The organism is Ruegeria sp. C9, from assembly GCF_056537585.1.
The window spans coordinates 399,050-583,945 of the sequence record NZ_JBQFRU010000003.1 but is presented as its reverse complement, the minus strand read 5'-3'; the positions used below and the strand labels follow the sequence as shown (position 1 = coordinate 583,945).

General features: G+C 58.1%; 177 protein-coding genes, 5 tRNA genes and 1 riboswitch (1 of these 183 running past the window's edge). Of the genes, 90 read left to right on the top strand and 92 right to left on the bottom strand.

What is annotated here, in order from left to right; all coding sequences use genetic code 11:
* Positions 1 to 195 precede the first annotated feature (195 nt).
* The 4 genes from ACR0NE_RS11145 to ACR0NE_RS11130 are packed head-to-tail and all read right to left on the bottom strand — an operon-like array spanning position 196 to position 3,970.
* Positions 196 to 1,230 carry a TRAP transporter substrate-binding protein gene (locus ACR0NE_RS11145; protein ID WP_170391784.1) on the bottom strand — a complete coding sequence of 345 codons (1,035 nt, stop codon included), beginning with the start codon at positions 1,228 to 1,230 and terminating at the stop codon, positions 196 to 198.
* A 51-nt stretch (positions 1,231 to 1,281) separates the two neighbouring features.
* Complete coding sequence (locus ACR0NE_RS11140) at positions 1,282 to 2,601, bottom strand: TRAP transporter large permease (protein WP_170391787.1); 1,320 nt, start codon at positions 2,599 to 2,601, stop codon at positions 1,282 to 1,284.
* Entirely contained in the window at positions 2,598 to 3,182 is a 585-nt protein-coding gene (locus ACR0NE_RS11135) for a TRAP transporter small permease subunit (RefSeq protein ID WP_170594906.1), read from the bottom strand. The genes ACR0NE_RS11140 and ACR0NE_RS11135 overlap by 4 nt, the downstream gene beginning before the upstream one ends.
* Positions 3,179 to 3,970, bottom strand: coding sequence for an N-formylglutamate amidohydrolase (locus tag ACR0NE_RS11130; protein ID WP_170594904.1), 792 nt, complete (start codon positions 3,968 to 3,970; stop codon positions 3,179 to 3,181). Before ACR0NE_RS11130 ends, ACR0NE_RS11135 begins: the two co-directional genes overlap by 4 nt.
* 128 nt (positions 3,971 to 4,098) lie before the next feature.
* Between ACR0NE_RS11130 and ACR0NE_RS11125 the strand changes: the two genes are divergently transcribed.
* Positions 4,099 to 4,962, top strand: a complete 864-nt coding sequence (locus ACR0NE_RS11125) for a MurR/RpiR family transcriptional regulator (RefSeq protein WP_255611699.1) — start codon at positions 4,099 to 4,101, stop codon at positions 4,960 to 4,962.
* 844 nt (positions 4,963 to 5,806) lie between these two features.
* Here the strand turns inward: ACR0NE_RS11125 and ACR0NE_RS11120 are convergent.
* On the bottom strand, positions 5,807 to 6,481 hold the full coding sequence (locus ACR0NE_RS11120; RefSeq protein WP_170594902.1) for a TIGR04283 family arsenosugar biosynthesis glycosyltransferase: 675 nt from the start codon (positions 6,479 to 6,481) through the stop codon (positions 5,807 to 5,809).
* Positions 6,482 to 6,554: 73 nt separating this feature from the next.
* Between ACR0NE_RS11120 and ygfZ the strand changes: the two genes are divergently transcribed.
* Positions 6,555 to 7,292 carry a CAF17-like 4Fe-4S cluster assembly/insertion protein YgfZ gene (gene ygfZ, locus ACR0NE_RS11115; protein WP_170594900.1) on the top strand — a complete coding sequence of 246 codons (738 nt, stop codon included), beginning with the start codon at positions 6,555 to 6,557 and terminating at the stop codon, positions 7,290 to 7,292.
* A gap of 106 nt (positions 7,293 to 7,398) precedes the next feature.
* Positions 7,399 to 8,334, top strand: coding sequence for an ABC transporter transmembrane domain-containing protein (locus tag ACR0NE_RS11110; protein ID WP_170594898.1), 936 nt, complete (start codon positions 7,399 to 7,401; stop codon positions 8,332 to 8,334).
* Between the two features lie 44 nt (positions 8,335 to 8,378).
* Here the strand turns inward: ACR0NE_RS11110 and efp are convergent, their stop codons facing one another.
* Positions 8,379 to 8,942 carry an elongation factor P gene (gene efp / locus ACR0NE_RS11105; RefSeq protein WP_170391801.1) on the bottom strand — a complete coding sequence of 188 codons (564 nt, stop codon included), beginning with the start codon at positions 8,940 to 8,942 and terminating at the stop codon, positions 8,379 to 8,381.
* 219 nt (positions 8,943 to 9,161) lie between these two features.
* Between efp and ACR0NE_RS11100 the strand changes: the two genes are divergently transcribed.
* Complete coding sequence (locus ACR0NE_RS11100; RefSeq protein ID WP_008757056.1) at positions 9,162 to 9,482, top strand: DUF6280 family protein; 321 nt, start codon at positions 9,162 to 9,164, stop codon at positions 9,480 to 9,482.
* Between the two features lie 73 nt (positions 9,483 to 9,555).
* On the opposite strand, the gene ACR0NE_RS11095 is transcribed toward ACR0NE_RS11100, so the two are convergent.
* Positions 9,556 to 10,125, bottom strand: coding sequence for a cobalamin biosynthesis protein CobQ (locus ACR0NE_RS11095; RefSeq protein WP_170594896.1), 570 nt, complete (start codon positions 10,123 to 10,125; stop codon positions 9,556 to 9,558).
* Between the two features lie 60 nt (positions 10,126 to 10,185).
* Between ACR0NE_RS11095 and ACR0NE_RS11090 the strand changes: the two genes are divergently transcribed.
* The gene (locus ACR0NE_RS11090) at positions 10,186 to 11,643 is read left to right on the top strand and encodes a cobyric acid synthase (protein WP_170594894.1); all 1,458 of its coding nucleotides are present in this window, start codon (positions 10,186 to 10,188) and stop codon (positions 11,641 to 11,643) included.
* A gap of 3 nt (positions 11,644 to 11,646) precedes the next feature.
* Here the strand turns inward: ACR0NE_RS11090 and ACR0NE_RS11085 are convergent, their stop codons facing one another.
* From ACR0NE_RS11085 to ACR0NE_RS11075, 3 genes are all read right to left on the bottom strand, one after another.
* Positions 11,647 to 12,384 carry a hypothetical protein gene (locus ACR0NE_RS11085; protein WP_170594892.1) on the bottom strand — a complete coding sequence of 246 codons (738 nt, stop codon included), beginning with the start codon at positions 12,382 to 12,384 and terminating at the stop codon, positions 11,647 to 11,649.
* A 73-nt stretch (positions 12,385 to 12,457) separates the two neighbouring features.
* Complete coding sequence (locus ACR0NE_RS11080; RefSeq protein WP_170391809.1) at positions 12,458 to 13,876, bottom strand: TolC family outer membrane protein; 1,419 nt, start codon at positions 13,874 to 13,876, stop codon at positions 12,458 to 12,460.
* A gap of 95 nt (positions 13,877 to 13,971) precedes the next feature.
* The gene (locus tag ACR0NE_RS11075; protein ID WP_170594890.1) at positions 13,972 to 14,625 is read right to left on the bottom strand and encodes a protein-L-isoaspartate O-methyltransferase family protein; all 654 of its coding nucleotides are present in this window, start codon (positions 14,623 to 14,625) and stop codon (positions 13,972 to 13,974) included.
* A gap of 225 nt (positions 14,626 to 14,850) precedes the next feature.
* Between ACR0NE_RS11075 and ACR0NE_RS11070 the strand changes: the two genes are divergently transcribed.
* A tRNA-Cys gene (locus tag ACR0NE_RS11070) sits at positions 14,851 to 14,924 on the top strand.
* Positions 14,925 to 15,187: 263 nt separating this feature from the next.
* Here ACR0NE_RS11070 and ACR0NE_RS11065 read toward each other — a convergent pair.
* The 5 genes from ACR0NE_RS11065 to ACR0NE_RS11045 form a co-directional block, all read right to left on the bottom strand.
* Positions 15,188 to 15,955 carry a citryl-CoA lyase gene (locus tag ACR0NE_RS11065; protein WP_170420960.1) on the bottom strand — a complete coding sequence of 256 codons (768 nt, stop codon included), beginning with the start codon at positions 15,953 to 15,955 and terminating at the stop codon, positions 15,188 to 15,190.
* A complete protein-coding gene (locus ACR0NE_RS11060) occupies positions 15,952 to 17,139 on the bottom strand; it encodes a CoA transferase (protein WP_170594888.1) in 1,188 nt (395 codons plus the stop codon). The genes ACR0NE_RS11065 and ACR0NE_RS11060 overlap by 4 nt, the downstream gene beginning before the upstream one ends.
* Positions 17,129 to 18,640, bottom strand: a complete 1,512-nt coding sequence (locus tag ACR0NE_RS11055; protein WP_170391820.1) for a tripartite tricarboxylate transporter permease — start codon at positions 18,638 to 18,640, stop codon at positions 17,129 to 17,131. Before ACR0NE_RS11055 ends, ACR0NE_RS11060 begins: the two co-directional genes overlap by 11 nt.
* A gap of 1 nt (position 18,641) precedes the next feature.
* The gene (locus ACR0NE_RS11050; RefSeq protein WP_170401217.1) at positions 18,642 to 19,124 is read right to left on the bottom strand and encodes a tripartite tricarboxylate transporter TctB family protein; all 483 of its coding nucleotides are present in this window, start codon (positions 19,122 to 19,124) and stop codon (positions 18,642 to 18,644) included.
* 66 nt (positions 19,125 to 19,190) lie between these two features.
* Positions 19,191 to 20,168, bottom strand: a complete 978-nt coding sequence (locus ACR0NE_RS11045) for a tripartite tricarboxylate transporter substrate-binding protein (RefSeq protein ID WP_170391824.1) — start codon at positions 20,166 to 20,168, stop codon at positions 19,191 to 19,193.
* Positions 20,169 to 20,276: 108 nt separating this feature from the next.
* Between ACR0NE_RS11045 and ACR0NE_RS11040 the strand changes: the two genes are divergently transcribed.
* From ACR0NE_RS11040 to ACR0NE_RS11030, 3 genes are read left to right on the top strand one after another with little or no spacing between them, the layout of a single operon-like run.
* Positions 20,277 to 20,945, top strand: coding sequence for a response regulator transcription factor (locus tag ACR0NE_RS11040; RefSeq protein WP_170420955.1), 669 nt, complete (start codon positions 20,277 to 20,279; stop codon positions 20,943 to 20,945).
* The gene (locus ACR0NE_RS11035) at positions 20,935 to 22,302 is read left to right on the top strand and encodes a sensor histidine kinase (protein WP_170391829.1); all 1,368 of its coding nucleotides are present in this window, start codon (positions 20,935 to 20,937) and stop codon (positions 22,300 to 22,302) included. The genes ACR0NE_RS11040 and ACR0NE_RS11035 overlap by 11 nt, the downstream gene beginning before the upstream one ends.
* Complete coding sequence (locus ACR0NE_RS11030; RefSeq protein WP_170512179.1) at positions 22,281 to 23,279, top strand: ABC transporter substrate-binding protein; 999 nt, start codon at positions 22,281 to 22,283, stop codon at positions 23,277 to 23,279. Before ACR0NE_RS11035 ends, ACR0NE_RS11030 begins: the two co-directional genes overlap by 22 nt.
* Before the next feature lie 124 nt (positions 23,280 to 23,403).
* Here ACR0NE_RS11030 and ACR0NE_RS11025 read toward each other — a convergent pair whose 3' ends face one another.
* The 3 genes from ACR0NE_RS11025 to ACR0NE_RS11015 form a co-directional block, all read right to left on the bottom strand.
* On the bottom strand, positions 23,404 to 24,015 hold the full coding sequence (locus ACR0NE_RS11025) for a class I SAM-dependent methyltransferase (RefSeq protein WP_170563592.1): 612 nt from the start codon (positions 24,013 to 24,015) through the stop codon (positions 23,404 to 23,406).
* Positions 24,008 to 25,015: a glycosyltransferase family 2 protein gene (locus ACR0NE_RS11020; protein WP_480459643.1), complete on the bottom strand. Its 1,008-nt coding sequence runs from the start codon at positions 25,013 to 25,015 to the stop codon at positions 24,008 to 24,010. The genes ACR0NE_RS11025 and ACR0NE_RS11020 overlap by 8 nt, the downstream gene beginning before the upstream one ends.
* Before the next feature lie 114 nt (positions 25,016 to 25,129).
* Entirely contained in the window at positions 25,130 to 26,116 is a 987-nt protein-coding gene (locus tag ACR0NE_RS11015) for an NAD(P)-dependent oxidoreductase (protein ID WP_480439222.1), read from the bottom strand.
* 105 nt (positions 26,117 to 26,221) lie between these two features.
* Positions 26,222 to 26,428: riboswitch (cobalamin riboswitch) on the top strand.
* 85 nt (positions 26,429 to 26,513) lie between these two features.
* Between ACR0NE_RS11015 and ACR0NE_RS11010 the strand changes: the two genes are divergently transcribed.
* From ACR0NE_RS11010 to cobJ, 7 genes are read left to right on the top strand one after another with little or no spacing between them, the layout of a single operon-like run.
* On the top strand, positions 26,514 to 26,894 hold the full coding sequence (locus ACR0NE_RS11010; RefSeq protein WP_170391837.1) for a DUF1636 family protein: 381 nt from the start codon (positions 26,514 to 26,516) through the stop codon (positions 26,892 to 26,894).
* Positions 26,891 to 27,946: a cobalamin biosynthesis protein CobW gene (cobW, locus tag ACR0NE_RS11005; RefSeq protein ID WP_170420949.1), complete on the top strand. Its 1,056-nt coding sequence runs from the start codon at positions 26,891 to 26,893 to the stop codon at positions 27,944 to 27,946. Before ACR0NE_RS11010 ends, cobW begins: the two co-directional genes overlap by 4 nt.
* Before the next feature lie 5 nt (positions 27,947 to 27,951).
* Positions 27,952 to 31,245 (top strand): cobaltochelatase subunit CobN, encoded by a 3,294-nt coding sequence (gene cobN / locus ACR0NE_RS11000; RefSeq protein ID WP_170594886.1) that lies wholly within the window; start codon positions 27,952 to 27,954, stop codon positions 31,243 to 31,245.
* Positions 31,242 to 32,369, top strand: a complete 1,128-nt coding sequence (gene cobG, locus ACR0NE_RS10995; RefSeq protein ID WP_170594884.1) for a precorrin-3B synthase — start codon at positions 31,242 to 31,244, stop codon at positions 32,367 to 32,369. Before cobN ends, cobG begins: the two co-directional genes overlap by 4 nt.
* Positions 32,369 to 32,998 (top strand): precorrin-8X methylmutase, encoded by a 630-nt coding sequence (locus ACR0NE_RS10990; protein ID WP_170594882.1) that lies wholly within the window; start codon positions 32,369 to 32,371, stop codon positions 32,996 to 32,998. The genes cobG and ACR0NE_RS10990 overlap by 1 nt, the downstream gene beginning before the upstream one ends.
* Positions 32,995 to 33,723, top strand: coding sequence for a precorrin-2 C(20)-methyltransferase (locus ACR0NE_RS10985; RefSeq protein ID WP_170391847.1), 729 nt, complete (start codon positions 32,995 to 32,997; stop codon positions 33,721 to 33,723). The genes ACR0NE_RS10990 and ACR0NE_RS10985 overlap by 4 nt, the downstream gene beginning before the upstream one ends.
* Entirely contained in the window at positions 33,720 to 34,478 is a 759-nt protein-coding gene (gene cobJ, locus ACR0NE_RS10980; RefSeq protein WP_170594880.1) for a precorrin-3B C(17)-methyltransferase, read from the top strand. Before ACR0NE_RS10985 ends, cobJ begins: the two co-directional genes overlap by 4 nt.
* On the opposite strand, the gene ACR0NE_RS10975 is transcribed toward cobJ, so the two are convergent.
* A complete protein-coding gene (locus tag ACR0NE_RS10975) occupies positions 34,475 to 35,206 on the bottom strand; it encodes a cobalt-precorrin-6A reductase (RefSeq protein ID WP_170391851.1) in 732 nt (243 codons plus the stop codon). The two genes, cobJ and ACR0NE_RS10975, sit on opposite strands and share 4 nt — an antisense overlap.
* Here ACR0NE_RS10975 and cbiE point away from each other — a divergent pair.
* From cbiE to mdoH, 13 genes are all read left to right on the top strand, one after another.
* A complete protein-coding gene (cbiE, locus tag ACR0NE_RS10970) occupies positions 35,205 to 36,404 on the top strand; it encodes a precorrin-6y C5,15-methyltransferase (decarboxylating) subunit CbiE (RefSeq protein WP_170594878.1) in 1,200 nt (399 codons plus the stop codon). The genes ACR0NE_RS10975 and cbiE overlap by 2 nt on opposite strands.
* Positions 36,401 to 36,769: a cobalamin biosynthesis protein gene (locus ACR0NE_RS10965; RefSeq protein ID WP_170401248.1), complete on the top strand. Its 369-nt coding sequence runs from the start codon at positions 36,401 to 36,403 to the stop codon at positions 36,767 to 36,769. Before cbiE ends, ACR0NE_RS10965 begins: the two co-directional genes overlap by 4 nt.
* Positions 36,766 to 37,560, top strand: a complete 795-nt coding sequence (gene cobM / locus ACR0NE_RS10960; protein WP_170594876.1) for a precorrin-4 C(11)-methyltransferase — start codon at positions 36,766 to 36,768, stop codon at positions 37,558 to 37,560. Before ACR0NE_RS10965 ends, cobM begins: the two co-directional genes overlap by 4 nt.
* Positions 37,547 to 38,869, top strand: a complete 1,323-nt coding sequence (locus ACR0NE_RS10955; protein ID WP_480459655.1) for a cobyrinic acid a,c-diamide synthase CobB — start codon at positions 37,547 to 37,549, stop codon at positions 38,867 to 38,869. The genes cobM and ACR0NE_RS10955 overlap by 14 nt, the downstream gene beginning before the upstream one ends.
* On the top strand, positions 38,866 to 39,594 hold the full coding sequence (gene cobA, locus ACR0NE_RS10950; protein ID WP_170563620.1) for a uroporphyrinogen-III C-methyltransferase: 729 nt from the start codon (positions 38,866 to 38,868) through the stop codon (positions 39,592 to 39,594). Before ACR0NE_RS10955 ends, cobA begins: the two co-directional genes overlap by 4 nt.
* Positions 39,587 to 40,330: a precorrin-6A synthase (deacetylating) gene (gene cobF / locus ACR0NE_RS10945; RefSeq protein ID WP_170401255.1), complete on the top strand. Its 744-nt coding sequence runs from the start codon at positions 39,587 to 39,589 to the stop codon at positions 40,328 to 40,330. The genes cobA and cobF overlap by 8 nt, the downstream gene beginning before the upstream one ends.
* A 76-nt stretch (positions 40,331 to 40,406) precedes the next feature.
* Positions 40,407 to 40,871, top strand: coding sequence for a DUF302 domain-containing protein (locus tag ACR0NE_RS10940; protein ID WP_170594872.1), 465 nt, complete (start codon positions 40,407 to 40,409; stop codon positions 40,869 to 40,871).
* Between the two features lie 79 nt (positions 40,872 to 40,950).
* Positions 40,951 to 42,570, top strand: coding sequence for a thiamine pyrophosphate-binding protein (locus ACR0NE_RS10935; protein ID WP_170594870.1), 1,620 nt, complete (start codon positions 40,951 to 40,953; stop codon positions 42,568 to 42,570).
* A complete protein-coding gene (locus ACR0NE_RS10930; RefSeq protein WP_170594868.1) occupies positions 42,557 to 43,741 on the top strand; it encodes a CoA transferase in 1,185 nt (394 codons plus the stop codon). The genes ACR0NE_RS10935 and ACR0NE_RS10930 overlap by 14 nt, the downstream gene beginning before the upstream one ends.
* 180 nt (positions 43,742 to 43,921) lie before the next feature.
* Positions 43,922 to 45,292 carry a tetratricopeptide repeat protein gene (locus ACR0NE_RS10925; RefSeq protein ID WP_170512182.1) on the top strand — a complete coding sequence of 457 codons (1,371 nt, stop codon included), beginning with the start codon at positions 43,922 to 43,924 and terminating at the stop codon, positions 45,290 to 45,292.
* Positions 45,293 to 45,325: 33 nt separating this feature from the next.
* Positions 45,326 to 46,543, top strand: coding sequence for an OpgC family protein (locus ACR0NE_RS10920; protein WP_170594865.1), 1,218 nt, complete (start codon positions 45,326 to 45,328; stop codon positions 46,541 to 46,543).
* Complete coding sequence (locus ACR0NE_RS10915) at positions 46,540 to 48,039, top strand: glucan biosynthesis protein G (RefSeq protein WP_170594862.1); 1,500 nt, start codon at positions 46,540 to 46,542, stop codon at positions 48,037 to 48,039. Before ACR0NE_RS10920 ends, ACR0NE_RS10915 begins: the two co-directional genes overlap by 4 nt.
* Positions 48,036 to 49,907 carry a glucans biosynthesis glucosyltransferase MdoH gene (gene mdoH / locus ACR0NE_RS10910; RefSeq protein ID WP_170563640.1) on the top strand — a complete coding sequence of 624 codons (1,872 nt, stop codon included), beginning with the start codon at positions 48,036 to 48,038 and terminating at the stop codon, positions 49,905 to 49,907. The genes ACR0NE_RS10915 and mdoH overlap by 4 nt, the downstream gene beginning before the upstream one ends.
* Here the strand turns inward: mdoH and ACR0NE_RS10905 are convergent, their stop codons facing one another.
* Positions 49,908 to 50,723 (bottom strand): prolyl oligopeptidase family serine peptidase, encoded by an 816-nt coding sequence (locus tag ACR0NE_RS10905; protein WP_170594858.1) that lies wholly within the window; start codon positions 50,721 to 50,723, stop codon positions 49,908 to 49,910.
* The gene (locus ACR0NE_RS10900) at positions 50,720 to 51,193 is read right to left on the bottom strand and encodes a rhodanese-like domain-containing protein (protein WP_170401273.1); all 474 of its coding nucleotides are present in this window, start codon (positions 51,191 to 51,193) and stop codon (positions 50,720 to 50,722) included. The genes ACR0NE_RS10905 and ACR0NE_RS10900 overlap by 4 nt, the downstream gene beginning before the upstream one ends.
* 220 nt (positions 51,194 to 51,413) lie before the next feature.
* On the opposite strand from ACR0NE_RS10900, the gene ACR0NE_RS10895 reads away from it, so the two are divergent.
* From ACR0NE_RS10895 to selD, 7 genes are read left to right on the top strand one after another with little or no spacing between them, the layout of a single operon-like run.
* The gene (locus ACR0NE_RS10895; RefSeq protein ID WP_170594855.1) at positions 51,414 to 54,284 is read left to right on the top strand and encodes a monovalent cation/H+ antiporter subunit A; all 2,871 of its coding nucleotides are present in this window, start codon (positions 51,414 to 51,416) and stop codon (positions 54,282 to 54,284) included.
* Positions 54,284 to 54,643 carry a Na+/H+ antiporter subunit C gene (locus ACR0NE_RS10890; protein ID WP_170391885.1) on the top strand — a complete coding sequence of 120 codons (360 nt, stop codon included), beginning with the start codon at positions 54,284 to 54,286 and terminating at the stop codon, positions 54,641 to 54,643. The genes ACR0NE_RS10895 and ACR0NE_RS10890 overlap by 1 nt, the downstream gene beginning before the upstream one ends.
* On the top strand, positions 54,640 to 56,178 hold the full coding sequence (locus ACR0NE_RS10885) for a monovalent cation/H+ antiporter subunit D (RefSeq protein ID WP_170594852.1): 1,539 nt from the start codon (positions 54,640 to 54,642) through the stop codon (positions 56,176 to 56,178). The genes ACR0NE_RS10890 and ACR0NE_RS10885 overlap by 4 nt, the downstream gene beginning before the upstream one ends.
* Positions 56,178 to 56,675, top strand: coding sequence for a Na+/H+ antiporter subunit E (locus tag ACR0NE_RS10880; protein ID WP_170392908.1), 498 nt, complete (start codon positions 56,178 to 56,180; stop codon positions 56,673 to 56,675). The genes ACR0NE_RS10885 and ACR0NE_RS10880 overlap by 1 nt, the downstream gene beginning before the upstream one ends.
* Complete coding sequence (locus ACR0NE_RS10875; RefSeq protein ID WP_170563653.1) at positions 56,672 to 56,941, top strand: K+/H+ antiporter subunit F; 270 nt, start codon at positions 56,672 to 56,674, stop codon at positions 56,939 to 56,941. Before ACR0NE_RS10880 ends, ACR0NE_RS10875 begins: the two co-directional genes overlap by 4 nt.
* Positions 56,942 to 56,948: 7 nt before the next feature.
* A complete protein-coding gene (locus ACR0NE_RS10870; RefSeq protein ID WP_170401276.1) occupies positions 56,949 to 57,335 on the top strand; it encodes a Na+/H+ antiporter subunit G in 387 nt (128 codons plus the stop codon).
* Positions 57,336 to 57,340: 5 nt separating this feature from the next.
* Positions 57,341 to 59,500, top strand: a complete 2,160-nt coding sequence (gene selD, locus ACR0NE_RS10865; protein ID WP_170594849.1) for a selenide, water dikinase SelD — start codon at positions 57,341 to 57,343, stop codon at positions 59,498 to 59,500.
* Here the strand turns inward: selD and mnmH are convergent.
* Positions 59,491 to 60,543 carry a tRNA 2-selenouridine(34) synthase MnmH gene (gene mnmH, locus ACR0NE_RS10860; protein WP_170594846.1) on the bottom strand — a complete coding sequence of 351 codons (1,053 nt, stop codon included), beginning with the start codon at positions 60,541 to 60,543 and terminating at the stop codon, positions 59,491 to 59,493. The two genes, selD and mnmH, sit on opposite strands and share 10 nt — an antisense overlap.
* Positions 60,544 to 60,694: 151 nt before the next feature.
* Here mnmH and ACR0NE_RS10855 point away from each other — a divergent pair, with 151 nt between their 5' ends.
* The gene (locus ACR0NE_RS10855; protein WP_170594843.1) at positions 60,695 to 62,347 is read left to right on the top strand and encodes a tetratricopeptide repeat-containing sulfotransferase family protein; all 1,653 of its coding nucleotides are present in this window, start codon (positions 60,695 to 60,697) and stop codon (positions 62,345 to 62,347) included.
* Positions 62,348 to 62,399: 52 nt separating this feature from the next.
* On the opposite strand, the gene ACR0NE_RS10850 is transcribed toward ACR0NE_RS10855, so the two are convergent.
* On the bottom strand, positions 62,400 to 63,977 hold the full coding sequence (locus tag ACR0NE_RS10850; RefSeq protein WP_170594839.1) for a bifunctional metallophosphatase/5'-nucleotidase: 1,578 nt from the start codon (positions 63,975 to 63,977) through the stop codon (positions 62,400 to 62,402).
* A gap of 108 nt (positions 63,978 to 64,085) precedes the next feature.
* Here ACR0NE_RS10850 and ACR0NE_RS10845 point away from each other — a divergent pair, with 108 nt between their 5' ends.
* Genes ACR0NE_RS10845 through arsC form a run of 4 tightly spaced genes read left to right on the top strand, consistent with a single transcriptional unit; the run spans position 64,086 to position 66,245 of the window.
* Positions 64,086 to 64,424, top strand: coding sequence for a DUF952 domain-containing protein (locus ACR0NE_RS10845; protein ID WP_170563662.1), 339 nt, complete (start codon positions 64,086 to 64,088; stop codon positions 64,422 to 64,424).
* Positions 64,421 to 64,852 carry a DUF1330 domain-containing protein gene (locus ACR0NE_RS10840; RefSeq protein ID WP_170594836.1) on the top strand — a complete coding sequence of 144 codons (432 nt, stop codon included), beginning with the start codon at positions 64,421 to 64,423 and terminating at the stop codon, positions 64,850 to 64,852. Before ACR0NE_RS10845 ends, ACR0NE_RS10840 begins: the two co-directional genes overlap by 4 nt.
* Positions 64,849 to 65,907 (top strand): quinone-dependent dihydroorotate dehydrogenase, encoded by a 1,059-nt coding sequence (locus ACR0NE_RS10835; protein WP_170594833.1) that lies wholly within the window; start codon positions 64,849 to 64,851, stop codon positions 65,905 to 65,907. Before ACR0NE_RS10840 ends, ACR0NE_RS10835 begins: the two co-directional genes overlap by 4 nt.
* Positions 65,904 to 66,245 (top strand): arsenate reductase (glutaredoxin), encoded by a 342-nt coding sequence (gene arsC / locus ACR0NE_RS10830; RefSeq protein WP_170594830.1) that lies wholly within the window; start codon positions 65,904 to 65,906, stop codon positions 66,243 to 66,245. Before ACR0NE_RS10835 ends, arsC begins: the two co-directional genes overlap by 4 nt.
* On the opposite strand, the gene ACR0NE_RS10825 is transcribed toward arsC, so the two are convergent.
* Genes ACR0NE_RS10825 through ACR0NE_RS10815 form a run of 3 tightly spaced genes read right to left on the bottom strand, consistent with a single transcriptional unit; the run spans position 66,242 to position 68,500 of the window.
* A complete protein-coding gene (locus ACR0NE_RS10825) occupies positions 66,242 to 67,558 on the bottom strand; it encodes an MATE family efflux transporter (RefSeq protein WP_170594827.1) in 1,317 nt (438 codons plus the stop codon). The genes arsC and ACR0NE_RS10825 overlap by 4 nt on opposite strands.
* 2 nt (positions 67,559 to 67,560) lie before the next feature.
* Positions 67,561 to 68,079: a PaaI family thioesterase gene (locus tag ACR0NE_RS10820; protein ID WP_170594824.1), complete on the bottom strand. Its 519-nt coding sequence runs from the start codon at positions 68,077 to 68,079 to the stop codon at positions 67,561 to 67,563.
* Position 68,080: 1 nt separating this feature from the next.
* Positions 68,081 to 68,500 carry a PaaI family thioesterase gene (locus ACR0NE_RS10815; protein WP_010438901.1) on the bottom strand — a complete coding sequence of 140 codons (420 nt, stop codon included), beginning with the start codon at positions 68,498 to 68,500 and terminating at the stop codon, positions 68,081 to 68,083.
* Positions 68,501 to 68,617: 117 nt separating this feature from the next.
* Between ACR0NE_RS10815 and ACR0NE_RS10810 the strand changes: the two genes are divergently transcribed.
* The 8 genes from ACR0NE_RS10810 (at position 68,618) to ACR0NE_RS10775 (ending at position 76,222) form a co-directional block, all read left to right on the top strand.
* A complete protein-coding gene (locus tag ACR0NE_RS10810; RefSeq protein ID WP_170391912.1) occupies positions 68,618 to 68,986 on the top strand; it encodes a MerR family transcriptional regulator in 369 nt (122 codons plus the stop codon).
* 172 nt (positions 68,987 to 69,158) lie between these two features.
* Positions 69,159 to 69,560 (top strand): MerR family transcriptional regulator, encoded by a 402-nt coding sequence (locus ACR0NE_RS10805; protein WP_039536426.1) that lies wholly within the window; start codon positions 69,159 to 69,161, stop codon positions 69,558 to 69,560.
* A gap of 38 nt (positions 69,561 to 69,598) precedes the next feature.
* Positions 69,599 to 71,380: an acyl-CoA dehydrogenase C-terminal domain-containing protein gene (locus ACR0NE_RS10800; RefSeq protein ID WP_170594821.1), complete on the top strand. Its 1,782-nt coding sequence runs from the start codon at positions 69,599 to 69,601 to the stop codon at positions 71,378 to 71,380.
* 53 nt (positions 71,381 to 71,433) lie between these two features.
* Positions 71,434 to 71,646, top strand: coding sequence for a hypothetical protein (locus ACR0NE_RS10795; RefSeq protein ID WP_170391916.1), 213 nt, complete (start codon positions 71,434 to 71,436; stop codon positions 71,644 to 71,646).
* 31 nt (positions 71,647 to 71,677) lie between these two features.
* On the top strand, positions 71,678 to 72,316 hold the full coding sequence (locus ACR0NE_RS10790) for a glutathione S-transferase (RefSeq protein WP_170420898.1): 639 nt from the start codon (positions 71,678 to 71,680) through the stop codon (positions 72,314 to 72,316).
* Positions 72,317 to 72,328: 12 nt separating this feature from the next.
* A complete protein-coding gene (locus tag ACR0NE_RS10785; RefSeq protein ID WP_170420896.1) occupies positions 72,329 to 73,540 on the top strand; it encodes an acetyl-CoA C-acetyltransferase in 1,212 nt (403 codons plus the stop codon).
* Positions 73,540 to 74,028 (top strand): cupin domain-containing protein, encoded by a 489-nt coding sequence (locus tag ACR0NE_RS10780; protein WP_170594818.1) that lies wholly within the window; start codon positions 73,540 to 73,542, stop codon positions 74,026 to 74,028. Before ACR0NE_RS10785 ends, ACR0NE_RS10780 begins: the two co-directional genes overlap by 1 nt.
* Positions 74,021 to 76,222 (top strand): 3-hydroxyacyl-CoA dehydrogenase NAD-binding domain-containing protein, encoded by a 2,202-nt coding sequence (locus tag ACR0NE_RS10775; RefSeq protein ID WP_170594816.1) that lies wholly within the window; start codon positions 74,021 to 74,023, stop codon positions 76,220 to 76,222. Before ACR0NE_RS10780 ends, ACR0NE_RS10775 begins: the two co-directional genes overlap by 8 nt.
* Before the next feature lie 53 nt (positions 76,223 to 76,275).
* Here ACR0NE_RS10775 and ACR0NE_RS10770 read toward each other — a convergent pair whose 3' ends face one another.
* Both ACR0NE_RS10770 and ACR0NE_RS10765 read right to left on the bottom strand, forming a co-directional pair.
* A complete protein-coding gene (locus ACR0NE_RS10770; RefSeq protein ID WP_480439192.1) occupies positions 76,276 to 77,052 on the bottom strand; it encodes a Hint domain-containing protein in 777 nt (258 codons plus the stop codon).
* Between the two features lie 209 nt (positions 77,053 to 77,261).
* A complete protein-coding gene (locus ACR0NE_RS10765; RefSeq protein ID WP_170594814.1) occupies positions 77,262 to 78,200 on the bottom strand; it encodes a DMT family transporter in 939 nt (312 codons plus the stop codon).
* Between the two features lie 147 nt (positions 78,201 to 78,347).
* Here ACR0NE_RS10765 and ACR0NE_RS10760 point away from each other — a divergent pair, with 147 nt between their 5' ends.
* Positions 78,348 to 79,361, top strand: coding sequence for a hypothetical protein (locus ACR0NE_RS10760; RefSeq protein WP_170594812.1), 1,014 nt, complete (start codon positions 78,348 to 78,350; stop codon positions 79,359 to 79,361).
* 3 nt (positions 79,362 to 79,364) lie between these two features.
* Here the strand turns inward: ACR0NE_RS10760 and upp are convergent, their stop codons facing one another.
* The 7 genes from upp to ACR0NE_RS10725 all read right to left on the bottom strand — a co-directional run bounded on the left by upp (position 79,365) and on the right by ACR0NE_RS10725 (position 85,491).
* On the bottom strand, positions 79,365 to 79,997 hold the full coding sequence (gene upp, locus ACR0NE_RS10755) for a uracil phosphoribosyltransferase (protein WP_170391930.1): 633 nt from the start codon (positions 79,995 to 79,997) through the stop codon (positions 79,365 to 79,367).
* Entirely contained in the window at positions 79,994 to 80,980 is a 987-nt protein-coding gene (locus tag ACR0NE_RS10750) for an adenosine deaminase (protein ID WP_170594810.1), read from the bottom strand. Before ACR0NE_RS10750 ends, upp begins: the two co-directional genes overlap by 4 nt.
* The gene (locus ACR0NE_RS10745) at positions 80,977 to 82,188 is read right to left on the bottom strand and encodes a phosphopentomutase (protein ID WP_170594808.1); all 1,212 of its coding nucleotides are present in this window, start codon (positions 82,186 to 82,188) and stop codon (positions 80,977 to 80,979) included. Before ACR0NE_RS10745 ends, ACR0NE_RS10750 begins: the two co-directional genes overlap by 4 nt.
* Positions 82,185 to 83,492, bottom strand: coding sequence for a thymidine phosphorylase (locus ACR0NE_RS10740; RefSeq protein WP_170595304.1), 1,308 nt, complete (start codon positions 83,490 to 83,492; stop codon positions 82,185 to 82,187). The genes ACR0NE_RS10745 and ACR0NE_RS10740 overlap by 4 nt, the downstream gene beginning before the upstream one ends.
* A gap of 4 nt (positions 83,493 to 83,496) precedes the next feature.
* On the bottom strand, positions 83,497 to 83,889 hold the full coding sequence (locus ACR0NE_RS10735) for a cytidine deaminase (RefSeq protein WP_170391936.1): 393 nt from the start codon (positions 83,887 to 83,889) through the stop codon (positions 83,497 to 83,499).
* A 104-nt stretch (positions 83,890 to 83,993) separates the two neighbouring features.
* Positions 83,994 to 85,097, bottom strand: coding sequence for a cupin domain-containing protein (locus tag ACR0NE_RS10730; RefSeq protein ID WP_170594806.1), 1,104 nt, complete (start codon positions 85,095 to 85,097; stop codon positions 83,994 to 83,996).
* On the bottom strand, positions 85,060 to 85,491 hold the full coding sequence (locus ACR0NE_RS10725; protein ID WP_170594804.1) for a hypothetical protein: 432 nt from the start codon (positions 85,489 to 85,491) through the stop codon (positions 85,060 to 85,062). The genes ACR0NE_RS10730 and ACR0NE_RS10725 overlap by 38 nt, the downstream gene beginning before the upstream one ends.
* 469 nt (positions 85,492 to 85,960) lie before the next feature.
* Between ACR0NE_RS10725 and ACR0NE_RS10720 the strand changes: the two genes are divergently transcribed.
* The 3 genes from ACR0NE_RS10720 to ACR0NE_RS10710 all read left to right on the top strand — a co-directional run bounded on the left by ACR0NE_RS10720 (position 85,961) and on the right by ACR0NE_RS10710 (position 92,031).
* Positions 85,961 to 88,234 (top strand): NADP-dependent malic enzyme, encoded by a 2,274-nt coding sequence (locus ACR0NE_RS10720; RefSeq protein ID WP_170391942.1) that lies wholly within the window; start codon positions 85,961 to 85,963, stop codon positions 88,232 to 88,234.
* A gap of 287 nt (positions 88,235 to 88,521) precedes the next feature.
* Complete coding sequence (gene prpE / locus ACR0NE_RS10715; protein WP_170594802.1) at positions 88,522 to 90,411, top strand: propionate-CoA ligase PrpE; 1,890 nt, start codon at positions 88,522 to 88,524, stop codon at positions 90,409 to 90,411.
* 180 nt (positions 90,412 to 90,591) lie between these two features.
* Positions 90,592 to 92,031 carry an amidase family protein gene (locus ACR0NE_RS10710; RefSeq protein ID WP_170594800.1) on the top strand — a complete coding sequence of 480 codons (1,440 nt, stop codon included), beginning with the start codon at positions 90,592 to 90,594 and terminating at the stop codon, positions 92,029 to 92,031.
* Between the two features lie 271 nt (positions 92,032 to 92,302).
* Here ACR0NE_RS10710 and ACR0NE_RS10705 read toward each other — a convergent pair whose 3' ends face one another.
* A complete protein-coding gene (locus ACR0NE_RS10705; RefSeq protein WP_170391948.1) occupies positions 92,303 to 93,064 on the bottom strand; it encodes an NAD kinase in 762 nt (253 codons plus the stop codon).
* Positions 93,065 to 93,232: 168 nt separating this feature from the next.
* On the opposite strand from ACR0NE_RS10705, the gene glyA reads away from it, so the two are divergent.
* Positions 93,233 to 94,528, top strand: a complete 1,296-nt coding sequence (gene glyA / locus ACR0NE_RS10700; RefSeq protein ID WP_170594798.1) for a serine hydroxymethyltransferase — start codon at positions 93,233 to 93,235, stop codon at positions 94,526 to 94,528.
* Between the two features lie 69 nt (positions 94,529 to 94,597).
* On the opposite strand, the gene ACR0NE_RS10695 is transcribed toward glyA, so the two are convergent.
* A complete protein-coding gene (locus ACR0NE_RS10695) occupies positions 94,598 to 94,972 on the bottom strand; it encodes a hypothetical protein (RefSeq protein ID WP_170594797.1) in 375 nt (124 codons plus the stop codon).
* 89 nt (positions 94,973 to 95,061) lie between these two features.
* On the opposite strand from ACR0NE_RS10695, the gene ACR0NE_RS10690 reads away from it, so the two are divergent.
* Entirely contained in the window at positions 95,062 to 95,820 is a 759-nt protein-coding gene (locus ACR0NE_RS10690; RefSeq protein ID WP_170594794.1) for an alpha/beta fold hydrolase, read from the top strand.
* On the opposite strand, the gene ACR0NE_RS10685 is transcribed toward ACR0NE_RS10690, so the two are convergent.
* From ACR0NE_RS10685 to ACR0NE_RS10660, 6 genes are all read right to left on the bottom strand, one after another.
* Positions 95,821 to 96,006 (bottom strand): hypothetical protein, encoded by a 186-nt coding sequence (locus ACR0NE_RS10685; protein WP_170391965.1) that lies wholly within the window; start codon positions 96,004 to 96,006, stop codon positions 95,821 to 95,823.
* An 83-nt stretch (positions 96,007 to 96,089) separates the two neighbouring features.
* Positions 96,090 to 96,482 carry a rhodanese-like domain-containing protein gene (locus ACR0NE_RS10680; protein ID WP_170594793.1) on the bottom strand — a complete coding sequence of 131 codons (393 nt, stop codon included), beginning with the start codon at positions 96,480 to 96,482 and terminating at the stop codon, positions 96,090 to 96,092.
* A 72-nt stretch (positions 96,483 to 96,554) separates the two neighbouring features.
* Positions 96,555 to 97,895 carry an HlyD family type I secretion periplasmic adaptor subunit gene (locus ACR0NE_RS10675; protein ID WP_170391969.1) on the bottom strand — a complete coding sequence of 447 codons (1,341 nt, stop codon included), beginning with the start codon at positions 97,893 to 97,895 and terminating at the stop codon, positions 96,555 to 96,557.
* A 3-nt stretch (positions 97,896 to 97,898) separates the two neighbouring features.
* Positions 97,899 to 100,205, bottom strand: coding sequence for a type I secretion system permease/ATPase (locus ACR0NE_RS10670; RefSeq protein WP_170594791.1), 2,307 nt, complete (start codon positions 100,203 to 100,205; stop codon positions 97,899 to 97,901).
* Between the two features lie 36 nt (positions 100,206 to 100,241).
* Positions 100,242 to 102,188, bottom strand: coding sequence for a type I secretion protein (locus ACR0NE_RS10665; protein WP_170594789.1), 1,947 nt, complete (start codon positions 102,186 to 102,188; stop codon positions 100,242 to 100,244).
* Positions 102,189 to 102,316: 128 nt separating this feature from the next.
* Entirely contained in the window at positions 102,317 to 104,764 is a 2,448-nt protein-coding gene (locus ACR0NE_RS10660) for a beta strand repeat-containing protein (RefSeq protein ID WP_170818737.1), read from the bottom strand.
* 613 nt (positions 104,765 to 105,377) lie between these two features.
* Between ACR0NE_RS10660 and ACR0NE_RS10655 the strand changes: the two genes are divergently transcribed.
* Together ACR0NE_RS10655 and ACR0NE_RS10650 are read left to right on the top strand one after the other, a co-directional pair.
* On the top strand, positions 105,378 to 106,139 hold the full coding sequence (locus ACR0NE_RS10655; RefSeq protein WP_170420864.1) for a response regulator transcription factor: 762 nt from the start codon (positions 105,378 to 105,380) through the stop codon (positions 106,137 to 106,139).
* Positions 106,132 to 106,629: a hypothetical protein gene (locus tag ACR0NE_RS10650; RefSeq protein WP_170391988.1), complete on the top strand. Its 498-nt coding sequence runs from the start codon at positions 106,132 to 106,134 to the stop codon at positions 106,627 to 106,629. Before ACR0NE_RS10655 ends, ACR0NE_RS10650 begins: the two co-directional genes overlap by 8 nt.
* Before the next feature lie 8 nt (positions 106,630 to 106,637).
* Here the strand turns inward: ACR0NE_RS10650 and ACR0NE_RS10645 are convergent.
* Positions 106,638 to 106,723 (bottom strand) — tRNA-Leu (locus ACR0NE_RS10645).
* A 203-nt stretch (positions 106,724 to 106,926) separates the two neighbouring features.
* Here ACR0NE_RS10645 and ACR0NE_RS10640 point away from each other — a divergent pair.
* From ACR0NE_RS10640 to ACR0NE_RS10605, 8 genes are all read left to right on the top strand, one after another.
* Positions 106,927 to 107,970 (top strand): pyridoxal-phosphate dependent enzyme, encoded by a 1,044-nt coding sequence (locus tag ACR0NE_RS10640; protein WP_170594786.1) that lies wholly within the window; start codon positions 106,927 to 106,929, stop codon positions 107,968 to 107,970.
* Entirely contained in the window at positions 107,967 to 109,112 is a 1,146-nt protein-coding gene (locus tag ACR0NE_RS10635; RefSeq protein ID WP_170594784.1) for a M24 family metallopeptidase, read from the top strand. Before ACR0NE_RS10640 ends, ACR0NE_RS10635 begins: the two co-directional genes overlap by 4 nt.
* Complete coding sequence (locus ACR0NE_RS10630) at positions 109,109 to 109,822, top strand: maleate cis-trans isomerase family protein (protein ID WP_170594782.1); 714 nt, start codon at positions 109,109 to 109,111, stop codon at positions 109,820 to 109,822. The genes ACR0NE_RS10635 and ACR0NE_RS10630 overlap by 4 nt, the downstream gene beginning before the upstream one ends.
* A gap of 132 nt (positions 109,823 to 109,954) precedes the next feature.
* On the top strand, positions 109,955 to 111,055 hold the full coding sequence (locus ACR0NE_RS10625) for an ABC transporter ATP-binding protein (RefSeq protein WP_170401347.1): 1,101 nt from the start codon (positions 109,955 to 109,957) through the stop codon (positions 111,053 to 111,055).
* A 101-nt stretch (positions 111,056 to 111,156) separates the two neighbouring features.
* Complete coding sequence (locus tag ACR0NE_RS10620; RefSeq protein ID WP_170594780.1) at positions 111,157 to 112,248, top strand: extracellular solute-binding protein; 1,092 nt, start codon at positions 111,157 to 111,159, stop codon at positions 112,246 to 112,248.
* A 69-nt stretch (positions 112,249 to 112,317) separates the two neighbouring features.
* Positions 112,318 to 113,592, top strand: a complete 1,275-nt coding sequence (locus ACR0NE_RS10615) for an ABC transporter permease (protein WP_170392001.1) — start codon at positions 112,318 to 112,320, stop codon at positions 113,590 to 113,592.
* 5 nt (positions 113,593 to 113,597) lie between these two features.
* Positions 113,598 to 114,809 carry an ABC transporter permease gene (locus ACR0NE_RS10610; RefSeq protein ID WP_170392003.1) on the top strand — a complete coding sequence of 404 codons (1,212 nt, stop codon included), beginning with the start codon at positions 113,598 to 113,600 and terminating at the stop codon, positions 114,807 to 114,809.
* Positions 114,810 to 114,969: 160 nt separating this feature from the next.
* Complete coding sequence (locus tag ACR0NE_RS10605; protein WP_170594778.1) at positions 114,970 to 116,190, top strand: aminopeptidase P family protein; 1,221 nt, start codon at positions 114,970 to 114,972, stop codon at positions 116,188 to 116,190.
* Positions 116,191 to 116,220: 30 nt separating this feature from the next.
* Here the strand turns inward: ACR0NE_RS10605 and speB are convergent, their stop codons facing one another.
* Positions 116,221 to 117,192: an agmatinase gene (gene speB, locus ACR0NE_RS10600; protein WP_170594776.1), complete on the bottom strand. Its 972-nt coding sequence runs from the start codon at positions 117,190 to 117,192 to the stop codon at positions 116,221 to 116,223.
* Between the two features lie 190 nt (positions 117,193 to 117,382).
* Here speB and ACR0NE_RS10595 point away from each other — a divergent pair, with 190 nt between their 5' ends.
* Positions 117,383 to 118,753 carry a DUF3179 domain-containing protein gene (locus ACR0NE_RS10595; RefSeq protein ID WP_170594774.1) on the top strand — a complete coding sequence of 457 codons (1,371 nt, stop codon included), beginning with the start codon at positions 117,383 to 117,385 and terminating at the stop codon, positions 118,751 to 118,753.
* On the opposite strand, the gene ACR0NE_RS10590 is transcribed toward ACR0NE_RS10595, so the two are convergent.
* The 17 genes from ACR0NE_RS10590 to ACR0NE_RS10510 all read right to left on the bottom strand — a co-directional run bounded on the left by ACR0NE_RS10590 (position 118,754) and on the right by ACR0NE_RS10510 (position 136,070).
* Positions 118,754 to 120,439, bottom strand: a complete 1,686-nt coding sequence (locus tag ACR0NE_RS10590; RefSeq protein ID WP_170392011.1) for a chloride channel protein — start codon at positions 120,437 to 120,439, stop codon at positions 118,754 to 118,756.
* A gap of 92 nt (positions 120,440 to 120,531) precedes the next feature.
* Positions 120,532 to 122,181, bottom strand: a complete 1,650-nt coding sequence (gene recN, locus ACR0NE_RS10585; protein WP_170594772.1) for a DNA repair protein RecN — start codon at positions 122,179 to 122,181, stop codon at positions 120,532 to 120,534.
* A gap of 36 nt (positions 122,182 to 122,217) precedes the next feature.
* On the bottom strand, positions 122,218 to 123,081 hold the full coding sequence (locus ACR0NE_RS10580; RefSeq protein WP_170392015.1) for an outer membrane protein assembly factor BamD: 864 nt from the start codon (positions 123,079 to 123,081) through the stop codon (positions 122,218 to 122,220).
* A gap of 126 nt (positions 123,082 to 123,207) precedes the next feature.
* Positions 123,208 to 124,128 carry a UDP-3-O-acyl-N-acetylglucosamine deacetylase gene (gene lpxC / locus ACR0NE_RS10575; RefSeq protein WP_170401357.1) on the bottom strand — a complete coding sequence of 307 codons (921 nt, stop codon included), beginning with the start codon at positions 124,126 to 124,128 and terminating at the stop codon, positions 123,208 to 123,210.
* Between the two features lie 214 nt (positions 124,129 to 124,342).
* The gene (ftsZ, locus tag ACR0NE_RS10570) at positions 124,343 to 125,944 is read right to left on the bottom strand and encodes a cell division protein FtsZ (RefSeq protein WP_170594770.1); all 1,602 of its coding nucleotides are present in this window, start codon (positions 125,942 to 125,944) and stop codon (positions 124,343 to 124,345) included.
* Between the two features lie 351 nt (positions 125,945 to 126,295).
* Positions 126,296 to 126,715 (bottom strand): hypothetical protein, encoded by a 420-nt coding sequence (locus tag ACR0NE_RS10565; RefSeq protein WP_170401361.1) that lies wholly within the window; start codon positions 126,713 to 126,715, stop codon positions 126,296 to 126,298.
* Positions 126,702 to 128,036 carry a cell division protein FtsA gene (ftsA, locus tag ACR0NE_RS10560; RefSeq protein WP_170392023.1) on the bottom strand — a complete coding sequence of 445 codons (1,335 nt, stop codon included), beginning with the start codon at positions 128,034 to 128,036 and terminating at the stop codon, positions 126,702 to 126,704. Before ftsA ends, ACR0NE_RS10565 begins: the two co-directional genes overlap by 14 nt.
* An 8-nt stretch (positions 128,037 to 128,044) precedes the next feature.
* Positions 128,045 to 129,049 carry a cell division protein FtsQ/DivIB gene (locus ACR0NE_RS10555; RefSeq protein WP_170594768.1) on the bottom strand — a complete coding sequence of 335 codons (1,005 nt, stop codon included), beginning with the start codon at positions 129,047 to 129,049 and terminating at the stop codon, positions 128,045 to 128,047.
* Entirely contained in the window at positions 129,037 to 129,954 is a 918-nt protein-coding gene (locus tag ACR0NE_RS10550) for a D-alanine--D-alanine ligase (protein ID WP_170594766.1), read from the bottom strand. The genes ACR0NE_RS10555 and ACR0NE_RS10550 overlap by 13 nt, the downstream gene beginning before the upstream one ends.
* Before the next feature lie 108 nt (positions 129,955 to 130,062).
* Entirely contained in the window at positions 130,063 to 130,989 is a 927-nt protein-coding gene (gene murB / locus ACR0NE_RS10545; protein ID WP_170594764.1) for a UDP-N-acetylmuramate dehydrogenase, read from the bottom strand.
* Positions 130,986 to 131,279, bottom strand: coding sequence for a hypothetical protein (locus tag ACR0NE_RS10540; RefSeq protein ID WP_170401372.1), 294 nt, complete (start codon positions 131,277 to 131,279; stop codon positions 130,986 to 130,988). Before ACR0NE_RS10540 ends, murB begins: the two co-directional genes overlap by 4 nt.
* A gap of 23 nt (positions 131,280 to 131,302) precedes the next feature.
* On the bottom strand, positions 131,303 to 131,569 hold the full coding sequence (locus tag ACR0NE_RS10535) for a DUF2484 family protein (RefSeq protein WP_170392032.1): 267 nt from the start codon (positions 131,567 to 131,569) through the stop codon (positions 131,303 to 131,305).
* On the bottom strand, positions 131,566 to 131,814 hold the full coding sequence (locus ACR0NE_RS10530; protein WP_170401374.1) for a DUF2484 family protein: 249 nt from the start codon (positions 131,812 to 131,814) through the stop codon (positions 131,566 to 131,568). The genes ACR0NE_RS10535 and ACR0NE_RS10530 overlap by 4 nt, the downstream gene beginning before the upstream one ends.
* A gap of 4 nt (positions 131,815 to 131,818) precedes the next feature.
* On the bottom strand, positions 131,819 to 133,225 hold the full coding sequence (gene murC, locus ACR0NE_RS10525; RefSeq protein WP_170594761.1) for a UDP-N-acetylmuramate--L-alanine ligase: 1,407 nt from the start codon (positions 133,223 to 133,225) through the stop codon (positions 131,819 to 131,821).
* Complete coding sequence (locus tag ACR0NE_RS10520; RefSeq protein WP_170392038.1) at positions 133,222 to 134,319, bottom strand: UDP-N-acetylglucosamine--N-acetylmuramyl-(pentapeptide) pyrophosphoryl-undecaprenol N-acetylglucosamine transferase; 1,098 nt, start codon at positions 134,317 to 134,319, stop codon at positions 133,222 to 133,224. Before ACR0NE_RS10520 ends, murC begins: the two co-directional genes overlap by 4 nt.
* Positions 134,319 to 135,482: a putative lipid II flippase FtsW gene (ftsW, locus tag ACR0NE_RS10515; RefSeq protein WP_170392040.1), complete on the bottom strand. Its 1,164-nt coding sequence runs from the start codon at positions 135,480 to 135,482 to the stop codon at positions 134,319 to 134,321. The genes ACR0NE_RS10520 and ftsW overlap by 1 nt, the downstream gene beginning before the upstream one ends.
* A gap of 252 nt (positions 135,483 to 135,734) precedes the next feature.
* Positions 135,735 to 136,070 carry a cupin domain-containing protein gene (locus ACR0NE_RS10510; RefSeq protein ID WP_170392042.1) on the bottom strand — a complete coding sequence of 112 codons (336 nt, stop codon included), beginning with the start codon at positions 136,068 to 136,070 and terminating at the stop codon, positions 135,735 to 135,737.
* Positions 136,071 to 136,263: 193 nt separating this feature from the next.
* Here ACR0NE_RS10510 and ACR0NE_RS10505 point away from each other — a divergent pair, with 193 nt between their 5' ends.
* A complete protein-coding gene (locus tag ACR0NE_RS10505; protein WP_170594759.1) occupies positions 136,264 to 137,442 on the top strand; it encodes a BaiN/RdsA family NAD(P)/FAD-dependent oxidoreductase in 1,179 nt (392 codons plus the stop codon).
* Here ACR0NE_RS10505 and ACR0NE_RS10500 read toward each other — a convergent pair.
* The 10 genes from ACR0NE_RS10500 to mraZ all read right to left on the bottom strand — a co-directional run bounded on the left by ACR0NE_RS10500 (position 137,439) and on the right by mraZ (position 147,475).
* A complete protein-coding gene (locus ACR0NE_RS10500) occupies positions 137,439 to 137,819 on the bottom strand; it encodes a glycine zipper family protein (protein ID WP_170392045.1) in 381 nt (126 codons plus the stop codon). The two genes, ACR0NE_RS10505 and ACR0NE_RS10500, sit on opposite strands and share 4 nt — an antisense overlap.
* Positions 137,820 to 137,925: 106 nt before the next feature.
* Positions 137,926 to 139,320: a UDP-N-acetylmuramoyl-L-alanine--D-glutamate ligase gene (murD, locus tag ACR0NE_RS10495; protein WP_170564422.1), complete on the bottom strand. Its 1,395-nt coding sequence runs from the start codon at positions 139,318 to 139,320 to the stop codon at positions 137,926 to 137,928.
* Positions 139,321 to 139,333: 13 nt separating this feature from the next.
* Positions 139,334 to 139,864, bottom strand: a complete 531-nt coding sequence (locus ACR0NE_RS10490; protein ID WP_170594757.1) for an AAA family ATPase — start codon at positions 139,862 to 139,864, stop codon at positions 139,334 to 139,336.
* Positions 139,861 to 140,943, bottom strand: coding sequence for a phospho-N-acetylmuramoyl-pentapeptide-transferase (gene mraY / locus ACR0NE_RS10485; RefSeq protein ID WP_170392049.1), 1,083 nt, complete (start codon positions 140,941 to 140,943; stop codon positions 139,861 to 139,863). Before mraY ends, ACR0NE_RS10490 begins: the two co-directional genes overlap by 4 nt.
* Entirely contained in the window at positions 140,943 to 142,361 is a 1,419-nt protein-coding gene (locus tag ACR0NE_RS10480) for a UDP-N-acetylmuramoyl-tripeptide--D-alanyl-D-alanine ligase (RefSeq protein ID WP_170594755.1), read from the bottom strand. The genes mraY and ACR0NE_RS10480 overlap by 1 nt, the downstream gene beginning before the upstream one ends.
* A complete protein-coding gene (locus ACR0NE_RS10475; protein WP_170594753.1) occupies positions 142,358 to 143,839 on the bottom strand; it encodes a UDP-N-acetylmuramoyl-L-alanyl-D-glutamate--2,6-diaminopimelate ligase in 1,482 nt (493 codons plus the stop codon). The genes ACR0NE_RS10480 and ACR0NE_RS10475 overlap by 4 nt, the downstream gene beginning before the upstream one ends.
* A gap of 22 nt (positions 143,840 to 143,861) precedes the next feature.
* Entirely contained in the window at positions 143,862 to 145,649 is a 1,788-nt protein-coding gene (locus ACR0NE_RS10470; protein ID WP_170392055.1) for a peptidoglycan D,D-transpeptidase FtsI family protein, read from the bottom strand.
* Complete coding sequence (gene ftsL / locus ACR0NE_RS10465) at positions 145,646 to 146,014, bottom strand: cell division protein FtsL (protein ID WP_170594751.1); 369 nt, start codon at positions 146,012 to 146,014, stop codon at positions 145,646 to 145,648. Before ftsL ends, ACR0NE_RS10470 begins: the two co-directional genes overlap by 4 nt.
* A complete protein-coding gene (rsmH, locus tag ACR0NE_RS10460) occupies positions 146,011 to 147,003 on the bottom strand; it encodes a 16S rRNA (cytosine(1402)-N(4))-methyltransferase RsmH (protein WP_170595301.1) in 993 nt (330 codons plus the stop codon). Before rsmH ends, ftsL begins: the two co-directional genes overlap by 4 nt.
* A 4-nt stretch (positions 147,004 to 147,007) precedes the next feature.
* Positions 147,008 to 147,475 (bottom strand): division/cell wall cluster transcriptional repressor MraZ, encoded by a 468-nt coding sequence (gene mraZ / locus ACR0NE_RS10455; RefSeq protein ID WP_480439182.1) that lies wholly within the window; start codon positions 147,473 to 147,475, stop codon positions 147,008 to 147,010.
* Between the two features lie 934 nt (positions 147,476 to 148,409).
* On the opposite strand from mraZ, the gene ACR0NE_RS10450 reads away from it, so the two are divergent.
* Together ACR0NE_RS10450 and ACR0NE_RS10445 are read left to right on the top strand one after the other, a co-directional pair.
* The gene (locus tag ACR0NE_RS10450; protein ID WP_170392061.1) at positions 148,410 to 148,634 is read left to right on the top strand and encodes a DUF1127 domain-containing protein; all 225 of its coding nucleotides are present in this window, start codon (positions 148,410 to 148,412) and stop codon (positions 148,632 to 148,634) included.
* A 374-nt stretch (positions 148,635 to 149,008) separates the two neighbouring features.
* Complete coding sequence (locus ACR0NE_RS10445; protein WP_170420812.1) at positions 149,009 to 149,299, top strand: DUF1330 domain-containing protein; 291 nt, start codon at positions 149,009 to 149,011, stop codon at positions 149,297 to 149,299.
* Positions 149,300 to 149,302: 3 nt separating this feature from the next.
* Here the strand turns inward: ACR0NE_RS10445 and ACR0NE_RS10440 are convergent, their stop codons facing one another.
* A complete protein-coding gene (locus tag ACR0NE_RS10440) occupies positions 149,303 to 151,699 on the bottom strand; it encodes a UvrD-helicase domain-containing protein (RefSeq protein WP_170594749.1) in 2,397 nt (798 codons plus the stop codon).
* A gap of 293 nt (positions 151,700 to 151,992) precedes the next feature.
* Here ACR0NE_RS10440 and ACR0NE_RS10435 point away from each other — a divergent pair, with 293 nt between their 5' ends.
* On the top strand, positions 151,993 to 155,430 hold the full coding sequence (locus tag ACR0NE_RS10435; RefSeq protein ID WP_170594747.1) for a pyruvate carboxylase: 3,438 nt from the start codon (positions 151,993 to 151,995) through the stop codon (positions 155,428 to 155,430).
* 71 nt (positions 155,431 to 155,501) lie between these two features.
* On the top strand, positions 155,502 to 155,885 hold the full coding sequence (locus tag ACR0NE_RS10430; RefSeq protein WP_170594746.1) for an MAPEG family protein: 384 nt from the start codon (positions 155,502 to 155,504) through the stop codon (positions 155,883 to 155,885).
* A gap of 9 nt (positions 155,886 to 155,894) precedes the next feature.
* On the opposite strand, the gene ACR0NE_RS10425 is transcribed toward ACR0NE_RS10430, so the two are convergent.
* Positions 155,895 to 156,047 (bottom strand): hypothetical protein, encoded by a 153-nt coding sequence (locus ACR0NE_RS10425; RefSeq protein ID WP_170609401.1) that lies wholly within the window; start codon positions 156,045 to 156,047, stop codon positions 155,895 to 155,897.
* Between the two features lie 149 nt (positions 156,048 to 156,196).
* On the opposite strand from ACR0NE_RS10425, the gene ACR0NE_RS10420 reads away from it, so the two are divergent.
* From ACR0NE_RS10420 to ACR0NE_RS10410, 3 genes are all read left to right on the top strand, one after another.
* Positions 156,197 to 156,271, top strand: a tRNA-Gly gene (locus ACR0NE_RS10420).
* Positions 156,272 to 156,304: 33 nt separating this feature from the next.
* Positions 156,305 to 156,379: transfer RNA gene (locus tag ACR0NE_RS10415), tRNA-Gly, on the top strand.
* 85 nt (positions 156,380 to 156,464) lie between these two features.
* Positions 156,465 to 157,331 carry a GNAT family N-acetyltransferase gene (locus tag ACR0NE_RS10410; protein WP_170594744.1) on the top strand — a complete coding sequence of 289 codons (867 nt, stop codon included), beginning with the start codon at positions 156,465 to 156,467 and terminating at the stop codon, positions 157,329 to 157,331.
* Here ACR0NE_RS10410 and ACR0NE_RS10405 read toward each other — a convergent pair.
* A complete protein-coding gene (locus tag ACR0NE_RS10405) occupies positions 157,328 to 157,567 on the bottom strand; it encodes an Lrp/AsnC family transcriptional regulator (protein ID WP_170325761.1) in 240 nt (79 codons plus the stop codon). The two genes, ACR0NE_RS10410 and ACR0NE_RS10405, sit on opposite strands and share 4 nt — an antisense overlap.
* 154 nt (positions 157,568 to 157,721) lie before the next feature.
* Between ACR0NE_RS10405 and hisB the strand changes: the two genes are divergently transcribed.
* Positions 157,722 to 158,309 (top strand): imidazoleglycerol-phosphate dehydratase HisB, encoded by a 588-nt coding sequence (gene hisB, locus ACR0NE_RS10400; protein ID WP_170594742.1) that lies wholly within the window; start codon positions 157,722 to 157,724, stop codon positions 158,307 to 158,309.
* The gene (gene hisH / locus ACR0NE_RS10395; RefSeq protein WP_170594740.1) at positions 158,310 to 158,948 is read left to right on the top strand and encodes an imidazole glycerol phosphate synthase subunit HisH; all 639 of its coding nucleotides are present in this window, start codon (positions 158,310 to 158,312) and stop codon (positions 158,946 to 158,948) included.
* A gap of 3 nt (positions 158,949 to 158,951) precedes the next feature.
* On the opposite strand, the gene ACR0NE_RS10390 is transcribed toward hisH, so the two are convergent.
* Complete coding sequence (locus ACR0NE_RS10390) at positions 158,952 to 159,353, bottom strand: DUF2147 domain-containing protein (RefSeq protein ID WP_170392077.1); 402 nt, start codon at positions 159,351 to 159,353, stop codon at positions 158,952 to 158,954.
* 134 nt (positions 159,354 to 159,487) lie between these two features.
* Between ACR0NE_RS10390 and hisA the strand changes: the two genes are divergently transcribed.
* A complete protein-coding gene (gene hisA, locus ACR0NE_RS10385; RefSeq protein ID WP_170401433.1) occupies positions 159,488 to 160,207 on the top strand; it encodes a 1-(5-phosphoribosyl)-5-[(5-phosphoribosylamino)methylideneamino]imidazole-4-carboxamide isomerase in 720 nt (239 codons plus the stop codon).
* Between the two features lies 1 nt (position 160,208).
* On the opposite strand, the gene ACR0NE_RS10380 is transcribed toward hisA, so the two are convergent.
* Positions 160,209 to 160,655, bottom strand: coding sequence for a DUF302 domain-containing protein (locus ACR0NE_RS10380; protein ID WP_480439179.1), 447 nt, complete (start codon positions 160,653 to 160,655; stop codon positions 160,209 to 160,211).
* 120 nt (positions 160,656 to 160,775) lie between these two features.
* On the opposite strand from ACR0NE_RS10380, the gene hisF reads away from it, so the two are divergent.
* From hisF to ACR0NE_RS10365, 3 genes are all read left to right on the top strand, one after another.
* Positions 160,776 to 161,537, top strand: a complete 762-nt coding sequence (gene hisF / locus ACR0NE_RS10375; protein ID WP_170594738.1) for an imidazole glycerol phosphate synthase subunit HisF — start codon at positions 160,776 to 160,778, stop codon at positions 161,535 to 161,537.
* A complete protein-coding gene (locus ACR0NE_RS10370; RefSeq protein WP_170392083.1) occupies positions 161,534 to 161,851 on the top strand; it encodes a phosphoribosyl-ATP diphosphatase in 318 nt (105 codons plus the stop codon). The genes hisF and ACR0NE_RS10370 overlap by 4 nt, the downstream gene beginning before the upstream one ends.
* A gap of 69 nt (positions 161,852 to 161,920) precedes the next feature.
* Complete coding sequence (locus ACR0NE_RS10365; RefSeq protein WP_170594736.1) at positions 161,921 to 162,469, top strand: hypothetical protein; 549 nt, start codon at positions 161,921 to 161,923, stop codon at positions 162,467 to 162,469.
* A 53-nt stretch (positions 162,470 to 162,522) separates the two neighbouring features.
* On the opposite strand, the gene ACR0NE_RS10360 is transcribed toward ACR0NE_RS10365, so the two are convergent.
* The 5 genes from ACR0NE_RS10360 to rlmB form a co-directional block, all read right to left on the bottom strand.
* Positions 162,523 to 162,939, bottom strand: a complete 417-nt coding sequence (locus tag ACR0NE_RS10360; RefSeq protein WP_170594734.1) for a VOC family protein — start codon at positions 162,937 to 162,939, stop codon at positions 162,523 to 162,525.
* A 120-nt stretch (positions 162,940 to 163,059) separates the two neighbouring features.
* Positions 163,060 to 163,530 (bottom strand): CoA-binding protein, encoded by a 471-nt coding sequence (locus tag ACR0NE_RS10355; RefSeq protein WP_170392089.1) that lies wholly within the window; start codon positions 163,528 to 163,530, stop codon positions 163,060 to 163,062.
* A gap of 291 nt (positions 163,531 to 163,821) precedes the next feature.
* On the bottom strand, positions 163,822 to 164,193 hold the full coding sequence (locus ACR0NE_RS10350; protein ID WP_170735482.1) for a YHS domain-containing (seleno)protein: 372 nt from the start codon (positions 164,191 to 164,193) through the stop codon (positions 163,822 to 163,824).
* A gap of 175 nt (positions 164,194 to 164,368) precedes the next feature.
* Positions 164,369 to 164,644, bottom strand: coding sequence for a hypothetical protein (locus tag ACR0NE_RS10345; protein WP_170595298.1), 276 nt, complete (start codon positions 164,642 to 164,644; stop codon positions 164,369 to 164,371).
* 12 nt (positions 164,645 to 164,656) lie between these two features.
* On the bottom strand, positions 164,657 to 165,430 hold the full coding sequence (rlmB, locus tag ACR0NE_RS10340) for a 23S rRNA (guanosine(2251)-2'-O)-methyltransferase RlmB (RefSeq protein ID WP_170594732.1): 774 nt from the start codon (positions 165,428 to 165,430) through the stop codon (positions 164,657 to 164,659).
* Between the two features lie 116 nt (positions 165,431 to 165,546).
* Here rlmB and ACR0NE_RS10335 point away from each other — a divergent pair.
* Positions 165,547 to 165,630, top strand: a tRNA-Tyr gene (locus tag ACR0NE_RS10335).
* Between the two features lie 86 nt (positions 165,631 to 165,716).
* Here the strand turns inward: ACR0NE_RS10335 and ACR0NE_RS10330 are convergent.
* The 6 genes from ACR0NE_RS10330 to ACR0NE_RS10305 form a co-directional block, all read right to left on the bottom strand.
* Positions 165,717 to 167,189 (bottom strand): glycosyltransferase family 39 protein, encoded by a 1,473-nt coding sequence (locus ACR0NE_RS10330; RefSeq protein ID WP_170594730.1) that lies wholly within the window; start codon positions 167,187 to 167,189, stop codon positions 165,717 to 165,719.
* Between the two features lie 158 nt (positions 167,190 to 167,347).
* On the bottom strand, positions 167,348 to 167,884 hold the full coding sequence (locus ACR0NE_RS10325; RefSeq protein ID WP_170594728.1) for a DUF2478 domain-containing protein: 537 nt from the start codon (positions 167,882 to 167,884) through the stop codon (positions 167,348 to 167,350).
* A 72-nt stretch (positions 167,885 to 167,956) separates the two neighbouring features.
* On the bottom strand, positions 167,957 to 168,622 hold the full coding sequence (locus ACR0NE_RS10320) for an NnrU family protein (protein WP_170563835.1): 666 nt from the start codon (positions 168,620 to 168,622) through the stop codon (positions 167,957 to 167,959).
* A gap of 105 nt (positions 168,623 to 168,727) precedes the next feature.
* Positions 168,728 to 170,791 (bottom strand): ABC transporter permease subunit, encoded by a 2,064-nt coding sequence (locus tag ACR0NE_RS10315; RefSeq protein WP_170594726.1) that lies wholly within the window; start codon positions 170,789 to 170,791, stop codon positions 168,728 to 168,730.
* A complete protein-coding gene (locus ACR0NE_RS10310; RefSeq protein WP_170401466.1) occupies positions 170,788 to 171,837 on the bottom strand; it encodes a betaine/proline/choline family ABC transporter ATP-binding protein in 1,050 nt (349 codons plus the stop codon). Before ACR0NE_RS10310 ends, ACR0NE_RS10315 begins: the two co-directional genes overlap by 4 nt.
* A gap of 10 nt (positions 171,838 to 171,847) precedes the next feature.
* Entirely contained in the window at positions 171,848 to 172,798 is a 951-nt protein-coding gene (locus tag ACR0NE_RS10305) for an ABC transporter substrate-binding protein (protein WP_170392106.1), read from the bottom strand.
* A gap of 334 nt (positions 172,799 to 173,132) precedes the next feature.
* Here ACR0NE_RS10305 and ACR0NE_RS10300 point away from each other — a divergent pair, with 334 nt between their 5' ends.
* Together ACR0NE_RS10300 and ACR0NE_RS10295 are read left to right on the top strand one after the other, a co-directional pair.
* The gene (locus tag ACR0NE_RS10300; RefSeq protein WP_170594723.1) at positions 173,133 to 173,795 is read left to right on the top strand and encodes a DNA-3-methyladenine glycosylase I; all 663 of its coding nucleotides are present in this window, start codon (positions 173,133 to 173,135) and stop codon (positions 173,793 to 173,795) included.
* Between the two features lie 42 nt (positions 173,796 to 173,837).
* Positions 173,838 to 174,524 (top strand): hypothetical protein, encoded by a 687-nt coding sequence (locus tag ACR0NE_RS10295; protein ID WP_170594721.1) that lies wholly within the window; start codon positions 173,838 to 173,840, stop codon positions 174,522 to 174,524.
* A 5-nt stretch (positions 174,525 to 174,529) separates the two neighbouring features.
* Here ACR0NE_RS10295 and ACR0NE_RS10290 read toward each other — a convergent pair whose 3' ends face one another.
* A complete protein-coding gene (locus ACR0NE_RS10290) occupies positions 174,530 to 174,937 on the bottom strand; it encodes a c-type cytochrome (RefSeq protein WP_170392112.1) in 408 nt (135 codons plus the stop codon).
* A 97-nt stretch (positions 174,938 to 175,034) separates the two neighbouring features.
* Here ACR0NE_RS10290 and ACR0NE_RS10285 point away from each other — a divergent pair, with 97 nt between their 5' ends.
* Positions 175,035 to 175,472, top strand: coding sequence for a DMT family transporter (locus ACR0NE_RS10285; protein WP_170401478.1), 438 nt, complete (start codon positions 175,035 to 175,037; stop codon positions 175,470 to 175,472).
* Here the strand turns inward: ACR0NE_RS10285 and ACR0NE_RS10280 are convergent.
* Both ACR0NE_RS10280 and ACR0NE_RS10275 read right to left on the bottom strand, forming a co-directional pair.
* Entirely contained in the window at positions 175,456 to 176,142 is a 687-nt protein-coding gene (locus ACR0NE_RS10280; RefSeq protein WP_170594719.1) for an ABC transporter ATP-binding protein, read from the bottom strand. The two genes, ACR0NE_RS10285 and ACR0NE_RS10280, sit on opposite strands and share 17 nt — an antisense overlap.
* The gene (locus ACR0NE_RS10275) at positions 176,135 to 177,421 is read right to left on the bottom strand and encodes a lipoprotein-releasing ABC transporter permease subunit (RefSeq protein WP_170594717.1); all 1,287 of its coding nucleotides are present in this window, start codon (positions 177,419 to 177,421) and stop codon (positions 176,135 to 176,137) included. The genes ACR0NE_RS10280 and ACR0NE_RS10275 overlap by 8 nt, the downstream gene beginning before the upstream one ends.
* Positions 177,422 to 177,813: 392 nt before the next feature.
* Here ACR0NE_RS10275 and ACR0NE_RS10270 point away from each other — a divergent pair, with 392 nt between their 5' ends.
* Positions 177,814 to 178,170 (top strand): hypothetical protein, encoded by a 357-nt coding sequence (locus ACR0NE_RS10270; RefSeq protein WP_170512346.1) that lies wholly within the window; start codon positions 177,814 to 177,816, stop codon positions 178,168 to 178,170.
* A 30-nt stretch (positions 178,171 to 178,200) separates the two neighbouring features.
* Here the strand turns inward: ACR0NE_RS10270 and proS are convergent, their stop codons facing one another.
* On the bottom strand, positions 178,201 to 179,541 hold the full coding sequence (proS, locus tag ACR0NE_RS10265; protein WP_170465087.1) for a proline--tRNA ligase: 1,341 nt from the start codon (positions 179,539 to 179,541) through the stop codon (positions 178,201 to 178,203).
* Between the two features lie 132 nt (positions 179,542 to 179,673).
* Here proS and ACR0NE_RS10260 point away from each other — a divergent pair, with 132 nt between their 5' ends.
* The 5 genes from ACR0NE_RS10260 to ACR0NE_RS10240 all read left to right on the top strand — a co-directional run.
* Entirely contained in the window at positions 179,674 to 181,071 is a 1,398-nt protein-coding gene (locus ACR0NE_RS10260) for an FAD-dependent oxidoreductase (RefSeq protein ID WP_170594715.1), read from the top strand.
* Entirely contained in the window at positions 181,071 to 182,045 is a 975-nt protein-coding gene (locus tag ACR0NE_RS10255) for a 2OG-Fe(II) oxygenase family protein (protein WP_170594713.1), read from the top strand. The genes ACR0NE_RS10260 and ACR0NE_RS10255 overlap by 1 nt, the downstream gene beginning before the upstream one ends.
* Positions 182,046 to 182,135: 90 nt before the next feature.
* Positions 182,136 to 183,209 (top strand): AI-2E family transporter, encoded by a 1,074-nt coding sequence (locus tag ACR0NE_RS10250; protein ID WP_170392915.1) that lies wholly within the window; start codon positions 182,136 to 182,138, stop codon positions 183,207 to 183,209.
* Positions 183,210 to 183,899, top strand: a complete 690-nt coding sequence (locus ACR0NE_RS10245; protein ID WP_170594711.1) for an HdaA/DnaA family protein — start codon at positions 183,210 to 183,212, stop codon at positions 183,897 to 183,899.
* A 50-nt stretch (positions 183,900 to 183,949) separates the two neighbouring features.
* Positions 183,950 to 184,896: the 5' portion of a Ppx/GppA family phosphatase gene (locus tag ACR0NE_RS10240; RefSeq protein WP_170594708.1), read on the top strand. 598 nt of this gene lie beyond the right edge of the window; 947 of the gene's 1,545 nt are visible here — the first part of the coding sequence; it begins with the start codon at positions 183,950 to 183,952; the stop codon falls past the right edge of the window.

The window sequence follows — 184,896 nt, the reverse complement described above, 5'->3', positions numbered from 1 at the left end:
AAACCGCTTCCCCATCAAACGGCCCTGCATGTCAACCAGACAAACCAATACCGTATCAATCTCGCCAGACGAAACCTCAGCCTTCAAATGCTCAAATGTCAGCATGCAATACCTCTGTGATATGCGAGAATTTTCGACGAAAATTCTTTGTCCCTGTAACGACCGGCCCGCGAAAGAACGGGCCGGTCCAGTGTTTTATCCGTAACGATAGGGCCGCCCGGCCTTGAGCATTTCGGCGTTGTAGCGCTTGAAGATATCCACGACCTTTGCCTTGGTCTCGGATTCCGCAGCAATTTCGTCCCAGAACTTAACAGCAGCTTCTTCAACCGTCGCCCACTCTTCATCCGGGATGGTCGTCAATTGCATCTTGGTACCGTTAACCCGCAGGTTGGCCTCGCCGCCCCAATACCACCACTGGCGGTAGTAGTGCGACTGGTCACAGCAGACCTTGAACAGAGTTTGCAGATCTTCCGGTAGCTCGTTCCAGCGATCCATATTGGCAAAGAAGTGGCCGGCCCAGGCCCCCGAAATATTGTTGGTTAGGAAGTAGTTAGTCACATCCGCCCAACCCACGGTGTAGTCTTCGGTGATGCCCGACCAGGCAATACCGTCCAACTCGCCGGTTTGGACGGCGACCTCGATATCCTCCCAAGGCAGGGTCACAGGAACCACGCCGAACTGCGACAGGAACCGGCCCGCTGTCGGGAAGGTAAAGATGCGCTTGCCCTTCATGTCCTCCAGTGAGTTGATCGGGTCCTTGGTGGCAAAATGGCACGGATCCCATGCGCCGGCGCTGATGTGTTTGACGCCGACCTTGGAATATTCCTCATCCCAGATCTCGTTCAGGCCCCACTGGTTGAACAGCACCGGCACGTCCAGCGAATAGCGCGAAGCGAACGGGAAGTAGCCGCCGAAAACAGTGACTTCGGTGGGCGAGGCCATCGAGTCATCATCCGATTGAACCGCGTCGATGGTTCCCTTCTGCATAGCGCGGAACAGCTCTCCGGTCGGGACCAGTTGATCGGCGTAGAATAGCTCGATCTGCATACGGTCACCGGCGATCTGGTTGAACATCTTAATAGCCGGGTCGATCACATGCTCGGCCAGTGCAGGACCGGCATATGTCTGCATCCGCCATGTGATCGTGCTTTGCGCCAGTGCAGGCGTTGCCAAAGGTGCCGCCGCAACCCCTACCCCCGCAGTTTTCAGAAACTTACGTCTTGTCGTCATGTCAATTTCCTCTCCGTTTAAGTTTGGGTGCCCGTGTGTCGGGCCTTCTGGTTAATTTCCGTAAACATACCCGGGCAGCCACAAGGCGATCTCGGGGAATATCATGATTATTGCGAGCGCCAGGATCATCACCCCGACAAAGGGCACGATTGAGCGGTAGATGTCGCGCAGGCTGATTTCTGGCGGAGCCATTGCGCGCATCAGGAACAGGTTGTAGCCGAAAGGCGGCGTCATATACGCGATCTGGGTGGTGATGGTGTAAAGTACACCGTACCAGATCAGATCGAAGCCAAGCGCCCCCACGAGCGGCACATAGAGCGGCGCCACGATGACGAGCATTGCGGTGTCGTCCAGGAACGTGCCCATGATGATAAAGCTGAGCTGCATCAGGATCAGGATCAGCCACGGTGACAGCCCCAACTGCTCGGTGAACAGGTTCTCGATGGCCTTGACCGCGCCCAGCCCGTCAAACACCGCGCCGAAGCCCAGCGCCGCAAGGATGATCCACATGAACATGCACGAGATGGCCAAGGTTTGCTTGGTACAGTCCTCGAAAATCTTCCACGTCATCCGACGTTTGAGGACAGACGCCACAAGCGCCGCCAACGCTCCGATGGCCGAACTTTCTACCAATGAGGTCCAACCATTCACGAACGGCAGCATCATCGCAGCGAAAATCATCAATGGCAGTGCCCCGGCCCAGAGCAGACGGAGTTTCTCGGACCTTGGGACCTCGTGCGCGTCTTCCATCGCTGGTCCCAGATGCGGTTGAAGCCGGCAACGAATCCAGATGTAGAGGATGAACAAAGACGCCATCAGCAGCCCCGGCACAATGCCTGCCAGCCAAAGTTGACCGACGGGTTGCCGCGCGATCATGGCATAAAGCACCAGAACTACCGAGGGCGGCACAAGGATGCCCAAGCTCGACCCGGCCTGAATGACCCCCGTCACCATGGTCTTGTCGTATCCGCGCCGCAGCAGTTCAGGCAGTGCAATCGTCGCCCCGATGGCCATACCTGCCACGCTAAGCCCGTTCATGGCCGAGACCAGCACCATCAGACCGATGGTGCCGATGGCAAGCCCACCGTTCACCGGCCCCATCCAGACGTGGAACATGCGATAGAGGTCATCGGCCAGACGACTTTCGCTCAGGACATAGCCCATGAAGATGAACATCGGCAGGGTCAGCAGCGGGTACCATTTCATCAGCTTCATCGCCGCCGAAAACGGAATGTCCTGCCCGCCTGTCCCCCAGAGCGCCAGTGCCGCAATGGCTGCGACGGCACCAATGGCACCAAAGACGCGCTGCCCGGTGAACAGCATCAGCATCATCGAAGCGAACATGAAGATTGCGATAAATTCCTGGCTCATGCCCGCGCTGCCCCGATCTCTTGCCCGTTGATCCGCGCAATGTCTTTGAAAAATTCTGATATCGCCTGCAGCAGCATCAGGAAGAAGCCGAAGACCATGATCGCCTTGACCGGCCAGATGTATGGCCGCCACGCGGTGGAGGATCGTTCAAGCCGTCCGACCTCTTCGCTGCCGGTCAGAAGGCCTGTGAAATAGGCGCCAGGCTCATCACCCCAATAGCCCAGGCTGTACGCCGTGGATCCAAGCCCACCGTAGAACAGTACACCCAGATAAAGGATCAGCAGCAGCACCGTGAAGGCATCGAACCAGGCTTTCCGGCGATGGCTCCAATTATGGTAAAACAGATCCATTCGCACGTTCGAACCCAGTTGGATCGAATACGGCCCCCCCATGATGTAATAAGTCACCATCGCAAACTGCGCCATTTCTAGCGTCCAGAGCGAAGGCAGAAAGAAGGTCTTCGAGATCGAGGACCACAGCAGGATACCCATCATCACGAACAGGCCCCACATCATGACCCGCCCGATCCGGTAGTTCACCGCATCGACCACACGCACATATGCTGACATAGCCTTGATCATTCGCCCACCCCGCTACAGAACGGAGCAATGGTACGATTGATCCACGGGGCCAGACAATCGGCCATGACCCGCTGCTGCTCGGCTGTCTGAATCAGATCATTCCGGATCTCGATCATGACGTTCAACAATCCGTTGGGCGCTGCGTGAAGATCCAAAGTGTGCGCCACCCCGTCTGCCGCCGAATAGGGTTCGTTCAATCGAGTAACCAGGGGCAGCTCGTGCGCGGCGCTGGCCAACATCGCCTTGGCAAAGCGGGCGTCCTGGCCATGCAGCAAACCAAGCTCAACATCGCGCGGCTTTCCGCGGTATATCGGCGTGAAACTATGAACCGTCACCATGAGTTTTAGCGTGCGGTGATGACGGATCAGAACATCCTCTAGCCCTTGGCAAAACGGTACATAAACGCCTTCGATCCGCTGCTGACGCGCATTGGCGCTCAGTTCAAGGTTCGCCGGGATCGGTGTGTCTTCACTGCATTCCGGCATAGCATCGGGGGCTTCGGGAGGGCGGTTGCAGTCATAAACCAGCCTCGACACCCCGCCATGCACCAGCACGCCGTTCAACTGCTGAGCCAGTGCCTGAGCAACCGGCAGCGCGCCCGGGTCCCACGCGATATGGCTGCGCAGTGCCTCGGCACTTAGCCCCATGTCCCCCAGTCCGTCCGGGATACGATGCGAGGCGTGTTCGCACACCACCACAACCGAAGGCTCTTCCGGCGCGTCGTCGATGTGAACGACAGGACCGAAATCAAGCTGAGCAGAGGTGAGAGTGGCGCTACGTGATTCCATTTGGAAAAAATTCCACAGAGGCTCTTAACCTGTCAATAAATTTCCTGTATAAAATTCCCCAAGCCAGATTGCATTGTCAAATTTTCCACATAAACATGGGTAGAAAGGGAAAGGAGTATTCCGTGCGAGTGACAGAAAGGCTCCTTGCGCATCGCGAAATGATGACACCGACCGAGCGGCAGTTGGTCAACGTGCTGCTGGATGATTACCCCATGGCAGGGCTTGGCAGCATTACCGAGCTGGCCAGTATCGCCTCGGTTTCCACCGCCACGGTTGCGCGGATGCTTCAGAAAACCGGCTTTGATGGCTATCCGCAGTTTCAGTCCGCGATACGCAGCGAAGTGAAAGAGATGATCTCGGGGCCCGTCGCCAAACGGGATGTCTGGCAGAATGACTTACCTGAAGAACACATTCTCAACCGCTACTCCCGCCAAGCGCTTGAGAACCAGCGGCGTTCGATTGATGAGGTCGACCCGGATGAGTTTGACAGTTTCTGCCGTATGCTTTGCGATCCCAAACGGCGTGTTTTCATCACCGGCGGACGCATAACCGGGACCCTGGCGCAATATCTCTACCTCCACCTGCAGATGATCCGTCCTGATGTGAAGCTGCTGTCAGATGCAGCGTCGTGGACTCACGATCTGCTCGAAGTGCGCGAAGGCGACGTGCTGGTGGCCTTGGATGTGCGGCGTTATGAGAACACTACTTTGTTGATCGGGCAGCTTTGCCATGAACGCGGGGCCGAGGTTGTCCTGCTGACGGATCAATGGCGATCCCCCATCCACCGGCTGGCGAAACACACCTTTGCGGTAAGGATCGCAGTGCCTTCGGCCTGGGATTCCATGACTTCGCTAATGGTGCTATTGGAATGCGCCATTGCCGAAATGCAGGAACGTCTCTGGGACAGTGTCAAGCAGCGCACGGACGAGTTAGAGCAGGCCTTTGACCGGACGAAGCTATTTCGCAAGTTCGGCCAAAGCTCGGGGTCCTGACGTCAGGTAGCGACGTTTCATAAGGTACAACTGCGCGTGAGCCCTGTTGTCAGACGCTGCGCAGACCGTACACTCCGGCGTATGACATTCATCGCTGAAAACCAATTACCTCTGCTGATACTGGCCTTTATGATCGGCCTGTTTGGCACAGGATTTCTGTTCCGCAAACCTGCAGCGCATCGGGCGTGGAAACTGGCGGATCTCGTCTGGGTCGTATTGGGTGGGATCGGTGCACTGGTCGCCGTGTTGGCCGGGCTTTACACCTCGGACAGTTCGCGGCTGGACCGTCAGATCGACGTTGCTTATGCCGCCACGCTTGCATTCGACCGTGATGCCGCGCGGTTTCGGCTGAGGTTCTGTGACCCCGCTTACGACCCGGATACAGCTGTTTTGTGCGAAAAGGTAGAGTTTCTGTCCGCCTCAACCGCAAGCAATGCCGATTTACCGTTGTTCATCGCGGTCACGAACGAAGTAGCCCCGCTTCAAGGCCTGCATTTTCTATTCGGCCGAACGTCGAGTGATGACATGGATGAGGCCCGCGAGATGGCCGCGAAAGCGGATGCCTTCAGCATCGATCAATTTCTCGTCTTCACATCTCTGGACGATGATACACAAACCGCAATTGACAACATGCGGCGCAAGGTGCCTGCGATTGCCGGTGATTATCTGATCCTGGCCCAAAGCTATGACGATCTGATCGAACAGGTCGGCAAGCTCAAGGATGAATGGGAATATCTGCAGGCGAATGCGCATATTTTGGTACTGCAGATCATTGCCCTATGTCTGGTAAGCTTTGCTGCACCGTTCCGTCTGGGCAAATCCATCGTTGAGCTACGCACAGCTTTCAACGCCGATACGACTGCGCCAGCAGATGCGGATCAGCCCCCAGAAAGTACCGCGCCAGAGTCCAAAGGTTCCGCGCGCCCCGCCGAAACCAACCCTGACGGATATAGCGTTCCGCACTCGTAACCGCGTCTGCTTTCAACAGCACCGGGCGCGGCAAAGCGCGGATCAAGGCGACATCCTCCATCAGTGGCTGATCTGGGAATCCTCCGACAGAGTCATAATCCCTGCGGCGTACCAACAGCCCCTGATCGCCGTAGGGCAAACCAAACACTCTGCTACGCAGGTTGGCCCAACCAGCAACCCAGCGGGCACCAATCGCGCTGACGCGAAACCGCAATCGGAAGGCTGCCGGCCTGTGCGAACGCAGATGCTCTGCCACGATGGCGCTCCAGCCTGACTGCAACTCGGTGTCGGCATGCAGGATCAGCAGCCAGTCGCCAGATGCTTTGGCACACCCCCTTTGCAACTGCCCTCCCCTTGACGCCGGACCTGTTACGATCATGGCTCCGGCTTCATCCGCCATCTCAAGTGTTGGGTCCTCTGAGCCGCCATCGGTCACGATTAACTCTCGGATCAGGCCTGAATGAAGCCCTTCCATCAAAGCCTGCAGCGTTCCCGGCAGGGAATGCCCCGAATTCAGGGTCGGAATCACGATGCTGATCGGGGCGGACACGTCTGAAACCCTCTGGTCATGGCGGCGCGATTTCCTATATCACGAAGCCAGACGAATTGACGAGGATCAACCCATGTCCAATCGCCGCATTCTGCGCCTGACCGGCAACGATACTGATAGCTTTCTGCAGGGGCTGATCACAAATGACGTGCAGCGGCTGGACGACGGGCTGGTCTACGCCGCCCTTCTGACTCCGCAGGGCAAGTACCTGGCTGACTTCTTTCTCAAACGAGACGGTGAGTCGGTGCTGCTGGATGTGGCCGAAGTGCTGGCCGACGGGCTTGCCAAACGACTGACGATGTACAAGCTGCGTGCAGATGTGACCATCGACCAGACCGACCTGAACGTACAACGCGGCACCGGCCCCGCGCCCGAAGGCGCCCTACCCGACCCGCGGCATCCTGATCTGGGATGGCGCGCTTATTCTACCGCTCCGGAAGGTGATGATGGTACGGACTGGGATGCTATCCGCGTCCGTCACTGTATCCCTGAAACCAGCATCGAACTGACGCCAGACAGCTATATTCTTGAGTCCGGGTTCGAGGCGCTGAATGGCTTGGACTTCAAGAAGGGCTGCTATGTCGGACAAGAGGTCACCGCGCGCATGAAGCACAAGACTGAGTTGCGCAAAGGTCTGCGCGTTGTCGAGATCGCGGGCACCGCTCCGGTCGGGACCGAGATTCACTCCAGTGGTAAACCCGCCGGGGTGTTGTTTACACAGTCTGGCGGAAAGGCGATCGCATACCTTCGGCTGGATCGCGCGGGGGACGAGATGCAGGCAGGTGGCGCGACGCTAAAACTGCCAGGTTGATTTTGTTGCTGAACCGGCACGCCCAATCTTTTGAAACTGTTTGCGTATTTGACGCGGCCGGGCCGCGCGGTATCACTGACTGCAATTGGCCTAACGGGATACGTGCATGTTTCGCCTCTATACCGCGATATGGCGTGTCAGCGCCGGACGGCAAATCATCCTTATTCTGCTGTCATTGGCGGTGGCTGCGCTGGCGGCTGCTCCGCTTGAGTTCCAGCGCGACATCGTCAATCACCTGACATCTGATAGCATCGAAGTGGATCGCCTGCTGTTGCTGGGCGCTGGGATGATGGGCGTCATCCTGTTGAGCCTTACGTTGAAATGGGTGCTCGGGTATCGCTCTGGAACGTTGGGCGAGGACATCATCCGACTGATCCGGGGACGGTTGCTTGCCCGATCAATCGATCTCAGCGAAGAGGGGCAAGACCTTCGTTCGGGCACGATGACAACGGCCGTATCTGCTGAGGCGGAAGAGCTGGGCAAGTTCGCAGGCGGTGCGTTTTCCGATCCTGTGGTGCAAATCGGCACATTGATCAGCGTGATCGGCTACATCTCTTCAACCCAACCGGGGCTGGGCTTGATCGCACTTTCCATGATCGTTCCGCAGATCATTATCGTTCTGGCCTCTCAGCGAAAAGTGAACATCTTCGTGGCCGAGCGTGTTCGAATCCTGCGCAGCGCGACCGACCGCTTGACGCACGAGGATATTGAGGCGGCATCGCGAGCGATTGAGAAACAGTTCGACGAGATATTCGAGACCCGCCGCAAGATGTTCATCTGGAAACTCTCGGCCAAGTTCCTGCTGAGTATCATCAATGGCGCAGGGACTGTTGGGATTCTGATGCTGGGCGGCTGGCTGGTGTTGCAGGGTAAAACCGATGTCGGCACCGTCGTGGCCGCGATAAGCGGTCTCGGACGCATTCAAGGCCCGACCGCTTTCTTGATCGCATTCTACCGACAGGTCAGCGCCAATCGCATCAAGTACGAACTGATGCTGGAGCTGTTTGGAGATCATCCCGAGCGCTATCGCATTCGGACCTAAAAAAGGGCCGCAGAGCGACCCTTTTGCACCGAACTATCGTCCGCTTACGCGCGTTCGGAATACTCCATGGTCTCGGTATTCACTACGATCATCTCATCCTGCCCGATAAAAGGCGGCACCATGACCTTGACGCCATTGTCCAGAACCGCTGGCTTAAACGAGTTCGCCGCAGTCTGACCCTTCACAACCGGCTCGGTCTCGACGATCTTGCAGGTCACTTTTTGGGGCAGCGTGGCGTTCAGCGCCTCGCTTTCGTAAAACTCCACAACGATAGTCATGCCGTCCTGCAGAAACGGGCGGCGCTCACCCAGCAGTTCCGAAGGCAGTTCGATCTGCTCGTAGGTCTCGGAGTCCATGAACACCAGCATGCCATCGGATTCGTACAGGAACTGCTGATCCTTCTGCTCAAGGCGCACGCGTTCGACTTTGTCGGCCGAACGGAAGCGTTCGTTCAGCTTTGAGCCATTGCGCAGGTTGCGCAGCTCAACCTGTGCAAAAGCGCCACCTTTGCCGGGCTTTACGTGATCAACTTTGACCGCCGCCCACAGTCCATCATTATGCTCAAGCACATTGCCGGGGCGAATTTCGTTCCCATTTATCTTGGGCATGACTTAAATCCTTCACAAACGGTTGATGCGTCAGTTCTCGTCCCTATATCTGGCGTGACCACACCTGACAAGACAACGAAACCTAGTGCTGCACCTGCAGCGAGCCATGCAAATGACGCAACGCAACTATGCATTTTAGGTGTATCCGAATCGCATGTAATAGGTCATAAGGACCGTCACGCCGAAAATTGCAAGAGCAAGAAAAACAGGAAAGACGAGATGAGAGATTTCGTTGACGGCACTGCCTTTAACAACGAACAAGGCAATCGTGCACGCAAACTTTTCGCAGCCGTTGTACTGGCTGCTCTGGATGATGCCATCGCCGACGACAAGAAGTATGGCAACGGACCGGAACAAATTGCCCGTTGGGCACGTTCGCGCGATGGGCGCGAAGTACTATCGTGCGCCGGCATCGACCCCAATGAGCGGGTTGTAGGCGGGCTGATGGAATTTGTTGGTCGCGGCGTACGGACGTCTGTCGCCCTGTCCCGCGAAGAAAGCGAACGCCGGAATGCGGCTCAGCAGGCCGAAGCTGCCTGATTGTTCCCCGCATCCGATTGAATAAACGCGCCCTGACATCGGGGCGCGTTTTTCTTTGGGCTGATTGGTCAGATCAAAAATACATGATCCATTGCCACGCCACCCAAAGCTCGGCCGCCAGTAACAGCGCAAAGAACAGTTTTGCCGAAACCGACAGGCCGCGCTGCCAAAGCACCACATAAGCGGCAATGCAAATCGTCACTGAGATCGGCGCGATCCAAGCCGCATGATGTGTGCTGTCCCAATAGCTGATCGGACTGTGAAAGACCCATGAACTGATCGGCCAGAACTGTGGTCGGCCATCGCCTGCGTGCAATAAGAAATCCATCACCAAATGAAGTATCCCTGCGGATGCGCCAATGGTCAGCAGGTACCAGCCGCGCCACAGCCCGAGTGCAAGTGCCACTCCCCACAAAATGAACGAGTTATCGATGGCGAATACGGTTTGCCACGCGGGTGAAAAGTAAAGCTGATCAAACACCACCTGTGCCGGGATGTTCAGGATGTGCAGCGAAACGCCGGCCATCAGGTATAGCGACAAATCCGGCAACAAGGATCCAAACAGAGCTGCCCATAGCGTCGCGCCCCGGGCCGGGCGCGCAAAAACAGCAGCACCGATCAAAAGATGCGCAGGCGTATTCATATGGGGCTTTTCCTTTGGCCTTAAATCAGGTCATCTGCGCCCGAGCATAGGAGACAGGCCATGGCGCGGTCCATCATGATTCAAGGCACCGGCAGCAATGTCGGCAAATCGGTTTTGGTGGCCGGGTTGGCCCGTGCCTATACGCGACGCGGGTTGCGCGTGGCTCCGTTCAAGCCGCAGAATATGTCGAACAACGCCGCTGTTACGGAAAACGGCGGCGAAATCGGGCGCGCGCAAGCCCTGCAGGCGCGGGCGGCCAAACGACCGACGCACACGGATATGAACCCAATCCTGCTCAAACCCGAAACTGATACCGGCGCGCAGATCATTCTTCAGGGCCAGCGCGCAGGTACAATGAAGGCGGGCGATTATCGCAAGGACAAGTCTAAACTGCTAGGGGCGGCTCTGGAAAGCTTTGAAAGGCTTTGCTGCGACGCTGATCTGGTGTTGATCGAAGGCGCGGGCAGTCCGGCAGAAACTAATCTGCGCAAGGGTGACATCGCCAATATGGGATTTGCCTGTGCCGCACAGGTTCCGGTGGTTCTGGTGGGCGACATTCATCGGGGTGGCGTGATCGCTCAGATCGTGGGGACGCAAGCCGTCTTGGAGGCCGGGGACCTTGCGATGATCCGGGGTTTTGCCATCAACCGCTTCAAAGGCGATGTCTCCCTGTTCGATGAAGGGCGCGACGATATCGCATCCCGGACCGGCTGGCCCTGTATGGGCGTGGTGCCCTGGTTCCATGATGCATGGAAGCTGCCGGCAGAAGACATGATGGACATCCGCTCTCATACCGGAGGGGCATGCAAGATCGCTGTGCCTCAGCTTGAGCGGATGGCCAATTTCGACGATCTCGACCCGCTTTCCGCCGAACCGGGCGTTACGGTCGAGATCATTCCAGCAGGCCGTCCCCTGCCCGGAGATGCCGATCTGGCGCTGTTGCCGGGCAGCAAGTCTACAATCGGCGATCTGGCCTATTTCCGGGCGCAGGGCTGGGATATCGACCTTTATGCCCATGTCCGCCGCGGGGGTCATGTTCTGGGCCTGTGCGGGGGTTATCAGATGCTGGGCAAAACCATCTCGGACCCCGATGGCGTCGATGGACGCCCCGGTCAGGTCGAAGGGTTGGGATTGCTGGATGTCAGCACGACAATGGTCGGAGAAAAGCAGGTTATCCTGCGCTCAGCAACCGCCCTGCCCGGTCATGAACCCGTCAGCGGATATGAGATCCACATGGGCCGTACTGATGGCTCGGATTGCGCTCGGGCCTGGCTGCAGATCGAAGGTCGCCCGGAAGGTGCCGCCAGCGCCAATGGGCGCATACGCGGCAGCTATCTGCATGGGATTTTCAGTTCGGACGCGTTTCGCGCCAGCTATCTGGCAGAACTTGGCGTGAAATCGGAAACAGCTTACGAAGACGGCGTCGAACAAGTGCTGGATGACCTTGCCGACCATCTGGAACAGCATATGGATCTGGATCTGCTTCTCGCGATGGCGCAGACGCCACGCACCAGTTAAGCCTCAGTCAGTATCCGCTGAGGCGATCGCCCGCGTGATCTCACGCCGAACCATCTTGCGCAGGTTTTTCGTGATCCGTTCGCCCAGCGCGCCCTGCAGCTCTTCCCGGACGATCTGGGCGACGAGTTCGCGCAATTCCTCTTCTCCGATTGTCACATCGGTCGGCTTCTGTGCCATATCTTCCACCACCTCCGGGTCGCGAATAAATGTGGCTTCGGATTTTGGTTCAGCCGCCTGAGACTGCGCAAAAGCTCTGTCTGCCGGCCATTCAACAGCCTGCGTCTTGGTGCCAGAGTAGTCGTCATCGCTCTCGCCATCGGGCTCCCACTGATCCTCGGTGCGCGCGATAGCAGCTTCCAAAGCTTCAATCTTGGCGCTGAGGCTTCCCGCTAGGTCGCGCTTTGGTGCGTCTGCCTTGGCGTCGACATCACCAGCGCGCACAATATCGCTGGGTTGCAGCCGCATCGGTTCGGCAGGGTTGCTTGGCGCATTTGCGGCCTGCTTTGGGGTACTGTCACCCGCGCTATGCTGGGGCATCAGTTTCAAGGGCCGGGCCTTCTTGGCGATCAGCGGTTCATTGCTGACGCGCAGCGCATCCGTTAAAACCAATCGGCCCGGCTTAGCAGCCGGGGCCGTCGGAACAAAGATGAATTCTGATTCGTCATGCGCGTCCTCCTCGACCATTCGCTTAACCGACGAAAGAACGTCCTGAATATTGGCGCTTACAACACGATCTGACATTATTTTCTACCGCTCTAACCTAGGCCCGATTGTAGCCAATCCGAGCCAGCGCCACAACAGGTAGCGATGCCCTTTAATCGCGGCGCAATGCCTTGAGCACTCGATCCAGATCGCGGCTTTGCTTACTGACCTGCGACGGCGCCTTTTTCACGAGGTTGTAATACAGGGTCGGATCATAGATCTGCACTGCAAGACCCAAACGTTCTGCCGTCAACAGCCCCTGGGCTTGCAGCAGTTCATATGCCGCCCGAGACCGCTCGGTCCGGGATGCTACCTCGGCCAATTGCGCGTCCAGCAAATCCTGCTGGGCATTCAGGACGTCCAACGTCGTCCGTGCACCCAACGTTGCTTCTTCACGAATACCGTCAAACGCCACCTGCGAAGCACGAACCCGTTCTGTTGACGCCCGCAGGCTTGCAGTTGCCGCCTGAAACGCAGCATAGCGATCGGCAACACCTTGTGTGATGTCTTTCTGAACGTTCAGAAGGTTGGCACGCGACGCATCACGAGTTGCCATCGCACGACGCACCGCTGCCGCCAGACCGCCACCGGAATAGATCGGCTGATTGAAGTTCAGTGAGATCGTCGCATCGTTGATGTAATCGTCATTGTCGTAGCTCTCGGTAATGCCCGCATCCGCATTCAGGCTGACATTCGGACCCAGATTTGCACGCTGCTGCTGCACGATCAGGTCCAGCGCACGCACCTGATGCTGTGCGGAAAGAATCGCAGGGTGGTTACGCTGAGCCAAATTCACCGCATCCGCCTCTGAACGCGGCAGGTTGGGCAGCCTTGGCTGGCCAGCCGTCCGCCCAGGTGTCTTGCCAACGGCGTTTACGTATTCAGCCTGAGCAATGCTCAGGTTACCACGTGCGACCGCCAAATCAGCCTGAGAGCTGGCCAATTGTGCCTCGGACAGGGCAACGTCTGTACGTGTAACCTCACCTACTTCAAAGCGATCCTGCGATGCGCGCAGTTCTTCCGCCGACACTTCCACGTTGTTCTGGCGGATCGCAACCGTCTCTTCCTGCAGCAGAACACCCAGATAGGCGTTCGCGGCTCTGATCAGGATTTGTTGTTCAATATCAATAAGAGACTGACGGGTGGATAGCACAGTTTCCTGCGCCGATTGCTTGCCAAGGATGGAAGCGCCACCATCATAGATCAACTGGCTCAGCGTGAGACCGGAAAAAAAGCTCGAAGGCTCGCGCGTCGTGATCAAGCTGCTCGTGTTGGTGCGCGTGTAATCCCGGCTCACCCGCACGGTCCAGTTGATGATCGGACGCAGCGCTGAGAGCGCAATGGCGACATCTTCATCCGCTGCGCGTAACAAGGCACGGTTCTGCTCAAGCAGGCCGCTGGTGTTATACGCGCCGATGAATGCATCGGTCAGATTATCTGCCCAAACCGACCTTCCGGGCATCACACTTAATGCAACACCAGCAGCCAAAGTCAGGCCTTTGACCAGCTTTCCTGTCGTCGTCCCGCGCATAACTAAGTCCTCTCAAATCGAAATTACGCAACCACCAGCGCAGTTTGCGCCGGTGTTTTCAAGTAATCAAGGCATCAAAATACTTCTATTGCCAACTATAGCGAAAATGCACACTCAGCGCAAAATGCGGGCAAAATCGGTGCGCTAGCATTGAACGCAAATCGCCACGAGACACGGCCTGAGGACTTGAGACCCATACGAACCGTGCCAAGATCACCCTCCATGAACAGGCAAATGATCCGGCCCCCATCCTTGAGTTGATCCAGCAAAGTGTCTGAAAGCTGCTCGACCCCACCCTGAATCATGATCACATCGTAGGGTCCATGCTCAACCGCGCCTTGTTCAAGCGGTCCTTCATGAACAATGGCGTTGTCTACATCAGCTTCCATCAGAAGCGTCTGAGCTTCAGCCGCCAATGCCGGGTCGGATTCCACTGCCACAACCAACTCTGCCATTCGCGCGGCAATTGCGGTTGAGTAACCCAGCCCAGGCGCGATATCCAGCACCACTTCATCATTGGAAATGTTGACTGCGTCCAACATCTTAGCCAGCGTCCTGGGCTCAAGCAGACAACTTCCATCACCCAACTCGACCAGATCACCAACATAGGCTGCCTCACGTTGCGCATCCGGCACGAAATTTTCGCGCGCAACGCTCAGCATCGCATCAATGATAGGGAACTTGGTCACATCCGAGGGCCTGACCTGAGTATCAACCATCGTAAGGCGCCGGGCTGCGAAATCTGTCATGTGATCGCTCATTCCTTATCAGACTGTTATCTGGCTTTTGCCACATCCGCCTGCCTGCAGCAACGGGCCAGATTGCATTTCCGGGCGCGGCAAAAACGTACCATTGGGGTATTGTCAAATTTCCAAACAAGACAGAAATAATCGCCCTCAAGGCTATGGACGTTCATCCTGAAAGCTGATAGAACGCCCCTCACACCACGGCAAGTTATTGATATTGCTTAAAAAGGCGAGTTGGCGGAGTGGTGACGCAGCGGATTGCAAATCCGTGTACACCGGTTCGATTCCGGTACTCGCCTCCAATTCACTCTAGATCCTTGACTTAGGGCGATTACGTTTTCCGCCTTGTGCGCATTTTCCTGGAAAACGACAACACACTATGCCAGTCCTAACTGTGTCAGCTGCGACGTCACTTCACCCAAATTATCCAGCTCCTGTACTACGCAGTTCTAGACGGTGTTGGCTGCAAAGCGAAGGCGCAGGCGACAAACTATGTCGCTGTGTTTCAGAATCCGGATAAAAGGAATCCGAAGCCATGAGGAACGACAGGCGGCATACCTCAACTTCAATCGCCTAGATAAGTCCAGCGGTAGTGGGGTGGCGTAGGGCCTTTGTTGCGTCCGCCTTGCTGGGTCTGCTCCCAGGCATGGGCCAGAATGCCGACCGACCGCGAAAGGCAAAATAAGCCTCGTGCCAATGGCGGGGCAAAGCCTAGCTCTGCATAGATCACTGCCGTGACACCATCGATATTCATCGGCACCGGCTTGCCTTTCCGGCGCATCAGGTCGGTTTCCACGGCTTGCCCGACTTTCATGAACCGACCTTCGCAGGCGTCCTGTTCGACTGCATCAGCAACCAGGGCCATCAGCCGGGGTGCGCGCGGGTCCGTCGGTGTATGGAACCGATGCCCGAAACCCGGCAGTATCTTCCCGCGTTCGGCGATCCAGTCGTCCAATGCCTGTTCTGGGCCTTCGGCATGGGCGTCTACAAAGTGATAAAGCTCCATCGCCTGCTCGCCGGCACCACCATGGATGTCACCCAGCATGTTAACAGCACTCGCCATCGCGTTGTTAAGAGACAGCCCGCAGGTCACCGCCATTCGTGCAGCCGCGATCGAGGGGGCTTGCGGGCCGTGATCCACGGCGGCGACCAAAGCGGCCTCGAACAATCGAGCCTGCGCAGGTGTCGGTCTGTCACCCCGCACCATCAACCAAATCATTTCAGCGAAACCCAGATTGCCGATCAGGTCTTGAATCGGCTGGCCACGCAGTTCAATGCGCCCGGGCTCCATATCGATGATGGCGGTGCGCCACCAATCGGCAACATCGCTCATATCACCCTCTCATGTCGCAACGTTTCGATCTCTGCGTCCGACAGTCCAAGCTCGGCCCAAATCGAGAGGTTGTCGGCCCCAAGATCCGGTGGTGCGGATCGTGGCATGCAGCGTGCGCCATCAATGACCACTGGGCTGCCCGCAAGGCGTAACCTCTCTCCGTGCGCCGACAGAGTTCCAATCAGCCCGCGACCTGAGAGTTGATCGTCGGACAAAGCCTGCGGCACCGTCATAACCGGCCCGGCCGGTACACCCAACGCATTCAACTCTTGGACCCAATCACTGGATGGACGGGTAGAAAGCGTGCGTTCCAGCTCTTGACGCAATTCATGCCGGTTGGTCTTGCGATCCTCGCGGGTTAGGTAGTCCGGATGCGTCAAAAGGTCGGCGCGGCCCAGATGTTGGGCGAGCGCATGCCATTGTTCGTCGCGATTGGCGGCGATATTTATAGGGTTGTCGGATGTGGCGAAAGTTCCGGACGGGGCCGAGGTTGTGTTTTCGTTCCCATGCGGCGCAGGAGTCACGCCACCGACCAGATAGTTGGACACCACCCACCCCATGGTCGAAACCACCGCCTCGTTCATTGCGACATCAAGGAATGCCCCGCGCGGGTTGGCATTCAAGGCCGCGCTTATGGCAAAGGCCGCCGTCATCCCGCCGACGGTATCTGCCAGAGGATAGCCGACTCGGTAAGGCGCGGTATCTGACGCACCTGTGATTGACATGACACCGCTGATCCCCTGCACGATCTGGTCATAGGCCGGGTCATCCCGGCGTGGTCCATCCTGACCAAACCCGCTGATGGCACAATAAATCAGTCTGGGGTTCTCGGCGCGCAGAACCTGATACCCCAGCCCAAGCCGGTCCATCACGCCGGGCCGGAAGTTCTCGACCAGCACATCGGCAGTCTTGACCAGCCGCTTGAGCAGAGCCTTTCCCCGATCAGCCTTCATATCCAAAGTCACGGATTTCTTGTCTGCATTCTGCGCCAGAAAGCTGATGCCCATGCCGGCCTTGTTCCGATCAGGATCCGCCCCCAGCACACGGGCCAGATCTCCGCTGCCGGGGCGTTCGACCTTGATCACTTCGGCCCCCATCAGGGCCAGTTGGTAGCAACAATACGGCCCGGCCAGGACATTAGTCAGGTCAAGAACCCGGATGCCTGAAAGTGGCTCAGTCGCCATCGGCCACGCCTGCCGCTCGCGCCTTGGCGCGACGTGCGCGGTAACTGGGCAACAGCACCAGAAGGAGGGCAATCACCAACAGGCCCAGCGTCATCGGACGTTCCCAGATAAAGGCGATGCCGTCATACAGCTGCATGGAACGGGCGAAGTTATCCTCCATCATGCCGCCAAGGATGAAACCGATCAGCAGCGGTGCCAGAGGGTAATCGGCAAATTTCAGTGCTGTGGCGCAGACGCCGAAGCCGACCAATATCAGCAGTTCCGTGGCATTGTTCTGCCCGATATAGGCCCCCATGAGGGTGAAGAACAAAATGAACGGGATCAGATAGTTGCGCGGTACTGCAAGCACCTTGGCGATATAGGGGATCAACGGCAGGTTCAGGATCAGCAGCACCAGATTGCCAATGAACATCGACATGATGACAGCCCAGAATACCTGTGGCTCGTCGATCATCAGGCGCGGACCCGGTGTCACATTCAGCGCGATCAGGGCGCCCAACAAAATGGCCGTAGTTCCGGAACCTGGAATGCCGAGCGTCAGCAACGGAACAAAGGAACCGGTACAGGCAGCATTGTTAGCTGTCTCGGGTGCTGCCAGACCTTTGATCGAGCCTTTGCCGAACTCCTCCTGCTCTTCTTTCGGGGCAATATTGCGTTCAACCGCATAGCCAAGGAAACTGGCAATCGTTGCCCCTGCCCCCGGAAGCACACCGATAAAGAAACCCTGCACAGATTGGCGACCAACCACCGGAGCGATGGCCTTTGCCTCGGATCCTGTGATGCGCAGGTCCTTGATTTCGCCTTCGTCGCCTTGCAGGTCCTTGGGTTTGAGAACCAAAAACAGCGCTTCGGGCAGGGCAAACATCGCCATTGCAAGCGTGATGAAACCAAAGCCGGACTGCAGATCCATGATCCCCATCGTGAAACGCGGCAAGTTGAACAGCGCGCCCTCGCCGACAGTGGCCATGATCAGCCCGAGAATGGTCATGACAATTGCCTTGGCCACCTGCCCGGTTCCCGCAAAGGCGGCGATGGCGGATAGACCCACTACCATCAAGGCAAAGTACTCAGCCGAGTGGAACAGCAGTGCGACCGAGGATAATGCAGGCGCAAAGACCATCAGCAGTAGCGCGCCTATCGTACCCCCGGCGAAACTGGCGATAGCGGCAACTGTGAGCGCCTTCCCGGCTTTGCCCTGACGAGCCATCGGATAGCCGTCGAAGCTTGAGGCCACGGTTCCCGCGACCCCCGGCGCGTTCAGAAGAATGGAAGATGTCGAGCCACCAAAGATCGCGCCGTAATAGACACCGGCAAGCAGGATCAATGCGGCGGACGGATCGCCCATCGAAATGGCGACCGGAATCATAATGGCGATGATCGACATCGGCCCAAGACCGGGCAGCATGCCGATGAATGTACCAATCAGACAGCCCGCTATGACCATCAACAAGTTTTGGATGGAGAATGCCGTTTGTAGGCCGATCAACAATCCTTCAAGCATGTCAGCCTCCGAAAACGCCCGGCAAGGGTCGCATGTAGATGCCAAGAACCTCTTGCACGAGGTACCAGACTGAACCTGTAGCGATTACGGCAACCGGCAGCATGACGTGCCATTTGCGTTCGCCCAGAATGAAAGAACCGAGGATCAGGAACCCGGATGTCGAGATCAGAAATCCAACCGGACGCAGGCACAGCGCATAGGCAACCATCAAAGCCAGTAACAGCAGCGCCTGGCCCAGGTGATATTCGCCCAGCCTCCGATAATCGATATCAGCCTCTTTGGGCTCAGCCTTTTCAAAGCCCAACAGAATAATCGTTGTGGCAATTATCCCCAAAATCGACAGCACCTTGGGAAAGGTGCTCGGCCAAATAGGGTTGCGCTGCATGAAGGGGGGCAGACTGCCATCCATCGTGAACCAGGCGGTGTAGCCATATGTCAGGCATATGCCCAGCAAAACGAGCGCGATCCAGCGATCCAGCGCCATGTTTCCCCCTCCTTTGATTTATTGTTGGTTGAGGCAGAGCGGTTGCCCGCTCTGCCCGAGGTATCCTTACAGGAAACCCAACTTTTTCATCAGATCGCCGATCTGCTTTTCCTGCTGTTCCAGGAACGATTGGAAATCAGCACCCGAGTTGTGGATGTTCACCCAACCGTTACGGGCGCGGACCTCTTCCCATTCAGGTGTGTCATACATCTTGGCGATGGCTTCTTGATAAGCGACCAGCTTGTCCTCGGGCAGGCCAGGAGCAGCAAAGAAGCCACGCCAGTTCACGAAAGTTGTGTCGATGCCCTGCTCTTTCATGGTCTGCGCATCAGGGGCTGCATCCACGCGCTCTTCCGCGGTGACGCCAATGATCTTCACCTCACCCGCATTCGCCAGATCGACAGCCTCCGAGAAACCGGTCGACAGCGCGGCAATCTCACCGGACAGAAGTGCGGCCATCGCTTTGCCACCTGCATCATAGGGGATGTACTTCACGCCCAAAGCGTCCTTGCCTGCCGCTTCCATAACCATCGCCGCGACCAGATGGTCCATCCCACCCGGCACAGAACCGCCGCCGATGGCCGTTGTACTTGGATCGGCGTCATACGCGGCTAGCAGGTCCGCCATTGAATTGATGGGGCTGTCTTTGCCCACAACAATCGCCGCGTAATCACCGATCGTGCCCGAGACCAGTGTCAGGTCGCGGAAATTGTGCGGGAACACTCCGGTCAGAGAGCGGATCACGATCGGGGTCGAGTTGACCATGAGCGTGCCGTGGTTGCTGTCGGCGTTTTCGATCAGATATCCGATGGCTTTACCACCGCCGCCGCCCGACATGTTTTCGTAGGATGCAGTTCCCACGAGACCCGCATTCGTCAGCGCCTCACCAGTGCCACGGGCCGTGCCGTCCCAGCCGCCTCCTGCGCCACCGGGGATCAGAAAGTGGATGCTATCTACGACCTCTTCAGCGAAAGTCGGTCCAGCCAGACCAATAGCGGTCACAGCCGCGATCAGGGCGCGACGGCCCAGTTTGATTGTCGTCATGAATTCCTCCCGTTTGACAACCGGCCGCAGTGCGGCTCAGATTATTCGAAACCTAAACACATCAACCTGACATCAACCTGTCATGGGTGAAATTACTATTGGATCCCGATGAAATTCCTCTTGGTCGAAGACAATCTGGACCTCGCCAATGCCATAAGTTCGCGCATGCGACTGGACGGGCATGTGGTTGATCACGCAGAGAAAATAGAAGATGCTGTGGCCTTTGTTGAAATCGATGAGTATGACCTGATCCTGCTGGACATCATGCTTCCCGACGGGGACGGGCGCGATTTCCTCAAACGGCATCGCGCCAGCCATCTGGACACACCTGTCATCGTTCTGACCGCCCGCAGTCAAGTGTCGGATCGAATCGGCTCACTCGATCTTGGGGCGGACGATTATGTCACCAAGCCCTTCGACCATGCCGAACTTGAGGCGCGCTGCCGCGCAGTGCTGAGACGCAAATCCGGCAAGACCAAAACGACGATTGAAATTGGCGGCGTCGTCTTTGATCCGGTTGCAGGTCATTTGACGGTGGGCGACGATATCGTCTCGCTTCGCAACCGCGAACTGCGCTTGTTGGAACTGCTGATCAACGCCCCCGGTCAGGTGTTTTCTAAGCAGAAGCTGGCGGACCGGTTGTTCTCCTACGACGACAATGTTTCGGACAATGCCATCGAGGTCTATGTCGGCCGACTGCGCAAGCATCTGGAAAAATCTGACCTCAGGATCACAACGCTGCGCGGTTTGGGTTACAGGCTGGATCATGGCAACTAATCCAAACGTTTCCGGATCACTGCGAAACCGTCTTGCGCTAACGCTAATCGGCGGTGCCGCGATTCTGGCCCTTGTGCTGTTCTTTGCTGTCCGCGACTATGCAGTTCAGGTTGCCCAGCAAGGTCAGGACAACATTCTGGGTGCCTCAGTCACCTCGATCCTCGACGCCGCGGCGCTGCGCGGAGGCGAGCTTGAAGTCGATATCCCCTATGCTGCCTTTTCAATGCTGAGCACGCCGTCGGACGACCGGGTGTTTTATGCGATCTTTCAGGATGGCGAGTTCCTGTCCGGCTACGAAGACCTGACCCCAACTCAAGGACCCGCTGATGGAAAATGGACCTTTCGCTTCGGTGAAGTGCGCGGTGAAAACGTTCGTCAGGTCAGTGCCAGCCGCACACTGGTTGGGCTGGGAAATCAGACAGAAATCGAAGTGGCCTTGGGACAGACCCAAGATGCGCTGTCGGAGACGCTGGATCAAATCTCACGCAATGCCGGCCTTTTGGGATTGGGGTTCTTTGTGCTTGCGGCCGTATTGTCCTTCTGGGTGAGTTCGGCCACCATCGGCCAGCTCGACAGATTAACGACATCCGTCACCCGTCGGGGACCGCAAGATCTCAGCCCATTCAAAAAACCAGTACCGCGTGAAATGGCGCCTTTGGTGTCATCGCTGAATTCGCTGATGGGACGCCTGGACCAGTCTCTCAGCCAATCCGAGGACTTTATCGCCGAGGCCGCCCATAGGGTCCGCACCCCGCTGGCAACGGTCAGGTCTTATGCCGAGGCGACGCTGCAACGGGTCGAGAGAGAAGACAACCGCGAGGCGTTGCGATCAATGATGCGCGCCATCGACGAAAGCTCTCGGGCCGCGGGGCAACTACTGGATCACGCCATGATCACATTCCGCGCCGACCATCTGGAGCGCGAGGATATCGATCTGGTGACTCTGATCCGTGAGCTTGTCCAGCGCTTGACGCCCATAGCCGAAATGAAGGACCTTTCGCTTGCTTTGACCGGCGATCCGCAGGTCATGTATTCGGGCGACCCCATCCTCATCCAAAATGCGGTGCGGAACATGGTAGACAATGCGCTTAAATATGCGCCAGCGGACAGTACCGTAGTCATCGATGTCGCAGGATCACCCACAGCCCGGATCACGGTCAGCGACCAGGGGCCAGGCTTTCCGCCCGATGAAATCGAAACGCTCACAAGACGTTTCGAACGTGGTCAGAACGCGGCAGGAACCATCGGATCGGGCCTCGGGCTAACCATTGCCCAGGACGTCGCGGTCGCCCATGGTGGCACGCTGGTACTGTCAAACAAAGCGGAGGGCGGCGCATGCGTTATCTTGTCACTCTGATCCTATGCCTGTTCGCCAGCGGCGCAGGGGCTCAGGATTGGGAAGACCGACAAATATTCAACGAAAGTGCCGACGGCCCCCGACTGCGGGTCATTTCCAGCACCGATACCGCCCTGTTTGCGCCGCTGATCGAGGATTTCGTCGCCCAGAATCCAGCGATATCGGTCGAATATCTGGTGACCGGCACGGCCGATATCGACCGACGCGTCCGAGCCACGCCAGAAGCGTTCGACGTTGTCGTTTCCAGCGCGATGGACCTGCAACTGAAGCTCGCGAATGACGGATATGCGCTGGCGCTTAACGATCTTCCGCACCCCCCTTGGGCGCAATGGCATCAAAGCCTGTTCGCCTTCACTTCGGAACCCGCAACCATCGTTGTCAACCGCACCGCGTTCGAAGGGCAACCAATGCCGCAAACGCGGCAGGAACTGATCGAAGCGCTGCGCGCCCGCCCGGATGATTTTCGGGGCAAAGTCGGTACTTATGACGTGCGCCAGTCGGGATTGGGCTATTTGTTCGCCACGCAGGACGCCCGCGCCTCGGAAACCTATTGGCGCTTGATGGAGGTTTTGGGCGGCCTGGATGTGCGGCTGTATTGTTGTTCGGGCGACATGATTAACGACCTGGCGGATGGTACAATCGCGGTGGCCTACAACGTGCTTGGCAGTTATGCGGCGGTACGAACAGAAGGAAAGGATGCCCTTCAGATCATTCTGCCTTCGGATTTTCAGACGACGATGATGCGAACCGCCATGGTAACTGGCAAAAGCCGCTTGCCGGAGGAAGCGGAAACCTTTGTCCGGCACCTGACCACGCTGAATCCGGAATCAATGGCAGCACTGCCACTTCTGGACACGCAGGACTCCACGACCGAAAGCGCAGCGATTGCGCTGGACCCTGCGCTGTTGACGTTCCTCGATACGCTGAAGCGCAGAAAGTTCCTGTCTGCCTGGGAAAGTGCCGCTATTCAAAGATGATCGGACTTAGACATCAACCCTATCCCTCATCGCTGAACTTGTTGCTTAACACTGTTGACGCTGGAAGACATCAGCCAGCCCAGGTTACTTCGCTCGAATCTATAATCAGAAAAATGATCTCGGCTCAAAGTTTCTCGACGGCCACTTGCGCCCCCATGATGGCCTTGAGCCGCAGCCCCGCAGAATGTGCCCCGAGGAATTCGTGGAACGCACGCATCACGTCATCTTTCCACCACCCTCGCCTGTGATAATCGTCAAGCATGATTACGCCGCCTTCGATCATCTTGGGCAGCAAAGCATCCAGATCCGTTTTTACGCCCTCGTAGGAATGGTCGCCGTCCAAATAGGCAAACCCGATGCTCTGATCTTCAAACAGGCTTAGCGCCGGTCGCGAATAGTCGCGAATGATCGAAATTTGCCCCTTGGCGATCTCGGTGCTGTATTTACCCGTTACTGCCTCGTATATTCGATCCATATCCTTCTGCGTGCGCGCTCCGGCAAGCGAAGCACCGCCATCTGGGTCTTGCTGTACTTGCCAGGGATCGATGAGGCACAATTTCGAGGGCTGCAGCTCTTCCAGCAGAATCCGCGAAAATTCGCCCTTCCAAACGCCAATTTCAACGCTCAGCCGTCCATGCGGCATGGTCTTGAGCATTTCGCGCCGCAGGGAATCCTTCCGCTCGCGCTGCTCAGCTTGCTTCTTGCGGCGATCCTCAGCAGATACAGCTTCACCCATAGACGTCTTCTCCGGTTGAGGAATTTTGCAACGCTTCAACCAGATCAACCCAATCCGGTCTGGCTCTCAATTCTTCGGCTTTCGACCTGTGCCACTCACATGCTTGGTGATGGAGGTCTGCCAATTGCGGATCTGCCATCATCTCAGATTTGATGTCGTGCATAGCCGGCATGTGTTCCAGAATTGAGCGATCCTCAACATCGTTGTGGTTCATCATGAGCCAGTATTTGAGCCCTTGGTCCTGCCCCACATGATTGGTGCGCCCACGGTCGCGCTTGACCAAAAAGCTATCAGTGCTGCGCACAGCATAATGATGAATGCGCGCGAATTCATGGCTGAAACCACGCCATGCTTTCCATTTCACTTGGTCTGCTGGGTAGAGGTTCCCGCCCGAATCCCGCCACAACACCCCTTCGTATGGCGCGTCAGGGTTCGGTGCATCTTCTGGATTGATCCTGGGACGATGGGCGCGAAAACGGCTGAATTTCCCATTGTTGCGGAACAGCGTTTTGAACCCTTTGGTCCGGTGATGCGGATAGCTGTCTTCGGTGGCGGCCAGAAAGAAAGTCTCAGGTACAGGTCGATCAACGAAATCGTTCTGACCCGCATTTCCGAACATGCGCCAGCAGATCGAGATCGCGTCCGCCACGCCGCTGGCCTCAACGAGGCTTCTTATATCACTATTGGGCAAACGGATATTGATATACTCGTCCACATCCAAACTGAGAATCCAATCCGATGACAGATAGCTTGGGTGATTCCGCGCAAGCGAAAATGCACGAACCTGCGGCGCGGCGCGCGGACCCAGTCTGTTTCGCTCGTGGTGAGCCCAGCCAAGCACTTGCAGCCGTTCGCCCATGGCATCAGTACCATCAGCGCAATCATTGGTATAAATCAGAATGTCATCAAAACCGATTGCGTGGTTGTAGGCCACCCAATCGATCATGAAAGGCCCTTCGTTTTTCATCGTTGTTACGATGAGAAAGGTCTCATTCGTCATAAGTTATTCTCTTGCCTGTGCCGGTGTCGGACTCCTGTTGATCTGTTTAGAATAGCCCCAGAATTTTGTCCAACCAGGTCGCCAGACAGCCGCAACACTTGCCGATTATTTGATCTACCGATTCTGCGGGATCACCTCATAACCCGGTTCTTCTGGCTCGTCGTCCAGCATCTCGGTTGGAAACCCTGGCGCCTGGATCTCCAGTCCGGTCGCGTCCTCTAGCCGCCTGATGATGTTCGGGGACAGTTCACGCTCACCATATCGCGCGATGCCATCTTCGAAAATCTTGATCATCAATGGGTTTATCTCAAGGGGAACTCCGGCACGGTCGGCGACCTCCTGAAACAGACCGATATCTTTTTTCACCAGGTCCATGGTGAAGGAAATATCGCGCGAGCCGTTCAGGATGACCTGACTTTCGGTCTCGTGCACGAAGGATGTGCCTGACGATATCTTGATCGCCTCATAGGTGGTTCCAAGGTCCATGCCGGCGGCCTTGGCTGTCACCAATGCCTCGGCGCAGGTGATCAGGTTGGCGGTCGCCAGATAATTGGTCAACACCTTCAGAACAGAGGCCGAGCCCAGATCGCCCGTGTGCAAAATGCGCCGCCCCATGGTGGTCAGGAATGGCAGGATACGTTCAAAAGTCTCACGATCACAGCCTGCGAAGATCGAGATATTACCCGTCGCTGCCCGGTGACATCCGCCCGAAACCGGGCAATCCACCGCTGCGCCGCCTCGTTCGATGACCATTGCGCCAAGGCGTTTGACTTCGGCTTCGTCGGTGGTCGACATTTCCATCCAGATTTTGCCAGGGCCGACCTCTGGCAACATTTCCTGCATCACCGCATCCGAGGCCGCAGGAGAAGGCAAACAGGTTATAACAGCATCGCAATCGCGCATCAGTTGCGCCGGGCTTTTGGCGGCTTTGGCACCCTTGGCGACGAATTCGGTCACCAGATCCGGGTTCAGGTCATGAACCGTCAGATCGATACCGTTTCGTAGCAGCGATCCAGATAGCTTGCCCCCTACATTCCCCAGCCCGATAAACCCTACTTTCATGCGCGGTATCCTCCTGTTCGCATCTTGCTGCCATGCCAGCACGTCGTTGCAGAAGTATCATGCCGCCCAGCGACCCCGACAGGTCGCTTTTTATCCGCTTTTTCACGGATCGGCGCGACTCGCTTGACAAGCAACCCTGCCCTGCCGCATGTCCCTTTCGTTGGTGTCTGCGAGAGCAGATGAAAAGGGAATGCGTCAGCGGTTTTTGCCGTCAAACGCAGCCGCCCCCGCGACCGTGACCGGAGAGGGTGCCCAAAGCCACTGGCAGTATGGCCGGGAAGGCGGGACATCCGACAGAGGCCTCCTCTGACATCCGCAAGCCGGGAGACCTGCCAACGCCCGAAGATGAAACCGGACGGGGTGTTCCGGTGTGGGGCTGTGATCGGCCCGCATGAAACCCCGTCCCCCACGAAGAGGATTTGGGGGGATGAGAGACATGACCGAGACCGCACCGGTCGAACTGCTGGTTTGCACTACCTGCCGTCGCGGGCTGCCTGTCGAGGATGACGCCCAGCGCCCCGGCACGTTGCTGCACAAGGCGCTTGAACAGGCGGGCCTGCCCGAAGGCATTACCTTGAAAGCTGTGGAATGCCTGTCGAATTGCGATGAAGGCTGCTCGATCGTGCTACGCGGAGGACCGGATCGCTGGACTTTCGTGTATGAGCATCTGAACGAGATCGACCATGTCGAAACCATCGTCGAAGGCGCAGCCAAATACCTCGCCACCGAGGACGGTTTGGTCAAATGGCGCGAACGTCCCGAACATTTCCGCAAAAACTGTGCGGCCCGCATTCCCCCGATTGGAGCCCTGAAATGAGCAATCTCGAGAAACTCCCCGTCACTGTGATCACCGGCTTTTTGGGCTCGGGCAAAACCACACTGGTGCGCCATCTGATGCAGAACCCGCAGGGCAAGCGTCTGGCGGTGGTCGTCAACGAATTCGGCGATGTCGGCGTCGATGGCGATATCCTGAAGTCCTGCGCCATTCCTGATTGCCCGGCGGAAAACATCATGGAACTGGCCAATGGTTGCATCTGCTGCACCGTGGCCGATGATTTCATCCCGACCATTGAAGCCCTGATGGCACTAGAGCCGCGCCCCGATCACATCCTGATCGAAACCTCCGGTCTTGCCCTGCCAAAACCGCTGCTGAAGGCGTTCGACTGGCCCGATATCCGCTCGAAAATCACCGTCGATGGCGTGATTGCTCTGGCCGATGCCGAGGCCGTGGCCGCTGGTCGGTTCGCTCCGAATGTCGAGGCGGTGGATGCGCAACGCATGGCAGATGACTCGATTGATCATGAAACTCCCTTGTCCGAGGTGTTCGAGGATCAGATTTCCTGCGCCGACATCATTCTGCTGACCAAGCCCGATCTGGCTGGCCCGGAAGGCGTTGCGAAAGCGAAAGAGATCATCGCCGCCGAAGCGCCCCGCCCCATGCCCGTTGTCGAAGTGGCCGAGGGTGCCGTGGACGTCCGCGTCGTACTGGGTCTAGAAGCCGCGGCCGAGGATGACATGGACGCGCGTCCCAGCCATCACGACGGCCATCACGATCACGAGCATGACGATTTCGAAAGCATCATCGTTGAACTGCCCGAGCAAACCGATCCGATTGATCTGGTCGCCAAGATTGAGCGATTGGCCAACGAGTTGAATATCCTGCGCGTCAAAGGCTATGCCGCCGTTCAGGGCAAGCCCATGCGCCTACTGGTTCAGGCCGTCGGTGCGCGCGTGCGTCACCAATATGACCGCCCGTGGGAGCCCGGCGAAGACCGTCGCTCGCGCCTTGTGGTCATTGCCGAGCATGACGATATCAAAGAGGCCGAGATCCGCGATATCCTCGTGGGTGTAACCGAGGCTGCCGAGTAAGACTTATGCACGTCGTCTTCCGCGAAAGCCATGGGCTCGAAGAAACCGAGACCCCGACCGATCTGGGCCAAAGCCCGGCGGACCTGGTGGTGCTGTCCTTTTCCGACAGTGACCTTGGCGCTTTCGCGGCGGGATGGCATCGTGGAGGTGGGCCTGAAGGACGCATGCCAACGATGCGGCTGGCCAATCTGACGGCGCTGAAGCATCCCCTCTCAGTCGACACCTATGTCGAGCAGACACTGGAGGGCGCAAAGGGCATCCTGATCCGTCTGATCGGTGGAGTGCCCTATTGGGCCTACGGCTTGCAGCAGGTTCTGGCGCTGGCGCAGGCCAAAGGGATTGCACTGGCCGTACTGCCCGCAGACGGTCGCGAGGATACGCGGCTGGATGATTACTCTACCCTGCCTGTCTCGACCCTGCGGCGGCTGGCGCATCTGTGCGACACCGGCGGTGAGGTCGCGGCGCAGGCCGCTCTGGCGCAGATGGCACTGGCTGCGGGGTTGTATGCAGGTCCGGTCATGGGCGCCAAGACCATCCCCGAATGCGGTGCCTGGTGCCCAGATCACGGCGTGATCCCTGCAGAAAACGCTCTGCCCGGTGATGCGAAACGTATCATCGTAACCTTCTATCGTGCTTATCTGACCTCGGCGGACACAGCCCCAATCGCAGCGCTGATCCGCAGCTTGCGCGCGCGAGGTTTTGAGGCCGTCGGCCTGTTTGCCCCGTCGCTCAAAGCACCAAATGCCGCCGATTGGCTGCGCGAGACTATTGTAGCGCTGAAGCCTTCGGCGATCGTCAACGCCACCTCATTCTCAGGCAAGGGCGCATCAGGCACCTCACCTCTCGATGTGGCAGAGGTGCCGGTCTTTCAGGTGGCGCTGGCCACCTCACGCCGCAAAGCGTGGGCCGAAGCGGAACGTGGCCTTTCACCAGCTGATCTTGCCATGCATGTGGTCCTTCCGGAAGTGGACGGGCGGATCAACGCGGGCATCGTATCCTTCAAAGAGCCGGGCAAACGCGACCCGCATCTCGAGTATTCTCGCTTCGCTCATCGGGCTGAACCCGAACGGATCGAAGCCATCATCAACCGCGTCTCCGGCTGGCTGAACCTTCACGACAAACCCAAAGCGGAGCAGGTTCCGGCGCTGGTACTATCGACCTATCCCGGCAAAGACTGGCAGATGGCACATGCAGTGGGTCTGGATGCGCTGGCCTCGGCTGAGGCAATGTTGCTCGATCTGCAAGGCGAAGGGTATGACACCGCGCCTACCGAGCCGATTGCTGAAACTCTTCTTGATGCCCGGATTTCATGGCCGCTAGAGGATTATCAGGCGGCGCTGGCGGCGCTGCCGGAAACACTCCGCGCCGATCTCAATAAGGTTTGGGGCACTCCCGAAGACGACCCTGCTTTCACAAATGGCGCGTTCCACTTCACTGCGCTGCGTCGCGGAAAGGCTCTGATCGCGCTGCAGCCCGAGCGCGGCACACCCGAACTGCGCGATGACGACTATCACGATCTGTCGCGCACACCGCGCCACGCCTACGTCGCCTTTTACTTGTGGCTGCGCAAAGGATTGGTCGCGGATGCGCTGATCCATATCGGCGCACATGGCACGCTGGAATGGTTGCCGGGAAAATCAGTCGCCTTGTGCAACGAATGTTGGCCCGAGGCGTTAATCGGCGATCTGCCGGTGATCTACCCCTTCATAGTCAACGACCCCGGCGAGGCCGCGCAGGCCAAGCGTCGGATCGGGGCGGTTACGTTGGGCCATATCCCACCCCCGATGAAGGAAAGCGGCACACCAGATCGCATGGTGCGGCTGGAATCGCTGTTGGACGAGTTCTCGAATGCGGATGGCCTCGACCCCAAACGCCGTGACCGCCTGCAGGAAGATATCCGGGACGAGGCGCAGGCCATCGGGCTGGAAAGCGATCTTGGCCTCGATCAGGCCACCTGTACCGCCGAGGCGATCACGCGCATTGACCGATTTGTCTGCGACATCAAGGAAAGCCAGTTCGGTGATGGGCTGCATATCTATGGGCGCGTCCCCGATGAGACGGGCAAATTCGACGCTGCCCCCTCAGCCCAAGCTGAACGCTCTGCCCTGATTGACGCTTTAGCGGGCAAACGGATCGAGGCCGGGCCGTCCGGATCCCCCTATCGCGGGCGTACGGATGTTTTGCCGACCGGGCGGAATCTATATACGACCGACCCACGCTCGGTTCCCACGCGCGCGGCCTACACACAAGGCGTCAAGCTCGCCGAAGAGCTGGTTCGGCGGCATATGCAGGAAGAAGGCGACTACCCCAAGGGCTTGATCGTCGATCTATGGGGTTCGGCCACTATGCGCACAGCGGGCGAGGAATTCGCCATGGCGCTACACCTGCTGGGAGTGAAGCCGGTTTGGGATAAAGGGTCTGAGCGGGTCTCGGGCATCGAAGTTTTGCCGATCACCGATCTCAGCCGCCCGCGTCTGGACGTAACACTGCGCGTCTCTGGCCTGTTCCGGGACGTGTTCCCGACGCTTTCAGCGCTGTACGGTCAGGCTGTCCGCGCATTGACCAAACGAGATGAAGCACCCGACTGGAATCCTTACGCCGGTCAGGAGCCTGCGGCGCGGGTCTATGGGCCAGCCCCCGGCAGCTATGGTCTGAACATGACTCATCTGTCCGAAACCTATACGGATGAGGCACGCGTGCAAGCGGGTGAGGCTTGGCTTGATGCCAGTTCCTTCGCTTTGGAAGGCGAGCATATAGCGCAAGATAAGGACGGTATCTCGCAACGCGTCGCCAACGCCGACAGCTTTGTGCACCTACAGGACCTGACCGAGACGGACTTGTTGCTGGCCAATGATTATGCAACGCACGAGGCCGGATTTGCTGCCGCCAAGAAAATCACTGGTGGTACTGCGCAGCTTTATCATCTGGACAATACCAACCCGGACAACCCGCGCGCCCGCACCCTGCCCGAGGAAATCAGCCGCGTCGTCTATGCCCGCGCCGCCAACCCGGGATGGATTGCCGGAATGCAGCGGCACGGGTTTCGGGGTGCCGCTGAAATCGCGGCGACGCTGGATCATATGGCATCTTTTGCGCATCTGTCCGGCACAGTCGCACCGCATCTGTTCGATCTGTACCACGACGCCACGCTGGGCAATGAAGAGGTCGACGCCTTCCTGCAACAGGCAAACCCGCAAGCACATCAGGCCATGCAGGATCGGTTCCGGGCACTGCTGGAGGCAGGGCTATGGCATACCCGCCGGAACTCGATCCGCGCCGACCTGGAGGGGTTGGGATGAGTGCGCCCATCGTGCAGGGCTGGTGCCCCGGTGCCCATCGCCCGATGATGTCCGGTGATGGGCTGGTCGTGCGTGTGCGCCCTCGGCTGGCGCGCCTGGATGCCCAACAGGCGATAGGGCTGTGCGAATTGGCGGAACGGTTCGGCAATGGCACGATCGACCTTACCAACCGCGCCAACCTTCAGCTGCGTGGAGTAAAGGAAACCGACCATCAATCCTTGTTGGCCGCGCTTTCCTCGCTGAACCTGCTGGACGCCGAACCCGGAATCGAAATTCGCCGCAACATTCTGGTCTCGCCACTCTATGAAGCCGGTGATCTGACCGCTCGGCTGACACAGGAATTGATCCAGCGTCTGGCCGAGCTTCCGGATTTACCTGCCAAGTTCGGCTTTGCCATCGACACAGGTTCCGAGCGTTTATTGGCCGATGACTCGGCGGATATCCGGCTTGAACTCGGTTCGGGCAGCCTGATCCTGCGCGCGGACGGGGCCGAAACCGGGCGAGTGGTGTCGGAAGCTCAAGCCATCGACCAAGTGATCGCGTTGGCGAAGTGGTTTGCGCAAACCCACACAACCGAGACCCGCCGCATGGCGCGGACCGTTGCCACATATGGTTTGCCCAACGAGTGGCAAGGCAGCGCGCCCGGCCCCATTGGCGTGCCTCTTCAACCGGGAGCCTGCGTGCAGGGGACACTCTATGGCGCTGCCTTTGGGCAGCTACCGGCGCGGCAACTCCATTTGCTGATCGAAAACAGCAACGCCACTGCCCTGCGGGTCACACCATGGCGGCTGTTCCTGTTGGAAGGCGGGGCGGCGATACCCGCCCTTGACTTTGTCACAGATGGCACCGACCCGCTGAGAACAACCGACGCCTGCCCCGGCGCGCCATACTGCCCGCAGGCGCAGGTCGAAACCCGCGGTGTGGCGCGCGCCCTGGCCGCGCGCGTTGCAGGCAGCCTGCATGTATCGGGCTGCGCCAAGGGATGCGCCCGAATGGGTCCGGCCGATGTCACTTTGGTTGGCAATTCCGGACGATTTGACCTTGTCAAACAAGGCCGTGCGGGGGATGAGCCCTGCCAACGCGGCCTGACCGAAGAAACACTCATGACCATGGACTTCACCTGATGCCCTATGAATACGAAACCGACGGCGCGGCGATCTACAAGCAGAGCTTTGCCACCATCCGATCCGAGGCTGATCTGGCCCGGTTCGATGCCGATGAAGAACAGGTCGCCGTTCGGATGATCCACGCCGCAGGGATGGTCGGGCTGGAAGAGTTCGTCCATTTCTCGGACGGTTTTGTCTCGGCAGCGCGTTCCGCGCTGGAAAATGGCGCGCCGATCCTGTGTGATGCCCGCATGGTCAGCGAAGGCGTCACCCGCTTTCGCCTGCCCGCTGATAACGAAGTGATCTGCACCCTGCATGACGAGCGCGTGCGCCCTCTGGCTGCCGAAATGAGCAACACGCGCTCTGCCGCCGCGCTAGAGCTGTGGCGTCCGCATCTGCAAGGAGCACTGGTCGCGATCGGTAACGCCCCTACCGCGCTTTTCCACCTTCTGAACATGTTGGAAGATCCCGACTGCCCACGCCCCGCTGCCATTATCGGCTGCCCGGTGGGCTTCGTCGGAGCGGTCGAGTCCAAGGATGCCTTGTGGGAAGCGCAGCCAGTACCATCCTGTATCGTCAAAGGCCGTTTGGGAGGCAGTGCGATCACAGTTGCTGCCATCAATGCTATCGCGAGCCGCACGGAATGAGCGGGGGTAAAATATACGGCGTGGGCCTCGGCCCCGGCGATCCGGACCTGATGAGTGTCCGTGCGGACCGCCTGCTGCGCAATGCCCGCCATGTGGCGTTTTTTCGCAAACCTGGCCGCACAGGTCAGGCCCGCAAGATCGTCAATGGAATGATCCCCGGCGATGCCATCGAGATTCCAATGGAGTATCCGGTAACAACCGAAATCCCGGTGACGGATCCAAGGTATAATGAACTCCTTTCGGTGTTTTACGAAGACTGTGCCGCACATCTGAAATCACTTACCGAAAATGGTGAGGATGTAGTGGTTCTGTGCGAAGGCGATCCGTTCTTCTATGGATCATTTATGCACCTTTACAATCGACTACGAGACATATCTGAAGTCGAAGTCGTACCCGCCATAACCGGCATGTCCGGCGCTTGGACCGCAACCGGTGACCCGATAACTTGGGGCGACGATGTCCTCACGGTTCTTGTTGGAACCTTGCCCGAGGATACTCTGACTGAACGCATGACCCAGACCGACGCGCTGGTTGTCATGAAGATCGGGCGGAACTTCGACAAGGTAAAGCGCGCGCTGAAACAGGCCGGGCTGTATGACCGCGCGTGGATCGTCGAATACGCTCAGATGCCGAACCAACGGGTCTGCAAACTGTCTGATAATTGCGAAGGGATCACGCCCTATTTCTCAATCATTCTGGTTCATGGACAGGGACGCCGACCATGAGCGGTTGGGTCAAGATCGCTGGCCTTGGGCCTGGAAACGAAGCACTGGTCACTCCCGAAGTCGCTGCCGCGCTGGCAGAAGCGACGGACGTGGTTGGCTACATCCCTTATGTTGCTCGGGTGGCCGAGCGAGAGGGGTTGACCCTGCACGCCAGCGATAACCGGGTCGAGATCGACCGCTCTCAGCACGCTTTGCAAATGGCGGCCGACGGTAAGCGCGTCGTTGTAGTCTCGTCAGGGGATCCCGGCGTGTTTGCGATGGCCGCAGCGGTGTTTGAAGCGCTTGAAAACGGGCCGAATGACTGGCGCGACATACAGATCGAAGTGTTGCCCGGGATCACTGCGATGCTGGCGGCTTCGGCCCGCGCTGGGGCACCGTTAGGGCATGATTTCTGCGCCATCAACCTGAGCGACAACCTGAAGCCATGGCCACTGATCGAAAAGCGCCTCCGACTTGCCGCGCAGGGCGATTTCGCCATGGCGTTCTATAACCCTCGCTCGAAGTCTCGACCGGAAGGGTTTGAAAAAACGCTGGAAATCCTGCGGGAGGAATGTGAGCCGGAACGCCTGATCCTGTTCGCACGCGCTGTATCCCGCGAGGATGAGGCTTTGCGGATTTCAACTCTGGAAGAAGCCACGGCAGATATGGCGGACATGCAGACCGTCGTCATCGTCGGCTCGTCCCTGACACGCATAGTCGAGCGCAACAGCGCCCCGATCGTCTACACCCCGAGATTCACGCTGGCCAAGGATTAAGTATGCGCCAGCCAGTCCAAGACCTGCGTGACATTTGCCAACTCGGTCCGTTTCGGCAGGGTCGGACGGTCTATCATCAGAACCGGCAAGCCCAGCGCCCTTGCGGCATCCAGTTTGGCCCGCGCGCCGGTGCCACCCGCATTCTTGGATACAATCAATTGCGTATGGTGACGTTCCATCAAGGCCCGGTCCTCTTCAACAGAAAACGGGCCCCGCGAAACGATCACATCGCTTTTCGGAAGCGGCAATGCGTCCGGATCGTCTACAAGCCGCAAAAGATAGTGATGCTGAGGTTGGGCTGCGAAGTCATGAAGATGCATGCGGCCAACTGCCAGGAAGACACGGCGGGCTGGACCGGCCAGAGCTTCAACCGCACCTTCAATATCCGGTACGTGCTGCCAGTTGTCCCCGTCTTGCGCGACCCAAGCAGGTCGCGTCAAAGCGGCCAAGGGCGTTGCGCCCCCCGCACAGGCTTCCACCGCATTTCGGCTCATCTGTGCCGCAAAGGGATGAGTCGCATCGACAACATGGCTGACGCCGTGCTCGTGAATGTACCGCGCCAGTCCCGCTGCACCACCAAACCCGCCCACGCGCATCGGCACGGGTTGCGAGCGCGGGTTATCGACACGTCCAGCGTAGGAATATGTAGCGGGAATGCCTTGATCGGCAACCGATTTTGCCAGAGCATTCGCCTCGGTCGTGCCACCAAGAATCAGGAGGTTGGGCATGTCTGAAACTCCGTGGCTGACTGTTTTGGGTTTGGGCGAAGATGGACTGGATGGCCTGTCCCCTGCAAGCCGTCAAGTGCTGGACCGCGCTGAGATTGTCATGGGTCCGACACGCCACCTGTCGTTGATCCCAGACAGCGCGGCGGAACGGATTGAATGGCCGGTCCCATTTGCCGATGGCCTGCCAATTCTGACCGGATTGCGCGGTCGGCAGACCGTTGTGCTGGCCTCGGGTGATCCGTTCTGGTTCGGGGCCGGGTCCGTTATCGCGCGCAATTTCGGAACGAACGAATGGATTGCCCTACCCGGCCAGTCGACCTTTTCGCTTGCTGCTGCGCGGCTTGGTTGGCCGCTTGAAAACATGTTGACCTTCGGGCTACATGCCGCGCCTCTTACGCGCCTTCGCCCTCACTTGGCACCCGGCCTGCGCGCGATTCTCTTGCTGCGCGATGGCAAAGCCGTAGCCGAGCTGGCGACCTATCTGGGCGAAACCGATTTTGCCGATTGCACTCTGCACGTCATGGAAGCGCTCGGTGGCCCCCGTGAACGCGCGCGCAGCATGTCGCTGACCGAGGCGTTGCTTGGAACCTTCGAACATCCGGTTTGTGTCGGTCTTGATGTCGCGGGTACTGGGCGTGCCTTTCCCAAAGCCTCGGGAAAACCCGATGACATCTTTGAAACCGACGGCCAGATCACCAAGCGCCCCATTCGCGCGCTAACCCTGTCGGCGCTTGCCCCTCAGCGGGGTGAGCATCTGTGGGATATTGGCGGCGGCACCGGTTCGATCAGCATCGAATGGCTGATGTGCGATCCGACGCTAACTGCAACGACTATCGAGCCGCGTGCTGATCGGGCCGAACGCATTCGCCGCAATGCCAATACGTTAGGGCAGGATCGGTTGTGCGTTGTGCACGGTTCTGCACCAGAGTCGTTGGCTGATCTTGACCGGCCCGATGTGGTGTTCATCGGTGGCGGTCTGAGTGCGGATCTGCTGAACTGGCTACACGCTAATCTTCAGGCCGGCACGCGGCTGATCGCCAACGCGGTGACATTGGAAAGCGAAGCGTTACTAGCTGAATGGCACGACAAGCTCGGCGGAGACCTGCTGCGCATCGAACTGGCGCAGGCAGCTGCGCTTGGTCCACGGCGAGGCTGGAAATCTGCCTACCCAGTGGTGCAGTGGAGCCTCACGTTATGATCGTCGCGGGGTTAGGTTTCTCATCCTCTGCTACGCTGGCCAGTCTTCGTGCCGCTTTCGAGCTTGCCTCGACAGGAAAAACTGTCGATGCCCTTGCGACCGTTGCGGACAAGGACGGACACGCCGCACTTGCCGCGCTTGCAGAAGCAACTGAGCTGCCGATACATTTCATTCCGGCAAATGATCTTGCCGAACAACGCACACTTACTTGCTCAACCCGCAGTCGCGCCACATATGGCACCGGCAGCGTGGCCGAAGCATCCGCTCTTGCTGCCGCCGGACATGGCGCGCGGCTGATTTCACCCAGACAAATCTCGGACGACCGGCTTGCAACCTGCGCCGTCGCCATCGGAGGACAGACATGACCGTTCATTTCATCGGCGCCGGACCGGGCGCCGCCGACCTGCTGACCCTGCGCGGGCGGGATATCATCGCCTCCTGCCCGGTGTGCCTCTATGCGGGATCATTGGTACCCGAGGAGATTCTGGGCCACTGCCCCAAAGGCGCGAAGATCATAAACACCGCACCCATGGATCTGGATCAGATCATGGCCGAAATCGAAGCAGCGCATAAAGCTGGACAGGACGTGGCGCGGCTGCATTCCGGGGACCTCTCTGTCTGGTCGGCGATGGGTGAGCAAATCAGACGTCTGAAAGAGATGGGTGTCCCGGTCAGCGTCACGCCCGGTGTACCCTCGTTTGCGGCTGCGGCTGCAGCGCTCGGGACCGAGCTGACACTGCCCGGTCTGGCGCAATCAGTGGTCTTGACCCGCACGCCCGGGCGTGCGTCTTCGATGCCGGAAGGCGAGACACTGAAAAACTTCGCTAAAACAGGTGCGACTTTGGCTATCCACCTTTCGATCGGAAATCTGGATAACGTCATCGCCGACCTGACACCTGCCTATGGGACAGACTGCCCGGTCGCCGTGGTCTACCGCGCTAGTTGGCCAGATGAGAAGATCATCCGCGCAACGCTTGCCACGTTGAAGGAGGCGCTGGACAACAGCATCTCGCGCACCGCACTGATCATGGTTGGTCCCGCGCTTGCAGGTGAAGGGTTTGACGAAAGCTGTCTGTATTCCAAGACATATGACCGCCGCTATCGCCCTCAAAGCGCCGACAGTCCGTGGTCGAGCTGGAGCCATGGTGATGACTAACCCCCCCGGAATACTGATTTCCGCTCCGTCGTCGGGTACAGGCAAGACCACTGTCATGCTGGGATTGCTCCGGGCTTTGGCCGAGGACGGCTTGACCGTACAACCGTTCAAAAGCGGACCGGACTACATCGACCCGGCTTTTCACCGGGCTGCGGCAGGCCGTGCCTCGTTCAATCTGGATAGCTGGGCGATGGGAGAGCCACTGCTAACCGCGATCTCAGAGCAGGCAACCGGAGCAGATATCGTGGTGGCCGAGGGCTCGATGGGTCTGTTTGATGGTGTCGCCAAACCCGGAGAGCTGGGGCATGGGTCGAGCGCTGAAACGGCGCTGCGCATGGGATGGCCGGTCGTTCTGGTCCTGGATGTCGGAGGACAGGCGCAATCGGCGGCGGCGACCGCGCTTGGCTTTCGGATGTATAACCCCGATCTACCTTTTGCCGGGGTGATCCTGAACCGCTGTGCCAGCCCAAGACATGAGCGGCTGACGCGGCTGGGCATGGAACGGGCTGGATTGCCGGTTCTGGGCGTTCTTCCGCGCCGAGGTGACCTGACCCTGCCCGAAAGACATCTAGGCCTGATCCAGGCGGTTGAGCATCCGGATCTGGAAACGGCAATCGCCGGATATGCCGCATTCCTGCGTGAACATGTCGATCTGGATGCGATCAAACGGGCGGCCTCCTCAGGCCCTGCTGGGCCATCGTCAGCCGCGCTGCCGCGCCCCCCCGCGCAGCGGATCGCACTGGCCCGTGATGCAGCGTTTTCATTTACCTACCCGCATCTGCTGGAAGGGTGGCGCAGCGCCGGTGCAGAAATACTGCCCTTTTCGCCACTGGCAAACGAAGCGCCAGCTGCAGACGCTGAACTGGTCTGGCTACCGGGGGGCTATCCCGAGCTGCACGCAGGAACATTGGCGGCAGCAGATACATTCTTGACCGGGCTGCGCAAACACGCGGAAACGCGACCTGTGCATGGTGAATGCGGGGGGTACATGGCATTGGGGGAAGTATTGGTCGACAAGGAAGGCGCCCCACATCAGATGGCAGGGTTGTTGGGTCTGCAAACCTCATACCAAAAGCGCAAATTCAACCTTGGCTATCGTAAGGCTGAACTCTTGGCTCCAATGCCCGGCTTTGCGGCGGGTACCGCCCTGCGCGGACATGAGTTCCACTATTCCTCGATCATCGAACAACCCGACGCTCCACTCGCGCGGGTCTTCGATGCGGAAGGAGCTGAAGGCCCTCAGACAGGATCGCGACGCGGCAATGTCACCGGCACATTTTTCCATCTTATTGCAGAGGCCTCGGCATGACCGGTTTTGTCTCTTTCATTGGCTCCGGTCCGGGTGATCCGGAGCTACTAACGCTCAAGGCCGTAGACCGGATGCAGAAGGCCGATGCGGTGCTGTTTGATGATCTCAGCAGCGGCCCGATCCTGACCCATGCGCGTGACGATGCTGATCTGGTTGGTGTTGGCAAACGCGCCGGTCGCCCTTCGCCCAAGCAGGATCACGTCAGCCGATTGTTGGTGGAGTATGCGCAGACCGGTCAGCAGGTGGTACGCCTGAAATCCGGTGACGGAGGGTTGTTCGGTCGACTGGAAGAAGAACTGGTCGCGTTGCAGGCAGCCGGCATCAAATATGAGATCATTCCCGGCATCCCCTCTGCCGTCGCGGCGGCAGCTGCCGCTGGTATTCCTCTGACCCGACGCCTGACTGCACGTCGTGTTCAATTCGTCACCGGGCATGACGTAAGTGGCAAATTGCCGACCGATCTGAACCTTCCCGCCCTGGCTGATGCTAGCGCGACAACGGTCGTATTTATGGGCAAGCGCACTTTTCCCTTGCTGGTCGAAGCCCTGAGCGCGCATGGCTTGCCGTTGGAGACGCCTGCATTGATGGCCGAATCTGTTTCAACTCCAGAGCAATCCTTGGAGCGCTCCACAATCGGAGACCTGTCCGACAAGCTGCGATCCGAGGTTGGAACCGCCCCGGCCCTGATCCTGTATGGCCCGCTGGCAGAGTTCGAAGATGTTTGAACTGATCCTGATCGGAATCGGAACGGGTAATCCCGACCACCTGACCTTTCAGGGGGCGAAGGCGATCAGATCAGCGGACCTGATCCTGATTCCGCGAAAAGGAGAGAACAAAGCCGATCTGGCCGGTTTGCGCGAAGACATCATCACGCAGGTCACCGACAAACCTGCACGGATCGCCTATTTCGACGTTCCCAAACGCCGGGCAGATGACGGTTATCTCCGAGGCGTCGATGAATGGCACGACGCAATTGCCCTGCGCTGGCACGAGTCGATTTCAGCCTACCCGGACGCGCAGAAGGTGGCGTTGCTGATCTGGGGTGATCCGTCGCTGTATGACAGTTCGCTAAGAATTGCAGCGCGGCTGGACCCGCAACCGCGAGTCCAGGTTATGCCGGGAATCACAGCGTTACAGGCGTTGACTGCAGCCCATGCGATCCCGATCAATGATCTGGGCGCGCCCTATGTCGTGACCACAGGCCGTCGCATCCGCGATGATGGATGGCCTGAAACGGCGTCGAAAGTGGCCGTAATGCTGGATGGCGAATGCTCGTTCCAGAGCCTGAAGATGACCGATTATGACATCTGGTGGGGGGCATATGTGGGCATGAAAGAAGAGATTCTGATCAAAGGCCCATTGGCGGATGTGGCGCAAGACATTCTGGATACCCGCGCGCAGGCCCGTTCTGATCACGGCTGGATCATGGATATCTATCTGCTGAAGAAACGTGCGGCCTGACGCGCGCACAGGATTGTGAGCCCCGTTTCAGCGCTTTTCTGTCATCAATTCCCCAGTCAACAGGAGGGGAAAGAACATGAGGGCGCTTTGGGCTGCGATCTGCCTGCTGGCGATGCCTGCTTGGGCCAACGGCATCGAACCTCTTACTGGATGGGCGGTTTACTCCAGCGGAAAAAGCTATGAGACCCTCGTGGATGACACAAAGGCCGCGGTAAAGGAAAACGGCCTGATCGTTGTGACACAGGCCGGGCCGACCAAAGCGGCGGCCTCGCGCGGTATCACCATTCCGGGCAACCGGGTGATTGGCGCATTCAACAACGATTACGCGGTTCGTGTTCTTGAAACCTCGACCAACGCGATGATCGAAGCGCCCATCCGCTTCTACGTAACCGAGAACGAGGACGGCACTGCAACCCTTTCTTACAAGACACCAAGCTTCGTCTTTGCCCCTTACGCAGACGAGGGCGGAGACGCTCTGCGCGAGATTGCCATAGAATTGGACGCAAAGTTTCAGGCCGTAGCGGAAAACGCCGTCAAATAGTCACACTGACGTGAACCTGCTTGCGTCCGGACGCGTCCTCCGCAATCTGCTGACAGATAACTTTGTCGGAGCTTGATTAATGCAGGACCTGTCTCCCCGCGCTGCGGATTTGTTGGCACAACGCCTTTTCGAGGCCGGATGCCGCCATGCGTTCGGAATGCCCGGCGGCGAGGTTCTGACATTGGTGGATGCGCTGGAAAGCGCGGGCATTGCTTTCCACCTTGCAAAACACGAAAACTCAGCAGGTTTCATGGCCGAAGCGGTCCACCATCGCGATGGTGCACCTGCAATCCTCGTGGCCACACTCGGGCCCGGAGCGATGAACGGGATCAATGTGGTCGCCAACGCCCTGCAGGATCGGGTGCCGATGATCGTGCTGACCGGATGCGTCGACGCGGATGAGGCGTTGACCTACACCCATCAAGTGATGGATCACGCGCAAGTCTATCGCTCGATCACCAAAGGCAGCTTTATGCTGACGGCCGACGGGGCCGATATCATCGCCGACAAGGCGGTATCGCTTGCCAACCAAGCGCGCCCCGGCCCGGTACACATCGATGTGCCTATCTCGGTGGCCGATACGCGCGTATCAGGGGTTAAACGTCGTCGACTGGCAAAAGTTGCTCCTGTCGCGCCTGGCGCGGAATGTCTGGAAAAGGCCCGCCGATGGGTGGCCGAGGCTGAGCGACCTTTGGCGATCATCGGTCTTGATGTTCTTTACGACGACTCGCGCTGTGTGGTGCGAGCATTTTTAGAGCATTTCAACATCCCCTTTGTCACCACCTACAAGGCCAAGGGGGTGGTGCCCGAGGATCATCCACTCTGCCTGGGCGGGGCGGGTTTGTCTCCGCTGGCCGATAAGCACCTAGTCCCGCTGGTGGAACAGGCTGATCTGGTACTGTGTTTGGGATATGACCCTATCGAGATGCGCCCCGGCTGGCGCGAGATCTGGGACCCAGAAACCAAGCGCGTGATCGACATATCAGCCGTGGTGAACGATCATTACATGCATCAGGCTGGGCTAAATCTGGTCGCCGACACCGGCGCAACGCTTGAGGCCATTGCCAAGGGCAACCCTGCCGGCAAGACTTGGCCGAATGGTGAGCCTGAACAGGTCAAGGCTGCGCTGGCGAATGCTTTTCCGACAGATGAAGACTGGGGACCGGCGGCGATCATCGCAGAAACTCGTGCCGTTCTGCCACCCGAGACCCTCGCCACGGCCGACAGCGGCGCGCATCGTATTCTGCTCAGTCAGATGTGGGAGTGTTCGGAGGCACGCGGGTTGATCCAGTCCTCGGCGCTCTGCACCATGGGGTGTGCCGTTCCGATGGCGATCGGTCTGAAATTGGCCGAACCGGATCGCCCCGTGATCAGCTTTTCTGGCGATGCCGGCTTTCTGATGGTTGCCGGAGAGCTGTCGACTGCCGCCGAATTGGGTGGCAACCCAATCTTTCTGGTCTTTGTCGATGCCAGCCTTGCGCTGATCGAACTGAAACAACGCCAGCGCCAGATGGGCAATCGCGGAGTGGACTTTGACCGCCATGACTTTGCCGCTTTAGGCCGCGCATTCGGCGGTTATGGTCACACAGTTCGTAGCCGCAACGATTTGCGGGCTGCATTGGATCAGGCGTTGAAAGCAGACAAGTTCACTGTCATTGCTGCGGAAATTAACCGTGGAGGATATGATGGCCGCATCTGAAGGACCGCTGAAAGGCGTCAAGGTACTGGACCTGTCTCGCATTCTGGCAGGACCCACTTGTACGCAGTTGTTGGGCGACCTTGGCGCTACCGTCATCAAAGTCGAAAACCCGGCGACCGGTGGTGATGATACGCGGCAATGGGGCCCTCCTTACGCCGAGGATGCGGATGGCAACCGCTCAGACCTGAGCGCATATTTCATGTCCTCCAACCGCAACAAGAAATCGGTCGCCTTGGATATCGCAACACCCGAAGGACAGGCAGAAGTCCGACGCCTAGCCTCGCACGCTGATATACTGATCGAGAATTTCAAGCCCGGTGGACTGGCGAAATACGGGCTCGACTACGCCACCTTGTCCAATGAGTTTCCCGACCTCGTCTATTGTTCAATCTCAGGCTACGGGCAGACAGGCCCAAACTCATCGAAGCCCGGATATGATCTAATGGCGCAAGGATATGGCGGGATCATGTCTCTGACCGGAGACGCCGAAGGCGCGCCGATGAAAGTAGGCGTCGGAATTGCTGACGTGATGTGTGGTATGTATGCCTGCGTTGGTATTCTGGCTGCGCTGCGTCATCGCGACATGACTGGCGAGGGTCAGCAGATCGATCTGGCGCTGGTGGATGCACAGATCGCTTGGCTGATCAATGAAGGCGTGAATTATCTGACCTCGGGCGAAGTGCCTCAGCGGCGCGGCAACGGGCATCCCAATATTGTGCCTTACGAGGTCTATCAGACGGCGGATGGGCACGTGATTCTGGCCGTTGGAAATGACAGTCAGTTCAAAAGATTTTGCGGCTTCATCGAAAAGCCAGAGCTAGCCGACGATCCCCGATTTGCCACCAACCCGGCCCGTCTTGAAAATAGGGATGCGTTGAATGCGATCCTGCGCCCGGCAGTTCAGGCGCTGGATACAGGCAGCGTTATCGCGGGGCTTGAAGACCTGAAAGTCCCTGTTGGCCCGGTGCGGACGCTCGATCGGGTTTTTGCCTCGGATCAGGTCGCTGCCCGCCAGATGCAGATCTCGATGCAAGCTGAGCCTGGCGAGGTGCAACTGATCGGGAATCCCCTGAACCTGTCACGCACGCCTGTAACATATCGCAGCGCACCACCGGTCTGTGGGGCTGACACACAGGCTGTTCTGAACGCGGAAAACCCCTTCGAAGATTGAAACACTCTGCCCGTTTAGGCGGCAAGTTGCTGAAACATGCCCTTGAATCGGCGGTTTTTTTCGCGTTTCTCACACACGGGATTTCACCAATTCGAGAGCAGGGTCGATACTGTTACGACCCGGCTGCACACTCTGTTACATCGAACAGTGTAGAACGTCGCAATCAGATTGGACTCGAGTATGAAACAAGACGTCTTTGGACAGATGAACACCCTGAACCAGCCCGCGAGCGTCGAGGCATGGGATGGTGTTCTCCTTGGGTTCATGGCGCATGCCGCTGTCACACCGCAACATCTCGGCAAGGTTCTGGAGCTTGAGCCGGACTTTGCGCTGGGCCATGCGGTCAAAGGGCTGTTCATGGTTCTGCTGGGCCGGCGTGAGATGATCGCGGTCGCTGCCGAAGCGCTGAGTGCCGCGAATGCAGCGATGGAGCGTCAGCCAGTTTCAGCCCGGGAAAGGCTATATGTCGAGGCGCTGGGTTTGTATATGGCCGACCTTCCATCACAGGCCGTTCAGAAATTTGAAGAGATTCTGCGAGCGCACCCAACGGATACTTTGGCCATGAAGCTCAGCCATGCGACGCGTTTCGTTCTGGGCGATGCGGCGGGGATGCGTCGGTCGATCGAACGGGTGATGCCAGCGTATGAACCCGACCATGCCGGACGTGGATACTTGCTGGGATGCCACTCGTTCGCGCTGGAGGAAACCGGCGCCTACGAGAAAGCCGAGATCGCCGGTCGTCAGGCCTTGTGGATGGTTTCGGACGACGCCTGGGGATTGCACGCTGTAGCGCACGTGCACGAGATGACGGGCAACGCGCAGCTGGGACTGGACTGGCTCGCGGGACGCGAGGACGCTTGGGCGCATTGCAACAATTTCCGCTATCATGTCTGGTGGCACAAGGCGCTGATGCATCTGGATTTGGGGCAAGTCGATCAAGTTATGGCGCTTTACGATCATCACATCCGCCAGGACAAAACCGACGACTATCGCGATATCTCGAATGCAACCTCGCTGCTGTCCCGGCTAGAGCTTGAGGGCGTTGATGTTGGCAACCGCTGGGAAGAACTAGCCGATCTCAGCGCAGCACGAACCGAAGACGGATGCTTGATCTTCGCCGATCTTCACTACTTGCTGGCATTGACCGGGGACAATCGTTCGGAGGCTACAGCAAATATGCTGCAGCGTATTCAAAATGACGCCCAGCGCAATCAGGGCGACACGCCGATCCGCATGTCCGACCCGGGCATTGCCGCCGCCAAGGGGCTTGAGGCCTTTGGAGAAGGCCTTTACGGCCAAGCCTTTGATTTTCTTTCAAATGCCCGGGGTGGGATGCAACTGGCGGGTGGCAGCCACGCCCAACGTGATGTATTCGAGCGCATCACCATTGATTCCGGCCTGCGCGCTGGCCGCCTGGATGCTGTCGAGCGCATCCTGGACGACCGCCGCGCCAAACGTGCCGGGGGAGAGGACAATTACGCCCTCGCCCGCCGAGAATTGATCGAGGCCGCACGCGACAGCGGCGACGCACAAAGCGTCCCCGCCGAATAACAACAATAAAAGACCAAGAAGGACAGAAACCGTATGGCGACCGCATCGCCCGCTTCTGATTTTGCTCCGGTGGCGTCTCAGGTCGCCGCCCCCGCCGCTACGCGCGATCCGCGGTTGGATTTCTATCGCGGCATCGCGATGTTCATCATCCTGATTGCCCATATTCCGAACGATCCGTGGGCCAAATGGATACCTGCCCGCTTTGGCTTTTCGGACGCAACCGAGATCTTCGTATTCTGTTCAGGCATGGCTTCGGCAATTGCTTTTGGGGGGGCGTTCATGCGCAAAGGCTGGTGGATGGGCACCGCACGCGTGAGCTTTCGCATCTGGCAGGTCTACTGGGCGCATATCTGCCTGTTCTTCTTTGTCGCGATGACAATGGCGGCCCTGAACCAGAGTGGGCTGTTCGAGAAAAACTATATCTCCTCTCTCAATCTACAGCATTTCTTCAACGATCCGGCGTCACAGATCGTCGGACTGTTCACCCTGACCTATGTGCCGAACTACTTCGATATTCTACCGATGTATCTGGTGGTACTGGCGATGATGCCCCTGTTTATGGGGCTATATCGTATCGGATTCTGGGCGGTCGCCATGGCCTCGGTCACGATCTGGCTCGTTGCACAATTCGACTACCTTGACCTGCCGGCCGAGCCCTGGTCAGAGCGCCAGTGGTTCTTCAACCCATTCGGGTGGCAATTGCTGTTCTTCACCGGCTTTGCGTTCATGCGAGGTTGGATTCCAGCACCGCCGGTGTCGAAAACTCTGATCTGGGCGGCAGCATTGTTTTTGATCTTCTCGATGCCGTTCGGCTCGTGGAAGGTATTCACTTGGATCAATGCAGCAGCCCCTGATCTGGCTGATGAGATTCGCAAGGTCTGGCCAGTGACCAAAGAATTTCGCGACAAGACCGACTTTGGTCTATTCCGATATCTGCATTTTCTGTCGCTTGCCTATCTGGGTTGGGTTATCGCCGGTGAGCATGGCCGTCGCCTGATAGCGACCGGTCATGGGGCAGCCGCAAAGGTCTGGCAGTTCCTGCTGACCATCATCACCAAAGTGGGTCAGCAATCGCTCGCGGTGTTCGTATTTTCTATGGCAGCAGCACGACTTATCGGCGTCGGACTGGACCTGAGTGGGCGGGATGTTGCCAGTGTGTTCATCGCCAACATGATTGGCTTTGCCATGATCATCGGCGTGGCTTATCTGGCCGCCTGGTTCAAGTCACAACCTTGGAAATCAAAGAAATGAACTTTACACGTCGCGCTTTTCTCGCCTCATCAACCGCTCTGGCCTTCGCCCCAGCGGCATATGCCACAGGTGGAGAGACCCCGTTCAGCCGAGACGACGTCATCGCAATGGCCCGCGACCTGGCCAGCCGTGATTATGCCGAGCGTGAGATGGTTCCGCAGGAGTGGCAGGACCTGACGTATCAGCAATACCGTTCAATCCGGTTCCGGCTGGATCGCGCGCTCTGGTACGAGACCGAGACGCCCTTCAACGTCGATTTTTTCACGCCGGGCCTGTATTTTCCACGCACAGTGAAAGTATCGACCGTCGAGGACGGTATGACCAAGCCGGTCGCCTTTGATCTGGCCATGTTCGACAAGTCTGAAGACGTACCTGAGCTGCCCATTGACGACACGCTGGGCTTTTCAGGTCTACGCCTGCGTACTGAGATGCACCGCCCTGGCGAGACAGACGAGTTCTGCGTTTGGCAAGGGGCCAGCTATTTCCGCGCCATCGGTTTGCACGAAGTCTATGGCCTTTCGGCCAGAGGGCTCGCCTTGAAGACCGGCGATCCAGATGGCGAGGAATTCCCCGAATTCATTCGTTTCTGGTTGGAGCGTCCAGAACCGGATCAACGTAACATGGTCGTTCATGCGCTCATGGACAGCCCCAGCGTTACAGGGGCCTACCGCTTCCACGTTACCGCCGGTTCAGATTGCGTGATGGATATTGAAGCCACCCTGTTCCCACGTACCGAACTGCCCCATGTCGGCATCGCGCCCGGCACATCTATGTTCCTGTTCGATCAGACCAATCACAGCCGTTTCGATGATTTTCGCCCCGCAGTGCACGACAGTGACGGGTTGATGATCCGCAACGGCGCAGGAGAGGTTCTGTGGCGCCCGCTTGCGAACCCGACTCGCCTGCAGATCTCGTCTTTTGTCGACACAAACCCTCGCGGCTTTGGTCTGATGCAACGCAAGCGCAAGTTCTCGGACTATGCGGATCTTGAAGCCAATTATCACAAACGCCCAAGCTTGTGGGTCGAACCCAGCGAAGACTGGGGTAAAGGCACCGTCACGCTTGTCGAAATCCCAGCGGATCAGGAGATTTATGACAACATCGTCGCCTATTGGCGCCCGATGGAACCCTACACCGCAGGCAGCCAGATTGATCTGTCCTATCGCCTGATCTGGGGCGAGGAACCGCAGCACACCCCTATGGCCCGCGTGATCAACACCGCGATGGGCGACAACACATTCGGCGAGGGCCGTTTAGCTGTGATTGATTTCGAAGCCAGTGAGCTGCTTGACGATCCCGAGGCCATCACGGTGTTTGTCGACTCGCCCCATGCCGAAACTTCAGAAGGCGTTCTGCAGCGTAACCCAGACACGGGCGGGTTGCGGCTGGCGTTCTCATTCGAACCAGGCGAACGCAACCACGTGGAACTGCGCGCGCAGTTGCTGAAAGACAAACAACCAGCCTCTGAAGTCTGGCTTTACCGTTGGACCATATGAACCGCGATCTTCATATCATGCCGCCCGAGGCCCCTCTAGCGATGCCAGCGCAGAACTTTGCGCAGGGATTCCGCGATGCGCAGGTACCTGCCGGGGGTCGAATTCCCTCCGTCGGGTTCTGGCGTGCGCTGGTCTTCTCACCTGCCATGGCGGCGGCTTTGGGTCTGCTCTGGGTCATGTCCGACTGGTTCAGCGCCGAAGGGATTAATCTGGTCGAAGGTATCCTGCTGACGCTAATCTCGTTCAATTTCTTCTGGATTTCCTTCACGGTCTGCACCGTGCTGCTGGGCATGGTCTCGCTGTCCCGGCAAGAGCAGCCAAAGCGTGAAGGACGCTCGCAACCGTTGCGCGTGGCGCTTTTGACGCCTGTCTATAACGAGGTGCCGTGGAACGTGCTCGGCAACGCCCGCACGATGCTGGAAGACCTGCAGAAACGCGGTGGTCAGCACCACTATGCCATGTTCATTTTATCCGACACGCGCGACCCCGAGATCGCCGCGCAGGAACAGGCCAGTGTCGAGGCGCTACGGACCACGCTGGCACCGGGGCTTGAACTCTATTACCGCCGCCGCCCCCAGAATACGGATCGCAAGGTCGGCAATATTGCCGATTGGGTAAGCCGCTGGGGCGCGGACTGGGATGCGATGTTGGTGCTGGATGCCGACAGCCTGATGACGGGTCGCGCGATCTCGCGCCTGACCGATGCGCTGGCGCGCGATCCCGGCGCAGGCCTGATCCAAAGCTATCCGCAGCTGATTGGCGCGCAATCGGTCTTTGCCCGGATGCAGCAGTTTGCCAACGGCGTCTATGGTATTGCCTTTGCCGAAGGCCTCGCGCGCTGGTGCGGGCAAGAAGGCAATTATTGGGGCCACAACGCCATCATTCGCACCTGTGCATTTGCTTCTAGCGCAGGTCTGCCCAAGTTGCGGTCGCTCAACGGACAAGACAAGCTGATCATGAGCCACGATTTCGTCGAGGCCGGATTGCTGCGCCGCGCAGGATGGGCCGTGCGCTTTCTGCCGCGCATACGCGGATCATATGAGGAAACGCCCCCCACCCTCATTGACCACGCAATGCGCGATCGCCGCTGGTGTCAGGGCAATCTGCAGCACCTGAAACTGCTGGGTTCGACCGGCTTCCGCGCAGTCTCGCGGTTCCATATGTTCCACGGAGCGGTCGGATATCTGATGTCGCCGCTATGGTTCGCACTTTTGGTGATGTGGGCCTTGATCGGTCAGGGCAAGGACGCCTCGGTTCTGCATTACTTCAGCCCGGACAATCCGCTGTTCCCGCAATGGCCAGAAATGTCCGAAACACGCCATGTGCTGATCATTCTGGTGATGTATGCGATGCTATTGGCACCCAAGGTTTTGGGCGTCGCTGCTCTGCCCCTCAGCGGTGTGCGCTATTCCGATTTCGGCGGAACGCGGAAATTCTTCACTTCATTTCTGTCCGAAGTCATCCTGTCGATCCTCTATGCCCCTATACTTATGGTGCAGCAGATGATTGCAGTGTTCCGCACCGCGTTGGGCATTCAAAAGGGCTGGTCCCCGCAAGCGCGCGATGGTGGCAGCTACGGGCTGCGCACGCTGATCCTATGCCACAGCCTTGAGACTATCATCGGCGTCGCGCTTAGCGTTGGCATCCTCGCCGGTCTGGTCTCGGTCTGGCTGGCCCCGATTGCGATCAGCCTGGCACTGGCGATCCCATTGTCTGCGCTCAGCGGCGTATCGGCAGGCACCGCGCGCCGTATGGTTGGTATGCGCGAAGATGTCAGTGAGCCTGCAATTACACGCTCGGCCCGGCGCTATCGCGATGAGTTGAAGCGATTGATCGAAGGCAAAGGCGTGATCACACCGGCGGAATGATCACCCGCCGGGCAAGCCTTCGTACCAGTCTACCATCATATCAGCCCAGCCGTTTGGCACCGTATGGCCGCCCGGGAACAGAGCAAATTCCAAGGCGCTACCTTCGGCACATCCCATCCAGTTGCGACGCATAAACTGGCCCGTGGTAGAAAACCCGCTGGGCTTGGTATCGGCACACTCATTGGCGACCCGCCAGATTTCCAATCCGGCAAAGATATCGCCCTGGTGGAAACGGCCTCCGCCCAAAAGGCGGCCCTCCAGCGGCACCACATTGTCCGTCCAACCATGGGTGTGGAACATGCGCACCGGACCATCACAGCTTTCGGGATGTGGCCGCCAGAACCCGCCTGAAACCGGGACATAAGCAGAAAATGAATCCGGCGCAGCGCAGGCGAGGTAATAAACCATGAACGCGCCAGCCGAGAAGCCGCCCAGCACCACGCGATCCGGGTCGATATCAAACCGGTCGGCAGCGTCCTGCACTACTTCACGAAGAAACGCGGGTTCATCCCGACCTTCCCAACCGGGAAAGAAGTTCCAGCTTTTTCGGCCGTTTCTCTCGGACCCTTTCGGTGCCATCACCGCGTAGCCGCGCGCCAGCAGTGGCTCGACCATGGATCGGTTCTTGAGCGTACCGGTGGCGCTGCCACCATAGCCGTGCAGGAACACAACCAGCGGAGGGTTCTCCGCTTTCGGCAGTTCGATGTGATATCCGCCTGATGCGGTTTCGCACATCCCCTCGGTATCGCCACAAGCCGCAAGGCCGGGTTGCCCGGCAAAAACAAAGCACGCGGCCAACCAGTGTCTGACACTCATCCCGTTTCCTCTTCATAATCGTTGACAGGCAACCCAGCCCGCACCCAACCGGGCCCGGCCGCCGAACCCAGCATGCCCTCGGGCACGTCGATGATATTGGTAAATCCAGCCTCGGTCAGTCGATTGCTTAATCGGGCCGAGCGCACCCCGCGTGCACAGATCAGTGCGACAGGTGCAGATCGGTCCCCCCCGAGCAGGTGGTCCAAGGCCTGCACGAAATCCTCACGGCGCATGTCGAGCGGATGGGCTGCTTCGGCGACCCCGGTCGCCCGCCATTCGCGTGGGGTTCGGATATCGATAAGATGGATCGCGCCGTCGAGAGCCTGTTGATGGGCTGTGGCCGCCGCAATCTGACCACCAGCATAGGCCTGCGGGATCAGACGGTATTCGCGGATTGCGAAACCCGCTGCAATGGCGGCCCCTCCGCCCAATAGGACCCATCTGCGGGTTCGGCGTTTCCCTTCTGCCATGCGGCACTCTCCTGCATTGTCAGATCGGTATTATCATATGGCAATTCGCGACGCTTTCAGGAAATCCAACCCTCAGATCAAGTTCGCGTCATAGTTACACAGGTGGATCACGTCCAATATGTGCGCTTTAGGACCTTTCGGAACCTTGCAATTTCCGGACAGTCAATAAATTATCCCTAGTAATTCAGTCATATTGACCGCACAGACCGGAGTATCGCACTTGTCCCTATTCCTTATCGCGGCCCTTCCCTTCCTCGGAGCTGTCTTTCCGGCCCTCCTGATCCGGGCAGGACGAAACGCAGCAGCATCAGCGGCTGGGTTGACCACCTTCCTCGCGTTGATGGGATTGCTGATACACATTCCCAACGTCATGCGCGGTGATGTTGTGACCGCGCGGTTCGACTGGATACCCGGGCTTGGACTAAACGCGAACTTCATGCTGGACGGCCTGGGTTTTTTGTTCGCCCTGCTGATCCTGGGCATCGGTCTTCTGATCATCCTCTACGCACGATTCTACTTGTCGCGCGAGGATCCGATGGGGCAGTTCTATACCTATCTGCTGCTGTTTCAGGGCGCGATGGTGGGAATTGTTCTGTCCGACAATATCCTGCTTCTGCTAATATTCTGGGAACTTACGTCGCTCAGTTCATTCTTGCTGATTGGTTATTGGAAGCACCTGCCCGAGGGTCGTCAAGGCGCGCGTATGGCTTTGGCCGTGACCGGCTCGGGCGGGCTTGCGATGATCGCAGGGATGCTTATACTCGGCAATATCGTGGGATCTTATGACCTGAGTGTCATTCTGCAGAACAAAGAGCTGATCCAGTCCTCGCCCTACTACCTTCCTGCGCTGATCCTGATCTTGCTTGGCTGTTTCACCAAATCGGCGCAATTCCCGTTCCATTTCTGGCTGCCGCACGCGATGGCGGCACCGACGCCGGTGTCGGCCTATCTGCACTCGGCCACAATGGTGAAGGCAGGCCTGTTCCTTATGGCCCGGATGTGGCCGGTTCTGGCGGGTACGGATGCGTGGTTCTACATCGTCGCCACTACCGGTTTGATCACCATGCTGCTGGGTGCCGTGATTGCGCTGTTCAAGGATGACCTAAAGGCGCTGTTGGCGTTTTCGACGGTGTCCCATCTGGGTCTCGTGACGATGCTACTGGGCTTTGGCACGACGATCGCTGCTGTTGCAGCCGTCTTCCACATCATCAACCACGCGACGTTCAAGGCGGCCTTGTTCATGACCGCCGGGATCGTGGACCACGAGACCGGCACACGCGATGTCAAACGGCTGGGTGGTTTGCGGCATCTGATGCCGATCACGTTTACTATCGGCACCATCGCTGCCCTGTCGATGGCCGGTCTGCCACCGCTGAATGGTTTCCTCTCGAAAGAGATGATGCTGGAAGAGACAGTCCACACGACTTGGCTTAACTCGCCTTACTTGGTACCCGGCTTGGCGCTTTTGGCTGCGCTATTTTCAGCGGCCTACTCCTTTCGCTTTGTCAGCCATGTCTTCCTTGGGCCCGAGCGGGACGATTACCCCGCGCATCCGCATGACCCGCCTGTCGGTCTTTGGTTGGCGCCGGCGTTCCTTGTGGTGCTGGTTGTCCTGATCGGTCTTTATTCCGCAGCCATCGTTGGCCCGCTTGTCGCGGTTGTCTCCAGCGCGGTGATCGGGGGCGAGAAGCTGCCTTATTACTCGCTGAAACTGTGGCACGGCTTTACACCTGCGCTTTACATGTCGGTGGTCGCGACGCTGGGAGGCCTGTTCCTGCTGTCGTTGCACAAACGCGGCGACCAGATATGGAACGCCCTGCCCCGGCCCGAGGCAAAGGTGATCTTCGAGGCAATCATCGACGCGCTGACCCGTCTCAGCCGCTGGATTACGGACGAGCTGCATAATGGTGTGCTCAGCCGGTATGCGATCATCTTCGTGGCTTTTGTCGTTGGGCTTGGCTACTACGCCTACACCACCGGCACCATTGGCGTTGAAACACGCGTACCGCTTGAGGCTCAGGTCATCCCGATCATCGGCTGGATCTGTCTGGTGGGTGCGACGCTGGCGATCATGTGGTTCCACCGCAACCGTCTGCTGTCACTGGTGTTGATCGGGGTGGTTGGCCTGATCGTTTCGATGGCATTCAACTACCTTTCTGCCCCCGATCTGGCGCTGACACAGATTTCGGTCGAAGTGGTGACGATGATCCTGCTGTTGTTGTCGCTGAACTTTCTGCCGACCGACACACCCTGGGACAGCAGCGCGGCACGGCGTTGGCGTGATGCGGCAATTTCGGTGGTTGCCGGGATCGGCTCAGGCGCTTTGATCTATGCGCTGATGATGCGGGATTTTGCTTTCCCAACGATCTCGGAATTCCATCTGGCCAATTCGTACAAAGGTGGCGGTGGCACCAACGTCGTGAACGTGATCCTCGTCGACTTCCGGGGTTTTGATACCTTTGGCGAGATCATCGTGCTGGGCATCGCAGCCCTGATCATCTACGCCCTGACCGAAGCAGTGCTGAGCACCAATGTGCGCAGTTACCTGCTGAACCGTAAACCACATTGGCCGCAGTCGGGTGACTCTCACCCATTGATGATGGTGGTCGTCACCCGCGTGATGATGCCCATCGCATTGATGGTCGGGGCCTATATCTTCTTCCGAGGCCACAACCAGCCCGGCGGCGGCTTCATCGCAGGCCTCATCGTCGCGATCGCCTTCCTGATGCAATATATGGCCAGCGGCTATACCTGGGCGATTGAACGGCAGCGGTTCTACTATCACGGCACTATCGGTTGGGGCGTTCTGATCGCCGCTGCCACTGGTCTGGGTGCATGGTTCAATGAACGCCCGTTCCTGACCAGCGATTTCGGCTATATCCACTGGCCCCCGCTAGAAGAATTCGAATGGGCCACCGCGATTCTGTTCGATACCGGCGTCTTCCTTGCGGTACTGGGCGCTGTGATGCTGGCGCTCGACAGCCTGTCGCGCTTCGCGTGGCAGCCGGGAATGGCACAAGAATTCCCGATGGATATCAACCCGCTGCGGGATAGCCCTCAGGATGAAGATAACGAGAAGGAGCAGGCCTGATGGAAGCGCTCGTAGCCTCTGCCGTAGGCGTCATGACCGCCGCCGGGATATTTCTGATCCTGCGCCGTCGTACATTCCCAGTCATTCTGGGCCTGTCCCTGATCACCTATGCGGTGAACGTGTTCCTATTCGCCACCGGGCGGCTGGCGCTGAACGCACCTGCCGTTCTGAACAAATATGAAGATGTCCCCTATACCGACCCGCTGCCGCAGGCGCTGGTGCTGACGGCCATCGTGATCTCATTCGGGATGACGGCGGTGATCGTGATGATCTCGCTGTCTGCCTATCTGTCCTCGAAGGATGACCATATCGATATGAGCGCAAGCGATAGCGTGGACGCGCCGGGAGAAGACGCATGAACCATTGGATCGTCGCGCCGATCGTCCTGCCCGCGATCCTGGCCCCGTTTATCATTATGGTGTTGCGATATCATTTGGACCTTCAACGCATCTTCTCGGTCGCCGGCGTCGTGGGATTGCTGGGTATCGCCTTGACCATTACCGCCCAGGCATCGGGTGGCGAGGTTCAGGTCTATGAGCTCGGCAACTGGCCCGCACCGTTCGGCATCGTGATGGTGTTGGACAATCTTTCGGCCATGATGGTGTTGTTGACGGCCCTGCTGGCCCTGCCGGTTGTCCTTTATGCCATCGGCTCTGGCTGGGATGAGAGAGGCAAACACTTCCATGCTCTACTCCATTTTCAGCTAATGGGTGTCTGCGGTGCTTTTCTGACCGGCGATGCCTTCAACCTCTTTGTGTTTTTCGAGGTCCTGCTGATTGCCTCTTACGGCCTCATGACGCATGCAGGTGGCGCAGTGCGGTTGAAGGCCGGTGTTCAGTACGTCGCCTATAACCTGCTCGGCTCGACCTTGTTCCTGTTTGCATTGGGTACGATTTATGCTGTGACCGGCACGCTCAACATGGCTGATCTGGCCGTTCGCGTGGCCGATATCCCACCCGAAGACACCGCCTTGCTGCGGGTTGGAGCAGTCTTGCTATTACTGGTTTTCTGTATCAAGGCCGCAGTGTTGCCACTGCATTTCTGGCTTCCTGCAAGCTACGCAAATGCGCCGCTGCCCGTTGCGGCGCTGTTCGCGATCATGACCAAAGTCGGTGCTTATTCGATCCTGCGGGTCTATACGCTGGTCTTTGGGCCCAATGTAGCCGCAACCGAAGGGCTAGTCGGTAGTTGGCTACAACCTGCAGCGCTGCTGACATTGGCCGTTGGCGCTATTGGCATTCTGGGCTCGCAACATATCGCGCGAATGGTGGCCTTTTGCGCCATCGCATCGATGGGCACATTGCTGATTGCGATCTCGTTGTTTAGCGAGGCCGCGACGGCGGCAGCACTCTACTATATCTTCCATTCGACGCTGGCGACGGCCCTGCTGTTCCTTGTCGCGGACATGGTAATGGAGCGCCGTGGCGGAGCCATAGCCCCTTCGACGCCGATGCCGCAATCCGGTCTGATCTCAGCCCTGTTCTTTGTCGGCGCCATCGCGATGGCTGGCATGCCGCCACTATCGGGCTTTGTGGGCAAGCTGCTGGTACTGGACGCCTCACGAGGCGCGCCCGATGCAAATGCGGTCTGGGCCGTGATCTTGATCGGGTCGTTCGTCACAATCGTGGGTCTGGCCCGCGCGGGAACGCTGATCTTCTGGAAAAGTCACGACGCCCAACATAATGTGACGCCTGAGCCAACCGAAGAAGCCGGCCTACCAACCGCGCCCGAGCCCTATCCGGGCCTCGCCTTTACTTCGGTGTTCGGGGCGGTTCTGGGACTTGTGCTGCTGACGCTATTTGCAGGTCCGGCGTTGCAATATGCCAGCAACACGGCCGTGCAACTGTTCGCGCCGGAAGATTACATTTCGGCCGTGCTGGGAGGGGAAGAATGATGAAGCTTCTGCACCGTATATTTCCGCATCCCCATCTGACCGCGCTACTTACACTGGTGTGGGTGTTTCTGGCAAACACCGGGTCTTTGAACTCGGTGGTCTTTGGCCTGCTATTGGGAATCATCATTCCGTTTATCACTCAGCCCTATTGGCCGGATCGCCCGAAACTGCGCAATTGGCCGATGGTGGCGGAATACATGTTGGTAGTCTTATGGGATATCGTGATGGCCAATATCGCGGTGGCCCGGATCATCCTGTTCAAGCGCGATGCAGACCGCCAGCCAAGCTTTGTCAGCGTCCCGCTGGAACTGCGCACGCCCGAGGCCATCACAGTTCTGGCCGGAACCATCACCATGACCCCTGGCACCGTCAGTTGCGATTTGTCCGCACAAGGGCACTACCTGCTGGTTCATTGTCTGGATGCACCGAACCCCGAAGAGGTGCGCGACCAGATCAAACAACGCTATGAGCGCCGCCTGAAGGAGATTTTCGAATGATCACCTATGCGATCTACTTTGCTTTTGCCTGCTTCGGCGCTGCGATCATGATGTGCTTGTGGCGTATCATTACAGCCGACGGTGTCAGTACCCGTGTTCTGGCCCTAGATACAATGGTGATCAACACCATCGCTCTGCTTATCCTTTACGGCTTGAGTATCGAGACCGAAATCTTCTTTGAATCCGCCATGATCATCGCCATGCTCGGCTTTGTCTCAACCGTGGCTTATGCGCGCTTTATGCTGCGTGGCAATATCATCGAATGAGCGTGGCATGACCTTTATCTTCGAACTGCTCATCGCATTCTTCCTGATCGTATCGGGCATTTTCGGCTTTGTCGGATCATTCGGCATGATCAAGCTGAAAGACCCCATGTCCCGCCTACACGCACCCACCAAGGCAACTACGCTGGGCGTGGGCGGCGTCCTGCTAGCCTCGATCGCGCATTCGGTTTTGCTTGAGGGCAAACTGTCGATGCACGAGTTGTTGATCACGCTCTTTCTGTTCCTGACGGCTCCGATCACGGCCCTTTTCATTGCCAAATGGCACATTCATCGCCATGAAAAACCCAGTGATCTACCAGACGCAGGCGAGGATGAGCTTTGGGCCACCCACGCGGTCGAACAGGTCGAGGACGTCCCGGACCACAGTACGAACTGAGACCTATGCACAAACCTCTGCTGCCCCTAACCCGCGATCTGGTTCTGATAGGCGGAGGACACACGCACGCGCTACTGCTGCGCAAATGGGGTATGAAACCACTGTCCGGCGCGCGGGTTACGGTGATAAACCCCGGTCCCACCGCACCCTATTCGGGCATGTTGCCAGGATTTGTCGCTGGTCACTATCAGCGGTGGGAGCTTGATATTGATTTGGTGCGTCTGGCCCGCTTTGCCGGTACGCGGGTGATACTGGGCGCAGTTGAAGGTATCGACCCGGACACACGCCAAATCCATGTGCCCGGACGCCCGCCGGTGGCGTTTGATGTAGCCTCGGTCAATGTCGGGATCACCTCGGATATGCCAGCATTGCCGGGATTCGCCGAGCATGCCGTTCCGGCCAAGCCGCTCGGCCTCTTCGCCGCGCAGTGGCAAAGCTATCTTTCAGGGACGGGCCGCGCCGCGGTCGCCGTGATCGGTGGTGGCGTTGCGGGAGTAGAGCTAGTCATGGCGATGGCCCATGCACTGCGTTCCAAAGGACGTGAAGCGCAGGTTACGTTGATCGACAGTGCAACAGCCCTGACAGCGACTGTCCCGAAGGCATCCGCCACCATCCGGCAGGCGATGGCGCAACTGGGGATCGAAGTTCTGGAAAACACATCAATCCAGAAGATTTCTGCGGGCGAAATCGAGCTAACGGACGGTCGCCAGATACCAGCCGATTTCATCACCGGTGCTGCAGGCGCGCGGCCCTATGAGTGGATATCCAATACCGGCCTCGCGCTGCATGACGGTTTCATCAAGGTTAACGCGTCCCTGCAATCCAGTGATCCGGCGATTTTCGCCGCCGGGGATTGTGCCCATCTGTCCGAGAACCCGCGCCCCAAGGCAGGGGTCTACGCAGTGCGCGAGGCACCAATACTGTATGACAATTTGCGCGCCGCGCTAGGGTCTGGGAAAATGCGGCGCTACATGCCGCAGAAGGATTACCTGAAACTCATCTCTCTGGGTGGAAAATTCGCACTGGCCGAGCGCTTGGGAACATCATTCAGCGGGCCGCTCATGTGGCAATGGAAAAACCATATCGATCAGAAGTTCATGAACCGGTTCCGTGAACTGCCCCAAATGCCCACCACCGCATTGCCGCGTCATCACGCAGCAGGGCTGCAAGAGGCGTTGGGAGAAAAACCAATGTGCGGCGGGTGTGGTGCAAAGGTGGGTCGAGGCGCTTTGCATGCCGCACTGCAGGAGTTGCCGCAGCTCGACAGGCCCGACATTACACCCCTGCCCGGTGACGATGCGGCGGTGCTGCTAACCGGTGGCACGCGACAGGTTATGACATCGGATCACTTACGCAGCTTCACCAACGATCCCGCCCTGATGACGCGCATCGCCGCTGTCCACGCGCTTGGTGATATCTGGGCAATGGGCGCTCGTCCGCAGGCTGCGACAGCAACGATCATCCTGCCGCGCATGTCAGCTGAGTTGCAGCAGCGCACATTGGCTGAGATCATGCATATTGCCAGCGACGTCATGCACCAAGCCGGGGCTGAGATCGTCGGCGGCCATAGCTCAATGGGTGACGAAATGACCATCGGGTTCACTCTGACCGGGCTCTGTGATGCTGAACCGATCACGCTGGGTGGCGCAAAACCTAATGACGCTTTGATCCTGACAAAGCCGTTGGGCAGCGGTGTTTTGATGGCGGCCGAAATGGCGGGCAAGGCGGAAGGCGCTTGGGTCGCGGCGGCTTTCGCGCAAATGATACAGCCGCAGGGTGAGGCGTCCCGCATCCTGAAAAATGCCCATGCGATGACGGATGTCACCGGTTTTGGTCTGGCGGGTCACCTGCAAGGGGTATGCGAAGCATCTGGCTGCGGGGCAACCCTGTCTTTGGACGCGATTCCAGCTCTGGAAGGTGCGGCAGAGCTCAGTGATCAGGGCATTCGATCTACAATCTACACCGACAACCGTGCCATCGCCCCAGGCCTTCCGACCGGCGGCAAGGCGGATTTATTATTCGATCCTCAGACTGCGGGAGGTCTCTTGGCGGCCGTCGATGCCAACGAAGCCGAGCAAGTATGCTCGGAACTACGCGCCGCCGGTTACCCTGCCGCCCTGATTGGTCACATCGACGCTACATCGGGCCTGCGTGTTCAAAGCTGATCCAGAACATTCTTAATCCGAGCCACCGTCGCCGACAGCCCGGTATCATCAAGTGACGGTGCCTCAATCTGCGCGATCACTTCGGCACGCTGCGCCTTACGCGATTTGGCATAGGCCGGGTCGTAATGCTGTTCCATCAATGCCTGTGTCAGTCCACGCTTGTCGCCGGCATTGATCAATTCCAGCCAACCATCCACAACCTCATGACCGCGATGAATGCGCAGTGGAGACAATCGATCACGTAGCCGTTCGCTATCCGACAGAATGTCATCGTAGGCAGACACCAGATACGCGGTGCGCGCAGCAATCGGTGCTGTGATCTGGATGCGAGGTGCAGAACACAAGGCCGACCACAGGCTGGGCGGGAGCATCAGGTTTCCGATCTTGGATGATTCTGCTTCAACAACCACCGGACGCGCTGCATCCAGCTCGCCCAAGGAAGCGGCAAGCGCGGATTCAAAGGCTTTCTGACTGGGTTGCCCACCCGGCATTTCGCCCAACAATGAGCCTCGGTGATTGGCCAGCCCTTCAAGGTCCAGCACTTGCGCGCCTTGCGCCTTTAGATGGCCCAACAGGTCTGTCTTGGCCGTCCCGGTATAACCATCCAGCGCGACCAATCGATATGGCAACACTTCATCATAGAGGAACTGCTTTACCAGTCGGCGATAGCTGCGATAGCCGCCTTCAACCACCTCGGCGCGCCAGCCGATTTGTTGCAACATCCAGGTAAATGATCCTGATCGCTGCCCGCCACGCCAGCAATAGACCAGCGGCTTCCAGTCGCCCTCATGATGGCTCAGGTGATCCTCGATATGGCCTGCCGCGTTGCGAAACACCAGCGCAGCACCCAGCTTGCGGGCCAGAAACGGGCTTTGCTGGACGTGGATGGTACCGACCCGTGCCCGTTCTTCATTGTTCAGAACCGGCAGATTGATAGCGCCCGGCATATGGTCTTCGGCGAACTCAGCCGGGCTACGCACGTCGATAATCGTATCAAACGTGTGGTTGTAGAATTGCTGCAGGCTGGAGACTTTCAAAACCATATCAACGGTCTATCCCGCATGGTGCCGGAAGAAAACCCAAGCCGCCGTTGAAGGTACCAGACCATAATACGGAACAGCCATTGCAAACCATCTTCGCTTGGGTAATGAACCATCGATACTGGTTTCTTAATGGCATGGGACGTGCGCACAAATGGCACAGCAGACCGCAAATTCCCTCAAGAGCAAAGCATTGGCCGATCTGGAGACAGGGAAGTTGCCGCAGGCTTTGAAAAAAGCGCAGCTTGGCATCAAGAAACACCCCAAGGATGCCGATTACCAAGCAATCGCAGGCTTTGTCCTGACCGAGATGAAGCGGTACAAGCAATCCATTCCACACTTCGCTGAAGCATCGCGAATGAAACCGGACGATGCTCAATTTGTCGAAAACCTCGCCAACGCGTTAATGCAGACAGGTCAAATTCCGCGTGCGCTATCCTATGCCGAGCAGAAACTTGAACGCTTCCCGAATAACAAAGAACTGGTCCGCGTCATTGATGAAATTCAGCTCAAGGGACAGAATTGGCGCCTGATCATCGACCATACGACGAACAAACTGGAAAAAGACCCTGACAATGCAGATTTGCTTTGGTTGCGGGCCCGCGCCTACGGAGAGGTCGGATTCTCCGATCACAGCTCTCAGGACATTGCCCGCGCTTATGGGATCGCACCTGAAAATGAAAAAATCGCATTGTCAAAAGCCGTAGACTTGTATCAATCGGGCGACAAAGAGGGCTCAAAAACCATTTTACGCGCTGTACTTGAGAGAAACAAGTTTTGCGCGGCGGCGCTCTACCAAATGTCTCTAATGGTGGACAATGACCATGCCGAGAGCCTTGCGCGTGCTGTCGACACCGCAATTTCAGAAAGTGATCACGCCAACTCGGTGCTTGAATTCGCAAAGGCGCACTTGATCTCCAAACGTGATGGGCTGTTCTCGGCGCTCCCCCACTTTGCGCGGGCCAATGCCATTCAACACAACGTGAATCCCTATGACAGTACGCAAGAAGAGAAACGGTTCAAAGAAATCAGCACGTTTTTTCCCCTGAATGTACCCCCTGCGACTGCAGGCGTAGGCGATGGGCCCAAGCCGATATTCGTGGTCGGACAGCCACGATCAGGCACAACACTGATGGAAATGATGCTTAGTTCGGCACCGGATATCGCCGGCTGCGGAGAGCTGACGATTGCAGGTGAATTAGCCCAGAAGGTCAGAGAGAGCGGCAAACCATTTGACGCAGACGCAGCTGCTGAATGTGCAGCAGAGTTTCGCAGGCTGATGCCACCCTTACCCGAAAGTTCGACTGCATTCGTTGACAAGATGCCACATAACTATCAGCGGCTCGGCTTCATAATGTCAGCGTTCCCGAATGCCCGCGTGATCAACATGTTGCGCGATCCAAGGGATGTGGGGCTATCAAAATGGATCAGGCGTTTTCACTCACCGGGTATGCGCTATGCATCCAATCTTGAATCGATTGCCCACTCGGCCAACCTGTACCGGTGCTATCTTTCTCATTGGGAAAAGCTGTTCGGTGATCGTATTCTGACGGTTCGATATGAGGACCTGGTAGTCGACCCCAAAACCTGTATCCAGCAAGTCGCCGCCTTCTGCGGAATCGACTGGGATGAGCGGATGATGACCCCTGAGAAAAATACCCGGAAAGTCCGCACCGCCAGCACCGATCAGGTGCGCAAGAAAATCTCAACCGGGTCAATTGGTGGCTGGCAAGAGGTTGCGGATCAAATTCAGCCGATGTTGGATGGGCTGGATCAGGCGTTGTGGCCCGAATACAGGTTCGATTGACCAAAAAAAGGCCACCCCGAGAGACGGCCTTTTTTTTGCTTCTCCGGTCACATCACTTCTGTTTGATGCGCCCGTCCAGATAAGGCTGATACGGGGCGTTCTCGGCTAGATATTCCGCCGTAACATCCGCCAGATCAGGCCCGAAATCATAGGCGTTCTTGTCATCACCTGAGAACACAGAGTAACCATCGCCGCCATTGCGGACATAGTTGTTTGTCACCACCAGATATGTCGCAGCTGGATCAATAGCTTCGAAACCGCCATCCTTGGCGACCATGACCTCAACAATCCGGCCCTCATTCGGGGCAACCGATGGATCCCAGGTAAATGTCATTCCTGCCACCTGAGGGAAGCGGCCTTTGACCTCTTCAACTTGGCTCACCCCGTTTTCAAGAGCATCAATCACGCCCTGACCGCTGATCTCGAAGGTCGAGAGCGTGTTCTGGAACGGCAGAACTGTCAGCACCTCACCCATGGTCACCTCACCCGGATCGATCGAGGCGCGCAGCCCACCCGAGTTCGCAATCGCAATCTGGGCGCCCTGATCGGCAACCCGCGCCAGCATGGCATCCGCAACAAGATTGCCCATTTCACATTCCTGCACGCGACAAACGGACCGGTCGCCTTCAATCGAAGCTGAAGCTTCCGCGACAACCTTGTTGCGAATTTCATCCAGCGGAACGGCCAGCTCGGCGATGCGGTCCAGCGCGGCCTGATCCTCGGTCACCGCATTGTCCATGATCAGCGGCTCACCCTCTGCGGATACAACATTTCCGTCATCATCGAATGTCACATTCAATTCACCCAGAAACTTGCCATAGGCATAGGCCTGAACGATCTGCACCCCGTTTACGACGGTAGGGTACGGTCCGGCGGCCTTGTCGGATGTGTTTGAAAGGTATGTGTTCGAATGCCCACCCACGATCACGTCAACGCCCGTGGTCTCCTGCGCCACGCGCTGATCGACGACATAGCCTGAGTGGCTGAGAACGATGATCTTGTTCACACCTTCGCCGGTCAGCTTGTCGACCTCAGCCTGAACGGCAGGAACTGGATCAGAGAAGGTGATGTTTGGACCGGGTGACGCGATATCGTGCGTGTCTTCCGGCGTCAGTCCGATCAGACCGATCTTTTCGCCGCCCACTTCGATCACAGCCGATTTCTTGATCTTGTCGGTCAGCAGTTCCTCATCCGCATAATCGGCGTTGGACATCAGCACCGGGAAATCGACCGAGTCGATGAAGCCGCGCAGCACCTCAGGGCCATCGTCGAATTCATGGTTGCCCACAGTCATGGCGTCATAGCCCAGCTTGTTCATGAACTCAGCCGCAACCTTACCCTTGTAGTAGGTATAGAACAGCGAGCCCTGGAACTGGTCGCCCCCATCAACGAGGATCGAGTTATCGGCCCGTCCGCGGGCCTCTTCGACTGCCGTCACAAGGCGCGCCGATCCACCAAAGCACTTGCCTTCGGCATTGTCTTCGTCGCCACAGGCGCTGTCGTACTTGTTGATCGGTTCAAAGCGCGAGTGGAAATCGTTTGTATGCAGAATCGTAAGCTTGTATTCGGCAGCCGCCATACCGGCGCTGAGTGCCAATACCGCAGCCGAAGCCAGAAAACGGGTGAACATCGTGAAACTCCCTATGATTGTTTTGCGCGATGGTGCGCGTTGCGTGGCGAAGAGTCAAAGGGGGAAATCCGGCTTGATTCTACCCGTCGTGCGGGGCATCAGGACTTCATGCTGATTTACAAGATCTTCCGCGCCGATGAATGGGCAAACCTGCAAGCACAAGGGGCTTCGGATGGTGCACCGATTGATGTTTCGGATGGATATGTTCATTTCTCAACCGCAGAACAGGCCGCTGAAACCGCTGCCAAGCATTTTGCCGGGGTCGAGGGCCTAACCCTCTTGGCCTGTGATAGCCAAGCAATGGGCGATGATCTGAAATGGGAGGTTTCGCGTGGTGGCGCATTGTTCCCCCATCTCTACCGCCAGATTCAAATGTCGGATGTGGTCTGGTCGCGCGATCTGCCCTTTGACGGTCAGGCGCACCAGTTCCCGCAGGAGATGGAATGACACGCTTCATCGATCCCGAACGCGAACAGTTCGAGGCGTTTAAGGCCCTCGATCGAGACCATCCTATCGAGATGCTCAATCTGGTGAAGTTTCGCGAAACAGCTCAGTATCCGTCCGATCACGCACTGGCCGGCGCACATCTGACCGGCGCACAGGCCTATGGCAAATACGGGTCTGAAACCGCGCCTATCGTCGCCCGCATAGGAGCGTCGATCCTTTGGCGCGGCGCATTTCAGACTATGCTGATCGGTCCACAAAATGAGGCTTGGGATGCTGTGTTCATCGCCCGCTACCCCACCGCCCACGCATTTCTTGAGATGGTGACCGACCCTGCCTATCGCGCCGCGGTGATACACCGGCAGGCCGCCGTTGAAACCTCGTGCCTGATCCGCTGCGCGCCGACAGAGGGTGGAGATTCCTTCGGATGAAACTGACCGAAAAACTTGGACTCGCTGCGCTGCACCGTCTTGACCCGGAAACCGCGCATGGGCTTTCGATCAAGGCCCTGACCTCGGGGCTTGCACCGACGCCTGGGCCGGTCACATCGGACCGACTGAAGACCCGAGTCGCGGGTCTGGATTTGCCCAACCCCGTCGGACTGGCCGCAGGGTTTGACAAAAATGGCGAAGCACTGTTGCCGCTTTCACGCGCCGGGTTCGGGTTTATCGAAGTCGGGGCGGTGACACCCCGTCCGCAGCCCGGCAATCCTAAACCGCGCTTGTTCCGCCTGACCGAAGATCGCGCCGCCATCAACCGCTTTGGCTTCAACAACGAGGGAATGGAGGTCATGGCCGCGCGTCTGGCGCAGCGTCCAAAGGACGCGGTGATCGGTTTGAACCTTGGGGCCAACAAAGACAGTGATGATCGGCCCGGAGACTTCGCAAAAGTGCTTGCCCATTGCGCTGCGCACTTGGACTTTGCCACCGTCAACGTATCCTCGCCCAATACCGAAAAGCTGCGGGATCTGCAGGGCAAAGCGGCGCTAACTGCGTTGCTGAGCGGTGTGATCGAAACCCGAAACGCCCTGCCCCGCCCAATCCCGATCTTCCTGAAAATTGCCCCGGACCTGACCGAGGCCGAATTGCAGGACATCGCCGATGTCGCCCGTGAAACCGGTGTGGACGCGGTGATCGCCACCAACACCACACTGTCTCGCGATGGCCTGCGCAGTGCGCACAAGGATCAGGCCGGAGGCCTGTCCGGCGCGCCGTTATTCGAGAAATCGACGCGGGTGCTGGCGCAGCTTAGTCAGTTGACCGGCGCAGATATCCCGCTGATCGGGGTTGGCGGCATCAGCACGGCAGAACAGGCCTATGCCAAGATCTGTGCCGGAGCGTCCGCAGTGCAGTTCTACACGGCGATGGTCTATGGCGGGATTTCCCTGGCCGCTGACATTGCACAGGGGTTGGACACGCTGCTGGAGCGCGACGGCTTCGATTCGGTCGCGCAAGCGGTGGGCAGCAAACGAGAGGACTGGCTATGATCGAATATTGGCACAATCCGCGCTGTTCCAAATCCCGCGCGGGGTTGGCGTTGCTGCAGGAAAACGGCGCAGATCCTGAGGTGCGCAAATACCTCGAAGACGCGCCCTCGGCCGATGAAATCCGGACGGTTCTGGCCCAGCTGAATATCCCGGCGATCAGCATGATGCGCACCGGAGAGAAAACGTTCAAAGAGCTTGGTCTGGCCAAGACCTCGCCCGATGAGGAGCTTGTTCAGGCCATGGCCGAACACCCGATCCTGATCGAGCGTCCGCTGGCCATCTCGGGCGACAAAGCCGCTATCGGACGCCCGCCCGAGAACCTGCTGGACTTGCTTTAGGCGATCTCTGCCTCAAGTCGCGGATAGCGCCAACCAAGCGTAAGGCCCCGTGCGATGTTCAACACCATCAGCGCGGCCCAAAGCCCATGATTGCCCATCGTTGGCACCAGCACGAACAACGCAACCACGTACAGCGCGACTGACTGGATCATCGCGTTGCGCATATCGCGGGTCCAGGTGGCGCCGATATAGATACCGTCGAACATCCAGCTTGCCACTCCGATGATCGGTGCCAGAGCAGCCCAGAGCAGATACTCGCGTGCCGTCGCCCGAACATCAGGCGATGTCGACATCAGATCGATCAGCGCGGGCCCTGCCAGGTAAAACACCAGCCCAAGCCCGATGGCCCCGCCAACGCCCCATTGCGAAGCCATGACCGACGCGCGCCGGACCTTCCGGCGGTCGCGAGCACCGACGGCTCCTCCAACAAGAGCTTCTGCCGAGAAAGCAAATCCGTCCAAAGCGAACGCGGTGATTTCGAGAAACTGCAATAACACCTGATTGGCCGCCAAATTCACGTCGCCCAGATCGGAACCGACAAACAAAAACGTGGTGAAAGCCCCGGTCAATAGAACCGAGCGCACCATGATATCGCCATTCACCTGCATCATCCGGCGCAGCCGTGCGGCATCAAAAATACGCGGCCAATCCCGCCACTGCTTGCCGCCAAACGCATCGCCACAAAGCCACAAACCCAGGGCAAGACCCGTCCACTCGGCGATCAATGTCGCGATGGCAACGCCCTCGACACCCCAGCCCAGGCCAAGCACAAACCATAGATCCAGCGCTATATTCAGCCCATTCATCCATATCTGCAGGATGAATACACCTCGCGTGCGTTCGACTGCGATCAGCCAGCCAGTCACCGCATAAAGGGCAATCGTGGCCGGAGCGCCCCAGATGCGAATCTCCAGATAGGCGCGCGTCAGAGACTCGACTTCGGCGCTGGCGGGCGACAGTGCAAAAGCTCCAAGGAATACCCAAACCTGCGCGGCAATGAAAACCAATCCTGCTGTTCCGCCCAGCAGCAAGCCTCGCATGAGCAACGCTCCGGTTTCTGCAGTGTCACCTGCACCGCGCGCCTGTGCCGCCAGCCCGGTAGTGCCCATCCGCAGAAAGCCGAATATCCAGTAGATCGCAGACAGAATGACCGCACCCATACCCACAGCCCCGATAGGGGCGGCCTGCCCCATCTGACCGACAACGCCGGTATCCACTGCCCCGAGGATCGGTACGGTCGCGTTCGACAGCACGATCGGCAACGCGATTTTCAAAACGCGCCGATGGGTAATGGGCGCTGAGGCGTCCTCCATCCTTAGTCTTTCGATGTCGGAGATTGCGGCATCAGGAAGTGCCCCGTACCTTGCGCAAAGAGTTTGGCGTGATTGTCTTGCCAGGCTTCGACCCGGACAGAGGCATAACGTCGACCCGAGCGATTGATGAAAGCGCGCGCATAGGCGTCTCGCGGCAGGCCAGACCGCAGGTAGTCGACCGTGAAGTCGATGGTTTTGGGAAAGCGGATATTCACGTCAGTCAGGATGTCCTCCGCACCGATCTCACCGCATTCAATCCTGGGAAACATATGTTCCCAACTCAGCGTGATTACGGCAGTGACTTCCAGAAACGCTGCTGTCACCCCACCGTGGATAGCGGGTAGAAAAGGATTACCGATCAACTTCTCATCGAAATTCAGAACGCCTGTCAGTTCGTCCCCCCGCCGGTCGAATGTTATATTAAGGAACCGAATATACGGCACACCTTCGACCAGCGCGGTCAATGCGGCATCACGGCGTTGCTTGACCACCTGCATAGGTTCTGGGCGAGGTCTTGCCATCTTAGCGACCCTCCACGGTGAAGGCACCTGAAGCGGTGGCAACGGGACGGTCGCTGTCATCATCCGTCGCCGTCGCCCGCACAAAAGCCACGTTGCGCGTGATGTGATAGCAGGTCGCGCGGGTCCGGATACTTTGACCCGGCGTTGCGGCCCGCATGTAATCAATACGCAGATCGATGGTGGCGGTTCCTCCCGGGGCCGAGGGGTGGCTCATCACTGCGGCACCGCAACAGGTATCCAGCATGGCCGACACAGCCCCGCCATGGATCACGCCAGTCCGAGGGTCGCCGATCAGTTGCTCGTTATAGGGCATCGAGATTTCAGCCTCGCCCTCTCCGATGTGGGTCAGATCAAGCCCCAAGGCCTTGGCGTGCGGAATCGCCTCGATGAACTGGCGCGCTAAAACTGTCTTATCGACCATGGGGTTGGGTCCTGTCCTTGTACCTGCCCCTTTATGGGCCTGCGTTTACACCAAGGGCAAGCCCACCTGTTGCGCTTGCCGCAACGACGCCCTAGGTTGCTGCCAAGGAGACCCGGAATGTCCGACACCCGTTTGTCATTCAAAGAAATGTGCGCCGAGTTCGACGTGACCCCACGCACCCTGCGCTATTACGAATACATCGAATTGCTGCAGCCTGACCGTGAAGGCAGGTCGCGGTTTTACGGGCCTCGTGAATGCGCCCGGATGAAACTGATCATGCGTGGTCGAAAGTTTGGATTTCCTTTGGAAGAGATTCGCCAGTGGCTGCTGATCTACGAAGATCAGGGCAATCAGGCGCAAATGGCGACCTTTATCGAGATGGCCGATCGTCAAATGGAAGAGCTGCGCCAGCAGCGCGCGCAGTTGGATGAAGCAATGGATGCGCTTCAGCAATTGCGCGATCAGACCGTCGGCCTGCTGAAATAGCTCCTTCCCCTACGGCAAGAAAATTGCCGAAACCCCCGCTTACGCGACTGGATGTTACGTCAACTATTTTGTGACGCAGCGTCCGCATTACGTAAACGTCACTTGTGTGTTGTAAAACGCTCATCGACTGCGCAACTCAGATTGCATGACGCCAGTGATGAGAGTTTGAACCATGACCGAAGATCTGCTGACCATCCGTGAAATGTGCGAGACATATGATGTCACGCCCCGCACATTGCGGTTCTACGAGGCCAAAGAGCTTTTGTTTCCGATCCGCGAGGGCCAAAAGCGCTTGTTCACCAAACGGGATCGTGCACGCCTGAAACTGATCCTGCGCGGCAAGCGCTTTGGCTTCAGCCTCGAAGAGATCCGCCAGCTTCTGGACCTGTACCACGTGGGTGACCAGCAGCTGACCCAGATGTCCCGCACTTATGAAATCGCGTGCGAGCGCCTTGCTGACATGGAATCGCGCCGCGAAGAGCTGACGCAGGCCATTGACGAACTGAAAGAGCAGTTGCGCTGGGGCGAAAAGGTTATCGCCTCGATGAAACAGGAAAAGAAGGCCGCCGAATAAGCCCGGCCTTTCGGACATATGAATTAAGGGAGCTTCACATGCCCGTCTATAACGCGCCAACCAAAGATACGCAGTTCATCCTGCACGATGTTCTGAAAGTCTCGCAGTCGGATATCCCCGGCTATGATGAACTGGAGGCCGAGTTTACCGGCGCGGTTCTGGAAGAAGCGGGCAAAGTTGCCACCAATGTGTTGCACCCGCTGAACGTGGTTGGGGACATCGAAGGGTGCCGGTTGGAAAACGGGATTGTGTACACCCCAACAGGTTTCAAAGATGCCTTCGAGCAGATGAAAGAAGGCGGCTGGACTGGCCTCGACATGCCGGGAGAGTATGGCGGCCAGAACATGCCTTATGTGATGGGTACTGCGGTAGGCGAGATGTTCTCGGGCGCGAACCAAGCGTTTGTGATGTATCAGGGCCTGACCCACGGCGCAGCCTCGGCAATCCTCGCGCATGGTTCGGATGAGCAAAAGAACACGTACCTGCCCAACATGGTCAGTTGCGAATGGACAGGCACCATGAACCTGACCGAACCGCATTGCGGTACCGATCTGGGCCTGATGCGCACCAAGGCGGAACCTCAGGGCGACGGCAGCTACAAGATTTCCGGCCAGAAGATCTTTATCTCGGCTGGCGATCACGACATGGCTGACAACATCATCCATCTGGTGCTGGCCAAAATCCCTGGCGGCCCCGAGGGCATCAAGGGCGTATCGCTATTCATCGTCCCCAAATTCATCGTGAACGAAGACGGTTCGCTGGGCGAACGTAACGGTGTCTCGGTCGGCAAGATCGAAGAAAAGATGGGCATCCACGGCAATTCGACCTGCGTCATGAACTATGACGAGGCCACCGGCTGGCTGCTGGGCGACGAACACAAAGGCATGCGCGCCATGTTCACGATGATGAACGAAGCGCGTCTGGGTGTGGGCATGCAAGGCCTGTCTCAGGCCGAGGCAGCGTATCAAAACGCCGTCGAATACGCCAAAGACCGCCTGCAGGGCCGCGACGTAACAGGTGTGAAGAACCCGGATGGCCCGGCCGATCCGCTGATCGTGCACCCTGACATCCGTCGCAACCTGATGGATCAGAAAAGCTTCACCGAGGGCGCACGTGCGTTCATCCTGTGGGGCGCGACCATGATCGACAAGGCGCACCGCTCGGGTGACAAGGATGCCGACGGGCTGATCTCGCTGCTGACACCGGTCATCAAGGGCTTCCTGACGGATGAAGGTTACGACATGACCGTTCAGGCGCAGCAGGTCTATGGCGGCCATGGCTACATCGAAGAATGGGGCATGTCGCAATACACCCGCGACGCCCGCATCGCGATGATCTACGAAGGCGCAAACGGCGTTCAGGCATTGGATCTTGTTGGCCGGAAGCTGGCGCAGGATGGCGGCAAGCATGTCATGGCGTTCTTTGAGATGGTTAAAACCTTCTGCAAGGAAAATGCCGGCAAGGATGAAGCTTATGACAAAGCGTTCATCGAACCGCTGAAGGCTGCGTCTAAGGACCTGCAGGCCGCTGGCATGTATTTCATGCAGGAAGGCATGAAGAACCCTAACAACGCGCTGTCCGGTTCGTATGACTTCATGCACATGTTTGGTCATGTTTGCCTGGGCCTGATGTGGGCTCAGATGGCGAAAGCCGCTCGCGAAGCGCTGGATGGTGGCGCCTCGGACAAAGAGTTCTACGAGACCAAGATCAATACCGGTCGCTTCTACATGGCCCGTCGCTTGTCCGCGACAGCCATGCATTTGGCGCGCATCCAAACCGGGGCGGACACGGTAATGGCGCTGGACGCAGCGAACTTCTGATTTCAGTGTGGGCTCGGGCGTCGTAGCCCGAACCCACCCTTGGAGGAGACAAGATGCCAAAACGCTTTCGCCTGACCCGCCGCTTTCCCGTCGCCATGACCGAGGATGGCTATCGCAAACTCCGCGGTTTCGCGCGAGAGGCGGGATTGGATGAAGGTGAGGCTTTGTCGTTCCTGTTCGAGAATTTCAATAGCGTGATTGATCACGAGAACCTGACGCACAGATTGCGCATCTTCAACTCCGAGCTGGACGCAAGAAAGCGCTGAACGCGCAATACGCCTTGGGAGGGGCGCTCAAATGACCATCAAACTGCATTGCTTCGGTGAAAGCGGCAACAGCTACAAAGCCGCTCTGGCGCTTGAGATGTCAGGTCTGGAGTGGGAAGCGGTCTTTGTCGACTTTTTCAACGGCGCAACGCGCACCCCTGAATTCCGGGCCGAAGTGAACGAAATGGGCGAAGCACCCGTACTGGTCGATGGCGATTTTCGCACCAGTCAGTCTGGGGCAATTCAGGCCTATGTCACCGAGAAGTCCGGCAAATTCGGCGGCAAGGATCGGGATGAGAACTACGAGATTTTCAGATGGGTTCTGTGGGACAATCACAAGCTTAGCTCAATGGCTGGGCTGACCCGTTTCCTGATTAACTTCCTGCCCGAAAAGCACCGCAACCCGGATGTGATCGCGTTCAATCAGGGTCGCCTCAAGGCTGCTTATCAGACACTGAACGCCCATCTTGAAGGCCGCGACTGGATCGTTGGTGACGGCGTGACCAATGCTGATATCAGCTGCTGCGGCTACCTCTATTATCCCGAACCATTTGGCTTTGATCGCGCCGACTGGCCCAACATCGATGCCTGGCTGACGCGCCTTAGCGAACAGCCCGGTTGGAAACACCCCTACGACCTGATGCCCGGCAACCCGTCGGATCGAGCTTAAGGAGAAGACCCCATGACCGAAGCCTATATCTATGACGCCCTGCGCACTCCGCGCGGCAAGGGCCGCAAGGATGGCAGCCTGCACGAGGTAACCTCGGTGCGCCTGTCCGCCCTGACCCTGAACGCAATGAAAGAGCGCAATAATCTGGAAGGTCACGCCGTGGAAGACGTGATCTGGGGCAACGTCACGCAGGTGATGGAGCAAGGCGGCTGTCTGGCGCGCTCGGCAGTTCTGGCTTCGGATCTAGATGAATCGATCCCCGGTCTGGCGATCAACCGTTTCTGCGCCTCGGGCATGGAAGCTGTGAACTTGGCGGCAAACCAGGTCAAAGGCGGCGCGGGTGAAGCCTATATCGCAGGCGGTGTCGAGATGATGGGCCGGGTGGCCATGGGCAGCGATGGTGCGGCGATTGCCGTTGACCCGTCGTTGGCGATGGAAACCTATTTTGTGCCGCAAGGTATCTCGGCTGACATAATCGCAACTGAATATGGGTTCAGCCGCGATGATGCCGATGCTCTGGCCGTTGAATCCCAAAAACGCGCAGCAGCGGCTTGGGAAGACAATCGGTTTGAAAAGTCGGTGATCACCATCAAAGATCAGAACGGTCTGACCATTCTGGACCGCGACGAGTACATGCGTCCCGGCACAGACATGCAGTCGCTTGGCGCGCTGAACCCGTCTTTCGCAATGATGGGTGAGCAGATGCCGGGCTTCGACAAGGTGGCGATGATCAAATACCCGCATCTTGAGCGGATCAACCACATACACCACGCGGGCAACAGCTCGGGCATCGTGGACGGTGCGGCCGCTGTGCTGATCGGCAATAAGGAGTTCGGCGAGAAATACGGCCTTAAGCCGCGCGCGCGCATCAAGGCAACTGCCAAGATCGGCACTGATCCGACCATAATGCTGACCGGTCCGGTTCCGGTGACTGAGAAAATTCTGGCCGACAACGGAATGAAAATCGGTGATCTGGACCTTTTCGAAGTCAACGAAGCCTTCGCCTCGGTCGTGCTTCGGTTCCAGCAGGCGTTTGATGTTGATCCGGCGCTGGTTAACGTCAACGGCGGCTCGATCGCGATGGGTCACCCGCTGGGTGCAACCGGCGCGATGATTATCGGTACGCTGCTGGACGAGCTGGAGCGTCAGGACAAGGAAACCGGTCTGGCCACGCTCTGCATCGCATCCGGTATGGGTGCGGCAACAATTATCGAGCGCGTCTGATGCCCAAACTGGATCTTTCTCAGATACCGTTCAAAGGCGGTTCATCTTATCCCGGCAAGTTAGCCGAGGCCACCGCGGGTCGTTTTGTCCAGCGCGTCGGAGATGCAGGCGGGCTGACCCAATACGGGGTCAACATCGTACGTTTGGAGCCCTCGGGGCTATCCTCGCTGCGCCATTACCACATGGAGCAGGACGAGTTTGCCATCATGCTCAGCGGCAAATGCATGCTGATCGATGATGATGGCGAGCATGAGATGCTGCCCGGTGACTGCGCCGCTTGGCCTGCAGGTGAGACCAATGGCCATCACCTTGTGAACAAAACCGACGCGCCCGCAACCTTTCTGGTGGTGGGCACCCGGACCCCGACAGAGACCGGCTATTACAGCGATATAGACATGATGGTGAAAGATGATGAGAACGGATTCTCTTTCACTCGCAAGGATGGCAGCCCGCTGACGGCTGACCAGATTGGAGATGACAATGACTGATTTCACCCTCAGCAAAGACGCCGATGGCGTCGCCTTCATCACCTGGGACGTTCCCGGCAAATCCATGAACGTCCTGTCGCGCGAGGCCTTCACTCTGGTCGGTGATCTGATCGATCAGGCGCTGGCGGATGATGAGATCAAGGGCATCGTTATCACCAGTGGCAAAGAAGGGTCGTTTGCAGGCGGCATGGACTTGAGCACGCTCGCCACGATCCGACAGGAGGCCGGCGACGAACCCGCGCAGGCACTGTTCGATTTCGTCATGAGTGGCCATAACATCCTGCGTCGGCTGGAACTGGCAGGCATGGACCCCAAGTCCAAAAAAGGCGGCAAGCCGGTCGCCTGTGCCATCAACGGCACCTGCGCAGGGATCGGGACCGAGATCGCATTGGCCTGTCATCACCGTGTGATGACCAGCAATCCGAAATCCAAGATCGGCCTGCCTGAGATTCTGCTGGGTATCTTCCCCGGTGGAGGCGGCACCATGCGCTACAGCCGTATGGTCGGCGCAATGGCGGCGGCACCCGTCTTGCTTGAAGGCAAGATGATGGACCCGAAGAAGGCCAAAGGCGCACAACTGATCGACGCGGTGGCGGATGATCCGGTTGCGGCGGCCAAGGAATGGGTACTGAACGCCAAGGAAGCTGATCTGGTAAAGCCGTGGGATGCCAAGGGCTACAAGATGCCCGGCGGCGCTCCCTACCACCCCGCCGGTTTCATGACCTTCGTGGGCGCAAGCGCCATGGTGAACGGCAAGACCCAAGGTGCCTTCCCGGCAGCCAAGGCTCTACTGAGTTCGATCTATGAAGGCGCGCTGGTTGACTTTGACACCGCCTTGAAGATTGAGGCGCGCTGGTTCACCAACGTGCTCATGAACCCGTCTTCGTCAGCGATGATCCGGTCGCTATTTCTGAACAAGGAGGCGCTGGAGAAAGGCGCAGTGCGACCCAAGGATGTACCCGATCAGCGGGTCAAGAAAGTCGGCGTTCTGGGCGCGGGTATGATGGGTGCCGGTATCGCGTTAGTCTCGGCACAGGCCGGGATGGAGGTTGTGCTGATCGACCGCGATCAGGAGGCCGCCGACAAGGGCAAGGCCTATAGCGCAAACTATATGGATAAGGGGATCAAACGCGGGAAAGCGACGGCTGAGAAAAAAGAGGCCCTGCTGGCCCGTATCACCGCCACGCCCGATCTGGAGCACCTGAAAGGCTGCGACCTGATCATCGAAGCGGTGTTCGAAGACCCCGGCGTCAAGGCTGAAATGACCAAGAAGGTTGAGGCGATCATCCCCGAGGATTGCATCTTTGCGTCGAACACCTCGACCCTACCGATCACAGATCTGGCCAGGGCAAGCGTACGGCCCGAGCAATTCATTGGCATCCACTTCTTCTCACCGGTCGAGAAGATGTTCCTGGTCGAAATCATCAAAGGCAAGGAAACCGGTGATCGTGCTGTCGCCAAGGCGCTGGACTATGTGCGCCAAATCCGCAAGACACCGATCGTGGTCAATGACGCGCGCTTCTTCTACGCCAACCGCTGCATTATTCCTTACATCAACGAAGGTCTGCGGATGATCACCGAAGGCGTCAGCCCTGTTCTGATCGACAATGCGGCGCGTCAGTTGGGCTTCCCCGTAGGACCCATTCAGCTGAACGACGAAACCTCGATTGACCTGGGGGCCAAGATCGCCCGCGCTACTAAGGCAGCTATGGGCAACGCTTACCCGGAAAATCCGGGCGATGATCTGATCTTTTGGATGGAAGAACAAGGTCGTCTGGGTCGCAAGGCCAATGCAGGATTCTTCGACTATGACGACAAAGGCAAACGCGTCGAGTATTGGAAGGGCCTGCAGGACAAATACCCACATGCCGCAAACCAGCCCGACCTGATCGAAGTGCAGGAACGTCTGATGTTCGCGCAGGTTCTGGAAGCCGTCCGTGCGCTGGAAGAAGGTGTTCTGGAAGATATCCGCGAGGGCGACGTGGGTGCGATCCTTGGCTGGGGCTTTGCCCCGTGGTCCGGTGGCCCGCTCAGCTGGTTGGACATCATTGGTACGCCCTACGCCGCCGAACGCTGCGATCAACTTACCGAAGCCTATGGTGAGCGCTTTACCTGCCCGCCGCTGCTGCGTGAGATGGCGGAAAAAGGTCAGAGCTTCTATGGCCGCTTCAACCCCGAAGCACAGGCCGCCTGAACAGACAAAGCAGGCGCATGAACCCATGCGCCTGCTTTATTCTTATACACGTACTATTGCAGCTGCCATTCAGGCCGCAAGAACAGCGCAGGCATATTGGGCCGCCCCGGTCGCCCGGGTCGACGTACGCCCAACGCAGGCCGAATCGGGAAAATCGGTTCTTGCGGAATGGGTGCAGGTAACGCGGCCAACGGGTTGGTCAAAGCCGAAAGGTTCCCTTTGCCGGTCACGGCCTCGATCAGAAGATCGGCGTGTTCAGCATCCGCGACTTCATAGGCCTCAGGGTTTCGACTTGACCCGGTATTCATGCGACCGGACGGGCAATAAGCCTGAAATCCGCCCTCGATAAAAACCAGCTCATCCTCGTCAAAGAATAATGACGTGACATCGAATGACTGCGCAGGCGTGCTGGATTCAAGACGCCCCACCCCGCTGAGCATTCGAGCTGGAATGATCGAGACCCCCTCGATTCCAACACCAAGCTTGCCTTGATCCAATGCCATACCCTGTTCCGGCATCAGCCAGACTGGGCGCCCATTATAAGCTGCTCGGGATGGCACAAGGATCGGCAGATGCTCGGGCCGACGCTCGTCTCCAGCCACAACAATGCGGTCGACGCAAACGCGCCTCAGTTCTTTGAATCCATGGTCCCGTGTCCGCACCAGATCACCTGCAACCAGTCTTTCGACCCGTTTCCAGCCCCCTGTTGTGGACACTTTGGTTCCGTGCAGCAATCCCCCACGACGCGCTGATGCGGCCTGTCCCACAAAGGCCTGTCGGCCTTTAACTTCACGTTTCGAATACCCCGAAACACTCACTAACTCTAACACGTGCCGTCCCCCTGTTGGCACCTTCAAACAACTCAGAAGGTCTTAGAGTTGTGCCTCAATTGGACTTAGTTTTGCCACATTTGAGGCCAAATTAGGCCAGTTTCGCCGCAATTTACTGGTTTTGAATAAACAAATCAGTATTCCGAACGGGCTTTGATATGCATCTCGAAACGATACTATGACGGATACAAGCCGATTCTATTCCGTTCTTACTGCGCCGCCTGCTGTAGCGAGGATATCCGCCGCTCCCGCCACCCAAGCAGCACTCCGGCAGAGGCGATCATGCCAATACCGATAATTTGCATCTGCCCGACGGACTGCCCAAACGCCACCCAGGCAAAGAGCGGGCCAAATATCATGACCGAGTATTCAAAGACTGCGACATATGATGGCTCACCCAGTTGATAGGCTTTGATCAGCATAAAAACGGCAATTGTTGAGCCCACGGCCTGAACCACTACCCAAGGCAACGCGTCTTGCATCGGCCAAACCCAACCGCGCATCGCGAAGCCATCCGGCCCGACTGGCACGCCAACCGGAAACAGGGCAAGCCAGATCAGTCCGATCGCCCCCGCAAGCCCCAGTGTGACAACCATCGCCGCCAGCAGCGCAACAGTGCTTTCGTCGGAACAGTGGGTGCGCGTTACAACAGCGCTGAGTGCGTAAAAGAAGCCACCAGCGACTGGCAGTAGCGTCTTTACGTCAAATGATGTCGGGTCCGGCTGCAATACGCACAGAATTCCCGAAAACCCCAATAAAACAGCCACGATCCGCCAGGGACCTATGCGCTGCTTCAACAAAAGGGCCGAAATCAACAGCACGAATATCGGCGATGTGAATAACCCGGCAAGCGCCTGAGCGATGGGCATCAATGCCAGCGCGCTGAAATAGAAAAGCATTGCCAAGGTGATCAACACGCTGCGCACCGCGACGACACCAATCCGCCGGGGTCTCAAGGTGCCCAAACCCAATATCGACAATACCGCGATCAGCGGCAGCATCAGTAAGGCGCGACTTAGGTGAAACTGCCAAAGCCCCACGCTCTCGGCCACGCGGATCACGAAATTGTCGATCACGCCGATAATAGACATGGCCGCAACCATCAGCAACGACGCCATGATTGAATGGGTTTGTTGTTGTGACTGCATCCGCGCCTCTGCCCTTAATCAGCCCGTTCTGGCCGAAACTTGCCCGGCACACTCAGCACATTTCACAAACACTGCGCAACAGGTTTGCGCCGCTGGTTTTCGCCATGCTAAGCTTGGCGCAAAATAATATTCGAGCAGCATTACCCGATGACCGCACTCAAACAGTACCAGCGGATCGAAGCCACCGGTCTGTGGCGTCCCTCGCCCGATGAGCAACGGCGCGAAGTAGTCGTATCGATTGGTGAAGCCACTCTGACGATTTCTGACTTCAATGACAGCGCGCTGACCCATTGGTCGCTGGCGGCGCTAGAGCGACAAAACCCCGGAACCTACCCTGCAATATTCAATCCCGACGGCGATCCCGGCGAAACACTGGAGCTTGCAGAATCTGAAACCACAATGATCGAAGCAATTGACCGGCTGCAGCGCGCCATCGACCGTGCCAGACCACATCCCGGACGGCTGCGTTGGCTCAGCGTTGCAGGGGTTGTTCTGGCGGTCTTGGCAGTGCTTTTGTTTTGGCTACCCAGCGCACTGCAGCGCCATGTTGTTTCGGTAGTGCCAGAGGTCAAGCAACAAGAAATCGGCGATGCAATCCTGCAGCGGATCGAAAGGGTATCAGGCAAGGCTTGCTCTTCGCCTGATGCGCAAGCGTCGCTGGATCAGCTGGCGCGCCGCACCGGTGTCCGCCAAATCGTGATCCTACCAGCAGGTCTGCCTGACAGCCTGAGCCTGCCGGGTGGAACCGTACTGCTAAACCGGACACTGGTCGAAGATCACGAAGACCCAGCCGTTGCCGCCGGATACATCATAGCCGCACGCGCGCGGGCAACTCAGCAGGAACCGCTGGACGATCTGTTGGACCGTACAGGCCCGAGTGCCGCATTTCGGTTGCTGACCACCGGCGAATTGACGCCCGAGATCGTGGACACCTACACCGAGCAGGTTCTATCCGGTCCGCAGCCGCAGCTAAGCGATGACGTACTGCTCGCGGTTTTTGCACAGACCGCCCTGCCCTCGACCCCATACGCCTATGCGCTTGATATCACAGGCGAGTCCGTTCTTGGATTGATAGAAGCCGATCCGATGGCGGGTCGTACTTTGGAACAGGTACTGCCCGACCGCGATTGGGTCCGGCTACAGAATATCTGTGGGCAATAGCACCTATTTGGTCCCGAACATCCGGTCGCCAGCGTCACCTAGTCCAGGCATAATGTAACCCTTTGAGTTCAGCTCACGATCCAGCGCGGCCGTGACGATTTTGACATCCGGGTGCGCCTCTTTCATGCGCGCGACGCCCTCGGGGGCAGCCAGCAGGCACAGAAAGCGGATATCTTTCGCCCCCTGCTCTTTCAGCAAATCAATGGCCGCAGCCGAGCTGTTGCCGGTTGCCAGCATCGGATCAACAGCAATGACCAAACGGTCCGTCAAACCCTCGGGAGCTTTGAAATAGTATTGGACCGGCTTCAGCGTCTCTTCATCCCGATAAAGCCCCACGAACCCCACTCGGGCAGAGGGGATCAGCTCCAGCACGCCGTCCAACATCCCGTTTCCGGCCCGCAGGATCGATACCAGCGCCAATTTCTTGCCCGCCAGAATGGGAGCGTCCATTTCTTCCATCGGGGTTTCGATATGGCGGGTGGTCAGCGGCATCTCGCGGGTGACCTCATAAGCCAGCAAAAGCGTGATCTCGCGCAGCAACTGCCGGAACACAGCGGTTGAGGTGCCTTTGTCCCGCATGAGCGTCAATTTGTGCTGCACCAATGGGTGGTCGACGACGGTCAGGTGATCGCTCATGATGTCTCCAGTCTTTTCTTGACCCGCGCGCGGGTCTCTTCATCGCAAAAGGCCGCGTTCAGGGCTGTTTCATTCAGGGCAGCAAAATCTTCGGCTTGCCAGCCGAACGCTGCATTCAGCATCTCATATTCGCGCCGCATCGTGGTATGAAAAAACGGCGGATCGTCAGTGGATACCGTGACGTTGACGCCTGCATCACGCAATTTCGCGATGGGATGGGCGGCAAAATCAGGAAACAGGCCCAGTACCACGTTTGAACCCGGGCAGACCTCAAGCGTTATGCCCCGGTCAACTAACTCGTACACAAGATCCGGGTCTTCGATGGCGCGGACGCCATGGCCTACGCGCTCGACCCCCAGATCACGGACGGCATCCCGAACACTCTCTGGACCGCCAAATTCACCGGCATGGGTCGTCAATCGCAACCCAGCCTCGCGCGCGCAGTCAAAGGCCAATTTGAAATCGCCCTGCGTTCCGACGGATTCGTCGCCGCCCATACCAAATCCGGTAATCCAGTCACCTGCAGTTTCAGCCGCACAATGGGCGCTGGCCTTGGCTTGCTCGGGTCCAAAATGGCGCACGCAAGTGATGACACCACGCAGGGTGATCCCGAATTTGCGCTCGGCCTCGTCTGCGGCGTCCTGAATCGCAGTCAGGTAATCCTTCCATGCATGCAAATCGCCACCGCCGCAGAAATCCGGGCTAAGGAATGTTTCGGAATACACCACACCATTCGCGGCGCTATCTTCCAGAATGGCCAGCGTCAGGCGGCGGAAATCTTCAGGCGTTTTCAGCACCTCGCACGCAGCCTCATAAACGCTAAGGAAATGGGCAAAGTCGCGGAAATCATAAGAGCCGTCGGGTTTGAATATCCCGCTCAGGTCCACTCGTTTCTCATGGGCCAGTTGGCGTATGAAGCTAGGCGGAGCGGCGCCTTCATGGTGCAAATGTAATTCGATCTTAGGCAGGTCAGCGACTGTCATAGAAAAGTCCTTCCCGGCCCTTGCGCCGGTATGTTCAGGTGGTGCGCGATACTGGCGGCGATATCGGCAAAGTTCACTGCACCAATCTCACCCGCCCCCTGTCCGGCGATCAGCACGGGCACTTGTTCGCGGGTGTGGTCAGTGCCGCTCCAACTGGGGTCGTTGCCGTGGTCTGCGGTCAATAGCAACAGATCACCGGGGCGCAGTTTTTGTAGGATCGCGCCAATTTCACGATCGAACCATTCCAGCGCACGGGCATAGCCGCTGATATCGCGCCGATGGCCATACAGGCTGTCGAACTCGACAAAGTTTGCAAAGGTCAGGCTGCCCTCTTCCGCCTCATCAACGAGGTCCGAAAGGTGACGCATCAACTCTTCGTCCGAACCCTTTCGCAGCGTGTCGATCCCCTGCATTGAAAATATATCGCCAATCTTGCCCACCGCATGCACACGGCGACCGGCATCCTGTGCCCAATTCGTCAGAACGGGTTCTGGCGGAACGATGGCAAAATCCTTGCGGTTGGTTGTCCGGGTGAACCCCTTTTCGGGCGTTCCGACAAACGGTCGGGCGATAACGCGGCCCACTTTCAACTCGTGCAATCGAGGCGCCAGTGAGCGGCACATATCCAGCAGTCGGTCGAGCCCAAAGCTGTCTTCATGCGCGGCAATCTGGAATACGCTATCGGCAGACGTGTAGCAGATCGGCCAGCCGGTACGTATATGCTCGGCCCCCAGTTCCGAGATAATCGTCGTCCCCGAGGCATGGCAGTCGCCTAATATTCCGTCGGTCCCCGCTGCCTCGGCGGCAGCCTTGCTTAGCGTTTCGGGAAACGCTGGCTGGCGATCCGGGAAATAACGCCAGTCCCATGGCACAGGTAAACCCGCCAGTTCCCAATGCCCTGATGGCGTATCCTTTCCCGGAGAATATTCACGTGCGCAACCCCACAAGCCCGTCGGCGCGGCCTCAAGGCCCGGCGTCGGTGCGCCCGAGGCCAGACGGGTCGCCGCCCCCAGCCCCATGGCATCCAGGTTGGGCAGTTGCAACGGTCCGCTCCGCCCTTCTTCCGCGCGCCCCTCGGCACAAGCTTGTGCTATGTGGGCCACTGTATTCGCGCCTGTATCGGGTTTGGTGCCGTTGTAAAACTGAGCGGCATCCGGCGCGCCGCCGATACCAACCGAGTCCATTACCACAAGGAAAGCGCGGCTCATGCGCAGATCCTTTCGTGGATTTGCGGCGGTTGCGCGACCGGTTCGTCACTCAGCGAAATAGCATCCAGTACCACCGCCGCAGCCCTTTGCGCCGCATCTTCCCGCCCCGCATGAACAACCGCCAAAGGAGCGCCTTTGGTCACCTTATCTCCGACCCTCAGAATGCCCGACAAGCCAACCGCCGGATCAATCTCATCGCTCTCGATCTGGCGCCCACCGCCTAGGGCCACGACTGCGAGGCCCAGCGCCTCGCCATCAATAGACGAGACATATCCGCCATGCGGAGCATGAACTTCCCGGATCACATTGGCCTCCGGCAAAAACCGATCCCATGTGTCAACGAAATGCACCGGTCCACCCACGGCAGCCATCATGCGTCCGAACCGTTCGGCTGCACGACCATCGCGGATCACTTGGGCTATACTGGCGTTTCCTTCCTCTGCCGTAGCGCACATACCGGCATCCGCCATGAGAACGCCCCCCAACTCGGCCGAGATTTCCGCCAAAGGCGATCCCTGCCCGCTGGTTAGCGCCTTCATCACCTCAGCCACCTCCAGCGCGTTGCCCAGCGCGGACGCAAGGGGCTGACTCATGTCGGTGATCACGGCGGAAGTCCGGCAACCAGCGGCATTAGCCGTTTCGGTCAAGGCCTGCGCCAAATTGCGTGCCTCATCGAGTGTCTTCATGAACGCGCCGCTGCCCACCTTAACGTCCAGAACCAACGCATCCGGGCTAGCCGCCAGCTTCTTGGACAGGATTGATGCCGTAATCAGGTCAAGGCTCTCCACCGTCGCCGTCACATCGCGCACCGCATACAGCCGCTTGTCCGCAGGGGCGATCTGGCCCGTTGCCCCCACGATGGCTGCCCCGGTGTCTTTCAGCACTTGCGTCAGTCGCGCCTGCCCGATCTGAGTGGTCACTCCCGGTATGGCCTCGAGCTTGTCCAGAGTGCCCCCGGTATGGCCCAGACCACGCCCCGAGATCATCGGCACATACGCCCCGCATTCCGCCAAAGCCGGGGCAAGCAGCAGGCTGACGCAATCGCCGACCCCACCGGTCGAATGCTTGTCGACCACCGGCCCGTCCAAATCCCACGTCAGCACCTCGCCGCTGTCGCGCATGGCAACAGTCAGATCAGCCCGCCCATTGGCCCCCAGACCGCCCATACAGACAGCCATCGCAAAGGCCCCGGCCTGCGCGTCACTGACGCCACCATCGGCCAGGCCTTGCGCGAACCACATTAGTTCGCCGCCAGTTGGTACTTCCTGACAGCGAAGTTTGGCGATGATCGAGCGCGCATCCATGAAGTCAGACATCCTCCATATGCGACGCGTCGAACGCACCGGGCAATAGATCGGCAATCGTGGTTTTGGTTTCCAGACCATCAACCGTCGCCATTGTAACGACCACATCCCCGTTTCCGAATTCGGCCAGTTTCTGACGGCATCCACCACATGGGGGCACCGGCTGCGGGCTGCTGGCGACCACGTAGACCTCGGTCAGTTCTTTTTCACCAGCGGCGACCATTGCCGCGATTGCCCCGGCCTCGGCGCACGTACCTTCGGGGTAAGCAATATTTTCGACATTGCAGCCAAAATAGATCACACCTGAACTGGACCGGATCGCCGCCCCGACCTTGAAATTCGAATAAGGCGCGTGGGCATTTTCCCGAACGGCCAAAGCTGCATCTTTCAAAGACATGGCGAATCCCAATTTTTGATCATCTGGTCAGAATATCATACCCTACTGGAAAGCGACGGGGGAATTGAAGCCCCCTTGACGCCATTATCCACTTCTTCTTGGACCTAACCCAACGTCGTATTGAAGGTCCCCGGTAAAGTCACCTCAAGCAGTTCCACATCCTGCGAGGGGTCTGACAGCCGTGTTCGCATTCCCGGCGGGATGACGAAGGCATCGCCTTGTTCCAACCGATAGAGCTCGCGCCCTTCACCCTCAAGAGTCACCTCGCCGGTCATCACGAAGGTAAAGTGTATGTCGGTGTCGTGGCTGGCCCATTGAGGGTTACCCTCGCCCCGGCGCACGACCTGAACGCCCGCCACGCCTTTGGTATTCTCGGCAATCGTCGTGTCACGACAGATGTAACCGGGCAAACGGAATGGCACCCATTCTGCCCCGTTCGCCTGATTGTAAACGAACCGCTGCCCATCCCATTCCCGATCCGGGCGGAAATGCGGTGTGGGCAGTTCCATCTCATGATCAATCTCCGTGACATGCTCGGCTGGGACACCAATCTCGATCACCTGAACGTTGTCTGACGCTTCCAGCACGCGGTGGCGGATTTCAGGCGGCTGAATAAAGCAATCGCCTGCCGTCAGGCGCATCTTGTCGCCCTGATCTTCGTAGACCACATCGACCCAGCCGTGGATGCAGAAGATCAGCTGAAATCCGACTTTGTGGAAATGCACCATATCGGGCACAGGACCACCATCTGGGATACGTATATGGCTGGCGATAATCGATCCGCCCAGCCGGTCCGGCACGAGATCGCGATAGTGCATCCCTGCCCGTCCAATGATCCACGGCGCCTGATCCTTGAGCCTACGGACAACAAAAGAGTGGACCGTATCCGGCATGACCAGCGGCGGGTTCAACTCGTCAATCTCGATCCGGGTGCCGTTTGGGGCTACAAGACTTCGTTGACCTTCTGCAAAACCATCTGGATCGGATGTCAGAATGCGCAACGTTCCCGCCGCTTCAGCTGCATCTTTCTCGACCCGCAAGCGCAGACCGTGACCAGAGAACACGGCAACCCGAGGGTCATCTGCCGGATAGATCATATCCATCCGCATCCCCAGTACCTTGGTATAAAACGGGATATCGTTGCGCAGTTCCTGCGTCGGCAGTCGGATTTCAGCGCGCGTGAGGGAGTCGCCGGTATTGCTGGTCATTCTGTTTCTCTTCGGATTTTGGTTTTGGCCATCCGATCAGAACAGCAGCCAAAATGCCAATCGAAAAGTACATCTCCAGCGTTTCTTCCATCACGAACAAACGTGCAGCCATCGCAACCGAAAGGTATTCTTCGAACAATCCGCTGATTTCCTCAAGAAGCTGAGCCAGCACCGCAACACTTCCAGCCAGGAAAAAAATCATCAAAAAAGGCGCGCGGATCTTCAGTGCCTTAATTCCGTTCGGTATCCCATGCCAGAGCAAACCACCAATGACGATCGCAGCCAAAACGATCCTTACTGCAGTCACATCAAGCAATAAATCAACCCAGTTTAGCACCACGAAAGGCGCGCTGCCTTCTGTGTACACCTCCGCCTCCAATTCGCGCTCGGCCAACAGCAGGCAGACCACCGCGATGTAAAGCCGCGAGATGACTCGGAAGCGTACCAACGCGACCAAACCGGCAGCCAGTAACGCAGAGGCCGATATCGTCTCAATCAACCCACCTTCCTGGATGAAAGCCGCAGCCGCTTCGGGCCAAATCATAACCACAAAAAGAAATGAAACCGCCGAAACAAGCACAACAAAGAAGACATTCCGATTGGCACCAATCCTGATTGAAGGGTTGGCAAATTGTGCACTAGCACAAGCTTTGTCTTCATGACGCATGATAAGGTCCGCCGCTTCTGGTGTCCGTCAGGTTCCCCGGAATTGGCTGTACATAAAAACGATGCAGCAACTCTCAACCAACGTTTCGTTAACGTATCCGTGAGGCCTGTCTCTGACCGCGGTCCGAGGCGACATAGCCAAGCGCTGAGAAATAGTTTAACCATCAAACGAATATTGGAACGGAGTTGTATTACCGATGTCTGACACACCGAACCTGAGACAGGCCGCGCTTGACTATCATGCGTATCCAAAGCCCGGAAAGCTTGAGATCAAGGCAACCAAACCAATGGCAAATGGTCGGGACCTTGCGCGGGCATATTCGCCAGGCGTCGCCGAAGCCAGTCTTGAGATAAAGGACAACGCCGCCAATGCTGAGAAATACACGGCCCGCGGCAATCTTGTTGCGGTTGTTTCAAACGGCACCGCAGTTCTGGGCCTTGGGAATATAGGCGCATTGGCCTCGAAACCGGTGATGGAAGGCAAGGCCGTCCTGTTCAAAAAGTTCGCAGGCATCGATTGCTTTGATATCGAGGTGGATCAGCCTGACCCAGAAAAGCTGGCAGATATCGTCTGCGCCCTGGAACCTACCTTTGGCGCGATCAACCTTGAAGATATCAAGGCACCGGATTGTTTTATTGTCGAAAAACTGTGCCGGGAACGGATGAACATCCCGGTGTTTCATGACGATCAGCACGGCACGGCAATCGTTGTTGGTGCCGCAGCTAAAAACGCCCTGTATGTGGCAGGAAAGAGCTTCGAGGATATCAAAGTAGTTTCGACCGGCGGCGGTGCTGCCGGGATCGCCTGCCTCAGCATGTTGGTGAAGCTCGGCGTTAAACGCGAGAATATCTGGCTGTGCGACATTCACGGGCTGGTCTATGAAGGCCGCGCCGAGGATATGAACCCGCACAAAGACCAGTTTGCACAGAAAACCGATCTGCGCACTCTGGATGATGTGATCGGAGGGGCCGATCTGTTTCTGGGTTTGAGCGGACCAAATGTGCTCAAGCCTGAGATGGTCGAGAAGATGGCCAAGACCCCGATCATCTTTGCGCTGGCCAACCCAACTCCGGAAATCCTGCCACAGGCGGCGCGCGAAGTTGCCCCTGACGCGATCATTGCGACCGGTCGCAGCGACTTTCCGAACCAAGTGAACAACGTGTTGTGCTTCCCGTTTATCTTCCGAGGTGCCCTGGACGTGGGCGCGACTGAAATCAACGACGAGATGCAGATCGCCTGCGTCGACGGCATCGCCGACATGGCCCGCGCGACGACGAGCGCTGAAGCCGCGGCGGCCTATAAGGGTGAGCAGCTGACTTTTGGTCCAGATTACCTGATCCCAAAACCCTTTGACCCGCGCTTAGTGGGGGTCGTTTCGTCATCGGTTGCACAGGCGGCTATGAAGAGCGGGGTCGCAAAACGACCCATTGATGACCTCGAGGCCTACAAAGAGCGCCTGAACCAGACCGTGTTCAAATCTGCACTGTTGATGCGGCCAGTGTTCGAAGCCGCAGCCGTCGCATCGCGTAGAATTGTCTTCGCAGAAGGCGAGGACGAGCGTGTTTTAAGGGCTGCGCAAGCGATATTGGAAGAAACCACGGAAACCCCGATCCTGATCGGGCGACCGGACGTGATCAGCGCACGGTGCGAAAGGCTAGGCCTGACAGTACGACCGGGGCAGGATTTTCAGATCGTGAACCCTCAGGACGATCCCCGTTACTACGATTATTGGAATTCGTACCATCAAATAATGCAGCGTCGGGGGGTCACTCCGGATCTGGCCAAGGCCATCATGCGCACAAACAACACCGCCATTGCAGCAATCATGGTGCATCGCGGTGAGGCGGACAGCATGATCTGTGGCACTTTTGGTGAGTATCGCTGGCATCTTAACTATGTCGAACAGGTTCTGGATGATGGCGATTTGCGCCCGCATGGCGCGCTTTCGCTGATGATTCTGGAAGATGGCCCTCTGTTCATTGCAGACACGCATGTAAGACAATTGCCGACACCAGAAGAACTTGCCGAATCCACCATTGGAGCTGCTCGTCACGTGCGGCGGTTCGGGTTGGAACCCAAGATCGCATTTTGTTCGCAATCGCAATTCGGCAATCAGGCCGAGGGATCAGGCAAGCGGCTGCGGGCTGCGCTTGAGATTCTCGATTCCGAGCCACGCGACTTCAGCTATGAAGGCGAGATGAACCTTGATCTGGCTTTGGATCCTGAATTGCGTGCACGTATCTTCCCGAACTCGCGTTTGGAAGGCTCTGCAAATGTCCTGATCTTCGCCCATGCGGATGCGGCAAGCGGTGTGCGCAATATCCTGAAGATGAAAGCGGACGGGCTTGAGGTAGGTCCAATCCTCATGGGAATGGGAAACAAGGCGCATATCGTAACGCCCTCGATTACGGCCAGGGGACTGCTGAACATGGCGGCCATCGCAGGTACGCCAGTCGCGCACTACGGATAAGCCCAGCGCCTATATCATTACGTATACATGACCGGGCACCAGATTAGGTGCCCGGTTTGATTCTGTTAGCGCCAGAACATTTGCAGCAATAAATTTGCAGATTTGCAAATCTTTGCGTGTGACACTCAGAAATCTGCTCAGATCAGAGGATTTGCAAAAATTTGCAAGCCAAACTGCAAGGTTCTGCAAAGATTTTGCGATAAACTGACGCGCCGTTATGCGCATCGCTTGCTCGAAACACCCACGATGCCTAACACATAGCTCAAGGAATTTGGGAGGAGGCCATCATGGCATATCAGGACGTCTACGAGAGCTGGAAGAACGACCCCGAAGCATTCTGGATGGATGCAGCCAAGGGGATCGATTGGGTTCAAGCGCCCAGCAAAGCTCTGTTTGACGACAATGCGCCTCTTTACGAATGGTTCAGCGATGCCAAGGTAAATACCTGCTGGAACGCCGTTGATCGCCACGTGGAAAATGGTCGTGGTGAGCAAACCGCGATCATCTATGACAGCCCCATTACTCATACCAAACGCGAAATCTCATACGTCGAGTTACGCAATCGGGTTGCTAATCTGGCTGGCGCGCTCCGTGCAAAAGGTATTGAGAAAGGTGACCGCGTCATCATCTACATGCCTATGATCCCCGAAGCGCTGGAGGCAATGCTGGCTTGCGCCCGGCTAGGAGCAGTCCATTCAGTGGTATTCGGCGGCTTTGCCAGCAACGAACTGGCCGTACGTATCGACGATGCGAAACCCAAGGCGATCATCGCTGCCTCATGCGGGATGGAGCCGGGACGCGTTGTGCACTACAAACCTCTGCTGGATGGCGCGATCGATCTGGCCACCCACAAACCCGAGTTTTGCGTAATATTCCAGCGCGAGCAGGAAGTCGCACAACTAATCGAGGGGCGCGACGTCAACTGGCACGGTTTTCAATACGGTACGGAGCCCGCAGAATGTGTACCAGTCAGCGGCAATGATCCAGCCTATATCCTCTATACATCCGGCACCACTGGTGCGCCCAAAGGCGTCGTGCGCCCGACTGCCGGCCATTTGGTCGCGCTGAACTGGACGATGAAAAACATCTACAATGTCGATCCGGGAGATGTGTTCTGGGCGGCTTCGGATGTCGGCTGGGTCGTTGGCCATTCCTATATCTGTTATGCCCCGCTGATCCACGGCAACACGACGATTGTTTTTGAGGGCAAGCCCGTCGGAACACCTGACGCCGGAACTTTCTGGCGCGTGATATCCGAACACAAGGTCAAAAGCTTCTTCACTGCCCCAACCGCCATTCGTGCCGTAAAACGCGAAGACCCAAGCGCAGAATTGATGGCGAATTACGATCTATCCTGCCTTAAGGCTCTGTATCTTGCAGGAGAGAGGGCTGATCCAGATACGATCATCTGGGCGCAAGATGCGCTGAAAGTTCCGGTCATCGATCATTGGTGGCAAACCGAAACTGGCTGGACCATCGCTGGCAACCCGCTCGGAATCGAAGAGCTTCCGGTCAAGCTGGGATCACCTGCCAAGCCTATGCCGGGCTATGACGTTCAGATCCTGGACGAGGGCGGCCATCCTATGAAACCGGGCGAGTTGGGCGCGATCGCAGTCAAACTTCCGCTTCCGCCAGGCACATTGCCAAACCTATGGAATGCTGAGGCGCGCTTCAGAAAATCCTACCTTGAGCATTTTCCCGGCTATTACGAAACCGGTGATGCGGGCATGATCGACGAAGATGGGTATCTCTATATCATGGCCCGTACCGATGACGTGATCAACGTCGCCGGGCACCGACTTTCGACGGGCGGGATGGAAGAGGTGTTGGCCGCTCACCCCGATGTGGCAGAATGCGCTGTGATTGGGGTATCTGATCAACTGAAAGGCCAGATGCCTGTCGGTTTCCTGTGTCTGAATGCCGGATCCGACCGAAATCACGCGGAGGTGGTAACCGATGTGGTCCAGATGGTTCGTGACAAAATCGGCCCAGTCGCTGCGTTCAAGAAAGCAGTGGTGGTGGATCGTCTGCCCAAGACACGCTCGGGCAAGATCCTGCGTGGTACGATGGTGTCGATCGCGGATGGCAAGGCGTATAAAATGCCTGCCACAATCGATGACCCAGCAATTCTGGACGAGATCACGGTGGCCCTGCAAACTATCGGCTACGCACAGTAATTTCACGGTACGATCAAGTGGAGCGCCTTACGGCGCAACCGATTTGCGCTGTCGCGCGTGTGCGAGGCTCTGCCTCGCGCTCCGAGATATTTTTGGCCAGATGAAGGTTGGATCCGTTTTGCGATTGCGGGGCTTGTCATTGGGTCCTCCTCACCTCAGTTTGAGGTGAGGAGGACGAGCATGACACAGGGCGATATCTGGCGTTTTGATGCAACAGAATTGGCTGCGCTGACCCAAGCTGGCGAGTTGAGCGCAGAAGAGGTGATCAGTGATGCATTGGAGCGGATGCATCAGGTAAATCCCTCGCTGAATGCTGTCGTGGACGATCTGGGCACAGAAGCGTTAGAGCGTGCATCTGCGCTTGATAAGGCGCGCCGCAATAGTGCCTCGGTTGGGCCGCTGCACGGGGTCCCCGTGACCATAAAAGTGAATGTCGACCAGAAGAACCATGCCACTACAAATGGTGTGGTTGCCTTGAAGGATGTCATTGCCCCTGATGACGCCCCGGTGGTTTTAAACTTGCACAATGCGGGGGCCATTGTCATCGGGCGGACCAACACGCCCGAATTCTCGTTCCGCGCTGACACGGATAATCCACTTCATGGGCGCACGCACAATCCTTGGGGCCGCCATATCTCGCCCGGCGGGTCGTCCGGGGGCGCGGGGGCTGCGGTCATGGCGGGCATCGGCGCACTGGCTCATGGCAACGATATCGGAGGTAGCTTGCGGTTCCCTGCTGCAGCCAATGGTGCGGTTACAGTGAAACCGGGGCTGGGCCGCGTACCGGCCTGGAACCCCAGCCAGAAGGTGGAACGCGGGATGCTGGCACAATCGATGTCGGTACAGGGCTTGATCACAAGAAGCGCAAAGGACCTGCACCTTTCGATGCCCAGCCTGATCGCCCCGGACGCCCGCGACCCCTTCCATGTGCCAATGCCTTGGCGCGGCGCGGGGCCGGACGTCCCAATCAAAGTTGCGTTCACCAAAAATACGTTCGAATACGCTTTGCACCCCGAAGTGGACAAAGCGCTAAGTACTGCTCGGGAGGCGCTGGTAGATGCCGGATATATAGTTGAAGACATTGATCCGCCGGATGTGTTCGAATGCGGGCGCATCGGCTATCGCGCGCTGATGGGTGAAGTGCTGACGTTGATGAAAAACGATATCGAGGCAGCCGGGTCTCAAACCATTCGCGATATTTTCGAGGTTTATTTTCAGGAGTTTCCTCCGATCGTAGGCGACGATCTGATTCAGGCGTTGGCGCAACGCAGCCATTATGCGCGCCAATGGTCGCTATTCATGCAGGAATATCCTTTGGTCCTGTCTCCTTTCCTGCCGCAACCGTTCTTCAGACCCGATCGTGATACCGAAGGTGCCGAAGGCGTTCATGAGGTGTTAGGATGCGCGGTCTATTCTTATGCGATGAATTTCCTCGGGCTGCCCGCCGCCAGCGTTCCCGCACGCTTGGCCGAATTGCCGAATGGGCCGCAACCGATCAATGTTCAGATTGCTGCTCGACGCTGGCGTGAGGACATGGCGGTGGATGCAGCGGTCGCGATCGAAGCGCGTGTGGGGCAGATGGCTCCGATTCTGTGGGATCGAATGAGCGCGCAAACCTGAGACATCGTCACTCAGGCCTCACAAATGAAATAGACCCCGGGATTTTGTCCCGGGGTCCGCATACTAAAATATGCCCGGATTAAGATGACGAGCGTAGCACCACCCACCCTCGCCAGCGCGAAAACTGCGCAACCATTCGAAAACACCTTTAGATGGCCACTCACTTCCACCTCGGCGTGTTCTCCGGGCAACTTGAAGTTAACAAACCCTTATCGCGTTGCATGTGAACTGGTTCACACAAGCGGTGGAAAAATGATCAACACGCTGAGATTTAAGTAAATTGTTCGGAGATCAATCGTTCTTCCAGGCCGTGGCCAGGGTCAAATAGAATACGATGCTGGATCGCAATCTCAGACCTGATCTCGACCCAATCGATATCCGGAAACGATATGGAATCGGCCGCAACGATAACCGGGCGTTTGTCAGCCTCGATCACATCGAATCTGACTTTCGCAACTTTCGGCAGCAAGGCGCCACGCCACCGCCGGGGGCGAAACGCGGCGATTGGCGTCAATGCCAGAACGTCCGCGCCAATGGGTACAATGGGTCCGTGAGCGGAATAGTTATATGCGGTTGAACCCGCCGGCGTGGCAAGCAATGCACCATCACACACGAGTTCGGCCATGCGTACCCGCCCATCAACGCTGATCCGCAACCGCGCTGCCTGCGGCCCCGCACGAAGCAGCGAAATCTCGTTGATTGCAAGTGCTTGGTGCTTTTGGCCCGCCTGGTCCATTGCAGTCATCGCCAATGGATTGATGACTTCTTCCTCTGCCTCTGCTAGCCGGGCCATCAGATCAACTTCGGCATATTCGTTCATCAGAAACCCGATGGTACCGCGATTCATTCCATAAACCGGCTTGTCCAAATGCTGGACGCCCTGCAGCGTCTGAAGCATGAAGCCATCACCACCCAGCGCCACCACAACATCTGCGTCTCTCGGCGCTGCATTTCCGTAGCGCGCCACAAGCGCATCCCGGGCGGTCTGCGCAACCTTGGCATCGCTGGCCAGAAAGGCGATTCTCTTTGTCATGTTTTATAGTTTCCAGTGCTGCACATTTGGTTCCGAAACAAACATACCTTTCCGCAATAGGCCAGAGTTGACGCCATAGAGGGCCATTTCGTCGCTTTACAACCTTTCTGACACACGTCGTTTCCGATAGGAAATCCGCCAGATACACCCCAGCCATGCGGAGCGCACATGAACGCCAATCTTCGTGACAACGGATTTTTCACCCAGTCCCTCGCGGATCGTGACCCCGAGCTGTTCGGCTCGATCACATCTGAATTGGGCCGCCAGCGCGACGAGATCGAACTGATCGCCTCGGAGAACATCGTCTCTGCCGCCGTGATGGAGGCGCAGGGCTCGGTCATGACCAACAAGTATGCCGAAGGTTATCCGGGCCGCCGGTACTATGGCGGTTGTCAGTTCGTCGACATTGCCGAGAACCTGGCTATCGACCGTGCCAAGCATTTGTTTGGGTGTGAGTTTGCCAACGTCCAACCGAATTCGGGATCGCAGGCGAACCAAGGTGTATTTCAGGCGCTGATCAAGCCCGGTGACACCATTCTAGGAATGTCGCTGGATGCAGGTGGTCACCTGACCCATGGTGCGGCGCCGAACCAGTCGGGCAAGTGGTTCAACGCGGTACATTATGGCGTGCGCAAGCAGGACAACCTGATCGACTATGATCAGATTGAAGCGCTGGCAAAGGAACATAACCCCAAGCTGATCATCGCCGGAGGCTCGGCCATCCCGCGCGTCATCGATTTTGCCCGCATGCGTGAAATCGCCGATATGGTCGGCGCCTATCTGCATGTGGACATGGCCCATATCGCCGGTCTGGTTGCCGCAGGCGCGCACCCTTCGCCCTTCCCGCATGCGCATGTGGCCACCACCACCACGCATAAAACCCTGCGCGGCCCGCGCGGCGGCATGATCCTGACCAATGATGAAGCGATTGCCAAAAAGGTAAACTCGGCGATCTTCCCGGGCATTCAGGGTGGCCCGCTGATGCATGTGATTGCTGGCAAGGCCGTTGCCTTTGGCGAGGCACTGCGTCCTGAGTTCAAGGACTATATCAAGCAGGTCGTTGTGAATGCGCAGGCCCTTTCAGATCAGCTGATCAAGGGTGGCCTGGACACTGTGACCCACGGCACCGATACCCATGTGGTTCTTGTCGACCTGCGCCCCAAAGGCGTTAAAGGCAACGCAACCGAGAAAGCTTTGGGCCGGGCACATATCACCTGCAACAAGAACGGTGTGCCGTTCGACCCCGAAAAGCCGACGATCACCAGCGGTATCCGTCTGGGCTCGCCCGCCGGAACCACCCGCGGTTTTGGTGAGGCCGAGTTCCGCCAGATCGCAGACTGGATCATCGAAGTGGTCGACGGTCTGGCCGCAAATGGCGAAGACGGAAACGGTGCGGTCGAAGCCAAAGTTAAAGCCGAAGTCGCCGAACTTTGCGCGCGCTACCCGCTTTATCCGAATCTCTGATCCAATACGGATCTTAGAACAGAAAACGGCGCCCTGATCGGCGCCGTTTTTCTTTGAGGCGTGCAGCGGTCAGATATACCCGCGCCATCGTAGTACGAACACAGCCAACACCGCCAACACGATCAGGCCCAACGCAAGCGAACCAAGAAAGCTCAGGAACCATCCCCAACGTCGATCTGCCAGATTGATCGCGTTCAGGTGGCCTTGCACCTCGTCCGACGCTTTTTCGAGCCGGGGCATATCCAAAACCATCCGCAGTTTGGGATGCTCGGCCATCTGCTCGGCCTCTGCCAGAACCAAGGCCTGTTTATAGACCTTGCGCGGCAAACGCCGCTTTGCGCGCCGGACCGAGGCAATCAGGGTCTTGTCTTTCACGCCAAGCTTTTTACGCAGCAACCGAATGGTCTCTGCGATCCGGGTCTGGATATCGATTTCCTGCGTCATTGGCGCCTCCTGACGGGACAATGTAGCCGCGCGTCACACCGGCGACAATGGGGCTGGTTGTTCCGCGCGGTGACGCGTATCACAGAAGCATGCTGAATACGATCATCCATGGCGACCCGACCGATCATCCGCCCCTGCTGATAGCGCATGGCCTCTATGGTTCGGCGCGCAACTGGGGAGTCATTGCGCGGCGACTGTCGGACGAAAGACAGGTGATCGCCGTCGATATGCGCAATCACGCCTACAGCTTTTGGGATGCTCAGCATGGCTACCCGGATTTGGCGCATGATCTGGCAAAGGTCATCGACAGCGTTGGCGGCATCGCCGATATCGTCGGGCATTCCATGGGTGGAAAAGCTTCGATGGTGCTGGCGCTGGAATATGGCGATCTGGTGCGCAAGCTGGTCGTCGCTGACATCGCACCAGTGGCATACAGCCACAGCCAGATTCAATTCATCGAGGCAATGCGGGCGGTCGATATGTCCCGCGTTCAGCGTCGTTCAGATGCCGAAGCACAGCTGGCCGATCTGAGCGTCGAAAAGGCGCTGCAGAGCTTTTTTACGCAGTCTTTGGATGTTGAGGGAGGCCGCTGGCGGCTGAACCTGGATGTACTGGCCAGCGAAATGCCAAAGATCATGGGCTTCCCCGAGATTTCGACCCATTGGGACGGCCCTGCTCTGTTCCTGTCCGGCGCAGCATCAGATTATGTGCTGCCCGAACACCGAGAGCAGATTCGCACCCTGTTTCCTGCAGCTCGCTTCGCCAAAATTCCCGGTGCGGGGCACTGGCTGCACGCCGAGAAACCCCGCGAATTCGAATCTGCAGTCAGGACCTTCTTGAACGCTTAATCAAGCGCCTTGATACAGGCGTTTTGCCACCAGCCACGACACCGGCGCGGCAACAACCGCCCCTGCTGCTGCGGCGGAAACGATGGCCATCCAGGTCACCATTCCAACCGCTAGGACCGCAATCACGGCAGAACCCGCGATGGCTGTGGCGATCAAGGAATAAAGCGTGGCTGCTAGGCGTATCATGGCCAGTATCCTGTGTTTAAGCTTCTGGCCTTTACATTACAGCAACGGAATATGTGTGACTTTGATTTGGGTCAGATATGTAGCTACATCCCCCGATCCATGGGCCCGGTCGCCTCGCCACCGCCATTCACCCAATCCGCGAATCCACCCAGATTGTAGACATATAAATAGCCCATATCCTTGAGCAGTTTTCCAGCCAGCGCCGCCCTGCCACCAGATGCACAATGCAGGATGATCGCCCGGTCCTTGCGCAGTTCCGCGTCATGGGAAGGCAGCTCGGGATCGGCCCGAAACTCCAACATCCCGCGCGGGATATGATGCGAGCCGACCGCGCGCCCTGTCCTTTCCAGTTCAGGCGCATCGCGAATATCCAACAACAAGGCACCCTGCCCGATCAATTCTTTCGCCCGGCTGGCATCGATACGCTCAACCACCGCGTTTGCAGCTTGCATCATGTCTTTGACCGTCAATGGCATTTGCGCCCCTCCAGGAAATGAATCCGTGAAAGGCTAACATGCAGAAAATTGAAGGTGTAGACATTCAGGCGCTTAATGTTCGCGGAAAGCACGCGACATACTGTCAACCACCGGCTTGGCGATATAGGCCGCAAAGGTGCGTTCCTCGGTCTGGATCATGATCTCGGCGGGCATTCCGGGTGTCGGCACGAAGCCCCGCACGCGACCCATCTCTTCCGTGGTCAGAGAAATGCGCGCCAGATAGACCTCTTGCGGCATACCGGCAGAATCCTCGACAAGCGAGTCAGCCGAGACGTAATAGACCTCGCCCTCAAGCACTGGGGTTGTCCGTTGATTGAGCGCAACGAGGCGCACCGTCGCGATCTGCCCGGTGACCACGCTGTCGATCTCGGTACGCGGGATCTGCGCTTCGATGATCAATGGCGCATCGGCGGGCAGAATCTCAGCAATCTGTTCGCCAGTTTCGATCACCCCGCCCGGCGTGTGGTGATGAAGTCGCACCACTGTGCCTGTCACCGGTGCACGTACAACGGCACGGGCCAGAACGCTACGGGCCTGACGGGCTTTTTCACGCACACTTTCAAGATCGGCTTCAATAACGCCCAACTCGTCCAGCGCAGCCTCGCGGTAGGCTGAGCGGGTGCGCAGAATCTGCTCTTCATACTTCAGCAGCATCTGGTTTACCTCAGCCGTTTCAGCGCGCAGACGCGCCAGTTGACCTTCGGCTTCGGCCTGCACCCGGCGGATCGTATTCAGATCACCTTTGCGCACTAATCCTTTTTCAAACAACGAATATTTGGTCTCGTATTCTTCCTCGAGAATCTCTGATCGCCTTTCCATGCTGACCAATTGTGCTTCAAATCCTGACGCACGAATTTTCAACGCCTCCATGTTGCGCTGCAGCAAAGCAATATCGTTCAGCAGCGTCTTTCGCGATACATCAAAGCTGAGTTTCTGATTGTCGAGGATCGTCATGACCTCGACGTCGTCCGATGCTTCGATCAATCCGGGCGAAAACACGAGGGTTTCCTGTTCGCTATGCTCAGCCAGCAACCGTTCGGTCATGGCCTGAAGGCGAAGTTTGCGAATGAACAATTCGCGTTCACTCGCCTCGGCCGAGGTCTGATCCAAAGTCATCATGATCTGTCCGGCCTGAACAGATTCACCTTCCGAGACCAGTATGTTCTCGATGATACCGCCTTCCAAATGCTGCACGATCTTGTTGCGACCGGTCGCGACAAAGCTGCCTTGCGCGATGACTGCAGCGGCCAGAGGTGCACGGAAGGACCAGACGCCAAAGCCGCCAAAACAGACAATAAGCATGATAAAGCCAATCACGATGAATTTGGTGATCGAGCGCGGAACCTCAGAGTACCAAAGACCGCCTTCATCGGTGCGTGCCACGTCGTTCATCGCTTAATCCCCCTTGCCCTGTATTTCGGGCGGTTGCTGGCGCGGCCCGTTGAGCTGTTCCAGCACCTGTTCGCGCTGCCCGAACAGCGCCACGCGCCCATCGGTCAGCAGCATGATCTTGTCGACAACATTCAACAGAGTCGGCTTTTGCGTAATCACCACAACGGTGATCTTGCTTTCCTTTGCTTGCTCAATCGCACGCGCAAGCGCCTTGTCACCCGCCACGTCGAGGTTCGAGTTCGGCTCGTCCAGAACAACCAAACGCGGGTTGCCGAAGAAGGCACGCGCCAAAGCAATACGCTGCTTCTGGCCACCTGAGAGAGGTGAGCCGTCGGCGGCCACAACAGTCTCATACCCCTGCGGCAGCGTTGCGATCATGTTGTGCACGTCGGCCAAAACGGCGGCATCGTGAATCTGCTCATCCGTGGCATCGGCACGCATCCGGCCAATATTGTCTTTGATGCTGCCGGGGAACAGCTGTACGTCTTGCGGCAGATAGCCAATATTTTCGCCAAACTGGCGGGGATCCCAGTTGCGGATATCCATCAGGTCCAGCCGCACACTGCCCGAGGTCGGCAGGATCGAACCCACCAGCGTTTTGCCAAGCGTCGTTTTCCCCGCGCCTGAATTCCCGATGATCGCCAGAGTTTCACCCGGGTTCAGCGCAAAGGTGATTCCGTTCAGAACCACCCGCTTGGTGCCGCCTGGGACATATAGCAGGCGTTCGACATCCAACCGCCCCTCAGGCCGTGGTAGGCGCAGTTTTTCATATTGCAGGGCCGAGTTCGACAGCAGAGCCTTGATCCGCCCAAAAGCGCCGCGCGTCAGCAGGAAGGTATTCCAACCCTCAATCGAGCCTTCGATCGGCGCGAAAGCCCGCCCCGCGATGATCGAGGCGGCGATGACCATACCGCCGGTAATTTCACCTTGAAGGGCCAGAAAGGCGCCCCAGCCCAGAATGCCGATCTGCGTCAAAAGACGGACGGCACGCGAAATGGCCGCGAAGATCACGTTGCGATCCTGCGCCTTGACCTGCCATGTCAGCGATTGTGCGGTGTCACGCCCCCAGATGCGCACTGCCTCGGGGATCATCGCCAAAGCGTTGATGATCTGACTGTTGCGCGACATTGAATCCAGATGCTGGTTCGCCAGGGATTGCGCCTGGTTGGCCTTGGCGAAGGGCTTGGCAGTCATTTTCTGGTTGATCAGCGCGATAATCATCAGGATCACAGCGGTCGTCACCACAATCATCCCAAGTTGCGGATGCACCAGAAAGATCATCAGGATGAACAGTGGTGCAAATGGTACATCCAGAAATGAGATCAGAGTGCCCGAGACCAGAAAGCCCCGCACCTGTTGCAGATCCCCAAGTGTCTGATATTCGCGTCCGTTGCCGTGCAGCGAGGCATGGGCCGCAGCGCTAAGAACCGGGGCACCAAGACGGGCGGCGACCTCGACCGCTGTACGCATCAGCATGAACCGACGAACGGCATCAAATGCGGCTTGAAAAATGACTGCTCCGGCAACGATTGCCGTCAGCATGATCAACGTATCCAGCGAGCGACTAGTCAGAACCCGGTCACTGATCTGAAACAGGTAGATCGGGATCGCTAGGATCAGGACGTTGGTCGCGCAGGTCAGCACCAGCACAAAAGCCAGATTGCGCCAGATGGCGCGCAGTGAGGTACGCAGCGTCTTCTGGAAATCCTCAGGCGGCGTGCGTTTGTGGAATGTTTGGGGTGGCCCCTTGCCATCGCCACCACCCGTCCCCGGGCGCAGCAAGGGTTGGTTGGCCTTGGCCTCGATCGTGGTGCCCATGCGGTCTTTACCATCCGACGGCGCAGAGGGGGTCATGCGTGCAGTCGATTGGTCGGCGGTTTCACAATCGGGGGCTTCGGTATCGGCCACCCCAGTGTCGCCACCCGCAGGATCCTTATCTTGCGCGGGCCGCGACGACGCGCGCCGAAGGGGAGAACCAGCGCGCGGTTGTGATGTTTGATCCAACTGCTCTGCCTGGGTCTGCCCCGGATTATCCGGTTGTGTCGTCGCCTGAGGCGCTTCTGATTGCCGCGATCGTTTCGCGGGCCCGGCAACCGGGGTGTCACTTGCTTCCGGGGTCTCTGGTTTGGTTTCGGGTTCCGCCAGTTGCATATCACTTGTCAAACGCAGGCGGGACGCTGTTTTTGCAAGTTTACTTTCATTTGGTTTTGCTACCCGATTTCGGGGTTCCAGGGTCAATGGGCCTCCGCCTCCGTGCCGGTCCAATGGACTTGCAAAACGGGTGCGGCGCGACGAAAAAACGATCGACATAAACTAACCTTCCGGTCACTCGTAAATCAGGAAATATTAGGCCAGCATGGTCTGCAGGCCATCGGAGGAATTCGCCATTTCGCTTGGCGTGAGATCGTTACCGTTAGGCCCAATGCCATTGTCGTGACCTGGCATACCCGCCTCTTCCATGATGGCGGCGATTGCCTCGTTGGTCATCTCGGCGATGTCCTCATTCGTGGGCATGTCAAGCAGGCTTGCCTGATGCAGTAGCAGGTCAGAAAATGCCCCATCCTGAGCCATAACGACCGAATCCACGCCGGCCTTGGTTACATTGGCGGCGTTCAGCATCGCATTGCTGCCTGCCAGAACCTCGGTCTCGTCCGCGTGGGGACCATTCAGATATACGTCATCCTGATCGGCAAGCATCGTCGATTGCTCGGCCACGTTGACCTGAACCAGCGATCCATCGATCTTGAGGACCCGCATCTGCTCCATGCCAGCAAACATCGGATCGTTCATTAGCGCCTCTTCCAGCGCTGCCATGTCGTCCTCGCCCATGGTCATGGCGTCGGCCATGGAGTCGTGCATCGCCTGATACGTATCTTCGCCTTCTTTCTTGAGAGAAACCTCGTTCATAACCAGGTTCTCGTCCGATCCATCGATGGGTCCGGGCAATCCGCCCATCACCACATCGTCATCCAATAATACGTGCGTCTGGACAAACGCATCGACCGATATCATGTCGCCTTCGATCATGATCAGGTCATAATAACTGCCAAGTTGAAGAATATTGGTGACATCAATCAACTCGTTGTCACCCAACGCATACAGCGTGGTCGTCGCGCTAATCTCGGCATCAATATGATCGATATCCGTTGCGTCGATGTCCTGCTTGACAAAATTTGCAACGATCAGGTCGGTCGTAATCCAATCAACATGCACATATGCCGGGGCATCGTCTTCACTTGAGCCTTTCTTAAGCCAAGGGGCTGAGTTGCCTTCGACCTCGATCGTCGACGAGTGCACCACATTGGTGCCCGAGCCGCCATTCGTGCCCTTGTCTGTGTCAGATACAACGGCGACCTGGCTCACCATGGCCAGTTCGATTGCTTTCCCACCGACCGCAATATAAGGCGCATCGACCCAGGCCACAGTTGCGTTCACCTCGTTGATCGCAAGGTTGCCGCCTGCGATCACCGTGTGACCTTCGGCAAATTCGTCTTCCTCGTCCTGAGCCCATTCGGCGGGCATCATATCGGGCGTTTCGTCTTCTTCTTCCTCGTCCGGTCTATGATGCGCAGGCAGAAGATCTTCCCATTCCGGGGCTTCGTCCACATACTCACCATTGACGATCACGCCCATCGCGTCTTCGCCGTGGAACTGATAAACAACCGCGCCTTCAACTTCGACATTGATCGGGGCCAACATCGCTTCGGCCAAAGACTCGACGTATTCAACCGACAAGTAGTCCGAGATCGAGAACGAGGGCACGGCAAACGCGTGCATCGATGCTGCGACCTGCGCAGCCGCCTCGGCCAATGCGATCAACTGATCGACATCGCGGAAATCTCCCTCGCCGACAACGTCATTGTCGCGCAGGAAAATCGTCTGGAACGTGTAGGTCACAGCAGACCCGATAAGCTCTGTCACAATCTCCAGCTGCTGCTCGATCACAAACGTTGCACCTAGGCCGGTTGTCGCTTCGGGTAACGGCGGACCGTCTGAGAGTGGTGGTTCAAGTACAACGACCGTTTCAAATTCAGGGCCGTCGGTTGGGGGTGGAAGTTCAGGAGTGGCGGGGGGGGTGTCAAACCGATAGGAAAGCGGACCATATTTGCCTGGGTCCAATTCAAGATCTGCCTTGATCCGGATCTTTGCGGGTTCTTCCAGTTCGTCCAGTTCCGCCTTGCGCCGCATGGCGGTGAACTCTTCGTACTGATCCCTCAACCGGGCTTTTTCAATCGTAAGATCAAAAGATCCAATAAAGTGTGCAATCTTTTCGGTAACACTATCGAATGACATTTCGATGATCCCTTACCCCCTTGCCGACTAAAATTTCCGGTTCGGGATTTGCTGGGCCGAGGCCACATTACGCGGCCCCGGCGATTTCATTGAACGGGGGCCGATAATGCGGCCCCCGCGAATTGGTCTTAGACCTCGGTGTCGTCGCTCGAATAAGTCGAGGTCATCGAACCGCCAACCATGGTCGTATCGACCGAGTTACCAAGCACGTTGGCACCCTGTACGATCGATTGGTTGAACGCGTTCGTATCGACGACTGCTGCTGCGGATGCATAAGACTCGCCGTTGACGATACCATCGCCACCATTATCCGAACCCCAGGTACCGCCATTACCGCCAGCACCACCGGCACCCGAATATGCACCGGATGCTTCACCACCGGTGTTCATTGCACCTGTGGTTGCACCACCAGTAGACGAGCCCATGACGTCGCCGCTGGTACCGCCAGTCGATGCCGCTGCACCACCGGCACCGCCGTCACCTGACATCGCAGTACCCGTTGCATCACCTGAAGCCATCGAGTCCGCATCATTATCGGACGAAGCATCTCCACCGTATCCGGCAATCGCTTCGGCAAGGCTTTCGGCATAACCATCGTTGGCTGAATCGGCCCATGCTTCAGAGTCACCGCCGTTTCCGGCTTCGTTGGTTGCGTCAGCTGAACCAGCACCGCTTCCGGCCGAGCTTGCCTCGGGGTTGGCCGTACCGCCAGCGCCACCAGTACCTTCGGCCGATGCCATTCCATCGCCGCTGGCGTCTGCTGATCCATTACTTGTGTTGGTACCACCATTACCACCAGAACCGTCAACGTCCTGATCATTGTCGGCAGAGCCATCGATATCACCAGGTGACTGCGTGATTACAGGGCCGGCAGCATCTTGGTCACCAACACCTTGCGCATCCGCATCCGTGTCAACGTAGCCGCCGCCTGCACCACCGGTTCCTGTACCGCCAGCACCCGGTCCGCCAGTACCTGTGCCACCAGTACCAGTACCTCCAGTACCCGTACCACCAGTACCTGTACCGCCAGTACCCGTACCGCCGGTACCTGCACCACCAGTACCACCGTCTCCGCCGGTACCGTTCGAGTTACCAGCTGCTGCAGCTTCTTCGTCTCCGTCAGGATCTTCCTCTTCCACAAGGAGTACCGGGAATGGGAAGGCTTCTTCTACCGAGCCGGAATCTCCGCCGGTGCCGTCGCCACCATTGGCATTGCCACCGGAGCCTTCGCCACCAGTGCCTTCACCGCCTGAGCCTTCACCGCCTGAGCCTTCGCCCCCGGAGCCTTCGCCACCGGAGCCTTCGCCGCCGGAGCCTTCGCCGCCGGAACCGCTACCGCCATCGGCATCATTCCAGCCCATCGCGCCAGCGCCAGCCAGACCCAAACCAATATTGCCTCCAGAGGAAGACTCGTTGGCTTCGTTGGTTCCGTCGCTAGAGTTGTCTGCCGAACCATCGTTATCGGCATCACCAGCGCCACCATCGGCACCGTCGTTGGAAGCATCGGTGCCTGCCAGACCAAGGCCAGCAGCTAATGCCCCAGATGTATTGTCACCACCGTCTGCATCGCCATCGGCGTTCGCTCCGGACAAACCAAGACCAAGACCAAGGCCAATCGATCCGGCATTACCACCGTTACCACCAGTAGAGTCACTATCGGAACTCGCTTCGCCGTGGTTGTCGGCATTAGACTCGCTGTCTGCTGCGCCGCCTTCGCCGCCGGTGCTGTCACCGTCTGCGCTGGCACTCGAATGACCAAGACCCAGGCTTGCGTTATAGGTATCACCCGAAGATGCGCCATCTCCACCTGTCGCAGCGCTATCAGCATTTCCTGAATGACCACCAAAGGCCAGCGAATGGCTGCCATTGGTGTCGCCATAGGCTTCACCACCATAGCTCATGCCGCCATCGCCAGAGGAGCCACCGTCGTTGTTTACGTCGATACCGTCTTCGGCATAGGCTTCACCGCCGTTGGCGTCACCGCTTTGTGTGAAATCACCTGAATTCACGACACTTGCGGTACCCAGACTGTCATTGTCTTCCAGGCTGGCAAACTGCTGGTTGATTGACGCGAAATCATTTCCGGGCCCGTCTTGCGAGATATCAATGTTGACGTCGTCGCCTGGATCGTAATTTACATCGTCACCGGCAGTAATAACGTCGCCGACATCACCTTCGACGTCCTCAATATCAACGTCGACTTTGTCATCGTCGCGCGGAATCCACTCTCCGCCGCCGAAGTCGATATCTACGGTCGCGGTATTGGTGTTGCTGTCGTCACCGCCATTGGTCTGTGAGTTGCTGTCGTTACCACCATTGGTGTTGCTGTCGTTACCACCATTGGTGTTGCTGTCGTTACCACCATTGGTGTTGCTGTCGTTACCACCATTGGTGTTGCTGTCGTTACCACCGTTGGTGTTGCTGTCGTCGCCCTGCTGTTGTTGCTGCTGCTGTTGCTGTTGGTTCAAATCTTCAACAGCCATCTCTTCTTCTTCCAGCTGCGGTTCGTCTACAACAGGATCCTGATCGTCGATAACTTCTTGGACATCGGTGATTGGAGCTAATCTGCGTTCCATAATAAGTTCCACTTTTACTGAAGCACCAGACCGCCATTCATCTACAAAGCGGTAACAGGCGCGGTTTGAAACAGACTTTGCGCGCAACGTGTCAATCTGGACACTCGCGCGGCCGTGAAGGTCTTCTGTTTGGTTTGCCCCCCTTTCTCGGCTAAGCCGATTCCATGACCACGGAGAATTCGCAGAAATACGCGGACCGCAGGCACGTCAGGTCTAAGATCACTTCACAAATTGAAGCTTGGGCATGGTTGCAGCGATAAGGGGATGTGCATAGCTGGCCGAAAGGGCTATTTTCCGTAATTAGCTGTTTAATATATATATTTTTCGAAATCTGGCGTATTTCGCACCAAATTTGCCTCAGAAACAATCATGCGCAAACATATAGGATTATTAACCCTGAAATTTCATAAAGTTACGCTAAAACTATATACGAAAAACCTGATCAAAGGTTCTAGTACGCGGTATTGCGGAACCCGCCTTTGGTTGCTGAAACACGTACTTTCAGCTATAATAAGGTACTATTTGAGTTCAAAGTTACTGTTTCGCGCCATCCAGTTCTGTACCCGATTTAAAGTTTCAGAGGGCGGCGTTTGTATTAGTGGGGGGAAGATCAATGAATATTTCATTGCAAGAAGACGCCCGTGATCAGATTGAATATCCCGAAGAGCTGTCGATCATTTTTATCGGCAAGGAACTGTTCTACTCGAACCAAACCCTGAGAAGTGTTCAAAGCGAATTCGGCGTTCGTGCGTCAAGATATGAAAGCCTTGACGACCTGCTGGCCGAGAGTGGGAACTCTGTTCCCTCCGAGCGCATCATTGTTGTGGATCAGATGATGCTCGAAGATCTGTTGGCGCGGCCCGCTGATTACTCCCAGCTCGCCGAGACAGGATGTCTGGCCTTCGCCTATCGCAAGAAAAGTCCGGCCCGGGTTCTGTTCGAACGCTGGGATCGTACCCGTTTCGGCAGTGTCGGGTATTTGCCAATGAACGTGGCGCCGGATGTTTGGCGCGCAATACTGCGCCTTCTGATGCACGAAGAGCTGCACCTGCCCTGCTTTCTGGCCGACAGCATGACCGCAACACAAAGTGCGCCAGGCACACCTATCGAAAAACAGCCTGCAACCAGAACCCGGTCGCCTGACAAACTGTTGCGATACTCAAAGCTGACGCGCCGCGAAAAGCAAGTCCTGAGGCTGGTATCGCAAGGCAAGAGCAACAAGACCATTGCGTCGAATCTGGGCATCACCGAACACACCGTCAAACTGCATATGCACAATGTCTCGGGCAAGATCGATGTGAGCAACCGGACTGAAGCTGCGCATTTCTACTTTGAGGTCGCGCCGAACGAAGCGCGCAACGCGCCCGTTGGATGAGGCATTCGAAACCCGGTTCGACCGGCTCATTCTGTTGGTGGGTCGGCTCAACTATATGTGGACGAACACGGAAAGCCTGCTGATCCACCTGATCGCAGGTCTGACCGGAGCCAACAAAGATGTTGCGGTCATCATATTCCTGACGCTTAACACCACACGTGCCCGTATCGATCTGGTCGAACGTCTCGCCAAGATGGAGGGTCGCCCCCCTGAAATCCGCGATCCGATTCTCGAACACACCCAGCGGTTGTCGCGCCTGTCCTCTATTCGAAACAAGTACAATCACTGCATCTATTCTTTCGATCAGGAAAGCGGAAATCCAAAGACCATCCTGATGCGCATTGCTGATCGCAAGACTGACATCAAACTTGGTCGTGAAGACACAGTCGACGACAAAGCAATGAAAGAAATCGAGGATGTTGTCACTCAGCTCTCGAATGCCAACAGGGATATCTGGAAATTGATCACCCAACTGGGTTTCCCTGTCTGAGATGGTAGTGGTGCGGGCGGTGGGACTCGAACCCACACGGCACTAAGGCCTTCGGATTTTAAGTCCGATATGTCTACCATTCCATCACGCCCGCACATCATCGTCGAAGTTTTGTCTCACCGCGCCGATGTCGTGTGCAGACACTTACAACCAACCAAAACGATTGAAAAGATACTCATTCATCAGATCCAGGGATGCATGCAGAACACTAACACAATCCTGCTGAATCAAGGCCGAGCTTGACAGCCTTCGGCCAATTCGTTCACGTCGGCGCAACACAAGATCAGGGAGCGAGCGATGAAACTAGTCAGTAACCCGTTTCGAGGTGGTTCTAAGCTTTCGGATCAGGCCCCTTATCCCTCCGTAGAGACAGATGGGTTGGGCCGGCATCGATTCTTCTGCCCTGACTTTGTCGAAACGCCCCTTGTGAATGCATCGGCGCTGGCACCCGTCGCGAATCTCTGGGTTAAAGATGAGCGAAGCCGTATGGGCCTGGGATCGTTCAAAGCGCTGGGTGCGGCTTATGTGATCGCCTGCGAAGCGAATGACATCTCGGTCACGCCAGATGGTAACACGCTCAAAGGGCGCACCTATGTTACGGCAAGCGCGGGCAATCACGGGATGAGCATGGCCGCGGGCGCGCGCACTTTCGGAGCTGATGCAGTTGTTTACATCGCAGAAACAGTTCCAGAAAGCTTTGCAGATCGCCTGCGCGCTCAAAACGCACAAGTGGTCCGGGCGGGTGCGGATTACGCCGCCAGCATGGAAGCAGCCAGTCAAGCGGCGCGGGACAATGGCTGGACTTTGCTCTCGGACAGTTCCTGGGAGGGGTATACTGAACTACCGTACTTGCTGATGGAAGGGTATCTGCAAATGGCGGTCGAAGCCGCCGAGCAATGTAATGAGGCACCAACGCACATTCTTCTGCAAGCCGGTGTTGGCGGCATGGCCGGAGCCGTCGCTGCCTATGCGCGGGTCGTTTGGGGAGATGCTCCGCAGATCATTGTTGTCGAGCCAACCTCTGCCCCGGCGCTGCAGGCCAGTATCGAAGCGGGGCATTGTGTGTTTGCTGACGGGCCCGACAGCATCATGGGGCGACTGGATTGCAAAGAGCCCTCGCTGATCGCCTTGAACGGCTTGGCCCGAGATGCCGATCTGTTTGTGACAATCGAGGATGACACTGTCGAAGCACAGCTTCCGGCCATGGCGAAGGCCGGGTTGGAAACCAGCGCTTCGGGCGGTGCTGGCATTGCGGCCGTTCTGAACGACGCGATCCGTAGTGAACTGGGTATTGGACCGAATTCCAAAGTGCTCTGCATCTTGAGCGAGCAACCTGCATGAGAGGTTTCGCACCAGAGGAATTCGCGACCCGCGTTGCGCGCGCCCAGCATCGGATGCAAGAAACCGGTCTTTCGGCCCTGTTGCTTACGACTGAGCCCCAGCTTCGCTATTTCACAGGTTATCTGACCCGTTTCTGGGAAAGCCCAACGCGGCCTTGGTTTCTGATCGTTCCGATTTCTGGCAAGCCGGTTGCAGTAATCCCATCCATCGGTGCTGCATTGATGGCACAGACATGGATCGACGACATTCGAACCTGGAGTGCACCCGACCTTGAAGATGATGGGGTATCCCTGCTGGCCGATACACTGAGAGGGTTGACGCCTGAAAACGCCTCAATCGGCTGCCCCGACGGGCATGAGACCCATGTAAGGATGCCACTGGCCGATCTAAGGCATCTCGAATCCGCAATTGGAGCGCGCCAAATTACGGGTGACCATGGCATCCTGCGGGCGCTGCGGATGGTGAAATCTGACGCCGAGATCGCAAAGATTCGAACTGCCTGTCAGATTGGTGCCCACGCCTTTGCACGAGTGCCCGAGATTGCCTCAGCAGGGACACCGCTGGATCAGATATTTCGAAACTTTCAGAGACTCTGCCTTGAAGAGGGTGCCGACTGGGTGCCCTATCTGGCCGGAGGGGCCGAGCAAGGCGGGTACTCGGATGTAATCTCACCCGCGACGCAGACCCCGCTTCGTATAGGCGATGTGCTGATGCTCGACACCGGCCTCGTCCACGATGGCTATTTTTGCGACTATGATCGCAATTGGTCCGTCGGCCCAGCGAGCAAGGCGGTACGCGATGCACATGCCAGATTGGTCGAGGCTTCGGATGAAGCGTTTGATCAAGCCCGCCCAGGCGTGACGGCTTCTCAGCTTTTTCATACGATGAACACAATACTTACCGATGGCAGCGCGGGTACCGATGCCGGGAGACTGGGCCACGGGTTAGGAATGTCGTTGACCGAATGGCCTTCGCTTATTCCCGATGATCATACTGAACTGCAACCGGGAATGGTTTTGACGCTTGAACCGGGTATTGCGGTCGATGGCAAAATTCTCGTGCACGAAGAAAACATCCTGATAACCGAAGGCGCGCCCGAATTCCTCAGCCCCCGGATAGGACCGGAGATTGCCGAGATATGAGCACGTTGCCGTACACACTGGATCCTGACGATCCCTCGGCCGTACCAATGGGGCTGATCGTTTTACAGACTGACGAGACAATCGAACCTGAGTTTCGTAGCCTTTTTATCGATGACAAAAGCCCTCTTTATGTCAGCCGCATTCCCAGCGGGGCCGAGGTTAACACCGACACGCTGGCGCAGATGGAGACCGACTTGCCTGCAGCGGCTGATCTGCTGCCAAAGGCGCGGCCCTATCGAGTTGTTGGCTATGGATGTACGTCAGCCAGTTCGGTTATCGGCTCGGATCGGGTTGAGCAGATGGTCATGCAGACCTGTAATACAGCGACCGTCACCAACCCGTTGCGGGCAGCCTCCGCCTGCGCGAGACATTTGGGCGTCTCAAAATTTGCACTGCTGTCGCCTTACATTGAAGAAGTAAACACTCCGTTGCGACGCGCGTTTGCAGAACAAGGCATCTCGATGGATGTGTTTGGCACTTTCGGCGAATCCGAAGAAGCCAAAGTTGTGCGGATCTCAACCGATTCCGTGGTCGATGCCGCCGTGCGACTGGGAAGAGATTCAACAGTCGACGCCGTATTCCTTAGTTGTACGAACCTTCGGACACTGACGGCTATCCCAAGGATCGAAGCGCAGATCGGCAAGCCTGTCCTGTCAAGCAACCAGAGTTTGGCCTGGCATATGAAACAACTGAACGTGTCGCAAAATTAGGCAAATGCGGCGTTTACGCGACTCCAATTGCTTTACGGGCTTGCGACCATTTGTTAGCCTCGTCATCAATGCACGAGAAGATCAATGAGGCCCGGACCAACCGGGTAATCATTTGACGCAACAGGGGGTCTTGTGACCGACACAAATAGCGACGCCGCGTTTGTTGAATTTCAACGCGTTCAAAAGTCTTATGATGGCGAGAACCTCGTCGTCAAAGATCTCAACCTGGCAATGCCAAAGGGCGAATTCCTGACCATGCTCGGGCCGTCCGGATCAGGTAAGACGACCTGCCTGATGATGCTTGCCGGATTCGAAACCGCCACACATGGCGAGATTCTTCTGGATGGAAAACCCATCAACAATATCCCTCCGCACAAACGTGGCATCGGGATGGTGTTCCAGAATTATGCTCTGTTCCCGCATATGACTGTGGCCGAGAATCTTTCATTCCCGCTGGAAGTCCGCAAGCTGGGTAAGTCCGAGCGCGAGGAGAAAGTCAAACGCGCGCTGGACATGGTGCAGATGGGTGCCTTCGGCAATCGTCGCCCCGCGCAGTTGTCGGGTGGTCAGCAGCAACGGATCGCACTGGCACGTGCGCTGGTGTTCGAGCCCGAACTGGTTTTGATGGACGAACCGCTGGGTGCGTTGGACAAACAACTACGCGAGCATATGCAGTTCGAAATCACCCGTCTGGCGCATGAACTGGGCATTACCACCGTCTACGTGACCCACGACCAGACCGAGGCATTGACCATGTCCGACCGTGTTGCGGTGTTTGACGATGGCCGCATTCAGCAACTGGCCCCGCCGGATCAGCTGTATGAAGAACCCGACAACAGTTTCGTGGCGCAATTCATCGGTGAAAACAATACCCTGGAAGGTGTTGTTAAATCCATCGATGGAGATACCTGCCTTGTGCAATTGGATGACGGCTCGGAAATCGATGCGGTGCCGATCAACGTGCACAATCCGGGCGAACGTACCAAGGTCTCGATCCGGCCCGAGCGCGTAGAATTCAATAAAGACCGACTGCATGCCGATGCACATACGCTGAAAGCAACGGTCAAGGAATTCATCTATATGGGCGACGTGTTCCGCTTCCGCATGTCGGTGGCGGGCAATGACGAGTTCATCGTCAAAACACGGAATGCCCCCGACGCCATCCGTCTGAATCCCGGACAGGAAATCGAGATCGGCTGGCTTGCAAAGGATTGTCGTGCGCTCGACGCATAGACCAAGCCGCGCGGTACAAACGTGGCTTACCGAGGGACCAGCTGGCGAAAACCCGTGCGTCAGCTGACCAAACAACAAACGGGAAGTACTGGGAGTAACACATGAAAACTACCAAAACACTGCTGACAGCAGCTGCTATTGCGACAGCGGCTGGCGGCGTTTCCGCCGAAGAGATGACCATCGTCTCGTGGGGCGGCGCCTATTCCAAATCGCAGCTCAAGGCTTATCACGAGCCCTATTCGGAGAAGACCGGCGTCACCATCCTGAATGATGACAGCTCGAACGAGGCCGTCGCCAAACTGCGCGCGATGAACGAAGCGGGCAACATCACATGGGACGTGGTTGATGTGGTTGCGGCGGACGCGATCCGCCTCTGCGACGAAGGTCTGGCACTTGAGATCGATTTCGACACTCAACTGGCCCCTGCCCCCGATGGCACGCCTGCCTCCGAAGATTTCGGTGACCTTCTGGTCAGCGACTGCTTTATCCCGCAGATCGTCTATTCAACCACTTTCGGTTATCGCACAGATCTGGTCGGTGATACTCCGCCAACCGACATCTGCGCAGTATTCGATCTTGAAGCCTATCCCGGCAAGCGCTCGCTGGAAAAGCGCCCGATCAACAACATGGAATGGGCGTTGCTGTGTGACGGCGTTGCAAAAGAAGACGTCTACGACGTTCTGGCCACTGCTGAAGGTCAGGACCAGGCCCTGGCCAAACTGGACACCATCAAGGACAGTGTCGTCTGGTGGTCTGCCGGTGCCGACACGCCACAATTGCTGGCTGATGGAGAAGTTGTCATGGGTTCGACCTATAACGGCCGTCTGTTCAGCGTGATCGAAGAGCAAAAGCAGCCGGTTGCGATGCTGTGGGATGCTCAGGTATTCGATCTTGATGGCTGGATCATTCCGGCTGGCCTGAGCGAGGAGCGTCAACAGCGCGCACTGGACTACATCATGTTCGCAACTGACACGCAGCGTCTGGCAGATCAGGCCAAGTACATCTCGTACGGCCCGGCTCGTGCCTCCTCTGCACCGCTGGTGGGTCAGCACGCCGATCTGGGCATCGACATGGCACCACACATGCCGACCGATCCGGAAAACGCCAAGAACACGTTCCTGTACAACTACGAGTTCTGGGCGGATTACCGCGACGATATCGACGCCAAATTCCAGGCTTGGCTGGCGCAATAAGCGTCTGATTTCCTGAGATTGTCGGGGGCGGCTATCGCCCCCGACCCCAAAAATACCCAAGGGGTACCGATGACTGACGCCACCCAAAATACTGGTCCCATGCTGGCCGCGGACGGCACGCCACTCAAGCAATCGCTGGCCCGGTCTCTGCGACGGCAAAAGCTGCGGGCCCTGATGCTGGTCGCCCCACTGCTGCTGTTCGTTATGTTCTCTTTCATCGTGCCTATTGCGGCGATGCTGTTCCGATCTGTGGAAAACAGCATCGTACAAGAGACACTGCCCCTGACGGTTGAAGCATTGCAAAGCTGGGATGAAACCAGCGGCGAGTTGCCCGACGAGGCCGTTTATGACGCCTTTGTCCGCGATATGGTCGTGGCCGTCGATAACAAGACACACACCCGGCTGGGTTCGCGTCTGAACTACGAAGAGACAGGCATGTCTTCGATGTTCCGCCGCTCGGGTCGGAAAATGGGTAAGCTGGACCCCGAAACCGATGGGCCGTTCAAAGACCAGGTCATCGAGATTCACGACGGCTGGGGTGAACCGCAGACTTGGGCGGTTATCAAGACGCATTCGCCCGCTGTCACCAATGGCTATTTTCTGAACGCTGTGGACATGCGCCGCACGCCCGAGGGCGCGCAGGCGCAGCCCGAGGACAAGCAGATCCTGATCAAGCTGTTCGGGCGCACTTTGTTCATGTCGCTGGTGATCACCGCGTCCTGTATCCTGCTGGCCTATCCGGTCAGTTATTTGCTGGCGACACTTCCGATGCGGGTGTCGAACCTGCTGATGATCCTCGTGTTGTTGCCCTTCTGGACGTCATTGTTGGTGCGAACCTCGGCGTGGAAGGTGATGTTGCAGCAACAGGGCGTGATCAATGAAACATTGGTCTGGCTGGGACTGGTCGCCGACGACGCCAGGCTGGTGATCATCAACAACCAGATCGGCACGATCATAGCTATGACGCATATCCTGCTGCCGTTCATGATCCTGCCCATGTATTCGGTGATGCAGACCATACCGCCCTCGTATACCCGCGCCGCAAAATCCATGGGCGCGACCAACTGGACGACATTCTGGCGCATCTACTTCCCGCAATCCATTCCTGGCATTGGCGCGGGCTCAATCCTCGTGTTCATTCTGGCGATCGGCTACTACATCACGCCTGAAATCGTTGGCGGCACCAAGGGTGTCTTTATTTCGAACCGGATTGCCTATCACATCTCGTCCTCGCTGAACTGGGGGCTGGCCGCGGCATTGGGAACGATCCTTCTGGGCGTCGTACTGCTGCTCTACTGGTGCTACGACAAGATTGTCGGCATTGATAACGTGAAGCTGGGATAATCGACATGGCCGCACTTACTCCGATATCCCGCAAACCTTTGTCCATGGTTTTGCCAAGCGTTGCGCTGGCAGGCGCCTTCGCCGGTATCTTTGTCGGCGCGGGCAATGGCTCGGTCTTCCTCGGCATCATTGGAGGGGCAGCCTTGATCGCCGCTGTGGCCTGGGTTTACATCACGATACTCAAGAACGAAAAACTGGCCCGATGGATCAATATCCTTGGCTTTGGCATCGTCGGTTTTCTGTTCTCTGGCCCAATGGGCGGCGTTCTGGGCCTGTTGGGTGGATGGTTCTTCGTCTGGTTTATCTTTTGGCTGTACGAAGGTCGATATCGCCAGAAACTGTTGCCCTATCTGACCGCGAAACAAGTGTTCTATCACTACTTGTTCCGGGTGATCTGCGGCGCGATCTTCGTGTTCCTGATCACCCCGATCCTCGTGGTTTTGCCGCTCTCGTTCAACGCGCAGGACTTCTTTACCTTCACGCCAGAAATGCTGCGTCTGGACCCGGAAGGGTACTCGCTCAAGCACTACCGCGATTTCTTCACCAACAATGAATGGCAGCGCAGCTTCAAGAACTCGCTCATCATTGCGCCGATTGCGACGATCATCTCGGTCTCGCTGGGCACGCTGGCGGCCATTGGCCTCAGCCAGAGCCACGTTCCAGGCCGCCGCGCCATCATGGGCATCCTAATCTCGCCAATGATCGTGCCGCTGATCATTTCAGCCACAGGCATGTTCTTCTTCTACAGCGATATCGGCCGCTTCATGGAGGGAACACTGGGCATGAACAAGAACTTTGTGGGCTATGTGAAAGTGATCCTCGCTCACGCCGTTCTGGGTATTCCATTCGTCATCATCACCGTGACCGCAACGCTAGTGGGCTTTGACCGCTCGCTGACGCGGGCGGCTGCGAATATGGGCGCGGGTCCGGTGCGGACATTCTTCAAGATTCAGATGCCCTTGATCCTGCCGGGTGTGATCTCAGGCGGCTTGTTTGCCTTCATCACCTCATTCGACGAGGTGGTCGTGGTACTGTTTGTCGGCTCGGCTAGCCAAAAAACGCTGCCATGGCAGATGTTCACCGGCCTGCGCGAACAGATCAGCCCGACCATTCTGGCGGTGGCCACGATCCTCGTGGTGATCTCGATTGCGCTGCTGACCACGGTCGAGCTGCTGCGCCGTCGGTCCGAGCGCCTGCGAGGCCTTTCCCCCGCTTGACGCAGGCCTAGGTCTGATCTAACGATTCACCTGTTCATCCCAGCCGCGATGGCGTCGCGGACGCACTGGGATGATCGGCTCTCGGACCCCGAGACCGCCTGTCCTGAACGCCGGGACAAGTGGCCGGGTTTGCCGCCCGGCAATGATGAGAGACCAAGTCATGACAGACACAACAAAACGCCCCGAATTCTTCATTTGCCACAATGGCGACAAAGCGCCCCTGCCGTTCAGCAAGGGCGAATACGACCGCCGCCTTGGCGCCCTGCGCGCAATCATGGCCAAGCATGACATCCCCGCCGTCCTGCTGACCTCGATGCAGAACATCGCCTATTATTCCGGCTTTCTGTACTGCTCTTTCGGCCGCCCCTACGGCTGCGTGGTAACACAGGACGCTTGCACCACTGTCTCGGCAAACATCGACGCGGGCCAACCGTGGCGGCGCTCGGTTGAGGGCAACGTCATCTACACCGACTGGAAGCGCGACAATTACTGGCGCGCAGTGGCCAGCCTGATCGGCGGTGCCAAACGGATCGGGATCGAAGGCGACCACATGACATTGGCGGCGCGCAACACGGCGCTGGACATGCTGGGCGGACCGGAACTGATCGATATCGCACCTGACACGATGTTTGCCCGCATGGTGAAATCCGCAGAAGAGATCGAGCTGATCAAAGGCGGCGCGCGCACCGCTGACGTGGGTGGGGCCGCCATTCACGCAGCTATCCGTGAAGGCGCCACCGAGATCGAGATCGCCATGGCTGGACGCGACGCGATGGAAGAGGAAATCGCCCGCGCCTACCCGGATGCCGAATACCGCGACACATGGGTCTGGTTCCAGTCGGCGCTTAACACCGACGGCGCACATAACCCGGTGACTAAACGCGCGCTGCAAAAGGGCGATATCCTGTCGCTGAACACCTTCCCGATGATCTCGGGCTATTACACCGCGCTGGAACGCACGCTGTTCCTGGGCGAACCCGACGCCGACAGCCTGCGCCTGTGGAAGGCCAATGTCGCGGCGCACGAACTGGGCCTGAGCCTGATCAAACCCGGCGCGACCTGCTCGGGCATCACGGCTGAGATCAACCGCTTCTTCGCGGATGAGGGCCTGCTGCAATATCGCTCGTTCGGGTATGGCCATTCCTTCGGCATCCTCAGCCACTATTACGGGCGCGAGGCCGGTCTGGAGCTGCGCGAAGATATCGACACGGTGCTGGAACCCGGCATGGTCGTCTCGATCGAGCCGATGCTGTGGATCCCCGAAGGCCAGCCCGGCGCGGGCGGCTATCGTGAACACGATATCCTTGTGGTTGGTGAAGACGGGGCCGAGAACATCACCGGCTTCCCCTATGGTCCCGGCCACAACATCATCGATGCATGAAAAAACGGGTGGGGCGACAAGCCCCACCTTCTACCGCTGGGCGCGTTCGTGAAAGATGAAGCCCAGAAAGTTCAGCAATAGCTGCGCCGCCAGAATTTGGGTACTTTCCGTCGGGTCGTAAGCAGGCGCGACTTCGACCAGATCGATGCCCACAACATCCCCGCGTTTGGCCAGACCCTGTAGAATTTCCAGTACATCGTAGTAGAGAAACCCGCCATGGCTGGGCGTACCTGTGCCCGCCGCGATTGAAGGGCAAAAAGCGTCGATATCTATCGTTACGTAATACCGTGCCCCCTGCGGGATACGCGCCAGCACTGCCTCGGCCCCCAGTTTGCGTACCTGCCGCACAGACAGGATGTCCGACCCGCGCGCACGGGCGTCGTCATAGCCTTCCTTCGCGGTGGATGAGACATTCCGGATGCCCAGCTGCGTCATGCCCGAGACATAGTCTTTCTCAATCGCCCGCCGCATCGGGTTTCCGTGCCCGGCAGTCACCCCGTGGCGTTCATCGACAAAATCCAGATGCGCGTCGATCTGCACCACATGGATCGGGCCGATCTGCGCGCAATCCTCGGCGAAGGCATTGATACAGGGGATGTTGATCGAATGATCGCCGCCGATGGTCACCGGCAGCGCGCCTGCTTTCAGGATTTTGCCCACGCCCAGTTCGATATTCGCATGGCTTTCCTCGGTCTTGGTATGGATAATATCCGCATCCCCCAGATCAACGATCCGCACGGAGCCATCCAGATAGGTTGCGTCATCTTCGTGATCATAAGCCCCGGCGTGGCCGAAACTGAACAGGGTCGAGGCTTCGCGCACGGACCGAGGTCCAAACCGCGCCCCCGGTCGCCATTGGGTCCCGAAATCGAAGGGCGCGCCGAGAACGGCGATATCCGCCTCTATCTCATCCCAATTCTCAACATAAGGAGATTTGGCGAAGGTTGAGATGCCGACAAAAGGCAGGTTTAGTCGCCCCGCCTTATAACCATGGTCTTGCATGGGTATTTCCTTTTTCATTGCCACTGTCACGTTCGATGACATCAATCGCAGCAGCATCTTGTGCTCAGGATGGACCAATGTCGAGATGCCCGGCGTGCAGCTTCAGTAATTCGAGCCACTCACGCGAGTGTTGCGTGTATGTGATCTGCTTTGCGGGCAAGATCGAATATGAACCCGATCGGAGGATGCCATGTCGATTCCACGTCGCAGCTTTGTCGGCCTGTTGGGGGCAAGCGCTGTAGCACCTCGCGCTCTTTGGGCGCAGGATGACCCTGTTTACGATGCCGTACGTTCAACTTTGTATGGCAGTCGGACCGATTTCGAAGCCGGGATGGCATACCTGACCGAGCGCGGCAACCCGGACGTTGTGCCCGCGCTTTTGACGGCGATGCGCTATGGCAGACGGCGAGAGCGAGACATTGCCAAAGTCATGGAAGCGTTGAGCGGCGCGCGCCACGGCACGGACTGGTTCGAATGGATGCTATGGCAAGAACGGAACGCTCAGATTGTACCTCATCCATCTTTGATACCGTTTAAACGCGAAGTTCTTTTGGGCATCGATCAGAACTTCGATGTGTTCCTGAAACCCGAATATTTGCAACGCGACAACATGAAGATTCGGCTGGAAGAGATCAGTTGGGGTGGTGTGCGCAAGGACGGTATCCCTTCGCTGGACAATCCCAAGCTGATCCCGGCGGCGCGGGCGGACTATATGAAAGACGACGATCTGGTCTTTGGCGTCTCGATCAACGGCGATGTACGCGCTTATCCGCTGCGCATCATGGGCTGGCACGAGATGTTCAACGAGGTGATCGGAGGCGTTCCGGTAGCACTGGCCTATTGTACGCTGTGCGGATCGGGGATTTTGTTTGAAACGCAGGTCGAGGGGCGGCGGAAGCCGCTTGTATTTGGCTCGTCCGGGTTCCTGTATCGGTCGAACAAATTGATGTTCGACCGTGAGACGCATTCGTTATGGAACCAGTACACAGGTAAGCCCGTGGTCGGACCGCTGGTCAACAGTGGAATCGAGCTGAAGCAGCGTCCTGTGGTGATCACCCGCTGGGACAGCTGGAAGGCGTCGCATCCGGATACGCAGGTGCTGTCGCTCAGCACCGGTCATCGGCGCAACTATGGCTCGGGCGTTGTGTATCGCGATTACTTTGCCTCACCCGATCTGATGTTCCCGGCCTTGGTCGATCAAAGTCGGCATCGCCAGAAGGACTACGTGTTCGCCGTGCGCCAGTTCGGCGCGGCGCGGGCGTGGCTGTTGGACGCGTTCAAGGGCAAGCCGGTGATCAACGATGCGATTGGCGGGCGGGCACTGATGCTGATGGGCGACCCGGACAAGCGCAGCGTGCGCGCCTACGAGCGTGGATCGCGCCAGTTCCGCGCGACCACCGATGGCGGACTGCTGGACGAAACGGGCAACAAGTGGCGCGTCACGGAAGAGGCACTGATTGGCCCGGATGGCGCAGAGTTGCCGCGCGTCGCGGGACATATCTCGTATTGGTTTGCCTGGGACAATTATCTGGGCGACGCAGCCAGCGTTTACGGACGCTGATCAAGAATGTTCCTCGGCCGCTGTGGCGGCCAGCGCGCGGTTGTAAGCTTTCAGCGCGTCGATGTGATAGAGCGCGCCAACGGGGTTTTCACAGCCGTCCTTGTCGATGATCACCACCGGGATGCAAGGGATGTCATCGCGGTCGAAATATGGCATCGCGGCCTCAAGCGTGGCGCTGGCCTTGACGCATAAGCCTTGTTCGATCAATGCCTGCGCGTCTTCCTTGGAGATCGAACGCGCGTCCCCCAGCGGGCGCATCACCGCGCCTGCCCGCAACATTGCCAGCAGGTACGCCTGCGGCCCGGCGGCCAAGTGTACATTGCGCCGTTCCAGCTGGGTCAGGAAGAAGGACCGGTCTACAAGGCGCGAGGCTAGCGCAGTGGACATCGAGACCGAAACCATCACGGCGAGGCCGATCTGCCAGTCTCCGGTCAATTCAAACACGATGAGCGTGGTCGAGATCGGCGCGCCCAGCACCGCCGCCGCCACCGCGCCCATCCCGGCAAAGGCATAGAGCGTATGAGTGCCTGACACATCTGGCAGCAATCCGGTGGCGATCAGGCCGAAGGCCAACCCGGTCAGCGCTCCGATCATCAATGACGGGGAAAACACACCACCACCCATGCGACCGCCCATGGTAATCGCCACTGCGACGGTCTTGATGACCGCGAACAGGATCGCGGTCGTCAGCACGAGGTCCCCGGTCAAGGCACGGATCGTGGTTTCGTATCCCACGCCGATGATGTGCGGAAACCAGACCGCCAACAGGCCGAGCATCGCGCCCGAAACACCGGGGCGCAGCCAGCGCGGCAGAGACAAGCGGTTTTGGATATGCGTGCCGATATCCTCGGCAAAGAAGATCGATCGCATCAACAGCAGCGAGACCAGCCCGCAAATCAGGCCTAGGATCAGGAAGGCGGGCAGCTCGACATAGAATTGCAACGACCCGGGCGTATCCAGCGTGAATTCGGTCACGTCACCATAAGCCAGCCGGTTGATCACGGTCCCCGCGACCGAGGCGATGACAATGGGCGCAAAGGCATGAACGGCGAAGTGGCGCAACACAACCTCAAGCGCAAACAAGGCCCCGGCGATAGGGGCGTTGAAACTGGCCGAAACAGCAGCGGCCACAGCGCAACCCAATAGGTCGCGCCCGGTGATGCCGTCGGCGTGGATACGGTCGCTGACCCAAGTCGAGATGACCCCGGCCATATGCACAACAGGTCCTTCCCGCCCCGTGGATCCGCCTGAGCTGAGCGTGATCAGCGAAGCGAAAAAAGATGCGATACCGGCCTTCTTTTCGACCCGTCCATCAGTGATGGCCGCACCCTCGATCACATCAGCTACCGAACGCACACGGCCATCATCGGTGTACCTGTTCAGGATGATCCCGACGACCAACCCGCCGACCACAGGTGTAAGGAAAATCCAGAGCCAATGCAGCTTCTCAGCATGGCTGTGCAGGAATAGGATATCTTCGGTGTTGTAGAGATAAGCCTGCAACGACGAGATCGCCATCCGGAATCCCAGCGCCATGAAGCCTGCAGCGATCCCGATGACCAGAGCGATAAACCAGAACTGAATCTGGCTGGGGCCACGATGAAGCATTACCCGCCATGCATCCCGCAGCGCCGAGAGGGCTTGATTGAGCTGATTGCGCAGCACGGTGCGGGTCGATTGGGTCATTGGCCCTCGTTGGGGTGGTCGCCTGACCCTTAGTAAGCCACGCGCGCGCCTTAGAAAAGTCGGTTCACGACAAGATGCTCACAGAATGCGCGTCATGCATCCAACAGGGCACGGGCAGCGGCGCGTGCCTCATCCGTAATGGTGTCGCCTGCGACCATCCGGGCGATTTCGTCGACGCGGTCGGGGTCGGCCAGCGGGATCACGGTGGACAGGGTCTGATCGCCGGTGACCTGTTTCTGCACCCGCCAGTGATGCGCCGCCCGTGCGGCCACTTGCGGCGAGTGGGTGACGACCAGCACCTGCCCGCCCTGCGCGAGTGCGGCCAGACGGCGGCCCACCGCGTCCGCCGTGGCACCGCCGACACCGCGGTCAATCTCGTCAAAGATCATCGTGCGGGCACTGTCTTCGCCCGTTAGGCAGACCTTAAGCGCCAGCAGAAAGCGGCTGAGCTCGCCGCCCGAGGCGATTTTGTTGAGCGGCCCTGACGGCGCCCCCGGGTTGGTGGCGACGGTGAAGGCCACCGCGTCGATGCCTTCGGGGCCTGCGTCGGTCGCGGTGACCTCGGTCCGGAACACGGCGCGTTCCATTTTCAGGGGCGCTAGTTCAGCCATTACTGCGGTGTCCAACGCACTGGCGGCCTTATGGCGCGTTTCGCCGAGTGCGGTGGCCGCGTTGTCATACGCAGCTTGTGCCGCGTCCACAGCAGCGCGTTTGTTGCTGAGGTCGGCGTCACCTGCATCCAGCCGGTTCAGGCGGTCGCGCAAGGTATCGGCGAAGGTGCCCAGATCATCGGGGGCCACATCGTGTTTCCGTGCCAGCGCGCGAATGGCAAAGAGGCGTTCCTCGGCCTGTTCCAGTTCCGCTGGGTTGAAATCGAGCGCTTGCAGACAGGCGTTGACCCCATCCTGCGCCTCGCCCAGTTCGATCAGGGCGCGACCCAGCGCTGCAATGGGGCCTTCCAACTGGCCACCCGCATTGTCCGACACGCCTTCCAGCCAGCGCACGGCATCGGCCATCGCGCCCTCGGCCCCGTCGCCGCCCAGCAAGGCAAAGGCACGGGCCACGTCATCGCGAATCCGTTCGGCCCCTTGCATCATGCGGCGGCGGGCGTCGAGATCTGCATCCTCGCCCGGCTGCGGGTCAAGCTGATCCAACTCGGCAACGGAATGACGCAGGAACTCTTCTTCGGCACGCATAGCCTCCAGCGCTGCCTCAGTCTGCGCCAGAGCTTTGCGCGCGATGGACATCTGGCCCCATGCGGCACGCACGGCGGCCAACTGATCCCCTGCCCCGGCATAGGCATCCAGCATTGCGCGATGCCCGCGTGGGTTCAGCAGGCCTCGGTCATCATGTTGGCCGTGCAGTTCGATCAAAGTATCCGACAGCGCCCGCAACACTTCGCCCGAACAACGGCGGTCATTGACCCATGCAGTCTTACGTCCCTCGGCCGTGTTGACGCGGCGCAGGATCAGCTCCTCGCCACCGGGCAGACCCGCCTCGGCCAGAATCGAATGGGCAGGGTGATCGTCAGGCAGTTCAAACTCGGCCACAACTTCGCCCTGTGCGGCCCCCTGACGAACCAGCTCGGCGCGCCCTCGCCAGCCCAGCACAAAGCCCAGCGAATCCAGCAAGATCGACTTGCCCGCGCCGGTTTCACCGGTCAAAGCATTCAAGCCCGGCTGAAACGTCAGCTCCAGCCGGTCGATGATCAGCATGTCGCGGATATCAAGGGCGCGCAGCATCGGGTCTTTAGCGTCCCAAGCCTTTAGCCATGGCCGTTACAACCACTCACCCTTGACGGTCTGGCGATAGATCGTGCTGAGCCAATTGTTACCTCGGCTCTTTAGATCGAGACCACGCGACGTCAGCAACGTGTACCCCGCGTCGTACCATTCCGAGGACTGATAGTTGTAACCCAGAATCGCACCCGCGGTCTGCGCCTCGTCCACCAGTCCCAGCGCCAGATACGCCTCGATCAGGCGATAGAGCGCCTCGGCGGTATGAGATGTGGTCTGAAAATCCTCGACCACCACGCGGAATCGGTTGATCGCCGCAGTGAAGTGATCCTGACGCAGATAATAGCGCCCGATCTCCATCTCTTTGCCAGCCAGATGGTCGAAGGCAAGGTCGAATTTCAGTACGGCAGATGTGGCATACTCACTGTCTGGGTAGACTTCGATCACCGTGCGCAGCGCCTGCAGTGCCTGAAAGGTCAGCCCCTGATCACGACCCACTTCGTCGATCTGATCATAGTAGCTGAGCGCCAGAAGATACTGGGCATAGGCGGCGTCTTCGTCAGTGGGATAGAAATCGATATAGCGCTGCGCGGCGGCGCGGCTTTCTTCATAGTTCTGGTCCGAATGGAATGAGAACGCCTGCATGATCAGCGCACGTTTCGCCCAATCGGAATAAGGATAAAGCCGCTCTACTTCAGAGAAATACCAAGCCGCGTCGTCCGAGCGATTCTGCGACAGCTCGTATTCACCGCGGGTGTAAATCTGTTCAGGCGTGAAACCTTCGAGGTTTTGGCTGCGGTCTGCCCCACGGTTACCAAACAGACCTCCGGCATTGCCACATGCCGTCAAAGTTGCTGCCAGAAGAAGCGCACCTGCGATTCTGACTGCCGCTTTGCTGCCAACCATTCCGCCCATCCTTGTCGTCTACTTAGCGGGAATTACCCCTGATCGGGCCTCGGTCTAGCACATAAAATTCCAGTGCAAAACGCCTTATCCACCCTCATGGCGCAAATGTCGTCAGAGTTGATCAGATCATGCAACCTGCGGGATTTCGCTTCGCACAAGGCCCTGGCCGGGCAGACGCGCGGCTTGTTCAGGGGTGCAAAGGATCGGACGCACAGCGCCCGGTGTTTCGAACAGTTTGCGCAGCAATGTGTTGGTCATCGAATGCCCCGACTTCTCGCCGACAAAGCGCCCCAGAATCGGACCGCCTGCAAGATAGAGATCACCCAGAGCGTCCAGCATTTTGTGGCGCACCGCTTCATCCGTGTGACGGAAGCCACCCGGGGTCAGGACTTCGTCGCCCTGTACGACTACGGCATTGTCCAATGTGCCGCCCAAGGCCAATCCGTTTTCACGCATCGCTTCGACATCTGTGCGGCGGCAAAACGTGCGACTGTCGCAGAGTTCACGCGCAAACGAACCATTGCGCATGTCCAAAACTTTTGTCTGGCTTCCAATGGCGTCATCTTCGAAATCAATGTGGAACTCGATCTCCAGACCTTCCGCAGGCGCGATAGATGCCTTTGCGCCCTCGCGTTCAACAGAGACGGGTTTAAGCACCTCATAAGCCAATACCGGACTGGCCTGACGACGAACGCCTTTGGCCATGATGCCCTGAACAAAGGCCACGGACGAGCCATCCATGATCGGGACTTCGGGACCGTCGATTTCAATCAGTGCATTATGCACACCACATCCGGCAAGTGCCGCCATGATGTGTTCCACAGTCGATACCGACACATTCGCATCGTTAACCAATCGTGTGCAAAGAGGCGTCCTCTCAACAACATCATAGATAGCGGGGATCAACGCATTGCCCAGCTCGATATCAGTCCGTTTGAACCAGATTCCATGACCTGCCGCTGCAGGCTTCAGAACCATCGTCGCAGGCTTGCCGCTATGCAGCCCAGTGCCCACAAACGTGACTGAAGATTTGAGCGTATGTTGCAATGTGAGCCTCGGTGAGTTGTGTCCAGCCTATCAGGGGCTGTGTTGCACCCTCAACTAAGGAAGGGGGCGTTAAGGCTCAACTCACCTTTTGCAACCGAATGAAACATGAATGTGACACATCGGCAAATCCCTGCTTACACCAGCTCAACACTTTGTGTTTCCACAATAAAGGGCCGCGCGATGGCGGCCCTTCGGGATGATTTTGTTACCGCGATCAGTTGGCCTGACGCCGTAGGAAGGCGGGAATTTCGATGCGCTCCTGATCAGGATCGGCTTCATCCTGAACAGGTGCCGTTGCGTCAACCGACCGCATCGCAGGCTGTTGGCGTACCGGTTGAGCGGGCGTATCGGCCGCATGGCCGGTCATCCGGTCAATCAATCGGTTGAAGCCAAAACGCGGGCGATCCTCGGTCGCTTGCTGCGGCTGAGGGGCCGGTTCGCGAGGTGCCTCAGGCGTCGGACGCAGCCGGTTCGAAGGTACTTTCTGAACTGCGGCCTGCAACCGCTGCATCGCTTCTGGAGACGGTGTGCCGGGGGTCTGGGCACGCGGTGCGTCGTAGGTGTCGACTGTCTCTTCGACTTCGGGTTGCGGTTCGAACTGCGCCACCTGAGGCTGATAGGCGGGCGGAGGCAGCCCGTCATCGTCCTGCTCGGCAGCGGGTTGTTCGTCTTGCCAGCCTTCATTGAACTCGACATCTTCGATGGACTCGAAGAGCGTGGGCGCAATGTTGTCCTCAGCCGGGGCCTCATCTGCAGCGATTTGTTCAGGCGTGGAGTCTTCTGCCGAAACCGTGCGTGTCAGCGGAGCCGACATCGAACGGCGGGCGACCGGTACATCTTCGCTTTTCTCGCTGGCATCGATACCGGTGGCAACGACTGAAACGCGCATTCCGCCTTCCATCTCGGTGTCGAGGGTCGAACCGACAATGATATTGGCCTCCGGGTCCACTTCCTCGCGGATGCGGTTGGCGGCCTCGTCCAGTTCGAACAAGGTCAGGTCGTGCGCACCGGTGATGTTGATTAGCACACCCTTGGCACCCTTGAGGCTGATTTCGTCCAACAGCGGGTTGGCAATGGCCTTCTCGGCTGCCTGAATGGCGCGATCTTCACCGGTCGCTTCGCCTGTGCCCATCATCGCCTTGCCCATCTCGTCCATCACGGCTCGAACGTCGGCGAAGTCGAGGTTGATCAGACCCGGACGCACCATCAGGTCGGTTACGCCTTTGACGCCCTGATACAGGACATCGTCGGCCATCGAGAACGCCTCGGTAAACGTTGTCTTTTCGTTGGCCAGACGGAACAGGTTCTGGTTCGGAATGATGATCAGCGTATCAACGACTTTCTGCAGCGCATCAACGCCGTCTTCGGCCTGACGCATACGCTTGGCGCCTTCGAACTGGAAGGGTTTGGTGACAACCCCAACGGTCAGGACACCCAGCTCCCGCGCTGCTTGCGCGATGATCGGGGCTGCGCCGGTGCCTGTGCCGCCACCCATGCCGGCGGTGATAAAGCACATATGCGCACCCGCTAGGTGATCGACGATCTGTTCGATGCTTTCTTCAGCTGCTGCAGCACCCACGGTCGGACGCGCACCTGCACCTAACCCTTCGGTGACTTTGACGCCCAGCTGCACCCGCGCCGACGAACGGCTTTGCTGCAGCGCCTGTGCGTCTGTGTTGGCGACGACAAATTCTACGCCGTCCAACTGTTTTTCAATCATGTTGTCGACAGCATTGCCCCCAGCGCCGCCAACGCCAAATACGGTAATCCGAGGCTTGAGTTCGTCGTGCCCGGGCATCGAAAGATTTAATGTCATGCTCTGTCCGCCTGTTTTTTATGTTGCCGCAAAATGCGGTTTTTCTGACCTATCCACAGTCGATTTTACTGTGTCATTTCGGAAACGTCACCAGAAAAATCGCACGAATCCACAAAATATGGAGGAAATAAGGCAGCAAACAGCGGCATTTCGCTGTTACCGCGACATGTTGCGGCGAAAGACTCATGCGCTACTACACACGGAAAGACCCCGCCCACCTTGAGGGGGGGGGTGTAAAACTTTTAGTCACTCGTTTGGTCGCGGAAAACTGCTCAATGTCCTGCCGCTGGGCCTCTGCCGGGCCTTGAGCCTTATTTTGCGGCAATTTGGCAGTTGCCGCAACTGATTTCTTTAGCCTACCGGGGCACTTGGGCAATTCAGGCCATCTTCAGAGATGCTACGGACCTCTTGCGTTTCGCTGCCGACGAAGCGCGCCAGCCGCACCATCAACCGGTCATTGTACAGGTAGGGCCACCAGCAGACTGGCAGGCCATCGGGCGCATCATCGTACAGAAAACAGATCTGGCCATTTGGCGTGGTGATCTGGCCATAGACACAGCCCCGCCCCTCCATCCGCCAGACCGAGAGAGTCGGACTGAGGAATTCCTCGGTCCCGACCAACATACCGCTTCGGATTTCATGGAAGGTGATCGTTTTGCCAACGACGGCGCTCAGAAACGCCTCTGGCGTAATCAGGGTTTGAGCCGGGGCCGCAGCGGGCCCAAGGGCCGCGCCAACGGCTGCACCACGCAGGGCATTACCAATTGTCACGGAACCAGCGCACGGCGCGCTTGAACGGGCGCGCGGCATAGGTGTCGACCGGGATCTCAAAATCCCACCATTCGTCCTGAGGATGCGCCGCAAACAGGCTAAGCCCCACTGCCGAAGAAAAACCGGGCCCGGTCGCGGATTGCGGCAGGCCATGAACGCGCAGCGGGCGGCCCAAACGAACACGCTGACCCAGAATCCGGCTGGCAAGCCCGTCTAGCCCCATGATCTGGCTGCCACCACCAGTCAGAACGATCTGCTGGCTTGGCAGGTGGTCGAAACCGGCAGCGTCCAGACGAGTACGCACCTCTTCGAGAATCTCCTCGACGCGGGGCCGCATGATGCCGATCAACTCGGCACGGCTGACGGTACGGCGGTCATGCTCCCAATCGCCAGTATCGCCACCGATGTCGATCAGGTCGCGATCATCGGCTCCGGTCGCGTGAACGCCACCGTTAAAGGTCTTGATCCGTTCGGCCACCGCTGCGGGCACGCCGAGGCCCATCGAAATGTCGCTGGTCACGTGATCCCCGCCCATGCGCACGCAATCGGCATAGATCATGTGTTTCTTCATGAAGATCGAGATGCTGGTGGTGCCGCCGCCCAAATCGATACAGGCCGCGCCCAACTCCTGTTCGTCCTCGACCAATGCGGAAATGCCCGAGACATAGGCTGAGTTCGCAATCCCTGCCAGCTCCAGATCGCAGCGCTTGATGCAGCGGACGATGTTCTGGATCGCCACCGCATCGACGGTTAGCATGTGCATATCCACTGCAAGGCTCTGCCCCAACTGTCCACGCGGATCGATTAGTCCCGAGCGGTTGTCGAGCGCGAAATTCACCGGTTGCGCATGCAGTACCTCGCGCCCTTCGCCGTAATCGGGCACGTCGCAGGCGTTCAGGACACGACCGACCTCGGCTTCGGTAACCAATTGGCCTTCCAGATCAACCTGCGCATCCAGCCCGTAGGAACGCGGGTTCGCCCCTGAGAAGGATGCAATCACGTGATCGACGCGGATATCGGCCATCTTCTGCGCCGCCTGCAGCGCGGTGCGGATGGCGCGCTCGGTTTCCTGCATCGCGGTAACCTCGCCGAACTGCACCCCGCGCGAACGGGTGGTCGCAGCGCCAATGACCCGGAAACCGGTTTGTCCGGCCATCGAGCCGATCGAGTTATCCTCGGACAACCGCCCCGTCCCGTCGAAGCGCAATACAAGGCAAGCGATTTTGGAGCTGCCGACATCCAGGATAGCAACTACACCGCGTTGCATTGCCTGTCGGCGCATCTGCCGCATAGCCCTTTGGGACTGATAAAGATCGGTCATCATGGTCGTTACTGCCCGCTACTCACATCTACTTTTGTGTTCCACCAGTCTTCGCTGGCCGTTTTGTTCATTCGGATGGTCGGTCGCTGCCCCAGTCGCATGTCGACCACGGCCACGTCACGTTCCAGAAGGTCCTGCACCTCGTTCACCGCCAACACGCGTTCCAGCGCGCGCGCCGGACGTTCGGTCGGCAACATGATGCGCTGGTTTCGATCCAGCACCAGATCCCAGCGCCGTTCGCCAACGCGCACCAAACCGCGCACGCGTTCGCCCAAGCTGCGGGCTGTGGTCAGGATTTGCAGCGCCTCGGGGACATGTTTGTTCGCGCCCTTCCCTGCGATCAGTGGCAGGGCTGCGTGATCGGCGCGTGCTGAAACACGGTCGACATGGGCTCCGGTTTCATCCAATAGCTCGATCCCGTCTCGGGTGCGCCAGACGATGACCGGCTGGCGTTCGACCACGTCAACCTGAAGAATCCCGCCAGGGCGGATGCGTACGGTTGCCGATTTCACCGGGTCAAGCCCGGTGATGGTGTCGCGGATCAACTCCACATCCAGATCCCACGAGCTGAGCGGGAAATCGAGTGGCACGATCTCGCGGATATCCTCAGACATTGCGGTTCCTGCCCCGTCGATGGCCATCAAGTTGACCATGAATTCGGGGCGCTCCTGGATCGAGGTCTTGATGTCGGCGATATAGGCGCTGACCGCCTCACGACGTTCTTCGGCGGCAAAGAAGCCACCCACCAAACCAACGACGGTCAGAACCGGCAGGCCAATTTTTAGCCCGCGCCGGATGCCGGGGGTGAGCATCCAGCGCTGAAAGCGGTAGCTGAGGCGCGAGGGCGCGGGGTCCACGTTGCGCGCGCGGCCAAAAAGACGCGCCCCGCGCAAATGCAGCTTAGGTTCGGTTTTGGGCTCGGGCCTTGGCGCGGCGATGAAATCGGCATCCGGCCCCGCCAACGGTTTGGTCCGGTGGATCACCGGCGCGCGGGAGGCGGTCAGCGGTCGCATGAGGCATCCTCCACCATCCAGGCGCAGAGCTGGCCGAAACTGATGCCAAGGTGTTCAGCCTGTTCGGGCACCAGCGAGGTCGGCGTCATGCCGGGCTGGGTGTTGGTTTCCAGCAGGAACAGCCCGTCGGCACCCTTGCTGTCATCCCAGCGGTAATCGGTGCGGGACACGCCGCGACACGCCAGCGCATTATGCGCCTTAACCGCATAGTCCATGCAGCGGTCAAAGATATCCTGCGGGATCTCGGCGGGCAGCACATGCCACGAGCCGCCGGGCTTGTACTTGGCATCATAATCGTACCAACCGCCATCGGTCATGATCTCGGTCACCGTCAGGGCGCGGTCGCCCATCACGGTCACGGTCAGTTCCCGGCCCGCGACGTATTTCTCGACCATCACCTGATCAGGCATCGCCTCGTCCAGTTGCGGCGGGCCGTTGGCATTTTCATGCACGATATAGATGCCGACGCTGGAACCTTCGTTGTTGGGCTTGGCCACATAGGGCGGCTCCATCACATGGACCTCGACCACCTCGACCTTGGGAACGATCAGGCTGGGTACGATAGGTAATCCTTCGGCGGCGTAGACCTCTTTGCTGCGTTGCTTGTCCATTGCAAGGGCCGAAGCCAGCACACCGGAATGCGTGTAAGGAATGCGCATCCATTCCAGTAGCCCCTGCACACAGCCATCCTCGCCCCAGCGTCCATGCAGGGCGTTGAACACCACATCGGGTTGGATATCGGTAAGGCGAGCAGCAAGGTCCGGACCTGCGTCCAGTTCGACCACTTCAAAGCCTTCACCCACAAGAGCGGCTGCGCATTCGCGCCCAGAGCTGAGAGACACCTCGCGTTCCGCCGAGGGGCCGCCCATCAATACCGCCACTCTGGGGTTTGTCCTGCTCGACATACCCAATGTGCGCCTCAATGTCCCCGGACCTTATGTGGTGGTCCGTACTGCGTTTATGCCTTTGATCCGTCGTCCTAATTTGCCTGTTATGGTCTGACGGTCGGGGCTTTATTCTTCCAGCGGATCACCGACCCGCATGATTTCCCACTCTAGCGTGATGCCGCTTGTTTCGTAAACCTTTTTTCGCACCTCTTCGCCCAGACCTTCGAGATCTGCGGCGGTGGCGTCGCCTGTATTGATCATGAAATTCGAGTGTTTGGGACTCATCTGCGCGCCACCTTTTGTGGCCCCGCGCATACCCGCGTCATCGATCACTTTCCACGCCTTGAGGTCATGCACATCGTCCGCGCGCCCAGTCGACGAGAACCCGGCTGGATTACGGAAGGTCGACCCGGCGCTGCGGTCCTTGGTGGGTTGAGTTTCGTCGCGCTTTTTTAGCTGCGCCTCCATGCGAGCGTGCAGCTCAGCTGGATCGCCCGAGGGGCCTTGAAACGTCGCCGAGATCAGCACCGCGCCTTCGGGCAGGTCGGACTGGCGATAGCGGAAGCTGAGGTCTTGCGGGGTCAGGTCCACGATCTCTCCGGCGCGGGTGACGACGGTAGCCTTTTGCAACACATCCGCCGTATAGCTGCCGTAACAGCCCGCGTTCATACGCACGGCCCCGCCGATCGACCCGGGTATCGTGCGCAGGAAAGTCAGGTCCACACCTCCATCCGCTGATTTACGCGCCACATGCGCATCCAGCGCGGCGGCACCCGCGCTGACGGTATTGCCTTCGACCGAGACACCATTGAACCCGCGCCCCAATCGGATGACCACCGCCCGCAGACCACCATCACGGACGATCAGATTGGATCCGACACCCATAGGAAAGATGGGAACATCCGCAGGCAGATCACGCAGAAACGACTGAAGGTCTTCGGTATCGGCGGGTTGAAACAGATAATCCGCTGGTCCGCCGACGCGCAGCCAGGTGAGTTCGGAAAGAGAACGCGCCGCGGACAAGCGGCCACGGACGTCGGGCAGTTCGCTCATGCGCCTTCCCGCGATGCAAGGCTGCGCCCGCCTACTCCACCCATGATCACCGCAAACAGGAAGGGCAGGACCGCACCGGTCAGCCAGACGAAGGGTCCGAACGCCTGTTCTTCTTCTCCTGTCCCGACACCGGCCAGCACTATGATCAGTACCAGACCAAGGGCCGAGGTCAGCCCGATCAGCCACAGCAGTGCCTTGAGGCCGATCCAGCGCGCGGCGACAAAACCCGCAAGCGTCCCGAGGATCAGGGTAATCAGCGGCAAATAGGCGAAAGTGGCGATGTCGACCATGGGGGCCTCCTGAAAATGGCCAGTTACTTGTTCGCCGCCTTCATGCCCTGCATTTTCGCCTTTGTCCAACGGGTGAGGTAAATCACCGGCCAACGCAGAACTGACATACCTGCCGCAAGAACCAGCAGCCCGATCCATGGACCATTTTCATAGGTGACATAGCCTAGTATGGGGACGCCAACGGCGATCAGGAAATAGGCGCGCCGCCAATGGTTGTCCTTGCTGGGCAACATCGCCAACACGTTGGCGACAACACCCCACAGACCGGCAAGCGCAATCGACCAGTTCATTCCGACACCTCTTTACCCGTCCACTTGCGCCAGTAGTAGCGGATCGGGTTGCGGTACATCGAAACAAAACCGCCAGCAGCCAGGACTCCGACGAACCAGCCATAGTCTAAACTCAGCCACAGAATCAGAGCAGGCGCGCTGGCAAACAGTACAACACCCGGTGGGAATTGCAGGTGCATCGGCAGCATCGCCACAATGGTGGAAGCGAAGACCCAGACGCAGGCGAGTATGAGCGACAACGCCACGAGGTTAGCTCGCTTTGGCGATTAACCGGTCAGGCAAACCGTTGGCCCAGGTACTGATCGTACCTGCGCCGAGGCAAACAACCATATCGCCCGGGCGGGCCTGTTCACGGACAAGGCGGGCGAGGTCTTCTTCGTTCAAGATCGCGCGCGCGTGGCGGTGGCCGTGGCGGATCAGGCCCTGCACAAGATCGTCACGGCTGGCACCTTCGATCGGATCTTCGCCTGCGGCAAAGACCTCGGCAATAGCGACCACGTCGGCGTCGTTGAAGCAGGTGCAGAAATCGTCGAACAGGTCGGACAGGCGGGAATAGCGGTGAGGCTGGTGGACGGCGATAACGCGGCCCTCGGTGGCCTGACGTGCGGCCTTGAGAACGGCGGCGATTTCGACCGGATGGTGGCCGTAATCGTCGATGATGGTGACGCCGTCAATTTCTCCAACCTTCGTGAAGCGGCGATTGACGCCGCCGAAATTGGCCAGCGCGTCGCGGATTTCACTGGCCTTCATGCCCAGATGACGGGCCACGGCCACGGCGCTCAGCGCGTTAGAGACATTGTGGTCGCCGGGCATTGGCAAGGTGCAACCTTCGATCACCTTGTCTTCATGGCGTAGGTGGATGTCGAAATGGGCGACGCCACCCTTATAGGTTAGGTTTTCGGCCCGCACATCGGCCTGTGCGTTGAATCCATAGGTGCGCACACGACGGTCCGAGATGCGACCGACCAGAGCCTGCACCTCGGCATGATCTGTGCAGCAGACGGCCAGGCCATAAAACGGCAGGTTCGAGACGAACTCGTAAAACCCGTCCCGCAGCTTATCGAAATCGCCCCAATGCTCCATGTGTTCAGGGTCGATATTGGTGACGATGGCTATGGTTGCAGGTAGGCGATTGAATGAGCCGTCGCTCTCATCCGCTTCAACCACCATCCATTCACCCTGCCCCATGCGGGCGTTGCTGCCATAGGCGTGGATGATGCCGCCATTGATGACAGTGGGGTCGAAATCGCCCGCGACCATTAGTTCCGCCATCATAGTGGTTGTTGTGGTCTTACCGTGAGTTCCGGCGATGGCAATGTTCGAGCGCAGGCGCATGAGTTCCGCCAGCATGTCGGCGCGACGGACGACGGGCAGGCCCTGCGCGCGTGCCTCGTCCAGTTCCGGGTTCCCCGGTTTGATCGCAGTTGAGACCACGACCACGGCGGCGTTCTGCAAGTTCTCGGCACGCTGGCCTTCGAAAATCTCAGCACCCAGCCCAGCCAGCCGGTCAGTAATCTTCGAGGTTTTCAGGTCCGAACCTTGTACCTGGTAGCCAAGATTCAAAAGCACCTCTGCGATACCCGACATCCCGATCCCACCGATGCCCACGAAGTGGATCGGTCCAACGTCCTGCGGCAGTTTGGTTGCTGGATTCATGAGGTCTCCTTCTGCGCCAGTTGCTCGACAAGGGCGACCAGACGCTCGGTGGCGTCCGGTGCCCCGACCGATAGCGCGGCATGGGCCATTTGCTGTGCGGCTTCGGGGTTGGTGAGAACCGTGGTCATTTGCTGTGTCAGCGCGGGAACGTCAAGGGCGTTTTCGGGGATCATGATCGCACCGCCTGCCTGAACCAATCCACGCGCATTGGCTGTTTGATGATCTCCGGCAGCCGTGGCAAGCGGGATCAAAATCGACGGGCGGCCAATCACGGAAATGTCGGCGATACTGGAGGCACCTGACCGGCTGACAACCAGCTGCGCGTCGGACATACGGCGAGGTACGTCGTCAAAGAAAGGCTGTACGTCGGCGCGTATGCCGTGATCGGCGTAAAAGGCCTTGACCCGTTCACCATCCTCATCGCGGGCCTGATGCGAGACGCGGATATACCCGCGCAGATATTCAGGCAGCGCAGCGATGGCCCCCGGCACCACGTCACTGAGGATACGTGCGCCCTGTGAGCCGCCCATCACCAGGACAGACATCGGGTACTCCCCAGGCGGGATATAGGGGGCAGCAGCGCGTTCAAGAACGGAGGCGCGAACCGGGTTACCAGTGTGTATGCCCTTGGACCCTTCAGGCAGATCGGTGGGCCAGACACCACAGGCCACTTGAGCCACACGCGTGGCAAACAGTTGGTTTACCCGGCCCAGAACGCCATTTTGTTCATGGATCATACGCGGCAGCTTCAGCAGGATGGCCGCGCCCAGCGCCGGTATCGACGGATAGCCGCCAAAGCCCACCACCACATCCGGCTTGTCACGCATCATCTGCGCAGCCATGCCAGTGACTCCAGCAGCAATCTTGGGTCCAACCAACATCTTGGCCGCTAATCCGCCTCGGGCGAAGGTGGCCGAGGATGCCTCGACAATCTCGACGTCTGCGGGGAACGCGCCGGTATAGCGCGCTCCGCGCGGGTCGGTGGACAGGCGCACACGCCAGCCTTTCTGCAGCATCGCCTCGGCCAACGCCTGCGCGGGGAACATGTGGCCGCCGGTGCCACCTGCTGCGATTAGTAGATAAGGTTTGCCCATCAGCCTCGTCCGCGCAGAATGTCGCCCAGCTCGCCCTGCGGGCGGGTTCGGGTGAAGGCCAGCAACATGCCAACCGCGATGCCGCCAGCAATCAGGGACGATCCGCCATAACTGACAAACGGCAGCGTCATGCCCTTGGCGGGCAGAAGACGCACGGCGACGCCCATGTTGATCATAGCCTGCACGCCGAACATGCAGGCCAGACCAGTGCCAGCCAGACGGATGAACATGTCGCGTTCGCGCATCAGCCGCAGCAGCGAACGCACAACGATCAGCGAGTACAGCGCGATGATAATCAGCACCAAAATCAGCCCGTATTCTTCGGCCGCGACCGCGATGATGAAATCCGTATGCGCATCAGGCAGAGACCACTTGACCTGCCCCTCACCCACGCCGACGCCGAACAGACCGCCTTCGCGGATAGCATTGGTGGCATACCCAAGCTGGGTGGTCGGATCGAGTTCCTGATTAAGGAAACCATCGATACGACGGGCAAAGTGCTCGGAATTGGAATAGGCAAACATGCCGCCCAGAACCACGGCTCCGGCCATGCCGACCAGCAGCAGCATCGGGGCTCCGGCAACAAAATACATCACACCCCAACCAAAAAGGATAAGGCAGGCCTGCCCGAAATCGGGCTGCATCACCAGCATTGCCACGATGGACATACACAGTGCAAAGGACCACAACCGCCCCGGCGGGCCGTTGATTTCCTGTGATGCGGCCAACAGCCATGCGGCCACCACGACAAAACCGGGCTTGAGGAACTCGGATGGCTGCAACGAGGCAAAACCCAGCGAATACCAGCGCACCGCGCCTTTGCCAAAGTCTGTACCGAAGACCGGCAGGAAAGCCAGCGCCACGAACGAGGCCAGAAAGCCCAGAATCGCCAGCCGCCGCACCAGTGTCGGCGACATCATTGAGGTCAGCAGCATCGCAACCAGCGCCAGCCCGCCAAAGATCGCCTGACGTTCTACATAGTGGAAAGGATCGAACCCGTTGCGCCCCGCCAGTGGCGGCGACGAGGCCAGCCCAAGCAAAAGCCCGATGACAAACAGGATCAGAACGCAGGACATCGTCCAGCGATCAATCGTTCGCCACCACTTCGGAAGAATCGGTTCTCCGCGCTGGTCCTGGACCGCGCCATACACCATCTCAGTCATGAGATACCGCCACTATCTGCCTCGTTAACGTCCCGTTTTCGGGATCTGATTGAGAGTCTACAGGGATTTTTACATTTGGGCTAGCAGAATGACAGGCAGAACTGGAATTCTGGAACGATGAGCCGCCGTTGACAAACGCGCATGCATTCAAGCAGCGCATGCTGCCTGTTCTGATCGACGGCCCGTTGAGGCTCGGTTTGAGTTCATCCAAATATCAACCGCGCCCAACGTCATTGTTCAAAAAGTAAATCGTCAGTCTTTGATGGGGTATCTGTCAGGCTCTTCAAACACATCGATCACTCGGGAACCCGCCTTGATGCGCCCGCCATGCTCCACTCCGGCTGGGATAGAATAGCTGTCGCCGGGCAGATAAACTTTCGTCTCTCCGCCAATGGTGAGTTCAATTTCTCCTTCCACCACCGTACCCCATTGGGCACCATGTGAATGTAGTGGGAGTTCCATTTCTTTAAGAAAAGTAAAAAAGGCAACCAAACCAGCATCAGATCGAATGACTGCCGTCTGCACGACGTCTTCGGGAAATGGCACGTCTAGTCTTGGAAAGTCTGTAATGAAGTTTGGAAAGCGCATATTTTTATCCCTTTAAATGGATCTAACCGGCAAGCATTAGCACAGAGCCTAGCATGTCAGAATGCACTACGACTAAAAATCCACATACCATATGGCACAAACCCAAGTGCCGCTGAGAAATTCTGTGGGCCAAACCCACACCGTTTTGGTCTGCGCTCTTGCCATCGCTCACAATCCACGCCATGCGCAGCATATGGATTTCGAGACGATCATCCTCGGTGCTGGCGCGGCCGGCATGATGTGCGCAGCCCATTGCGGTGGCCAAGCGCTGGTGATCGACCATGCAAAAGCTCCCGGAGAAAAGATCCGCATCTCGGGTGGTGGACGATGCAATTTCACCAATATGTATGCGGGACCGGGCAATTTCCTGTCTCAGAATCCACATTTCAGCAAATCAGCGCTGGCGCGATATACACAGTGGGACTTCATCGAACTGGTCGATCGCCATGGCATTGCATGGCATGAAAAAACGCTTGGGCAATTGTTCTGCGACGGGTCTTCGAAACAGATCGTCCAGATGCTGCTGAATGAAATGGCCAAGGCCGAGGCCGAGCTTTGGGTGCAGACGTCGCTGCGCAACTTGCGCAAAACCGAAAGCGGTTTCGCTTTGGATGTCGAACGCGATGGCAAGCATATCCCTCTGACCTGTTGCAATCTGGTTCTGGCCACGGGTGGCAAATCGATCCCCAAAATGGGCGCAACGGGGTTGGCCTATGACATCGCGCAGCAATTCGGGCTGCAGATAACCGAGACACGGGCGGCGCTGGTGCCGTTCACCTTCTCGGACGGACGGTTCAAGGATTTGTCCGGCGTCTCTTTGCCCGCTCGACTGTCAAACGAGCACAGCAGTTTCGACGAGGCGTTGTTGTTCACCCATCGCGGGTTGAGCGGTCCTTCGGTGCTGCAATTGTCTTCGTACTGGCGCGAGGGTGAGGCAATATGGGTCAACCTGATCCCCGATTTGCCTTTATACGATCTGCTTCGCGATCAGCGGCAGGCTGTTGGGCGCAAGGCGCTGACCACCGAATTGGCACGCCACCTGCCCACGCGTCTGGTGGAATACCTCGCACACCATATCCCGATGAAGGGCAATCTTGCGGATCAGTCCGACACGGCGCTGTCGGAACTGATCGCCGCATTGTCCAACTGGCGGCTTACGCCGTCGGGCACCGAGGGCTATCGCACCGCCGAGGTCACTCTGGGCGGGATCGACACTGACGGGCTGTCGTCCAAAACGATGGAGGCCAGGGATGTCCCCGGCCTCTATGTCATTGGTGAAGCGGTGGATGTCACCGGCTGGCTTGGCGGTTACAACTTCCAATGGGCGTGGTCCTCGGGCCACGCCGCCGGAAGTGCCATCGCAAGCCGTTAGCCTACGACGTTGTAACCCCGTCCGCGCATACAGTTGCGCACGATGACTTCCTTGTTCTGGTTCTTGTTGATCACGTCAGCACCTGCACCAACCAACGCACCGGCAACGGCGGCGCGACCCAGGTTGTCGCTGCTGTCCTGAACGATGCCGGTGACGGCTGCAGCACCTGCGGCGCCGATTGCGGCATTACCTGCGGTCGATCCGTCAACGCTGGCCTGCGAGGCTGCAAGTTGCTGGCACTGATACAGGTCCGAGTTGTAGTTCGGGCCTACTGGGCCATCGATCACGGGCTGATAGTTGGCCCCGGTATTGGTGCAAGCCGCAGCAGCCAGCAGCGCTGGAACGACCAGAAGAAGTTTACGGTTTGGCATATTCATGACCTCGTGTTGAATTTCCTGAAGGCAAAAACCAATGCAGGCAGTGCGTCAAGCAGATAGGCCCACAGCTTCGCCGAACCGGCGATCTATTGCAAACGCATTGCTTTCAGAGGCGTTTTTTAACCTGAACCACGAAGTCATCGCCACGTTGTTCGAAGTTGTCATACTGGTCGAAACTGGCCGCAGCAGGTGCCAATAGAACGGTTTCACCGGGCTGCGCATCGGCCATGGCCTGCATAACCGCCGCTTCCATAGTGGTGCAGACTTGCGCATCGGCCTGCAACTGCATTGCAAAGCTCGCCGCCTCACGCCCGATGACGTAGGCCTTGATTACGTGGTCCCCTGCCCCGTTCAGCGCCTCAAGCCCGCCTTCTTTCTCAAGCCCGCCACAGATCCAACGTATCTTCTTGAACGCGCTCAAGGCTTTGAGGGCGCTATCTACGTTGGTGGCTTTCGAGTCATTCACATAGGTCACGCCGTCCGCCTCGGCGATGATCTGACTGCGGTGCGGCAGACCCGGGAAGCTGTGCAGCGCGTCTTCGATCACGCGCGGAGCAAGGCCCAGCGAACGGCAGGCGGCATAGGCGGCGCAGGCGTTCTGGTGATTATGCGCACCGGGCAGGCCCTTGATCTCACGCAGGTCGATCGATCCGGCCTGTCGGCCCTTGCGGTATTCCGACAGGAAACCCTTGCGGGCAAAGACCTGCCAACCCGACCCGGTCAGCTTGCGCGCCACCGAGACGCGGATCACCCGGTCATCCGACGGCCCCTCGGCCAGTTGCCCGGCCAGAAACGCGCCCTCGGCCTCATCTATCCCGATCACGGCACGGTCTGGGCCTCCTTCGGCGAACAGGCGACGTTTGGCGGCAAAGTAACCACCCATTCCACCATGTCGATCCAAGTGATCAGGTGAAAGATTGGTGAAAACCGCCACATCCGGCGTCAGTGCGCGGGCCAGTTCGGTCTGGTAGCTCGATAGCTCCAGTACCACGACCGATCCATCGCCACCTGGGTCGATGTCCAGCACGCCGCGCCCAATGTTACCCGCCAGTTGTGAGTCGCGCCCGGCCTCGGTCAGGATATGTTGGATCAACGCAGCGGTGGTTGATTTGCCATTCGATCCCGTCACCGCGATGACGCGCGGTGGGATGTCGTAGTTGTTCCATTCAGGGCCTGCGAAAGAGCGAAAGAACAGACCTATGTCATTGTCGACCGGAACTCCGGCTTCCAACGCAGCGGCCACAACCGGGTTCGGCGCGGGGTAGAGATGAGGGATGCCGGGCGAGACAATTAGTGCGGCAATATCGTCAAACGCCCCGTGGCGGCGCAGATCGACACACGAGAATCCCTCGACCTCTGCCGCTTCACGCGCGGCGGGGTTGTCATCCCAGCAGATCGGCTCAGCCCTGCCAGCGCGCAGCGCTCGTGCGGTGGTCAGACCCGACCGACCTAACCCCAGAACCGCTACTTTCTGCCCTGAAAACCCTTTGACCGGGATCATTGCCATACACCTTCTATCCGAGCCGTTCTTCCAGCCAGTCCGCCCGCCAAGCGACTGGCCCTTTTGGAACGTTTTCTATTACGAACCCATAGTCTGGTAACCGGTCGCACAATGCATCGTATTCCGCAATAGCTGCGGCCAAGTTGTGCCGCCGGTCATCATCCTGTTCGAATATCTCAGGCCAAGGAGGAAAGAGAAACACGCATGGGTCGTAGCCCAAGTGCAGTATCTGTTCACGCACTTTGGTCTCCAACGGTGTACCGGTTCGATCAAACCAAATCAGCGCGTCCAATGCCGAACGATCAAATAGCACAAGATCATCTTTGGCATTGCTGAAGTCAGATATCGCAAGTCCAATGATCCTGCGGCAGAATACCTCGGAGTTGACCCAAGGCAGAGCGCGACCACCACCTTGTCTTTCCTCGGCAATGACACGACGACCCGGCTCGGAAACTGTTGAATATCCGCGTCGGGCCATCTCCTCCAGCAGTGTTGATTTGCCACCACCGGAGCATCCAGAAAGCACGATGCAACGCGGGCTCATCTGACTTTCAGCGTCGCCAGCCCGATCATCGCTAAGATCAGTGAAATGATCCAGAACCGGATCACGATGGTGGGTTCAGCCCAGCCCTTTTTCTCATAATGGTGATGGATCGGTGCCATCAGGAACACGCGCTTTCCGGTCCGTTTGAAATAAAGAACCTGGATGATCACGCTCAGCGCCTCGACCACGAACAGCCCGCCCACGACTGCCAATACCAACTCGTGTTTGGTAGCCACGGCGATCGCGCCCAGCGCACCGCCCAGAGCCAGTGATCCGGTATCACCCATGAAAACCGCCGCCGGCGGGGCGTTGTACCAAAGGAATCCCAGCCCTGCGCCAAACAGCGCTGAAGTGAAGATGAAGATTTCACCGGTGCCAGGCACATAGTGAACATCAAGATACTCGGTGAAGTCGACCCGCCCAACCGCATAGGCAATCACACCAAGGGTCGAGGCCGCGATCATCGCGGGCATGATCGCCAGCCCGTCCAGACCATCTGTCAGGTTCACCGCGTTGGCCGCACCCACAATGACGATCACCGCAAAGGGGATATAGAAAAGGCCAAGATTGATCAGCGTATCCTTGAACACCGGCAGAGCCAGCTGGTTTTGCAAATCGCTGGGATGGTGCAGCGTCGCCCAGAGTGACGCCAGCACGGCAATGATGATTCCCAGCGCCAACCGCATCTTACCGGAAACGCCCTTGGTGTTCTGCTTTGAGACTTTGGCATAATCGTCCGCAAAGCCGATGGCCGCATAGGCCAGCGTCACGAACAGTACCATCCAGACATATGGATTGTCCCAGCGCGCCCAGATCAGGGTCGACGTGACCAGAGCGCCCACGATCAGCAGCCCGCCCATGGTGGGGGTCCCGGCCTTGGACAGATGCGCCTCGGGGCCGTCATCGCGGATCGGTTGACCTTTGCCTTGCCGCTTGCGCAATACGTTGATCAAGGGTTTTCCGAACAGAAACCCAAAGATCAGCGCAGTCAGAAAGGCGCCCCCTGCCCGGAAGGTGATATAGCGGAAGAGGTTCCAGAAATCCCCTCCGTCCGACAGGGCGGTTAACCAATAGAGCATTACAAAACCTTTCTCACAATACGGCGGCTCTCTGGCGCGCTGCCATGCCCCATTTGCCGCAGACCGTCAACGATCTGCGCCAGAGCCATGCTGAGAGAGCCCTTGGCCATCACTACATCGCCGCGACGGATCAATTCCGGCAGATGGGCGGCCATCTCATCGCTGGTTTCCGTCCACAACCCGCGCTTGCCCTCGGGCAGAGCCTGATGCAGCGCTTGCATCAACGGGCCGATGCAATGAACCTGATCGACATGCGCCATCGCAGGCACCTCGGCTATGGCGGCGTGCATCGCCTGCTCTTGCGCACCAAGCTCTTTCATGTCGCCCAGAAACGCGATCTTGCGTTTGCCCGCCGACGCAAACAGCACGTCGAGAGCGGCCTCCATCGAGGTTGGATTGGCGTTGTAGCTGTCATCGAGCAGTTCAATCTGCCCACCATCTGGCAGCGCGATCACCTCGCGCACACCGCGCCCTTTGACCGGAGACCAGCCGCGCAGACCGGCAATCGCCTGATCCAGATCGACCCCCAGCGCGACACAGGCCGCCAGAGCGCCCAGCGCGTTCATAGCAAAGTGAGTTCCCGCGGATTGGACATCGAATGTGATGTCTGCTCCGCCGACAATACCGTGTCCCCGCACCGAGTCAGGGCCTTGGAGCACGTTGCTCAGGGCATAGTCCCGCGCCTTGTGGCCAAATTCGACGATCCTTGCACCATGCGCAGCGGCGCAGTCGCGCAAGATGCCCGCGTGTTCGATATCGGCGTTGACGATAGCGGTGCCGCCCTCGGCCAGCCCGTCGAAGATCGCAGCTTTTTCAAATGCAATACCCGCAACCGAGTCGAAGGCTTCGAGGTGGACGGCGGCTACTGTGGTCACCAGCCCCACATGCGGTTGCGCCTGACGCGCCAGCGGAGCGATTTCGCCCGGATGATTCATGCCGATCTCGATCACCGCGAACTCGGTGTCGCGCGGCATTCGCGCCAGCGTCAAAGGCACGCCCCAATGGTTATTGTAGCTGGCGACGCTGGCATGAGTTTTGCCTTGCGTCTCCAGAATGCTGGCCAGCATTTCCTTGGTCGAGGTCTTACCCACGCTGCCAGTCACCCCCACCACGCGCGCACCTGTCCGGGTGCGAGCCGCCTGCCCCAACGCCTCTAGACCCGTCTGCACATCGTCGACGATCAACAGCGGTGCATCTTCGGGCACGCCTTCGGGAATATGCGACACAAGCGCTGCGCCTGCGCCTTTTTCAAGCGCTTGGGCGACGAAATCATGGCCGTCGCGGGCAGCCTTCAAAGCAACGAACAGGTCACCCGGCTGCAGGGTGCGCGTGTCGATGGAGACGCCGTTCACCTGCCAATCGGTGGTGGCGCGCCCGTTGGTGGCCTCTGCGGCCTCGGCTGCGGTCCAGAGCGTCATGCGACCCTCCCGTCCAGCGCGGCAACGCTGATACTGGCCTGTTCCACATCGTCAAAGGGCAGGACCTGATCTCCGACGATCTGGCCGGTTTCGTGTCCCTTGCCCGCAATCAGCAGAGCGTCGCCCGGTTGCAGCGCGTCGATGCCGCGCAGGATGGCCTCGGCCCGGTCCCCGACTTCCGTGGCTTCGGGTGCGCCCAACATGACAGCACCGCGGATGGTGGCCGGGTCTTCGCTGCGTGGGTTGTCATCGGTAACAAAGACCACATCGGCGTTTTCAGCAGCGGCCCGCCCCATCAATGGGCGTTTAGTGGCGTCTCGGTCACCGCCTGCACCAACAATGGCGATCAGACGTCCCATGACATGCGGGCGCATCGCCTTCAATGCAGTGGCCACGGCATCCGGTGTATGCGCGTAATCGACAAACACCGCCGCGCCGTTGTCGCGGGTGGCAGCCAGCTGCATCCGTCCGCGCACGGTGATCAGGTGCGGCAAGGTTTCGAACACGCGGTCGGGGTCCTCGCCCGCCGCGATGACCAATCCGCAAGCCAGCAAAACGTTCTCGGCCTGAAAGCCGCCGATCAGATTCAGGCGGGTTTGATAGGCCTTGCCTTTCCATGAAAAGCGCAAATCCTGCCCGGTCGCGTCAAAGCGTTGATTCAGAAGACAAAGATCAGAACCCTCAGGGCCCACGGTGATGATATTCTGGCCGCGTGCCTCGGCGATCTTGCGCATCTCGGCACCCTTGGGATCACCAAGGTTGAACACAGCGACCCCGTCTTCGGGCAGCACACGATCAAACAGACCCGCCTTGGCTGCGAAATAGGCCTCGAACGTGTCGTGATAGTCCAGATGATCCTGCGTGAAATTCGAGAACCCGGCAGCGGTCAGATGCACCCCGTCCAAGCGACGCTGTTCAAGCCCGTGCGAGGAGGCCTCCATCGCCGCATGGGTCACGCCATTTTCGGCAGCCTCGGCAAGACAGCGGTGCAGAGTGATCGGCTCGGGTGTGGTATGGGCCAGCGGCGCAGTCCATGCGCCCTCGACACCGGTGGTGCCCAGGTTGACGGCGGCAAGTCCAAGCTCGGTCCAGATCTGGCGGACGAAACTGGCGACCGAGGTTTTTCCATTGGTGCCGGTGACCGCCACGATGGTCTGCGGTTGCGCGCCAAACCATAGGGCGGCGGCCCCTGCCAGTGCCTGACGGGGGTCTTCCGTGACGATCAGCGCAGCATCGGATGCGGCCAGTTCGTCGGTGGCGATCTCGGCCCCTTTCGCGTCCGTCAGGATCGCGGTGGCCCCCATGCGCAAGGCGTATTGGATGAAGTCTCCACCATGGACTCGGGTGCCGGGAAGGGCTGCAAAGAGGAAACCGTCTTTGACCTCGCGGCTGTCGACAGCCAGACCGGTGATTTCGGGATTGGCCCCTCCCCGTGCGGTCAAGGCCAGTTCGCTGAGTTTCTTTGACCGATTGCCCATGACCCACCTTTCGCTGGACAGCCTAATTTGAGGTCAGCGTTATAGCAGCGCGCGCCTCAGGCTCAAGCCGGGGTCTGAGACCCAATAGCGGCGCCACCCGTCCAATCAGTTCGGCAGCAACGGGAACGGCAGTCCAACCCGCCGTGCGGCGCTTTTCGCCATAGGCTACGATGGACGGTTCATCCAGCGTGACGATTAGCACATATTTCGGATCATAAGCCGGGAAGATGGTGGCGAAGGTGGCAATCACCTTGTCCTCATAGTACCCGCCACGCGGCTTGGGTTTATCGGCAGTACCGGTTTTTCCCGCCACGTCGTACCCTTTGACATCACCAAAGCTGGCGGTGCCATCCGTGACCACTTTGCGTAGCATATTTTGCGCCTGCTTGGCGGTGTTTTCGGACATCACGCGAGGGCCGTATTGCGGGCCATTGCGGCGCAAGATCGTGGGGCTGACATAGTACCCGCCATTGGCAATCGCTGCGTAACCAGCGGCCAGATGCATGGGGCTGGTCGAAAGGCCGTGGCCATAAGAAATCGTCACGGTGCTCAACTCACCCCATTTCTTGGGCTTGAGCGGTTGCCCGCCCTTGGCCTCGACAATCTCGAATGGGGTTGGGTCGAACATGCCTAGCGCGTTCAGAAAATCCTGTTGCCGGTCGGCCCCGATTTGCAAGGCCAGCCGCCCGGTGCCTCGGTTCGAGCTGTACTTGATTACATCCGAGACACTGATCTCACCATAATTCTTGCCGTTAAACTCGCCAATCGGGAAGCGCCCGATTTTCATTGGGCCGGAAGTGTCAATGATGGTGTTGGAGTTCACCAGACCTAGCTGCACCGCCTGCGCGGCGGTGAAGATTTTGAACACCGAACCCAGCTCATAGACACCCTGTACATAGCGATTGAACAGCGGGCTGTCCGAGGGATCGAAGCCCGAGGTCGGTGGGCGCGGACGGTCATTGGGGTCAAAAGACGGCAACGACGCGGCCGAGACGACCTCGCCCGTATGGGCGTTCATCAGAACCGCCGAGGCTCCTTTGGCGTTCATGATCTTCATGCCGCCATAAAGCACCTGTTCCACCGCCGCTTGAACGGTCAGATCCAGCGACAGTTGCAGCGGCTTGTTGCCGTTGGCCGGGTCGCGCAGATAGCCGTCGAATTGTTTTTCGACGCCAGCTACGCCGATCACCTCGGCTGCGCTGACACCTTCGCGGCCAAAGCCCGAGCCGCCCAGAATATGCGCCGCGAGTCTGCCATTGGGATATAGCCGCATTTCGCGCGGGCCGAACAGGATGCCGGGATCACCGATGTCATGCACCGCCTGCTTCTGCTCGGGCGAGATGCGCTTCTTGATCCACAGGAATTTTCGCTTACCGGTGAAGTCTTTGACCAAACGCTCTTTTTCCAGATCAGGGAAAATAGCGACCAGTTGCTCGGCTGCGGCGATCGGGTCAATCATCAGCGGTGGCTGCGCATAGACAGAATAGGTGTCCAGATTGGTCGCCAGAATACGGCCTTCGCGATCCACGATATTGGCGCGTTGCATGGCGATGGAGGCCCCCGGCGCACTTGCCAATGGTTCTTGCGCCTCGGATGTCGCCAGAACGCCCATACGAAAGCCTACGACCGAAAAGGCGCAAAAGAAGAAAAGACCCAACACCAACAGGCGGCCCTCGGCGCGCGCGCGGGCGCGGTCTTTCATGTCTTCGTGGCGTTTGCGGATGTTCTCTCGCTCAATCGCCTTGGGGTTTTCACCCTTTGCACGGGCGTCGAGGATACGGGCCAGAGGGCGAAGTGGTGTACGGGTCATGGAACCTGCACCTCGATCAGTGCCTGAATGTCAGTGACTTCCTGTATTTCAAGCGGGTCGACGATGGGCAGATCCGGGTCCTCACCATAGGAAATCTGATCGGCGCGACCAAACTGCTCAGCCCGCAGAGGCAGCAAACTGAGACGTTCGAAATTCAAGTCCGCCAGCTCACGCAAACGATCAGGCCGGTTTAGATAGGCCCATTCGGCATTCAGCACGGCGAGTCTCGCCTGCGCCATACCGATCTGGCCTTGCAGCGACTGCGTTTCCTTCAGCACCTGCTGCGTGCGGTAGTTCTCTTGATAAGCCCAAAGCGCCAGCCCGAACACGGATAGTGCAGTCAACGCATACAGAATACTCTTCATCTTGCCCTTCCCCCCAATTGCGGCATGCCGATGGCCCGGGACTCAATTTCCCCTGCCGGGGCATCCGTTCTTATCGCGACACGCAATTTTGCCGAGCGTGCACGTGGGTTTTCTTCAAGTTCCTGCTCATCCGGCCCAACGGCCTTGCGGGTCTTGAGTGTGAATTGCGGCTTCTCCTGCTCCATCTCAGGCGCATAACGGTTGGCGCGTCCGGTTTTGCCCGCGCGCGATTGGAAGAACCGCTTCACCATCCGGTCTTCTATGGAATGGAAAGTCACAACGGCCAGTTGCCCCCCCGGCTTCAAAGCGCGCTCGGCGGCCATAAGCCCCTGAAACAGTTCTTCGTATTCTGCGTTCACCGCGATCCGTAGCCCCTGAAAGCTGCGCGTCGCCGGGTGCGATTGGCCCGGTTTGGGGCGCGGCAGGCAGGATTCGATAATCTCGACCAGCCGCAGAGTTGTTGTGATCGGTTCTTCGGCCCGCGCCTTGACGATGGCCTTTGCTATACGACGACTGGCGCGTTCCTCCCCGAAATGGAACAGGATGTCGGCCAATTGCGTCTCGGTTGCCGCATTCACCAGATCAGCTGCGCTTTCACCATCTTGGCTCATCCGCATGTCGAGCGGGCCATCTTTCATGAAGGAAAAACCGCGTTCAGCCTGATCCAACTGCATGGATGAGACACCAAGGTCCAGCACCACGCCATCCAGGTCCTGTGCATAATCATCCATGCGAGAGAACACGCCCTGCTGCATCACCAGCCGGTCACCATATTCCCCAGCCCAGTCAGCGGCCATTTCAAATGCCAGTGGGTCGCGATCGACGCCAATGACTTTCTCGGCCCCGGCCTCCAGCAACGCACGAGTATAGCCGCCTGCGCCGAATGTGCCGTCCAGCCAGGCACCGGATACCGGCGCCACAGCGGCCAGCAACGGGCGCAGCAGTACGGGGATATGAGGTTTGTCCGATGAGGTCTGAGCGCCGGCCATGCCGTCACCCATCCCCGATGCCATCGAGATACTGCATCGGATCGAAGTCATCTGGCAGATCGTCCAGCCATTCCTCGGTGGTGGCCAGTTCTTCGGCCTCGTATGTCTCGGGCTTCCAGATCTGGAAGGTATCACCGGCGGCGATAAAGAACGCCTCGTTTTCAAGGTCGATCTTGTTGCGCAGCTTTGCGGGCAGCACCAAACGACCCGTTTCGTCCACATTGGTCGGGAAGGACTGACCATGGAACATCCGCTGAAGCATCCGACGCTGCATCGAGCCTCGCGGCAGCGCATCGATCTTGGCATCCACCTCGTCGATCGCTTCCATGGTGTAACATTCAAGGTATTTGCGGCGGTGGTCGCCATAGACAATCACGAGTTCAGGATTGTCACCGGGTTGCCAGCTGGGGTCCGAGGCCTCAAGCACACGACGAAACGAGGCCGGGATCGAGACCCTGCCCTTCGTATCCACCTTATGCTGGCTTTCGCCTCTAAACCTGCGCGCCAAGACGACTGTCCCTTTCGCTTGCGCCCCACCTCAAAATTCACGTTCCCCCGGAAGTAAAACGGCGGGTTGATCTGCTGCCACTGATCAACCCGCCGCATTGACCCGCTTTGCGGGATGTCCAGCTGCGCGCGCCACCTGGGGGGATGTCTGCTCGCCCGCGCGCCGGATCTGTTAAGTGATGAAAGCGAGATGCCTGTATGAAACCTGTTTTTGTATTTTTGGTTCGGGGTCGTTTGGCGCCCCTCAACTGTCCTCGCCCTCATCGGGTACATAAGGGATGCCATGGGAATTCATGGAAATCAATAGGAAAATTGCATAGAGAGGCCTGATGTAGGCTTCAGATCAAGACTAATGCAATCGATACTTGGATCAAATACGCCACAAATTGTGCCCCAGGTGCTTACTAACACTAAATATGTAAGAATTGACGCCTAAATTATTCCTCCCATGAATTCCCAATAATTTTCAGAATTATGGATCATTTGGCGCAGATACCCATTCTTGGCAGCCGAAGAGGACGAATCACGGTCCCCTTACAGGCCAGCCCCATAGGCGACCCATGTTTTCCCATAGCACCATCACCCCAGGCGCCGGACCTGCGGTGAGAAGATTTGCCCCTCTTGAGTTGACACAACATGCCCAAACAAACACCAATTCCGCTCAATAGATAAGCGGCCACCATCACAGGGTCTGGACACACGAAACGTCAACCACACGTGAAAACCAGTATTTTAAAGGCAATTATTGGGGCGTACCGGATTATCCTGCCAATCCATGCATTTGCTGCATAGCAGCATTGACGACGCGAACTATTGTGCAATCGCAGCATTTGCCTATCTTCAGTCTCAAGCAAACGCCGGACGATACCGGTAACAGTAAGAATGAACGGATCATGAAGATGGCAGTCGCAAGCACACAAACAGCTCTGAAAGGCACACCGGCAAATGGAATCTCAACGCTGGTTGAGACCGTGAAAACCCGGGTTGCTCGTTATCGCCTGTACCGTCAGACAGTCAACGAATTGTCGGGACTGTCAGATCGGGAATTGGCTGATCTGGGCTTGCACCGCTCGATGATCCGCCGGCTGGCCCAACAGGCCACCGAAGAGCAGATCGCGCGGTAAGCGCAACAAGAACACCGAGATCAGGTCCGTCCTCCTCCCTTTCGGACCTGTATTTCAGCGGCAGCGTCTCTCCTCCTCCCTGACGTTGCCGCACCTAATACCGGCCCTGACCGCCGGAACCTGATACATCGGGGCTCTCCTCCTCCCTGCCTCGATGTTGAAAGCGCGCGGCGACGTCTTCCTCCTCCCTGACGTCGCCGCGTCTTCTTCATACCGGGATCAAACCCGGGTTCGGATACATCGGGGCTTCCTCCTCCCTGCCCTGATGTAGAAAAGAACGGCGGTTCCCCTCCTCCTCCCTGGGAACCGCCGTTTTTCGTTTTTTGCGCACAAGATGTAGGCTGGGGTCGTGAACGATTTGTCAGGAGTCTCCCATGGCCGCTTATTTCATCGCCCAGATTTCCATTCATGACCCGGATGGGTACCAGAAATACCTCGAAGGATTCATGCCGATCTTTGACCGGCATGGCGGAAGGCTTCTAACCGTATCCTCAAAACTCGTTGAAGTGATCGAAGGCAGTTGGGAAGAAGATGGGGTCGTCCTGATGGAGTTTCCGGATATGGCTGCCGCAAACGCGTGGAAGGACGATCCGGACTATGTCGAATTGGCCAAGATCAGGCAAAAAACGGCGACGGCGAATCTTGTGCTGGTCGAAGGGTTGTAAGCTTCAGAACGGCACGTCATCCTTGTTGGTCAGAAAGCGCGAGACCACTTTCTTCACCCCTGCCTTGTCAAAATCGACCTCGACTTTATCACCTTCGATGCCGATCACTGCGCCATAGCCGAATTTCTGGTGAAACACTCGCTCGCCCAGCGTAAAGCTGGCCACGGCGGTCGCATCAATCACAGTATTCCGGCTTTCTTTTGGCTGAGACATGCCATATTGCCCCTGCCGCGCCTGCATCCGCTTCCAGCCCGGAGAGTTATAGACATTCGCCTCGGCTGCGCGGGTTTCGATCCCGGCTGCCTGCTGACCACCACCATAGAGCCCCGGAGGTGTCAGCACTTCCACATGATCTTCGGGCAACTCATCAATGAACCGGGACGGCATCGAATTCTGCCATTGTCCGAACACCCGTCGGTTGGCTGCAAAGGAAATCGTACAGACTTCTTCTGCGCGGGTAATACCGACATAGGCCAGCCTTCGTTCTTCTTCGAGGCCTTTGAGACCGGATTCGTCCATCGAACGCTGAGAGGGGAACAATCCATCCTCCCACCCCGGAAGGAAAACCGCGGGAAACTCCAGCCCCTTGGCCGCGTGCAGCGTCATGATCGAGACTTTGGCCCCGTCGCTGTCCTGCTCGTTATCCATCACCAGACTGACATGCTCCAGAAACCCCTGCAGGTTTTCGAAATTGTCCAGCTGATTGACCAGTTCCTTAAGGTTTTCCAGCCGCCCCGGCGCCTCGGGCGTCTTTTCGTTCTGCCAATACGCGGTATAGCCGGATTCGTCCAAGACGATCTGCGCCAGCTCGATATGCGAATGCTCGGGCGCGCCGTATCGGATCGGTGAAACACCGTCATCAATCACCGTATCATCGTCCACCTCGATCCGAGGCCCACGCGCCATTGCATTCCAACGCGCCAACCCGTCGATCAGTTCGCGCAGCGCCTTGCCACCCTTGCCCTTGATCAGGCTGTTATCGACCGCGATCCGCGCCCCTTCGACCAGAGACACGCCATTCTCGCGCGCCACCACCTGAATCGTCTGTTGCGCCTTGTCGCCAAGGCCGCGTTTGGGCGTGTTTACGATCCGCTCGAAGGCCAGATCATCCTCGGGGCTGACCACCAGCCGGAAATAGGCCATGGCATCGCGAATCTCCATCCGCTCATAGAATCGAGGGCCGCCAATCACCTTGTAAGGCAGACCAATGGTCAAAAACCGATCCTCAAACGCCCGCATCTGGTGCGAAGCGCGTACGAGGATCGCGATCTCATCAAGGTTCATCGGCCGCACACCGCGCGTGCCACCTTGCATCGCGTCGATCTCTTCCCCGATCCAACGCGCTTCTTCCTCGCCATCCCAATGGCCGATCAGACGGACCTTTTCACCCTCTTCGCGGTCGGTCCAAAGCTCTTTGCCCAAGCGGCTTTCATTGCCACGAATGACGTTGGACGCAGCGGCCAGAATATGCGGGGTCGAGCGGTAGTTCTGTTCCAGCCGGACCACGAAGGCGCCAGGGAAGTCCTTTTCGAACCGCAGAATGTTGCCCACCTCGGCCCCGCGCCAGCCATAGATCGACTGATCGTCATCGCCGACGCAACAGATGTTCTTGTGGCCCCCTGCAAGCAGACGAAGCCAGAGATATTGGGCTACGTTGGTATCCTGATACTCGTCCACAAGGATGTAACGGAACCAGCGCTGGTATTGCTCCAGCACGTCCGGGTGGGTTTGGAAAATCGTGACCATGTGCAGCAACAGGTCGCCGAAATCCACCGCATTCAGCTCGCGTAGGCGGGTCTGGTATTGGGCATAAAGCTCGATGCCCTTGTGATTATAGGCCCCCGCATCCGCAGCAGGCACCTTGTCGGGCGTCAGCGCTCGGTTTTTCCAGTCATCGATGATCCCGGCCAGCATCCGAGCGGGCCAGCGCTTGTCGTCAATGTTGGCGGCTTGAGTAAGCTGTTTCAGCAGCCGTTTCTGATCGTCAGTGTCCAAAATTGTGAAGTTCGATTTCAGATCGACCAGTTCCGCATGGCGACGCAGCAGCTTGACGCAAATTGCGTGGAAGGTGCCAAGCCACGGCATCCCCTCAGCGGGTCGGCCCAGCATCCGCCCTACCCGCTCTTTCATCTCTCGCGCGGCCTTATTGGTGAAGGTCACCGCCAGAATCTCATTCTCACGCACCCTATGTGTCCTGAGCAGATGGGTGATCCGAGCGGTCAGAGCTTTTGTTTTGCCCGTGCCCGCACCAGCCAACATCAGCACCGGACCATCCAGCCGCTCAACCGCTTCGCGCTGCGCCGGGTTGAGATCGTTGAGGTACTCAGCCGAGGTCGCAGGCATCGCCCGCGCCGACAGCGATGCGCCTTCGAAGGCGTCCATTTCGTCAAAACTGCTCATGCCAATAAACTACGTCGGATGGGCGCGGAGGGAAAGGGTTTGTTCACGGCTTGTTCGCTCAAATCAAATAGAATCATCCCTCCAAAGGGCGCAGCGAGGATATTCGGAGAAACGGGCATTATTTGCTCTTTCCCACGGGGGATTGATGCCGCAATGCAGCATGTGCAATAAGTTTGCGCAAAAGGGCGGCGTTTGCGAGCGTTAACATGCCGGTTCTACCCAGAACTACATATGTACGTGGCCGTATTGTCCGCCTATGCACAAGGCCACAGCCATTAAGACCGGGACCTGAAATGACAGACTTCAAGAAAATCCTGATTGCCAATCGCGGCGAGATTGCCATCCGTGTGATGCGGGCAGCCAACGAGATGGGCAAGCGCACCGTCGCGGTCTTCGCCGAGGAGGACAAGTTGGGCCTGCACCGGTTCAAGGCGGATGAGGCCTATCGCATTGGCGCAGATCTGGGACCGGTTGCGGCGTATCTGTCGATTGACGAGATCATCCGGGTGGCCAAAGAAAGCGGCGCAGATGCGATCCACCCCGGTTACGGTTTGCTGTCCGAAAACCCGGATTTCGTGGATGCCTGTGTTCAGAACGGCATCACCTTCATCGGACCAAAGGCCGAGACCATGCGCGCGCTTGGCGACAAGGCTAGCGCTCGGAAAGTGGCGATTGCCGCCGACGTTCCGGTTATCCCGGCGACCGAGGTGTTGGGCGACGACATGGTAGCCATCAAGGCCGAGGCAGCCGAGATCGGCTATCCGCTGATGCTGAAAGCGTCTTGGGGCGGTGGCGGACGCGGGATGCGCCCGATCCTGTCCGAGGATGAGCTGGAAGAGAAAGTGCTGGAAGGCCGCCGCGAAGCCGAGGCCGCCTTTGGCAACGGTGAGGGCTATCTGGAAAAGATGATCACCCGTGCCCGCCATGTTGAGGTGCAGATTCTCGGCGATAAGCACGGTGAGATATACCACCTCTATGAACGCGATTGTTCGGTCCAGCGCCGCAACCAGAAGGTCGTGGAACGCGCGCCTGCCCCGTACCTGACTGAAGAACAGCGCGCCGAAATCTGCGAACTGGGCCGCCGTATCTGCGCCCATGTGAACTATGAATGCGCGGGCACCGTCGAGTTCCTGATGGATATGAACACCGGCAAGTTCTACTTCATCGAAGTGAACCCGCGCGTGCAGGTGGAACACACCGTAACCGAGGAAGTCACCGGCATCGACATCGTGCAGGCTCAGATCCTGATCGCCGAGGGCAAGACCCTGACCGAGGCCACCGGCAAGGCCACGCAGTCCGACATTCGCCTGAACGGCCACGCGCTGCAGACCCGCGTGACCACCGAGGACCCACTAAACAACTTCATCCCCGACTATGGCCGCATCACCGCCTATCGCTCGGCCACCGGCATGGGCATTCGCCTGGATGGCGGCACCGCTTATGCAGGCGGGGTGATCACGCGGTATTATGACTCTCTGCTGACCAAGGTGACCGCTTGGGCCCCAACGCCAGAAAAGGCGATTGCGCGGATGGACCGTGCGCTGCGGGAGTTCCGTGTGCGCGGTGTTTCCACCAACATCGCATTTGTCGAAAACCTGCTAAAGCACCCGACTTTCCTGTCGAATGAATACACCACCAAGTTCATCGATGAGACACCGGACCTGTTCCAGTTCAAGAAGCGCCGCGACCGGGGCACCAAGGTTCTGAACTATATCGCCGACATCACTGTGAACGGGCATCCCGAAACCAAGGATCGCCCGATGCCGCGCCCCGACCTGAAAGAGGCCAGGCCCCCCGCGCCCAAGGCCGAACCGCAGATGGGCACCCGCAACCTGCTGGAGCAAAAAGGCCCGCAGGCGGTTGCTGACTGGATGAAGGCGCAGCGTCAGCTGCTGATCACCGACACCACCATGCGCGACGGGCACCAGTCGCTGCTGGCAACCCGGATGCGTTCGATCGATATGATCAAAGTAGCACCCAGCTATGCTGCGAACTTGCCGCAGCTATTCAGCGTCGAATGCTGGGGCGGTGCAACCTTCGATGTCGCCTATCGCTTCCTGCAGGAATGCCCTTGGCAGCGCCTGCGTGATCTGCGTGAGGCGATGCCGAACCTGATGACCCAGATGCTGCTGCGCGGGGCGAACGGGGTTGGCTATACCAACTATCCCGATAACGTGGTGCAGGAGTTTGTGCGTCAGGCGGCCAAGGGTGTCGACGTGTTCCGCGTGTTCGACTCGCTGAACTGGGTCGAGAACATGCGCGTCGCCATGGACGCGGTGATCGAAAACAACAAGATCTGTGAAGGCACCGTTTGCTATACCGGCGATATTCTGGACCCGGACCGAGCTAAGTATGGCCTCAAATACTATGTCGGAATGGCCAAGGAACTGCGTGACGCTGGCGCACATGTGCTGGGCCTGAAGGATATGGCCGGACTGCTGAAACCGGCCTCCGCCAAGATCCTGATCCGGGCGCTGAAGGAAGAGGTCGGGCTGCCGATCCACTTCCACACCCATGACACCGCAGGCATTGCAAGCGCCACCATTCTGGCCGCCTCCGAGGCCGGTGTGGACGCGGTGGATTGCGCGATGGACAGTTTCAGCGGCAACACCTCTCAGGCAACGCTCGGCACCGTGGTCGAGGCGTTGCGCCATACCGAGCGAGACACCGGGCTGGACATTAAGGCCATCCGTGAGATCAGCGACTATTTCGAGGCAGTGCGTGGCCAATACGCGGCCTTCGAGTCCAGCCTGCAGGCCCCGGCCTCCGAGGTATATCTGCACGAAATGCCTGGTGGTCAGTTTACCAACCTCAAGGCACAGGCGCGTTCGCTTGGACTCGAAGAACGCTGGCACGAGGTTGCTCAGATGTATGCGGACGTGAACCAGATGTTCGGCGATATCGTCAAGGTGACGCCGTCGTCCAAGGTGGTCGGTGACATGGCGCTGATGATGGTCAGCCAGAACATGACCCGTGCGCAGGTCGAAGACCCGAACACTGATGTAGCCTTCCCCGACTCGGTGGTGGACATGATGCGCGGCAATCTGGGTCAGCCTCCGGGCGGGTTCCCCGATACCATCATCCAGAAGGTTCTGAAGGACGAGGCCCCCAACACCGAACGCCCCGGCAAGCATGTCGAAGCGGTCGATCTCGAGGCCACCCGCACCGATTTGTCCAAACAGCTTGAGGGCAAAGAGATTGATGACGAGGACCTGAACGGATATCTGATGTATCCCAAGGTGTTCCTCGACTATATGGGCCGTCACCGCACTTATGGCCCGGTCCGTACCCTCCCCACGCGTACCTTCTTTTACGGCATGGAGCCGGGCGAGGAGATCACCGCCGAGATCGATCCCGGCAAGACGCTGGAGATTCGCTGTCAGGCCATCGGCGAGACGGACGAGAATGGCGAGGTTCGCGTGTTCTTCGAACTCAACGGTCAGCCCCGCGTGATCCGCGTGCCGAACCGTTTGGTGAAAGCATCAACCGCTCAGCGGCCAAAGGCCGAAGTTGGTAACCCCAACCATATCGGCGCGCCAATGCCGGGTGTCGTTGCAACTGTTGCCGCTGTCACAGGTCAAGAAGTCAAAGAAGGCGATCTACTGCTGACCATCGAAGCGATGAAGATGGAAACAGGTATCCACGCCGAGCGCGACGCGGTGGTCAAGGCCGTTCACGTCCAGCCTGGAGGTCAAATCGACGCCAAGGATCTGCTGGTCGAACTGGAATAACCGGTTTAGCCTTCTAAGCTAACAAGGGCCGTTCGGGGAACCGGGCGGCCCTTTCAACATCAGGAGGCCGCATGCTGACCATCACCCCGATCTACGCCGCGTTGATCGCATTTCTGTACGTCGCACTCAGCGTGAATGTCATTCGGCAACGCCGGGCGGGCAAAATATCGGTCGGGGATCATGGCGACAAAGCCATGATCAAGGCAATGCGAACGCATGCGAACTGCGCAGAATACGCTCCCTTTGCTTTGCTGCTTATCGCCATGGTCGAACTGCAAGATGCTGGCGGCTGGCTTGTGAACCTGCTGGGGATGTTACTTTTGGCGGGCAGGCTTCTGCACGCTTATGGTTTTGGCAAGACGCCACAGGTCATCATCCTGCGCCAGATCGGAATGGGTCTGACCTTCACTGCAATTCTGATTGCCGCGATCGCGAACCTCGCATTGGCTGTTTGAGCGCGCGATTTAGCCCGTCAAAACCTGCGTTTCGATCAAAGGAGCATGCGGGAGGCTAGGCTGCGCCTCTGCCAGTGTTTCATCGCTCTGACTGTAGATCACGGTGGTAAGAACAATCAGCGCCGCCAATGCCGCCATTTTAATGTCTGCAATATCTTTCATTTCCTCTGCCCAATCCCTTATTTCGTTCATTGCTATATCTCTTGAACACCGCAGCCCCGAATTTCCGTCGAAAGATTTTTTGCTGTTTTTTGTGTTTTTCCGCTTGCAGCCTCGTGTGGGAATTTATACATCCCTCCTCACTCAACGGCGCGGGCGTAGCTCAGGGGTAGAGCATAACCTTGCCAAGGTTAGGGTCGGGCGTTCGAATCGCCTCGCCCGCTCCATTGAGAGGTCTACGGGCCATATAAGTATCTGATGCGGGCGTAGCTCAGGGGTAGAGCATAACCTTGCCAAGGTTAGGGTCGGGCGTTCGAATCGCCTCGCCCGCTCCAGATACCAAACTCTCCGAACATGCTGGTTCTTTCGCGATTGCTGCGGCATCTTTGCTGCACATGAAATTACGACGGAGATGCGGATATGCCCGATTACGTCATTCGCGCCTTAACAGCAGACGAACTTCAAACCGCTGTAGATTGGGCGGGACAGGAAGGCTGGAACCCCGGGCTGCACGACGCGGTCTGTTTTCGCAGTTCGGACCCCGAAGGATTCAAGGGCGGTTTCCTGGACGGCCAGATGATCGCGTCCGCATCCGCCGTGAACTACGATGATGCCTACGCATTTCTTGGCTTCTACATCGTGCGTCCCGAGTTTCGCGGCTCGGGATACGGATTGCAGGTCGCCGAAGCGGTCAAGGCACATTGCCAGGATCGTAACATGGGCATGGATGGTGTGGTCGAACAGCAGGACAACTATCGGAAATTCGGTTTTGAACTGGCTTATGACAATTATCGATTCGCGGGCACCGTCGGCGGCATCCTGGATGCCCTGGGTCGCGTGGAGGACACTCGGGTTCGTCCAATCAACGCACTAACCGATGATCTAAAGTCGTATGACCGAGGCCTGTTCCCCGCCGCGCGCGACACGTTCTTGCGCGGCTGGTTGGAGGCACCCAGCCACGTTTCGCGGGTGTTTGAGGAAAATGGGCGGATCAAAGGCTATGCAACGTTGCGGCGCTGCCTGAGCGGGTACAAGGTCGGGCCTCTGTTTGCCGACAATCCACAAATCGCGCAGGCGCTTTTGGTTTCCCTTCTGACGACGCTACCCGCCGATCAGGCAAAGGCCGAGGTATTCATCGACAAGCCTAATCCAAACGCACAAGCCATGGAATTGGCCAAACAGTTGGGGCTGACCAAGGTATTTGAAACGGGGCGCATGTATTCCAGTCACGCGCCGGACATCGACCTTGACCGGATATATGGCATCACGACGTTTGAACTGGGTTAGAACGCCTTGAACGTCATCGTGGTCAGCGAGCGTTCGATATTGGGAATCACCAGCAGGTTTTCGTTGATGAAATGGCCCACATCCTCGGTTTCGGGGATGTAGAGCTTCAGCAGCAGGTCGTATTCGCCGCTTGTGGAATACAATTCGGAATGGATTTCACGCAGCGCGATCTCTTCGGCGACTTTGTAAGTGGTGCCGGGTTTACAACGGATCTGGATGAAAACGCAGGTGGACATGGGCCGGGCCTTGTTGGTTCGTGTTGCCCGCAGGCTGGCACGGGCCGCGTCCGGGTGCAATCCCCTGCAACAGTTTGCGACGAAGGCTTAAAGCGGTCTGGATAGGTCGCCCATCCGGGTCTATAAGCGCGCCTGTAGCAAAAGGAATTCGCCCATGCGCAGCGCTAAGATCAGCCGTCAGACCGCCGAAACCGAGATTTCGGTCGAGGTCAATCTGGACGGCACCGGCCAGTATGACAACCAGACCGGCGTCGGGTTCTTTGACCACATGCTGGATCAATTGGCGCGGCATTCGCTGATCAACATGACGATCCGTGCCAAGGGTGATTACCACATCGACGACCACCACACGGTCGAAGACACCGGGATTGCGCTGGGTCAGGCACTGATGCAGGCGCTAGGGGACAAGAAGGGTATTCGCCGCTATGGCGAGTGCCATCTGCCCATGGATGACGCACAGGTACGCTGTGCGCTGGACCTGTCGGCTCGTCCGTTCCTGATCTGGAATGTGGACCTGCCGACGCAAAAGATCGGCACCCTCGACACCGAGCTGGTGCGCGAGTTCTTTCAGGCGCTCAGCACCCATGGCGGGATCACCCTGCATATCGATCAGTTGCATGGTTTCAACAGCCACCACATTGCCGAGGCCGCCTTCAAGGCCGTTGCCCGTGCTTTGCGCGACGCGGTCGAAACCGACCCACGCAAGGCGGATGCGATTCCCTCGACTAAGGGCGCGCTGTAGATGCTGACAGCCATCATTGACTACGAGAGCGGTAACCTGCACTCGGCGGAGAAGGCGTTTCAACGGATGGCCCGCGAACTGGATGCAGGCAAGGTCGTCGTGACATCGGACGCAGACGTCGTCGCGCGGGCCGACCGGCTGGTTCTGCCCGGTGATGGCGCTTTCCCGGCATGCGCCGCCGAGTTGCGCGGCCACAAAGGCATCTATGACTCTATGGTTGAAGCCGTTGAGCAGAAAGGCCGCCCGTTTCTGGGCATCTGCGTCGGAATGCAGCTGATGGCGACCAAGGGTCATGAATACTCCGCGACCGATGGTCTCGGCTGGGTTGCCGGTGATGTTGTGAAGATTGAACCCTCGGACAGCGCGCTCAAGGTGCCACATATGGGCTGGAACGATCTGATTCTGGAAAGCGACCATCCGGTCTTTGACGGGATAAAATCAGGCGATCACGCCTATTTTGTGCACTCCTACCACTTCCGGGTGACGGATCCGGCGCAACGGTTGGCCTATGTGGGCTACGGGCAAGAGGTCACGGCCGTGATTGGCCGCGACACAATGGTTGGGATGCAGTTCCACCCTGAGAAAAGCCAGGACGTCGGCCTGCGTATGATCGGCAATTTCCTGACCTGGAAGCCCTGAGGTTTACTGCACCCGCGTCCAGACCTGCCCCCGGCAGACCAGACCACCCACGGCACACCCCTTGACGGTCAGCTTGTTCTGGCTGTCCAGTGTCATTTTCGAACTATAGGTTTTGTCGCGATCCGGGGCCCAGATTTTGCCGTCGTCATAGCTGCCGTCACCCTCGGGGATCATGTCCCAGATGATTTGCTTGCCAAGGTTTTCGTACTCCAGCTGTTGGTTGCCTTGGGCATCAAATGCGCTGTCGATAGTTCCGCAGATGGCGCTGCCACATTCCGAAATCGACACATGCAAATAGCCGCCCGTATCGCCCGGAGCGGTCTTCCACAGCCCGTCTACCGGATCGGCAGCAAAGGCGGTGGTCGCCATCGCAGCGAAGACCGCTGCAAGAGAATATGTCTTCATGGTTATCTCCCTGTCTTTCCGGTCAGTCTGACCTGCCGTTCGGCACCGGGCAAGAATGACTTAGCGTCGCGTTGCGCCCCTGCCCTGCCTGTGCGATATCCCGCGCGTGTAACAGTGATATAGGGCCGCCCGACATGATCCTCTACCCCGCCATCGATCTGAAAGACGGCAACGCCGTGCGCCTGCTGCGTGGTGAAATGGATAAGGCGACGGTCTTCAACGAAGACCCTGCTGCGCAGGCCCGCGCCTTTGTCGAGGCTGGTTGCGAGTGGCTGCATCTGGTTGATCTGAACGGTGCTTTTGCCGGGGAGCCTGTTAATGCGGCACCCGTTGAGGCAATTCTGAAAGCCTGTGACGTGCCCGCGCAGCTAGGCGGCGGCATCCGCGATATGGCCACGATCGAAACCTGGATCGAGAAAGGTCTGGCGCGGGTGATTCTGGGCACCGTTGCAGTCGAAAACCCAGATCTGGTGCGCGAAGCTGCCAAAGCCTTCCCGGGCAAGGTAGCCGTCGGTATAGATGCACGAAACGGCATGGTTGCCACCAAGGGCTGGGCCGAAGAGACCGACGTACAGGTCACCGATCTGGCGCACAGTTTCGAGGACGCTGGCGTGGCAGCGATCATCTATACAGACATCAACCGCGACGGTGCGATGCAGGGTCCGAATATCGAAGCCACGGCGGCGCTCGCTCAGGCGGTTTCGATTCCGGTGATTGCCTCGGGCGGCGTCAGCTCACTGGACGACCTGATCGCCCTGCGCGATTGTGGCGTCGAGTTGAACGGCGCGATCTCTGGCCGCGCGCTCTATGATGGCGCGATTGACCTAAAAGAGGCCATTCGCGCCCTGAACTGAGTTATTGAGCAGCGGCGGCGGTCAGTTTCGCCAAAGCGCCGCGCATCTTTTCGATGACGGGGGATTTCTCGACTTCGTCGAGCTCGTCCATCGTCTCTTTCGGATCTTCATAAGCCAGCCAGACCTGTCCGTTTGCGTCTTCGTAGGCCTGCACCTTCAGCGGCAAGAACAGCCCCGCGCGCGGGTCGATCTGCATGGCGGGAGTGCCCAGAGCCGGGTTGCCGAAAATCAGCACCTGATTGGCCGGGATCGGCGTTCCGACCTTTTCCGCCCCCGCCGCGTGATCCACGCGGGCAAACACGGTGGCGCCCGCATTGCCCACGGCGGCTTCCAGCGCGTCCAGCGCCTCGGCCACGGATTTGTTGGTTTCCACTTTGATGATGTCGTCAGCCATGGCGGACAGGGCGCCTCCGAATGTGAGAATTGAAGCCAAAAGAAGTTGTCGCATCTGGGTAATCCTTTTCATAAATTTCACCCCTAATTTCCATGGCTTCGCGACAGATCACAATCACAAGTCTGGCATCGGCGGGGCTTTGCCGGTACAGGTGCCCCGAGCAAAGGAAAGCCCATGCTGAAAACCCGCATCATTCCCTGTTTGGATGTCGCCGATGGCCGTGTGGTCAAAGGTGTGAATTTCGTTGGCCTGCGCGATGCTGGTGACCCCGTGGAATCGGCCAAGGCATACGACGCCGCCGGAGCGGATGAGATCTGCTTTCTGGACATCCATGCGACGCATGAGAACCGCGGCACGATGTTCGATGTGGTCCAACGCACGGCAGAGCAGTGCTTTGTGCCTCTGACTGTAGGTGGTGGCGTGCGCACCAAAGATGACGTGCGGGCCCTGTTGCTGGCGGGGGCTGATAAGGTCAGCTTTAACTCGGCCGCCGTCGCGAATCCGGATGTGATTGCCGAGGCTGCGGACCAGTTCGGCAGCCAGTGCATTGTCTGCGCCATTGACGCCAAGACCGTCAACCCCGGCAAGTGGGAGATTTTCACCCATGGCGGGCGCAAGCCAACAGGCATCGACGCGGTTGAATTTGCCAAAACCGTTGTCGCCAAGGGCGCGGGGGAAATCCTGCTTACCTCGATGGATCGCGATGGTACCAAGGCCGGGTTCAACCTGCCTCTGACCCGCGCGATTTCCGACGCGGTAGATGTGCCGGTGATCGCGAGCGGAGGCGTGGGCAATCTGGACCATCTTGTCGAAGGTGTGACCAAAGGTGGGGCCAGCGCGGTGCTTGCCGCCTCGATCTTCCATTTCGGCGAATACAGCATCCACGAGGCCAAAGAGCATATGGCCGCCGCTGGCATTCCGATGAGGCTGACATGAGTATTTTGCACGATCTGGCGGCTACGATTGAGGCCCGTAAAGGGGCAGATCCAGACAGCAGCTGGACCGCCAAGCTGTTGGCCAAAGGTCCCGAGAAATGTGCCGAGAAATTCGGCGAAGAAGCCATTGAAGCAATCATCGAAGCCGCCAAAGGGGACAGGGGAAAACTGACCTCCGAGGCGGCTGATGTGCTTTATCACCTGCTAGTGATGCTGGCTGCGCGCGATGTTGCGCTGGATGATGTGCTGGGCGAACTGGCCCGTCGACAGGGCACCAGCGGAATCACGGAAAAGGCATCCCGACCAAAAGACTAAGCGGGTTTCGTGCGATGACCCGGCCCGCTATACTGCGGCTTCGGGTGCATTGAGGCAAAGGACGCGCAGATGATCAGAGCTTTGGTGTTCGCGGCAGCGCTTGCCACCCTCGCCGCCTGTGCCACCCCTCCCCCGTCTTCCGGAGATGAGGTCCAGCGGCTGGCGGCTGAAATCCAAAGCCTCGGCCCCGATATCGACCCGGAAGAGGCCACCCGCGCCGCCCGCATCGCCTATACCTATACTGCGCAACTGGCGCAGGAATACGAGATCACCGACCCTCCGCTTATCCACAACGCCAAGGTCAACAAGGGTCTGCGTCCGCGTGGTCTGTGCTGGCACTGGGCTGAAGATATTGAGCGGCGACTGGATCAGGAGCAGTTCCGCACTCTGGAAATGCACCGCGCCATCGCCAACGCGGATAACCCGTTCCGCATCGACCACAGCACTGCCATTATCAGCCGCAAGGGAGAGAGCATGTACGAAGGCGTCGTCTTGGATCCCTGGCGCTATGGCGGAGTGCTATTCTGGTCGCCCCTGGTTGAGGACACCCGTTACGAGTGGGTTCCACGCGAAGTGGTTCTGGAAAAGCGGCGACAAGAACTAGCATCCAGCCCGTGAGACTGAGCTTCTGCGGGCAGCGATCGAAGCGCCATAGCCACCCGACGAAAGCGTTACCCGTCGCGCCCCGGCTCGTTTGGATTGCTGGAAAACAGCGCGATTTTGTTGCCCTGAGGATCGCGCAGATAGCCGACATAGAAATTCGGACCATACGAGGCGCGAAAGCCCGGCTGGCCTTCGTCAGACCCGCCTGCGGCAAGCGCAGCGGCGTGAAGGTCGCGAACCTGCTGTTGGGTGCGCGCCTCAAACGCCACCATGGACCCGTTGCCAGCCGAAGCCGCGCCTCCATCAAAGGGTGATTTTACATAGAACTCGGGCTGAACCGGGGATTGCCCCGGCGGCACTGGCAGCGCATAGCTCAAGTCTCCGTGATACCGCTCCAACGCATAACCAAGGGCGGGCAGGAACGCCGAATAAAACCGCTCAGCGCACGTGATATCGTCAACACCAACGGTCACATAAGCAATCATTCCGCATGGTCCTGTCTTATTGGTTTGCTGAATGGGTATAGGTCAATTGGACCTCGCCCTCAACAAATGCACCATTTCTGTTCAATTCAGGCCGGGGCGTAGACACAAACGTCAGGGCTGTCACAGCTTGGACGAGATCACTCCAGTCGCAAACCCACCCATGCGCAGTTCGCCAAACAGGCGCTGATATTCGATCTTGGGGCAGCGGTTCATGACTACGTCGATATCGCGGGCCTGCGCTTTGGCAGCGGCCTCGGCATGCTCAACTCCGATCTGCATCCAGATGGTGCGCAAGTCGGGAAACGCATCCAGCGCCTCGTCGACAATGGGTGGCACAGCCTCGGAACGGCGAAAGATGTCAACCATATCGACGGGCTCGGGAATATCGGACAGCGAAGCCTGCACCGTTTGGCCAAACAGCATCTTGCCTGCATGGCCCGGATTGACCGGTATCACCCGATATCCCTTGAGCGACAGATAACGCGCGACGTAGTAGCTGGGCCGCACCGGGTTCATAGAAACCCCAACCACCGCAACCACTTTGGTGCGCCTAAGGATTTGGGTCAGAACATCGTCGGAGTAGTCATTCATGAGCATACCATAAGCAAGCGCATGCAAAGAAAAAAGCGCCCAGGAAACTCCTGAGCGCCAGTTGTTGGAACGAGGGACAGTGAAATGACCCGCGGCAGTTCCATTCCGCGGTCACTGTGACATTTAAGCATGAGTTTTCTAAAAAAAAGAGGTCGCGCGCATTTTTGTGATGACACATCACAAAAGGCGGAATGCCGCCGAATGAAACCGTGCGCATTTCCTTCGGCGATCATGGTCAGAACGGCTCGTTACATAAGCCGCGCGCCGATCTTAAGCCAAGAGCAATAGGCTTTATTGGTAAAGAACCGCAGGCCAATGCCCCTCGGCCTCGCGGATGTAATTGGTGACATCGCGTTCCCAGATACGTTCGATCGCTTCCGAGTGGGTCAGATATAACCGCCCATCCACAATCTGCCATGCCTTGGGATCGGTACTGCTTAGCAGACCTTTCGCCATCGCATAGGCGCAGTAACCACCAAACTGCGGGGCATAGGCGCGCGGATTGCGTTCAAATCGATCGCGATTTTCCTCTGACGCAAACCGCCAAATCGCACCCTTCCACATCAGCGCTATGTCGGGCTGACCCAACTCTGGTGCTCCAGCCTTGAAATAAGAAACCGCATCATAGCCTGAGACCGCCATCCCATCGTCCACGTAGAACATGGGCATTTCCTGCGCGCCGACGACAGAGGCAAACGGGGTACAAGAGAGACTGATCAAGAAGGAACGTCGAGACAACATAGGTGATTCACTGGATTGCGATTAGAGGGCTTCAAGATGCATATTTCAAACCGTATCTGAAACCCCCATGACGCCGATGTGAACGGGCGTGCGGTTGTTAATCGAAAACGTCTTCGATCACGTCCCAGGCTTCGTCCAACACCTTTGAGAACAGGCCCCGCTTTTTCTTCTTTTTGTATTTTTTGTGCTTCTGTGCCGGCTGGTAACTTTTGATCTGCCGATCTGCCAGTTTGGCTTTCGGCACCATCTTGAGATTATGCAGGGGTGCGCCGCAGCTTGCGCAACTCAGCTCGTGCTGTTGCTTTCCCCGAAGAACCAATGCGGCACGGGTACCGCAATAGCAGCAGGTGGCAATTTTATGTGGAGTGGATATGGGGGCCTCCTGTCATCTGGGTTTGGATGCATATAGTGCGATAGCCGCGGCATTTGAGACGTTTAGAGAACCAAATCCCCCCGCCGCGTCAATTTTTACCAAATGATCGACGGTTTCCTTGGTTTTCTGACGCAACCCGGGCCCCTCAGCCCCCAGCACCAGCGCCACCGGGCGATCACGCTTGTCGCCCAGCGTGGCTTCTATCGTCTGTTCGGCCTCACCATCCAGACCCAGGACTAAATACCCCATGTTCTGCAGCTCGATGATCGTATCGGCCAAATTGCGCACGCGTAGATAGGGTTGTCGTTCCAACGCGCCGCTGGCAGTTTTTGCCAAAGCGCCGGTCTCGGGCGCTGAATGGTGGCGGGTGCCAATGACGGCGCTGGCGCCCAGCACTTCTGCCGAGCGTAGAATCGCCCCGACGTTGTGTGGGTCTGTCACCCGGTCCAGCAGCAGCACACGTGGGTTTTCCTGCCCAATACAATTCTCGGCAAGCCCACCCCATTCCAGCGGCTTGACCTCAAGTGCCGCGCCCTGATGAACCGATCCCGGATCAATCGGTGCGGTGAATTTTCGCGGATCAACCACCTCGGGTACAATCTCCGCAAATTCAATAGCTTCCAGCAGTTTGTCGCGGGCATTGCGCGTCACAATCAGGCGCAGCTTCTGCCGTTTCGGGTTCATCAGCGCGTCGCGCACGGCGTGTAGACCGAACAGCCAGACGGTTTCTGCCGCAGCCGCTTTGCGCGCCTGTTCCTTCTCAACGACCCACTTTGGTTTCTTCATGATACGGGCCTCCGGGCCGGGAATTCGGTTTCCTGCGTCAAAGCGGTATTTTCCTGTTGACGCCCTTTAGACGCGCTAGTAATCACGCCTCCACGTCAGGTGCAACGCCTGACAGTGGGCGACAGGCCGCAAGGTGTGGCAGGGGACTGTAACTCCCTCGCGGAGACGCACGCCTGGTTCGATTCCAGGGTCGCCCACCACTTACTCACCGAAAAAATTGAGCCATTCGTTCGGGCCGATATCTGGGTGATAGCAACGTTCGATGTCAACTTCCATGGTCCCCGCGCTATTGCGATACAGGTCCAAATGACAGCGACATCTCTTCGTTGTTGTCAAAGCGGTATGGCGCAACCAAGGTTTTCACCTGTGCTGGGTCGACGTCCTTTGGGGCATTTCGAGCCGATTCCCAAACCCGAAGAGCAGCATTTGGCGCGCGCGGGTCCCGATCGCTGTAAACAGGATGATCAGGCACAAAATAGGCCATGTTTCCGGAAATCCAATTGTCAGCAACAATTGCATTTTCGGGCGCTGTTTGCGCGATTATCTCAGAGGTCAAAGTAGCGAAAGGGGCCGCGCGTTTGGCATCTCCGGCCAGATTGTGATGCAGCATCGCCAGTCCAATAAACACCGCCAGAACGGCGCTGACCTGGGCAAATCGCCTTACGCCTTTACGACCTGCACTCGGTAACAACCACAAACACAGTACGGGGCCGGCATAAATCAATATCGGTTGCAGCCAGCGATCCTTCACGTTGGTGCTTCCGCTCACAAGCACTACAGCCGCCATAAGTATCAAGGCCCAGACCAGAGTACGCGTCATCAATCGCCTCAGATCATCGCCTTTGGCGGCCACTCCTTGTCTGAGATAGATCGACCAAAGGACGCCCAGTACGATCAGCAAGAGCGATACAAACCCAGCCGACGCCAAGGCCAGCTCAACCAAGCCTTGCAGCGCGATCAATGTGGCTGGTCCATCGCTGCTCATGTCCAATTTGCGCGCGCTAGCAAATGCATGTTCTGGATTGTTCAGAACCCATAGCATCGGAGGTGTGACAAGCAATGCAGCGACTCCCAACGAAAGCAGCAGTCGAGGCGACCAGAGAGGCTTGCGCGTCTCAGATGCACTGAAAGCCGCCAGCAACATGGCCAGCAGCGCGATCGCATAGTTGTATTTTGACAAACTTCCCATTGCCACGACTACGCCCAGCAAGACGAATCCCCAAGTCGTCGGTTTGCGAATTAGCCCCCAAATCACCGCGAAGGTCAGAACCGAGCAGAGATTGGCCAGAACGGTATGCGTCAGCGCGCGTTGCGCCTCCCAACTAAACTGATAGAGCATCAGAAGTGACAGGACCGACAGCCCTGCCCACAGTGGCGCATGACGGGTTCGTATAGTCAGGTACAGTATGACAACCGTCGCCAGCAGCATCCCGTTCTTCAGCAGTGACAGCCCGAATATGCCGGGACCGGTGATCTGAAAGATGCCCCATTGCAGCCAGGCATAAAGTGGCAGTTGCGGGCCGTAGCCCCATTCCAGGCGGCGCGCATCAAGAAGTATCTCAGCCTCATCCAGACCAAGCGCGCCGCCGGTTGCAACTCGCAATACGACATGAAGCAGAAAGTAAGCCGTGACTATGCTTAACCAGAAGCGATCTGTCGACATCAACCCATCGAGACGGGATTGCTTCGCTGCCGGGTCATCGACCCCGCAAGCGGCTTCCAGAGATCGCTCATCTGAGTCGCACTGATCTTCGATCATGGATAAGCCCATTTCGTCGGCACTCGCCCAGGATACCTGGCCGCCGGATTGCAACTTTGACCGAAGCTAGACCCGATGTGTGGGCTCAAGTCCACCATTTTTGAGGCAGTTGGGCGCGTGAAACAATGCGCGCAGCTCAGCAGATGGATGCCTGGGCTTCAGCCGCCAGATGCCGCGGCGTGTTGCACGTCGGTTTGGGATATTTTGTCAAACCACTCAGTCAGGCTGCTGACATCGGGGCCGAGCGCCTCGGCTATGCCGCCGGCGAATTCCTGAAACTTTTCAATATTCAACTGATTGACGCCCACCAAGACGGGAATTTCACGCTCTAGTGCGTCGGCGACAATAGGGCGAAAGCCCCGCCCGTCCGCCTCGTGCTTTCCGAACTTGTTGATGATCAGCAATTGAGGGCCATCCTCAAGCGACCGCGTCACGAGGCCGACGGCCCGTTCCAATTCAGCCGGATCCAGACGGCAACCCCGAGCGTTCTTGCCAAGAGATTGTGAGATGCGAATGGTTTCCCCGGTCGGCATGACTTTCAGATCCATATCGCATTTATATCCGTCGGCACATTCGGTGTTGGTCTGCGCAACCCCGGCAATCGGTGTTCCGGCCTGCACAAGACCATCCGCAAATTCGCTAAGCAGGCGATCGGTTGCGCCGCGATCGGTTGTCGTAACATAGGCCAGATGCATTTTTTGGACCTCAAAGTTCAATTGGTGACTTTTCAGATAGCACGCGTCGGCTTGTCCGACCACCTTCATCCATTAAGGCAACGGAGAAAGCCCGATCACCGATGCGTGCAGGTGGAGGAGAACCGCGTAAGAAGCCAAAGCAGTCAACCAGACCCAAAGGCTGGGCCAAGGGCGGGGCGCGCTGAGTGACAGGCGCGCGGTATTGCGGGAAAGGCGTACCCACTGCGTCCCCAAATTGCGCGCGGTGCGGTGATCAATGAGCGCCATGCCCATCACCGCAAAGCCAGCAAACAAGCCGAACAAGATGACATGCGACAGGCTTCCATTGGCCAACAGATGTGCCAAAGCCCATAGCATCAACGCCGCAAGTATCGGATGACGCGTCGTGCGCAGGATTCCAGGGTTTTCGGGATCGAACGGACGGTGCCCCAGCCCTCCGAATGAGAACGGGTTCCGGATCGACAGGCCCGCAATGGCCAACCAGCAGACTATAGGCATGACCAGCAAAGGCACCCAGCGAAAGATTGGAAGCGGCGGGATCACTTCGACATAGGGTGCATTTGCGGCGGCGATGATCAACCAGGCCAAAACTGCTAGCGAAATCATTGAATAGCTGGCGAAATATGCGCGCTTTCCCATCGTACCGATCAGCCAGCCGCGCACTGCGGGGCGTGCTGGAATCATGTGGCTAAGAAGGAATGTGGCAAGTGCTGCGAGGAAGAGGCCCCAACCAGTCATCGTAATCTCCGAACGTGTTGCTCCCGGTTTAGGCCGTGACAGCGCGCTGGTCTTTGTCCGAAATCAAGTGAGGGCAAAGGGGCGGTTACCCGCCCCTGCCCTGTCTTACAGGCCCAGTGCCTTGCGGCGTTCCTCGGCAAAACCCTGCACCATACGATCAGCGATCAGTGCTAAAATCGCCATGGCGGCACCGGCCGAGATGCCAAGCCCCACATCCGCCTGCCCCAGCGCCAGATAAATCGACTGGCCCAGACCGGTTGTCCCGATCAGTGCCGCTATCACCAGCATGGCGAAGGCATAGAGGATGGTCTGGTTCAGCCCCAGTAGGATGGTCGGTGCGGCATAGGGCGCGCGGACGTCGCGCATGATCTGCCACTCGGTCGCGCCGCTGGAGATTGCGGCTTCCATCATTTCCTCGGGTGTGTTGACCAGCCCGTGTCGCGTGTAGCGGATCATCGGGACGATGGCGTAGGCGCAGATCGCCAGGAAGGCCGAGAACTCACCGATCTGAAACACCATCAGAACTGGGATCAGGAACACAAACAGTGGGATCGTCTGCAGCATATCACAGATCGGGCGAACCACTTTCCAGACCGGCCCCCAAACGGCGCTGGCAAGACCGATCAGCCCTCCGACCACTGCGCAGGAAAACACTGCGGCACCGCTGAGGTAGAGCGACAGGAGTGCCCGCTCCCAAAGGCCTGAAACGAGGATGGTACACAGCAGCCCAACCGACAGCGCCGCAAGACGCCAGCCACCCGCGACCCAACCCAGCGCAGCCGCGCCGGTCAGGACAAACGGCCAAGGCAGGTTTGATATGCCGGTTTCCAGCATGCCGATCAGGATAAGAACGATCAGACCGCCGGTCAGATGCCCGCGCCATGCCATCAGCAGAGCGATAGCCGCACCGGCGGCGAACAGACCCCAGCTCATGCTCGGGGTCCACTGGAACCCCCAGGTGAACGGTAGTACAGCCTGGTCCAGACCGATCCGCAAGGGCAACAACACATAGAACAGAGAGTTGTTCTTGAGTGCGTCCAGCCAAGGCCCGTTAGCCTGCGTAAATGAGGTCAGGCCGGTGTCAATCGCCTCGGCCATCGGGTCCAGAACTGTAAGGCCAGACGGGTTCGGCAACCGGGACCAGAAGGCAGCGGTAAATAGCACTGCAAAGCCCAGCATCGCCCAGACAACGCGGCTGTCATATCGCTTGCGCTCGGTCGCCAAAGTGCCGCTCATCCTGTCGATGATCACTGCGAAGACAACGATGACCAGACCGGCCATGAGGGATTCACCGAACTGCGCCTTGCGCATGGTCAAAAGGACTTCCCAGCCGATGTCGTTGAAGCCGCCGATGACCGCCGCGATGATCACCATCGACAGGGCGGCCATCAGGCATTGGTTCACACCAACCATGATCTGAGTCGTGGCAGCAGGAATTTCGACCTGAAAGAGCTGCTGCCAGCGCGTCCCGCCGGACATGATCGCAGCTTCTTTGATTTCGGGCTCTACCCGTTCCAGCCCCAGCATAACGTTGCGAGCCATAGGTGGCGCGGCGTAGATGGCCGAAGCGATCAGGCCGACCACCGGACCGAAGCCAAACAGAAGCAGCAGCGGCGTCAGATAGGCAAAGGTCGGCACCGTTTGCATGATGTCCAGTACTGCCTGAACGAAGGCCTTCACACGTGGCACTTCATTGGCAAGAATACCGATAGCCCCGCCCATAATCAGCGCCACGGGGACAGATACGGCGACAAGGGCAAGCGTATTCATGCTCTCGGCCCAATAGCCTGAAGCCAGAACGAAGCTGAGGCCAAAGAACCCCAGCGCCGCCATCGGCAGACCGCCCAGATACCAACCCAGCGCAGTGACGACCCCAATCAAGATCGGCCAGGGCGTGCTGCCAAGCACGTAGTTTGCAGCATTCATCGGATAAGTCATCAGGTCCGAAAACAACCGCATCGCCGGTTTAATGCCATTCAGAAACCAGTCGAGAAACGCACCAACCCATTGCGTTGCAGGCAGTTCCCATTCTTTGGGCCATGTGACCAGCCATGGGGCGACGCCTTCCAGCGCAAGGCAAACCGCGCCAACGACAAGGGTAATCAGCGCGGCCTGCGTCCCAGCCGTCAGGCGGGCCTGCCGCGCGGGGATATCCGTCACAGCGGTCATGCTTCATCCACCTGCAAAGCTGCGGCGAGATCGGACGGATGAACCGTACCGACAATATTGCCGTCTGCATCGCGGACGGGCACGGGTTCATACAGCTCCATGCAATGTGCGAGCGCCGCGTCGAGCGTCATGGATGTGGTCAAGCCCGGATCATCCGGCCCACGCTCAGCATCATCACGCATGACCGAAGCAACCTTGGCATGCTGGCCTTTGGCCACGTCCTTAGAAAATTCGCGCACGTAGTCGTCTACCGGACGCAGCACGATATCCGTCGGCGTGCCGATCTGAACGATCTTGCCGTCGCGCATAATGGCGATGCGGTCGGCCAGTTTCAGCGCCTCTTGAATGTCGTGAGTGATAAAGACGATGGATTTCTTCAACGTCGCCTGGATGCGTAGGAATTCATCCTGCAGCTGGCGGCGGATCAAAGGATCAAGGGCCGAGAACGGCTCGTCCAGAAACCAGATATCGGGATTCACCGCAAGGCTGCGCGCGATCCCCACGCGTTGGCGTTGACCACCCGAAAGCTGCCGAGGAAAGCTATCTTCGCGGCCTTCCAGGCCGACCAGCGAGATTACTTCCTGCGCACGCGCCAAACGTTCCTTTTTGCCGACGCCTTGCACACGTAGCGGATAAGCCACGTTTTCAGCCACGGTCATATGAGGGAACAGGCCAAAATGCTGGAAAACCATGCCCAGCTTCTTGCGCCTTAGTTCAGTCAGGGTTTTCTTCGATGCACCGATGACATTCTCGCCATCCACACGGATCTCGCCGCCCGTACCGGGCAGAAGTTGCGAAATGCAACGAATCAGCGTCGATTTGCCCGAGCCGGACAGACCCATGATGACAAAAAGCTCGCCTTCTTTGACCTCGAAATTGGCATCCTGAACAGCAGGGATAAACCCCAGTTCGCGCAAATCGGCGGCGGCTTTGTCAGCGTCACTCCCTGACCGAGACAGCGCGTCGGTCAGAGCTTTGTCGGCACCTTGGCCAAACACCTGCCAGAGATTCTGGCAGGCGATGGCTGGCGTATTCGCTTCAGTCACTTAAGCGGACTCACTGCGTTGCCGCGTCAACGACGGGGCGCCATTTGTCTTCATTCTCGGCCATCCAAGCCGCGACGACTTCTTCGACCGCGCCACCATCTACGTCGATCGCCCCCATCATTGGCTGCTGGTCTTCGACCGAAAGCTGATAGTTAGTCAGGATTTCATAGGCAGCGGGCCACTTGTCTGCCATGCCGCTCCAACCGGCCTTGAAGATACGTGACGGCGAGAAATCGCAATCATTCACTGCGTTGGGATTCGGGCCCCAAGACGGATCGTTAAAGCACGCCTCTTCGCCTGCAGGCAGTTCGACAAACTGTACGTCATATGCCGACATCGCCCAATGTGGCTGCCAGAAGGTGATCAGCAACGGCGACTTGCGCTCGGTCGAGGCGCGCAATTCGGCGATCAAAGCGCCCTCGGAACCCGCGGGGACCGCTTTGAACGGCAATTCAAGACCGGTCATACGATCCGCGCCGGGCGTACCCCAATCCGCTGGGTAATCGACCAGACGGCCACCGGGCAGAGTTTCAGCCGTAGCAAAAACTTGCGCACACTCTTTCAGCGCTTCCCACGCAGGCAGGCCCGGGCAGAGCTCCGCCACATGTGCCGGGTAGGCAATGCCTTCCTTGGCATCAAGCCCCAGATCGCCGATTTCAACAACGGTGCCTTCGTCGATCTTCTTCGCATATTCGTCGGACACGTTGGACGACCAGATTTCCAATGTCGCGTCAATGTCCCCATCGGCCAACGCCTGGAACTGATTCATCATCCCGGCGGTCACGTATTCTACGTTATAACCGGCGGCCTTCAGCATCTCACCTGCCACATGGGTGGTCACATGTTGACCGGTCCATTCGTTGATCGCCAGCTTGATCGGTTCATCGACCGCGCCCATATCTGCGGCATGGGCCGCCCCGGCCACTGCGATAGCCAAAAAGCTTACGCTTAGCTTTTTCATAACAACAACTCCCTGTTTTTTACGTTTGCCCCATGGCGATATCGAGCCCGCCCAGGATCATTTGTGGTCACAGCACATTTCGCAACATGCACAAGTTTAGCCGAAAAAGGAAAGGGAACAGTTGTTCCGGGTCCGACGCGCTTCATCAAGCGTGAAAACACAACCCATCCCTGCTGCTCCACTCGGCAATACACACACTTAACACCGTCAGTTCGGAACCGTCAAAGATATTGATTGACTAGTCAATATAAAACACGCGCTTCATCTCAAGATCTGATTTGCCTTGTCAAATCTTCTTAATAAGGCAGCATCTGGATAAGGGAGGGTCTGGGAAATGCGTCACTTTGAAAAGATCTACCAGATATCGGCTGATCGCCACGGCGGCCCCACCGAACTGGAAAGCAAGCTAAGCAAGCCTAAACCGATCGCCGAATTGGTGGCGATGTCAGATGATCGCTGGTTATCGATTATTACGAAAACCGTGTTCCAGGCAGGGTTTAACTGGAAAGTGATCGAAGCGAAGTGGGACGGATTCGAAACGGCATTTGACGGCTTCGACATTGGACGCTGCGCATTCATGGATGACGAGAAATTCGACGCACTGCTGCAGGACACCCGCATTGTCCGCAACGGAACTAAGATTGCCACAGTGCGCGACAATGCCGCGTTTCTGCTGGAACTCCGCGCGGAAGGTGGCGTCGGGCAAATTCTGGGCGGGTGGCCATCACAGGATTATGTCGGCTTGCTACAGATGCTCGCCAAGCGCGGATCGCGGCTTGGCGGTGCTTCGGCGCAGTATGCTATGCGATTTGCCGGTCGGGACAGCTTTATTCTGTCCCAAGATGTAACAGCTCGTCTGATCGCTGAGGGCGTTATCGACAAACCTGCAACCTCCAAAAAAGCAATGGCCGCGGTGCAGGCCGCGTTCAATACATGGATGGGACAATCCGGGCGATCGCTGACGGAAATCAGCCGGGTTCTGGCGATGAGTCTTTGAAAACGACTTGCAGCGCCGAGCTGCCGCATTAGGCTTAATGCCATGATCCGCCCCCTGTTGATTTCATTGCTGTTTCTATTTGTAGCCTGTGGTCGACCTCTAACCGATCACGAGCGCGCATTTGTCAGTAAAATCCACGGAGACACATTGAAGCTGGATCGTGTGCGATTGGTAGAGGGTGCCCCCGTCGCAGCGGTTACATTTACCCGCAAAGCCCGCCCTCGGGTTGCCTGCCGTGAACGAATCTTACCACCTGTCAAAGAGGAAACCGTGACCGGCAAACCCGCGGGCGTTGCGCTGTTCAATCATGTATACTTCACGAAGGACTGGTATCTGGACGACTACATGAGCCAGTACCCCGATCAGGTGAACCTGATCGGGGCAATGTTGCTTGCGCATGAATTAACCCATGTCTGGCAGTGGCAAAATCGCAAGACAACTGGTTATCACCCGTTCCGCGCTGCGGCAGAGCATGGCCGGAAGGACGATCCTTACCTGTTCGACCTTGATACTTCGCCCGATTTTCTGGCCTATGGCTACGAACAGCAGGGCGCCATCGTCGAGGAATATGTTTGCTGCCGGGCGCTCGACCCCGACGCACCTCGAACCAAACGTCTGCACGATATGCTAAGCGCCCAATTCGAAGTCTCGAAATTGCCCAGTAACAGGCGCGAAAGCTCCGTCCTGATACCCTGGGCGGGCGCAGAGATTAATGGTATCTGTCGCTGAGCTTGTTAGTTTACTTGCAGGGTCTTCAGGTAAGCCACTAGATCCACGATTGGCTTGCTGGTCAGGATTGGCTGCCCTTCCGGCGTTTTGATCGCGGTGTCGTTACCTTCGAAATAGGGGCCATAAACCGGCATCGGGCTGCCATGGCTGACCAACGGTTCGCGCCCGTCAATCCGCGCTACGACGCGCGCTGTCGGAAATACACCATTTGCATCTGCCAGCGTTCTCAGGTTTGTCGGCTGGATCACCAGCACCCCGGCCATTGGCCCATGCCCCGTAGCATCCAGTCCATGACAGGTAGCGCAATAGTGCTGATACAGCTCGGCCCCGGTCTCCACGTCCTGAGCTGAAGAGGCCTGTGGTATCATGGTAAGTACAGTCAGCGCGCCCGCGCCAAGTATTGATCGGATCATCACTTTTCTCCCTCCTGCCTTGCAATTCGAGACTTGCCGGGAGGTCGCGCTGACGCAATGATCCAGATCAACGAAATAGGCGCAGGGACAAAAGGCAATGACACAATACGCAGCCATCATGCTGGCCGCCGGGATCGGCGTTCCCATCCTCGCCGCGCTGAACGCCGCATTAGGCAAGTTGATCGGCTCACCCAATGCGGCCGCCGTCATCCTGTTCGCGATCGCCTTTGTCGCTTCAGCGCTGGCGCTGTTGGTACTCGGTGGATCCGATGCCTTTGCCAAACTCACCCAAGCCCCCAAACATCTGCTGCTGGGCGGCGTATTAATCGCCTTCTATGTGCTATCAATCACCCATGTGGCCCCACATTTTGGCGTGGGCAATGCGGTGTTTTTCGTCTTACTCGGCCAGTTGATCAGCACAGCCGCAATTGACCATTTTGGCTTGTTCGGCGCGCAGGTTACGCCGCTGACATTAATGCGGGCCGGAGGCATTACGGTGATGGCAATCGGAGTCGCAATCACTCAGCTGGCCTGAGCACGCCGCCCTCCAGCCGCAACATCCGGTCCATCCGCGCCGCCAGATCAAGGTTATGCGTCGCGATCAGCGCCGAAAGCCCTTCATCCCGGACCAGCGCCATAAGGGCCGCAAAAACCTGATCCGAGGTATCGGGGTCCAGATTGCCGGTTGGCTCATCCGCCAGCAGCACACGTGGCTGATTTGCCAGTGCCCGGCAGAAGGCCACGCGCTGTTGTTCTCCGCCCGACAAGGCTGCTGGCCGGTGATCTGCGCGCGGAGCGACGCCAACGCGATCAAGTAACTGCATCGCACGGGCTTGCGCTACTTTCTCGGAAGCACCGTTTGCCAGTTGCGGCAACACGATGTTCTCCAGCGCCGTAAACTCAGGCAACAGATGGTGGAACTGATAGACGAAGCCAACATCGCGCCGACGGATCGCTGTGCGCGTGCGATCCCCTTTGCCCGTCGCGCCCTGCCCCGCGACTTCGACTTCGCCTGTATCCGGGGTATCCAGCAGGCCCGCGATATGCAGTAGGGTCGACTTGCCCGCCCCGGATGGCGCAACCAGTGCCACAGCCTCACCCGCGCGCAGCTCCAGATCGGCACCGCGCAGAACCTGCACCTCTCCTGGGGTGCCTTGCAGATAGGTCTTGGTCAGACCGCTGAGCCTCAAAGTCACATCACTCATAGCGCAGCGCCTCAACCGGGTTCAGCCGCGCTGCGCGACGAGCCGGGAAATAGGTGACAAGGAAAGACAGGCCAAGTGACAGCCCTATCGCTTTCATGACATCAGACAGGTGCAATTCGGCGGGCAATGCGTAGATGCCGCGAATGGACGGGTCCCAGACGCCGCCACCCATGACGTAGTTCACGAAGGAAAAAATCGGATCGATATAGATAGCGAAGAGGCAGCCCAGTACGACGCCCATCGCTGTTCCGATGATTCCCGTAAAGGCCCCGCAAATGAAGAACACCCGCAGCACTGATCCTTCGCTAAGCCCGATGGTGCGTAAGATACCGATGTCGCGCCCTTTGTTCTTCACCAGCATGATCAACCCCGAGACGATGTTCATTGCTGCAATCAGCACGAGGATCGACAGGATGATGAACATCACATTGTCTTCGACCTCCAGCGCCCGCAGGAATCCTCCAGAGGCATCCTGCCAAGTCCATATCTGGCTGCGCTCACCTGCGGCTTCAAGGATCGGAATCAGGATCGGGGTCAGCTCTTCGGGGCGCTCGACCATCACTTCGATCTCGTCCGCCACGCCTTCACGGTTGAAAAAGCTTTGCGCCTCGGCAAACGGCATGTAGACGCGCGTGCGGTCGATGTCATAGCGCCCGGCAGAAAAGACATAGACTACCTCATAAGCGTTCACGCGGGGAGATGTGCCAAATGCGGTTTTGACACCGTTGGGCGAGGTCAGTTTGACCCGATCCCCCACCGTCGCCCCGATGGCCCGCGCCACGCCCGAGCCGATGGCGATGCCGTCCGGGAACCGTGACAGGTCACCATAGGCCTCTTCGCTTTCTGCAATACCGGGCAACCCGGCCAGATCGTCGGGACGAATGCCAAAGACCTGCACGCCTGAACTGCGGTCCGCATTGGTGATCAGCACCTGCCCTTTGACAAGCGGTGCTGCCCGTTCGACCCCCGGCACCTGCGCGATCCGCTCGGCCATTCCATCGAATTCCGTGATGGTGCGGTCTAGCCGCCCCTGCGCATCGATTTCTCCGGCGGAATACACCGTGACATGTGCGTTGGCCCCAAGAATAGTGCCCACGAATTCTGACCGGAATCCGGACCGAACAGCCAGCGTCGCGATCAGAGCGAACACAGCGAGCGTAATCCCGATCAGCGAGATCCAGGTCATCACGCTAACGCCCCCTTCGGCCCTACGGGCACGGAGGTATCGCCAGGCGATTTTCCATTCGAAAGGGGCAAAGGGCGGGGGAGATTTGGCCATTCCTGCCTCGGGTTCAGATTTTTCGCGACCCTTTCGACATTTCGCCGGATGGTCAAGCCAGTTATCGTGCGGACACCGGCTCGGCGTTACTGCGCCCGATAAAGGGGCGAAAAGAACAGTTTGAAACGAATCATTTGCCCCAAGCGCCAAATCATCACCGGCAGCGCGAGAAATCACTGGCCGCAAATTATACCAATGGTTGTGAACCCCTTCACAGACAAGGGCTTATTGTTTCAGTTATGAAGTCAATGTGAGATATCAGCACCCGACTGAGTCACAATCGCAACATTCAGGTGCGAAATATTGTTTCACAAATTGATTAGTGTGAGAAACTTTGTCACCCTATTTGTGTGGGGGACACATTTTAAGAGTTTAAGGGCGGAGGCACGCTCATGGGTATTCAAGAACATATGGAAGGTACGGGCCCGATTACTGCCCGTTCAGCAGCAACAGAACTGGATTGCGAAAGCGCCGCATTGTTGCGGGCAGCGATCAGGCCAGTTTTCACAAGCGCAGCAAGCTGGGCCGGTTTGGCCGACATACTGCGGGACAAAGGCTATCGCCTTGCTTTCCGGCAGGGGCGGCTGTGCATCACGGATCGCTCCACTGACGAACGCGTCTGTGGATTGCGGTTTCTGGGCTTCGAACTGGCGGAACTTGTACGCCGCTTTGGTCGCCCGATCGTGGTCGCACGCGGCAGCGAAGCGGACGGCGATTTCCTGACCGCACGTCCGACCTCAGCTTCCTGAGCTAAACCGCCGAAGGTTGCACCGCCTTGTTCAGGCGATGCCCTCATAGATTTCTGCGATCTTGGTGACGGCCGCTTCGGGGCTGAGTTCCTCACTTTCGCCGGTACGGCGGCTGGTGAGTTCGACCACACCGTTCTTCAGACCACGCGGACCCACAGTGATGCGCCACGGCAGACCGATCAGGTCCATGGTGGCAAACTTGCCCCCTGCCCGTTCATTCCGATCATCATAAAGCGGCTCAAGCCCCAGCGCAGTCAACGCGCTGTAGAGTTTATCGCACGCCGCGTCCGCCTCTTCATCACCTTGCTTCAAGTTCACAATGCCGCAATGGAATGGAGTCACGCCTTCGGGCCAAATGATGCCCTTGTCGTCATGGCTGGCTTCGATGATCGCACCGATCAGGCGGCTAACGCCGATGCCGTGGCTGCCCATATGCACCGGAACCGGCTTGCCATCGGGGCCTTGCACAGTCGCTCCAAGAGCTTCGGAATACTGGGTGCCAAAATAAAAGATCTGCCCCACTTCGATACCACGCGCCACGCGGCGGCGGTTTTCGGGGATTTGGTCAAACAGGGCTTCGTCGTGGGTTTCGTCCGTTCGGGCGTATTTAGAAGTGAACTCTTCGAGGATCGCCTGACACTGTTCGCGGTTATCATAGTCGATCTCACGATCGCCGAAGGTCAGATCGGTGACCGCGCTGTCATAAAAGACCTCGGATTCGCCAGTATCGGCCAGTACGAGGAACTCATGCGTGTAGTCACCGCCGATAGGTCCAGAATCAGCGCGCATCGGGATGGCTTGCAGACCCATCCGCTCATAAGTACGCAGATAGCTGACCAAGTGGCGGTTATAGGCGTGCAGCGCGTCTTCTTTGGTCAGATCGAAATTGTATCCGTCCTTCATGTAGAACTCGCGCCCCCGCATCACGCCGAAACGTGGGCGGATTTCATCGCGGAACTTCCACTGAATCTGATAGAGCGTCAGCGGAAGGTCTTTGTAGCTGCTCACGTGGCCGCGGAAGATGTCGGTCACCAGTTCCTCGGCGGTTGGCGTGTACAGCATATCGCGACCGTGGCGGTCCTGCATGCGCAGCATTTCCTGGCCATAATCGTCATAACGACCGGATTCGCGCCACAGGTCGGCTGATTGCAGAATCGGCATCTGGATCGCGATGTGCCCAGCCCGCGCCTGTTCTTCATGCACAATGTTCTCCAGCTTGCGCAGAACCTTGAAGCCCAATGGCAACCAAGAATAAATCCCGGCGGCGGCCTGTTTGATCATCCCGGCACGCAGCATCAGCCGGTGGCTGACGATCTGAGCCTCCGAGGGGTTTTCCTTAAGAACGGGCAGAAAGTAACGGCTGAGGCGCATAACGTAACCTTACGGGTGAGAATTTCGCTGCAAGGTGATTATTCCAAAGCCTAGCCGGGGGCAATCGCACATCGGTGTTTTGCGACCCATGCGCAGTCGGTTTTTTGATTGACCCGAGCGTTGGGGTTTTCAATGTTGGCGCAAACGTTAAACCGCGAGGCAGCAATGCAAACAATCACCGAACCCGCCCGCCAGATCCCCGTTGTTCATCAGACAGACGTATTGGTTGTCGGCTCGGGCCCCGCTGGATTGTCAGCAGCGCTGGCTGCCGCACGCGCTGGGGCCGAAGTTTCCTTGATGGATAGATTCGGTTGCATGGGTGGGAATATTACGGCAGTCGGCGTCGAAGGCTTTGCCTGGTATCGCCACGAACAAACTGTCGAGGCCGGAGGCATCGGCATGGAGTTCGAAACCCGCGCCAAAGAGATGGGTGCAGCAGTGCCTGAAAGCCAATCCCTCAGCTACGAACTGGACAGCGAGGGCTTCAAGCTGGTGGCCGACAAGCTGGTTGAAGAGGCTGGCGTCCATCCGATGTTGCACCGGCAATTCGTCGCCCCGATCATGGAGGGGGATCGCATCACTGGGGTGATTACCGAATCCAAAGCGGGGCGTGAGGCGATCTTGGCCAAGGTTGTCATCGACGCCACAGGGGATGCAGATGTAGCGCATCGCGCGGGCGCTCCGACGCACAAGACGCCACGCGAGGACATGATGGCGGCCTCAGTGATGTTCCATCTGGCCGGTGTCGACAAACGGGCCTTTATTGAAGGTGTCAAAGCCGACCCGCAGACCTATAAAGACTGGGGTGGCGGAGGCGAATGGAATATCGAAACCTCGGGCAAAGAGGACGACATGTTCTCGCCCTTCGTCAAGAAACCCTTCCAGCAGGCGATTGATGAGGGCCTGATACCGGCTCATTTGAACACGATCGCGGGGACCTGGGGCGCGATGCACGATACCGGAGAACTGACCTATATGAACCTGATTCATATGGACCAGATCGATGGAACCGACCCCGACAGCCTGACCTTTGGTGAAATCGAAGGCCGCCGACAGGCGATGCTGGCCATTGATGCCCTCCGCCGTTTCATGCCGGGGTGCGAAAACGCACGTCTACGCAATTTCGGAATGACCATCGGCATTCGGGATACGCGCAAGATCGATGCCGTCTACAACATGACCGAAACCGATGCCCGACATCAGGGCCGGTTCGAGGATTCCATCGGTATCTACCCTGAATTCATCGATGGCTACGGCATTCTGATCTTGCCGACCACGGGGCGATATATGCAGATTCCGTATCGCTCGATGCTTCCCAAAGGGATCAAGGGCTTGTTGGTTGCGGGCCGGTCCCATGGCGCGGATCGGGTCGCTCACGCCGCAACGCGCAACATGTCCTGCTGCGCGGTCATGGGGCAAGGCGCGGGAATTGCTGCGGCGTTATCCTTGAAAAGCAATCAAGATCTCGACAGCATGAACCTTGTTCCTGTGCATCAGGAACTGGAACGACAAGGCGTGAGAATTAACTGATGGAGCGTATTCCAACCATTGATATCAGCCCGCTAACTGATCCTTCTGGTCCGCTGTATCAAGCAACGGTCGCGCAGATCATGGATGCCTGCACCAGCATCGGGTTTCTGTCGATCACAGGGACAGGCATCGCGCCTGAGCACATCGAGCAGGTGCGCGAGTGTGTCAGTGCTATCTTTGATATCGACGAGGCCCGAAAATGGGATCAGGCCATCACCCGCGATAACTATCGCGGATACATTCCGATGGGGTTCTTCACGCCCAATGACGGCTCGGGCGCGGCGGATAAGTACGAAGGGTATAAGCTGCATTTCGAAGCAGCCGAAGATGCATCGATCCGGGCTGAATGCGCGCTTTACGGCCCGAATATCTGGCCCCGAGAAGTGCCCCAGGCCCGCGCGGTAATACTGGATTACTGGCTACAGCTTGATGGCGTAACAGGTCTTTTGCTGGGTGCATTGGAAGTGGGGTTAAAAATCCCGCCCAACACACTACACGACGCCTTCCGCGACCCGATGACCAACATGACCCTGCTACACTATCCGCCACAATCCCCGGATGAGCGTGGCTATGGAATTCATCCGCATAAGGACACCGACGCACTGACAATAATCGCTCCCGATCCGGTCGGAGGACTTGAGGTGCAGACCCGCACCGGCGGCTGGATCACACCGGACTGCCCGCCCGGCGGCTTCGTGGTCAATATCGGCGACATGCTGGAACTGTGGTCGGGCGGGCGGTTGAAATCGACCCCGCATCGCGTGGTTAATCGATCCGGGCGTGAACGCTATTCCTTCCCTTATTTCGCCGTTCCGCGCCACGATGTGGTGGTTGCGCCACTGCTGCCTGCCCTGCCCGGCTTTGATCGCCCGAAGGTACATTGCGGACACTGGTCGGCGGAAATCTGGCGCACCAACTGGCCTGATGAAATGGCCACAGGTGAGACACCGGAACTGGGTACTCTGACAGACTAGGGTATAAAAATCGCGCGCCATGAACCGCTTGCATCGCCGGGCGTCATGGGTCAAGAACACGGCAATGCTGTGCAAACGAGGGATTGCGCCATGGCCTTGCCGGTGAAGGATCAGCTCAGATACTGGGGCATCGCCGCCGCTGTTTTCGTGCTGCTTTTGTACCTGTTGGGCGATGTCTTGCTGCCCTTTGTGATCGGTGGTGCGATTGCATATTTCCTTGATCCCGTTGCGGACCGCCTGGAAACACTCGGCCTTTCGCGCATGGCTGCGACCGGGATCATTACCGTTGTCGGCGTGTTTGGTTTTGTTTTGATGATTCTTATGGTTGTGCCCGCGTTGATCACACAGCTACTGGATCTGATTGATGTTTTGCCAAGCCTTTTTAAAGAACTGCGCGCCTTTATTGAGAAACAATTCCCGGCTTTGCTCGATCGCGAATCAAATACCCACCAGATGCTGGTGTCATTTGGCGAGACGCTGAAATCAAAAACCGGCGATGTGCTGCAAACCGTTCTGGCCTCATTGGGTTCAGCGATAAATGTCGTCGTCCTGTTGGTTATCGTACCGGTTGTAGCGGTTTACCTGCTGATGGATTGGGATCGCATGATCACCCGGATCGGAGAGCTCTTGCCCCGTGATCACGCCCCCACGATCAAACGACTTGCTGGTGAAATCGACGCCGTTCTTGCCTCATTCGTGCGTGGAATGGGTACCGTCTGCCTGATCCTCGGCACCTACTATGCTGTCGCATTGATGCTGGTCGGCCTGCAATTCGGCCTGATCGTCGGCTTCATTGCAGGGCTGGTAACCTTCATCCCCTATTTGGGCGCCCTGATCGGAGGCACCCTGGCCATAGGCCTGGCCCTGTTTCAGTTCTGGGGGGACTGGGCACATATCGGTTTGGTCGCCGGTATTTTTGCTATCGGACAGGTGACCGAGGGCAACTTCCTGACACCCAAACTCGTCGGTAGTTCGGTGGGCCTGCACCCGGTCTGGCTGCTGCTGGCCTTGTCGGTCTTCGGCGCGCTGTTCGGCTTTGTCGGAATGCTGATCGCAGTACCTGTAGCGGCTGCCTTGGGCGTGCTGGCACGGTTTGCGACCGAGCAGTATCTGCACAGCCGCCTATATACCGGGCTTGAAGGGCTCAATCAGGAAGACGAATAAATGGCCATGCAGCTCAGCTTTGATCTGCCGTCCAAGACTGCCTTGGGCCGCGAAGACTTTTTCGTCTCGCCTGCTAATGCGCTGGCTGTTGCGATGATCTCTGCCACCTCATGGCCTGGCAACAAACTGGTGCTGAGCGGCCCTGCAGGATCGGGCAAGACCCATCTGGCGCATGTCTGGGCCGGCGAGACCGGCGGTCGAATCGTACAAGCCGCCGCGCTTCGATATGACGACGTGCCGGACCTGGCGCGCGGTCCGGTGGCGGTCGAAGATGTACCGGTAATCGCGGCGGACGTCGAGCAGCAGAAAACTCTGTTCCATTTGCACAATCTGGTTCTGGCCGAGGGCCACGCCTTGCTGATGACCGGGCGCACGACGCCGAAGCTGTGGAATCTGCCGCTGGCCGATCTGCAAAGCCGGGCCGAAGGTGCGCATCATGTGTCGCTTGAAGGGCCGGACGATGCGTTGCTGGGCGCAGTGCTGGCGAAGCTATTCACCGACCGGCAGCTCAATCCGGGGCCGGATGTCATAGCATATCTGGTCAAGCACATGAATCGAAGCTTTGAAACCGCCGCCCGCGTGGTCGAGCAGCTTGACGAAATTGCGCTGACCGAAAAACGCGACATCACCCGTGCGCTGGCGGTGCGTCTATTGAACACAGAGGCCGAACAATCGGATGCCTGCAATTGACCGGACAAGGGTGATCTCGCATCCTGTCGCGCAAAAGACCTGGGGACACCATGACCAAGATTGCCGAGACTGATTTCCCGGATCACGGGCTGTTCGGAAGGCCGCTGTTCGAAGATCCGGGCGCCCGTGCACTTTCCCGGGTCGGGGTTGTCGATATCGGATCGAACTCGGTCCGGATGGTGATTTTTGACGGCGCGGCGCGCTCACCGGCCTATTTCTACAATGAAAAGGTGATGTGCGAACTGGGCGCCGGCCTGTCAGAGACCGGCCGACTGAACCCTGAAGGTCGCAAACGGGCGCTGGCTGCCTTGCACAGGTTTCAGCATCTTGCCGGAGACCTCGGCCTGCCCGCCCTGCACGCGGTCGCCACCGCTGCGGTGCGCGAGGCCAGCGATGGACCGGATTTCTGCGCGCAGGCAAAAGCCGAAACCGGCCTGATCATCAACGTTGTCGATGGCGAGGAAGAAGCACGGCTCTCAGCTCAGGGCGTGCTGCTGGGTTGGCCCGGAGCTTACGGGCTGATCTGCGACATCGGTGGCTCGTCCGTCGAACTCGCTGAGATCGGAGGCGGCAAGGTCGGACGTCGCATGACTTCGCCCCTGGGGCCGCTCAAGCTGCGCGATATCAAAGGCGGTCGCCGGGCGCGTAAGGAGCATATCAAGAGGACGCTGGAAGAGATGCGCGACCGGATGGGCCCTCAACGTGATCGGCTGTTTCTGGTCGGCGGCAGCTGGCGCGCCTTCGCACGTCTGGACATGCTGCGCCGAGGCTATCCGCTGAACGTGCTGCACGAATACCGCATGACACAAAGTCAGGTACGCGAGACCATCAAGTTCATCGAACAGAATGATCCTGATGAATTGCGCGCATTGGCCGGTGTGTCGGGCTCGCGTATGGCATTGATCCCCTATGCAATGGATGTGCTTTCACGCCTGATCCGCACGTTCAAACCAAAGGACATCGCGATTTCAAGCTACGGCATCCGCGAAGGATTGCT

Bases quoted from the DNA above. Each gene is read 5' to 3' on its own strand.
- ACR0NE_RS11145 (WP_170391784.1), bottom strand. From the start codon at position 1,230: ATGACGACAAGACGTAAGTTTCTGAAAACTGCGGGGGTAGGGGTTGCG.
- ACR0NE_RS11140 (WP_170391787.1), bottom strand. From the start codon at position 2,601: ATGAGCCAGGAATTTATCGCAATCTTCATGTTCGCTTCGATGATGCTG.
- ACR0NE_RS11135 (WP_170594906.1), bottom strand. From the start codon at position 3,182: ATGATCAAGGCTATGTCAGCATATGTGCGTGTGGTCGATGCGGTGAAC.
- ACR0NE_RS11130 (WP_170594904.1), bottom strand. From the start codon at position 3,970: ATGGAATCACGTAGCGCCACTCTCACCTCTGCTCAGCTTGATTTCGGT.
- ygfZ (WP_170594900.1), top strand. From the start codon at position 6,555: ATGTCCAATCGCCGCATTCTGCGCCTGACCGGCAACGATACTGATAGC.
- ACR0NE_RS11110 (WP_170594898.1), top strand. From the start codon at position 7,399: ATGTTTCGCCTCTATACCGCGATATGGCGTGTCAGCGCCGGACGGCAA.
- efp (WP_170391801.1), bottom strand. From the start codon at position 8,942: ATGCCCAAGATAAATGGGAACGAAATTCGCCCCGGCAATGTGCTTGAG.
- ACR0NE_RS11100 (WP_008757056.1), top strand. From the start codon at position 9,162: ATGAGAGATTTCGTTGACGGCACTGCCTTTAACAACGAACAAGGCAAT.
- ACR0NE_RS11095 (WP_170594896.1), bottom strand. From the start codon at position 10,125: ATGAATACGCCTGCGCATCTTTTGATCGGTGCTGCTGTTTTTGCGCGC.
- ACR0NE_RS11090 (WP_170594894.1), top strand. From the start codon at position 10,186: ATGGCGCGGTCCATCATGATTCAAGGCACCGGCAGCAATGTCGGCAAA.
- ACR0NE_RS11085 (WP_170594892.1), bottom strand. From the start codon at position 12,384: ATGTCAGATCGTGTTGTAAGCGCCAATATTCAGGACGTTCTTTCGTCG.
- ACR0NE_RS11080 (WP_170391809.1), bottom strand. From the start codon at position 13,876: ATGCGCGGGACGACGACAGGAAAGCTGGTCAAAGGCCTGACTTTGGCT.
- ACR0NE_RS11075 (WP_170594890.1), bottom strand. From the start codon at position 14,625: ATGACAGATTTCGCAGCCCGGCGCCTTACGATGGTTGATACTCAGGTC.
- ACR0NE_RS11065 (WP_170420960.1), bottom strand. From the start codon at position 15,955: ATGAGCGATGTTGCCGATTGGTGGCGCACCGCCATCATCGATATGGAG.
- ACR0NE_RS11060 (WP_170594888.1), bottom strand. From the start codon at position 17,139: ATGGCGACTGAGCCACTTTCAGGCATCCGGGTTCTTGACCTGACTAAT.
- ACR0NE_RS11055 (WP_170391820.1), bottom strand. From the start codon at position 18,640: ATGCTTGAAGGATTGTTGATCGGCCTACAAACGGCATTCTCCATCCAA.
- ACR0NE_RS11050 (WP_170401217.1), bottom strand. From the start codon at position 19,124: ATGGCGCTGGATCGCTGGATCGCGCTCGTTTTGCTGGGCATATGCCTG.
- ACR0NE_RS11045 (WP_170391824.1), bottom strand. From the start codon at position 20,168: ATGACGACAATCAAACTGGGCCGTCGCGCCCTGATCGCGGCTGTGACC.
- ACR0NE_RS11040 (WP_170420955.1), top strand. From the start codon at position 20,277: ATGAAATTCCTCTTGGTCGAAGACAATCTGGACCTCGCCAATGCCATA.
- ACR0NE_RS11035 (WP_170391829.1), top strand. From the start codon at position 20,935: ATGGCAACTAATCCAAACGTTTCCGGATCACTGCGAAACCGTCTTGCG.
- ACR0NE_RS11030 (WP_170512179.1), top strand. From the start codon at position 22,281: ATGCGTTATCTTGTCACTCTGATCCTATGCCTGTTCGCCAGCGGCGCA.
- ACR0NE_RS11025 (WP_170563592.1), bottom strand. From the start codon at position 24,015: ATGGGTGAAGCTGTATCTGCTGAGGATCGCCGCAAGAAGCAAGCTGAG.
- ACR0NE_RS11020 (WP_480459643.1), bottom strand. From the start codon at position 25,015: ATGACGAATGAGACCTTTCTCATCGTAACAACGATGAAAAACGAAGGG.
- ACR0NE_RS11010 (WP_170391837.1), top strand. From the start codon at position 26,514: ATGACCGAGACCGCACCGGTCGAACTGCTGGTTTGCACTACCTGCCGT.
- cobW (WP_170420949.1), top strand. From the start codon at position 26,891: ATGAGCAATCTCGAGAAACTCCCCGTCACTGTGATCACCGGCTTTTTG.
- cobN (WP_170594886.1), top strand. From the start codon at position 27,952: ATGCACGTCGTCTTCCGCGAAAGCCATGGGCTCGAAGAAACCGAGACC.
- cobG (WP_170594884.1), top strand. From the start codon at position 31,242: ATGAGTGCGCCCATCGTGCAGGGCTGGTGCCCCGGTGCCCATCGCCCG.
- ACR0NE_RS10990 (WP_170594882.1), top strand. From the start codon at position 32,369: ATGCCCTATGAATACGAAACCGACGGCGCGGCGATCTACAAGCAGAGC.
- ACR0NE_RS10985 (WP_170391847.1), top strand. From the start codon at position 32,995: ATGAGCGGGGGTAAAATATACGGCGTGGGCCTCGGCCCCGGCGATCCG.
- cobJ (WP_170594880.1), top strand. From the start codon at position 33,720: ATGAGCGGTTGGGTCAAGATCGCTGGCCTTGGGCCTGGAAACGAAGCA.
- cbiE (WP_170594878.1), top strand. From the start codon at position 35,205: ATGTCTGAAACTCCGTGGCTGACTGTTTTGGGTTTGGGCGAAGATGGA.
- ACR0NE_RS10975 (WP_170391851.1), bottom strand. From the start codon at position 35,206: ATGCCCAACCTCCTGATTCTTGGTGGCACGACCGAGGCGAATGCTCTG.
- ACR0NE_RS10965 (WP_170401248.1), top strand. From the start codon at position 36,401: ATGATCGTCGCGGGGTTAGGTTTCTCATCCTCTGCTACGCTGGCCAGT.
- cobM (WP_170594876.1), top strand. From the start codon at position 36,766: ATGACCGTTCATTTCATCGGCGCCGGACCGGGCGCCGCCGACCTGCTG.
- ACR0NE_RS10955 (WP_480459655.1), top strand. From the start codon at position 37,547: ATGGTGATGACTAACCCCCCCGGAATACTGATTTCCGCTCCGTCGTCG.
- cobA (WP_170563620.1), top strand. From the start codon at position 38,866: ATGACCGGTTTTGTCTCTTTCATTGGCTCCGGTCCGGGTGATCCGGAG.
- cobF (WP_170401255.1), top strand. From the start codon at position 39,587: ATGTTTGAACTGATCCTGATCGGAATCGGAACGGGTAATCCCGACCAC.
- ACR0NE_RS10940 (WP_170594872.1), top strand. From the start codon at position 40,407: ATGAGGGCGCTTTGGGCTGCGATCTGCCTGCTGGCGATGCCTGCTTGG.
- ACR0NE_RS10935 (WP_170594870.1), top strand. From the start codon at position 40,951: ATGCAGGACCTGTCTCCCCGCGCTGCGGATTTGTTGGCACAACGCCTT.
- ACR0NE_RS10930 (WP_170594868.1), top strand. From the start codon at position 42,557: ATGGCCGCATCTGAAGGACCGCTGAAAGGCGTCAAGGTACTGGACCTG.
- ACR0NE_RS10925 (WP_170512182.1), top strand. From the start codon at position 43,922: ATGAAACAAGACGTCTTTGGACAGATGAACACCCTGAACCAGCCCGCG.
- ACR0NE_RS10920 (WP_170594865.1), top strand. From the start codon at position 45,326: ATGGCGACCGCATCGCCCGCTTCTGATTTTGCTCCGGTGGCGTCTCAG.
- ACR0NE_RS10915 (WP_170594862.1), top strand. From the start codon at position 46,540: ATGAACTTTACACGTCGCGCTTTTCTCGCCTCATCAACCGCTCTGGCC.
- mdoH (WP_170563640.1), top strand. From the start codon at position 48,036: ATGAACCGCGATCTTCATATCATGCCGCCCGAGGCCCCTCTAGCGATG.
- ACR0NE_RS10905 (WP_170594858.1), bottom strand. From the start codon at position 50,723: ATGAGTGTCAGACACTGGTTGGCCGCGTGCTTTGTTTTTGCCGGGCAA.
- ACR0NE_RS10900 (WP_170401273.1), bottom strand. From the start codon at position 51,193: ATGGCAGAAGGGAAACGCCGAACCCGCAGATGGGTCCTATTGGGCGGA.
- ACR0NE_RS10890 (WP_170391885.1), top strand. From the start codon at position 54,284: ATGGAAGCGCTCGTAGCCTCTGCCGTAGGCGTCATGACCGCCGCCGGG.
- ACR0NE_RS10885 (WP_170594852.1), top strand. From the start codon at position 54,640: ATGAACCATTGGATCGTCGCGCCGATCGTCCTGCCCGCGATCCTGGCC.
- ACR0NE_RS10880 (WP_170392908.1), top strand. From the start codon at position 56,178: ATGAAGCTTCTGCACCGTATATTTCCGCATCCCCATCTGACCGCGCTA.
- ACR0NE_RS10875 (WP_170563653.1), top strand. From the start codon at position 56,672: ATGATCACCTATGCGATCTACTTTGCTTTTGCCTGCTTCGGCGCTGCG.
- ACR0NE_RS10870 (WP_170401276.1), top strand. From the start codon at position 56,949: ATGACCTTTATCTTCGAACTGCTCATCGCATTCTTCCTGATCGTATCG.
- selD (WP_170594849.1), top strand. From the start codon at position 57,341: ATGCACAAACCTCTGCTGCCCCTAACCCGCGATCTGGTTCTGATAGGC.
- mnmH (WP_170594846.1), bottom strand. From the start codon at position 60,543: ATGGTTTTGAAAGTCTCCAGCCTGCAGCAATTCTACAACCACACGTTT.
- ACR0NE_RS10855 (WP_170594843.1), top strand. From the start codon at position 60,695: ATGGCACAGCAGACCGCAAATTCCCTCAAGAGCAAAGCATTGGCCGAT.
- ACR0NE_RS10850 (WP_170594839.1), bottom strand. From the start codon at position 63,977: ATGTTCACCCGTTTTCTGGCTTCGGCTGCGGTATTGGCACTCAGCGCC.
- ACR0NE_RS10845 (WP_170563662.1), top strand. From the start codon at position 64,086: ATGCTGATTTACAAGATCTTCCGCGCCGATGAATGGGCAAACCTGCAA.
- ACR0NE_RS10840 (WP_170594836.1), top strand. From the start codon at position 64,421: ATGACACGCTTCATCGATCCCGAACGCGAACAGTTCGAGGCGTTTAAG.
- ACR0NE_RS10835 (WP_170594833.1), top strand. From the start codon at position 64,849: ATGAAACTGACCGAAAAACTTGGACTCGCTGCGCTGCACCGTCTTGAC.
- arsC (WP_170594830.1), top strand. From the start codon at position 65,904: ATGATCGAATATTGGCACAATCCGCGCTGTTCCAAATCCCGCGCGGGG.
- ACR0NE_RS10825 (WP_170594827.1), bottom strand. From the start codon at position 67,558: ATGGAGGACGCCTCAGCGCCCATTACCCATCGGCGCGTTTTGAAAATC.
- ACR0NE_RS10820 (WP_170594824.1), bottom strand. From the start codon at position 68,079: ATGGCAAGACCTCGCCCAGAACCTATGCAGGTGGTCAAGCAACGCCGT.
- ACR0NE_RS10815 (WP_010438901.1), bottom strand. From the start codon at position 68,500: ATGGTCGATAAGACAGTTTTAGCGCGCCAGTTCATCGAGGCGATTCCG.
- ACR0NE_RS10810 (WP_170391912.1), top strand. From the start codon at position 68,618: ATGTCCGACACCCGTTTGTCATTCAAAGAAATGTGCGCCGAGTTCGAC.
- ACR0NE_RS10805 (WP_039536426.1), top strand. From the start codon at position 69,159: ATGACCGAAGATCTGCTGACCATCCGTGAAATGTGCGAGACATATGAT.
- ACR0NE_RS10800 (WP_170594821.1), top strand. From the start codon at position 69,599: ATGCCCGTCTATAACGCGCCAACCAAAGATACGCAGTTCATCCTGCAC.
- ACR0NE_RS10795 (WP_170391916.1), top strand. From the start codon at position 71,434: ATGCCAAAACGCTTTCGCCTGACCCGCCGCTTTCCCGTCGCCATGACC.
- ACR0NE_RS10790 (WP_170420898.1), top strand. From the start codon at position 71,678: ATGACCATCAAACTGCATTGCTTCGGTGAAAGCGGCAACAGCTACAAA.
- ACR0NE_RS10785 (WP_170420896.1), top strand. From the start codon at position 72,329: ATGACCGAAGCCTATATCTATGACGCCCTGCGCACTCCGCGCGGCAAG.
- ACR0NE_RS10780 (WP_170594818.1), top strand. From the start codon at position 73,540: ATGCCCAAACTGGATCTTTCTCAGATACCGTTCAAAGGCGGTTCATCT.
- ACR0NE_RS10775 (WP_170594816.1), top strand. From the start codon at position 74,021: ATGACTGATTTCACCCTCAGCAAAGACGCCGATGGCGTCGCCTTCATC.
- ACR0NE_RS10765 (WP_170594814.1), bottom strand. From the start codon at position 78,200: ATGCAGTCACAACAACAAACCCATTCAATCATGGCGTCGTTGCTGATG.
- ACR0NE_RS10760 (WP_170594812.1), top strand. From the start codon at position 78,348: ATGACCGCACTCAAACAGTACCAGCGGATCGAAGCCACCGGTCTGTGG.
- upp (WP_170391930.1), bottom strand. From the start codon at position 79,997: ATGAGCGATCACCTGACCGTCGTCGACCACCCATTGGTGCAGCACAAA.
- ACR0NE_RS10750 (WP_170594810.1), bottom strand. From the start codon at position 80,980: ATGACAGTCGCTGACCTGCCTAAGATCGAATTACATTTGCACCATGAA.
- ACR0NE_RS10745 (WP_170594808.1), bottom strand. From the start codon at position 82,188: ATGAGCCGCGCTTTCCTTGTGGTAATGGACTCGGTTGGTATCGGCGGC.
- ACR0NE_RS10740 (WP_170595304.1), bottom strand. From the start codon at position 83,492: ATGGATGCGCGCTCGATCATCGCCAAACTTCGCTGTCAGGAAGTACCA.
- ACR0NE_RS10735 (WP_170391936.1), bottom strand. From the start codon at position 83,889: ATGTCTTTGAAAGATGCAGCTTTGGCCGTTCGGGAAAATGCCCACGCG.
- ACR0NE_RS10730 (WP_170594806.1), bottom strand. From the start codon at position 85,097: ATGACCAGCAATACCGGCGACTCCCTCACGCGCGCTGAAATCCGACTG.
- ACR0NE_RS10720 (WP_170391942.1), top strand. From the start codon at position 85,961: ATGTCTGACACACCGAACCTGAGACAGGCCGCGCTTGACTATCATGCG.
- prpE (WP_170594802.1), top strand. From the start codon at position 88,522: ATGGCATATCAGGACGTCTACGAGAGCTGGAAGAACGACCCCGAAGCA.
- ACR0NE_RS10710 (WP_170594800.1), top strand. From the start codon at position 90,592: ATGACACAGGGCGATATCTGGCGTTTTGATGCAACAGAATTGGCTGCG.
- ACR0NE_RS10705 (WP_170391948.1), bottom strand. From the start codon at position 93,064: ATGACAAAGAGAATCGCCTTTCTGGCCAGCGATGCCAAGGTTGCGCAG.
- glyA (WP_170594798.1), top strand. From the start codon at position 93,233: ATGAACGCCAATCTTCGTGACAACGGATTTTTCACCCAGTCCCTCGCG.
- ACR0NE_RS10695 (WP_170594797.1), bottom strand. From the start codon at position 94,972: ATGACGCAGGAAATCGATATCCAGACCCGGATCGCAGAGACCATTCGG.
- ACR0NE_RS10690 (WP_170594794.1), top strand. From the start codon at position 95,062: ATGCTGAATACGATCATCCATGGCGACCCGACCGATCATCCGCCCCTG.
- ACR0NE_RS10685 (WP_170391965.1), bottom strand. From the start codon at position 96,006: ATGATACGCCTAGCAGCCACGCTTTATTCCTTGATCGCCACAGCCATC.
- ACR0NE_RS10680 (WP_170594793.1), bottom strand. From the start codon at position 96,482: ATGCCATTGACGGTCAAAGACATGATGCAAGCTGCAAACGCGGTGGTT.
- ACR0NE_RS10675 (WP_170391969.1), bottom strand. From the start codon at position 97,895: ATGAACGACGTGGCACGCACCGATGAAGGCGGTCTTTGGTACTCTGAG.
- ACR0NE_RS10670 (WP_170594791.1), bottom strand. From the start codon at position 100,205: ATGTCGATCGTTTTTTCGTCGCGCCGCACCCGTTTTGCAAGTCCATTG.
- ACR0NE_RS10665 (WP_170594789.1), bottom strand. From the start codon at position 102,188: ATGTCATTCGATAGTGTTACCGAAAAGATTGCACACTTTATTGGATCT.
- ACR0NE_RS10660 (WP_170818737.1), bottom strand. From the start codon at position 104,764: ATGGAACGCAGATTAGCTCCAATCACCGATGTCCAAGAAGTTATCGAC.
- ACR0NE_RS10655 (WP_170420864.1), top strand. From the start codon at position 105,378: ATGAATATTTCATTGCAAGAAGACGCCCGTGATCAGATTGAATATCCC.
- ACR0NE_RS10640 (WP_170594786.1), top strand. From the start codon at position 106,927: ATGAAACTAGTCAGTAACCCGTTTCGAGGTGGTTCTAAGCTTTCGGAT.
- ACR0NE_RS10635 (WP_170594784.1), top strand. From the start codon at position 107,967: ATGAGAGGTTTCGCACCAGAGGAATTCGCGACCCGCGTTGCGCGCGCC.
- ACR0NE_RS10630 (WP_170594782.1), top strand. From the start codon at position 109,109: ATGAGCACGTTGCCGTACACACTGGATCCTGACGATCCCTCGGCCGTA.
- ACR0NE_RS10620 (WP_170594780.1), top strand. From the start codon at position 111,157: ATGAAAACTACCAAAACACTGCTGACAGCAGCTGCTATTGCGACAGCG.
- ACR0NE_RS10615 (WP_170392001.1), top strand. From the start codon at position 112,318: ATGACTGACGCCACCCAAAATACTGGTCCCATGCTGGCCGCGGACGGC.
- ACR0NE_RS10610 (WP_170392003.1), top strand. From the start codon at position 113,598: ATGGCCGCACTTACTCCGATATCCCGCAAACCTTTGTCCATGGTTTTG.
- ACR0NE_RS10605 (WP_170594778.1), top strand. From the start codon at position 114,970: ATGACAGACACAACAAAACGCCCCGAATTCTTCATTTGCCACAATGGC.
- speB (WP_170594776.1), bottom strand. From the start codon at position 117,192: ATGCAAGACCATGGTTATAAGGCGGGGCGACTAAACCTGCCTTTTGTC.
- ACR0NE_RS10595 (WP_170594774.1), top strand. From the start codon at position 117,383: ATGTCGATTCCACGTCGCAGCTTTGTCGGCCTGTTGGGGGCAAGCGCT.
- ACR0NE_RS10590 (WP_170392011.1), bottom strand. From the start codon at position 120,439: ATGACCCAATCGACCCGCACCGTGCTGCGCAATCAGCTCAATCAAGCC.
- recN (WP_170594772.1), bottom strand. From the start codon at position 122,181: ATGCTGCGCGCCCTTGATATCCGCGACATGCTGATCATCGACCGGCTG.
- ACR0NE_RS10580 (WP_170392015.1), bottom strand. From the start codon at position 123,081: ATGGTTGGCAGCAAAGCGGCAGTCAGAATCGCAGGTGCGCTTCTTCTG.
- ftsZ (WP_170594770.1), bottom strand. From the start codon at position 125,944: ATGACATTAAATCTTTCGATGCCCGGGCACGACGAACTCAAGCCTCGG.
- ftsA (WP_170392023.1), bottom strand. From the start codon at position 128,036: ATGACCGATCTTTATCAGTCCCAAAGGGCTATGCGGCAGATGCGCCGA.
- ACR0NE_RS10555 (WP_170594768.1), bottom strand. From the start codon at position 129,049: ATGCGACCGCTGACCGCCTCCCGCGCGCCGGTGATCCACCGGACCAAA.
- ACR0NE_RS10550 (WP_170594766.1), bottom strand. From the start codon at position 129,954: ATGTCGAGCAGGACAAACCCCAGAGTGGCGGTATTGATGGGCGGCCCC.
- murB (WP_170594764.1), bottom strand. From the start codon at position 130,989: ATGAGCGAACTGCCCGACGTCCGTGGCCGCTTGTCCGCGGCGCGTTCT.
- ACR0NE_RS10540 (WP_170401372.1), bottom strand. From the start codon at position 131,279: ATGGTCGACATCGCCACTTTCGCCTATTTGCCGCTGATTACCCTGATC.
- ACR0NE_RS10535 (WP_170392032.1), bottom strand. From the start codon at position 131,569: ATGAACTGGTCGATTGCGCTTGCCGGTCTGTGGGGTGTTGTCGCCAAC.
- murC (WP_170594761.1), bottom strand. From the start codon at position 133,225: ATGAATCCAGCAACCAAACTGCCGCAGGACGTTGGACCGATCCACTTC.
- ACR0NE_RS10520 (WP_170392038.1), bottom strand. From the start codon at position 134,319: ATGGGCAAACCTTATCTACTAATCGCAGCAGGTGGCACCGGCGGCCAC.
- ftsW (WP_170392040.1), bottom strand. From the start codon at position 135,482: ATGACTGAGATGGTGTATGGCGCGGTCCAGGACCAGCGCGGAGAACCG.
- ACR0NE_RS10510 (WP_170392042.1), bottom strand. From the start codon at position 136,070: ATGCGCTTTCCAAACTTCATTACAGACTTTCCAAGACTAGACGTGCCA.
- ACR0NE_RS10505 (WP_170594759.1), top strand. From the start codon at position 136,264: ATGGATTTCGAGACGATCATCCTCGGTGCTGGCGCGGCCGGCATGATG.
- ACR0NE_RS10500 (WP_170392045.1), bottom strand. From the start codon at position 137,819: ATGAATATGCCAAACCGTAAACTTCTTCTGGTCGTTCCAGCGCTGCTG.
- murD (WP_170564422.1), bottom strand. From the start codon at position 139,320: ATGATCCCGGTCAAAGGGTTTTCAGGGCAGAAAGTAGCGGTTCTGGGG.
- ACR0NE_RS10490 (WP_170594757.1), bottom strand. From the start codon at position 139,864: ATGAGCCCGCGTTGCATCGTGCTTTCTGGATGCTCCGGTGGTGGCAAA.
- mraY (WP_170392049.1), bottom strand. From the start codon at position 140,943: ATGCTCTATTGGTTAACCGCCCTGTCGGACGGAGGGGATTTCTGGAAC.
- ACR0NE_RS10480 (WP_170594755.1), bottom strand. From the start codon at position 142,361: ATGACGCTCTGGACCGCAGCCGAGGCCGCAGAGGCCACCAACGGGCGC.
- ACR0NE_RS10475 (WP_170594753.1), bottom strand. From the start codon at position 143,839: ATGGGCAATCGGTCAAAGAAACTCAGCGAACTGGCCTTGACCGCACGG.
- ACR0NE_RS10470 (WP_170392055.1), bottom strand. From the start codon at position 145,649: ATGACCCGTACACCACTTCGCCCTCTGGCCCGTATCCTCGACGCCCGT.
- ftsL (WP_170594751.1), bottom strand. From the start codon at position 146,014: ATGAAGAGTATTCTGTATGCGTTGACTGCACTATCCGTGTTCGGGCTG.
- rsmH (WP_170595301.1), bottom strand. From the start codon at position 147,003: ATGGCCGGCGCTCAGACCTCATCGGACAAACCTCATATCCCCGTACTG.
- ACR0NE_RS10450 (WP_170392061.1), top strand. From the start codon at position 148,410: ATGGCAGTCGCAAGCACACAAACAGCTCTGAAAGGCACACCGGCAAAT.
- ACR0NE_RS10445 (WP_170420812.1), top strand. From the start codon at position 149,009: ATGGCCGCTTATTTCATCGCCCAGATTTCCATTCATGACCCGGATGGG.
- ACR0NE_RS10440 (WP_170594749.1), bottom strand. From the start codon at position 151,699: ATGAGCAGTTTTGACGAAATGGACGCCTTCGAAGGCGCATCGCTGTCG.
- ACR0NE_RS10435 (WP_170594747.1), top strand. From the start codon at position 151,993: ATGACAGACTTCAAGAAAATCCTGATTGCCAATCGCGGCGAGATTGCC.
- ACR0NE_RS10430 (WP_170594746.1), top strand. From the start codon at position 155,502: ATGCTGACCATCACCCCGATCTACGCCGCGTTGATCGCATTTCTGTAC.
- ACR0NE_RS10425 (WP_170609401.1), bottom strand. From the start codon at position 156,047: ATGAAAGATATTGCAGACATTAAAATGGCGGCATTGGCGGCGCTGATT.
- ACR0NE_RS10410 (WP_170594744.1), top strand. From the start codon at position 156,465: ATGCCCGATTACGTCATTCGCGCCTTAACAGCAGACGAACTTCAAACC.
- ACR0NE_RS10405 (WP_170325761.1), bottom strand. From the start codon at position 157,567: ATGTCCACCTGCGTTTTCATCCAGATCCGTTGTAAACCCGGCACCACT.
- hisB (WP_170594742.1), top strand. From the start codon at position 157,722: ATGCGCAGCGCTAAGATCAGCCGTCAGACCGCCGAAACCGAGATTTCG.
- hisH (WP_170594740.1), top strand. From the start codon at position 158,310: ATGCTGACAGCCATCATTGACTACGAGAGCGGTAACCTGCACTCGGCG.
- ACR0NE_RS10390 (WP_170392077.1), bottom strand. From the start codon at position 159,353: ATGAAGACATATTCTCTTGCAGCGGTCTTCGCTGCGATGGCGACCACC.
- hisA (WP_170401433.1), top strand. From the start codon at position 159,488: ATGATCCTCTACCCCGCCATCGATCTGAAAGACGGCAACGCCGTGCGC.
- ACR0NE_RS10380 (WP_480439179.1), bottom strand. From the start codon at position 160,655: ATGCGACAACTTCTTTTGGCTTCAATTCTCACATTCGGAGGCGCCCTG.
- hisF (WP_170594738.1), top strand. From the start codon at position 160,776: ATGCTGAAAACCCGCATCATTCCCTGTTTGGATGTCGCCGATGGCCGT.
- ACR0NE_RS10370 (WP_170392083.1), top strand. From the start codon at position 161,534: ATGAGTATTTTGCACGATCTGGCGGCTACGATTGAGGCCCGTAAAGGG.
- ACR0NE_RS10365 (WP_170594736.1), top strand. From the start codon at position 161,921: ATGATCAGAGCTTTGGTGTTCGCGGCAGCGCTTGCCACCCTCGCCGCC.
- ACR0NE_RS10360 (WP_170594734.1), bottom strand. From the start codon at position 162,939: ATGATTGCTTATGTGACCGTTGGTGTTGACGATATCACGTGCGCTGAG.
- ACR0NE_RS10355 (WP_170392089.1), bottom strand. From the start codon at position 163,530: ATGAATGACTACTCCGACGATGTTCTGACCCAAATCCTTAGGCGCACC.
- ACR0NE_RS10350 (WP_170735482.1), bottom strand. From the start codon at position 164,193: ATGTTCTACGTGGACGATGGGATGGCGGTCTCAGGCTATGATGCGGTT.
- rlmB (WP_170594732.1), bottom strand. From the start codon at position 165,430: ATGAAGAAACCAAAGTGGGTCGTTGAGAAGGAACAGGCGCGCAAAGCG.
- ACR0NE_RS10330 (WP_170594730.1), bottom strand. From the start codon at position 167,189: ATGATCGAAGATCAGTGCGACTCAGATGAGCGATCTCTGGAAGCCGCT.
- ACR0NE_RS10325 (WP_170594728.1), bottom strand. From the start codon at position 167,884: ATGCATCTGGCCTATGTTACGACAACCGATCGCGGCGCAACCGATCGC.
- ACR0NE_RS10320 (WP_170563835.1), bottom strand. From the start codon at position 168,622: ATGACTGGTTGGGGCCTCTTCCTCGCAGCACTTGCCACATTCCTTCTT.
- ACR0NE_RS10315 (WP_170594726.1), bottom strand. From the start codon at position 170,791: ATGACCGCTGTGACGGATATCCCCGCGCGGCAGGCCCGCCTGACGGCT.
- ACR0NE_RS10305 (WP_170392106.1), bottom strand. From the start codon at position 172,798: ATGAAAAAGCTAAGCGTAAGCTTTTTGGCTATCGCAGTGGCCGGGGCG.
- ACR0NE_RS10300 (WP_170594723.1), top strand. From the start codon at position 173,133: ATGCGTCACTTTGAAAAGATCTACCAGATATCGGCTGATCGCCACGGC.
- ACR0NE_RS10295 (WP_170594721.1), top strand. From the start codon at position 173,838: ATGATCCGCCCCCTGTTGATTTCATTGCTGTTTCTATTTGTAGCCTGT.
- ACR0NE_RS10290 (WP_170392112.1), bottom strand. From the start codon at position 174,937: ATGATCCGATCAATACTTGGCGCGGGCGCGCTGACTGTACTTACCATG.
- ACR0NE_RS10285 (WP_170401478.1), top strand. From the start codon at position 175,035: ATGACACAATACGCAGCCATCATGCTGGCCGCCGGGATCGGCGTTCCC.
- ACR0NE_RS10280 (WP_170594719.1), bottom strand. From the start codon at position 176,142: ATGAGTGATGTGACTTTGAGGCTCAGCGGTCTGACCAAGACCTATCTG.
- ACR0NE_RS10275 (WP_170594717.1), bottom strand. From the start codon at position 177,421: ATGGCCAAATCTCCCCCGCCCTTTGCCCCTTTCGAATGGAAAATCGCC.
- ACR0NE_RS10270 (WP_170512346.1), top strand. From the start codon at position 177,814: ATGGGTATTCAAGAACATATGGAAGGTACGGGCCCGATTACTGCCCGT.
- proS (WP_170465087.1), bottom strand. From the start codon at position 179,541: ATGCGCCTCAGCCGTTACTTTCTGCCCGTTCTTAAGGAAAACCCCTCG.
- ACR0NE_RS10260 (WP_170594715.1), top strand. From the start codon at position 179,674: ATGTTGGCGCAAACGTTAAACCGCGAGGCAGCAATGCAAACAATCACC.
- ACR0NE_RS10255 (WP_170594713.1), top strand. From the start codon at position 181,071: ATGGAGCGTATTCCAACCATTGATATCAGCCCGCTAACTGATCCTTCT.
- ACR0NE_RS10250 (WP_170392915.1), top strand. From the start codon at position 182,136: ATGGCCTTGCCGGTGAAGGATCAGCTCAGATACTGGGGCATCGCCGCC.
- ACR0NE_RS10245 (WP_170594711.1), top strand. From the start codon at position 183,210: ATGGCCATGCAGCTCAGCTTTGATCTGCCGTCCAAGACTGCCTTGGGC.